This window comes from Janthinobacterium sp. GW823-FHT01H08 (genome assembly GCF_058797855.1).
Window position 1 is genome coordinate 5,294,153 of the sequence record NZ_CM179504.1, and the last position, 229,407, is coordinate 5,523,559.

Here is a 229,407-nt window from a genome sequence, read left to right on the forward strand (position 1 = left end):
TATCGTGCAGCTCGCGCGCGATGCGTTCGCGCTCGGCCTGTTGCGCCTCCATCCGCACCTGCAGGCGCGCGGCGTGCTGGCGCAGCCGCCAGCGGTAGGCGCCGTACGCTGCGGCCAGCAGCAGCGCCGCGCACAGGCTGCGGAACCACCAGGTCTGGTAAAAGGCGGGCAGCACGCGGAACGGCAGTTGCGCCACAGCGCTGTCCACGCCGTCGCCATTCGCCGCTATTACTTCGAAGCGGTAGCTGCCCGGACCCAGGCCCGTGTACTGCGCCAGGCGCCGCCCGCCCGCCTGCTGCCACTGCGTATCGTAGCCGTCGAGCCGGTAGCGGAACTGCAAACGCTCCGGCGTGCCCAGACTGGCGGCGTTGTAATGAAATTGCACGTCGCGCGTGCCGGCCGCCAGCTGCAGGCCCGCGCTTGCGGGCGGATCGACGCGCCGGCCGTCTGCCAGCAGCGCGCCGATTTCCACGCGCGGCGCCGGCAAGGCCGCAAGCGCCTGGCGCGGATCGATCCAGAACGTCGCGCTCTGGCGCGAAAACCAGATCTTGCCATCGTCCGCTTCGGCCACCGAGCGGTTGTGCAGCATGCCGATGCTGCCGTTCAAGCCATCGACGGCGTCGTACGAGGTGGCGCGCATGGCATGGGCGGCGTCGCGCAGCGCCAGTTCCACTTGCGCGGCGGGAATCTGCGCGGCGCCGCTGCCATGATTGAGCCACAGGCTGCCGTCGCGCGCGCGCAGCAGGCCCACCACGCCCTCGGTGGCACTGGCCGGCTCGCTGCGCAGGGCGACGAAGCGGCCGCCGCGCCACAGCGCCACGCCACGCTGCCCGCCCGCCCACACCTGCCCGTGGTATTCGATCAGCATGGGAATCTTGCCCAGGTCCAGGCCCTGGGCGGGACCGAAGGCGTGCAGCCGCCCCTTTTCCAGCATGGCGACGCTGCCATCGGCATACGACAGCCACAGGCGCCCGGCCGCGTCGGCCAGCAGCGCCAGCGGGACTTTCGCGCCGCCATCGGGCAGCAGCGGTTCGCGCCGCCAGGCCCCGTCTCGGTACTGGAAAACCCCGGCGCCGCTGAACACGCCCCAGATGCTGCCATCGGGCGCGAGCACGCCGGCGCGCATGCGCTTGAGCGCGGCCGCGCCCGAGGGATAGGCGATCGTGCGCAGCACGCGGCCATCCTCGCCAGCCAGCTGCTGCAGGCCGGCGCGGGTCGCCACCCACAGGCCGCCCGGCGCTGCCAGGATGGCGCTGACGGGCCCCAGGCGCGGCGCGCGCAGCACCGTGCCGTCGGCCCGCGCCAGCAGCAGCGGCCCCAGGACATCATCGCGCGACAGCCACATCGCGCCTGCCGGCCCGGCCAGCATTTCCTGGGTACGGAACACTTCGGCCACATCGGGCGCGGCACGCGTGCGCAGGACCACGGGCGCGGCCTGGCGGAAACGGTCCAGGCCGCCGTACGTGGAAACCCAGACATTGCCTTCATTGTCGTCGCACATGGAGCCGACGAGGACATTGCTCAAGCCATCGCGCGGCAGGAACGATTCCGTGTCGCTGCTGATGCCCAGCTGCCCCGGCGCCAGCGCGCCGCCGCTGCGCGTGCGGTGCAAGCCGTACTGGCTGTCGAACCACAAGGTACCCGCGCGGTCGACCAGCATGCTGCCGCTGGTGCCGCTGGTATCGCGGTAAATCCACCGATGATCGAGCTGCTCGTAGCGTTCCAGCGACTCGATGATGCGGATGCCGCGCATCTCCAGCAAGTAAATGCGGCCGTCCGGCCCCTGCTGCGGCGGCGCGCGCAGGTCGAGCCGGCCGATGGGCGGCGCGAAGCGCGACTGCGTCGCCTGCCATATGAACAGGCCTTTTTCACTGAACACGGCGATGCGGCCATCGCGGTCGGCAAACACGGCGGACGCCTTTTGCGCCGTGTAGCCCTGCGCCGGTCCCATCGCCTGCCAGCGCCGGCCATCGAAGCGCGAGATGCCGGACACGCCGGCCGCCCACACGGCACCGTCGCCGCCGATGGCAAAGCCCCAGATGGCGCCCGCCTGCACGCCCTGCGGCTCGGCATAATTGCGCACCACGCCATCCTTGACGTGGCTGATGCCGCCCACTTGCCAGCCTATCCACATGCCGCCGTCGGCGGCGCGCTTGAGCGCCAGCGCCACCGTGTCGGGAAAGCTGCCCTGGCGCACGCGCACGGGCTCGAAGCGCAAGCCGTCGAAACGGCGCACGCCCGCATGCGTGCCCAGCCACAGGAAACCGTCATTGCCCTGTGCCATGACAATGATATCGTCGGGCGCGCCGTCACTGGCCGTCCAGCGCGTGTGCTGCAGCTGATGGATGCCGCGTGCGGCATCGATGGCCAGCCCGCAAGGACTGGCCAGCATGAACATCAGCCACAGCAGGAAGGCGCGCATGGCGGCTGTCAGGACACGGGCACGGCGGTCCGACCGCTACGCTGCTCCACCACGATCAGGCCGCCCAGCAGCGCCAGCGGCACGGCCAGCGCCGCGAAACCGAAGACCAGGTAGCCAAAGCCGGCAGCGATGGCGCCCAGCGCAAAGGCCAGCAGCGGCCAGAAAAACTTCCCGCAGCGCGCACGCGTGCCGCCATCGGCCGCGCCGCGCAGCACGTCGACGGTGTCGAGCACGATCTGCGTCACGTTCCCCGTCATCATGGAGGTGGGCGCCAGATGCGCCAGCAGCAGACGGCTGGTGGCGCTGTGCACACCCATGGCGGCCGTGCCCAGCAAGCCGGCCAGCATCGCCAGCGTGCCCACTTCCTTGCCGAGCGGCTCGGCCAGCACGCCGAACACCATGAAACCGGCCAGCAAGATCCATTGCAGCAGGAAGGCCAGGGTCAGCGCCGGACCGCCGCGGCGCTCGATGGCCAGCACCATCAGGCGCGTGACGACGATGCCGGCGATAAAGGCGGGAAAGGCGAGGATTTTCAGCAGGATGGGGATACGCGTCGGTTCGGCCAGCGCGGCGCCGATCAGCACGAAGTTGCCCGTGACATGGGCAGTAAACAAGCCGAACAGGGCGATAAAGCCCAGCGTATCGACATACCCGGCCAAAAAGCCCAGGCTGGTGCCGTATAAACGGCTGTGTGGTGCTTGATCCATGAGGACTCCCTGCGATGCGGTAAACCGCGATAAAAAATGCATCCGGACGCGTGCCCAGCCGCTACTGCCGGCATGGTAATCCATGTCGCGCGCCGCCGCACCCGCCCTTAGACCAGTCGGCGCGCCGCCATACCTGCCATACCTGATCTTTTGGCCCGTGTCCGCTCCCGAGCCCTGGGCTACACTGACCGCAGATCCTGGCCGCGCCCCGGCCTCCCCCGCATTGCCACCATGGAGCCGCATCATGACCGAACCGACCCTTTCCTCCGCCGCGCCGCTGATACTGATCAACGGCTGCTTCCACACCGTCGACAAGTCGTGCCCGCAGGCGAGCGCCGTGGCCATCGCCGACGGCAAATTCCTCGCTGTCGGCGATGCCGACGACGTCATGCGCCACCGCAAGCCGGACAGCCGCGTGATCGACCTCGGTGGCCGCACCGTCATTCCCGGCCTGAACGACTCGCACCTGCACCTGATCCGCGGCGGCTTGAACTACAACCTGGAACTGCGCTGGGAAGGCGTGCCCTCGCTGGCCGACGCCCTGCGCATGCTCAAGGAACAAGCCTTGCGCACGCCGAACCCGCAGTGGGTGCGCGTGGTCGGCGGCTGGAACGAATTCCAGTTCGCCGAAAGGCGCATGCCCACCCTCGATGAGATCAACGCGGCCGCGCCCGACACCCCCGTCTTCATCCTGCACCTGTACGACCGCGCCTTGCTGAACCGCGCGGCCCTGCGCGTGGTCGGCTACGACAAAAATACGCCGAACCCGCCCGGCGGCGAAATCGTGCGCGATGCTGCCGGCAACCCGACCGGCATGCTGATCGCGCGGCCGAACGCGATGATACTGTATGCGACCCTGGCCAAGGGCCCGACCTTGCCGCGCGAACTGCAAGTCAATTCCACGCGCCAGTTCATGCGCGAACTCAACCGCTTGGGGCTGACCAGCGCCATCGATGCGGGCGGCGGCTTCCAGAATTATCCGGAAGACTACGCGGTGGTCGAGGAACTGGCGCAACAAGAGCAGCTGACCATCCGCATCGCCTACAACCTGTTCACGCAAAACAAGGGCCGCGAACTGGAGGATTTTGAAAAATGGACAGAGATGGTCACGCCGGGCCAGGGCGACGATTACTACCGCCATAACGGCGCCGGCGAAATGCTGGTGTTTTCGGCCGCCGACTTCGAGGATTTCCTCGAGCCGCGCCCGGACCTGGCGCCCGGCATGGACGACGAACTGGAAAAGGTCGTGCGCCACCTGGTCTCCAAACGCTGGCCCTTCCGCCTGCACGCCACCTACGACGAATCGATCGAGCGCATGCTGACCGTCTTTGAAAAGGTCAACCGCGATATCCCGTTCGACGGCCTGCACTGGATGTTCGACCACTGCGAAACCATCACGCCGAAAAACATCGACCGGGTCAAGGCGCTGGGCGGCGGCATCGCCATCCAGCACCGCATGGCCTTCCAGGGCGAATACTTCGTCGACCGCTACGGCGCGGAAGCGGCCAAGGCCACGCCGCCGATCGCCCGCATGCTGGCCTCGGGCGTACCGGTGGGCGGCGGCACGGACGCCACCCGGGTCGCCAGCTACAACCCGTGGACGGCGCTGTACTGGCTGGTATCGGGCCGCACCGTGGGCGGCTTGCGCCTGTACGACGCGGGCAGCCGTTTGTCGCGCGACACGGCGCTGGAACTGTGGACGGCGGGCAGCGCCTGGTTCTCGAGCGAGCAAGGCAAGAAGGGCCGCATCCAGGAAGGCATGCTGGCCGACCTGGCCGTGCTGAGCGCGGATTTTTTCAGCATAGCTGAAGAGGCGATCAAGTCGATCGAATCGGTGCTCACCATCGTCGGCGGCAAGATCGTCTACGGCCAGGCGGAATTTACCCATCTGGCGCCGCCAGCCATCCCCGTGCTGCCCGACTGGTCGCCCGTGAAAAACGTGGCCGGCCACTACCGCGCCGCGCCGCCGCAAAAGACCAGCGCCATGCAACAGCACCAGTGCCGGGGCGCCTGCGGCGTGCACGCCCACGCCCACGACGTGGCGCGCAAGAGTTCCGTGCCCGTCTCCAGCCATTCCGGCTTCTGGGGCGCGCTGGGCTGCAGCTGCTTTGCGTTTTGAGGCATGGTGATGCGTGCATTCTCATGCGCTGCCGGCGCCCTGGCGCTGGCGGCCGCCCTGCCCAGCCAGGCGCAGGAAAACGTGCAGCTGTACGGCCGCCTGAACGTGGCGCTCGAAGCGCTGCACTCGTCCGGCAGCGGCGACAGCGTGCAGCGCGTCTCCAACAACCGCTCCGTGCTCGGCTTTCGCGGCAGCGAAGACCTGGGCGGCGGCTGGCAGGCGCTGTTCCAGGTCGAGGGCACCCTGGCACCCGACTCGGGCGCCGGCAGCCTGGCCGCGCGCGACACGCGCGTCGGCATTGCCGGACCGTGGGGCACGCTGTTTGGCGGCAACTGGACCCTGCCCTACAACAGCGCCACATCCGCGCTCGACCCGTTCTACCCCACAACGGCCGGCTACATGAGCTTGATGGGCAATGGCTCCGCCTCGAACGATAGCAATACCAGCAACACCTACTCGTTCGACCGACGCCAGCAGAACAGCCTGCATTACTGGTCGCCGCCATGGCAGGGCTGGTCGCTGCGCGTGGCGCGCGGCATGGGGGAAGAGCGGCCCGCCAGCGGCGCGCATCCGGCACTGACTTCGGCCGCATTGATCTACGACGGCGGCGCCCTGTACGCCACCCTGGCGCAGGAAGACCATCACGACTACCAGGGACGCGGGCTGACCGACCGTGGCAGCAAGCTGGCGATCGCCTGGCGGATCGACAGCGCCACGCAGCTGGCGGTGGCAGTGGAAAGCCTGCGCTATGCGACGCCCACGGGTGAGCTACGCCGCCGCACGGCCTACTTTTCCGCCACGCGCCAGTTCGGTCCCCATGGCTTGCGTTTCGGCCTGGCGCATGCCCAAAGCGCCAGCGGCGGCGCGCTGGAAACCATCGGCACGGTGCGCGCGGGAACCGGTACGGGCGCCACCCACGCCACCGCCGGCTACGACTACCAGCTGTCGAAACGCAGCAGCCTGTATGCCTACTACACACGCCTGGCCAACGGCAGCAACGGCGTCGCCGACTTTGCCATCAACAGCCTGGGACGCGACGCAGCAACCAAGGGCGCCACCTTGTCGGGCGTGACGCTGGGAATCCGGCACAATTTCTGAGCCACGATTTCCAATACGGCGGTTTTCGTGGACAACCCCGCGCGCGGCGGGTACAGTCAGCAATCGGCAACCTGGGCAGGCATCCACGGACAAACATCATGAAGCGAGCACCAACGCCAGCGCGCAGCGACTGGGTCAAGTGCGCCGAACCGGTGCAAGGAGTCGAACGCATCGAGGCATGGTTCAAGGGCAAGGCCTATGCCATGCACCGCCACGACACTTACGCCATCGGCCGCACGCTGGCGGGCGTGCAGCGTTTCAGCTACCGCCGCGGCCAGCGCGACAGCCTGCCCGGCAATACCATGATCCTGCACCCGGACGAGGCGCACGATGGCCAGGCGGGCACCGACGCCGGCTTCCGCTACCGCATGCTGTATATCGAACCGGCGCTGCTCCAGGATGTGCTGGGCGGACGCGCGCTGCCCTTCATTGAAGGCGGCGTGTCGACCGATCCCCGCCTGGCGGCGGCCACGTCCGCCTTGCTGCCGCACGACGGCCACCCGCTCGAAGCGCTGGAACAGAGCGAGGCGCTGGCCGAGCTGGCCCATGCGCTGGCGGCGGTGGCCGGCACGCCGGCGCAACGTCCAAAAGGCGACTTCCTGGCGGCGCGGCGCGCGCGCGACTATTTGCAGGCGCACTGCACCCACGCCGTCACCCTGGCGCAGCTTGAAGCGGCAACGGGACGCGACCGCTGGAGCCTGTCGCACGACTTTCGCGTGTTCTATGGCACCAGCCCCTACCGCTATCTGACGATGCGGCGCCTGGAGAGGGTGCGGCGCCTGCTGCTGGCAGGCAGCACGCTCGCCTCGGCCGCCATGGCCGCGGGCTTTGCCGACCAGAGCCACATGACGCGACATTTCCTGAAAACCCATGGACTGACGCCTGGCCGCTGGCTGCGCTACGCCAGCGGCCAAGGCTGAAAACACCCACGATCGTTCAATACGGCCGGCAGGCGCCTGCGTATTCTGGCTGTATCGCCACTTGAACGGAGCACAGCATGACTATCACCACCACCACGCGCGGCCAGGGCCGGTCCATCGACCTGGCAGGCAAGGTCTCCCTGTTGGAGGGGCACTGGCAGCCGCGCGTCATCGCCGAAATGAATGACTACCAATTCAAGGTCGTCAAGGTACTGGGCCAATTCCAATGGCACCGGCACGCCGATACGGATGAAACCTTCATCGTGCTGGACGGCGAATTGCACATCGCCCTGCGCGGCCCTGGCTACGCGGAAGGACACGCCATCGTGCTCACTGCCGGCCAGATGGCCGTGGTGCCCAAGGGTGTCGAACATAAACCGTGCGCCCTCGCCGAAACCAGGCTGCTGCTGATCGAGCCGCGCGGCGTGGTCAACACGGGCGACGGCGACGCGGGCGAGCGCACTGTGGAGAACGATCAGTGGATTTGAAGCAGGAAAGATAACAGTGACAAAAACAAAAAACCCGCTGACTTTTGCAAGTCAGCGGGCTTTCTGATGAAACCTGGTGCCGTTGGCCGGAATCGAACTGGCGACCTTCACATTACGAATGTGCTGCTCTACCAACTGAGCTACAACGGCGAAGACCCACATTCTACAAACAATGCACAAAATTTGCTAGTGTCAACGCGAACTTTTTTGCATTTTTTTAGCAGCCCGGCTGCGGGCCGCTGAAAATCGTGGAAAAGTGCGGCTTTTTTACTCGGCGTGATACGCGGTGACGCGGGCCACTTCGTCCTTCGAGCCGAGGAAAACGGGCACGCGCTGGTGCAGCTTGTGCGGGGCGATGTCCATGATGCGCTGCTGGCCGTCGGTGGCCGCGCCGCCGGCTTGCTCGACGATGAAGGCCATCGGGTTTGCTTCGTACATCAGGCGCAGCTTGCCCGGCATCGAGGTGTCGCGCAGGTCGGCCGGGTACATGAAGATGCCGCCGCGGTTCAGGATGCGGTGCACGTCGGCCACCATCGAGGCGATCCAGCGCATGTTGAAATTGGTGCCGCGCGGGCCCGTGTCGCCGGCCAGCAGTTCGTCGACATAGCGCTTCACGGGCGGATGCCAGTGGCGCGCGTTCGACATGTTGATGGCGAATTCCTTCGTCGTCGGCGGAATCTGCATATTGCTTTGCGTGAGCACCCACGAACCCATCTCGCGGTCCAGGGTGAAGCAATTCACGCCATTGCCGAAGGTCAGCACCAGCATGGTTTGCGGGCCGTACACGGCGTAACCGGCCGCCACTTGCTTGCTGCCCGCCTGCATGAAATCCTGCTCCGTCGGCTGCCCCATGCCGTCCGGCGCCTTCAGTACCGAGAAAATGGTGCCGATCGAGACGTTGACGTCGATGTTCGACGAGCCGTCCAATGGGTCGAACAGCAGCATGTATTCGCCCTTCGGATAACGGTTCGGGATCGGGTGGATCGATTCCATTTCTTCCGACGCCATGGCCGCCAGGTGGCCGCCCCATTCGTTCGCTTCGAGCAAAATCTCGTTGGAGATGATGTCGAGTTTTTTCTGTACTTCGCCCTGCACGTTTTCCGTGTCGGCCGTGCCCAGCACTTCACCGAGGGCGCCCTTGCCGACGGCGTGGCTGATGGTTTTGCAGGCGCGCGCGACGACTTCGATCAGCAGGCGCAGTTCGGCCGGAATGCTGTTGTTCGAGCGCTGCTCTTCAACCAGGTATTGCGTAAGACTGATGCGTTTCATGAAACCCCTTCGTTAGTGTTTTAAATACGTCTCGTGCGGTGATTGTCGGCTTACGCGCCGTTGGCGCTAAGCCGACCTACGAAATCATGACGCCGTGTAGGTCGGATCAGCCCGCAGGGCGTCATCCGACAGCCGTCAATTGGCCAATGCCTTGCTGACCACTTCCATCACGTCATTCGACAAACTGGCCTGGCCGGCGACTTGCTCCAGCGCCGTGCGCATGTGGTTTTGCAGCGCCGGCACGTAACGGCGCCAGCGGTCCATGGAGCGCGCCAGGCGCGCGGCCACCTGCGGGTTCAGGGCGTCGAGCGCGATGACCTGCTCGGCCCAGAAGGCGTAGCCGCTGCCGTCGGACGCATGGAATTGCGATGGATTGCCGTTGGTGAAATTGAAAATCAGGCTGCGCGCGCGGTTCGGATTCTTCAAGGTGAAGGCCGGATGCGTCATCAACTGGCGCACGGCTTGCACGTCGGTCGTCGGCGCGGCCGCCTGCATGGCGAACCACTTGTCGACCACCAGCGCCTCGTTCTCGAAGTCGGTATAGAAGCTGGTCAAGGCCGCCTGCGCATGCGGCTGCGAGCCGGAATGAATCAGCGCCGCCAGCGCCGCGGCGCGGTCCGTCATGTTCCCGGCATTGTCGAACTGCAGCCGCGCCAGGTCCAGCTCAGCCGCTTCGGGCGCGATCAGCAGATACGACAGGGCCAGGTTTTTCAGCGCGCGCTTGCCGGCCGACAGGGCGTCGGGGCTGTAGTCGCCCGGCGTCTGGTTGGCGTGGTATTGCGCCAGCAATTCAGGTTTCAGGGCTGCCGCGATGGTGCGGCGCATGAACTGGCGCGCCGCATGGATCGCCTGCGGGTCGACTTGCGCCATGCGCTCGGCGATGATGGTTTCCGACGGCAGGATCAGGGCCAGCTCGCGGAAGGCAGGATCGAGGGTGTCGTCGGCCAGCAAGGCGCGCTGCGCTGCGATGAAGGTGTCGTCCAGCGCCAGGGTCTCGCCGGCGGCGACGGCGGCGGTCAGTTTCAGCAGGCGCTCCATGGCCAGGCGCTGGCCCGCTTCCCAGCGGTTCACGGGATCGCTGTCGTGGCGGAACAGGTGCAGCAGCTCCGCATCGGTATAGCCGTATTCGAGCACCACGGGCGCGGAAAAATCGCGCAGCAGCGATGGCACGGGTTCTTCCGTCACATGCGTGAAGCGGAAGGTCTGCGACGCCTGCGTCAATTCCAGCACGACGCTGGCCGCGCCGTTCGACGCCACGCCATCCACGTGCAGCGGCAGGTCGCTGCCATCGGCAGCCAGCAAGCCGACGGTGACGGGAATGTGGAAAGGCAGTTTTTTCGGCTGGCCCGGCGTGGCGGGGCAGCTTTGCGCCAGGGTCAGCTCGAACGTCCGGCTGGCGGCGTCGTAGCGCGTGGAAGCGGTGACGACGGGCGTGCCGGCCTGGCTGTACCAGCGTTCGAACTGGGTAAAGTCGCGGCCATTCGCGTCCGCCATGGCGGCGCGGAAGTCGTCGCACTGCACGGCCTGGCCATCGTGGCGCTCGAAATACAGGTCCATGCCCTTGCGGAAACCGTCGCGGCCGACCAGGGTCTGGTACATGCGCACCACTTCGGCGCCCTTCTCGTAGATGGTGACCGTATAAAAGTTATTGATCTCGACGAAAGAGTCGGGACGCACGGGATGGGCCATCGGGCCCGCGTCTTCGGGGAACTGCGCCTGGCGCAGGGTGCGCACCTGGTCGATGCGCGTGACGGCGCGGCCCGTGTCCGTGCCGATCATATCGGCCGAGAATTCCTGGTCGCGGAACACGGTCAAGCCTTCCTTCAGCGACAGCTGGAACCAGTCGCGGCACGTCACGCGGTTGCCGGTCCAGTTATGGAAGTACTCGTGGCCCACCACCGCTTCGATGCCCGCGTAATCGACGTCGGTCGCCACGCGCGGATTGGCCAGCACGTACTTGGTATTGAAGATGTTCAGGCCCTTGTTTTCCATGGCGCCCATGTTGAAGTCGCCCACGGCGACGATCATGAAGCGATCGAGGTCCAGCTCCAGGCCGAAGCGTTCCTCGTCCCAGCGGATCGAGTTTTTCAGCGACTGCATGGCGTAATCGGTCTTATCGAGGTTGCCCTCTTCCACCCACACCTGCAGCAGCACTTCGCGGCCGGACTGGAGCGTGTAGCGCTCTTCCTGGCATACCAGGCGCGCGGCGACCAGGGCGAACAGGTAGGACGGCTTCTTGAACGGGTCTTCCCACTTGGCGTAATGGCGGCCGTCGCCCAGGTCGCCCTCTTCGATCAGGTTGCCGTTCGACAACAGCACCGGATAGTGTTCCTTGTCGGCGCGCAGCATGACCGTGTACTTGGCCATCACGTCCGGGCGGTCCGGGAAGAAGGTGATGCGGCGGAAGCCTTCCGCTTCGCACTGCGTGAAGAAATTATGGTTCGACACGTACAGGCCGGACAGCGAGGTATTGTCCTGCGGCGCCAGCACGGTCTCGATATCGAGCGTAACATCGTCCGGGGCCTTGGGGATGGTCAGCATGCCGGCCGTCAGCTTGTATTGCGACGGTTTCAGCTGCTTGCCGTTCAGGCGCACCATCACCAGTTCGATGTGTTCGCCGTGCAATTCGATGCTGCGGCTGGTGCTGGCCGGGTTGTGGCGCATGCGGATCCGGCTCGCCACCACTGTGCGGGCGGGATCAAGATCGAAACCAAGTTCGACGCTGTCGACCAGGAAGCTGGGCGGCGTGTAATCTTTGCGGTAAATCGTCTGAGGGCTGTCTGTGCGCATAGGGATTTGGGTGGGAGCGGAGGCAAAAGCCTATTTTACCAACACCAGCCCCCGATGGTCGCGATTCAGCTCAGGAATGTTGGATTCCCTTACACGCCGACATACCAGGTAACATTCTGTAATAATGAATAGAAACAAATAGAACTATTCTTATAATACTAAGCGATGAATTGCGTCTACTAATCAGGAGGTCATGCAATGAAACGATATCTCACCATCATGATGGCCGCATTGACCGTGTTGCTGACCGGATGCGCCACCACCATACGCAGCGATGTGACCGTCTTCCATGAGTGGCCTGCGCAATTGCAGGACAAATCGTATGCGTTTGAAACGCCAGATGCCGAAAATGACACGCTGGAATACCGCAGCTACCAGAACCTGGTGCGCGCGGAACTGGCCAAGCACGGCTTCGGCGAGGCTTCCGGCCCTGCGGCAGCCAATTTGCGCGTGGCAATGCATTTTTCCACCGTCGACTATCCTGAGCGCGTGCTGCAAGCCACCGACCCATTCTGGTATGGTCCTGGCTACTGGCCTGGCCGCTACGGCTACCGCTACGGCGCATGGCCAGGCTATGGCCGCTTCGGCTACAACCCCTATTGGTATGGCCCGCTGGAAATGGAAGAGAGCGTACGCCATAAGTACGAACGCGAATTGCGTGTGACGATCAATGACCGCAGCGGCAAGAAACTGTACGACGTGACCGTGCAATCGACCAGCAACAAGCGCGCCACGTCGCAAGTGATGCCCGCCATGGTGGCGAGCGCCTTTGCCGACTTCCCCGGCCAGAGCGGCGTGCCACGCAAGGTCGAAGTGAAAATAGAATAATTTCGTGGCAAGACAAAAAAACCGGCTGGTGCAGCGATGCGCCAGCCGGTTTTTTCATGCCTGTTTTATGCCTATGAGTAATACGCCTCGGCGGCAAAGGTGAGCGCGCCGATCAGGGCCACGGCCAATAACAGCACGAGCAGCAGGCGGCCGAACTTCGGCGCGCCGTCATGTGGGCCGCTCATGGCACGATGATGGTCGAACCGGTCGTCTTGCGCCCTTCCAGGTCCGCGTGCGCCTGGGCGATATTGGCCAGGCTGTAGCGCTGGTTGATCTCGATCTGCACTTCGCCGCTGCTGACGACGCCGAACAGCGAGGCCGCCATCTCTTCCAGGTTGGCGCGGTTCGAGGCATAGCTGAACAGGGCCGGGCGCGTGATGAAGAGCGAGCCGCGCGAGGCCAGTTCGCTCAGCGTAAAGGCCGGCACGGGACCGGAAGCGTTGCCGAAGCTGACCATCATGCCCAGCGGCGCCAGGCAGTCGAGCGAGCCCGTAAACGTGTCCTTGCCGATGGAATCGTAGACCACGGAGACGCCCTTGCCGCCCGTGATCTCGCGCACGCGCTCGACGAAGTTTTCCGTGTTGTAGTTGATGACGTGGGCCGCGCCGTGCGCCTTGGCCAGCGCCGCCTTTTCATCGGAACCGGCCGTGCCGATCAGGTTCACGCCCAGCACCTTGGCCCATTGGCAGGCGATCAGGCCCACACCGCCAGCGGCCGCGTGGAACAGGACGGTATCGCCCGCCTTCAGCGCCACCGTGCGGTGGAACAGGTATTGCACCGTCAAGCCTTGCAGCATCATGGCGGCGGCCGTATCAAAACCGATGCGCTCGGGCAGCACCAGCAGCAGGGCCGCCGGCAGGTTGCGCTGCTGCGCATAGGCGCCATTGATGCGCGCCGCATACGCCACGCGGTCGCCGACCTTCACTTCCGTGACGCCCTCGCCCACCGCCTCGACGATGCCCGCGCCCTCGACGCCCAAGCCATTCGGCAGCGGCTGCGGATACAAGCCCGTGCGGAAATATACGTCGATGAAATTGAGGCCGATGGCCTCGTGTTTCACGCGCGCCTCGCCGGGGCCGGGCGGCGGCAGTTCCACGTCCACGTATTCCATCACTTCCGGGCCGCCCACGCGCTGTACGCGAATGGCTTTGGTGGTAATCGTTGCGCTCACAATATGCTCCTTGAAGAAGAATCGGGAAAAACGTCAGGCGGCCGCGCTGGCCCGCGCCTGCAGCTGCGACAGCACCAAATGCGCCGACGACAGATTCGTTGCGCACGCCACGTTGTGCACGTCGCAGGCGCGCACCAGGGCGTTGATGTCCGGCTCGTGCGGCTGCGGCGTCATCGGGTCGCGCAGGAAAATCACGCAATCGATCAAGCCTTCCACCAGCAGCGAGCCGATCTGCAAGTCGCCGCCGAACGGGCCCGAATGCTTGCGCTCGACGGCCAGGCCCAGCTCGTTGATCAGGCGGCCGCCCGTCGTGCCCGTGGCCGACAGTTCGCAGCTCTTGAGGAAATCCAAGTATTCGCCCGCCAGGGTAATCATGTCATCTTTTTTCTTGTCGTGGGCAATCAGGGCGATGCGTGTTTTCATGGTGCGGACCATTTCAGTGAGTGGAAGAATTATTTCTTTTTCGACAGCAAGTAAATACCGGCCAATACCAGGCTGGTGCCAGCCAGTTGCCAGTTGGTGATCGGTTCGTCGAGGATCATGGCACCGAGGAACAGGGTCGACACGGGGCCGATCATGCCCGCCTGCGAAGCGACGGGCGCGCCGATGCGTTCGACGGCGATCATCGTCATAAAGACGGGCATCACCGTGCAAAAGATGCCGTTGAGCAAGGACAAGCCATACACGGGCATGGGCTGGATCAGCAGTTCGACGGGGCGCAGGATGAAAAATTGAGCGATGCAGGCAAAGCTGGCCACGCACATCGCGTAGCTGACCAGGCGCATGGAGCCGATACGTTTCACCAGCTCGCCCGAGCCCAGCAGATACACGGCATACGAGCAGGCCGAGCCCAACACGAGGGTGGAACCGAGCGCCACATTGCTGGCGCCGCCCTGCAAGTCGTGCACGAACACCAGCACGATGCCGCAATACGAGGTGAGCAAGGCCAGCCATTGCAGGCGGCTGATGCGCTGCTTGAAGTACACGGTGGTAATCAGCAGCACGAAGGTGGGCGTGAGAAACAGGATCAGGCGCTCCAGCCCCACGGAAATGTATTGCAGGCCCAGGAAGTCCAGATAGCTGGACAGGTAATAGCCGACCAGGCCCAGCCCGACGAGGCGCCAGCGGTCGCTGACCGACAGTGGCGGCTCCGTGCGCATCTTCCACCAGGCGATGACGGCGAACACGGGCAGCGAGAAGATCATCCTGAAGGCGATCAGGGTGACGGCGTCGATCTGGTAGCGGTACAGCAGCTTGGCGACGATGGCCTTGGTGGAAAACAGCACCGCCCCGCCCACGGCGATGGCCAGGCCACCGAGATAGACGGAACGGGGAATAGATGGAGGGGTTGCTTGCGGGGAACTGGAGCTCATGCCCAGATTGTAATGGCAAAAGCCAAAGGCGGCGTGGGTGGGGCGTAGGTCGGGCGTAGGTCGGGTTAGCCCAAAGGGCGTAAACCGACACCACCGCAATGTAACCCGACACCACCGCAACGTAACCCGCCCCCCATCCCCGCCAACCATGTTGTCGGATTACGCGCAGCATCGCCGCGCTAATCCGACCTACCCTTTATGCCACCACCACCGCCGCCGCGCCCGCCGTCACTGTGGCCGTCGTCACGCGCGCAATCACGTTCGACGGCGCCGCCGTGCCGATCAGTTTATTCACCTGCTTGAACTGCGCCACCAGCTTGCCTGGCGTCAAGGTGACCACCGTGTAGCCCTGCGCATCCGTATTCAAATGCTTGATCCACGGATTGTTGCCAAGGCCGGACAATTGCTGCGCCAGGCCCAGCAGGGTCACACTGAAGTCAGTGCTCGCTTTCAAGCCAGCCTGCACGGCAGAGACCGTTGCGTCGAGCTGCGCTTCCGGCACGCCCTTGGCGGCCAGGGCGCCGCGCAGTTGCACGCGCAACTGCTCCAGCAGGCTGTCGACGGTGGGCGCCGTCTTGCCCATGGTGTAGTCGAGCAGGTTGACGTCGAGGTTGACCGTGCCCAGGCCCGTGACGGGAATGGCCAACGGATAACTGACGAGAGTGCCGATGTCGCCCAAGGCGCCAGCGGCCGACTTCAGGTAGCTGAAGAAGGAATCCGAGCTGACGCCCGCCGAGACCAGGTCCACCATGACGGGCGTGCCGCCGCCGGCCGCGTCGAAGTCGTCGCTGACCGTGCCGGCAAAAAACGAGTGGATATCGCCGGTAATGGCGACCACGTTGCCGATGGCGTTGTTTTTCAGGTACGTCATCAAATTCTTGCGCTCGCTGTTGTAGCCATCCCACTGGTCGCAATTGAGCAGAAAGCGCGTGAAGAACGGCGCCAGCGCCGCTTGCTGGCCCGACGCGGCGACAAAGCTGGACGCCGCGCCCTTGGCCTGCACGTCGGGCTTGATCCAGCCGAAGGCGATCACTTGCGCGGCGGCCGCAGGCGTGGCGCTGTTGTAGGCGGCCACCGTGATGCCGGCCTGGGCCGCGCTCAAACCGGCGCCCACGGCAGCGGCGCCCTGCGCGCCGGCGTTGGCTGCCGCGCCGGCAATCGCCATGGCCGCCGCCTGCGCCACGGACTGCGATGCACCTGCCGTCGAGGCGGCGACGATGCTTGAGGCCAGCGGCACGCTGCCGCCCACCAGCGGCAAGGTGCTGGCGATGGCCTGGCCCACGTTCGACATCGCGCTCAGGGCCAGCAAAGTGGCAATCGCATCCGTGCCATTCAGGCCCATGCGCAGCAGGGACACTTCATTGCCCCACAGCTTCCAGGTCGAGGTGGCCGCCTTCATCTTGCTTTTCCACCAGTCGCGCTGCGTGCTGCCCAGCATGGAAACAAAGGCCAGCGGGTCGGCGCCAGCCTTGGTGGCGGCTGCCATTTTCTGTCCTTCCACGCTGTCGAACAGCGCTTGCGGCACCAGGTAGCGGCTGCCGATGCTGCCCAGCGGCTTGCCCGTGGCGGGGTTGATCGTCGATTCGGCGATCGCATGGTCGGCGCGGTACAGGCGCTCGTCCGTCATCACCAGCTGCATCAGTTTGCCGAACTGGAAATCGCGGTAGATCTGGATGTTCTGGAACGTTGTCGCGGCGGCATCGAACGTGACGTCGGCCGGCATGTATTCGAACCATGCCTGGTTGGCGCTGCGGCGGCGGGCCGGCTGGTGCAGATCGCTGCCATCAAGCGCCACGATGCCTTCGTAGGTGGAGGCATCCTGCCAGGCGTCGTCCGTGAATTCATGGTCATCCCAGATGGCGATGAAGGCGAAGCGCTCGTGCACGGCTTGCAGGCGCGTATCGGTGCGGTATTTCTTGTACAGGTAGCGGTAATCGGCCACCGTGGTCGCGTATTTCGCGCCGGAGGTGCCGCTTTTATACGTGCCGTCGGGCAATTTCAGTTGGTCGTGGCGGCTTTCCACGGCGCCGCTCTGGAAGGCCTCGCCCACCGTTTCATAGATGTAATCGCCCAGGTGGACGATGAAATCGAGCGATTCGTTGGCGGCGATGTGCGACAGCGCACCCCAATGGTTGATGCTCCAGTCCTGGCACGTCAGATAGGCGAACTGCAGCTGCGACACGTCGGCAGTGGCGGCGGGCGCCGTCTTGAAACGGCCCACGTTGGAGCGCACGTCGCCGGCGATGAACTGGTAAAAATACACCTGGCCCGGCTGCAGACCCGTCACCTTGTGGCGCAGGGTATTGTCGAAATCGGCTTTCAGGGGCAGCTTGGCGTCGACGATGGGCGTGCCGGCCAGGGCCGTATTGCCGCCCAGGGCGGCCGTATTGTCGCTGGCGCTGACGATCAGGCGCACGGCCACGTCCGACTTGCCGGCCACGGCGGGCGCGACGGCGTCGAAACTGGCTGGCACGACGCGCGCCCACAGCATGGCGCTGTCGGCGCGCGGATCGCCCGAGGCCACGCTTTGCGGGAATTTCCAGTCGCTGCCCGAGGCCAGCGGCACGCCAGGATCGCTGTGATCGGTGCTGCCGCAGGCGGCAAGGCCGACGGTGGCCACGGAAACCGTAATAAAGCCGCCCAATTTCAGAAATTGCCGCCTGTCCATTTGACTTGCCATGATGTCGCGCCCTCGATATGGTGAAAGCGCGTCACTTTAGCAACAGATTGTGTCATCCTGATGACGGAGCCATGCCGCTTCGCAGGGGGCCGATATGCTAAAATGTCGGCCACAATTGAACACCCGTCTAAGGAAGATTCGACATGGCAGGACATAGCAAATGGGCCAATATCAAGCATAAAAAGGCTGCCACCGATGCCAAGCGCGGCAAAATCTGGACGCGCCTGATTAAGGAAATCACGGTCGCGGCCCGCATGGGCGGCGCCGACGCCATCACCAATCCGCGCCTGCGCCTGGCCGTCGACAAGGCGGCTGACGCCAATATGCCGAAAGACAACGTCCAGCGCGCGATCAACCGCGGCAGCGGCGGCGTCGATGGCGCCAACTATGAAGAAGTGCGCTACGAAGGCTACGGCGTGGGCGGCGCGGCCGTCATCGTCGAATGCATGACCGACAACAAGGTCCGCACGGTGGCCGAGGTACGCAACGCCTTCAACAAGAATGGCGGCAACATGGGCAACGAAGGCTCCGTTGCCTTCATGTTCCAGCATTGCGGCCAGCTGCTGTTCGCGCCGGGCACCGACGAAGACAAGCTGATGGAAGCGGCCCTGGAAGCGGGTGCCGACGACGTCATCGCCGATGAAGAAGGCGGCTTCGAAGTGGTCACGCCCGTGCACGATTTCGCCGCCGTCAAGGAAGCGCTGGAAGCGGCCGGCTTCAAGGCCGAAGTGGCCGAAGTCATCATGAAGCCGGCGACGGAAACCGTCTACGCGGGCGACGACGCCGTCAAGATGCAAAAACTGATCGATGCGCTGGAACTGCTGGACGACGTCCAGGAAGTCTTTACGAATGCCTTGATCGAAAACTAAGCAAAAATATGCTGTACACCTCAAGGGCGGCACCGCCGCCCTGCAACCCACACTGAACGAACGGTCCCTATGAAAATTCTGGTAGTCGGCTCTGGCGGCCGCGAACACGCCCTGGCCTGGAAACTGGCCCAGTCCGAACGCATACAGATGGTGTATGTCGCACCGGGCAACGGCGGCACCGCGCGCGATGCGCGCCTGGTCAATCTCGACATCAGCGACCCGCAATTGCTGGCCGACTTCGTTCAGCAGGAACACGTCGGCCTGACCGTCGTCGGCCCGGAAGTGCCGCTGGCGGCCGGCATCGTCAACCTGTTCCGCTCGCGCGGCCTGAAAATCTTCGGCCCGACCAAAGAAGCGGCACAGCTGGAGTCGTCGAAGGACTTCGCCAAGGCCTTCATGCAGCGCCACGGCATCCCGACGGCCGCCTACCAGACGTTTTCCGACGTCGCTCCCGCGCATGCCTACGTCGACGCCATGGGCGCGCCGATCGTCATCAAGGCCGACGGCCTGGCCGCCGGCAAGGGCGTGGTCGTCGCCATGACCCTGGAAGAAGCGCACCAGGCGGTCGACATGATGCTGTCCGATAACCAGTTCGGCGACGCCGGCGCGCGCATCGTCATCGAGGAATTCCTCGCCGGCGAAGAAGCGAGCTTCATCGTCATGTGCGACGGCAAGAACATCCTGCCGCTGGCCACCAGCCAGGACCACAAGCGCCTGAAGGATCACGACCAGGGCCCGAACACGGGCGGCATGGGCGCGTATTCGCCGGCACCCATCGTCACGCCGGCCATGCATGCGCGCGTCATGCGCGAAATCATTGTGCCGACCATCCAGGGCATGGCCAAGGACGGCATCACGTTCACGGGCTTCCTGTACGCTGGCCTGATGATCGACGACAAGGGCACGCCGAAGACGCTGGAATTCAACTGCCGCATGGGCGACCCGGAAACGCAACCCATCATGGCGCGCCTGAAGACCGACCTGGTCACCGTCATGGAACACGCCGTCAACGGCACGCTCGACGCAGTGGAACTGGAATGGGACCGCCGCACGGCCGTTGGCGTCGTGATGGCCGCCGCCGGCTACCCTGACGATCCCGTCAAGGGCACGCCGATCGGCGACATCCCGGCCGAAACGCCGGACGCCGTCACCTTCCATGCGGGCACCCGCATCGACGGCGAACGCCTGGTCACCAATGGCGGGCGCGTGCTGTGCGTGGTGGGTCTGGGCGACAGCATCAAGATGGCGCAGAAGCAGGCATATGAAACCGTGGAAAAAATCCATTTCGACGGCGCGCAGTACCGCCGCGACATCGGCTGGCGCGGCCTGAAGCACTAAGCACCCAGCACGCCGCTTTGCGGCAAACGGCGGGGCCGGCGCGGAAGTCATCCGCCCCGGCCCCGTTCATATTGGCGCGCCGGGAAAACCGGCGTTGCGCTAAGATGCAGCCCATGTCCAGCCCCAGCCAACTCCACCCCGCCCTCGCCCAGGTGCGCCAGCTCGGCCTGATCACGGACGATGAACTCGACGACGCCATCGCCGAACTGGACATTATCGAACTGCAACGCAGCCATAACGAAGAAGAGGATATCGACGTGCCGGAGCTGGCCGCTGACGCGGGGCTGGTCGACACCCTGGCATGGCTGCTGCTCACGGACCTGCTGCCGCAGCACGGCTTCCTGCAGCGGGTGCGCGACCTGCCGCGCCAGCATGGCGGCGCGGCCCTGCTCGAGCGCCAGCAACTGGCCGCCGACGCGCTGCGGCAAGTCAACCGCCAGGCCATCGACACCCTGTACGACGAGGACCTGATCGACCAGTGGCAGCGCGACGCCGCGCACGCCAGCTTGCCTGCGGACCGCCTGCTCGCCTCGCCGGTTGCCGCCCTGTGCGACATGCTCCGGCAAGGCACCTTGTCCGCGCCCCAATTTGAAGCGCTGCGCCTGCGCGCCCGCCAGCGCGGCTCGGAACTGGCCGTCATCATCATCGACGCCGCCGCGCGCCAGACCCGCCGCGAGCTGCCCGCCCATGCGCGCCCGGGAACGTGGGTGAAGGCCGCGCTGATACTGCTGGTACTGGCCTTTGCGGCCAGCGCCATGATCAGCAAGCAAGTGCCCACTCCCACCGCCGCCACCGCTGAGCAGGGCGCCGAACGGCATGACCTGCAGCAGCGCGCCGCGCAGGCCGTGGAAAGTGCGCGCCTGCCCGGCGCCGGACCGGACCTGTCCGTCACCGTGGAGCAGGACGGCGCCGCGCCGCCGGCGCGCTGAACCACGGCGCACTTCCCGCGCCGGCGGTGATGATGGCATACTGCCGTTTTGCCACCAATGCGGGGAAACCATGGCCTGGAATGAAGGATACGTGTCGGATATCGAGTACACCAACGGTTTTTACAGCGACCTGAGTCCGCATCACCTCAATTTCAGCTGCATCCTCAACGGCATCGAACCGGTCCCCCTGGACCAGCCCTACACCTACTTTGAACTGGGCTTCGGGCGCGGCCAGACGCTCAACGTGCTGGCCGCCGCCAACCCTAACGGCCAGTTCTACGGCAACGATTTCAATCCGGCCCATGTCGCCGGCGCACGCACCCTGGCGGCAAAGGCACAGTTGGGCAATCTGACCCTGCTGGAGAACAGCTTTGAAGAATTGGCGCAGGGCCGCGTGGCCGATCTGCCGCAGTTCGACTTCATTACCCTGCATGGCATCTACACCTGGGTCAACCGGGAGAACCGCCAGCACATCGTCGACTTCATCGCGCGCTACCTGAAACCGGGCGGCATCGTTTCGCTCAGCTATAACGCTATGCCGGGATGGAGTTCCGCCCTGCCGCTGCAACGCCTGCTGCTGGAGTTTGCCGCCAGCTTCCCCGGCCGCAGCGACATGCAAATGCAGGCTGGCATCGCCTATGTGCAACAGCTGCAGAATCTACAGGCTGGCTACATCGCGGACAATCCCGCACTCGCGCCGCGCCTCAATGCGCTCATCAACAGCGATCCCCATTACAGCGTGCATGAGTATCTGAACCAGGACTGGGAACCGCTGTACCACGCCGACGTGATGCGCGATGTGGCGCGCGCCAAGCTCGATTTTGCCGGCTCCGCCGACCTGCCTTTGGCCTTTCCCGAGCTGTACCTGAACGCCGACCAGCAAGCCACCATCGACTTGCTGCCCGATGCGGCCAGGCGCGAAACGATGAAGGATTATTTTCTCAATACCAGCTTCCGCAAGGACGTGCTGGTACGGGGCGCGCGCCGCATGGGGGCCGTGCGCCAGGCCGAATGTTACGCCGACGTGCACCTGGCCATGCTGGTGCCGCGCGCAAAAATGACCTTCACCTTCCAGACCAAGGCGGGCGTCGTGACAGGCAACGAGCAGGTCTACGGCGCCGTCTGCGACGCGCTGGCCAACGGCCCGCATAGCCTGGCCGAATTGGCCGCACTGCCCTCCTTGCCCGGACAGAGCGTGCAAAGCCTGGCGGAGGTGGCGGCCATGCTCGTCACTGGCGGTCAGGTCGTGATGTATTTCCCGAGTCAGGCGCACGCCGACAGCGGCGACGCAGCCGCGCGCCGCCTGAACCAGACCGTCGGCGCGCAGCAGCGCTACGGCGACGACTACCGCATCCTGTGCTCGCCATTGACAGGCAGCGGTATCGATACGGAATTCATCGACCGGCTGCTGTTTTCGCTGCTGACCCAGGAGCGGGAGCAGCCGGACCTGGCCACCCTGCAGGCGCAGGCGGCCACCGCCATGGCGCGCTGCGGGCGCCGCCTGCTCAAGGATGGCGCTGCATGCGCCGACGAGGCGGCGCACCAGCAGCTGCTCAACGCGGCCATCGAGGAATTCATGCGGGACACGCTGCCCGTGCTGCAGCAATTGCGCGTGCTGTAGAAGGCGCTGGCCGCGGACGGTGCGCGCGGCCAGCCCAAAACCACGGCGCAAGCGCCGCCCTATCACAAAAACGCGTAACAGGGTACAATCCGTCCTTACTTTTTTATTTCGGCCTCGTCGGCCCACGCGATGTCGTCAACTCCCTCTCCTTCGGCCGTCAAGGCTTATTTGCTCGATTTGCAAAGCCGTATCGTGCAGGCGCTCGAAGCGCAGGACGGCAAGCCCTTCCTGACCGATGCCTGGCAGCGCCCCGAGGGCGGCGGCGGCATTTCGCGCCTGATCGAGGAAGGCAATGTGTTCGAGCGGGGCGGCGTGAATTTTTCGCACGTCACCGGCGCCGCATTGCCGCCATCGGCCGCGGCCGCGCGCCCTGAACTCGGCGGCAAGGCATGGGAAGCGATGGGCGTGTCGCTGGTGCTGCATCCGCGCAATCCCTACGCGCCCACGGTGCACATGAATGTGCGCTTTTTCAGCACCGTGAATACCGATGGCGAACCCGTATGGTGGTTCGGCGGCGGCATGGACCTGACGCCGTACTACGGCGACGCAGGCGACGTGAAGCACTTTCACCAGATGTGCCATGACGCGCTGGCGCCGTTCGGCGGCGAACTGCATCCGAAGTTCAAGCAGTGGTGCGACGATTATTTCTACCTGAAGCACCGGCGCGAAGCGCGCGGCGCCGGCGGGATCTTCTTCGACGACTTCAACGCCCTGGGCTTTGACGACAGCTTTGCCATGCTGCGCAGCGCAGGCGACGCCTTCATCGACGCCTATGTGCCGATCCTGGCGCGCCGCAAGGACACGCCGTACGGCGAACGCGAACGCGATTTCCAGTGCTACCGGCGCGGACGCTATGTCGAGTTCAACCTGGTGTTCGACCGCGGCACCCTGTTCGGCCTGCAATCGGGTGGACGCACCGAGGCGATCCTGATGTCGATGCCGCCCCTGGTCAAGTGGCGCTACGACTGGCACCCGGAAGCGGGCAGTCCCGAAGCGGCGTTGTATACTGACTTCCTCGTGCATCGCGACTGGCTGCAGGCGTGAAGGAAAGTGGTACGGCATGCGTGGCGCTACTCGGTGGCAGCTACGATCCGGTGCACATGGGCCACGTCGCGCTGGGCACGCATTTTTCCAGCCTGCTGCACGCCGACGAACTGCGCGTGATTCCGGCCGGCGCGCCCTGGCAAAAGAGCAAGCTGGGCGCCACCGGCCAGCAGCGCGCCGAGATGGCCAGCCTGGCCTTTGCAGGCCTGCCCCTGCCTGTGGTGATCGACCGCCAGGAAATCGAGCGCAGCGAACATGGCCAGGCCAGCTACACCATCGATACCTTGCGCCAGGTACGCGCCGAGCTGGGACCGCGCGCTTCCATCGTTTTCCTGATGGGCGCCGACCAGCTGCAGCGGCTCGCGACATGGCGCGAATGGCAGCAATTATTTGAATACGCGCATATCTGCGTCGCGGCCCGCCCCGGCTTCGCGCTGAATGACACAGCAGTACCGCAAGTGGTCGCCGATGCATTTTCGCGCCGCCTGGGGTCTCTGAAAAGCATCCGCAACACGCCGCACGGTCTGACTTATCTGGCACAGGACTTCGCGGTGGATATCTCCGCCACCGAAATACGTGCGGCATTACAACGGGGGAATCGGGCAAACTCGCTTCTTTCCCCGCTAGTGCTAGACTATATTGAACAACATAATTTATACAAAAGCTAAATGGACATCAAAAAACTGCAAACCCTCGTCGTTGACGCCCTGGAAGACGTCAAAGGCCAAGACATCGCCGTCTTCGAAACGAGTCATCTGACCAGCCTGTTCGACCGCATCGCGATCGTCTCCGGTACCTCGAACCGTCAAACCAAGGCGCTGGCCGCCTCGGTGCGCGACAAGGTCAAGGACGCCGGCGGTCAAATCATCGGCATGGAAGGCGAGGAAACCGGTGAATGGGTGCTGGTCGATCTGGGCGACATGATCGTCCACATCATGCAAGCGCCTATCCGCGCCTACTACCGCCTGGAAGAAATCTGGGGCGACACCCCGGTCAAGCTGGGCGCCGCCAAGCGCGCGCCGAAAAAAGCGGCCGGCGACGAGCCGAAAAAGGTCAGCGGCCATCTGGCGGCAAGCAAGGCCAATGTGGAAGCTTCGCCCGTGATCGAAAAGAAAACGCCAGCGAAGAAAGTCACTGCTGCCACCGCCGCCAAGAAAGCCCCGGCGAAAAACGCCACCGCTTCCAAAGCCGTCGGCAAGACCGTGAAAGTCGCGCCTACCAAGACCGAAGCAGCTGCCGTGAAAGCGCTGAAAGCGCTGCCGGAGAAAAAAGTGCGCGCCCCACGCGCGGCCAAGCCGGCAGCCGATGCTGCACCGGCAAAAACCGTGATCAAGCGTATCAAAAAAGTCGAAGCGTAAGCCTCGATGCAGCTCATCATCGCTGCGGTCGGCCATAAAATGCCGGCCTGGATAGAGACGGGCTTCGCGGAATACGCGAAGCGCATGCCGCCGGAATTGCGCATCGTGCTGAAAGAAATCAAGCCGGTGGAGCGCTCCGGCAGCAAGACCGCCGCCACGGCGATGGCGCTCGAACGCGAGCGCATCGAAGCCGTCCTGCCCAAGGGCGTGCGCATCATCGCCCTCGACGAACGCGGCAAGGATCTGACCAGCGTCGGCCTGTCGCAGCAATTGATGGCGTGGCAGCAGGATGGCCGCGACACGGCTTTCCTGATCGGCGGGGCCGACGGCCTCGATCCGCAACTCAAGGCGCGTGCCGAAGGCATGCTGCGCATTTCCAGCATGACCTTGCCGCACGGCGTGGTGCGCGTGATCCTCGCCGAGCAGCTCTATCGTGCCTGGTCGATCACGCAAAACCACCCCTACCACCGTGTCTGAACTCCCCCATGAAAACGGCTGATCACAAGATCTACCTCGCCTCCAAAAGCCCGCGCCGGCGCGAACTGCTGCGCCAGATCGGCATCGATTTCGAATTGCTGCTGCTGCGCAGCGACGGCCCGCGCGGCGCCGACGTCACCGAGGAAGTCCTCCCCGGCGAATCGGCGCTCGACTATGTCGCCCGCGTATCGAATGAAAAAGCCGCCTTCGCCTGGGACCTGGTGCGCCGCCGCCACCTGACCCCGCGCCCCGTGCTGGCGGCCGACACCACCGTCACCATCGACGGCGTCATCCTCGGCAAGCCGGCCGACCGGGCGGAAGCTGTGGCGATGCTGCAGCAGCTGTCGGGCCGCACGCACGAGGTGCTGACCTCGATCGCCGTGCACTACAAGGATTTCGCCGAACAGCGCACGCAGGTGTCGCAAGTGCGCTTCGGCGTGCTCTCGCCCGCCTCGATCGCCGCCTATTGCGCCACGCCGGAACCGTACGACAAGGCCGGCGGCTACGGCATTCAGGGCAGCGCCGCGCTGTTCGTCGAGCATATCGAAGGCAGCCATTCCGGCATCATGGGCCTGCCCCTGTACGAAACCGCACAGTTGCTACGGCTGGCAGGTTTGCCCCTGCCCTGATCCCGGGTATGATGTCATTCGTTGCCTCCACTCCCGCGCCCCCATGAACGAAGACATCCTGATCAATATCACGCCGCAAGAAACGCGTGTCGCCCTCATCCTGCAGGGCGCCGTGCAGGAATTGCACATCGAGCGCACGCTCACGCGCGGCCTGGCCGGCAATGTATATTCCGGCAAAGTGGTGCGGGTGTTGCCGGGCATGCAGTCGGCCTTCATCGACATCGGCCTGGAACGCGCCGCCTTCCTGCACGTGGCCGACATCTGGGAAGCGCGCGGCCACGACGGCCAGAACGCGACGCCGGCGCCGATCGAAAAAATCCTGTTTGACGGCCAGGTGCTGACGGTGCAGGTGATCAAGGACCCGATCGGCACCAAGGGCGCGCGCCTGTCGACGCAGATTTCCATCGCCGGGCGCATGCTGGTCTATCTGCCGCAAGACAAGCACATCGGCATCTCGCAGAAAATCGAAAAGGAAGCGGAGCGCGAACAGCTGCGCGTGCGCCTGCAAAGCCTGCTGCCGCCCGATGAAAAAGGCGGCTACATCGTGCGCACCATGGCCGAAGACGCATCCGACGCAGACCTGAAGGCCGACGTCGACTACCTGAGAAAAACCTGGAGCACCATCACGCACGGCGCGCGCACGCGTCCCGCCACCAGCCTGCTGCACCAGGACTTGAGCCTGGCGCAACGCGTGCTGCGCGACTTCGTCGGTGATGAAACGGCCACCATCCAGGTCGATTCGCGCGAAAACTATGTAAAACTGCGCGAATTCGCGGAAATCTACACGCCCAGCGAACTGACGCGCCTGCAGCACTACACGGGCGAGCGCCCCCTGTTCGACCTGTACGGCGTGGAAGAAGAGATCTTGCGCGCGCTGGGCCGCCGCGTGGATTTGAAGTCCGGCGGCTACCTGATCGTCGACCAGACGGAAGCGATGACCACCATCGACGTCAACACGGGCGGTTTTGTCGGCGGGCGCAATTTCGCCGACACGATTTTCAAGACCAACCTGGAAGCGGCGCACGCCATCGCGCGCCAGCTGCGCCTGCGCAACCTGGGCGGCATCATCATCCTCGACTTCATCGACATGGACAACGCCGAGCACCGCAACGCCGTGCTGGCCGAACTGAAGCGCACCTTGTCGCGCGACCGTACCAAGGTCTCGGTGAGCAACTTCTCGCCGCTGGGCCTGGTGGAAATGACGCGCAAGCGCACGCGCGAGTCGCTGGCCCACATCCTGTGCGAACCGTGCCCCGCCTGCGCCGGCAAGGGCCAGGTGAAAACCTCGCGCACGATCTGCTATGAAATCCTGCGCGAACTGCTGCGCGAGGCAAAACAGTTCAACCCGCGTGAATTCCGCATCCTCGCCTCGCAGGAAGTGGTCGACCTGTTTTTGGAAGAGGAATCGCAGCACCTGGCCATGCTGGGCGACTTCATCGGCAAGAAAATCTCGCTGCAGGTGGAGAACGCCTACCACCAGGAGCAGTACGACGTGATTCTGATGTAGCCATGCCCGGCACCACCGCCTTCTGGCGCGACCCGGCCATGCCCCACGTGGAGAGCCGGCGCGCCTGCCACAGCCGCGCGTGCTACAAGCCGCACAGCCATCCCACGTTTTCCATCGGCGCCGTCGATTCGGGCGGCAGCATCTTTACGGGCAGCAAAGAGGGCAAGGTGGCTCTTGGCAATGGCACCCTGGTGCTGGTGCCGGCCGGCTGCGTGCACGCCTGCAATCCCCTGCCTGACGCCGTCTGGAGCTACCAGATGCTGCATCTCGATGCGCAGTGGCTGCAAATCCACGTGCCGCGGCTGGATGCAAGCAGCGCCAGCGTACTGCACGAACCTGTCCTGTATGCGCAGTTCTGTGCCATGAATGCGCTGCTGTTTTCGCCCGCAGCCGCGGCCGCCAAGCAAGAGGCCCTGCTGGCCTTGCTACACGCCTGTGCCGATGCCGGCGGGGCAATCCCCCTCCCCTCGCACGCTGCCCGCATCCCGATGCAACTGCGCCCGGTAGTGCAGCAGCTGCAGTCTCAACCGCTGGCCAGCCTGGCGCAACTGGCCGAAATGGCCGGCATGAGCCGCTACCAGCTGATCCGCGCCTTCCGTGCCGCCACCGGCATGACGCCGCATGCGTACCAGCTGAATCTGGGCGTCAACCGCGCGCGCAGCGACTTGCAGGCGGGCAACGCCCTGGCCGACATCGCCTGCGCGCTGGGGTTTGCCGACCAGAGCCACCTGCAGCGCGTCTTCAAGGCGCATGCCGGCATCACGCCGGGACGCTATCGCGGCTGAAGTGCCTGCAATTTTCTTCAATACAGACCGGAGCGTCCCCCCGCATACTCGCGCATCGCCATTGCCGGAGTCGCGTTTCATGCAGGATTTTCTCCTTATCGCCGCCGCCCACTTCCTCGCGCTGCTGTCGCCGGGGCCCGATTTTTTCCTCGTCGCCCGCAGCGCGCTGGCGCACGGCTGGCGCGGCGCCATGCCAGCGTGCATCGGCATCGCACTGGCCAATGGCGTGTTCATCGTGGCGGCGTTTGGCGGCGTCGCCGTGCTGCATCCAGGCAGTCCCCTGTTTATCGCCGTGCAATTGACGGGCTGCGCTTATCTGCTGTACCTGGGCGGCCTATTCCTGCGCCATGCGGGCACCACGACGCTGACGGCAGCGCCGGCCGCCACGCCCGGCAGGGCGCACTGGCGCAACGGCCTGGGCATGGGTTTCCTGTCTGCCATCCTGAATCCGAAGAATGCGCTGTTCTACGTGAGTCTGGCGTCCGTCGTCGCCAGCCGGCAAACGGGCAGCGGCTCGGTCGTGCTGTATGGCGTGTGGATGGTGTGTGCGGTGCTGGCGTGGGACATGGCGGTGGCGCTGGCCATCGGCAATGGCGCGCTGCGGCAGCGCTTCGCGCGCGCCCTGCCATTGCTGGAACGGCTATCGGGCGCCGTGCTGATCGTGCTGGCGGTGCTGCTGCTGGTAAATATCGCCAGCAGCAGTGTCTGACGGATCAGGCCGGCAGCGGATCCAGGTAAAACACGGCATACACTTTCAGCGGCGTGGTTTCCGTCGCTTTTTCCGAACGCACGACGGAGCAGTCGTCGGCAGCCAGGCTGCGCCAGTTCTGGATGCCGGCCTTGGCGAACATCGCATGCGCGGGAGCATTCGCGGCCAGGTCCAGCACCAGGCAGGCGTTGCGCGGGCCGGCGCCGTAGTTGACGGCGCGGATCTCGATGCCGAAGGTCGTCATCCACGGCTCCCACAAGCCCTTTTCCTTGCCGGCCGCCATGCGCTCGAGCATGTCGCCGAAGCTCAAGCCTTTCTTGACGGTGCTGCGCAAGGCGGCCAGCGACGGCGCCAGGCGGGGATCGGGCTGCTTGTTGCCGGCGCGGATTTCGGCGATCGCCTTCAATTCCTTGATGATGGCTGCGTCGCGCTCCGTGTAGTCGCGCATGCGCGCGTAAAACTCGGCGTCGAGGAAGGGATTGACGGTCAGTTTGGCGACGCCCTCTTCGCGGCGTTTCGGGGAAGGCGTGTTGGTTTTGGTCATGGCGGTAGAGGGCAAGAGAAACGATGAGGGGCGCCAGTTTAACATCATGGCGCGTCGGCGGCGGCGTTAGCGCCGCTTTAATGTTGCGCCTGGCGGGTGCGGGGCGGCCACTACGGCGCGCGCACCGGGCCGCATGAAGCCAGGCCGCGGCCCGAACAGGAAGACGGCGCCGGCATACAGTCCCGCCAGGGGGAAGCGCACCTCCCTGAGCAACTGGTGGAAAATGGCGATCGACTGCGCGCGGGTGACGGGCATCTCGGCGCGCCACTGGCACAGCACGTCATGCACGAGGCTGGCATGGTAGGTGGCGGGCAAGCCCAGGTGCTGCGCGCCATCGGGCGTGCCCACATAAAACAGGCCGAGCACGCTGATACAGGGCGAACAGCCATCCCAGGCATAACCGGCACGGACGCGGATCGCCGATTCGCGTATCGTCACCCACTCGTTTTCAAATTCAATGCCTTCGAGTAGCGGCGAGCAATAACCATAGTCGCTGCCCAGTGCATAGCGCCAGGCGTTGCCGGGCATGCCGAAATTCTTCGGCATCAGCGGCCTCCCTGCTGTGCATGCTTTTCCGTCGTCTGCATGGCGTTGTCTTGATCAATATCAATATCAAGATTTAAACATACTCTGGCAAAAGAAGGGCAACAAGTGGCAGGCTCAGGCGCGCGGCGGCGCCGTCGACTCGCGCACCACCAGCTCGGGCTTCAGGCGCACGTCGATCACCGGGGAGTCGGGCGAGGCGATGGTTTGCAGGATCAGCCGGGCCGCTTCCGTGCCGATGCCGTGGTGGCGGATGCGGATGGTGCTCAAAGGCGGACGGATCATATCCATGTAGGGCATGTCGTTGTGGCCCACGATGGAAATATCTTCGGGACAGCTCAAGCCCAGTTCGCGGATGGCGTCGTAGCAGCCGAGGGCCACCAGGTCGCTGCCCGTCACCACGGCCGTCGTTTGCGGCGACTGGCGCAGCAGTTCCAGCAGGGCCGCCTTGCCGCATTCGCGCGAATAGCCGCTGCTTTCAAAGACGAACGCTTGCGAGGGGTCGAGTTCGCTGGCCTGAATGGCGGCCAGGAAACCGAGACGGCGCACGTGGCCCGTGGACAGGTTTTCCGGGCCGGCAATGTGCGCGATATGGCGGTGACCGAGCGCCAGCAAGTGTTCCACGGCCAGGCGCATGCCGACCACGTCGTCGCTGACGACGCAGGAAGCGACGCCCGTCTCGTCGCTGCGGTTGACGGTGACGACGGGCACATTCTGGTCGATGCACATCTTGATGACGGGATCGTCGCGCCGTGCGGTAGCCAAAATCAGGCCATCGACCTGCTGCCCCAGCAGGCGGTTAATGACGTACAGCTGCTCTTCCTCGTCGGCGCCCACATTGGCGACGATGGCCAGGTAGCCATGCTTGCGCAAGCCCTCTTCGATGCCCAGCAAAATCGGCGGGAAAACAGCGTTGGTGATGTCGGGCAAGACCACGCCGATGATGCGCGACTTGCGCGTGACGAGGGTCGAGGCGGCGCGGTTCGGCCGGTAGCCGAGGCGGCCCGCTTCGGCCAGCACGCGCGCGGCCACCTCGGCGCTGACCATTTGCCGCGTTGCCGGGTTCATCACGCGCGACACGGTGGAAAAGTGCACGCCGCTGGCCCGCGCAACGTCGCTTAAGGTGGGGTTCTTGTTTGTCATGGGCTTCCCGGATCGCAATACTGTGATTTTATCGTAAAAATTCCCCATTTCGTCAAAAACCGAGCAAACGCTTGCATTGAAATAAAGCCGTTGCCCAAAGCGGTTTTGGTACGCTTAAGTACATTCCAGCCTTGACAGCGTGCAAACGCTTGCATACCATGGCTCGGACTTACCACTCGGGCCTGGTTGCCCCTCCCAGAATTCCTATGTCTACTTCGCACAGCAAGCATGCCGAACAGAACGGCGAAACCTTCAACCTGAAAGAAGCCGCCCTTGCCTATCACGCACAACCCCGCGCAGGCAAGATTTCCGTCACGCCCACCAAACCGCTGGGCGACGCGCGCGCCCTGACCCTGGCGTACTCGCCGGGCGTGGCCTTCGCCTGCGAAGCCATCGTGGAGGATCCGCGCACGGCCGGCACCTACACGTCGCGCAGCAACCTGGTGGCCGTGATCACCAATGGCACGGCCGTACTGGGCCTGGGCGATATCGGCCCGCTGGCCAGCAAACCGGTGATGGAAGGCAAAGCTTGCCTGTTCAAGCAGTTCGCCGATGTCGATGTGTTCGACATCGAGCTGGCCGAGAACGATCCCGACCTGTTCATCGACACCGTGGTGCGCATGGAGCCGACCTTCGGCGGCATCAACCTGGAAGACATCAAGGCGCCCGACTGCTTCTACATCGAACAGCAATTGCGCAAGCGCATGAACATTCCCGTCTTCCACGACGACCAGCACGGTACGGCCATCATCGTCGCGGCCGGCATCCTGAACGGCCTGGAGCTGGTGGGCAAGGATATCGGCAATGTGAAAGTGGCCGTCTCGGGCGCCGGCGCGGCCTCGATCGCCTGCCTGGACTTGCTCGTCTCGCTGGGCCTGAACAAGTCGCTGCTGAAAGTGTGCGACAGCCAAGGCGTGATCTACCCGGGCCGCGATGCCAACATGGAAGAGAACAAGGCGCGCTACGCGAACGATACGAGCGACCGCGACCTGGCCGATGCCATGGTCGGCGCCGACATCTTCATCGGCGTCTCGAAGGGCGGCGTGGTCAGCGCACAGATGGTCGAATCGATGGCCGCCAAGCCTTTGATCTTCGCCCTGGCCAATCCGCATCCGGAAATTGCCCCGGAAAAAGTGCACGCCGTGCGCGACGACGCCATCGTGGCGACGGGCCGCTCGGATTATCCGAACCAGATCAACAATGTGCTGTGCTTCCCGTACATCTTCCGCGGCGCGCTCGACGTGGGCGCCACCACCATCAATGAAGAGATGAAGCTGGCCTGCGTGCGCGCCATTGCCGCGCTGGCCAAGGAGCCGTTGCCAGGCCACGAGAGCAGCGCCCTGACGCCGTTGCAACTGATCCCGTCGCCGTTCGACGAGCGTCTGCGCAACTGGGTCGCGCCTGCCGTATCCCAAGCGGCCATCGCTACCGGCGTAGCCACGCGCGTGCCGGCTACCGCCTGATGCGCAAGGCAAGGCCCTCCTTGCCTTGACAAAATTACAGCAAGTTACCATTGCTTACAAAAAAACCATGGTTCAAAACCATGGTTTTTTCGTTTATACCCTTGGGCTTGGCGAATTGATTTCAAAAAAGCAATTTTTACGTCGGCGTTTTTGCATGAACCTTCGATTACAATGACGCCTACTTTATGTTGCTACAGTTGTCATAATGGCGACGACGTGCGTTACCAAGGATATTCATGCTCGGTTTGACCTCTGTTTGTGTTTTTCTCTTTTCGGCATTGGCGTTGCCTGTCACCAGCGGATATTCCCTTGGCGCGCTGGTTCTTCTGCTGGCCAGCAGCTGGTTGCTATGGAAACGTCCCCGCCTGAACCTGCAACGCCAGGATTATCTAATGCTGGGCACGCTATTGCTGTATTTCTGTATTTTCACGGCCAACATGCTGTACCACGCAGATCCTGCCCGCGAACTCGACATTCCATTGCGGGCACTGCTGGCCATACCCGTCCTGTTGTTGCTCATTGCGTATCCGCCACGGCCGGAGGCTTGGTGGGCAGGCTTAGCCGTCGGCGCCATTGCTGGCACAGCATTGGCGATGTGGCAATTTTTTATTCAGGATATGCCGCGCCCTCTCGCAGCAACCAGTAACGCGATTCACTATGGCAATATCAGCATCTTGCTGGGTATGTTGGCCATGTGCGGGCTCGACTGGGCCAGCATGCAAGCTCACCGCTGGTTATGGAGAGCCGTCATGCTATTGGGCTGCTTGGCAGGCATCGTCGGCTCCATCATCAGCGGCAGTCGCGGCGGCTGGATCGCCTTGCCCGTCTGCCTGATTTTCTTCGTCGTACATCACAGCAAAAAGCATGGCAAACGCTATCTGATGATGGGACTGTTGGCCCTGGCGGGCCTGTCCATCGTGGCCTACGTTTTGCCCCACTCGACGGTAAAAGAGCGCATTACTCTTGGCATTTCCAACATTCACACATTTGAGGACCGCGGGGAAGTTGATACCTCCATCGGGCAACGTCTCGAAATGTGGCGCACCGCGATCGATATGTCCCAGCAACGCCCCTGGACAGGCTTGGGTCGCAACGGTTACATGGAACAAAAATCGATGTTGGTGGCGGAAGGTAAGGCAAACATTTCCATACGCAGGCATACCAATGCCCATAACGACTACCTCGATACGATGGTCAAACGCGGCATTATCGGTGTCTTGGCCTTGTTGGCGCTCTTCCTTGTACCGTTGGCACTGTTTGCACGCTCCCTGCGCCAGAGTTCCCCCGCTGCCCAGCCCTATGCACTGGCCGGCGTGGTGCTATGCACTTGCTACCTGATTTTTGGCCTTACGACGAGCTCGCTCACCCTGAATATCGGCATCATCATGCTGGTCTTCCCGATGGTGATATTGTGGGCCCTGTTGCGCCAGCAAGAGCGCACCGCTTGAGCTCGTTTTTCGCCTGACCGTTTTTGCTGTCCCCTGCAAGGAATCATACCGATGCTCACGCCCGACCTGAAGCGCCTTACCGCGCTGCACGCGCCCTATAAGAAACACCTGGCCCTGGCCCTGCTGGCGATGGTCGTCACGGCGGGCACGGAACCGCTGCTGCCGTATGCGCTCAAGCTGCTGCTCGACAATGGTTTTGGCGGCAAAGTGCGTTTTTCCTTCTGGCTGGTGCCGCTGATCGTCATCGGCATCTTTGCCATCCGCGGCGCGTCGACGTTTGCCAGCAGCTACCTGATGAGCTATGTCTCCACGCGCATCCTCAACGAATTGCGGCGCCGGATGTTTGCCAGCATGCTGAACTTGCCCATCGACTTCTACAACACGCACACGGTGGGCAAGGTCATCAACTCCATCATGTTCGAGGTGCAGCAGATCATCGAGATGGTAACCAAGGTGTTTACCTCGATCGTGCGCTCCTCGCTGACCGTGCTGGGCTTGCTGGCATGGCTGCTGTACCTGAACTGGGCACTGACCCTGGTGACCCTGGTGCTGCTGCCCGTGCTGACCATCGTCGTGCGCACCACGGGCAAGCGCCTGAAAAAACTCAACCGCGACTCGCTGGCCGTCAATGCCGAGCTGACCCAGGTCATCGAAGAAACCACGCGCGCGCAGCAAGTGATCAAGATCTTCGGCGGCCAGGCCTACGAGAAGGCGCGCTTCGAAGAGCGCGCCGAACAATTGCGCCGCTACAGCATGCGCATGACCACGACCTTTTCCGCCACCGTGCCCATCACGCAGGTGATCACGGCCGCCGCCGTGGCCCTGGTCATCGTGATGGCCCTGTTCCAGTCGGAGCAGGGGCAGATCACGGTCGGCGGCTTTGTATCCTTCATCACGGCCATGCTGATGCTGCTGACGCCGTTGAAGCAACTGGCCGAAGTCAACGGTCCCCTGCAACGCGGCATGGCCGCCGCTGAGGAAGTCTTTTTGCTGATCGACAAGACGCCGGAACGCACGGGCGGCAAGCCGCTGGCCGGCCGCAGCAAAGGCCGCATCGAGTTCAAGGACGTGAGCTTTGCCTACCCCGGACATCCGGAACCGGCCCTGCGACACATCGACCTGAACATCGCGCCGGGACAAACGGTCGCCTTTGTCGGCATGTCCGGCGGCGGCAAATCGACCCTGGTCAGCCTGCTGCCCGGCTTTTACTCGGTCAGCAGCGGTGAAATCTTGCTCGATGGACAGAATATCGATGCCATCGCCTTGACCAGCCTGCGCAGCCAGATCGCCATGGTCAGCCAGCAGGTGGTGCTGTTCGACGATACCCTGGCCGCCAATATCGCGTATGGCGATGCGGCCCCGGACCGGCAGCGCATTGAGGCAGCCGCCGCGGCAGCCTTCCTGTCGGACGTCATCGACGGCTTGCCCGACGGCCTGGAAACGCGCCTGGGCGACAATGGCTCGCGCCTTTCCGGCGGCCAGCGCCAGCGCGTGGCCATTGCCCGCGCGATCTACAAGGATGCGCCCATCCTGATTCTCGATGAAGCCACCTCGGCACTGGATACGGAGGCGGAACGGGCCGTGCAAGCGGCACTGGAACACCTGATGCAAGGAAAAACCACCTTAGTTATTGCTCATCGCCTATCAACAATTGAACGGGCGGACCGTATCGTGGTATTGTCACATGGGAAAATAATGGAAACCGGCAGTCACCAGCAATTATTGGACGCCAACGGCGCCTATGCCAATCTGCACCGCCTGCAATTTTCCCAGCAAGTGGCATGACACCATCCCACCCAGTGGTATGACACCATCGAATGAATACCTGAAATCGTACTGATACATGACGCCCTTGATTCCCGCCGAACTGCTACAAAAGTCGGACAAAATTCTGTTCATCGCCCATCTGGCGCTGGGAGACTTCACCTACCTGCAAAACGGCTTCCGCGCCTTTGCCGCGGCCTACCCGCATATCCAGATCCACCTGTGGGTCGATGAAGTCCGACGCACGTCCGACGCCAAACAATGGGAAAGCTTGCGCACCTATTCGCTGTATGACTGGGTGGAACAGTCGGGCCTGTTTTCCAAGGTGTACCGCAAGACTTACAGCCCCGCGCTGTACGAAGAGTCGCTGCGCGAAGCCAAGGCGGAGCACTATCCTGTCGTCGTGTCGCTGGCCCACGTACGGCCACAGCAATATGCGGACCTCGCCCGGGCCATCAGCCCGCACGGGCTGGTGATCGGCACGCGCAAGCCGTTCAGCCCCTTGCGCCCCTGGCATTACCTGGCCTACCGCAAGATCGATGCCGTGCTGGCCTCGTATGCGGGACAGGATGCCGGCGAACACCATATCAGCAGCGTGTATGCGGACTGGTTCCATCAATTGACGGGACTCGACATTCCCGTGGCCGAACGCTATCCCTTCGTGCACATTCCCGAGCACGCATTGCAGCAGGCGCAAGAGCAGCTGGCCGCCTGGGGCTTTGCCCCGCGCCAGGGTCCGCTCGTGCTATTGAACCCGTTTGCCAAGTCGCACAAGCGCGGCTGGCCCCTGGAGCGCATTGCCGAGCTGATCACGCGCATGCAAGCGATGCCGAAATGGCAGCATGCCTGCTTCCTGATCAATGCCATGCCGCAGGAACTGGCCAAGGTGGATGCCGTCGTGCAGGCGCACAACTTGCCGCGTACGCAGGCCTTCAGTGCCGTCGACAACTTTTTCCAACTGCCGGCCATGCTGGCGCAATGCGACCTGATTATTTCGGTGGAAACATCGATCATGCATCTGGCAAACGCCGTGCATGTGCCCGTAGTGGCATTGATGCGCAAGAAGAATCCTGAATGGGCCCCCTTCGACAGCGCCAACAGCACCGTCATCACGGTGGCGCGGCGCAGCGACTGGGTCAAGGCGATTTCAAGCGATCAGGTATTGAAGGCGATCGCCTAGAGAACTCTTCCTCGGCTAGCCGGTGCCCAGCATGCTGATGCGCACCAGGTCGGCCACATTATCGACGCCCAGCTTGTCCATCAGGCGCGCCTTGTGCACTTCCACCGTGCGTACGGAAATACCGAGCGCCGGGGCGATATCGCGGTTGTGCTGGCCCGTCACCACCAACTGCATCACTTCGCGCTCGCGCGGCGTCAAGGCGCGCAGCAAGGCGAGCCCATCCACCTGGCGCTGCAACTGGCCGCGCGCATGCGCCTCGCGTGAAAATGCTTCATCGATGGCGGTCAGCAGCTTGTCGTGGTCAAATGGTTTTTCCAGGAAATCGCTGGCCTGCGCCTTGAATGCCTGGCGTGCCAGGGCCACGTCGCCGTGCCCCGTGATGATGATGATGGGCAGCATGCATTTGAGCTCCAGCAAGCGGCGCTGCAGGCTCAGGCCATCCATGCCCGACATGCGGATATCGATCAGCAGACAACCGGCCCACTCGGGCCGCCAGCTGTGCAGGAAATCCTCGCCGCAGGAAAACAGCGCCGTGCGGTAGCCGCGTATGCCCAACAGCAAACCCAGCGCATCGCGCACGGCGGGATCGTCGTCCACGATAAACACCGTCAAATTACTTGTCACCATACTCTCCCCTGGCGCCCGCACTGGCGTGCGCCAGAGGCAGGATAAAACGAAACATACCATGCTTGCCCACTTCGGCCCATAGCTGGCCGCCATGCGCTTCGACGATGCTGCGGCTGAGTACCAGCCCCAGCCCCAGGCCGCTGGCCTTGGTCGAGACGAACGGTTCGAACAGGCGCGCGGCCAGGCTGTTGGAAATGCCGGGCCCGCTGTCTTCCACGGACAGGCGCAGCCGCCCGCCCTCGAGCGGCTCGGCCGATACCGTGATGCGGCGCTGGCCGCGCGGCTGGGCCATCACCGCATCCTGTGCATTGGCCAGCAAGTTACGCAATACCAGTTCGATTTGCAGGCGGTCCGCATTGACGGCCAGCGGCGACGGCGGCGCCAGTGCCAGCTCGATGCCATGCTCATGGAACAGCGGCGCGAACTGGCGCGCCAGGCCCTCGATCAAGGCGCTCGCCTGCACCGCCTCGAGCTGCATCGCGCCGGTACGGAAAAAGTCGCGCAGGCGGCGCACCACGTCCGCGGCGCGTCCCGATTCAACGATCATGTGCCCGATGGCGCCCTGCAGCAAGGCGCCGTTCTCGCCCCGTTCCAGCAGGTATTCGCACGCCTTGCCATAGGTCGACAAGGCCGTCAGCGGCTGGTTCAGCTCGTGCGCCAGGGCGGCCGCCATTTCGCCGGCCGCCGCCAGGCGCATCGTGTGCTTCAGTTCGTCGGCCACCTGCCGCATTTCATCGACGACGATGCCGATAAAAAAGCCCACCAGCGCCAGCACGGCGTCGAGCAGTTGCAATTCATAAAACTGGATATCGACGGCATGCGTCCATTTCACCAGGGTGATGATGCATAGCTGCAATACAAACACGGCCAGCACGGCGCCATGCAAGCCCTGGCGCGAGGCGGCCCAGATGACGGGGAGAAACAAAAAATAGAAATGCTTGTATTCGGAACGCACGATGGAACCGAAAACGCTCCACAGCACGAAGCAGGCCAGGGCCAGGTACGCCAGGGTTTCCCAGCGCCAGACGGCGGCATGCAGGCGCTCACGCCCCCGTTCGCTGAACAGCACCCAGATCAGCGGCATCGACACCAGCATGCCGACCGTGTCGCCGATGCCGAAACGCCAGACGGCCGTGCCCCATTCGGCGGACGGTATGCGCCCCGTGAGCGACAGCAATGAAATATAGCCGATTGCATTGAGCGCGGTGCCCAGCAGCACGATGAGAACCCAGGCGCTCAGGCGGCGCCGGTTGTCGAAGATGTCGCTGCTGCTGAAACTGCGGCGCAAGACTACGCCGATACCGCCATAGCCGAGCACCAGCCACGCCGAACAGAGCAAGGTCAGGGGCAGGCCAGCCGGCATGCCGCGTACCAGCACCTCGCCGGCCACCAGGGCGATGAACCATGGCAGCGCCGCCTTGCGGCCGTGGATCAGCCAAAATACCAGACCCAGCGCGGGGTCGGGATTCCACGGGGTGATGTTCAGCCCGTACATCGGGTCAATATACGTGGCCCAGTCAAACAGCAGGTACAGGCCGACAAAGGCGGGATACGGCAGGTAGCGGGACAGGAAGGGGCGCATAACGGTGTTTTTTAAACTGTTCCGCATTATGCATCGCAAGCGTGCGCCACGCCATGCCATCTTGCGTTATAGGCACATGAAATAATTTTCAGGCAATATCGCAAGGCCTGCCAGCGCGGTCAGGCCTCGGCCAATGGCAAGCGCACCTCGACCAGCAAGCCCAGGCCGCCGTTACCGCTGTGCAACTGAATCGTGCCGCCATGCTGGCGTACGACGGAAGCGACGATGGACAAGCCCAGGCCGCTGCCTGGCTGCGCCTGCTGCGGCGCGCGGAAAAAGCGGTCGAACACGCGGTCATACAGTGCCGGCGCGATGCCCGGTCCCTGATCGGCCACATGCAACACGGCCTGGCCCCGCTCCGCATGCAGCGACACCGTCACGCTGCTGCCGCGCGGACTGTACTTGATGGCGTTTTCCACCAGGTTGTCGATCAGCGACACCAGGCTTTCGCGCTGTCCGGGCACGCTGAGCGAGACGCTGGCTTGCAATTCAAGCTCGATATCGCCCGCCTGGGCCAGGCCGGACAGGGCCGCCAGACGATCTTGCAGCAAGGTATCGAGCGCCTGCCGCCGCGGCAACTCGCCCGCGCCCGCCTGCACTTCACTGCGCGTCAGCTGCAGCAGCTGGCCCACCAGACGCGCGGCCCGGTTGCCGCTGTTCAAGATACCGTCCAGCAGCTCTTGCTGGCGCGCATCATGCACCTGGCCCTGCAAGGCCTCGACATTGACACGCATGGCCGCCAGCGGCGTGCGCAGCTCATGCGTGGCATCGGCGATGAAGCTGCGTTCGCGCGCAGCGCTGGCATCGACCCGCTGCAGCAGCGCATTGATATTCTCAACCAGTGCCGCCAGTTCGCCATGCGGCGGCTTGAAGGTCAGCGGACGCAAATCCTGCGGCCCGCGCGCCGCCACCTCCTGCGCCAGCTTGCGCCACGGGCGCATGGCAAGGCGGATCGACAGCCAGGCCGGCACCAGCAGGAACGGCAAGCTGATCAGCAACGGCAGCAGGTAGTAACCGCGTGAATTGATGGTGATGAACAATTGCCAGGCGCCTCCCGCTTCCAGCACCGTCACGCGCGTGCCGCCCTCGGCCAGGCTGCGGCTGCGCCAGGCCTGGCCCTTGATGTACACGACTTCCATCTGTTCCGGGCCGGCGCTGCGGATCCCGCTGGGCGCATCGGGCGACTTGTAGACCAGCTTGCCTTCGCGCCAGACCAGGATGCGCGGCGCCAGTTCCGGCACCTGCCCCGTTTCAAACTCCTCGCGCAGGGCTGCGTCGATGGCGCGCAAGCTTTGTTCCTGGCGCTGCGGCTGCTCGGCCAGGTTATCGGCCACGCTGATAATGGCATGCAGGACGCCGCGGCTGACAGTGCTCGCTTCATCCGCGCCCTCGACCAGCACATACGCCACGGCCAGGCTCCACACCATGGTCAGCATCAGCATTTGCGCCATCATCAGGCGGCGTACCAGGGTAGGCTGGCGCAGCATGGCCCAGAAACGCCCCATCATGCGCCGGCACCCGATGGGGTGGATGATTCGCCCTGCTGGTCGATCACATAGCCGACGCCGCGCACGGTACGGATATAGCCTTCGCCTATCTTGCGGCGCAGGTTGCCCATATGCACGTCAAGGGTATTGCTGGCATTGGCGAGCCCGCCGGGCAGGATATGTTCTTCCAGCACGCGGCGCGTGATGACCCGGTTGGCGCGCATCAGCAAGGTCTTCAGCAAGGCATATTCACTGGCCGTAAGCTCCACGGGCCGGCCATGCACGCTGACACGGCGCGTGGGCACCTGCAGCAGCAGGCCGCGCAACTCGATGGTGTCGCCGTCGAAGCCATAGCTGCGGCGCGCCAGGGCGCGCACGCGCGACAGCAGCTCGGCCAGCACGAAGGGCTTCACCAGGTAATCGTCGGCGCCGCCATCGAGGCCCCGCAAGCGCTGTTCCAGCGTGTCGCGGGCGCTGAGGATCAGCACCGGCAAGCGGGCCGCGCGCAGCCGGGCCAGCAAATCGAGGCCATCGCCATCGGGCAAGCCCAGGTCCAGCAGCACCAGCTCGCAACTGTCGTGCTCGATGCTGCGCGCCGCATCCTCCAGGCTGCGCACCCAGACCACTTGCATGCCCTGGTCGCGCAAGGCGATCCGCACGCCGTTGCCCAGGTCCATATCATCTTCAATCAGCAATATCTTCATGGTGGGTATTAAACCACCGCAAGCTGAAGAAAGGGTAAAGAAGCGCTCTTCATGCAATCTTAATAAAAGGCTCATTTTTCCTTCATGGCAAGGACAGATACTACCGGCAGTCAATCGAGCCACTCCGGACTCGGTTCTCATCTGACGGAAAACTCCATGCACGCACCCACAACCCTGCTGACCTCGCTGGCACTTGCCAGCGGCATGATCCTCAACCCGCTGGCCGCCGCGGCGGCCGAACCGCCGGCGGAAAATGTCTTCACCATCGGCGGCGGCGTCGCCGCCGTCTCCAGCTATTCCGGCGCCGACAAGCTGTCGGCCTCGCCGCTGATCATCCTCGATTACGCCATGGCCAATGGCCTGTTCTTCAGCACGTCGCGCGGCATCGGCTATGGCGGCCAGGCAGGCCCCTTCAGCTACAGCGCCGCACTGGGCTACCGCGGCAACCGCGAAGACCACAAGCGCACGGGCGCCAACGGCTGGGGCGGCAGCGATTACCTGAAGGGCATGGGCGAAGTCAAGGGCAACGCCAGCGCCCTGCTCAGTGCCGGTTATTCGCCTTTGCCGGGCCTGTCGCTGAGCGTCACGAGCGACATTCCCCTGTCGAACCGCGAAAATGGCGCGAACGTGCATTTCGGCGCCACAGGACAGATCTACGGCCGGGCCGATGCCAAGGGCGTGCAGCAAGACAGCGTGACCATCGGCGGCCAGCTGGGCTGGGGCGAGCGCAAGTACGTGCAGACCATGTATGGCGTGACGGCCACCCAGGCCGCCAATACCTCGTTCAAGCAATACACGCCCAAGGGCGGTTTCTATGAAGCGCAAGCCACCGTCAACTGGGAACACCGCTTCGATGCACGCTGGGGCATCAATACGCTGATCGGCGTCGAGAGCCGTCTGGGCGACGCGGCCAAGAGCCCCATCGTGCAGCGCAAGACATCGCCGATCGGCGCCGTGTATGTCACTTACCGCTATTAACAACACGCGAACATAAGGGAAACCCGTACGCTGTTTCGCCAATTTACAGCGGATACGGGCATGGATAAGATGACACGGTTTTTCCACCACGGCCATCTTTTCCATGCATGCATCGCGCCTTGCCCCGCAACGCCCCCGCGCCCCGGACAGCGCCGCAGGTGCCTGCGGCAAGCCGGGCCAGGATACCTTGCTGCTGCTCTTGCCCGTCAAGCGCGCCAGCGACATCATCTATGGTGCGCGCTACGCCAGGCGCCTGCAGGAATGGGGCATCAAAGTGTGCGTCAGCCTGTTGCACGTGACACCGGCGCCGCGACGCTGCGCCGATGGCCTGCCCCGGCACAGCGCCAATGAATGCGATGCCCTTGACCTGGCCACGCAGCACATGATGCACGAGGCGGGACTCTACCTGAGCCGCTCTCATATCGATTTCAGCACCCACATTTTCGCCGGCGAGCCGCTGTTTACGATCCTCGATACGGCTGAGCTATTGGGTTGCCACGAAGTCGTCTTGCCAGCACACAAGCAAGGCGGCTGGCCGCGCCGGTTTTCAGGCGGACTGGCCGGCAAGCTGGCGCGGGGCAGCCGCGGCACCACCATCCTGCTGGCAAACCACGAGGGCGTCAGCAGCCCTGTACCCGTCTGAGCCGGAACGGCTTCGACGCTCCTCCTTTATCATGGACATGCGCACGATGATGCCAACTATTACCCTGTCTGACGGCTTGATGGCGATGCCGAGCGGCATGCGCCGCTGGCGTGAACTGCTCAAGCTGCATCTGCGCGCCCGCGTGCAACAGCGCCAAACCCGACTATGGCTGCAACTGCTGAACTCGCATCCGGTGTTTCATGATCTGGTACATGCCTATCCGCACATGATCCACAAGGTCTACCGGCCTTACCTGAGCCTGACCTTGAATTGCCACCAGCGCGTGGAATTGCTGGCCGAACACTACCATTTCATCTTGCAGCAAGGTTGGGGCAAGCTGATGGCTCAAGCGGCGCACGGGCCCGTACGCCTGGGCACAGTGGCGGGCAAGTCGGGCGCGTCCTACCACCTGCAACTGTGTTCGCTGCATCCGATGGACCGCGAAGGCGAGATGGTGCTGCAACTGGTGGATGACGACGACGTCCTCTATTCGATCGCCTTTTCCTTCTTCGGCAGCCAGTTGCGCGCCACCCTGGGCATGCGCATCGGCTGCCTGCAAGGCCCGAAGGGCGAGGAAAGCGCACACCGCGTGCGCGAGGCAACGCGCGACTTGCACGGCTTGCGTCCCAAGACCCTGATGGTGCGCCTGGTGCGCCAGCTGGGATATGAGCACGGCTGCCGCAAGATGCTTCTTGTCGGCAATATCAACCGCGCCGTACACCACTCCGCCAAGAAAGGCCGTTTGTTCGCCGACTACAATGCGCTATGGCAAGAACTGGGTGCGCAAGTACGCCAGGATGGCGATTTTGAGTTAGCGTGCGAAAACCTGCCTTTGCCGGCGCTGCAAGACATTCCTTCCAAAAAACGCTCGGAAGCACGCAAGCGCCACGAATTGACGCTGGCCATGATCGCCAGCCTGCGCAGCGGCCTCGACGCCCATCGCAGCCCGATGCAAGCCGCCACGGCAGGTGCTGCGGCCGCCGCCAGCGAGGCGCGGCAAGCGGCCATGCTCGATGACGACGACTACGCTTCCGTTGTCGCCTGAGCGCCGCCCCCACCTGCGGCACACGCTACAACCCGTGCACGGCGCAATCCTGTTACGCTAGCGCTATCGGTACGCATTACGGTGCGCCGGTTCCCCCAACGCTTACTAGGAGGCATTCATGCGCGTAGACATCTACCGCCGGGCCGAGCACGACGGCATTTTTTCCTACCTCGCCGTGCCGGAAGGAAAACTCATTCCGGAAGAAGTGACCAATACCGACTGGCAGCTAGAAGTACGCGCCAGCGAAGTGGCCGACGATGCCCAGATATTGCCGGACTACCATATCGAACAGCCGCACCAGCAGATCGCCGCCAAGGGCTATGCGATCACGGGCCTGAAAGACATGTAAACGTAAAAAAAGCCAAACCAGCATGTCTGCGGTTTGGCTTTGTCGTATGCCACGAACGGTGCCGGTCAGTATTCGACCGCCACCTCTTGCGCACCCAGCATTTGCTCCAGCGCCATCTGCAATTCATCCGATGGCGCCACTTTCCACTCATCACCAAACTGCAGCACGCAACTGACGCCTTGCGGGCTGACCCGCGCGGCGATCGGCAAGCCCGTCTCGGCCCGGTGCGGCATGATCACGTCTCGGATGCGCTTGGCGTCCAGGGTGGCCGGCAAGGTCAGGCCCAGCTGGCGGCCATATTGCACGCGCGCGGCGATGATGTCGAAAGCGCTCTCGGCCGTGATCCGCAAGCCGCCCGAAAAACGGTCTTCCGATACCTTGCCCACGACGGCCAGGAATTCATCTTCCTTGAAGATTTTCCGGTTGGCATCGAACAGTTCGCCATACACCGTCACTTCCACCGTGCCGCTCTTGTCATCGAGCGTGACGATGAGGATCTTGCCGCGCTGCGTCATCTGCGTGCGCAAGCCCGTGATGACGCCGGCCATCATGCGCGGCTCGCGCGACGGCGACAGTTCCGACAATTTCGTGCGCGCGAAACGGCGCGCCTCGGGCGCATACGAATCGAACAGGTGGCCGGACAGGTAGAAGCCCAGGGCGATCTTTTCTTCCGTCAGGCGCTGTTTATCTGTCCACACGGGCACCTTGACGTACTCGGGCGGCGCCACCATGTCGCTGTCGTCGCCGCCGAACAGGCTCACCTGGTTGGCCGCCTTGGCCGCCTGGTCGGCGCATTCCATGGCGAACGCCACGGAAGCGAGCAGGATGGCGCGGTCGACCTTCAGGCAGTCAAACGCGCCGCTGCGGATCAGCGACTCGATGGTGCGGCGGTTGATCTGCTTTTTATCCACGCGCTTGCAGAAATCGAACAGGCTCGTGAATGGCCCGCCCGCCTCGCGCGCGGCGATGATGGCTTCGATGGCATTCTGGCCCGAGCCCTTCACGGCGCCCAGGCCGTAACGGATCTGCGTGACTTTCTTGCCGCTCACGGACGGCGGCGCGCCGCTCGGCGTGAAGCGGTAGTCCGATTCGTTGATATCGGGCGGCAACAAGGTCAGCTTGCAGATTTCCAGCGAGTCTTCCACCAGAATCTTGATCTTGTCCGTGTCGTCCATGGCCAGCGACAAGTTGGCTGCCATGAAGGCGGCCGTGTGGTGCGCTTTCAGATACGCCGTGTGGTACGACAGCAGGGCGTAGGCGGCGGCGTGCGATTTATTGAAACCGTAGCCGGCGAACTTTTCCATCAAATCGAAGATCTCGTCGGCCTTTTCCGCCGTCAAGCCGTCTTTCGCCGCACCGGCGCGGAAGATCTCGCGGTGCTCGGCCATCTCTTCGGCCTTCTTCTTGCCCATGGCGCGCCGCAGCATGTCGGCGCCGCCCAGCGAGTAGCCGCCGACGATCTGCGCCATCTGCATCACCTGCTCCTGATACACCATGATGCCGTAGGTTTCGGACAGAATCGATTCCGTGCGCGGATCGGGATAATCGAAACGTTCACCGTGCTTGCGCTTGCAAAAATCCGGAATCAGGTCCATCGGGCCCGGACGGTACAGCGCCACGAGCGCGATAATGTCTTCGAAACGGTCGGGACGCGCGTCTTTCAGCATGCCCTGCATGCCGCGCGACTCGAGCTGGAACACGGCCACGGTCTTGGCCTTGGTCAGCAAGTCGTACGACGGCTTGTCGTTCAGCGGCAAGGTCGCCAGGTCGAAGTTCGCCTGCGCGGGATCGAGCTGCTTGATGTAGCGCACGGCGCGGTCGAGAATGGTCAGCGTGGTCAAGCCCAAAAAGTCGAACTTCACGAGGCCGACGGCCTCCACGTCATCCTTGTCGTACTGCGACACGACGCCCGAATCGCCGCCCTGCGTGTACAGCGGACAGAAGTCCGTCAGCTTGCCCGGGGCGATCAGCACGCCCCCCGCGTGCATGCCGATATTGCGCGTGATGCCTTCGACCTGCTGCGCCAGGTCCAGCAGCTGCTTGACCTCTTCCTCGTTTTCCAGGCGCTCCTTGAGCAGCGGCTCTTCCTCGATGGCATCGGCGATCGACACGGGTTTACCGGGCTTGAACGGAATCAGCTTCGAGATGCCGTCGCAGAAGTTGTAGCCGAAATCCATCACGCGGCCCACGTCGCGGATCGCGCCCTTGGCCGCCATGGTACCGAAGGTGGCGATCTGCGAGACAGCCTCCTTGCCGTACAAATCCTTGACGTGCTGGATGACGCGGTCGCGCCCTTCCTGGCAAAAGTCGATATCGAAGTCGGGCATCGAGACGCGTTCGGGATTCAAAAAGCGCTCGAACAGCAGGTTGTATTGCAATGGATCGAGGTCGGTAATGAGCAGCGAATACGCCACCAGCGAGCCGGCGCCCGAACCGCGGCCCGGGCCGACGGGCACGCCGTTTTCCTTGGCCCACTGGATAAACTCCGCCACGATGAGGAAGTAGCCGGGGAACTTCATGTTGCAAATCGTGTCCGTCTCGAACTTCAAGCGCGACTCGTAGCGCGGACGCTCCTTTTCGCGACGCTCGGGATCGGGATACAGCTGGATCAAACGCTTTTCCAGGCCCGCCTGCGATTCGGCCACGAGGAACTGGTCGATCGTCATGCCGGGCGGCGTCGGGAAGTTCGGCAGTTGCGGCTTGCCCAGGGTCAAGGTCAGATTGCAGCGCTTGGCGATTTCCACGGAATTGGCCAGCGCGGCCGGGAGGTCGGCGAACAATTCCGCCATGTCGGCCTGCGACAGGAAGCGCTGGCTGTCATTGAAGCGTTTCACCCGCTTGGCGTTGGCCAGCATTTCACCTTCGGCGATACAGGTGCGGGCTTCGTGGGCAATAAATTCTTCAGGGGAAATAAATTGCACGGGATGCGTGGCCACCACGGGCAAGCCCAGCTTGGCCGCCAGCGCCACCGCATGGCGTACCTGCGCTTCCTGGTTGGCCTGGCCGCCGCGCTGGATTTCAATATAGAAATGGCCGGGGAAAATCTCGGCCCAGCGCTGCGCATTGCGTTCGGCCAGGGCCAGGTTGCCGTTCTCGATGGCGATACCGACGTCGCCGAAATGCGCGCCGGACAGCACGATCAGGCCATTGGCCGCGCTTTCGCCCGGGTACAGGTCGTAGGTATTCGTCGCCAGCGCTTGCAGCCACTCGATGCGCAGCTCGGCGCGGCCCTTGTACTGGTTCGTCAGCCAGGCCGTCGACAGCAGTTCGCACAGCTGCAGATAGCCCATGCGGTTCTTCGCCAGCAACAGCAGGCGCGACGGTTTTTCGCGGTTGTCGTCATTCGTGATCCACACGTCGACGCCAACGATGGGCTTGATGCCCTTGCCGCGCGCTTCCTTGTAGAACTTGACCATGCCAAACAGGTTCGACAGGTCGGTGACGGCCAGCGCCACCTGCTTGTCCTTCGCCGCCGCCTTGACCACGTCGTCGATGCGCACGAGGCCATCGACGATCGAGTACTCCGAGTGCACGCGCAAGTGGACGAAAGCCGGACCTGGCTGCATCGCTTGCTGTGAACCTGCCGGAGCGCCGGCCTCTTGCATTACCATTTCCATCCTGTGTACCGTTTCGTGCAAAATTCAATGGGGTCTATTCTACCGCGTCGCGCGTGCGGACCGGGTATCCTGGCTGGCCTGTCGGGCTTATAATATCGGCTGTTCAGTCTAACCCGATCGCCATCATGCAAGCCATCACCCCAGCAACATCCGCCGTTTCCGCCGCCGTCAGCCCGCCCGCCGCCACGTTTGTCAATATTGCCGCGTATAAATTCATCACGCTGGCCGATACGGAAGCCATGCGTCCCTTGTATCAGGAGCAATGCCTGGCGCTGGGCCTGAAAGGCACGATCCTGCTGACGCCCGAAGGCATCAACATGTTCCTGTCGGGCACGCGCGAGCATATCGACAGCTTCCTCGCCTGGGTGCGCAGCGACGACCGTCTGGCGGACCTGGAATGGAAGGAAAGCTTATCGAACGAGCAATCGCACAAGCGCATGCTGGTCAAGCTGAAAAAGGAAATCATCACCATGCGCATGCCGCTGATCAAGCCGGAACTGGGCCGCGCCCCGTCCGTCGACGCGCATACGCTCAAGCGCTGGTTAGATGCCGGCGTCGACGACGCGGGCAAACCTGTGGTCATGATGGAGACGCGCAACGCGTTTGAAGTGGACGTGGGCACGTTCAACAACACGCTCGATTACCGCATCGACAAGTTCACGGAATTTCCGGCCGTCGCCGCCGCCCACAAGGACGAACTGGAAGGCAAGACCGTCGTCACCTTCTGCACGGGCGGCATCCGCTGCGAAAAGGCCGCCATCCACATGAAGGAAATCGGCTACGACAGCGTGTACCAGCTCGACGGCGGCATTCTGAAATATTTTGAAGAAGTGGGCGGCGAGCACTACACGGGCGACTGCTTCGTGTTCGACTACCGCACGGCCCTGAACCCGAAACTGGAACCGACGGAAACCGTGCAATGTTTTGTGTGCCGCGCCGTCGTTACGCCGCGCCAGCAACTGGCGCCGGAATATGTGTATGAGGTGTCTTGCCCGCATTGCTTTGGCAAGAATAGCGCATAAACCTGCAAGAGGCAGATGCCATTTCATTTGGCTCGGTCCTCGACCACAGGGGTAACACGCTTCATTCCCGCAATGTGCAGTCCCGCTGGATAGCGTGCTGCACGACGCGGTCGTGGCGCTGATCAAGCACGCATCGCAAGGGAAACTGCGCGGCCTATCTGTAACGGCACTCATGCCAGCAGCACGTCCCCCCATTTCACACCAGTAAAGAAACGGGAACCAAGACGCAGTTGCATTGCGAATTGCACCGCCATCACTCACGATGCACGGCTGACCACCGGCGGTCGTGCCGCCTATCGGGCCTTCATCAGGAAAGCCAGCATCCGCCATCAAGGCACCAAGCTGCAGTTCGGCATTCGCGCGCAAGACCCCGATCACGTATGTCAATGCGTATAACAGCCGCCTGCACGAAATATTTGCATAGATTTCCCCTCATCGTCATGCCAGATTTGTCACTCTGCTTAGTTAGCGTTGAATACCCGGCGCCGGGCGTATTCAATCGCAGGAAGCTTTATTGAAGATAGTGCCGACAGAATTTCCACATTTGACGATGGCATTGTCCTTATTATTACCTATAATATAAAAACAATAGAATTGCATGCACCAAAGACTATGGTGGATTGCATATCGAGAAAATAACTATCAAGGTATAGGACTTCTTGCCGATCCTGAAAACTTTTCTGTTTTGCGGCGAACTGCTGGCGCATGCCACTGCCAAACGTCTCCGGGAGCGTTTCCCAAACAGTATTATCATCAATACTTATGGTCCGACAAAGGCGACCGTCGCGAGTACCTGGATCGTCGGTGATGACGCCTTGCTGGCTGAACACAATCCCTTGCCTGTTGGGTACAGCAAACCAGGCGGCTACATTTTTCTTGATACCCAGAATGGAGAACTATGCATCGCAAGCAATCATGTCATGAGGAGGGGGGTACTTGAACAACCCTCGATTGAACGCCGAAAAACTCTTCGAACATCGTGATCATCGCGCCTTCCGCAATGGCGATCTGGGCGAGATTGACGCCAGTGGTCTGGTATTTTGCCGTGGACGTATCGACGATCAAATAAAGTTTAATGGATTCCGCATAGAATTGTCCGATATCGACCATGCCCTACAGCGCCTGGATGGGATCGCAAGTGCCGCCGCCGTGGCGCTACGTCGGCCCGATGGTACGGTAGGGCGCTTGCTAGGTTTCCTTGTGAGAGACAATGGATTGCCGGACAAAGAGATACTCGATGCTTACAAAAAGAAGTTGAACCAGATGCTCCCCAGTTACATGGTGCCATCCTAACTGATCGTCACGACATCGCTTCCGGTATCGATTAATCGCAAGATAGATCGGCAAGTGCTTGCCGAAAGTTACAGAAATAAAAACCTTGTGCAGTAACGCAGGCGTTGAAATTTTCCAAATACGTCAAGTTTCCATCCCGTGCGTTTGGAATTCGGAATCAAACTCGAATGTATATTCCATCGAGCACAGGGTGAAAGCAATACTGCTGGTATCGGAAATGCTCCCGCCGCACCTACGCCAGCGGCCCACGACAAGCATGATTCCTATCACGGATGCTACAGTCATCTCCCGGTGAGGACGTGAAAAATCGCTATTCGCTTGGTAGCTCACCAAAAGATATCGCAGTTCGGAATCAGGCCTGCTTCAAGCGCAGTGTAAAACGATTGCCGATTATTTTTCTCTTTAATAAAGAACTGAGCCGGACTTCAAGAAGTTCGTAGCTTATCCAGGCAAGAGCAATTGAAGTTGCGGTAACTAGCATGGTAAAAGGGAAATCGTAGGTATATTTCTCAATCTCTGTTCCCCGGGTAAGAAAATATGCGGGAGCAATCACCAAGGGATGGACCAGATACAAAGAAAAAGATATCTTACCCAGCCATAACAATGGCGCTGGTATGGCTATCTCCTGCTCCTTGTTCAACAAGGCAAGAAATACAAATGTTAGTGCAAGAGGACCGCTCCAGAACTGAAAGCCAAAATGTCTCGGCATCCCACCAAGAATATTCCAGGTGGCGATACACATGGCAAGCATCAGCGCCATGTACAGGGCCTGTATGTTGCGTATGCGCAGGCGTGAGATATAGACCAGTCCGATAACGACTCCGGCAACAAAGTCCCAAATAATCGGCGAGGTAATCAGGTTTAAATAACCTGGCCGAAAGTCATGATATGCGGTGACATCAAAAAAATGATACCAGGGATTTATCAGGAAAAGCGGAGCAATCAGCGTTACTCCTATCCAGGAAAAAAAAGCCAGCCATCGATACCTGCCAAAGAAGAGCGAACCACCCAATATGAAATAGAAATACATCTCGTAGTTCATCGTCCAGCCGACATGCAACACCGCGCCACCGAAATAGGGTGCGCCAGCCGCGTAATCCAGAGGTAAAAATAGCATCGAACGCAGAATCCCTACCGCCGTCCAGGCATGTAATTCCCAATCGGCAATCAGGCTGGCATTCATGTGTTTTCGCACAATCACTTCTGTCAGGCAAAATAAAAGCGTGATGACGAAATACGTAGGCCAAATCCTGAAAAAACGATTGATCCAGAAGCGGAAAGTATTCTCCAGGGAAGGTTCCTTGTTTTGCGTGGAAAGCACCATGACAAAACCGCTCAGCATGAAAAATAAATCCACGGCGGCAGGTCCGGACGCGAAGAACCATTGTGATGTGGCATTATTAGGTCCGACAGGTACATGCGACGTAGTATGGTAAATTGCGACAACAATAGCAGCCAGGCCGCGTAGTGCCTGGATAAATGGTATCTGGATCTGGTCCGTAGATTTCATCGTGACAATGGAGAGTAAAGGTTATGCAGATCAGCCCCATAGCGTGAGGGCTGACAACGCGGCGGCAACGTCCGGCTACCGCGTGCCATTCATTCAGCGAATCAGCTTGCCGATAGTCATGAAAATAATACGCACATCCAGCGCCAAGGAGCGCTGACGTACATACTCTTCATAAAAGCGCAGCTTGACCGGCATAACTTCCTCGATGTAGGTGCGCTCCGGGTCGGCCGATTCACCCAGCAGGCGATTTTCATCACGATACGTGATCGACGCGAGGTCCGTAATTCCTGGCTTGACGGAAAGTACCAGCTCGCGTTGCGTACTCGTGTACAGCGCCACATACTTCGGCACTTCCGGCCGCGGCCCGACCAGGCTCATATCACCGATGAGCACATTGAGCAGTTGCGGCAACTCGTCAAGTTTGTAGTGACGCAGCCGGTGTCCGACACCAGTGATGCGCGCGTCGCGCCCGACGGTGATCTGCCCCTGCGCTTCCGTGCCAACCGTCATCGTACGGAACTTAAAAATACGAAACAGGACACCATGCTGCCCCACCCGTTCTTGGCGAAAAAACACCGGTCCCGCGGAGTCCAGTTTCACCCATACGGCAATCAGCACCAACAACGGCGCCAGCAGCAGCAAACCGCACAGCGCCGCGATGACATCGAAAATACGTTTGATCAACACAGCAACTCGCGCAGCGTGCGGATCACCCGTTCCTGGTCCTCATCCGTCATGGCAGTATACAAAGGCAAACTGACCATCGCATGATAGGCCGCCTCCGCCTCGGGGAATTGTTCCGGCGCAAGATGATAGGTATCACGCCAGTAAGGATGGCGGTGCAACGGAATGTAATGGACGCTGGTGCCAATACCGTGGTCGGACAGCTTCTGGATCAGCTCATTGCGGCCAATCGGCGCCGCAGAGGTCAAGCGTACGACGTACAGGTGCCAGGCATGTTCGCCACCATCAGCAGCCTCGGCCGGCAGCAGCAACGGCAGATCCGCCAGCCCCTCAAAATAGCGCCGCGCAAGTTGCTGGCGGCGGGCCGAAAACGCATTAATCTTGCGCAACTGATGGATGCCCATCGCTGAAGCGATATCGGTCAGATTGTATTTGTAGCCAGGCGCAACTACTTCATAGGCCCAGGCCGGGGTCTTCGAGACGAAACGATCGAAGGCATCGCGGCTGATGCCGTGAATACGCATCATCTTGATGCGGGTGGCGATGTCAGCGTCGCGCGTGACGACCATGCCACCCTCACCTGTAGTCATCGTCTTGTTGGCATAGAAACTGAACACGGTGACGTCGCTGTCCAGGGTACCGATCAAACGTCCTTTATAGCGCGTTGGGAACGCATGCGCAGCATCTTCGACGACACGCAATTTGTGTTCACGCGCCACCGCCAGAATGGCATCCATGTCGCAGGCCAGGCCGGCGTAGTGAACAGGCATGATGACTTTCGTGCGTGGCGTAATGGCCGCACGAATCGCCTCCAGCGACAGGTTCAGCGTGACCGGGTCGGTGTCGACAAAAACCGGATCGGCCCCCATGTAACGCACGACTTCCGCCGTGGCGGTAAACGTCATGGTTGGCACAATCACTTCATCGCCAGGACCGACGCCTAGCGCCTCCAGGGCCAGGTGCAAACCGGCGGTGGCCGAATTGACAGCGATCGCATCGACACCATCGCCGATATAGGCGGCGAAATCCTGTTCGAACTGCTTGGTCTTCGGGCCCGTCGTGACCCAGCCGGAACGCAGACATTCGACTACGGCGGCAATTTCATCGTCACCGATTTCAGGTAATGCGAAGGGCAGGAATTTTTGTTCTGTCGTCAAAATAAATACCTCAGGTTGGCATAACGAACGCCCTTTACGGCGCCTTAGTTATGCGATCAATGAAACGATTCTATCGGCAGGCGTCGATGAAGCGCTGGGCCAGCACGGGATAGGTATGGTTTTCCAGCACAAACCGCCGGCCCTTCTGGCCCATGTCCGCCCGCTCCTCGTCGCTTAATGCCAGCAGGCTTTCAATGGCATGCACCAGCGCAGCCGGATCGCCAGGAGAAATGGTCAGTCCGCAGCCGGCTTCACCGACCGGGTCGTTGCCCGACTCAATGGCCTGAATGATCGGTTTGGCGGCCATCATATAGTCCATCATTTTATTTGGACTGACCCCAAAACGGTAAATAGGCACCCGTTGCGAGCCGATGAATACCACATCCATCTTTTCCAGCAGGGCCGGGATCGACTGTTTCGGAACAGGATCGAAAAAGTGCACATTATCGAGCTTGAACTCGGTCTTCATGGCCAGCAGCTTGCGTTTTTCCGAACCATCACCGACCAGGACAAAGACCACTGGCCGGTCAGCCAACAGGCGCGCCGCCAGAAGGACATTGTCCATCGCATTGGCCGGGCCATGCGAACCGGCATAGCCGACCACGCGCGCCCCGCCCCGTTTGAGCGCGTCGATCTGTTCAAGCACCGGCAAGTTTGGCGCCTGTTCGGGCGCACGCCATTCATCGACGTCAATGCCGTTCGGGACATAGGCAAATTTCTCACGCGCCATGCCATGTGCCATCATGTGTTCGAGCGCCTTGGGCAGCATGGAAACCACCTTGTCAGCAGTGCGGTATGCCCAGTTCTCGGCGTACTGCAATAGCATGATGAATGGATGGCGCGGCGACATGCCACCTAACTCAATAGGGCTTAGCGGCCACAGGTCGTGTACCTCGAAACATAGTTTGGCACCGCATTGAGCGGCGATGCGTTTGGCCGGAAAGATATCGAGCGGGTAGGTCGAAGACGCGATCACCAGATCTGGCTTGACCAGTTTGCCGATGCGTCGCCCGTAGAACAGCATCTGCGCCACAAAGGAAAACATGTTGAGTACGCGGCCGCTGCCATTCCCGTCGTATTTCGGGCTACGCAGCCAACGGTATTCGATACCATCCACCTCTTCACGCGCAAGAGCACGGTCAACCACAGGATTGGTGCGGCGCAGGTGCGAGAAATCCGCGCCGACGATAGTCACATTGTGCCCCTGCCTGACCCATTCACGGGCAAGATAATAGGGACGGTATTCCATGCCGTAATGGGGATTACCGGCATAGTGATTGATCAACAATATATTCATGAAAACAGTCTAAGGACTTTTTTTGATCAAGGGGCGAGCTGGATTGCCAGCCACGGTTATTCCGGCCTCGACGTCTTTCACAACCACGGCGCCTAATCCAACCACCGCTCCAGGTCCAATCTTGCGCTTCTCGAGAATGGAGGCATTCGGCGCAATCCAAGCGCCGGCGCCGATCACTACGCTGCCGCTCACTTCGGCACAGGCAATCACCATCGCATCGGCACCAACTTCAACATTGTGAGCAATGTGCACATGATCGTCGATCTTGCAGCCATCCATCAGTACTGTATTGCCGATGGTGCCGCGGCATACTGTCGTGAGGCTACCAACTTCGACGTCGTCACCAATGATGACACTTCCCAGATGGGGGATACGAATCGGCCGTCCGGATGCATCGGACTCGAAACCATAGCCTTCTTCGCCGATCACAGCGCAAGACTTGATCAGGCAGTTACGGCCGATACGTACGCCATCGGCGATCACGACATTATGATAGATCTCCGTACCCTCACCGATTTCCACACCATTGCCGATCACCGTATTGCGGCCGACACGTACGCTAGGGTGGATACGCGGTGGTTCCGTGTGCTCGCAAAAGCCGATCTTGACTTGCAGCAGGCGCAGTGCCAGCGCAAAATCGAGGCGTGGATTATCGGACTCGATCAAGGCCAGGCCATCCCGCGCCATGGAAAGCGGACCGATTACCGTGCAGGCGACGGAGTCGAGTTCACGGTCCGCCTTGGAAAATACCAATGCACCTTCCGTGACGTGATCGACCGAACGAATTTCCATGATAGGCAGGTCGCTGCCGTGCAAAGTACGGCCCAGTGCCGAGGCCAGCCAGGCTGCCGTGGCGGGGCGGTTTAAGCGATTATCCATCGGATCACCTCAAATGATTCTGCATATTGCGTACCGATCTGGGTACCACGGAAAACGGCCTGGCTCTTCACCACCTCGGCAGAAGCGTACACGCGATGTGCCTGCGATTGGTAGCGCGCCAGCGACTCCACCTTCTTGCCCACATCCTGCTCACTAAGGTGTACGAAGCAGCTCGTGCGGAAATCGAGATTGTTCCATGGCACTTCATAGCCAAGCATGGTGGTACGCTTGAATGCGCGGAAACCTTCATGCGCAATCACATGGTGATCCTGATGGGTATCGTTAGGACTAGGTAAAAATACCAAATCGGGCTGCAGCTCGCGATTCAGCTTGACCATTTCGTCGAGAATAGCCTGACGCTGCTCGGGGAATTTGCGAACTTCGAAATCGAGCACGATACAATCTTCAGGAGCGATACCCAACACCAAGGTGGCTTCCTTGACTTCCTTGCGCAAGATGTCACGCGGCAAATGGGGTAACACCGATTGCTCCGCTGCAGAAAATGCCACGTATACGGCACGCCAGCCTTCGCTGACATATTTCGCAATCGTTCCGCCACAGCCGAATTCGCCGTCGTCGGTATGCGGTGCAAGCACCAGCAAAGTTTTTACTCTATGGATATCAGCCATGTAATCTGCACCTTCAATAAATTATTAGAAACGCCGCACTTGGCACTGGCCGTGACTCCTACTTGGAAGCATTACAACAGCATCGATAATAAACCCGAAGCCTTCCGACACGCCAGCGCCGTAGATCTACTTACGCCGCCACAGTCTGTCTATAGGCATCGCGCATCAATGTCACACAATGATCCCAGGAAAATTGCTGGCACACCCTGGCACGTCCTGCCACGCCAAGACGGTTGCGCAAGGCACTATCTTGCACCAGCAGGTATAAGGCGTCTGCCAGCGCTTGCGGGTTTTCGTTTGGAATGATCAAGCCCGTTTCATTTTCGGCTACCACCTCCGGCAACCCTCCCATACGCGATACCACCACCGGCAATGCACAGCTCGACGCTTCCAGAATCGCCACGCCGAAGCTCTCACTGTCGTTGCGGCTCGCCGCCACATAGATATCGAGGCGGTTCAACCAGTCCGGTACGGCTGTGTGGTCAACCTGCCCCGCGAAGGTAACACTGGCTTCAAGTCCCAGCTGCGCAACCAGCGCCTGCAACACTGCAGTCTCGCCCCCACCACCGACCAGCAACAGTTCAAGACGCCCGAGCAAATCATCTGCTTTTTCGTCTTGCAAGCGTTGCCTCAATAACGCATAGCCATGGATGAGAATATCGATACCGTACTTTTTCGCCATCGTCTTGACGGTGCCAATCACCAGGCGCCCGTCAGCTGCTCTCGGTACTGGCACGAATCGCGCGGTGTCGATACCGAACGGCGTGACAAAAATCGGGGCCAACTCGGGACACAACGAGCGCGTCTGCTCCGCCATGACATGGCTCGTGGAAGCGATGCGGCTGGCAGCCCTCAAATTGCGCTTGATCAACCACATCTTGAACCGCGACTCGTAGGGGAATTCGTAGACGTCCGCCCCCCATACCGACAACAGCGAAGGTCCGCGCCAGACCCCTGCCATCAAGGTGCCGTAACCGCTGGCATAATGGCAATTAAGCAAATCCGGCGACATCTCTGCAAGCACCTTGCCCAAGGCGCGCCGATTCAGGAAATAGCCCTTTCCGCCACGGTAAGGCAGCAGATGAACGCGTACGCGATCAGAGTACTGATGAACATCAAAATCGTGCTGAGTGACCAAGTGTACTTCGATATCCTGCTGTGCCAGTGCATTGCACCAGCGGCTAACATGAATAGAATTGGCTGGTCCAAGAATGGCTATTTTCATATTTCGTTTTTGTTGTTGTCGGTTTTTTGCCAATGTGGCGCCCCTCTGGCGGTCCACTCCATCAACCGGCAAATCAGGTAAATAAGAGGCAGCGGATAAATAATATAACCGAGGCCAATCACGATATTTCCACGAGCAATCATCAGCAATGCTGGCAGCCCAAGTCCAAGAAGGATTGCCGTCATGGCTGGTGGCGCCCGCTGCAGCAACGACTCAAATACCGTCAGTAAAAATGCGAATAGCAACGGGTAAAGAAGGGCACCGAACCAGCCAGCGTTGAGCAGCGCATCACCCCAAATCAAAAAGTGAAGGGACCCGGGAATACCTTGATGCGAACTATCGATCATTTCTGTTAACCAAGGATTATCGTTGAATAATCCATCGTTCAAGGCGGCGGTCCAGACCTGATAGGTTACGTCCAACGGCTTGAGGGGAATATCGGCCAGTTCGCGCGGCAACAGAATAAGCAAGGCCCGATGCAAGGTGGGCATTGGACCAGCACTCCAGCCTTCGAGGTACTTGTGTACAATGTAAAAGTAATACTTCATGATATTGTCTTCGCCGCCGAAAAGACCGCCCCCGTCAACGGAGCTGCCAATCGCATCGAGCAGGCTTGAAAAATCCATGCTCAGCATAGCGCTCAAACCGATGCCACGCGCAGCGCGCGACAGTACATGCATCGACAGCGCGGCCACTGCGCCACCGAGCAAAACGTACAAGCGGCGAGAAAAACTGATGCGATCAGATAAAAACAATTCATAGTAGAAATAGCCACCAAGACAGAACAACATGGCCCGCGAGCCGGTTACCATGAAGACGCCCAAGCAGCAAAGCACCAGCAAAACAAATCTGATGCGGCTTTTATAGAACACGGGAGCAAGGGAGAATGCCACGAGTCCCAGCAAATTGGATACGCCATCAAGCAAAGTGAGGCCTTCGCTGCGCTGCTCCGACCAATTGAGCATCAAGAAATCGAGGCCATTACGGGCCTTGATTAACGCAATGATGACAAATATCCCGGTAACCAGAAAAAAGAGCCGTTTCCAAGCTTGTTCGTCAAAAACCAGTTTCCGATAAGAGCTGCCGCGCGGCAGAAGCCAACCGCCCAGCAGGTATAGAAACACGCAGAACAAGACATTACAGGCAAAAAGAAACAGCATGCCGGCGTACAGCACCCGAGTACCATAGGCCGCCTCAATGGATGCCTCGTTGATTGATAGCGTGTAATAAAACAATGCCATCAATAAAATAGCATAGTAGCGGGATTTCGATATCGAATACAGAATACTGGGCACAAGAACCAATGCCGACAGGAAAGAGATCATGGTAAAAGCGAATCCTGGTCAGGTATGCAAGGCCGATGGAAAGCCAATCAGGCGGCCATAACTGCAGCTAAAAATATTCTTAAGGCAATATGCCATATAAGCGAAACAGCACACCTCTCCAGCGACCCAACACAGGGCGATGTCACGGGCGCTGGTCGGCCGCAAAACAAGAATGGCCAGAACAATGAAAACCGAGCGCACGATATTGGCATAAGCAACACTCTGGTGATGTCCCTGTGCCATCAACATCGGCGGCAAGATACGATTGTGCAGCCAGAAAAAACTGGCGCCAATGAAGCAAAGTGCAGAAGCACCTGCAGGGGCGAAACCGGCGCCAAAAACCATGGAAATCATCGGTGGCAGCGCTAACCATCCGAGAGGAAGAGCAAGTATGCCCAACAGGCTGCAACCGAGCGCCAGCTTTTCATATTCGGCCTGCGCAACGGCGCCGTTACCCTTCTTCGACCAATGGTTGTATAGCACCGGCGCGACCATATTCAAGGCAGTCACCATGGCATTCAAAAACAGCAACGACATACCAAAATAGCCAGCCTCAGTATGGCTGCCCGCAGCCCGCGCCAACATCCAGAAAGTCAGTGCAGGTACAATTGTAGTGGTAATAGCTGGAATGAAAGACCAAGCGCCCTCTTTCATCAAGATACGGCAGTCGGCCCCCAACGCTCCCCCTCCACGCAAGTCGAAACCTGCCGTTCGCCCTACTTCGGCGCTGGCGCACAAGGCAGCACAAACGAAACTCCACATGAGCAATCGGGGCAGTATGGTGAAGTCGTTACCTATGCCAAGAAAAAATATCAGCGGCAGGCAAATCAAGCCGGGGCTTGCTGTAATCAGATTAAACAGCAGAGGGCTGGAGTTACTCAGAGCAACGGCGCGGAATAAACCGTGCAGCACCATCGCCAGCGCACAGGCACACATCAGCCAGACATCGCGCAGACTTAATGCTGTCGCCTGAGCTAAATAATTTCCCCCAAACGCTCCCAGCAGCAGCAATAGCGCTGCCAGAGCCAGGCCATAGTGCACGATCAATCCCGCAGCGCGGCGCGCACTGATCCGCCCTGCATTGATGTGAAAGGTCAGCGCCTGGGAGAAGCCAAACAGGCCTAACACGGAGATCAAGTCGATCCACGAACGGTAAGTACTGAAATAACCTTGGCCCTCGGGTCCAAAGCGACGTGAGACCACCACTGAGACAAGGAAAGTCGCAACCACACCGAAGCCTTGAATCAAGAGCGCGAGCCCCAGTTGCCGCTGTAACTTCATGCGTCCTCTTTATGCCAACGCAACGATGATCTGTTCCTGCTCCTGTGCAGTCAAGTCTGGCCCCATCGGCAGACTCATCACGCGCTGTGCAGCGCGCTCGGCATGAGGATAGGCACCCTTGTCGCCGAAGCCGGCATAAGCTGGCTGCAAATGCATGGGTACTGGATAATGTACCGCAGTAGGAATACCAGCGGCCTTCAGGCGTTCCTGAACAGCATCGCGCGACTCGACCAACACGGTAAACTGGCCGTACACGCTGCTGCGATCGGCACGCTGGCTGACCGTCTCGACTTTATTTTTCAGCAATTCATTGTAGCGCTGACCAATTTCCAGCCGCTGCGCCACCTCCCATTCAAAACGTTCGAGCTTGGCAAGTACCACCGCACATTGCAACGTATCCATACGGCCGCCAACGCCGATACGCGTATGCACATAGCGTTTCGACTGACCATGCACCCGAATTTCACGCATGGCCTGGGCAAGCGCATCGTCACTGGTAAAAATAGCGCCGCCGTCCCCGTAACAGCCCAAGGGCTTGCTCGGGAAAAAGCTCGTGCAGCCTATCGTCGACAGATTGCAACTCTTGCGGCCCTTGTACGTCGCGCCGAAGCTTTGCGCCGCGTCTTCGATAACTACCAGGCCATGACGCGCCGCGATAGCATTGATCTCATCCATGTCAGCCGGTTGACCATACAAGGAAACTGGCATTATGGCGCGCGTGCGTGGCGTGATTGCAGCTTCGATCAGAGCCGCGTTGATATTGCAAGTGTCAGGTTCGATGTCGACAAATACAGGCTTGGCGCCCAACAGCACGATCACTTCGGCCGTGGCGATGAAGGAGAATGGCGTGGTAATGATTTCGTCACCCGGTTTGACGCCGATGGCCATCAGCGCAATCAGCAGCGCCTCGGTACCCGAAGCAACAGTGATGCAATGTTTCGCCCCTGTATATTCCTGCAGCTTGCCTTCCAGCTCCTTGACTTCCGGACCCATAATATATTGGCCATGATCGAGAACTGCCTGAATGCGTGCGTTAACCTTGTCACGCAGGGCTACGTATTGCGCCTTGAGATCGATGAATTCCATGTTGGACTTTAATGTTAGTTGTTGATTAAGGCGCAGATGCCATCTTGCAATGTATAACGCTCGCCAGTGTGCTCGCAAACGGTTTCGCCGTCGCCGGTAAGAGGCAGCGCCAGCCGTTCGCCGAAACGGCTCATCCAGCCAACCTGACGCGCCGGCACGCCCACCATCAGGGCGAAGTCCGGAACGTTTCGATTGATCACGGCGCCCGCGCCAACGAAAGCATAAGCCCCTACAGTGCTGCCGCAGACAATGGTGCAATTGGCACCCAGCGTGGAGCCGCGTTTGATCAGCGTCTTGCGATACTCATCCTTGCGCGTTACCGCCGAGCGCGGGTTGTACACATTCGTAAATACCATGCTGGGACCACAAAACACGTCGTCCTCGATGGTCACGGCATCGTACACGGAGACATTGTTCTGGATTTTGACGTTGTTACCAATGACAACGTCATTGCCGACAAAAACGTTTTGCCCCAAGGAACAGCCTGCACCGATGCGTGCTCCACCGCAAACGTGAACAAAATGCCAGACGCGGGTAGTGTCCCCAATCGTTGCACCAGCGTCTACGATTGCACTCGAATGTATTGTGGCCGCCATCTTAATACTCCAGCGGTAATGCGACACGCTTGCCATCACGCGCTGAAAGGTAGGTGGCGATCAGCACTTCCATCGATTTCAAGCCTTCACGGCCGTCCGTCTCTGGTTCGGCTTCGCCACGCAATACCTTGATGACATTGTCGTAATACAGCGGATGGCCAAAACCATATACCGACGTGGTCTGATAACTGGCTTCCTTGACCTTCTCATCATCCGGGTGCGGCTCGGAAAACTCCCAATGCTGCACTTCGTTGACGGCAACACCACCGATACGTACTGTGCCTTTTTCACCCAGAATGGTGATGCTGCCTTCCAGATTGCGCGGGTAGGTCAGCATGGTCACGTTCATCGAACCGAGCGCACCATTACGCCAGCGCAGACTGATGACGCCGGTGTCCTCGACCTCGATATCGCGCTCCAGCGTGGCGGTGTAGGCATGCAGACTCTCGACGGGGCCGATGACCCAGTCGATCAGGTCGACATAATGGCTGGCCTGGTTCATGAAGGCGCCACCGTCGTATTCCCATGTACCGCGCCATTTCGCACTGTCATAGTATTCCTGCGGGCGGGTCCAGAAAACATTCAGGTTCACCATGTAAATACGACCGAAACGTTTTTCCTCGACGGCCTTCTTAAGCAACTGCAAGGTCGCATTACGGCGATTTTGTTTCACAACAAACAACCGCACATTGGCAGCATCACAGGCTTCGACCATGCGCTTGGCATCGTCCCAGCGGGTTGCCATCGGCTTTTCGGTGATGACGCTGTAGCCAGCCTCGGCAATCTGAATCGCCTGCTCCGGATGCATGCCGGACGGCGTCGTCAGAATAAACGCATCAGCCTGGCAATGCGCGAGCATCTCGGTCAGGCTGGCATAAGGCGTGGCGCCCGTGCTAGCGGCAGCTTCGGCCAGCGCTTGCGGATTAATATCGCACACGCCGACGAGTTCGCAACGGTCAGCATGCTGCTGGATCGCGCCGAAATGATTCTTGGCAATGCGTCCGCAGCCGAGCAGGGCAAAGCGGATCTTGCGGTCAGTGACCGGAGGGGGGAAATGGCGCATTCAATAATCTTTCGGAATTAGGCTTTGACAACGTTCGACGCCGGCGTCAGGTAGACACCACGCGTATCGACGATCAATTTTGCGTGCTCCTGAATCAAGGCGTAATCAAAGGCACGGTGATCGGTCGCCAGCAACACCACATCATAGGAGGCGATTGTGGCAGCGGTCAGTTCAACACTGGATAATTCAAAATGGTGTTCGCGCATCTTCGGGAAGACCGGCACGTGCGGATCCGAGTAAGCGATATCGGCGCCCTTGTCACGCAGAATCTCCATCAATTCCACCGATGGCGACTCGCGCATATCGTCCACATTCTTCTTGTAGGCAATACCCAGAACCAGCACCTTGCTGCCCTTGATCGAACGCGAGCGCTCATTGAGGGCATCGGCCAGCTTGCTGATGACCCAATGGGGCATGTCGCTGTTAATCTCGCCAGCGAGTTCAATGAAGCGGGTGTGCAGACCATATTGACGCGCTTTCCACGTCAGGTAGAACGGGTCGATCGGGATGCAATGGCCGCCCAGGCCAGGGCCCGGATAATAGGCGGTAAAGCCGAAAGGCTTGGTGGCCGCGGCACGAATGACTTCATGAATGTCGATATCCATCTTGTCAGCAATGATCTTCATTTCATTGACCAAACCGATATTGACAGCACGGTGTATATTTTCCAGCAACTTGGTCAACTCGGCCGCGCGTGTCGAACTGACCGGCACGACGGTATCGATGGCGGGGCTGTAAAGTGCGATGCCAGCCTGCTGGCAGGCCTCGGTGGTGCCGCCGCAAATCTTCGGAATGGTTCGGGTTTCGAAATGTTGGTTACCCGGATCTTCGCGCTCGGGCGAGAACACAAGAAATACTTCTTCACCGACCGTGAAACCGCCAGCCTCGATACGCGGCTTAAGTTCTTCATCGGTGGTCCCAGGGTAAGTAGTGCTTTCCAGCGAAACGATCTGGCCTGCACGCATATGCGGCACCAGCGCTTCTGTGGTACTCAGGACATAGCTCAGGTCTGGCTCACGGTAATCGTTCAGCGGAGTGGGCACGCAGATAATCAACGCATCGGCCTCAGTGGCGCGCGAAAAATCAGTGGTAGCCTCGAAACCCTTGGCACGCGCCGCATTGATGGATTCGGCGGAGATGTGTTCGATGTAACTTATTCCTTGATTCAGCTTATCGACCTTGACCTTATCGATATCGATACCCAGCACCTTGAAACCGACATCAGCATAACGCAGCATCAAAGGCAGGCCAACATAGCCCAAACCCACAATGCCGATAACCGCATTGCTATTTTCGAATTTCGAAATAAGTTCATTTAGAAACTTCTTGTTTTTGCTATCGTTCATTTTTAGGTTTAAATTCTTATATAATTACAACAATTACACCACCCCGAAAAAACGAAACGGACACATGCCGCACGTTAGGACATCAAGAAAGAAAGATGATATAAAGAAAGAGGAGAGCCAGATTGTAAAACGGTGGTCCAGTATAACGACTCCGAGCCTATCTGGATAGGCCTCGGAGCGGAAAAGGGCCGCGACACAGGGGCGCGCCATGGACTAATGTGACGCTTTTACTACTATAGACAGGAAAAATCATGCCCTGCCTGGTCACATAAAGTTACACTTTTTCATGGTAACACAAGCAATTCTGCATCCGCGCACGCCTGATGATCATTGCGGAACCGCCCCCGGCACGCTATCATCACAGGTCGAAAATATCTGCCGCGCACAGCTCCCTATAAGATGTATCAGGCCTATAAATTCACGGCACCACCAAGATTGAGGCCTCAGAACAGTTACACCATCACCATGCGCGCACGGACTCGATACCCAAGCCCCCATTCGGCAAATGAGTCTCCATTCATTATATATATGAAAGCACATGAAATTGTACGGGTCGATTACCTGCAAATTGACTACCCGGCGACTCATCAGTGAGTAAAATGAAAATATTTCTTGATTTATCCAGATTCCAAAAACAAATTATCGCCATAACGGCAGATTTTTTCTTATTACCTTTAACTTTTTGTTTGGCGATTATCCTCCGGTATGACGTCATCAACGCTGACGTCTACCGCAGTTATTTATGGCTCATAATTGCAGCTCCCTTGGTTTCAATCCCTATTTTCATCCGCCTCGGCTTGTATCGGGCCGTGATACGCTTCATTGACCAGAAGATCGTCTATGTTGTCATTCTTGGCGTCACGCTGTCGGTAGCCAGCCTGGTAGCGCTGGCCGCGTTCGCCACCCATATGACAGGGCTTTCGCGAGGCGTCTTTGGCATTTACTGGATCAGCGCAATTACTTACGTCGTGGCCAGTCGCTTTCTGACCCGTGGCTTTTTATTGCACGTAAAAAGCCCGAAACAGACGGTGCGCGTAGCCATTTATGGCGCTGGTAAGGCAGGATCACAACTGGCAAGTGTTCTGCGCGGCGGTCGCGAATACCTTCCGGTTGCGATCATCGACGACAAAATCGAACTGCAAGGCGCGTCGATTGCCGGCATCCGGGTTTATCCCCCATCGAGCCTGCCCAAATTGATCGGCAAACTGAACATCAGCGAAGTTCTGCTGGCCATGCCATCGATACCGAAGAGCCAGCAGAAACACATTCTCGACAAAATCGAATCCCTCAAAGTCAAGATCAAGGTGACACCACCTGTTGCCAGCCTGGTCAACGGTGAACTTCGCCTGCAGGACGTACGCGACATTGAGATAGAGGACTTGCTGGGACGTGACCAGGTGGCCCCGGACACAGACCTGGTCGCCACTTGCATCACCGGAAAGTCAGTATTGGTGACTGGTGCGGGCGGGTCGATCGGCTCCGAACTGTGCCGTCAGATCATCCGCCTGCGCCCCTCCAGACTCATACTTCTGGAAATGTCCGAGTTCGCACTGTACTCGATCAAACAGGAACTGAAGGGACTCAAGCACGCGCACGCTCTGGAACTCGAGTTGGTGCCCTTTCTTGGCTCCGTACTGGACACGGAAAAGTGTGCAATGATCCTGCGCACCTTCCAGGTCGAAACTGTATATCACGCGGCAGCCTACAAGCATGTGCCATTGGTGGAGCACAATCCGATTGAAGGCGTGCGCAACAATGTCTTCGGCACCTTGAGTATCGCACGCGCGGCGATGGACGCTGGCGTCAAATGCTTCGTCCTGATTTCAACAGACAAAGCCGTACGTCCGACGAATGTAATGGGCTCGACAAAACGCCTGGCTGAACTGATTTTGCAGGCATTTGCACAGGAACGTGGCAAGACGCGTTTTTGCATGGTGCGCTTCGGTAACGTACTGGGATCGTCCGGCTCGGTCGTGCCGCTCTTCCGCAAACAGATCATGGCGGGCGGCCCGATTACTCTGACGCACCCCGAAATCACACGCTATTTCATGACTATTCCTGAGGCGGCGCAACTGGTGCTGCAGGCTGGCGCAATGGGAGAAGGCGGTGACGTCTTCGTGCTTGACATGGGTGAGCCCGTCAAGATCGTGGATCTGGCCGAACGCATGGTGCATTTGAGCGGCCTGGAAGTAAAGAGCAAGTCGGCTCCGGACGGCATCGAAATCGTCCATGTCGGCCTGCGGCCCGGCGAGAAGCTGTACGAAGAACTTCTCATCGGTGACAATGTCGAAGGCACCGAACACCCACTGATCATGCGCGCGCAGGAATCCGAAATACCGCACGCGGAATTGCAGCTACTGCTACGCGAACTCGATGATGCCTGCGCACGTTTCGCCTACGAAGATGTGCGTATGGTACTACTGAAGGCGGTAAAGGAATATGCGCCACAATGCGGTATTGAAGATTTGATCTGGTCCGAAAAAAACAAAACGCAGGCGCCGCACTGATTACAACGCAGGCCTGGTAGAAGTACCAAGCCGGCCGCCTAGTGAGTAGCCTGCTTGGCTCCTTCGGGCATATTATTCATCCACACACAATTTGAGAAACCATATGGAAACGCAGGAAAAATTCACTCAACGCACGAGCAAACAGGATGGCGCGCTGATTTCCCCAACCGAGCTTCTGAGCACGCTGTGGCACGCGCGTCGCATGATTATCGGCATGACAGTGGCCTCCATCGCACTGGGCGTGAGCAGCACCGTGTATTGGGCCAAGTATAAGAGTGACGGATTCCTGCAATTTGGCGGCCCCATCCCCTTGCAACCAGAAAAAACCGCAAGGACAAAAGACGTCAAGGATGCAGGCTTCGGCATTCAGCTCAGCGACTACAAGCGCTATTCAGCAGCATTTGGCAGTCGCGGCCGCTTCGATGACTTTGTACAGGCCGTCAAACTCGAAAATGCTCCCGGGATCGCTACTCTGCGCAAGAACATCACCAGCGAAAAAAACCTGAACGCCATCATCGAACCCATTTTCCCTTTCACCAAACTCGATGCCAAGGACTTGATGGAGCAACCGAAAGAGAACAGCAATAATGTGATCGGTTTACGCATCAGCTACGAAGCCAGTACCCCGGAAGAGGCGCAACGTATCGTCGCCCTGCTGGGCCGTTACACCATGGACACAATTGTTTATCTGATTTATACGGATTCGCTGCGCTTCAAGCATCTGGAAATTACCGCAAAAATCACCAAGCTTGACAATGACATCATTGGCAGCAAGCAGAAACTGGCGGAATACAGCAGGCGCATCAACGACCTCAAACAAATCGTTGCACGCCACCCGAAGGCCGAAGTGCAAAATACATCGCAAGTCGTCACCGTGACGGATGAAAACTCACGTTACCTGTCGCCAGTAACGCAACTGATGAGTGCCGAGGTCGAGGCCAGTGCGGCGCAAGAAGCCATTTATCAGGCTAAACGGGAACAGCAACAATATCTGTTATTGCGTGATTACTACGATAGTGCCAAAGCGACACTCGACGCCAACAAGTCAGGCGAGGCAGTGCTACGCGCACTGGAAGCGAGCAAGGAACACGCATTCAAATCCAAAGACCTGAATGACGAACTGGTCAAGGAAGTGTACAACAAAATCACAATCGACAATCAGAACTCGCTCAATTTGTATCTGGAAAAAAGCCGCTTCATCGCCGGCCCGAGTTTGCCCGAAAACCGCACTACACGATTGTCAACGGCCCTGGTGGTAAGTGCCTTGCTCGGACTCTTTCTCGGCTGCCTGATTGCATTGGGACGGCAATGGTGGTTAGCGAACCGCGAGCAGTTAGCCAACTAACGATGTGATGTCGGCAGTATGGTATTTATCTGCCGCAAGATTACCCAGTCCGGCCTGCCGAACTGGCAAACAAGCGCCCTCAAACGCTGCTTGATTAAAAGCCACTGGCGTACCACTCCGCTTTCCTGCCATTCAGCAACATCCAGTGCGCACCAAAATAAAAAACGCGCCATCGCATCGGCATGAAAATACCTGATGCGATGGCGCGCAAGTCAATACCGCTGCCAGGACAATCATGACGCCGCCACGTCCACAACAGAGTGGCGTCGGAACGTTTTCTGGCAATTGCATGGTACGCCAGCAAACGCTGTTTTCTGGCGATGCTCCTTATTGCTTCAGCAAACCACCCAGCAATGCCGCCACTTTCTGCTTCGGCTTGGCCGCAGTAGGCGCCATGCTGGCGGCAGCCGGGGCTGCGGCCTTGGCCGGCTCATATGGCTTGAGGAACCAGGGATCAGCCTTTTCGCGGCGTGCGCCGGGACCAAAAGCGGGACGCGCACCGCGCTCGGCGGAGCGGCTGTCGCGGCTGTCGCCGGCATGGCGGCTCTCGGGCGCGCGCGCGGGGCGTGCCTCGCCACCTTCGCTGCGGCGCGGCGGACGGCGCTCGCTGTCGCTGCTGCGCGCGGGAGCAGGGTTGAAGCCCGTCAATTCGCCGCGCTTGATGCTTTGCTTGATGAGTTTCTCGATATCGGCCAGCAAGCGCTCGTCCTTATCCGAGTAGATCGAAATGGCGTCGCCCGAGGCGCCGGCGCGGCCCGTGCGGCCGATACGGTGCACATAGTCTTCCGCGTTGTACGGCAAGTCGAAGTTGATGACGCAAGGCAGGTCGGAAATATCCAGGCCGCGCGCCGCCACGTCGGTCGCCACCAGCACGTCGATCTCGCCCTTCTTGAACGCTTCCAGCGCCGCCATGCGTTCCTGCTGGCTCTTGTCGCCGTGAATCGCCGTGGCGCTCATGCCTTCCTGCTCCAGCACGCGGGCCAGGCGCGAGGCGCCGATCTTGGTGTTCGAGAATACGATGACCTGCTTCAGGTCGCGCTGGCGCAGCAGATGGGCGACCAGGGCATGCTTCTGGTCTTCCGTCACCTTGTAGACCACTTGCGTGACCTTGTCGGCCGTCTGGTTGCTGCGCGCCACTTCGATCGTCAGCGGATCGTTGAGGAAGGTGGCGGCCAGTTTCTTGATTTCTGGCGAGAACGTGGCCGAGAACATCAGGTTCTGGCGCTGTTTCGGCAACAAGTTGATGATGCGCTGCAAGTCCGGCAGGAAGCCCATGTCCAGCATGCGGTCGGCCTCATCCATGACCAGCATCTGCACCTGGCTCAAGCTGATGTTCTTTTGCTCGATATGGTCGAGCAAGCGGCCCGGCGTGGCGATGACGATTTCCACGCCGCCGCGCAGGATGACGGTTTGCGGCTTCATATCCATGCCGCCGAAGACGACGGTCGAGCGCAGCGGCGTGTGCTTGGCGTAGGCCTTGACGTTTTCGGCCACCTGCACCGCCAGCTCACGCGTCGGCGTGAGGATCAGCGCGCGCACCGGGTGGCGCGCCGGCGACATGCTGCTGCTGGCGTGCGCCATCAGCAACTGGATGATCGGCAAGGAAAAACCGGCCGTCTTGCCGGTGCCCGTTTGCGCGGCGCCCATCACATCGCGGCCTTGCAGCACCACGGGGATCGCTTGTTCCTGGATCGGTGTCGGATGGGTGTAACCCTGGTCGGTCAAGGCGCGCTGGATTTCAGGCGCAAGGCCAAAGTCGGCAAAAGTCAGGCTGGGAGCAGCGGATGCGGCAGGTGCAGGTGCAGGTGCAGGTGCAGGCGCAGCGGCGACGGGCGCCGCTTCAGGGGCAATCGCCGGGCTGGGCGTAGGAGTCGATTCGGTTTCAGACATAAATTTTCTGGTGTGCCTCCGCACTGCGGAAGCCATGCTTTCTCAATAAACAACATTTCGGGGCACAGGCAGCTCCGTCTTGCAAGCCATGGATCATTGTTCTTGCGGCACCTCCGTGCTCCGGGACATGCTGTATGGCGTATGCGGGAGCGTCGAAGAGATGTGCTGCGATGGCGGCGGAGATCGCGCCGGCGGAACATCGCGCGCAGAAGATACAATATCAGTGCTGTAAACGATACCCTAATTCACCGCAACTGTACACGGAAACCGTGATTTTTGAGCAAAAAGCGTTCCAGCAATAGACCTCCGAGATGCCGTATCATGCCGGCTCCGATGCCAGCTCCGCCGTCCCTGCCCTTACCATGCCCACCCCGCCTTTATCCCACGATCCGCAACCGCAGCCGCCCAGCAAACCGGGCAATGACGAGTGCTGCCACAGCGGCTGCACTTTTTGCGTACTGGAAATGTACCAGGAAGACCTGGCCGCCTACGAAGATGCCCTGAGGGCGTGGCAACAGCGCCAGCAAGCCGCTGCCGCGCCCGCCACCCAGAGCGTCAGGAAGCCGCGCAAGCGCGCTTAACTTAATTCAATTAAAAGCTTTCCCACTCATCCACCGGCGCCGCGCGGCGCGCCGTGCTGGCCAGTTGACGCGGCGCCGGTGCCGGCGTCACGGCTGCCGACGCCTTGACAGCCTTGACAGGCGCACGCGGCCGGTTTGCGGCGGCGCTGGCCGCATCGAGCTTGAAGATGCTGACCACCTCGCTCAGGCTGGCGGCCTGCTCCTGCATCGACTCGGCCGCCGCGGCAGCCTCTTCCACCAGGGCCGCATTTTGCTGCGTCACCTGGTCCATCTGGGTGATGGCCTGGTTAACCTGCTCGATACCGGCGCTCTGCTCGCTGCTGGCGGCCGTGATCTCGCTCATGATGTCCGTCACGCGGGTGATGCTGGCAACGATGTCATCCATCGTGCGGCCCGCCTGATCCACCAGTTTTGAGCCCGCCTCGACTTTCTCGACCGAATCGCCGATCAGGACCTTGATATCCTTGGCCGCCGCGGCCGAGCGTTGCGCCAGGTTGCGCACTTCCGTGGCGACGACGGCAAAGCCGCGCCCCTGCTCGCCTGCGCGCGCCGCCTCGACGGCCGCATTCAGGGCCAGAATATTGGTCTGGAAAGCAATCCCGTCGATGACGGCGATGATGTCGACGATCTTGCGCGACGAGGCATTGATCGACGCCATCGTGCCCACCACTTCGCTGACCACCTTGCCGCCTTCGATGGCGATGCTCGACGAGGTCTGCGCCATGGTGTTGGCCTGGCGCGCATTGTCCGCGTTCTGCTTCACGGTCGAGGTCAGCTCTTCCATCGACGAAGCCGTTTCTTCCAGCGAACTGGCCTGCTCTTCCGTGCGCGACGACAAATCCTGGTTGCCGGCCGCGATCTGGCTCGACGCCGTGGCGATGGTATCGGTGCCGCCGCGTACCTGGCCCACCAGGTTTTGCAGGCTGGCATTCATGTCTTTCAGGGCTTGCATCAATTGTCCCGTTTCGTCTTGCGATCGCACAACGATATGCGCCGTCAAGTCGCCAGCCGCCACCCGGCGCGCCACGCCGACGGCCTCGATCAGCGGACGCGCCACGCTGCGCGCCACCCACAGCGCCAGCAGCATGCCGATGATGACGATGCCCGCCACCAAGCCGATCAGGCTGGCGCGCGAGGCCGCATAGGTTGCGTCCGCGCCGGCGCTCGAGCGCACGCCGCCGTCCGTGTTAATCGCCACCAGTTTATCGAGCGCCGCCATCATGTCCGTCATCACCTGGGCCGACGGTCCCACGGCCAGCGCGCGCGCCTCTTCCTTTTTCATCTCGCGCGACAGGCTCAGCATGGTTGCATGCAGGCGCATGAATTCATCATTGAGCGCCAGGAAGCGCTCGAACACTTCCTTCTCGCCCGGTTCGGAAATCAGACCGCGGTACTTGTCGGCATCGGCCTTCAGCCTGGCCTGGGTTTCCGTCATGCGCGTTTCGTTCTGCGCCATGTCGGCATCCTGCGCGGCCAGCATGTGCGCCAGTTCCCAGCGGCGGAAATCGCTGACATCGCTGCGCATGGACATGGCCGCCAGCACGCTGGGCATCCAGTTGTCGGACAGGTCCGTCGACGCGGTATTGATGCGCGCCATGGAAAAGATCGCCGACACGCCCAGCGCGGCCGTCAGCAGCAGCACGGCGCCAAACGACAAGATCAGCTTGGTGGCAATTTTCAGATCAAAAAACCATTTCATGCGTTGCGTTCCTTCATTAACAGGTAAACGGGACAAGACAGGCGCGCACCAACACGGCGCAGGTAATGCGGCGGCTCATACCGAAACGCCGGTTAAATTTCCACAAGGCAACATTTTATCACCGACGCACTGCAGCGAAGAGTGGTTTGATCGCGGCATGCGGCCAAAGTTCAGGTGTAGCGGGCAGCGCGCCGCATTTTTGTCCAAACACGGTTGTTTCCAAACGGGAAAATGAAGAGCGGGCGTAGGAGTTGGATGACACGGGGCAATGTTCCTAGCCTACATAAGCACGTCGGCTCATCCGATGCCCGTCATTGCCCCCTGGTTCTATAGTGGATACAAGATTCAGCACAACGCTAGCAAGCCAGAAAAGCAGCGCCATCCAACAAAATCAGAAGACGAGGCCCTACCATGTACAAAGCTTATAGCAACCTGACACCAGCAACGAATAGCCACGCAGCCGCCCAGCACAACTGGCAAGCCGCTCCGGCCACACCCATGATCAGCATCACGGGCGCCCAACAGAACGAATTGCTGCGCGCCCTGTCGCGCGCCGATCTGGAGCGCCTGTTTTGCCAGCTGGAATTGGTCGCTTTGCCTGCCGGCAAGCACCTGTTCGATTGCGGCGGCAAGATTGAATACACGTACTTCCCCACCAACGCCATCGTTTCCCTGCTGTATGTGATGGAAGACGGCGCCACCACCGAGATCGCCGTCATCGGCCGCGAAGGCGTGGCTGGCGTGGTGCTGTACGAAGCCGAGCGCGCCACCTGCACCGCCATCGTGCAGACGGCAGGCTACGGCTACCGCCTGAAAACCGCCTTCCTGCGCGAAGTGTTCAATGAAGGCGGCGCGCTGGCGCAATTGCTGATGCGCTACACCAGCGCCATGTTTGCGCAAATGGCGCAGAACGTGGTGGGCGGCCGTCATTGCAGCATCGAACAAAAACTGTGCCGCTGGCTGCTGGACCGCCTCGACCGTTCCCTGTCGAACGAACTGAAGGTCACGCAAGACACCATGGCCAACATGCTGGGCGTGCGCCGCGAAAGCGTCACCGTCACGGCGCGCAAGCTGCAGGACGAAGGCCTGATCCAGTACCGCCGCGGCACGGTCGAAGTGCTCGACCGCGAAGGCCTTGAAGCGGCCGCCGGCAATTGCTATAAAGCCGCACGCGCCGGTTTCGAACAATTCCGCAGCGGCATCAGCGCACACAATTAAGCCACGTCGCAAGCTGATGCGGCAGGAAAGCAACACCTTGTACCACCATTTGCCACTTCGTCTTGCTTGGCAACAATCCAGCCTCTATTATTCTCGTTGAAATTACCCAATTGAAACTTTAGTTTCAATTGGGTAATTTATCGCGTACATAATTAGATCAACGACTGGAGTCAGTAAGCATGAAACAGCAATACCTGATCGCCGCCCTGCTGGCAGGCATGTTCTGCGCAAGCCAAGCCCAGGCAGAAATCGCCATCGCCGCCGACCTGGGTACGACTGGCGTCGGCGCCCACCTGAGCGTGCCGCTGCAATCGAATCTGAATGCCCGTTTTGGCGTCGGCTTCCTGAATTACTCCTACGACTCCAGCACCGAAGACGTCGACTACAAGCTGAAACTCAAGCTGCGCACCTTCGACGCCTTGCTCGACTACTTCCCCATGGACGGCGCGTTCCGCGTGAGCGCCGGCGTCGTGTACAACGGCAATAAAATCGATGCCAAAGGCAAGCCGAACAAAAGCGGCAGCTACACATTGAACGGCAACACTTATACGGCGGCCAGCGCTGGCCAGCTGGACGGTACCATCGATTTCCGCAAGGTCGCACCCTACATCGGCATCGGCTGGGGCAACCCGGTGAAAGAGGCCGGCTGGAGCATTTCCAGCGACATCGGCGTATTGTTCCAGGGTTCGCCGAAAACCTCGCTGCACAATACCGGCTGCGACCCGCTGGTCTGTGCCGCCCTGAAAACGGACGTTGCCGCTGAAAACGAAAAACTGTCCGACAAGGTCAAGGATTTCAAGGCGTATCCAGTGCTGCGCATCAGTGCCAGCTACCGCTTCTAAGCTGAGGCCAACCCGCCTGGCATGATATCGAGGCACGCTGCGGCGTGCCTTTTGCATATTCCGTGTTCTTGAAACGCCGCAGGCCAAGCATTGCGACAAGGGCGCATAACTGGCACTTCGAACCGCACAGGCCACATAAACAACCACCTGCCGGCACGGCATTCCCGATTGCGTTTCCCCGTCTGCACCGTTGCATACCCCGCCAGCAAACACCTAGCCGGTACAATATTGCCATATACCCCTACCTGGCGTCCTGCGGCGCATTGCGCCGGCACTATGAAAGAATAAATGGAAGACATCAATTGCGAAGGCTTGCCGCACATCCGCGTACTGGCAGGCGAAAACTCCAGCGGCCCCGTGTATGAAACCCTGCCCGCGCGCCAGATCGACGAGCACGTCTACGAACTGCTGGCCTCGCCCGGCCTGACCCTGAACCTGGCGCGCGGCGACATCGTCAACATCGCCAACCCGCTCGCCCCCGCCGAAGTCTTAAAGCGCGGCGGCAACTTCTGCATCCAGATCTACGCCGACGACGTGCCGCAAGCAGCAGTGGACCAGCTCGAGCGCGACGTGCAAAGCCAGCTGGGCGGCACCCTGGATGGCCAGTACAAGGGCAACCTCACCTTCAGCGTGCCGGGACACCACGGCATCTACAATGTCAACGGTCCCTTCGACGCCTTCCGAGAAGCAACGGGCGTGGAATGGTACTTCGCCAATATCTACGTCAACCTCGATGACGACGATGATGAAACCTTGCTCAACTGGTGGGTGGATATGTAAGGTTGTCCGTGCACCAGGCGGGGCCATGACACATGTCAATGTTCTGTATTGCTCTGGCACACATCAAGCTGCTTGCCCGCGCCTTGCATACGCTCTCCCTGTCGTCAGCCACAGAGAGCAACGCTATGCCCTACATTGCGCGTGCCGATTATGCGAAGCAAAAAGAGTTCGTGGGAAATGGCGAGTGCGTTACCCTGGTCAGGCACCTCACCGGCGCCCGTGCCTCATCGCTTTGGCGCGAAGGAAATAAAGTGCCGGATCTGCTGGAACAAGGCGGTATCACGAAAGGTACAGTGATTGCCACCTTCGTCAACGGCCGCTATCAGAATCTGCGGCAGGGCAATCATGCGGCGCTGTTCATCCGCCAGGTGCCTGGCGGCATAGCAATTTTCGACCAGTGGCGTAACCACAAGCCCAGCGCCCGCGTGATCTACTTCGGCCGTTCGGCGGCCGGGGCATCGAATCGTCCCGAACTCTATTCGGTAGTGCAATGAAGCCGCTCGCACTGGCGACATTGGTCATCGCTGCCGCGGCGATGCGGCCAGTTGCCGCAGCCCCCATTGCGTCCGTTTCTTGCCCGCAAGCGCCTCCCTCAAGCTGGAACCTGCCGGCCAGCAAACTCGATGGCGTACGCGTGCTGTCCTATCCGGCGGATCAGCCGCCAGCAGCTGGCGAAGCGTTGCCTATCCTGGCCCCGGACAAGGAATGGGCACGCAACGGCACCTTGCATCAACGCTGGGACATCAATTTTGATGCGCCCGAGTATCTGTTTCAGATGGACTGCCTGTATGCGGGAACCGAACGCTACCTGCGCATGGCTTTGCCAGGCATCAAACAGTGCGTTGCAGCCATTACACAGCAAACGAAAATAGTCAGTTTTCAGTGCAAATAGTGCGCTCAATACCACTCCTCAAGCCACTCCCCGCAGTTGCGTCAAACATGCAAAAATCCATTCAGAAATGACTGGTAAGCAAGGTCAGCAAGCGGCAAGCGCGTTCGATGTGCGGCAGCCCTACGATTGACATATCTCAAGGTAGCGTCCCAGCACCTTGTCCATGCCCTGCTCAATGCATTCGACCACCAGCGCATGGCCGATCGACACTTCCAGGATGCCGGGAATGTCCAGGAAGCGCGCCAGGTTGTGCAAATCGAGGTCGTGCCCCGCATTCACGCCCAGCCCCAGCGCCTGCGCCCGCCGCGCCGCCTGCAGATACGTGTCAAACACGGCCTCGGCCTGCGCGCCGCCATAACTCTCGGCAAACCGTTCCGTGTACAGCTCGACCCGCGCCGCGCCCACCTCGCGCGCCCATTCCAGCGCCGGATAGTCGGCATCTACGAACAGGCTGACGCGGATGCCCAGGTCGTTCAATTGCGCAATGGCAGGACGCAACAGCGCCGCATGCCGTTCGATGTCCCAGCCGTGATCGGACGTCAGCTGGCCCGGCATATCGGGCACCAAGGTGCATTGCGCCGGGCGCGCGTCTTTCACGACCTGCAGAAATTCCGCCGCCGGATAGCCCTCCACGTTGAGTTCGCGTCCCCGTTCCGCGCACAAGCGCTGCAACGGGGCAACATCATCGTAGCGCGCATGGCGCTGGTCCGGGCGCGGGTGCAGGGTAATGCCGGCGGCGCCCAGGTCGAGAAAGCGCGCGGAAAACGCGAGCAGGTCCGGGAAATTGCGGCCGCGCGAATTGCGCAGCAGGGCGATTTTATTGACGTTGACGGAGAGCTGGGTCATGAAAGGAATGAAGTGAAAGTGACGGGTCTGGCAGCGATTGTAGCGGATCGCCCGCACAGGGCACGGCCAACCGAACTCAGCGCTACGTGCTACGATGCAAGACAAGTTCCACGCTTTCAATACTTACCATGACCTACCAGCTATTCCTGTTTGACCTCGACGATACCCTGCTCGACTTCCGGGCGTCCGAAAAACGCTCGTTTCTGCACACCATGCACGAACTGGGTTTGCGTGACGGCATCGACGGACTGTTTTCCCAGTACCAGGCGATCAATGTCGATCTGTGGAAACGTTTCGAAACGGGTGAGGTGAGCAAGGATTTCCTGAAGGTGGAGCGCTTCCGCAAGACGTTCGCACTGAACGGCATCGCCATCGACCCGGAACTGGCCAGCCGCCTGTATCTGGAATCGCTGCCGGACACGGTCGTGCTCATCGATGGTGCAAAACAGGTGTGCGAAACGCTGTCGCGCCTCGGCGAAGTGGGCATCATCACCAACGGCGTCGAATCCATCCAGAACCGCCGCATCGCCGCTTCCGGCCTGAGCGACTACATCTCCTTCGTCGCCACCTCCGAAGCGTGCGGCCACGCCAAGCCGGACGTGCGCTTCTTCGACTACGCGGCCAACATGGCGCGCGCGTTCAGCAAGGAAACGACCATCATCATCGGCGACCGCCTGGACGCCGACATCCTGGGCGCCAACCGCTACGGCATAGCCAGCTGCTGGTTCAACCCGGACGGCATGGCCAACACCTCGGCCGCCATCCCCACCTGTGAAGTGGCCAGCCTGCACGACGTCGTGCCAGCGCTGGAGATGATGCAGGTCAACTTGAAACAGGCTTGATCTTCCACAAGCGCACCGCCTGGATATGCGGGCAGCGGCACGAAAACACGCCGCTGTTCGCGTAGAGTGTAGGCAAGCGCCCTGCCCACCTGATTGCGCGTCAAGCGATCAATCGCGCGTCAGCACTTCCAGCAATTCGATCTCGAAGATCAAATTGGAGTCCGGCGGTATCAGGCCCACCTGCCGCTCGCCATACGCCAGATGCGCCGGCACCCACAGCTTGCGCTTGCCGCCAACCTGCATGCCGTGCAAACCCAGAATCCAACCCTGAATGACCTTGTTATTGCTCAACACACAACGGAAAGGCTCGCCCCGCTTGTGCGACGAGTCAAACTCCGTCCCATCTTCCAGCCAGCCCCGGTAATGCGCCGTGATCAGCGCGCCACGCGCCGCCGCCTTGCCATCACCGACGACGATGTCGTCAATCTTCACTTCGGCCGTCATCTCGTTTCATCCTTCATCAAAGCACCAAGCCGCGATTGTACGACAGCACGAAAAAAGCCCCGGCAGTCACCCGCCGGGGCTTGTTCTATTGCTGCAAATTCTGGTGGGCCTCCCGTGAGTCGAACACGGCACCAACGGATTATGAGTCGCTAACACAGACCTGCTATAGATACGCATTTTCCGTACAATCAATGACTTACCTAACCACCCTCCTGCTTTGGCTCTGCATAACACAGCTATGCCGTTGACACTTTGTTGACGACACTCTTACGGACTGCCTGACGCCCTAGAGGGGCGTCATGAGGCATCAAGTGATCCCCTGAACGGGGATGAGGCCGCTAAAGCGAAAGACCGGCCCGCTACCGCGCTTTCTTCGTATAAGCAACTTTTCACTGCGGTCTTGCAACATTAAACCCTAGAAGAAAATACGCTACCGTCATATCAGCTGGACAACTGGTAGTTGACTAAAATTATGAGTCCACCTAAGACTCCGAAACTGTTCAGGAATTGATGGTAGGCTCATTTTCTGAGTTAGGTAGATCAGCTTGATGCTCCTGCAATACGTGATGATGGACCGCCATAAATTGATGCGCTACTCGGCGCGACTGTGTCATCGTATCCGGGGGATATTCTTGAAAAGCATCAAGCTCTGCACCATACCGCAGACGTAAATTAATGGCTATTTCGTCTGCGGGAATCAGTCTAGATACGGAATTGTACTGCTCACGCCCAAAGTCCGCAGGTCGCGGAAGTCCACTCTCCATACCCCAAGCTTCTCCTACGTAACAAGCTAAAAATATGTCTAATTGCTCAGGTGCACAACTAATGTGCGCCTCTAGCCTCTGTTGAACATGGGCCGTCGACGCTCCCTCAGTCCAAAACCAATACAGGGAAGGGGCATCCTTGGGGTATGCGATAAATAATGGAGAAACTGCATCAGCCTCTTCAATCCGAGCGGTCAGAATAGTTCTCAATGGTGCTTCGCCCTCATCAGTCAAAACCCTTTTTTCTGGAGGCCTATCTACATGATGGCGAATCCACCTAAAACATTCCAATGCAAAATCGATGGGATTTGCAATTTGAAAAACACGCTCTGCTTCTGCTTGCCGCTGCGCTCCTGCTGGTACCTGTCGCAAAAGACCGGCAATGAGCATTCCTGCTTTTGATCGTGTATCAGCAATTACCATCATTCCTCGCTCACGGGGAAGTAAATCGGCATTTTGTGAGAACGTCGTAAGTAAAGCAGAAGCCTGAGCCGGAGTTAGAGAATTTTCACGTTGCCGAAGCCTTGAAATCACTCGCGGTAACCCGTGTCGCGCAGCGAATGCTTGTAGTCGCTCCCGTTTTTCTTCGTCTGAAGCAGTTGGTCCTACCTCACAAAGCTCATCTACATCCGCATCGGGCACGTCTCCAATTGGTACGCCATATGTAAAGTAACGCTTAAAATAATGGCTTGAAGAAATCTTCTGATCTGCAGCCCAGACATTGTCCCACTCTCCTTCATATCCCATACGGCTAATACGCGGAAATAGTGGTTCAAGAAGCCGTGATTTCACGTTTTCACGCTCTTCGGCGGTGAGTTCTGGTGTTGAGCTCGCTATGAGAGCGTCAACTCGGCTAACAACTTCGTGACCAATCCCACGAAATACTTGACGTTCAGCCTTGAGAAATAATTCGGAATTATCTCTTATTGCAGTGTAAAGACTAGGATACATGACCCGTATCCCTTCAATGAGCATAAGATCAGTCGGGTTGACCTCTCCTTTGAGAATCGGCAGCGCGAACAGTAGTGCATTTGAAAACAACTTGGCACGACGTGGCGTTCCAATCTGGGAAAGAAGCGCGTCATCAAAATGCCTAACAAACGCATCTACTTGGGTCTGCGTCAACTCAATACCCGCTTGGTTTATTGCATTCTGTGCGCCCTCTAGTGCAAGTTGCCGCAAACTGTTCTGGTCTACTGGAGGGAGATTCAGTGGCACTTGAATAATTTTTTCAAGAAAGGCCCGCCCAGCTGAAATACCACCTGCACCATAACGCTCTCCAAGTGCAGCTGAGACAACAACGTCATCAAAAGCTAGAACATACGAGGTATGTCGAAAACTGGCAGATAATTTAACCAGTTTAAAAATAGCATGAGTTTCATCACGGTCCAACCGGTCAATGTCGTCAATCAGAATTACGAGGCGTTTATTGGCCTCATCCAGCATTCGTTCGATCCGTTTTCGAAGTTCATCCAAACCTACATTTGACATAGCCTCGCCAACACCTTTGGCAGTATCACCTGGAGCGATCTGAACTATGCCACCAACCGTCACCGATGCAAGGGAAAGCACACTCCCGTACTTTTGTAACAGCTCACCGGCTCTTTCCTTCATACTAGGGAGCGACTTCCCCATTGCCTCAGCGAGGGTAGCAAAGAACCCTCTGAGTAGCTGATCGCTACTTTGAAAGTGCCAAGGATTGAATCGAACTGTGATCGTATTCGGGTAGGTCTGAAGGGTCTCCTGCATCATTTCAAGCACAGAAGTCTTACCATCTCCCCAGGGACCGAAAAGGCCAATAACGATACTGGATGGATCTATTCGAGTGGCAATTGTTTCCGCTATTCGCGTCGCAAAAGATGCTCGATTAAAGCGATCATCAGCTTTGCAGGTGATGGGTTGATCCGCAATGTACTGATTTTGAACCGCCGTCTCAGGCGGTGCCGCGTCAGCCTCATCTCTTTCTCTATCCGCTTCTGGTGAAATAAGTTCTCTTAACTTCCTCTTAAAAAATTCGAACACGCTCTACTCCTTTATTGTGGAATATTTCAAAAAAAAGACACTAGACAAATTGCATTTTTGAATATTAACATTATGCAGAAGTATAAGGATGGCAGGGTCAGGTCCGCCATTCAGACACAAGCCCAACCATAGCCGCATTGAGCAACAATAATGACCTGTAGCGTACTTAATTGCAAATACAAGTTCGAACGGCAGGCAAAGTACACAGCACCTCCTATGCACTCCGTACCGCTATAAGATGAAATTAGTGACGAAGCCAGAACCCGCCCATCCGAACGACCAAACCTTGCGGTGGTTGTCTCGCACATAAAAAAAGCCCCGGCAGTCACCCGCCGGGGCTCATTCTATTGCTGAAAATTCTGGTGGGCCTCCCGTGAGTCGAACACGGCACCAATGGATTATGAGACACATGTTCTACCTAACAAATCTTGCAAATGAAAGAAGTCCTATCTAAATTTGCAAATTTCACTGATAGTCTACCAGAGTCGCAGAACCTTGCCCCATACCAAACGCTCCGAAACGTCCCAGGTAATCTTCACTATCCACCCGTTGCAGAGCTTCGTGTATCGCTTTCAAAAATTCCCCCACCTCATCCTCTACCCGTTCAATATATGCAGCATTGCAGTACTGATGCCAAGTTGGATGAAGCCTACCCGACAAGTAATCGGTCATTTCCAAATTAAGAGGAACCAGTTCTTTCTTTACTACTTTTTCTTGCTTTCCATGTGCCATGGCATCCCGAAACTGTACAAGCTCAGACAGAAGTATCCACTGAGATCCATTTTCATCAATAACAATTCCTAAATCTTTGCAAAGTAGGCGATATTTCCGAAGAATTGAGTAACGCTCATAAGGTTTATTCTCACGTTGCCATTCAACCGGAAACAATCGTGGTCCCACAAAATTTGTGTACGCCTCCGCCGAAAAAGCAAACATACACAACGATGCCATAAATACAAAATTTGACCCTACTTCATCTTGCACTGCTTTTTTCTTCAAAATTTTAGCACCATGCCATAAATCGGCGTAGGTGTTTACCACAAGCTCCTGATGAACATCCACCATCTTTTTTGCATCACTTATCATGTTCATCCCCTATTTCTTTATTACGTACGGGGTAGCAGGGTCAGATCCGCCATTCAGACACAAGCCCAACCATAGCCGCATTGAACAACGATAATGACCTGTAGCGTACTCAATTGCAAATACAAGATCGAACGACTGGCAAACTACGCGACGCCTCGTATGCACTCCGTACCGCCATAAAGATGGAATTGGTGACGAAGCCAGCAGCTATCACGCCCAAAAAACCAAGCATTGCGACGATTGTCTCGCGCATAAAAAAAGCCCCAGCAGTTACCCGCCGGGGCTAATTCTATTGCTACAAATTCTGGTGGGCCTCCCGTGAGTCGAACACGGCACCAACGGATTATGAGTCCGCTGCTCTAACCAAGCATGAGCTAGAGGCCCAGGGGACTGCGGCTTGGCGGCGCTGTTGATGCCCGCCTCGCGCGGCCGTTTTGGAAACGGACACGCGAGGATAGGGGTATCAGGGGCGTACGTCAAGCCCTATTGGCTTCTAGTTGCCTTCCAAGAAGCTTTTCAGCTTGTCGGAGCGCGATGGGTGGCGCAGCTTGCGCAGCGCCTTGGCTTCGATCTGGCGGATGCGCTCGCGCGTCACGTCGAATTGCTTGCCCACTTCTTCCAGCGTGTGGTCGGTGGACATCTCGATGCCGAAACGCATGCGCAGCACTTTTGCTTCGCGTGGCGTCAGGGAATCGAGCACGTCCTTGACCACGCCCCGCATGGACGCATGCAGCGCTGCGTCGGCCGGGGCCAGGGTGTTGTTGTCCTCGATGAAGTCGCCCAGGTGGGAATCGTCGTCGTCGCCGATCGGCGTTTCCATCGAGATCGGTTCCTTGGCGATTTTCATGATCTTGCGGATCTTGTCCTCGGGCATTTCCATCTTGATCGCCAGGGTGGCCGGATCGGGTTCCGCGCCCGTTTCCTGCAGGATTTGGCGGGAAATCCGGTTCATCTTGTTGATCGTCTCGATCATGTGCACGGGAATGCGGATCGTGCGCGCCTGGTCGGCGATCGAGCGGGTAATCGCCTGGCGGATCCACCAGGTCGCATAGGTCGAGAACTTGTAGCCGCGGCGGTATTCAAACTTGTCGACGGCCTTCATCAGGCCGATATTGCCTTCCTGGATCAGGTCGAGGAATTGCAGGCCCCGGTTCGTGTATTTCTTGGCGATCGAAATAACCAGGCGCAAGTTGGCCTCCGTCATTTCGCGCTTGGCCTTGCGCGCCTTCATTTCACCGGCCGCCATCTGACGGTTGATGTTGCGCAAGTCCGGCAGCGGCAAGACGACGCGCGCCTGCAGGTCGATCAGGCGCTGCTGCAGTTCCTTGACGGTCGGAATGTTGCGGCCCAGGATGGCGCTGTACGCGTGTCCTGCGTTGACTTCGCCATCGACCCAGTCGAGGTTGGTTTCATTGCCCGGGAAGACCTTGATGAAGTGGGCGCGCGGCATGCCGCAGCGGTTCACGGCCACGTCGAGGATCTGTTTCTCGATATGGCGCACTTCGTCCACCTGGCCGCGCAGGGTGTCGCACAGCTTTTCCACGACCTTGGCCGTGAAGCGGATGCCCAGCAACTCTTGCGAAATGGCTTCCTGCGCCTTGGCGTAGGGCTTGGAGTTGTAGCCTTCTTTTTCGAAGGCGCGGCGCATCTTGTCGAACTGCTGCGAAATGACGGCAAATTTTTCCAGCGCCGTGCGTTTCAGGGTTTCCAGCTGCTCAGCCGAGAAGCCGGCGGCGCCCGAAGCGCTCGCTTCAGGAGCGGCGGCGACCGGTTCGTTCTCATCGACGAGGCCGTCGACGATTTCGTCGATCTTGATCTCTTCGTTGGCGATGCGGTCGGCGGCGGCGATGATCTCGGCGATCGTCACGGGACAGGCGGAAATGGCCTGGATCATGTCCTTCAAGCCATCTTCGATGCGCTTGGCAATCTCGATCTCGCCTTCGCGCGTCAGCAGCTCGACCGAGCCCATCTCGCGCATGTACATGCGCACGGGGTCGGTGGTGCGGCCGAAATCGGAATCAACGGTCGACAATGCGGCCTCGGCCGCCGCTTCCGCCTCGTCATCGCTGGTGACGACGGCAACGTTATCGGACAACAACAACGTTTCCGCATCGGGCGCGTGTTCGTAGACGGCGATGCCCATGTCATTGAAGGTACCAATGATGCCTTCGATGGCTTCCGGATCGACAATGTTTTCGGGCAAGTGATCGTTGATTTCCGCATACGTGAGGAAACCGCGTTCCTTGCCGAACTTGATCAGGGTCTTGAGTTTCTGGCGCCGGCGCTCGAGTTCTTCCTCGCTCGCTTCCGTGTCGGACGAGAACGCATCCTTCAGCAGCGCGCGCTCTTTCGCCTTGCGGTCCTTGGCCTTGGCCTTGTCGACGGCCTTCAGTTCGGCACGCTCGACGGCGTTCAGGGCAGCGACTTCATCATTTTCTGGCTGGAATTCTTTTGGCTTGCGGCCGCGGCGGCCTGGCACTTTTACCGACGGCAAGACATAACCGGACGTATCGATGGCCGCCAGGGTGGCGGCGTCGGTGGTCTGGCTGACCACGGGCGCGCTGGTCACGCGCGCTTCTGGCCGGTCGAGCGCCTTTTCGGCTTTCGTGGTAACTTTAGTGGGCTTTGCAGCCGCTTTGGATTCGGGTTTCTTGATTGGCACAGGCGCTTTCGATTACACAACGACTTGCTTTACGGTGGATTAGGATAAAGTTTGCTGCCAGTTCCCTGTCTACCTGCGGGAACCACCATCTTCGAACCTGCCGACTACGCAAATTCGACACTGTTACGTTACTTACACCTCATCGGCCACGATCCGCGGGAAGCGCAGCAATTCCTGTCCACCGGCTGTTGCCAGCCGTCTCGGCAAAAATTCCTGCATCGACCGCGTTGGGAGCGAGAGCCTGGCGCGGCTTGCCAGCGTCTGCGAGCCTTGCCCGCAACGCCGAAAGCGCCAGTTGGCCCTGGCTGCCGACACGATCCACCGCGCCGATCAAGAGCCTAACTTACTGAAAACAAATACTATTTACGAAACAGAACTAGCTTGCCAAAGCACACAATACTTAGCATTTAATTATAGCACGCGAAAAATGTTTTTCCAGTGCGCGACATACCCTCAGGGCAAGGTTAGCGATTCACCAACTCGGCATCGCGTTCGCGTTCCAGCTCGCCCTGCTCCTGCATGATTTCGCGGTAGCGTACACCAATTTTCTCCGATGGCAAACCCGACGCAAACAATTGCTGCAATTCCGCCTTCAAGGCATTCAGTTTGATCTCGCGGATGGTGCTCACCAGCCACGACAATTCACTGTCGTAATCGGATTCCGTGCCGGCCGCGATCTCGCCGATGATCTCGTCGTATTCGCTGCCCAGCTCCTTCAACTGCTGCGCCAGCGCGGCAAAACTGCCGTGCTCGCCCAGCGCCTGGCCCACAGCCACCAGTTGCCCCAGGCTGTGCGCCGCATCCGGGCCCAGGTGCTGGAAGGCGGTCAGGGCCGCCTCGTCGATGCGCAGGGTCAAGGGCGGATGCGCCACCAGCATGCGCATGATCTTCAATTCCAGGCCCACGGGCACGGGACGGCCCGATTTCGGCGGCGCGCGGTGCGCCACGGCAACGGGTTTGGCCAGCTCGAACAGGGCTTCGATCTCGGCCGGCGTGGACTGCGTCAACTGCGCCAGGCCGCGCACGATCTGCAGGCGCAGCGACGACGGCGCCATCAATTGCAGCAGGGGCTTGGCGTCGAACTGCACGCGGGCGCGCCCTTCCGGTTCCGACAGATCATGCTCGCCCGACACTTCTTTCAACAAGAATTGCGACAGCGGCATGGCTTCATGCACCTGCTGCTCAAAACCTTCGGCGCCGAATTCGCGGATATAGCTGTCCGGATCGTGTTCCGACGGCAAGAACAGGAATTTGATCGTTTTATTGTCCGACACGTGGGCCAGGCTCGCTTCCAGCGCGCGGCGCGCGGCGCGGCGGCCGGCCTTGTCGCCATCGAAGCTGAAAATCACGTTATCGGTCTGGCGCAGCAGTTTCTGCACGTGGGTGGGCGTGCACGCCGTGCCCAGGGTGGCCACCGCTTGCGGGAAACCCATCTGCGCCAGCGCCACCACGTCCATATACCCTTCCGTCACCAGCACGTAGCCGGCGTCGCGGATGGCCTGGCGCGCCTCGAACAGCCCATATAGTTCGAATCCCTTGGAAAACAAGGGGGTTTCCGGGGAATTCAGGTATTTCGGTTCGCCATGGTCAAGCACGCGGCCACCAAAGGCGATGACCTGGCCCTTGGTATTGCGGATCGGGAACATGATGCGTTCGCGGAAACGGTCGTAGCGCTTGCGGTTGTTGCCCTCTTCATCGACCTTGTCGATCACGAGACCGGCCTCGGCCAGGGCCACCACGTCGTAATCGGGGAAGACGGAACGCAGGTTATCCCAGCCGCCGGGCGCGAAACCCATGCCGAAGCGAGCGGCCACTTCGCCCGTCAAGCCCCGGTTTTTGAGGTAGGCGATGGCTTCCGGCGCGTGGCGCAATTGCCCGCGGTAATAATCGCACGCCTGCGTCATGGCGTCGGACAGGGCCAGGCTTTGCGCCTGGATCTGCGCGCGCTGGGCCGGCGGGATCTTGTCGTCCGCTTCCGGCACGACCATGCCCACGTTTTGCGCCAGGTCCTTGACGGCGTCGACAAAGCCCATGCCCGAGTACTCGATCAGGAAGCCGATCGAGGTGCCATGCGCGCCGCAGCCGAAGCAGTGGTAGAACTGCTTGGTGGGGCTGACGGTAAAGCTGGGCGACTTTTCACTGTGGAACGGGCACAAGCCCATGAAATTGGCGCCGCCTTTTTTCAGCTGCACATAGCGCCCCACGACATCGACGATATCGACGCGGTTGAGCAAATCGGAAATGAAGGATTGAGGTATCACTGGCTAGGGCGGGTCTTGTTATAGGTCAGACTATACTACCGCACGTGGCCGGAGGTTGAGCCAGGTCAACGTGTGGGCGATTGAGCGGCTGCCAGCGCGACGGCTGGCAGCCCTTGCTACTATTGTTGCTTACGCGGCTGGCGTCAAGGCTTTCTTGACCAGCGCGGAGACCACGGTCATGTCGGCGCGGCCAGCCAGCTTCGGCTTGACGATGGCCATGACCTTGCCCATGTCTTGCGGACCGGCGGCGCCCGAGGCGGCCACGGCGGCAGCCACTTCAGCCGCCACTTCTTCATCCGACAGACCGGCAGGCATGTAGCCGATCAGGTGCACCAGCTCGGCTTTTTCGATGTCGGCCAGGTCGGCACGGCCACCGGCTTCGAACTGGGTGATCGAATCCTTGCGCTGCTTGATCATTTTTTCCACGATGGCCGTCACGTGGGCATCCGTCAATTCGATGCGCTCGTCGACTTCCTTGCGCTTGATTTCCGCCAGCAACAGGCGAATCGTGCCCAGCTTGCCCGCTTCCTTGGCGCGCATGGCGTTTTTCATGTCTTCGGTAATTTGTTCTTTCAAGCTCATGGCAATCCTCGTTGGTCAGTATGGGAACGGTGCTCGTGCGCGGCCAGAAACAAGTACGGGCCACAAAAGCGAAAACCCGCTGCGGCGAACCGGAGCGGGTATGCGACTCATCTGAAGTATCACTCCAGGCGAATCAAAACAAAACCCGTGGCGAACAATGCGCCGAACTACCCGGGTTGGTTCTGACTGAACAGTCTTAGAATAATTTTTTCGGCAGTTGTTGGCTGCGGATGCGTTTGTAATGACGCTTGACAGCAGCTGCCAGCTTGCGCTTGCGCTCAGCTGTTGGCTTTTCGTAGAATTCGCGAGCGCGCAATTCGGTCAGCAGACCCGTTTTTTCGATGGTGCGTTTGAAGCGACGCATTGCGACTTCGAACGGCTCGTTTTCTTTAAGGCGAATAGTGGTCATGTAAAATTCAAACCGTTGAGGTGGTGTATAGGAAGAGATAGATAGTAGCAGCTTTTATTCGGAAAGGGAAGCCCCTCCCCCACTTGCGTGCGGCATGCAGCCTGCGGTCGCTGCCGGAATGTGGCGTAAACCACGCACCGGGATCGGCGCACCGGGCGCCAAAACCCCATATTACAGAGTAGCTTACTGCAAGGCAATACCTGCCGCCACGCCGGAAGCCCAGGCCCACTGGAAGTTGTAGCCGCCCAGCCAGCCCGTCACGTCGACCGACTCGCCGATGAAATACAGGCCCGGCACTTTATTGGCCATCATGGTCTGCTGCGACAGTTCGCGCGTGTCGATGCCGCCGCGCGTCACTTCCGCCTTGCGGTAGCCTTCGGAACCGTTCGGCACGATGGACCAGGCATTGATGGCCTGCCCCAGCTTGCGCAGCTGCGCGTCGGGCATGTCGGCGATGCGCGCGTCCGGCGCCAGGCCGTTCGTGGCCAGCAGGCAGTCGGCCAGGCGCTGCGGCAGCCATTGGGCGACGATATTGCCCAGCTGCTTCTTCAGTGTGCCCTTGCCTTCGATCAAGGTCTGCGCCACATCGACTTCCGGCAGCAGGTTGATGACGATGGGCTCGCCCGGCAGCCAGTAGCTGGAAATCTGCAAAATCGCCGGACCGGACAGGCCGCGATGCGTGAACAGCAAGTCTTCGCGGAAACGCGCGCCCGTGGCCTTGCGGCCTTTCAGGCTGCCCGTTTCCACATCCACTTCCAGCGCGATGCCGGACAATTCCGCGAACGGCGCCCAGCTGGCCGGGTCGAACGTCAGCGGCACCAGGGCCGGACGCGGCTCGACCATCGCCAGGTCGAATTGTTTGGCGATGCGGTAGGCAAAGTCGGTGGCGCCGATCTTCGGAATCGACAGGCCGCCCGTGGCGATGACGATGCTGGCCGTCTCGATGTCGCCGCTGTCCGTCTGCAGCACGAAGCCGCCGTCCGCTTGCTGGACAACATTATCGATCTTGCACGGCATGCGCCAGTGCACGCCGCCAGCGGCGCACTCGTCCTTGAGCATGTCGATGATCTGCTCGGCCGATTCATTGCAAAATTGCTGGCCCTTGTGCTTTTCGTGGTAGCCGATCCGGTATTTTTTCACCAGCGCGAGGAAATCCTGCGGCGTATAGCGCGACAGCGCGCTCTTGCAGAAGTGCGGGTTTTCCGAAAGGAAATTTTGCGGCGTGGCGTTAATATTGGTGAAATTACACCGTCCGCCACCCGAGATGCGGATCTTTTCGGCCAGCTTGGCCGCGTGATCGATCAACACCACGCGCTTGCCTTGCTGGGCGGCAACAGCCGCACACATCATGCCGGCCGCGCCCGCGCCGATCACTGCCACATCAAATTGTTTTGCCATAAGAATTCCGGTCACCGCTGATTACAAAGACGCCATTGTAAACTGCGGCGGCGCGGCTAGCGCGGCCGTGCCGCAATCTGCCGCGATGTCGTCAAGCATTGCTCCACCTGTTCGGCGATCGACGGCGGCACGGGCACCTCGCCGCGCAGCACGGCCGCGATCCAGGCGGCCGTGGTGGCCGCATCGCGCTCGGCCGGCAAATGCGGCAACTCTTCCACCAGCAACTGCTTTTCCACCAGCACCGTGCGCTCGCCGTCGTGGAACCAGTCGATCTGCTGCGCCTTGTTGGCGTTGGCCACCGTTTCGCCTTCCGTGCCGCGCATCAGGAAGGCGTCGCCGCGCGCGGGATCGCAGGCAGTCAGGAAATATTCACCGAGCATTTCCAGGTATTCGGGATGCGTGTACGACACCAGGCGCAGGGCGGGAGCGGCGAACGGCTGCATGATTTTCACGAGGGTATGCGTGGAATTGCGCACGCCCAGCACGCGCCGCAGCGACAGCATGTGCGCCAGGCGCGGCGCCAGCGCCTCGATCGGCAGGAAGGCCGCTTCGCCGCGCGCCATGGCGGCCTCGGCTTGCGCATGGCCCTGCGAGGCGGGCACGCCCAGCGTGGCCAGCACCTCGGCCGTCGTGATGCGGCCCGGGTCGCTGGTGACGCCATGCACGAGCACGGGTGCGCCCGCGCGCGCCAGCAGCAGCGCCAGCAAGGCCGTCAGGTTCGCCATCTTGCGCGCGCCGTTGTAGCTGGGAATGATGATCGGCGCGAATTCGCCTGCCGGCGCGGCCAGCGGGACGAACGAGGCTTCGGCAGCATCGAGGAAGCCGGCGATCTCGTCCACGGACTCGCCCTTGATGCGCATCGACAACAAAATGCCGCCCAGTTCCAGGTCCGACACGCGGCCCTCGAGCATGGCACGGTACAGGGCGCGAGCATCGTCGCGCGTCATGCTGCGCGCGCCGTTCTTGCCGCGTCCTATTTCTTTGATGAAACGTGCTGCAGGGAATGGCTCGCCGGCCACATCGGTATGGGGGATGGAAACAGTCGTCATGGCGCCAGCTTACACGGATTTTTCCCCTTGCAGACGGGCTGAAGGATGCCATAGGCGCCGATGCAACAGTCTTTCCAGCTATTTTTTTGATGAATGTGCTTCGCGCCTGCATCCAAACGCGCCGCCGCTGCGTATAAGACTGCACAGGGGGAACTCATCATGGAACACGCGATCAAACAGGAAACGGCCTTCGTCGGCATCGAAACGGGCAAACTGCTGCTGAAAGCCGTGCTGCGCTCGGGCGGCGACGTGCTGTGCAAGGTGCTGGAAAACGACATGGCCGGCTACCGCTGGCTGCGCAGCTGGCTGCAAAGGAACGACGTGCCCGTCATGGGCTTGCGCGTCTGCATGCGCCTCGACGCCCCGTACAGCGAGACGCCAGCACGCATGCTGGCCGACATGGGCATGCTGGTCTGCGATGCCCAGCCCGCGCAGCTGGCAGACTATCTGCGCAGTCAAGGTTTGCCCGAGGATGCGGCGCACGGCGCCGTGGTGCTGGCCAATTACTGCGAGGACAAACGCCCCGCTGGCTGGACGCCGCCCTCGCCCGCCTATGTGGAACTGCGCTTGTGGCTGCGCCGCCTGCACGCCATCGCAGGCGTGCGCAAGCAGGAGTCGGCGCGCCTCGACGTCTATCTGCGAGCTGGCCAGCATGCGCTGCACGCCCTGTTGCGCCAGCAAATCGCCTGCCTGGACGCGCAGATACGCCAGCATGAAACTGCCATCCTCGCGCACGTGCGGCGCCATCCCGGCCTGCCCCGGCCGCCCGAGCTGGCCGGCAACTACCAGCGCATCGCCCGCTACAGCGTTGGCGCCAGCGTGACCGGCGGCCATTGAGCGTCCGGGAGCATGGGGCCGGCGGCGTGCCGGCCCTGCCATAAAAACAACTCATGCATTCCCGTTTTGGCCCCAACCCCGCTGCTAGGCCGCATTTCCGCTACACTATTGCCTCTTAAAGAACGCAATAGCGAAAGCCGAGCCAGAATCATGAATACGCCAGACATCGAAAATATCAACGTCACCTCTTTCGCGCCCATGCCGACACCGGCCGAACTGCACGCCAAGCTGCCCTTGTCGGAAAGCGCCTTCGACACCGTCAGCCGCGGCCGCGAAGCGCTGCGCAACATCATCGACCGCAAGGACCAGCGCCTGTTCGTCGTCGTCGGTCCGTGCTCGATCCACGACCCCGTCGCCGGCCTCGATTACGCGCGCCGCCTGAAAGCGCTGCAAGAGGAAGTCAAGGATACGATGCTGCTGGTGATGCGCGTGTATTTCGAGAAACCGCGTACCACCACGGGCTGGAAGGGCTATATCAACGACCCGTACATGGACGATTCGTTCAAGGTCAACGAAGGCATGGAAAAGGCGCGCCAGTTCCTGCTCGACGTGTGCGAACTGGGCCTGCCCACCGCCACCGAAGCGCTGGACCCGATCTCGCCGCAATACCTGGGCGACTTGATCGCCTGGACGGCCATCGGCGCGCGCACGACGGAATCGCAGACGCACCGCGAAATGTCGTCGGGCCTGTCGACACCGGTCGGCTTCAAGAACGGCACCGATGGCGACATCAGCATCGCGGTGAACGCGATCCTGTCGTCGGCGCACCCGCACTCCTTCCTGGGCATTAACGCCGAAGGCAACGTCGCCATCGTGCGCACGCGCGGCAACGCGTATGGCCACGTGGTGCTGCGCGGCGGCGACGGCCGCCCGAACTACGATTCGGTCTCGATCGCCATCGCCGAACAGGCGCTGGCCAAGGCCAAGCTGCCGGCCAACCTGGTGGTCGACTGCTCGCACGCGAACAGCTATAAAAAGCCGGAGCTGCAGCCGCTGGTGATGGGCGACGTTGTCAACCAGATCCGCCAGGGCAACCGCTCGCTGGTGGGCGTGATGATCGAATCGAACATCGTCGGCGGCAACCAGAAGATCCCGCAAGACCTGTCGCAACTGACCTACGGCTGCTCCGTCACGGACGGCTGCATCGACTGGGACACGACGGCCACCATGCTGCGCGATGCGCATGCGCATTTGGTCAATCGCCCAAAATAATGCCGGCGATGTTGTCGGATTACGGCGCTTTGCGCCTAATCCGACCTACGAATTGAGCCGCGTAGGTCGGCTTAGCGCGTAGCGCGTAAGCCGACACATCACTGCAGACAAAGAACGGCGCCCTGTGCGCCGTTTTTGCTTTTCCCTTCATCACGCCATCTGCACATGCGGCAGCACGGCGAACGATCCCGCCAGCGCCTGCTCCGCCTTGCTGGCCGGGATATTCAGTTCATTGATGTCCAGGTAGATGCGCCCGTCGAGGATGCGCACGGCGTACATGCGCGCCATGCCCTGCACGGGCGCCACCAGGCGGCCCGAATCGAGCTCGATGATCCAGCCGTTCTTCGGCCCCATCAGGTTTTTCTCCATCAGCACCCCCTGCGCCAGCGGGCCGCCCAGGCAGGGCACCGTGTCGAGCAGCGCATAGACCGTGTCGTCCACCGCGCGAAACAGCGCCACGCCGGGCAAATCCTGCCACGCCAGTCCCCGCTGCACCATGCGCGCGCCCGCCAGCGGCATGTCCTTCAGGCGGCAAATCATTTTCCATTGTTCCGGCATCGCAAGCTCCCTTGAAAAAGGCACACGCCTGTCTAAGCAAGAGCGGTGCCAGTGCCGTTCCAGGCGCAAAGCAGCCGGAATCGCGGGCAAAACCGGCCCGCGCCGCACTGCGCAAGTGCACACTGCCGCCGAAATGGTGCGCCGGCCGCACGGTGGACTGCGCGGCTTTCCTTTACAATGGCGGATTACTCCTCCCTATTTAGCACCTTCATGATTGTTCTTGGCGTCGAATCCTCCTGTGACGAAACCGGCCTGGCCTTGTACGACACGCAACGCGGCCTGCTGTCGCACGCCCTCTATTCGCAAGTCGCCATGCACGAGCAGTACGGCGGCGTGGTGCCGGAACTGGCGTCGCGCGACCATATCCGCCGCGCCATCCCGCTGCTCGAAGAGACCCTGACGAAGGCCGGCATCGGCCTGTCCGAAATCGATGCCATCGCCTACACGCAGGGCCCGGGCCTGGCCGGCGCGCTGCTGGTGGGATCGTCCGTCGCCTGCAGCCTGGGCCTGGCCATCAACAAGCCGGTGCTGGGCATCCACCACCTGGAAGGCCATTTGCTGTCGCCGCTGCTCGCGTCCGAGCCGCCGGAATTCCCCTTCATCGCCCTGCTGGTGTCGGGCGGCCACACGCAGCTGATGCGCGTCGATGGCGTGGGTCAGTACACGATGCTGGGCGAAACCCTCGATGATGCGGCCGGCGAGGCGTTCGACAAGTCGGCCAAGCTGCTGGGACTCGGTTACCCGGGCGGTCCCGCCATTTCACGCCTGGCCGAATTCGGCGACCCGCTGGCGTATAAACTGCCGCGCCCCATGCTGCATTCGAAGGATTTCAACTTCAGCTTTTCCGGCCTGAAGACGGCCGTGCTGACGGTGGTGAAAAACCATGAAGAAAAAGTCATCGCCAATATCTGCGAGCAGGACAAGGCGAACATCGCACGGGGCTTCGTCGACGCCATCGTCGACGTGCTGACGGCCAAGTGCGTATCGGCCCTCAAGCACACGGGCTTGAAGCGCCTGGTGATCGCCGGCGGCGTGGGCGCCAACGCGCAGCTGCGCGCCTCGCTCAATGCGGCCGCCGCCAAGAAGCGTTTTAAAGTGTATTACCCGGAGCTGGAATTCTGTACGGACAACGGCGCCATGATCGCCTTTGCCGGCGCCATGCGCCTGCAGATCAACCCGGCCGCCGCCAAGCACGATTACTCGTTCAACGTGCGCCCGCGCTGGCCGCTCGACGAAATCCGCGAAGTCTGATCACGCCAGCAGGAAATTGCGCGCGCCCGCCAGGGCCGCGCCCTCTTCCACCGTCTCATCCTTCAAGTCCACGCCCGACAGCTGCCGGCTGAACGCCTGCGACAGCAAATAGTGCAGCCGGTACGCGGCCGGCGCATACGCCAGCCCCTCGGGGCGCACGTTCGAGATGCAGTTGCGGCGCTCGTCCAGCAAGCCTGCCTTGGGCGCCCACGTCAGGTACAGGCCCAGGCTGTCCGGGGAACTCAAGCCCGGCCGCTCGCCGATCAGCACCAGCACGGCCCGCGCTTTTATCAATTCGCCCACCTCGTCGCCGACGGCCACCCGCCCTTGCGCCACAATGTGCAGTGGCGACAACGTCCACGCTTCCAGCGCCAGCCGTGCGCGCAAAGCGGCCAGGAACGGCGCCGCGTGGCGCTGCACGGCCAGCGCCGACAGGCCATCGGCCGCCACCAGCGCCAGATCCACGCCCTTGGCGCCACCATCCAGCCGCGCCCGTGAAGCATCGTCGAGCCGGCGCCCCAGGTCGGGGCGTTGCAGATAGTCGGCGCGCGTGGCGGCGGCGCTGTGCAGCTGCACGCAGGCTTGCCCCTGCGCGGCCAAGTCGCGCGCCAGGGCTTCGCCATCGAGGGCCAGGTGCACGGCGTCGCGCGCCTGCGCGTGGGCCAGCTGGAACGCCAGCTGCGCCCTGGTCGGCACGCTCACGCCGCGGCGTCCCAGCGCGATGCGCGCCGCCGTATGCGCGCGCAGCGTTTGCCACGGGGTTTTCTCGTCCATGTATGCTCCCTAATCGTCCAGGCGCAGCAGGGCCGCCTGGAAGGCCGGCGCCAGCGCCGTGTTCAGATTTCCCTGCGCATTCGTGATCTGCATGCGCGCCAGCCAGGCCGCGAATTCGGGCGCGGGACGCAGGCCCAGCACGCGACGCGCATACAGGGCGTCGTGGAACGAGGTGCTCTGGTAGCCGAGCATGATGTCATCCGCGCCCGGCACGCCCATGATGAAATTGCAGCCGGCCACGCCCAGCATGGTCAGCAAGGCATCCATGTCGTCCTGGTCCGCTTCCGCGTGGTTGGTGTAGCACACGTCGCAGCCCATGGGCAGCCCAAGCAGCTTGGCGCAGAAATGGTCTTCCAGCCCCGCGCGCATGATCTGCTTGCCGTCGTACAGGTATTCGGGGCCGATGAAGCCCACCACGGAATTGACCAGCAGCGGCTGATACGCGCGCGCCACCGCATACGCGCGCGCCTCGCACGTCTGCTGGTCCATGCCGTGGTGGGCGCCGGCCGACAGGGCGCTGCCCTGCCCCGTCTCGAAATACATGACGTTGCTGCCCACGGTGCCGCGCCCCAGCGACAGGGCCGCCGCCTGTCCCTCGGCCAGCAGGGCCAGGTCGATGCCGAAGCTGCGGTTGGCCGCCTGCGTGCCCGCCACCGACTGGAACACCAGGTCGACGGGTGCGCCGCGGCGTATCGCCTCGAGCGTATTGGTGATGTGCGTGAGCACGCAGGACTGCGTGGGAATCTGATATTGAGCTATGACGGCGTCGAGCAGCTGCAGCAGCGAGACCACCTGCGCCACATTGTCGGTGGCGGGATTGATGCCGATCACGGCGTCGCCGCTGCCCAGCAGCAGGCCATCGAGCACCGACGCCGCGATGCCCGTGGCGTCATCCGTCGGGTGGTTCGGCTGCAGCCGCGCGGACAGACGCCCTTCCAGGCCCAGGGTATTGCGGAAAGCCGTGACGACACGGCACTTGCGGGCCACCAGCACCAGGTCCTGCAGGCGCATGATTTTCGAGACGGCGGCCGCCATTTCCGGCGTGATGCCGGCGGCGACGCGTGCCAGCGTTGGCGTATCCGTCGCGTCATCGAGCAGCCAGTCGCGAAAGTCGCCCACGCACAGGTGGGCAATCGGCGCAAACGCGGTGCGCGCGTGGGTGTCGATGATCAGGCGCGTGACTTCATCGTCCTCATACGGCACCAGCGCCTCATTGAGAAAGGCCGACAGCGGCACCTCGGCCAGCGCCAGTTGCGCCGCCACCCGCTCGCGCGCGCTGGCGGCCGCCACCCCGGCCAGCACGTCGCCCGAACGGGGCGGCGTGGCCTTGGCCAGCAGCTCCTTCAGGCTGGCAAACTGGTAAACATGGCTGTCTATCGTATGGCTGAAGCGGGGCATGGACTTCTCCTGTGGGGTCAGAGACCCGCCGGGTCTGACCCCGGAGCATGCCTATTCTACGCCCGGAGCAACGCGATACCACCCCACGTCACAAACTGCGCAGCGCCCCTTCCAGCTGCGGATAGCGGAAGACAAAGCCGTCGGCTAATAGCCGGCGCGGGGCGACCCGCTGGCCTTCCACCAGCAAGTCTGCCTGCTCGCCCAGCAAGGCGCGCATGACGAAGGCCGGCGTGGGCACGATGCTGGGGCGGTGCAGCACGGTGCCCGCCACCTGGGCAAAGCGGCGCTGCTCGATCGCTTCCGGCGCGCAGAAGTTATACGCGCCGCTCACGGCACCCTGTTCGCTGCGGCGCGCCACATAGGCGATGGCGCGGATGACGTCGCGCACATGCACCCACGTGACCCACTGCCTGCCGCTGCCCAGCGGGCCGCCTGCACCGAAGCGTATCGGCAGCAGCATCTGCGGCAGCGAACCCTGGTGGCCGAAGACGAGGCCAAAGCGCATGCAGCCCACCTGCACGCCAAATTTTTCCGCCTGGCGCGCGGCCGCTTCCCATTCCTGGCACAGCTGCGACATGAAGATGGCTTGCGGCGCGCTCTCCTCCGTCAATTCCGTCGCGTCGCCCTGCGGCTGCACGCCGTAGTAACCGATGGCCGACGCCGACAGCAGCACCCTCGGCTTGTGCTGGGCGCGGGCGATCCACGCCACCAGGTCCTGCGTCAGCGCCACGCGGCTGCGGCGCAGGGCCGCCTTGCGCGCCTCCGTCCAGCGCTTGCCGACGATGCGCGCGCCGGCCAGGTTGACCACCATGTCGATGCGCTGCGCATCCGACAATGCGTCCAGCGACCGGATGCAGCGCACCTGGCCGTCGAAGGTCCACGCGGCCTGCTTGGGCTGGCGCGTCAGCACCGTCACCGCATGGCCGTCGGCCAGCAAGGCGCTGACCAGTTGCTGGCCGATGAAACCCGTGGCGCCCGTCACCAGCACGGATTGCGGCGCGGCGGCAAAGCGCAGGCGCTCCTCTTGCTCCGCTGTCTCCTGGACCTTGCGCCGTCCCAGCTGCCACACGGCATACGCGTCGCGCAGGCCGGACAGGCCCACGCCCACGCCGCACAGGGCGAGGAAGACGCTGAGCCAGCCATATGGCTGCCATACGAGGGCCGTCGGCAGGCTCGCCCAGTCGCTGCTGTTGAGGGCCAGCAGGGCGATGAAGGCGCCCGCGTTGATCGCCAGCACCGTGTGCGTGACCCGCTCCGTGGCGGGCAAGAGGCGGGTCTGGTCTTCGACGACGAAATCCCACAGGGTCAGCACGATTTCCACGCCAAAGACAATCACCAGCACCCAGGCCCAGGCGCCATGCCATTCCCAGGCCGCCAGGCCCACGAACAGCAGGCTGTAGATCAGCGCGCGCGTGGCATGGATGGTCAGTTCCAGGCGCGCCGACGCCTTTTGCGGCAGCGCTTCCGTGATTTCATGGTGATAGATGGTGTCGAAGGCGCCCAGGCAGCCTTGCGCCGCCATCAGTTGCAGGGCCAGCAGATGCGTATTCATGGTGTCTCCTTCATTTCCGGTGCGGCGGATTCGCGGAACACGCCGACCTGGGTAAACGTGGTGCCGAACAGGGCGTGGCGGATCTCGATGCGGATATTGAACTGCTGCGGCGTGTCGTTGCGGTGGCACAGATACGTCTTGCCGGGCGTGAGCACGCCGGGCAGCGGCAGGCGCCAGCCGAAAAGATCCCAAAAATAGCCGTCGCTGGTGAAATGCAGATTGCCATCTTCCACGTGCAGCACCAGCTTCATGCCCAGCCCCATGCCCACGTATTCGAGCACTTCACCTTTTGTGCTTTCAGCCATGTAGGACGTGAAGCGGATCGGCGCGCGGCCATGCAGACGGTAGGTGCGCTGCTTGAAGATGAAGGGGCAGCCGGGGCGCGAATAGACTTCGATATCGACGGGGAAGTCGTGATCGTCATGCGGGATCAGGGCGCCGTCGATGAAGGGACGCGTGAGCCAGCCCAGCACCTTGCCCAGGCGCGAACTGGTGAGTTCACTGAGCTCGCCCCGGTAATACAGGGGCTGGCCCGGCGCGGGATTTTTCTCGAAGCGGCGCCGGATGTCAGGGTGCAGGGTCAGCCAGCGCTCGCCCATGACCTTCTTGAACAATTCTCCTTCCGAGGGGCCGTTCATGCTTTTCCCGGCTTGCCCGGCTTGTCGTCCGGGCTGAGGAACTTGGCCACCTTGCCGCCCATCGACAGCATGCGCTGCAGGGTCGCCGGCGGCAGGTTTTTGTAGTCGCTATAGGTGGAGCTGAGCATTTCCAGGAAGGCCAGCACTTCGCCCATGCGCGCCAGCGTCTCCGGCGGTATCGCCGCATCCTGTTCGCCCTCGATCGCGCATTCGCGCAGCACCGTCAGGGTGGGGTCGATCTCGCGCCGCTTGCGCTCTTCCATGATGACGCGGAAGATTTCCCACACATCCTGCAGGGCGACGAAGTGGTCGCGCCGGTCCCCCATCACGTGCGTGATGCGCGCCAGGCCCCAGCTTTGCAATTCCTTCAGGCTGTTGCTGACGTTCGAGCGGGCCACGTTCAGGCTGGCCGCGATATCTTCCGCCGTCAGCGGTTCATTGGCCAGGAACAGCAGCGCGTGGATCTGCGCCACCGTGCGGTTGACGCCCCAGCGGGTGCCCATCTCCCCCCAGTGCAGAATATATTTCTGCGTAGTCGGACTCAATTCCATGGTTTTCTCTTATTTCTGTCGTTACAGAAATGTAAGATGAAACAGAAGTCCAGTCAAGCGCGATTCGTCAGGACTGGGCGGGCGGCTGGCCCATGGCGCGCAGAAATTGCTGCTGCGAGGCGTGCAGCTGGCCGTAACCGAGTTCGCGGTACACGAGGCCGTGGCGCGGCGCCAGTTCGGCCAGGATGCGCGCCAGCGCCGGGTAGTGGCGGTGGCTCCAGGTGGGGAACAGATGGTGCGTCAGGTGCAAATTCAATCCGCCGAGCCAGTAACCGAGCCAGCGCAACGCGCGCGGCTTCGGCGTCCAGTCGCAGGCCGTGTAAAACGTGTGCTGGTACCAGTCGTGCGGCAAGGTGCCGTCCTGCCCCGGCTGGAAAAACTCCACTTCAGCCCAGTGCGTGCCGAGGATCAGCGCCACCAGCGCGCACGAGGCGAGCATCTGGCCCACGAAATACGCGCCCAGCACCACGCCCCAGCCGATGCCGTGCTGCTGCAGCACCCACATGGGCAGCGCCAGCACCAGCGCCACGTGACCGAGCTTCCAGCCCAGGAACGACAGCCAGCCGCGCCAGCCCTGCAAGCGGCTGTGCGCGGCCACGGGCGTCTTGCCGAAGCGGTCCAGCCAGTCGCCATACCAGTTCAGATACGGCAGCGACAGGGCCGCCACCACGGGCCAATACAGGTATTGATAGCGGTACTGGGGCGCCCAGCGTTGGAACGGCGTCTGGCGCAGGAAGGGGTTCGGCTCCGTATCGAGGTCATAGCCTTCCACGTTCGCATACGTGTGATGGAAATGCACGTGGCGGATGGTCCAGAAATCCGTGTCCACGCCTACGGGCAAGCCCACGAGGCGGATCAGGATGCGATTCAGGCGTCCCTGGCGGAAGACGGCGCTGTGGGCCGCGTCGTGCAGGGTATTCATGGCCAGCGCCATGGCCGCGACCAGGCAGGCGACATAGCTGGCGACAAACGGCCAGGTGCTGCCGGCGCTCAAGGCCAGCGCATACAGCCCCGCCGTCAGCGCGGCCAGGAAGACGGTTTTCGCGTGCAGGCGCCAGTCGCCGAAGCGGTGCTTTCCCTCGCTGACCAGGTAGGCGTCGGCGCGCGCGCGCAGTTCGCGGCGGAAGGCGGAATCGCGGGCGGGCTGGAAGCGCAGCGGCGGCAGGGAAGGCACAGGCGTCACGCGCGCGTCCCCGCCGCGGCCGGCCACCACAGGCGGCGCGCGCCGTCGAGGCCATGCGCCAGCAGCGCGGCCAGGAACACCATGCCCCACACGTCGCGCGCCCCATACCAGCCCAGATACAGGGCCGGCATGGCCACGGCGATGGCGACCCAGGCGATGGCGCCCCAGCGGCGCGCGTCCGACAGGCCGCCCAGCGCCAGGGTACCGCCAAAGATCAGCGCGAACAGGATGGCTTGCTGCGCGCCGGCCAGCGCCGCTTCGTGGTTGACGTAATAGATCACCAGGCCAAACAGGATCACGCCGCCGATGCCGATGAACAGTTCGGGGACCTCGAAAGTGCCGCGCGACTGCCAGTGGGGAAAGCGCGCGCGCAGCCACTTGAACAGCTTGCCGTTGCTGGCCAGGAGCGGATTATGCGTTTGCGTCATGCCCTTCACGCCATAGCGCATTTCCACGCCTTCGAGTTCGGGCTGGAAGCTGCCGAACAGCCTGTCCCACAGCAGCAGGGTACCGCCGAAATTGCGGTTGATGTAGCGTTTATCCGTGCCGTGGTGCACGCGGTGGTGCGAGGGCGTGACCATGAACTTGTCGAGAATGCCGGACTTGTTCACCAGCGCATTGTGGTTATAGAACTGCACCGTGTAATGCAGGGACGAGACGACGAGAAAGATTTCCAGCGGCACGCCCAGCACGGCCAGGATGGCGATGAACGGGAAATTCGTCAGCGACGAATACCAGGAATTGCGCACGCCCAGCGACAGGTTGAAGTGCTCGCCCTGGTGGTGCACCACGTGCACGGCCCACAGCAAGGGGATCTTATGGTGCAGCCGGTGCATCCAGTAAAAGCACAAATCCCACGCAAAGAATGCGAACACCCACTGCGCGGCCACGGGCCACTGGTCGACGATGTGCAGATTCACATGACGCAGCAGCAGGGCGAACGCCGCCACTTCCACGCCGCGGAACACCCACATCAATATGTGGCCGGAATTGAGGTTGAAGATCACGTCCTTCCACGGCACGGGGGTCTTGCGTACCCATTTGAGGATCAGCAGTTCGGCCAGCACGAAGGCCAGCATGACAAGGAAAGAGAGGGCAAAGGGGTTCATCATGATGCGGTTTCAGTAGAAATGACGCGGTGAGCCGTCCAGAATACCTGCATTTTCGCCAGCATGCCGCCAGCGATGCCGACCAACAGGCCGGCGGCCAGGTCGATGCTCACGTGCCGGCGCAGCGCGATGATGGCGTAGCAGATCGCCACGCCCAGCACCACGGCCAGCGCAGAGCGGACCAGGTGGCGCTTGTCGCACAGGCCCCACACGCACAACAATGTCAGGGCGCCATGCAGCGAGGGCAGGCAATTTTGCGCGGAATCCGCCGCCTGCAGCAGGCGCAGCGCCTGCGTGCTCCAGGCGGCACCGTCACCCACGGGCGGATACGCGAGCGTCGTCGGATACAGCAGGAAGACCACGCCGCACATGACGGCGGAAAGCGCCATGGCGCGCGCCAGCCAGCGCACCCTCGCCGCATCGGCCGCCAGGTAGGCGTACGGGATCAGGATGAAGAACGACAGGTACAGCCAGATGGCAGAGTCGCTGTAGGGAATGGCGCGGTCGAGCGCCGTTTCCGGCAAGAGTAACCCCTGCCCTTGCAGCACATCGCTGGAAAAATACACGAGGCCGACGCTGCCCCAGCCGGCCAGCAAATGCAGCAGGCGGCAGCGTACGGTCATGGAAGAAGGATTCATGCAGTGGCAAGGCGCCGGATGCGGCGCCGTTTCATGGTGGGGTCAAAGGGAGGCAATTCGCCGCTCGTCGTCCAGGCCAGGCTGTCGACGGCCACGGCCAGGCCGCGCAGCACCGTTGCCAGGTGATCGCGCAAGGCAGCCAGGCCAGCGTCGTCGAGGGCCGCGTGCAGCTGCAAGGCGCTGTCGCCCGATTGCAGCAGGCGGTAGTCGGCGTCCGCCGGCAAGGCTTGCGCGAACGCGCGCGTCAAGACGTCGGCAAACACGGCGACGGCGGCGCCGCCGCGTGCAGACGGAAGCAGCAGCATGTCGTCGCAGCGCCCTTCGATGCCGTCGATGGCGCGCGTGGCGCGGCCGCACGGGCATGGCGTGGCGCGCGCGACCAGGATATCGTCCAGGCGATAGCGCACGATGGGCTGCGTGATGCGCGTGAAGTCCGTAATCACGGGCACGAAACGACGCTGTTCCGCATCGAGCCATTGCGGCTCGATGTGCACGTATTCCTCGTTCAGGTGCAGCACGCCGTGTTCGCAGCTGCTGGCGAGGAAACCCTCGGTCGCCTGATAGATTTCATGCACGGCGCCGAACGCCTGCACGATCAGCGCGCGGTCCTGCGCTTCCAGCACTTCAGCCACGGAGACGACTTTTTTCGGCGCCAGCACCAGGCTGCCGTCGATGACGCGCAGCGCCAGCTGGCGCAGCACCTGGGCCGGCGCGACGATGACGGACGGTTGATAGTGCGCCAGCTGCGCACACAGGCTGTCGAACGGTGCGAACAGGTCGTAAAAGGCAAACGTGAGCCACGGCGAGCGCACTGCCGTGTACAGATTGCTGTTCGCGCGCAGGAACAGCGCCACCTTTTCGCCGGAAAACAGGCCGTCGGGCAGCGCCTTGGCCAGCATCACGCCCGCCCATTGGGCCTTTTCGCGGGGGCTGACGGTAAACACGGCGCGCCGCGACGACGTGCCAGAGGATAACCCCACCGTGATGTCGCCGACGGCGGGCGTGAAGTCGCGGCTATGCTCGGCCGCCATGGCCGCATCCATCGCCTGCGCCAACGTGATTCCCTCGGTGTTCATGGCGTCGAAATGCTCGAGCATCAGGGCCTTGTTCATCGTCGGCCACTGCGCCAGCGGCAGCTTGCGGTACGGCGCAAAATACGTGCTGCGGGCGCACAGCACATCGATGAAACGGGCCAGCTGCTTGTGCTGGTAGGCGTCGAGCTGCGCGCGGCTTGCGAAACGCAGGCGGCGCGTGCGCCAGTACGACAGCAACAGCCAGACAATACGCTTCACGGGCGGCCCGCCACTGGCAAATAATCGTTGGTATCTTCATGCGTGATGCGGATCTGCGCCTGGCCCGACTGGTGCAGCTGGTGCAAGCGGTTCAGTGTGGCGTAGTACGGCGCGCGCTTGTGCTGGATGAGGAACGACAGTTCGGACGGTCCGCGCAGCTGCTGGAAGCTTTCCGGCACCCAGGCCGCGTCCGACGCCAGCAGGGTCCAGCCGCCGTCCTGCAGCACAAAGGCGCCGATATGCCCGATGGCGTGGCCGGGCAAGTCGACGATGTAGATCTCGCCCGTGCCGCTGACGTCGCGCCCGTGCGTGAACGGCAGCAAGGCGGCCGGCAAGGCCGTCTCGGGCACGCTTTCGACAAACGCCAGGCGGTCAGAGATATCGTTTGGCAGCAGCTCGGGCACGAAGGCCTGGCGCACGGCGGCCACGCCGGACAAACCGCGCACGGCGTCCCAGCCCGTTTTGGAGGCCATCAGCCGCGCGCCGGGAAAGTCGCGCAGGCCGGCGATATGATCGGCGTGGAAGTGCGACAGCAGCAAGGTGTGGATGTCGCCGGGCGATACGCCATGCGCGCGCAGCTGGCCGTGCAGCGACTCATTCTCGTCGAACGAAATCGGCGTGACCCACGCGTACATGCGGTAGACGCCTTTCGACGTGGCGGCGCGGAAGTGCTCGGCATACCCCGTGTCCCACAGGTACAGGCCCGCGCGCGTTTCGATCAGGTAGGCGCGCGAAGGGAAGCAGCGGCTGGCCAGCCCGCTGCCTTTCAAGACCATGCACGACGGATGGGTGCAGTGGCCGACGCGAAATGCGGTGATGCTAGCCATTGCGCTCCTTGCCCACCTTGTGCGCCGCCGCTTCCTGGCGCATCCACTGCGCCGTGCGGGCGATGCCGTCCTGCAGGCTGACGACGGGACGGTAGCCGAGCACCTTGCGGGCCTTGGCGTTATCGAGCGTCATGTCGAAACTGAGCGCGCCGATGCTGTAGGGCGTGAGCGATGGTTCGCGGCGCGTGAAGCGCGAGGCGAACTGCATCAGGCGCGCCACCAGCGCCAGCACGCGGTAAGGCACGCTGACGATCTCGAACGGCTGCTGCAGGTGTTCGCAGAACAGGCTGCGCAAGATGTCGCACAGGCGCGCCGGTTCGCCATTCGTGATGTTGAAGGCGGCGCCCGAAGCGATGGTCTTGTGCACGGTGGCCAGCCACATCGCATGCACGACGTTATCCACATAGGTGACGTCGATGGTGGCCGCGCCGCCGTTGGGCAGCGGCAGCTTGCCGCCGCGCTCCTGCAGCACGCGCGCCAGGCGCGGGATCAGCACCTGGTCGTGCGGGCCGAAGATGGCGCGCGGGCGCAGGATCACGCACGTCATGCCGCGGTGGCGGTCGACGCACTCCTGCACCAGTTTTTCCGCCATCGCTTTCGAACGCGCGTACGCGTTGACGAAAGCGTCGGGGCGGAAGGTTTCCGGCACCTCGTAGCGGTTGCGGTAGTCGAAATAGATGGCCGGGGTCGAGATGTGCACGAAGCGCGCCACGTGCAGGCCAGCGGCCGCGCGCAGCAGCTGGGCCGTGGCCGTGACGTTGGCGGCGATGAAGTCGCGCTCCGCGCCCCACGGCGAGGACAGCGCGGCGCAGTGCCAGACGGCGTCCATGCCGCGTACCAGCTCGTCGACCTGGCGCGGCGTCGCTTGCGCCAGGTCGAGCGCCACGAATTGCGCGCCCATGCGTTCGAGCTCGCGGCCCACGGCCGCGTTGCGGCCCGTGGCGCGCACTTCCACGCCCTGCGCCAGCAGGGTGCGCACGGCATTGCGCCCCAAGCCGCCCGTCGCTCCCGTGACCAGTATCCGCCTCATCGCACCACCTTCACAGGTCAAGAATCATGCCGCCGATGGTCAGGCCCGCGGCCGTACCCATCATCAGCAAACGCTGGCCTGCCACTGCCCGCCCCGTCATCACCGCCTCGTGCAGGGCGGTGGGCAGGGACGCGGCCACCTGGTTGCCATGCGTTTCAAAGATCTTGATGATTTTAGCATCGGGAACGTCGAGGATGCGCGCCGCATGCGCGAGGCCCAGCGGGCTGGCCTGGTGCGGCACGACCACGTCGATTTTATCCAGTCCGGCGCCCGATTCCTGCATGAGTTCCGTCAGGAAATCCGGCATCACCTTGACGGCCAGGCGGAACACGGCCTTGCCATCCATGCGGAACAGGTAGTCGCCCGGCTCGCAGCCGTTGCGGGGGTTGCGCTCGGTACCGCCGCCGCGGATTTCGCAGTAGCGCCGCCCTTCCGGATACGTGCCCATCTTGTAGGCGCGGATGCCAGCGCTGCCGTCGCCCCGCTCGACGATGACGGCGGCGGCGCCGTCGCCAAAGATCATCGACGCTTCCGGCTCGCTCCAGTCGACCCCGCGCGAGGCCAGGTCCGACGAGACGATGGCGATGCGGCGGTAGGCGCCGCCGGCCAGCATGGAGGCGGCCACGCGGAAGGCGGCCATGAAACTGAGGCAGCTGGCGTTGACGTCGAAGCTTTGCGTGCCTGGCGGCAAGCCCGCATGTTCGGCCACGAAGCAGGCCGTGTTCGGCAACGCTTGCTCGGGCACGCCGCAGGCGCAGATCAGCAAGTCGATGTCGGCCGGAACCAGGCTGGCATTCTTCAGCGCGTCGAGCAGGGCGGCGGCGCCCAGCTGGCTTTGCGATTCATCGGGCGCGGCGACAAAGCGCGACAGCACGCCGCTCTTGCGCAGGGTATAGCCAGCCGGATGACCCAGTTTCAGGTCCAGACTGGCGGAAGTCACACTATGCGACGGCACGGCTTTGCCCGTCGCGATCAGGCGAACTGGAATCATGTTGGCCTTAACAAAGTAAAGTAAATAGGGTTATGAATTAATCACGTGCCAGCGGCGGCAATGCAACCCCGCAGTTCTTGCAGAAATTGGCATCGTCATCGAGCCCTTCTTTCAGACACGTGGGGCAGGTACGCGTGGTGACCAGCTTGGAGCTGCGCTGCACCGTCATTTCGGCACTGATAATGCCGGTAGGCACGGCCAGGATGCCCCAGCCGAGCAGCATCATCAGCGAAGCGATGGTGCGCCCGATGTCGGTGCGCGGCGTGATATCGCCGAAACCGACCGTGGTCATGGTGCTGATGGCCCAATAAATCGACGTGGGAATACTGCTGAAACCGTTATCGGGCCCTTCCACGACATACATCACGGTACCCAGCAGAAAGACCACCATCATGACAAAAGACAAGAAAATGAGGATCTTGCGCCGGCTGGCCAGCAAGGCCCGCCCCAGCACCGTGTATTCATGCACATACGAGGTGAGCTTGAGGATACGGAACATGCGCAGCAGCCGCAAAATGCGCACGTCGATCAGCACGTGCGCACCCGGCAGCAGCAAGCCGATATAGGTCGGCACGATGGCCAGCAAGTCGATAATGCCGAAAAAACTCTTGGCGTAGCGCACCGGATGCTGCAGGCACGACAGGCGGGCGAAATATTCGATGGTAAATAAAATGGTAAAAAACCATTCGAGCGCCGTCAGCCAGGTGCCGTAGCGCTCGGCCACGGAGGCGACACTGCTGAGCACGACCACCGTCACGCTGATCAGGATGGCGGCGATCAGCAGCAGGTCGAAAGCGCGGCCCGTGCGCGTTTCCGCCTCGAAAATGACGGTGTACACCCGCTCGCGCCAGCCCCGCTCGGGCTTGCCGTATTTCTGTTGCGTTTCCTGCGCCGCCAGTTGCTGCGGCGTCAGGGGTGCCGCGCCGCTCTTCGTCGCGGCTTTCATGTGGGTAGTGTGCTCATATACTATTATTGTATAGATAATTGACAAAGCACGGCGACACGCACGTTTGCACTAAGGTTTGCCCTACGACAATTTTTTCGCCAGCAGCACGGCATTGCGCCGGTCGCGCTCCGCTTGCACGATGTCCGTCGTGCGCGCTTCCGACAGGCCCACCGTGTGCAGCACGGTGGCCGTCAGCTGCAGCGCCGACTCCAGCGCCTCGGGCACGACCAGGGTGGCGCCCGCCTGGATCAGGGCCACGGCATGCGCCTCGTCGCGGGCGCGCGCATACACGGGCAACTGCGGATATTCGCGGCGGATCGATTTGACGGCATGCAGCACGGAGGCCGCATGGTCCATCGTCAGCACCACGGCGGCGGCGCGGTCGGCATTGACCTTTTGCAACAGTTCCGCGCGCGACGCATCGCCGAAATACACGGGAAAGCCGCGCGGATGCAGGGTCGTCACCAGCCGCGCATCGTTTTCAATCGCCACATAGGCGATATCCTGCTCCGTCAGCACCTTGGCCAGCAACTGCCCCACCCGGCCGAAACCGGCGATGATGACGGTGCTGCCCTGCGGCGGCAGCGCGCCGTGCGCCAGGTCGGCCAGCTGGTGGTGGTGGCGCTGTTCCCACCAGTTGCCGAAGGCGCGCGCCGCCTTGGCCAGCGCCGGCGTGGCGAACAGGCTCAGGCCCACCACCAGCATGACGAACTGCGCCACCTGCGGGCCGATCAGCTTGGTACCGAGCGCATACGCGACGACGATGAAGGCGAATTCGCCGCCCTGTCCCAGCAGCACGCCCGTTTCCACGGCGCGCCCCCAGTGAAAGCCGCCGATGCGGAAAATCACGCTGATGACCAGGGTTTTCACCGCAAACAGGCTCAGCACGGCCAAGGGAATCAGGATGGGCGACTTGAGGATTTCGCGCACGTCGATCTGCATGCCCACCGACATGAAGAACAGGCCCATCAGCAAACCCTTGAAGGGCTCGATCGTCACTTCCACTTCATGGCGAAATTCCGTTTCCGCCAGCAGCAGACCGGCCAGCAAGGCGCCCAGCGCCATCGACAAGCCCGCCAGATACGTCAGGCCCGCGATGCCCAGGGTGCTGAGCAGGGTCAATGCCATGAACACGTCGGGCTGGCGTTTCTTGACGAAAAACTGGAACAGGGGACGGATCACGCGGCGTCCCAGCAGATAGATCAGCAGGATGGCGCCGGCCGATTTCACGGCCGCAAAGCTGAGCAGGTACGCCAGGTCGTCGCTGCGCCCACTGGCGAACACGTCGATCAGGATGAACAGCGGCACCACCATCAGATCCTGGAACATCAGAATGGAAAAGCCCGCCTGGCCGGCCGGCGTCTGCAGGGAGCGCTGGTCCGTCAGCAGCTGCATCACCACGGCCGTCGACGACAGCGACAGCACCAGGCCCAGCACGATGGACGCTTCCAGCGACAGGCCGAAGTAATACGCGACGCCGCCGATCAGGCAGGCGCTGACGGCCACCTGCCCCACGCCCGCGCCGAACACCCAGCGCCGCAGCGCCCACAGCCGTTCCGTCGACAGTTCCAGGCCGATCATGAACATCAAAAACATCACGCCCAGCTCGGCCAGGCCGCTGACCTGCTCGGCGCGCACGAAGGAAAAATACGTCAGCCATGGGAAGTCGCCGGCCCACAGGCCGAAGCCGAACGGGCCGAACAGGGCGCCCACGGCCAGGAAGCCGAGCACCTGGTTGACTTTCAGGCGTTGCAATAGCGGAATGAAAATCCCGGCCAAGGCGAGAAACAGCAGGGTTTCCCGCAGATACGGTAAGGCGTGTTGCTCTTCCAAAATAGTCCTAACTCAATGACATCCATGCCGAATTGATAATTGTCGCATGCTGTGCCATGGCGAAGTAAGTACACACGCGATATTTTTTGCCACAAGGCAATACATTTGCTCCCGGCGCCCTATTCCGGCAATGCCAGCATGTCGGCACGGGGGCGGTCCCAGCCCGGCACGTAGGCGGGACATGGCCGGCCGCGGAACTGCTGCAGCTCCACGGTCGTAAAGTTGGGCAGCATGCCGGGATTGAAGCGCACGTCCGTCAGCTTGTCCGCATTCAATCTAGGCATGCGGGCAAAGCGGAACCAGGCGTCGACATAGCAATTGTCTTCCTGCAGCGCACGCAAGGCGGCCAGGCTGCCGGCCGCCTGGGCGGAGACGGCGATGCCGGGCGCCAGTTGCCGGCCTTGCTTGCTGGTTTCCACCAGGCCGGCCGGGCAGGCGGCGGGCGCCAGCGACCCGGGCAGCAGGCTCAAGGTACCGCGCCGCAGGGTGTACACATCCGTCTTGCTGTCGAGCGAAACATAGATCCAGCACAATGGATGGCTGGGAAACGCCGTCATCGCCACGTCCCACACGCGCGTGCCCGGATCGAGCCGCTGCACGGCCGCCTCGATGCGCGTACGGCCGATGGCCGACGCCACGCCCTGCGTGCCGATAAACGTGGCCGCCAGCGCGAAGGCCAGCAGCAGCGGTCCCCGCCCCCGCTCGCCGGCCCGCCCTTGCAGCACGGCCAGCACCAGGCCCAGCGTCAGCAGCACGGCCAGCGCGGCGGGCGCCAGGTAGGTTTTATAGGTAAAGAAGCACAGGACCGCCGCCAATCCGGCCAGCAGCACGCTTTTGACGATACCGTAGCGCAAGGACATGATCACGGGCACGCCCAGCAGCACCCAGAACATGGGTTCGACAATGAAGACCATGTCGCCATACAGCCAGCGGCTGTTGAACGGATAAAACGGGTGCAAGCCATAGGAATTGAGGAAATCCATGCCCATGTGCAAGCAAAATCCCAGCAGCAGACAAGCCGCCAGACCGATGCGGGCGGGCACGCTCTCCTTGAGCAAGCGCCGCGCGCCGGGCCACAACAGCCACAGCAGGGCCAGCAACAGCAGCGCCTGCGGCAAGGCCAGCAGCAAGGTATGCGTGTGGCCACGGTGGTGCAGCATGTAGCCGAACGGACGCGGCAGCAGCCTGGTCAGCACCAGATCCAGGTCGGGCGCGTTGCTGGCAAACCAGGCCGTAAACAGAAACAGCGCACGCCGGGTGCGCTGTGCGGGGGCTTGCGGCTCGGGCGGCAGGCTGCGGTGTACCAGTTCGCCGACCCCGAGGCCGATGACCGAATGCGTAATATTATCCATCGGGCAATTTTACAGGATACGGCCACCTCAATAGCAAAGGCGGGGTCGTACCCTCAGGGTACGCCCCCCGGATTCTGCCATTGGGTTTGTTCAATCAAGCGGCTACAGCGCCTGTAAATCTTCCCCGCGCATGCCCACCAGCAAGGCGCGGCCATCGGGCAGCACGCGGAACTCGCCGTAACGGGCCTTTTCCCAGCGCGCCGCCTCGCCTTCCTTGAAGAACCAGGCATCGCTGACCAGCACCCAGTTGCCATCCTTCGGCGTCAGCTCGAGCAAAAATTCGCCGGGCACCAGCGCCTCTTTGGTGTACGGGCGCAGCAGTTCGGCCACGCCGCGCGCATCGCGCCGGGCCACCACGAGGGGCCGGCCCGGCGCCCGCTCCACGCTGGCCAACGTGGAGAGGACACCCAGGTTGACGAAATTGAGGCGCATGTAATCGCCCTGCATCAGCGAGCGGGGATCGACGGGTTCCAGCGCCACGAAGATGGCCTCGCCCTTGGCGATCAGCTGCTCCTTCTGCCAGATGCCGATATTGGCCACCAGCAGCACCAGCAGCAAGCCGCCCAGCGCACCCAGGCGCAAGAAGCGGCGCTCGACCGCCACGTCCGCCGTTTTGCTTTCCACCAGGTGCAGCACGGCGCCGCGCGTGGCCAGCCACGACAGGGCGCACAGCACGGCGCCGGCCACGGCCAGCAGCGCCGCCTTGCTGGCCAGCGGCCAGGCCAGCTGGTAATAAAAGCTGCCGATGATCCACGCCGCCGCCAGCGCGGCCGCGACGGCCACGCGTGTACGCCCGCTCGTCACGCAATACGCGAGGATCAGCAGCACGGGGCCCAGCGCCGGCAGGAACCACGCCAGCACGATCAGCACCAGGGCCACGCCGATGGCGGGCAACTGGCGCAGCGCCGGCCAGCGCCAGCCCGTCCAGGCGGCCGCCGCCGTGGCCAGCACGAGCGAGACGCCGTTCAACGCTTGCGCATACCAGGCGCCGGCATGGTGCCTGCTCACTTCGCGCGCCACTTCGCCCGTGAAGCCGCCGCCCAAGGCACCGCCCAGCATGAAGGTCATGCCGGACCAGAAGACCAGCCCCAGCAAGATGGCCAGGACCCACCCCGTCGACAGCGATTCCAGGAAGGCGGCGATGGGCGCGCCGCGGCCATCGTTGAAGGCTTGCTTCTGCAGCCAGTGGGCGGCCAGCCAGAGTGCCAGGGCCAGCATCCAGGCCAGATACAGTTGCGTCGGATCATTGTCGAAGATCCAGTCGCGCGTGCTGTCGACGATGCCCAGCCCCAGCAAGCCGCAGGCGACCAGCCCCAGCAGCACGCGCAGCCAGTCGCGCGGCAAGGCGGCGGCCACCACCAGGGTTGCCAGGCACAGCAGCAGCGACGCCGTCTGCGTGGAATAGTCGCGGTACAAGGCGTAGCCGAGCAAGCCGCCGCCCACCAGCAGACAGGGCACGGCCAGCTGCTCGACAAACAGCGCCACGCCGCGCGTGCGGATCAGCAGGACGGACACCACCAGCACGATGGCGGCCACGACATACGCGCCGGGACCGTGGCGCACGACGCTTTCCAGGCCCACGCCCAGCGCAATCATCAGGGGAATGGCGGCAAGCCAGGCGCCGAAGGCCGTCATCAGCACCAGCGGCCACGGCCGTACATCCTGCACGGGGCGGCTGGCGTTGGGCGGCAACAGGCCGGCGCGCGTGGCATCGTCGATCAGGGCGGCGAGCGCATCGTCGCGCTGAGTGTTCATCTTGCTCATGCCGCCTCCTGGCGCGTGCGCCACAGAATGCCTTGCACGGTCAGCGCCAGCAGCACGGCTGCCAGCAAGCCCAGCGTGGCCAGCGCGCCGACGCCATCGCCATGACCGTTGAACAGCACGTGCGTCAGCCCTCCCACCAGCAAGGTATTGATACCGAGCGCGACGGCGCTCAGGCCGAACACGTCAAAGTAGCGGCGCGTGGCCAGCAGGACAGCGGCGACGGCCAGCAAGCCGAGACCGGCCCAGTACGGCGATTCGATCTCATTGCCGAACAGGGCACTGACGGCCGTGCCCGTGATGAGGATGGTGGCCAGTACCAGACCCAGGCGCAAGGCCCAGACACCGGCGCCCGTCCAGCGCGCCAGCAGGGGCGAGACAAACGCACAGGCCAGCAGCACGGCCAGCCAGCCGCTGACGAAAATGGAGAGATCGGCCGAATCGATGCGCCAGCTGTGGCGCGCATGCGCCTGCATCCACAGGGCGGCGGCCGTGGCCAGCACCAGCATCCACGGCGTCCACAGCACGTCGCTGCGCGCGACTAAACACAGGGGCAAGGCCAGCACGGCCCACAGGGCGAACAGCTGCCACGGATCGGCGCCCGTCTGGTAGGTCTGGCCGAAATACGCGAACAGGCCGCCGATGGCCAGCAAGGCCATCAGCAGCAGCGGTATGCGCGCCTTGGGCACGGCGAAGGCGCCAACGCAGGCGGCGGCAAACACGCCTTGCAGCAGGGCAAAGCGGCCCATGCGGCCCAGGTCTTCCCAGTTGGCGGCGACCCAGCAGATCAGCCCCATGCCCAGCAGCGCGGCGCCCAGCACGGCCACGCCGCGCGGCAGCCAGTAGGCCAGGCGCGCCGGTTCGCGCTGGAAGCCGGCCGCTTCCTGCAACTGCCGGGTTTGTTGGGCATCGAGCGCATGGGCCGAGGCGAGTTGGTACACGGCGAGGCGTAAATCCATCGTCTGCTTTCTTTGTCAGGAAATAGGGGGAGTCAGGTCAGCGCTCGACGCTCACGCCGCGCCAGAAGGCGACGTGGCCGGCAATTTGCTTGGCGGCATCCTTGGGCTGGGGGTAATACCAGGCGGCGTTGGCATTCGTCTGGCCATCGACGACGACATCGTAATAACTGGCCGTGCCTTTCCACGGGCAGACGCTCGTGTGGCTGCTGGGACGCAAGTACTCCTGCGTCACCTTGGACAAAGGAAAATACACATTGTTTTCAACGACTTGCACCTGCGCATCGGTGGCTTGCGCGATGACGGCGCCATTCCAGCTGGCTGTTGGCATTTGACTATCCTCCTTCTGCGCCGAGTGTAGCGCAAAAAGTCCGCCATGGCGCGCGCCATTGGCGCCCCGTTCAGGCGCCGCTGATGATCTGGCGCAAGGCTTGCTCAAACACTTCGGGCGGCTGGCCGCCGGAAATCAGGTGGCGCTCGTTGATGATGACGGCGGGCACGGAATTGATGCCGTTCTGCTGATAGAAGCGCTCCTGCGCGCGCACCTCGTCCGCATAGGCATCGGACGCCAGCACTTCGGCCGCTTTCGCGGTATCGAGGCCCACCTTGCCCGCCACAGCCAGCAGCACCTCGTGCGAGGACGGATCCTGGCCCTGCGTGAAGTAGGCATCGAACAAGGCCATCTTGAGTTCCTTCTGGCGCCCTTCCAGAGCAGCCCAGTGCAGCAGCCGGTGCGCATCGAAGGTGTTGTAGATGCGCCCGCGCTTGTCCATGGCAAACGTAAAGCCCAGCTGTTCGCCGCGCGCGCGGATCGATTCGCGCGACTGCGCCATCTGTTCCGGGGTGGAACCGTATTTGCGGGCGATGTGTTCGCCGATATCCTCGCCCTCGGGCGGCATGTTCGCGTTCAGTTCGAAAGGCTGGAAGTGGATGTCGGCCTGGACGGTGCCGTCCAGCTTGGCCAGCGCCTGCTCCAGCGACTTCAGGCCCACCACGCACCAGGGGCAGGAAACGTCGGAAACGAAATCGATACGGATAGGGGTGGGTGTGGCGGAGGTGGTGGAAACGGTCATGGTGGGCAGCCTTTGCGCGAGTCGGTGGCGGCCGCACCGCGCGGCGCCGCAAGCACAGCATATGCGTGCGGGCCGCGGGAAATCAAGCGCTTACTTTTTCTGCACGGGCGCTTTGGCCCCATCCTTCTTGCCGCCGATCTTGCTTTCTTTACCAGAGAGCAAGTTCGCGATGTTCTGGCTGTGGCGGTAGGCCAGCAGCACGCTCATGACGATGACGGCCAGCAAGATGGGATCGACGCCGAACAGCAAGCCATAGTAAAACGGCGCGAACAGGGCCGCCACCAGCGCTGCCAGCGAGGAATAGCGAAACGCGTAGGCGATGATCAGCCAGGTGGCCAGGGTCGCCAGGCCCAGCCAGGGATTAATGCCAAGCAATACACCGAGGGCCGTGGCCACACCCTTGCCGCCGACGAAGCGGAAGAACACGGGCCACAGATGGCCGAGGAAGACGGCGATGGCCACCAGGGCCACGGCCGTGTCGCCCACGCCCAGCGCGCTGGCAAAATGGTCGGCCAGGAACACGGCCAGCCAGCCCTTGGCGCCATCGCCCAGCAGGGTCATGATGGCCGCTCCCTTGTTGCCGCTGCGCAGCACGTTGGTGGCGCCCGGGTTTTTCGAGCCATAGGTGCGCGGATCGGCAATGCCGTAGACCTTGCTCATCACCACGGCAAACGATATCGAGCCGAGCAAGTAAGCGGCCACTGTCATTGCCACGGTTGTGATTACTGGATTCATTTCTTCCCTTTATTGTGTTTATTACACCAGCATCGAGGCTGGCGCAGCAGAATATACACCAGCGTCCAGTCCAGGGACAGGGCGGCGTCTGGTTTTCTTAATCTTGCAGCGCGCACTGCACCGGCTTGGCCTTGAGCAAGTCGAGCAAGACCTGCGGCGCCAGCGAGACGAGGAAACCGCGCCGCCCGCCATTGATGTAAATGCGCGGCAAGTCCAGGATCGATTGCTCCACGTACACGGGCATGGTCTTTTTGGTGCCAAACGGCGAGGTGCCGCCGATCATGTAGCCGGAATGGCGCTGCGCCACTTCGGGCTTGCACGGCTCGACGGACTTGCAGCCGATGCCGCGCGCCAGGTTCTTGGTCGACACCTTGCAATCGCCATGCATGAGCACGATCATCGGCTTGGCCGCCTCGTCCTGCATCACCAGGGTCTTGATCACCGCGTGTTCCGGCACGCCCAATTCGCGCGCCGAGACGCTGGTGCCGCCGTGCTCCTCGTAAGGATACGGGTGTTCTTCGAAGGAAACGTGATGCTTGCGCAGCAGCTGCGTCGCCTGGGTTTCGGAAATATGCTCTTTTTTAGCCATGCGTGATACGCTGATCGTTCAGTGAGGAGTGCTAATTATGCAGGAAGAAATCCGCTTTGCCACATTCAATGTCTGCAACCTCGCCCCCGCCGGGGCGAAATTGTATGACAACCTGGAACCGTTGAGCCCGGCGCAATACGAGGCCAAGGCGGAATGGACGGCGCGGCAGATCGACCTGCTCGACGCCGACGTGATCGGATTCCAGGAAATTTTCTCGCAGGCGGCCCTGCGCGACGTGCTGTCGCGCACGCGCCACTACCGCGCAGCCACGCTGGCCGGCTACGATGCGACGGATATTGCCGGACGCATGCTGCCCACGGTGGCGCTCGTGTCGCGCCTGCCGCTGGCCGGCGCTGGTGTTGCCTGGGCGAATTTTCCCGCCGGCGTGACCGTGTCCGCCGACAGGCAGCCCGCCGACGACAACGCCTGCCGCTTCGCCCGCGCGCCCCTGCATGTCCAGGTCATCTTGCCGGGCGGACAACTCACGGACGTGGTCGTCGTGCATTTGAAATCGCGCCGGCCCGACTACCGCCATGGCGACGGCAACGATGCCATCGCCTACGCGCTGGCCAACCTGCGCTCGCTGCAGCGGCGCGGCGCGGAAGCCGTCGCCCTGCGCGTGCTGGCAAGCGAGCTGGGCCACACTGGCCGTCCCCGCATCGTGCTGGGCGACTTCAACGACATCGCCAATGCCGTCACCACATCCATCGTCATGGGCGCCGGCGCGCCGTGCGAACCGGGCATGGAAATGCGCGCGCGCCTGTACGACGCCAACGCCATCCAGCTGCGCCAGGACGCCCTGCGCCACGCGGGCTACACGAATATCCACGACAGCGCCTACATGACGATCGACCATATCCTCGTGTCCGAACATTTTCATCCCGCCTCGCCGCGCGCCATCGGCGTGCTGCAGGAAGTGACGTATCTCAACGACCATTTGCTGCTGGGCTTGCCGCATGCCTCCGACCATGGCCAGGTGCTGGCGCGCATCAAGCTGCTGGGCAACATTGACTAATTCAATAACTTCGCCAGCGTGCTGCCCGCGACTTGCGCGCTGGCAAAGCGCCCCTGGTATTGCTGGCAGCCCTGCCCCCGCAGATACGCCAGCTGCTGCGCCGTTTCCACGCCTTCGGCGATCACCGTCAATTGCAGCTCGCGCGCCATGGCGATGATGGTGGCGGCGATGGCCGTGTCGGACTCGCCGACCGCGCCATCGGCCGCGGCCGGCAGGAACGACGGGTCGATCTTGAGTTGATCCACCGGGTAATGGCGCAGATTGGCCAGGCGCGAATAGCCGGTGCCGAAGTCGTCGATGGCCAGCCTGGCGCCCAGCGCACGCAGCTGCGCCAGCACGCCGGCCAGGCGCGCGCCCCCTTTCATCAGCAAGGATTCCGTCACTTCCAGTTCCAGGCAGGCGGCGGGCAAGCCCGACACGGCCAGCGCCTCTTGCACGCTGAGCAATAAGTTATTGTGCAGGCACTGCGCCGGCGACAGATTCACGGCCACTCTCCAGGCATGGCCCGCATCGTGCCAGGCCCGCGCGCGGCGGCAGGCTTGCTGCAGCACCCAGTTGCCGATCGACACCATCAAGCCGCATTCCTCGGCCACGGCAATGAAACGCTCGGGCGGCAACACGCCCAGTTGCGGGTGGCGCCAGCGCAACAGCGCTTCGGCACCGAGGATTTGCCCGCTGGCGACATCGAGCGCGGGCTGGAATTCGAGCACGAACTCGTCGCGCCCCAGCGCTTCGCGCAAGCCCTGCTCCAGGCTGGCCCGCTCGACGATTTGCGCATTCATCTCGGCATTGAAAAACTGGAAATTGTTGCGCCCGCTTTCCTTCGCGTGGTACATGGCGATGTCGGCGTTGTGCACGAGGCTATCGATGCTGTCGCCGTCGCTGGGAAAGATGGCCACGCCGATCGAGGTCGACACATGCAATTCGTACTCGCCCAGCTGATAGGGTTGCGTGACGGCATGCAGCAGGCTGGCCGCCACGTGGGCCACCTGGTCGATGCCGCCCACCTCAGCCAGGATGATGACGAACTCGTCGCCGCCATGCCGGCTGACCGTATCGACGCCGCGCACGCAGCGCACGAGGCGCCGCGCCACTTCCTTGAGCAGCAAGTCGCCCACGTGGTGGCCCATGCTGTCATTGATGTGCTTGAAATGGTCGAGGTCCAGGTACAGGATGGCCAGCATGCTCAGCTTGCGCCGCGCGGCCGCCAGCCCCAGCGACAGCCGGTCGAGCAGCAGCACGCGGTTCGGCAAGTCGGTCAGGAAATCGTGCTCGGCCAGGTGGCGCGTGTGCTCCTCGTTTTTCTTGCGCTCGCTGATGTCGCTGAGGATGGCCAGATAATTGCTCAATTGCCCCTGCGGGTCGCGGATGGCCGTCAGCGACAGCCAGGCCGGATAGCGCCCGCCCGCCTTGCGCTGGCCGACGATGTCGCCTTGCCAGTAACCGTTGGCATCGACTTCGTCCCACACGTGGTCGAAAAATGCGGGCACGTCCGGCTCGACGCCGTGCGGGACGAAGGGCTTGCCCAGCATGTCGTCGAGGCTGTAGCCGCTGATCTCGCTGTACGCGGGATTCATGCTGACGACGTGCTGCTGCGGGTCCATCACGACGATGGCCTCGCGCGCATGCTCGACCACCTGCGCCGACAGGTACAGGGCCCGCTCGGCCAGCTTGCGTGAGGAAATATCACGGATCACGGCGTAAAACAGATAGCTATGGTCGAGCGTGACGGACGTAAGCAGCACTTCGCCCCAGAACAGCTGGCCCGTGCACGTCTGGTAACGCCAGTCGTAGCGGCAGTTGCCGTCGGCATGGGCCTGCGCCGCCAGCTGCGTGCCGCGCAACGAGGACAATGCGCCATCGGGCTGGCGCAAGGGCGAAAAGTCGCTGAGGCGGCGCCCCAGCAGGCGTGTCCGGTCTTCGCATTGAAACAGGGCGATGGCGGCCGGATTCGCCTCGGCGATGTGCTCGTCGCGCAGCAGCACGATGGCGTCGGCCGACTTCTCGTACAGCTGGCGGAAATTGTCTCCCATCAGCAGCAGGGCGCCCTGCGCCGCGTCATCCTGGCCGCTGGGCGTGATGTCGGCATCGATGCAGACCACTTGCCGCACCCTTCCGGACTGCATGACCGGAAACACGGTGGAACAGATGCAGCGCGGCGCGGCCCCGTCGGCATCGAGTTTCCACAGGCGCATGCCGCGCGCCTTGCCGCTCTCCCACACGGCCGCCAGTTCGCCGCTAACTTCCTCGGCCAGGGTGGCGGCACCGGGCAGCGAAGCGGCCACCCTGGCCCACGGCTGGCCCAGCGCCAGCTCGGCCGCCACGCCATACAGGCGCGCCGCACCCGCGCTCCAGTAGCGTACGATGCCGTCGCGGTCGATACCGCGCACGGCCAGGCCGGGCGCCTGTTCGACGGCGGCAACGATGATGGACAGCAAGTCGAGCGCCTTGCCGGCCGGCCCCGCCTGCGGTTCGGCCGCGGCCAGCAAACGGCCCGGCGACGGGGCGGCTCCGGCAATCCGATCAGACATCAGCCCCCCCGTGGCGCGGCCGCGCGGCAACCGGCGGGCAAATGGCCTGTCCGGTGGCGCAACCATCCCGACCATTCTTGCGCGCCGGCGAATCGGCTTCTTGAGAAGGCGCAAGCATCGTGACGTGGACGGCGCGCATGCTGGCGGTGGTCTTTGGTCGCCGTTTTTTGCATTCCAGCCCCGATTTTGTGCAATCTGTCGCACGGCGATGGCGGCCGGACTTGAATCTTCCTAAAGTGGCAACATGCGCATCGCCGTGAACGGCGGCAGCGGCAGGCGTGTCGTCTGCGGCCGCCACAGTGATGCGCTACCCGAATTCCCCCGGCCTGCCGCAGGCCGGCCGCACCGAGACCTGGCGCCGAAGCCCTGCGCCGCTCCTGAAAAAAAACCTATGAAAAACGAGACCCTGCCCCCCGCCTCTCCCCTTGCCGCCACGCGCCGCCGGCGCTGGCGCACGCCCCTCTTGATCCTCGTCGTGCTGGGCCTGGCCGGTGGCGGCTGGACCGTGATGCAGTCGAAGCAGCAGGCAGCCAAAGTTGCTGAACAGCAAGCGAGCAAGAAGAAGGAACAGGAAAAGACGCCCGTGCATGAACTGGCGCAGGGCGACGTGGCCGCCATCGATGCGCGCGCACTCAGTATCAGCCTGCCCCTGTCCGGTTCGCTGGCCCCCGTGACCCAGGCCACCATCAAAGCCAAGGTTTCCGGCGTGATCCAGGAAACGACCTTGCAGGAAGGCCAGCAAGTAGCCAACGGGCAAGTCCTCGTGCGCCTGGACGCGGCCGACCTGCGCGCCCGCCTGACGCAGCAGCAAGCCATGCTGGACGAAGCGCAGGCGCGCCTGTCGATGGCGGCCAAGAATGAGGCGAACAGCCAGGCGCTGCTCAAGCAAAAATACATTTCGCAGACGGCCTACGACACGACGCAGAATTCCGTCGACCTGGCGCGCGCCAACGTCAAGTCCGCCGTCGCCATGGTCGACATCGCCCGCATCGCGCTGGCCGACACGGTGATCCGCGCGCCGATGGCCGGCATCGTCAGCAAGCGCCATCTGCAGGCGGGCGAAAAAGTCTCGCCCGACATGCCCGTCTACACCATCGTCAACCTGGCCCAGCTGACCCTGGAAGCGCCCGTGCCCAGCGCGGAGATTCCCCGCATCAAGCTGGGCCAGGACGTGCGCTTCAAGGTCGACGGCTTCGGCGCGCGCGACTTCGCCGGCAAGGTCACGCGCATCAACCCCACCACCGAGAGCGGCTCGCGCGCCATGCTCGTCTACATCGCCGTCGACAATGGCGATGGCGCGCTGCGCGGCGGCATGTTCGCCAAGGGCAGCATCGTCACCGAGCGATCAATCGTCGCGCCGCTGGTACCGTTGACGGCCGTGCGCAACGAAAAGCAGGGCCCCGTCGTGTATGCGCTGGTGAATAACAAGGTGGTCGCGCAGCCCGTCACCCTGGGACTGCGCAACGAGGACGAAGGCTATGCCGAGGTCAAGTCGGGCCTGGTGCCGGGCGCGAAAGTCATCATCGCCAGGCTCGATGGCGTGAAACCGGGCCACAGCGTGACCTTCGCCGCGCCCGCCACCGGCCCCGCCCCCGCCGCGCCGGCGGCCGTGCTGGCACGGAAGGATTAAGCCATGTGGATGACCAAAGTCAGCATTCAAAACCCCGTCTTCGCCACCATGGTCATGGTGGCGCTGGTGGTGCTGGGCATCTTCTCCTACCGTGGCCTGGGCGTGGAGAGCATGCCCAGCGTGCAGTTCCCGTTCGCCGCCATTGAAGTGAACTACCCGGGCGCCTCGCCCGAAGCCGTGGAAAACGACATCACGCGCCCCATCGAGGACGCCGTCAACACCGTCAGCGGCATCAAGACCATCCGCGCCAATTCGTGGGAAGGACGCGCCGGCGTCTACCTGGAATTCGAGCTGTCGACGAACATGGACAAGGCCATGCAGGACTTGCGCGACAAGGTCGCCCTGGTGCGGCCGCGCTTCCCGAAGGAAGCCAAGGACCCGTTCATCGCGCGCGCCGAGGGCGACAACGAACGCCCCATCGCCACCATCGTGCTCACATCCACCGGACATGACCTGCGCTCGCTGTCGACCATGACGGAGCAGATCATCAGCAAGCGCTTCCAGGGCGTGGCCGGCGTGGGCCAAGTCAAGCTGCGCGGCCTGCGCGCGCGCCAGATCCTCATCAGCATGAAGCCGATCGAACTCAATGCCCAGGGCATCGGCGTCGATGAAGTGATCCGCGCGATCCAGGCGACGAATACCAATTTGCCGGCCGGTTCCATCAGCCATGGCGCGGCCGAACAGCTGGTGCGCGTGGAAGGCAAGATCAAGGATGCGCGCGAATTCGGCAAGATCATCGTGGCGCGCCGCGCCATCGGTCCCGTCTACCTGGACCAGGTGGCCACCGTCGTCGACGGCGAGCAGGAAGAACTGTCGATTTCGCGCATGAACGGCCAGCAAGCCGTGACCATGGAAATCACCAAGGTGCAGGACGCCAACGTGGTCGAAGTGGGTACCGGCATCCTGAAAGTGGCGGCGGACCTGCAAAAGAGCCTGCCGCCCGATATCACGCTGCGCGTGCTCGATGACGAATCCGAGCGCGTTCAAAGCCAGCTCAATAACGTCAAGCGCACCATCATCGAAGGCGCCGTGCTGACCATGGTGATCGTCTTCCTGTTCCTGCACTCGTGGCGCTCGACCATCATCACGGGATTGACCCTGCCGATCTCCGTGCTGGCCAGCTTCATCGCCATGAAGGCCTTCGGCTTCACGCTGAACTTTTTGACCCTGATGGCGCTGTCCCTGTGCATCGGCCTGCTGATCGACGACGCCATCGTGGTGCGCGAAAACATCGTGCGCCACCTGGGCATGGGCAAGAACCACTACCAGGCGGCCAACGACGGCACCAATGAAATCGGCCTGGCCGTAATGGCCACCACGTTCGCCATCGTCGCCGTGTTCGTGCCCGTCGCCTTCATGGACGGCATCATCGGCCGCTTCTTCCTGCAGTTCGGCATCACCGTGGCCGTCGCCGTGCTCGTTTCCCTGTTCGTCAGCTTCACGCTCGACCCCATGCTGTCGTCCGTCTGGCGCGATCCCGCCAAGGACCGCTTCAAGTATGCGCCGTGGCTGGGCCGCTTCATGGCCTGGATCGAGACGGGCATCGACCGCCTGCACGTCTGGTACGGCAAGGTGCTGGCAGTCGCTTTGCGCTGGCGCAAGACCACGCTGGCCACGGCCGTGGCGCTGTTCGCGGCCAGCCTGATGCTCGTGCCCATGATCGGCGGCGAGATGTTCCCGGAAACGGACCAGGGCTGGGTGAACCTGCGCTTCAAGACGCCCGTCGGCTCCAGCCTCGAATACACGGATTCCAAGGTGCGCCAGATCGAAACGGCCTTGAAGGAATTTCCCGAGATCGACAGCCTGGTGGCCAATATCGGCACGCCCGATGGGCGCAACACGGCCGAGGTGAACCTGAAGCTGACGGACATCAAGACACACAAGCGCCGCTCGCAGCAGGAACTGGAAAAACTGATCCGCGAACGCCTGGCGCCGATCGCCGGCATCACCCTGTCCGTCGGCCAGCGTCCCATCTTCATCGCCATCCTCGGCACGGACGAAGGCAAGCTCGATGCCGTGGCGCACACCCTGATGGACAAGATGCGCAACATCAAGGGCCTGGCCGACATGGAATACAGCCAGGAAGGCGCCAATCCGTCGACCACCGTGAAGATCAATAACGAACTGGCCAGCGACCTGGGATTGTCGGTGCAGCAGATCGGCAATGCCTTGCGGCCGTTCGTGGCGGGCGACACGGTCAGCCACTGGCTGGCGTCCGACGGGCAAAACTACGACGTCAACGTGCAGCTGCCCAAATCGGGCCGGCAAAAGGTGGCCGACCTGGCCGACCTGTCGCTCGCGTCGAGCAAGCTCGATGCGAATGGCAAGCCGATCATGATTCCGCTGCGCCAGGTGGTCGACTTCGTGCCGTCCTCGAGTCCGCAGGTACTGAAACGCCAGGCCTTGCAGCGCCGGGTCGCCATCTATGCGGGCGTGCAGGGCCGCCCTGCCGGCGACGTCGACGCCGACGTGCAGAAGGCCATCAAGTCCATCGACCTGCCGCCGGGCGTGCGCTTCGACGTGGCCGGCAATGCGCAGCAGATGGCCGAAACCATGGGCGGCGCGATGATGGCGCTGGGGATCGCCGTGATCTTCATCTACCTGGTGCTGGCCTCGCAGTTCGGCAGCTTCCTGCAGCCGATCGCCATCATGGTGTCCTTGCCGCTGTCCCTGATCGGCGTGCTGGCCGCGCTGCTGATCACGGGCAGCACCCTGAACATCTTCTCCGTGATCGGCTTCATCATGCTCATGGGCTTAGTGACGAAGAACGCGATTCTGCTGGTCGACTTCACCAACCAGCGCCAGCGCGAAGGCCTGGGGCAGTTCGAGGCACTGATGGAAGCGGGGCAAGTGCGTCTGCGTCCCATCCTGATGACGACCCTGGCGATGGTGTTCGGCATGCTGCCGATGGCCATCGGCATGGGCGACGGCGGCGAATCGCAGGCCCCGATGGGCCGGGCCGTCATCGGCGGCGTCATCACCTCGACCCTGTTGACCCTGGTGGTGGTGCCCGTCGCCTACACCTATCTCGACAGCCTGGGCAAGCGCGCCGCGCGCTTTTTCGGCGGCGGCGAGCATGCCGAATCCGCCGATGATAGCAAAGCACACGCCCACTGATTGACCGGTCGCCTTCACCGTCCCCGCATTGGCGGGGACGACGCGGCGGCTTCCTGAAGAGAGCTTCAGTTGACCAAAGCGGCCCCACTGGCTAGACTGTCCCCGTTATCAATGATATGGAGTGACTCGTGGGTGCTTGTTCCAGTGACAGTAGTCGATTGACCATCGGCGATCGGCCTTAGGCAAGACGCGCGCATTCCGCCCGCCCTGCCCTCGGCAAGGTGCGGTTTTACCAGCGGCGGTACTCTCTCGCCGCCACTTCCCCCCCATCGTTCCACCGTAATCGTCTGCTGCCCCCTTGCGGGCGGATTGTCTTCGCCCTTGCACTCGCCTGTTCCTCCCCAGCCGGGAGAAACTGATGGTGGTATTTGACTTTGCGCTGCGCGTTGCCGCGGCATTGACCCTGGGCGCCATGATCGGCGCCGAACGCCAGCTGCGCCAGCGCATGGCAGGGCTGCGCACGAATGCGCTGGTGTCCGTCGGCGCCTCGCTGTTCGTGATGGTTTCCGTGCTCGAAGGCGATGCCTCCGGCCATATGCGCATCGCCGCGCAGGTGGTGTCGGGCATCGGCTTTCTCGGTGCCGGCGTCATCATGCGCGAAGGCATGACGGTGCGCGGCCTGAACACGGCCGCCACCCTGTGGTGCTCGGCCGCCATCGGCATCCTGTGCGGCCTGGGGTTTGCCCTGGAAGCGGCCATCGGCACGGGCTTCGTGCTGATCGCCAACCTGGTGCTGCGCCACCTGGCGCAACGCATCAACGCGCACGGCAGCGAAGCGGGCATCGAGACGGAAAGCATCTATCGCGTGACGGCCGTGTGCGAGGCGGAGCAGGAAGTGCAGGTGCGCAAGCTGATGCTGCGCTTGATCAGCGGCATGCCGGCGCTGATGCTGCAATCCTTGCACAGCGAGGATGCGGCGCAGGCCGGGCGCATCGAAGTGCGCGCCGACCTGCTGACGCCCCTGTCCAGCCTGGGATTGCTGGAGCAGATCGTCAGCCAGGTCAGCCTGGAAGGCAGCGTCTCGGCCGTGCGCTGGGCGCTCGTGAACAACGCGGAATTTGTCGCCGAGCGGGGAGTGTGATGATGAAAAAATTCTTTCATTGGTTTGCCCGGCGCGGTCCCGTCATGGCCACCTACCGCCTGACCGTCACCTGCCCCGCGGCACAAGCCGACCACGTGGTGCGCCTGCTGCTGGCCGAACTCAAAGGCGCGGGCCTGGCGCCGTCGCAGATGCTGCGCAGCTGGGACGAAGCCCGGCAAGTGGTGCGGCTGATCGCCACGGTGCTGTGCCAGGCCGTGCAGCGCGCCGTGCTGGTGCGCTTCGTCAACCGCGCGGGCGCCTGGCCGCAAGTGCGGCAGGTGCGCTGGGAAGGCGTCGCCCCCTCAGCTTGACGCGGGCAGGCGCATGAGGAACAGCGCGCCGCCTTGCGGGCGGTTGCGCGCCTCGATGCTGCCGCCGTACGCGTGCACGATCGCTTGCGACAGGGCCAGGCCCAGGCCGAAGCCGGGCGCCTCGCCCGCGCGCGCCTGGGCGCCACGGTAAAAGCGCTCGAACAGATGCGGCAAGTCTTCCACGCCGATGCCCGGTCCCGCGTCCGCCACGCCGACGAGTGCATGTTCACCCTCGCGCGCCACGTGCACGCTGATGACACTATCGGGTGGCGAAAACTTCACGGCATTATCGAGCAGATTGGCCAGCACCAGGTCCACGGGGCCGGCCGCCACGCGCGCGTGCACGGCCACACTGTCATCGAAGACGATGCGGATGCCGCGCTGCGCTGCCGGCTTTTCCAGCCGCTGCGCGGCCGCCCGCACGAGCGGATTGAGCGCGATGGTTTCCACGGCATTGCGCTCCTGCCCCACGTCCAGGCGCGTGAGCATCAGCAGTTCTTCCACCAGGGTCGTCAGGCGCTGCACTTCATCGAGGCAGGACGCCAGCGCGTCCACATACTCGGGCGCTTCGCGCGGACGGCGCAGGGTAATTTCGATTTCCGTGCGCAGGCGCGACAGGGGCGAGCGCAGTTCGTGCGAAGCATCGGCCGTGAAGCGGCGCTGCGCATCGTAGCCGTGTTCCAGGCGGTCCAGCATGGCGTTCAGGGTATCGACCAGGCGGCCGATCTCGTCCTGCGTGCCGGGATGGGGCAGGCGCTGGTGCAGGCTGGCCTCGCCGATCGAATGCGCCTGGTCGACCACGTCGTCGATGGCGCCCAGCACGCGGCGCGTGAGCATTTCGCCGGCCAGGCCCACGGCCGCCAGCAAGGCCAGCGCCATGGCGCCAAACAGCACGGTGGCCGCGGCCAGCACGTGATTCGTGTCGTCGAGCGAACCGGCCACCTGCACCGCCAGGCGCGCGCCGGACGAGGGCACGGGAATCGAGACCATGCGCAGCGGCTCTTCGCCAAACTTGGGCAGGGTTTCGAAGACGGTCTCGCCGGCCGCCAGGCGCGCCAGCAGGGCGGGCGGCGCCGGCAGCTGCGCCGCCTCCAGGTTGCGGCTGCGCGCCAGCACGCGGCCTTCGCCATCGATGATCTGCACCAGGCGGTCCAGCCGCGTCAACGACGGCGGCGCCAGTCCCGGCGCCACCTCGTGCACCTGCACGGGCTGGCGCGGCGCGGCCGGCAGCATGGCCATTTCCGTCTCGGCCAGCGCCAGCAGGGCCGCATCGAGCTGGCCATGCACGGCGCGCGACAAGCCCCAGTAGCCGGCCAGCGCCGTGCAGGCGACGATGGCGAGGATGACGGCCAGGTGCACCAGCAGCAATCGCTTGCGAAAGCTAGCCACCATGGTTTTCCGCCAGGCGGAAGCCGCGTCCGCGCACCGTGTGGATCAGGGGCGGCAAGCCCGGCGCATCGACCTTGCCCCGCAAATTGCGCACGTGGACGTCGATCAGGTTGTCGATACCGATCAGGTCCGCCTGCCAGATCTGCTCGGCCAGGCGCGCGCGGCTGACCACCTCGCCCGCCTGGCGCAGCAGGATCAGCAGAATCGCATATTCCTTGGGCGTGAGCACCAGCGGCGCGCCGGCCCGCGTGGCCTGGTGGCTGACGGGATCGAGCGTCAGGTCGGCCAGCGCCAGCACCAGCGGGCGGCTGATGTCGGAGCGGCGCAGCAAGGCGCGGATGCGCGCCAGCAGCTCCTCGAATTCGAACGGCTTGGTCAGGTAATCGTCGGCGCCCGTGTTCAGGCCCGCCACCCGGTCGGCCGTGGCATCGCGCGCCGTGAGCATCAGCACGGGCGTCTGGATGCCGCGCGCGCGCAAATCGCGGCAAAAATCGATGCCCTGCTTGCCCGGCAACATCCAGTCCAGCACGATCGCGTCGTAGTCGACGGCGTAGCTTTCGTCTTCGCCCTCTTCCGCGCTGTGCGCCACGTCGACGACAAAGCCTTCTTCCTGCAAGCCACGGGCCAGCAGGCGCGCCGCCTTGCGGTCGTCTTCCACCAGGAGGATTCTCATGCCTGCCTTTCCCATTGTGCTGTGTTTTCCCGCATTTTCCATCCTTGCATTTTACCGCGCCACACCGCGCGCGCACGCAACCTGAAGAATGATTCAGGCGTTCTTGGGCGCTTCTTCAGGAGCACATTGCTATGCTTTTCCGGCGCTGTCATACCGCTGCCCGCGCTCCCCTCTGACCGCCCGCCTGGGCACGGCATCCACGCATGCCCCATCACCATCAATAACAAGGAAACACGGGATGAACACGACCACCCGCAACGCCCTGGGCGCCAGCTGCGCCCTCGCTCTCGCCTGCTCGGCCCTGGCCGGCTGCGCCAAACCGACGGCGGCAGCCACGCCGCCCGTCCAATCGATGCATCTGGACGACGGCAGCATCGCCGTCGACAGGATGTCGCCGCTGCGCCAGCGCCTGCAGATCGCCGCCGTGCAGGAACAGGAGATCGCCACGCAGACGGAGGCACCGGGCAGCATCGAAGCGATGCCGGAAAAACTGGTGAAGATCACGCCGCCCCTGGCCGGGCGCATCACGCGCTTGCAGCGCGCCCTGGGCGACAGCGTGAAGGCGGGCGACCCGCTGTTCACGCTCGACTCGGCGGAACTCAGTGCTGCCTACGCGGACGACAGCAAGGCGAAGTCCGCCCTGCTGCAGGCGCGCCAGGAACTGGAGCGCCAGAAAACGCTGTTCGAGGCGGAAATCGCCGCGCGCAAGGAGTATGAGGCGGCCCAGGCGGCCTTTGCGCAGGCGGGCAGCGACGCGCAGGCCAGCGCCGACAAGCTGGCCCAGTACGGCGCCGGCGCGCGCGGCACACGCGGCACCCGCCGCGACTACGTGCTGCGTTCGCCCATCGCCGGCACCGTGATCGCCATGGAAGGCGCCCAGGGCGGCTACTGGAACGATATCAACGCGCCCGTCATGACGGTGGCGGATCTCTCCACCGTGTGGCTGTCGGCCAACGTGGCCGAAAGGGACCTGGCGCAGGTGGCCGTGGGCCAGACGGCCCGCATCACCGTCGACGCCTGGCCCGGCAAGGCTTTCGAGGGCAAGGTCGCGTATGTGGGCGCCGTGCTCGATCCCGAGACGCGCACGGTGAAAGTGCGCGTGGCCATCGACAACCGCGCCGGCACCTTCAAGCCCGGCATGTTTGCCCACGCGGGGTTCGCCGGCGCCAGCCGCCGCGCCCTCCTCGTGCCCGCGGCCGCCGTGCTGCAAAGCGGGCCATCGACGCGCGTGATGGTCGAGCGCAGCCCGCTGGTATTTACGCCGCGCACGGTGGAAGTGGGCGCCAGCCATGGAGAACAGGTGGAAATCCTCGCCGGCCTGAAAGCGGGCGAACGCATCGTCGTCAAGGAAGGAGTGCTGCTCAATGATTGACCGTTTCATCGCCACCTGCTGCCAGCGGCGCGGCATCGTCTGGCTGGTGCTGCTGTTCGTCGCCGTCTACGGCGTCTACTGCTGGAAGCAGCTGCCCATCGAAGCCTATCCCGACATCGCCGACGTCACTTCGCAGATCGTCACGCAGGTGCCGGGCCTGGGCGCCGAGGAAATCGAACAGCAGATCACCATCCCGCTCGAGCGCGCCCTGCTCGGCACGCCCGGCATGCACGTGCTGCGCACGCGCAGCCTGTTCGCGCTGTCGCTGATCACCGTGGTGTTCGAGGATGGCAGCGACGGCTACTTCACGCGCGAACGGTTGCAGGAGCGCCTGGCCAGCGTGAACCTGCCGTACGACGCCAAGCCGGGACTCGATCCCTACACCTCGCCCACGGGCGAAATCTACCGCTACACGCTGGAATCGAAAACGCGCTCCCTGCGCGAACTGTCCGAGCTGCAGTTCTGGACCGTGATCCCGCGCCTGCAGCAAGTGCGCGGCGTGGCCGACGTCAGCAATTTCGGCGGCCTGACGACGCAGTTCATGCTGGAACTCGATCCCGCAAAACTGGACAGCTACGGCTTCTCGCTGGCGCAGGTGAAGGACGCCATCAATGCCAATAACCTCAGCGGCGGCGGCAGCGTGATCGACCGCGGCCAGCAATCGTACGTGGTGCGCGGCGTGGGCCTGCTGCATTCGCTCGACGACATGGGCAATGTCGTCGTCAGCAGCAAGGACGGCGTGCCCGTGCTGGTGAGGGACCTGGGCAAGCTCGCTTACGGCAACGTGGAGCGGCGCGGCATCCTGGGCAAGGACGACAACCCCGACACCATCGAAGGCATCACCCTGTTGCTGAAGGATTTCAACCCGTCCGAGGCGCTGGCCGGCATCCATGCGGCCGTCGATGACCTGAACGCCAACGTGCTGCCGAAGGACGTCAAGGTCGTGCCCTACCTGGACCGCAGCTCGCTGATCGACGCCACCCTGCACACGGTGGGATTTACCTTGGGCGAAGGCATGCTGCTCGTCGCCCTCGTGCTGCTGCTGTATCTGGGCAGCCCGCGCGCGGCCGCCATCGTCGCGCTGACGATCCCGCTGGCCCTGCTGATCGCCTTTATCTTCATGCACCACTTTAAGATTCCCGCCAATTTGCTGTCCTTGGGAGCGATCGACTTCGGCATCCTCGTCGACGGTTCCGTGGTGGTGCTGGAAAACATGCTGCGCCGCCGCGAACGGGAGCAGGACCGTCCCCTGACCCTGCAGGACGCCATCGAGGCGACCCTGCAGGTGGCGCGGCCCATCATGTTCGGCATGGCCGTCATCATCGCCGCCTACCTGCCCCTGTTCGCCTTCCAGCGCATCGAGTACAAGCTGTTCTCACCGATGGCGTATGCGGTGGGCGCGGCGCTGGCGGGCGCGCTGGTGGTGGCGCTGGTGCTGATCCCTGGCCTGGCCTGGCTGGCCCTGCGCAAGCCGCGCCGCACCTTCCATAACCGCGCGCTGGACAAGCTGGCGTCCGCGTACGGGCGCTTCCTCGAACGCATGGTGGGCAAGAAGCGCTGGGTGGCGATGGTGTGCGCAGGATCGCTCGCAGCGCTTGCCATCCTGGGCGGCAGCATCGGCCGCGATTTTTTACCCTACCTCGATGAGGGTTCGCTGTGGCTGCAAGTGCAGATGCCGCCCGGGATCACCCTGGACAAGGCGTCGGAGATGGCCAGCGAACTGCGCCGCGCCGCGCTGGAATTCCCGGAAGTGTCGACCATCGTCACGCAGACGGGACGCAACGACGACGGCACCGATTACTGGACGCCGTCGCACATCGAGGCAAGCGTGGGACTGCATCCGTATAAAAGCTGGAAGTCGGGCATGAGCAAGCAGCAGCTGATCGCGAAAATGAACGCACGCTTCGCGCGCATGCCCGGCGTCACAGTCGCCTTCATGCAGCCGATGATCGATGGCGTGCAGGACAAATTGTCGGGCGCGCACAGCGACCTGACGGTGAAAATCTTCGGCAACGACCTCGATGAGGTGCGCGCCATCGCCGGCAAGGTGGCCAACGTACTGAAAACCGTCCCCGGTGCCTCCGACGTGGCCGTGGACGTGGAGCCGCCGCTGCCCAACCTGAAGGTGGAACTGGACCGCGCGAAGGCGGCCCGCTACGGCATCAATGCGGCCGACGTGGCCGACCTGATTGCCACCGGCATCGGCGGCGCGCCCATCGGCCAGGTCTACGTGGGCGAGAAAAGCTATGACATCGCCGTGCGCTTCCCGCCCGCCACGCGTTCCAGCCCGGACGCCATCGCCAGCCTGAAGCTCACGGCCGCCAACGGTGCCAGGGTGCCACTGGCGCAGGTGGCCACCATCAGCACCACCTCGGGCGAAAGCGTGATCGTGCGCGAAATGGGGCGGCGCCACATCATCGTGCGCCTCAATGCCCGCGGACGCGACCTGGCCGGCTTCCTGGCCGAAGCGCGCCCGCTGGTGGCGCAAGCCGTGGCCAACGAGCACCAGCGCATCAGCGTCGAGTGGGGCGGCCAGTTTGAAAACCTGCAGCGCGCGCAAAGCCGCCTGGCCCTGATCCTGCCGATGACCCTGGGCGCCATGTTCCTGCTGCTGTTTGGCCAGTTCCGCAACCTGCGCCAGCCCGCGCTGGTCTTGCTGGCCGTGCCGCTGGCCATGCTGGGCGGCCTGGCCGCGCTGCACCTGCGCGGCATGACCCTGAACGTGTCGAGCGCCGTCGGCTTCATCGCCCTGTTCGGCGTGGCCGTGCTCAATGCCGTGCTGATGCTGGCGCAGATCAACCGCTTGCGCGCGGACGAAGGCATGAGCTTGCGCGACGCCGTGCTGGGTGGCGCGCGCGACCGCATGCGCCCCGTGCTGATGACGGCCACCGTGGCCGCCCTGGGCCTGACGCCGGCCATGCTGGCCACGGGCCTGGGCAGCGACGTGCAGCGCCCGCTGGCCACCGTCGTGGTGGGCGGGCTGGTGACGGCGACGGCGCTGACCCTGCTGCTGTTGCCGGCCCTGTATTACCTGATCGAGGCGTATGTACAACAACGCCGGACCGATACCGAAGGAGTGAACCATGACACGTTTTAATGTATTGCTGGCGGCCTGGCTGATCGCCCCCTGCGCCAGCGCCGCCCCGTTGACCTTCGAGACCTATTTGTCCGCCGTGGAAAGCCACAGCCTGGAATTGCAGGCGCAGCAGGAAGACATCGTCTCGGCCAAGGCCGGCATCGGCATCGCCGGCCTGCGTCCCGATCCCGAATTCACCCTGGGCGCCACGCGCGAGACCGTGCGCAGCATCGAACACCGCCCAATTACATGGAATCCGGCCATCAGCATGGCCATCGAGACGGGCGGCAAGCGCGCCGCGCGCTTGAAGGCGGCGCACAGCCATGTCGCGCTGGCCGAGGAAACGGTGGCCGGCTTCAAAAGCGAACTGTATGGCACGGCCGCCGCCGCGTTCACGGAAGCGTGCCGCACGCGCGAGGTCCTCGCGCGCAAGGAGCAGACCATGGCGGCCCTGTCGAAAGTCGTCGACGCGAATGCCGTGCGGCGCAAGGCGGGCGACGTGGGCGGCATCGAGCTGCTGCAGTCGCGCGTGGAACGCGACCAGTTCCAGGCCGAGCTGGCGCAGGCGCGCAGCGAGGCGGACAGCGCCATGTTGAATTTGTCGCCCCCCTTGGGCCGCCGGTTCGACAGCCTGTTTCCGGACGCGCAGCTGGCCTGCGACTTCGCCGCGTATGCCGACCAGGATGCCAGCACCCTGGTGCCGCAGGCGCTCGCGGCGCGCAGCGACGTGCGCATCGCCCGCGCCACCGTGGACAATCTGCGCGACGGCGCGGCACTCGTGCGCGCCAACCGCTCGGTCGACCCGACCGTCACCGTGGGCCTGGCCGCCGCGCGCGGCTACCGTGACGGCGTTGACGCCAGCGGCAATCCCGTCGACGGGTCGCCACGCTCGCGCGCCTTGAGCGTATCGCTGGCCATCCCCATCCCCCTGTCGCGGCGCGACAAGGGCGACGTCGTGCAGGCGGAAGCGGGCGTGACGCAAGCGATGCTGGCCCTGCGCCAGGCGGAACTGGCGGCGGAAACGCAGGTGCGCACGGCGCAGCGGCAGCTGCGTGCGGCGCAGGACAGGCTGGCGCGCTACCGCGACGGCGTGCTGGTCGATGCGCAAAAGGTGGTCGACGGCATGCGCCTGTCCTACTTCAGTGGCAATGCCTCGCTGCTGGAATGGCTGGCGGCGCAGCGTTCGGCCGATGAGGCGTATCAGGGTTATGTGCAGGCGCGCGCCGATGCGGCCATCGCCAGCACGCAGCTGCAACTGGCGATCGGCCAGCGGCCGCGCTTGTAGCGGGGGAAGGAAAAACGCGGGGAGACCGGCGCGGCCATGCCGCACCGGTCGTCAGAAACAGGGGAATTACTGCGGCTGGGCAGGAGCGTCGCCAGCGGCGGCTGGATCAGCGTCGACGTCTGCGTCGTCCGCTTCCGGCTCATCGCCCTCGCTGCCATCGGCCGGCTTCGGATTGTTTTTCGCTTCCAGCTTGCGCCTGGCTTTTTCCTCGGCTTTCTTCTTCTTTTCCAGCTCTTTTTGCCGTTTTTCGTATTGGAAATTTGTCTTGGCCATTTACTACCTCTTTAGTTTTTAGATGTTACAGATAAGCATATAAGGCACATTATGACGTAGTTGGAGCAAACTCCAAATGTTTAGCCTCGCGGATGATGCTGCGCGTGCAGCAGTTTCAGCCGTTCACGGGCCACATGCGTGTAAATCTGCGTGGTGGAAATATCGGAGTGCCCCAGTAACAATTGCACAACACGCAAGTCCGCACCGTGGTTCAGCAAATGCGTGGCGAACGCGTGGCGCAAGGTATGCGGCGACAGCGGCGCCGTGATGCCCGCGTTCAGCGCGTGTTTCTTGATGATGACCCAGAACATTTGCCGCGTCATGGCGCCGCCGCGCCGCGTGACGAACAGCGCGTCGTCCATCTGCCCGTCGAGGATGACGCCGCGCGCCTCCTTCAGGTAGCGCTCGATCCACAGCCGCGCCTGTTCGCCGAACGGCACCAGCCGCGTCTTGCTGCCCTTGCCCGTGATGCGCAGCACGCCATCGTTCAGGCTCAGTTCCACGGATTGCAAGTCCACCAGTTCCGACACGCGCAAGCCGCTGGCGTACATGAGTTCGAGCATGGTGCGCTCGCGCAAGCCCAGTGGCGTGCTCACGTCGGGCGCCGCCAGCAACGCTTCCACCTGCGCTTCGCTCAAGGTATGCACGAAGCGCGCCGGCTGCTTGGCCGACACCATCTTCAGGCATGGGTCGGCCGCGATATGCTTGTGCCGCAAGGCCAGCTGGTAAAAACGCTTGAGCACAGAGAGGCGCCGGTTCGACGACGTCGGCTTGCTTTCGTCGTGGCGGGCGGCGAAATACGCCTCGATGTCGGCCGTGGATACCTCGTACAGGCCCTCGCGCCCGGGCCGCGCCACTTCCAGCCAGCGGGCGAACAGCCGCATGTCGCGCCGGTAGGCATCGAGCGAGTTTTTCGACAGGCCGTCTTCCAGCCACAGGCTGTCGCAGAATTCATCGATCAGGGTGGCGTTGTCGGGCGCCAGCAGACTGTTCATCATCGGTAAGCTTCCACGCCTTCATGCGCCAGCAGCCAGCGCTTGACGCCCAGGTGGAAGCCGGTCGCATCGTCATGGTGGGCAAAGCCGCCCAGGCCGCCGGCGGCCGTCACGCGGTGGCAGGGGATCACCACGGGAAACCAATTGGCGCCGCAGGCCTGGCCCACGGCGCGCGGCGCCGAACCGATCAGGCGCGCCACGTCGCCATACGTGCGCACCTGGCCGCGCGGGATACCGGCGATCGCCGCCCATACCCGTTGCTGGTAAGCGCTGCCCAGGCCCGCCAGCGGCAGGTCGAACGGCGCATCGGGGTCGAGGAAATAGCGCGCCAGTTGTTCGCACGCCCGCTCGGAGACGGCATCCTGCGCGTCTTTCTCGGCAAAGTGCGGCGGCAGGTAGACCAATTCGCATACTTGGCCGTCCTGCGCGCGCACGCCCATGGCGCCAAACGGCGCGGCCACGATGGCGCTGAACAGTTCACTGCCCTGTTGTTTTTTCATCTGCTGATCATTATTCAAGTGTGGCATATATGCAACTTGCCGGCGCCGGAAACCGCGCCACAGGAATTATGCACCGACTTTGGGCGTGCCGGCAGACGTTTCCTGCGCACGAAAAAAAAGCGCACCAGCCGGTGCGCTTCAAATATTGCTTCACGTTCCCGGTCGTTTGGGTCCGCCGGTGCCGGCTTGTGGCCGCAGACAGCTATGACTCAACAACTTCTGTGAAACGTGTGTCTCCTCAATATATCCCCGGTATCAATACCGTTTTTATAGACCACTCCCCCACTAACCTTGTTGCCAATTCTGTATTTCAGCCTTGCTACCGGGGCGCATATGCATATACGTGTTTCCCCTTAAGGCTGCCCATCATAGCGCATTTGTTCGGCAGGATCGACTTTTTTTGCACCATGAAGGGGACAACTGTTTTAGTTGTAAATTAAATTTGGCAACCACAGCGAGATTTGTGGTACGTAGGTAATCAAGCCCAGGAAGGCCAGCATCGTCAGCAGCCATGGCATCACGGCCACGGTCAGCTCCGAGATGCCCATCTTGGTAATGCCGGACGCCACGTACAGGTTCAAGCCCACGGGCGGATGGCACATGCCCACTTCCATGTTGACCACGATCAGGATGCCGAAGTGCACAGGATCGATGCCCAGCTTCATGGCGACAGGGAACAGGATCGGCGCCATGATCAGCACGATGGACGACGGTTCCATGACGTTACCAGCCAACAACAGCAGTACGTTGACCACCAGCAAGAAGCTGATCACGCCCAGGCCCTTGCCCGTGATCCATTCGGCCATCGCCTGCGGGATGTTTTCGCTGGTCATCAGGAACGAGAACAGCACGGCATTGGTGATGATGTACAACAGCATCGCCGACATGGCGGCCGAATCGAGCAAGACCTTGCCCACTTGCTTGATCTTCAAGTCCTTGTAGACGAAGACGGCGATGATGAAGGCGTACACGGCAGCCATGGCGGCCGCTTCCGTCGGCGTAAACGCGCCCGAATAGATGCCGCCCATGACGATGACGATCAGCAGCAGGCCCCAGGCGCTCTTCTTGAACGTGACGAAGCGCTCGCCCCAGCTGGCCTTCTGCATGCGCGGATAGTTGTGCTTGCGCGCCAAAAACCACGTGGTCAGGCCCAGCAGCATGGCCAGCATCATGCCGGGAATCACGCCCGCCATGAACAGCTTGCCCACGGACGTGTTCGTGCTGACGGAATACATCACCATCACGATAGAGGGCGGGATCAGAATGCCCAGCGCGCCCGAAGTCGTGATGACGCCGGCGCCGAAACCGCGCGGATAGCCCTGCTTGACCATGGCCGGCAGGATGATGGAGCCGATCGCCACGACGGTGGCGGGGCTCGAGCCGGAGACGGCCGCAAACAGCGCGCACGCCATCACGCCGGCCAGCGCCAGGCCGCCATGCCAGTGGCCGACCATGGAGCTGGCGAAATTGATCATGCGCCGCGCCACCCCGCCATGCGTGAGGAAGTTTCCCGCCAAAATGAAGAACGGGATGGCCATGATTTCGAACTTCTCGATACCCGTGAAGATCTTCAGGGCCACCGATTCGATGGGCACGCTGGTCATGGTGAACAGGAACGTCAATACCGTCAGGCCCAGCGAGATGGAGATCGGCATGCCGGTCAGCATCAGCGCCAGCAGCAGCACAAAAATAATCAGCGCGTTCATGCCTTGGCTCCTTTTTCTTCTGCCGTCAGTTCATCTTCCAGGCCCTCGACGTGCGAGTGGTCGTGTTTTGGCAAGGCGCCCGTCTTGATGAAATGCACCATCACCTGCAGGAAGCGGAAGCACATCAGATAGGAACCGAGCGGCACGGCCAGGTAGACCAGCCACATCGGCACTTCCATGTCGGCCGAGGTCTGGTCCGTGTGGCCGATCGACCACACGAAGCTGGCGCCAAGTGTCCCGACGATGCCCGTAAACAGGGCGCCGGCGGCCAGGCCGAAGACGATGAAGCGGTCGCGCCAGCGGGGGTTCATGCGGTTGATCAGGACGTCGACGCCCACGTGGATGCCCGTGCGCACGCCATACGCGGCGCCGAACTTGGCCATCCAGACGAACATGTAGATGCACAGTTCCTGGGCCCAGCTGGTGTTGATTTGAATCAGGAAGTCTTGCAGGCCCGGAATCGGCAAGCCTGCCAGGTAGCGGTGCACGACCGCGACGAAGATGATGAAGGTGGCCGCGCCCATCAGGGTCGCGATCAGCCACTCTTCCAGGTGATCCAGAAATTTCATGGTGGACTTTCAAAGAATGCGGGTGCACGCACTCCCGCGCAGGACGCGCGGGAGTCGTTCAAACGGACTGGCAGGGATGCCCTGCCTGCCGCGCCAGGCGGCGCGGCGCGCTCAATGCTTACTTCGCGCTTTCCTTGTTGATGGCCGAGATCAGATCCTTGCCGATGCGCCCTTCCATGGCCTTCTGCACGGGCGCCAGCGCCTTGCGCCACTCGGCCTGTTCCTGCACCGTCAGCGTGTAGATCTGCGTCTTGCCCGCTTTCTTGATGGCCTCGAGGGCCTGGTCGTTGTCGCGCTGGGCAATGGCTTTTTCAAACGTGGTCGCCTCGCGCATGGCTTTTTCCAGCTGCGTGCGGATATCGGGCGGCAAGCCGTCCCAGAATTTCTTGTTGACGATGACGGCATAGCCCAGGTAGCCGTGGTTGGACACGGTCACGTGCTTTTGCACTTCATGCATCTTTTGCGTGTACATATTCGATGGCGGATTTTCCGTGCCGTCGACCACGCCCGTCTGCAGCGCCTGATACACTTCCGAGAAGGCCAGCACTTGCGGGTTGGCGCCCAGCGCGCGCATTTGCGCGTCAAGCACCTTCGACGACTGGATGCGCATTTTCAGGCCCTTGAAGTCGGCCGGGGTATGCAGCGGCTTGTTGGCCGACATCACCTTGAAGCCATTGTCCCAGTAGGCCAGGCCCGTGATACCCTTGGGCTCAAGCTTTTTCAGCAGGCTCTTGCCGATTTCGCCTTCGGTGACGTTGTACAGCGCCGTCTTGGTGGGGAAGATGTAGGGTAGGTCGAACGCTTCGAATTCCTTCACGCCCAGCGGGCCGAACTTGGCCAGCGACGGCGCCAGCATCTGTACGGCGCCCAGCTGCAGCGCTTCGAGTTCTTCCTTGTCCTTGTACAGCTGGCTGTTCGGGTACAGTTCGACCTTGACCTTGCCATTCGTGGCTTTTTCGGCCAGTTGCTTGAAGCGTTCTGCGGCCTGGCCTTTCGGCGTGTCCGTCGCCACGACGTGGCTGAACTTGATGACGATGGGGGCTTGCGCGTAAGCGTGGACGCCGGCGGTGGCGCCGATGGCCGCGCACAGCGCGACGAACATGGTTTTCATCTGCATTTTTGTCTCCTGAATGGTTTTTAGAAAAACTTTATTATTTGTCTACTTGGATATTGTGCCAAAGAAACTGCCTCGGCTATTGTGGTTAACCACAATAGCCGGTTCCCGATAAGCCGCTACCCTGCCAGCCATGCCGACTCCCCCCACCCTTGCGCGCCGCTTCAAGCTATCGAGTCCGATGCGCTGGCTGCTGCCCGTCATCCTGCTGCTGCTGTTCCTGTCCATCCTGTTCTGGCTGCCCTGGCAGGCACGCCAGATGGAAAGCAACGAGCGCCAGGAGCAGCTGATCGCCGATACGCTGTGGGTGGAACAGACCATCCGCTTCCAGCTGGCGCGCAACGAGGAAAGCCTGTTCAACCTGGGCGTGGACATCGCCAGCGGCTCCCTGTCGGCGGAAAAAGTGCACGAACGGCTGCAGCAGATGCTGCGCAATGGCCGCGAATTGCAGCGCGTGCTGTGGCTCGACACGAGCGGCAAGGTACTGGCCACCAGCGACAACAAGCTGCCGCACGCCCTGTCGTTTGCGCCGGCCTCGCTGATGGCGGCCGACAATGCGCGCCGCCTGCACCGGGGCCAATACGCCCAGCCTTCGCAGCAGACGGGCTTTCCCGACGCGCCGCCGGGCGCCATGCTGATGGATTACCACCAGCCCCTGTTCGATGGCCAGCGCTACGTGGGCAGCCTGGTGGCCACCTATCAGATCAGCAGCCTGCTCGATGAAATGGTGCCGTGGTGGTTCGCCCAGGATAACCAGATTTCGCTGATCGACCGCGACGACAAGGTGCTGGCGCGGCGCGCCGCCGCCGGTCCCGGCCACGGCGTGTACACGCACAAGCGCGCGCTCGACGTGCCTGGCGCCACCATCACCCTGTTTACCGACAGCGTGAAAAGCCAGCCCAAGCTGCTGCCCAATCTGCTGGTCGGCTCCGTCATCGCCCTGTCGCTGGGTTTGCTGTGGAGCTTGCTGGCCCTGTGGCGGCATATTTCGCGCCGCCTGGTGGCCGAGGGCGCGCTGCGCCAGCAGATGCTGTTCCGCACGGCGATGGAAAACTCGCTGGTGACGGGCATGCGCGCGCGCGACCTGGAAGGAAGGGTCACCTACGTGAATCCCGCGTTTTGCCAGATCGTCGGCTATCCGCCCGAGGAAATCCTGGGCCGTCTGCCGCCCATGCCCTACTGGGTGCCCGAAGCGCTGGAGGAATACCAGCAGCGCTTCGTCAAGGCCCTGGCCGGCAATCCCACGCCGCAGTTCGAAACCTATTTCCAGCGCCCGGACGGCACGCGCGTGCCCGTGCTGATCTTCGAAGCGCCGCTGGTGGACAAGAACGGCCAGCAGACGGGCTGGATGGGTTCCGTGCTCGACATCTCGGACCGCAAGCGGGTCGAGGAGCTCAATCGCCAGCAGCAGGAAAAACTGCAAACGAGCTCGCGCCTGGCCACCATGGGCGAGCTGGCGTCGATGCTGGCGCATGAACTGAACCAGCCGCTGGCGGCCATTTCCAGCTACACGACAGGGGCCTTGAATTTGATCCGCCGCGCCATCGAGCATGACGCCCCCGTCGATCCGGGCACCCTGAAGCCGGCGCTGGAACAGGCCAGCGCGCAGGCGCAGCGGGCCGGCCAGATCATCCGCAGCGTGCACGATTTCGTGCGCAAGAGCGAACCGCAGCGCCAGGATATCGCCCTGCGCACCCTGATCGACGGCATCCGCGCGCTGATCGACCTGCAGGCGCGCAAATACTATGTCACCATCCAGGAAGAGCTGCCGCCGGACCTGCCGCTGCTGCGCGCCGACCCCGTGATGATCGAGCAAGTGCTGCTGAACCTGACGCGCAACGCCATCGAGGCCATGCAGGATGCGGCGCCCGGACGGCGTATCATGCGTCTGCGGGCCAGCCACGACGCGCAGCAAGGCATGGTGACGGTGGACGTGATCGACCATGGCCACGGCATCCCGGTGGACGTGGCCGAGCGGCTGTTTTCGCCGTTTTTCTCGACCAAGTCCGAAGGCATGGGCATGGGCCTGAACATCTGCCGCACCGCCATCGAATTTCACGGCGGCGCGCTGACCTTCGGCGCCAACCCCGCTGGCGGTACCATCTTTACCTTCAGCGTGCCGGCCGCGCCGCGCGCCGCATCAGGCAATAACGCATAACGAATAACCGACAAGCCGGAGACACCATGCTACACATCATCGACGACGAAGAAGTCGTGCGCGACTCCCTCTCCTGGCTGGCCGCCTCGCGCAGCATCGAGGCGCGCAGCTACGCCAGCGCCCAGCAATTTCTCGATAGCCTGGACGGCGGCTTCGACGCCGCCGGCGACTGCGTGCTGCTCGACGTGCGCATGCCCGACATGAACGGCATCGCCCTGTTCGACCAGCTGGTCAAGCGCGACCTGGCGGCGCGCCTGCCCGTGATTTTCCTCACCGGCCACGGCGACGTGCCGATGGCCGTCGACAGCCTGAAACGGGGCGCCTTCGATTTCTTTGAAAAGCCGTTCAACGACAACGACCTGATGGACCGCGTGCAGCAGGGCCTGGCCAACTCGCGCCAGGCGGGCGAACTGGCCGCCGTGCATGCGCGCCTGGCCACCCTGTCGTCACGCGAACGCGAAGTGCTGGACCTGATTTTGGCGGGCAAGATGAACAAGGTGGTGGCCGACAAGCTGGGCATCAGCATGCGCACCGTGGAAGTCCACCGCGCGCATATCTTCGACAAGATGCAGGTCAAGACGGCGGTGGAGCTGGCGGGGTTGTTGAAGTAATGGCGGTAACGTTGGATTACGCCGTATATTGCAACGCAGGTCGGCGTAGGTCGGGTTAGCGCAAAGCGCGTAACCCGACACCACCATCACCACCATCACGCATCGTGATGCTCATGGTGCTCCGCCGCCCCATGCTTCCAGTAACTGGCCACATGCAGATGCTGCTTCGGCACCCCGGCGTCGATAAAATGCGCGCGCAAACCCTGCACCTGCGCATGCTCGCACGCCACCCACACGTAGCCGTCTCCCTCTGACGGCAGCGCGATCTGGCGCAAGGCGTCGAGCAGCAGCGGACCCTGGCGGCCATTGCGCGCCACCCAGCGCACGTCCAGCTGCGCCGCGCACTCGAGCGCGATCTGCTCGCCGTCTTCGACGATCTCGATCACGGCGATGGCCCGCGCCGTGGCCGGCAGCTGCTCCAGGCGGCGGGCGATGGCCGGCAAGGCCGTCTGGTCGCCCACCAGCACATACCAGTCGAAGTCGAGCGGTACCAGCATCGAGCCGCGCGGCCCGCCCACGCCCAGGGTCTGGCCGGGCGCCGCTTGCGCCGCCCACAACGATGCAGGCCCGTCGCCATGCAGCACGAAGTCGATTTCCAGCTCGCGCCGTTCGGCGTCGTAGCGGCGCGGCGTGTAATTGCGGGCGATGGGGCGCGGCCCTTCCGCATACTCGATGGGATTGGCGCCATTGCCCAGCACGGGGAACACGGGCGTCGTCTGGCCCGGGGCGGGGAAGAACAGTTTCACGTGGTCGTCGTGCGCGGGCGAGACAAAGCCGTCCAGGTCGTCGCCCGCCAGTGTGATGCGGCGCATGTGCGGCGTCAGCTGTTCGGTGCGCACGACGGTGAGCACGCGCAGTTTCAAGTCATGCCGCACGCGCTCGATGGCATGCGGACGTGGTGTTGCAGGTGAGGCAGTAGTCATTGCTTGTCCTTGTAAAGTGGGCTCAGTGGCCGTCGACGATGGCGTTCGCCGCCTGTTCCAGCACGGCGGACACGCGCTCGGCTTCCGCTTCGCTCCAGTTAGTCTTGTTCAGCAACAGCGCATGCTTGAGGGTGTGCATGGCCTGGCGCACGCGCTCGGGCAAGGCGTTACGCGCCTGGACGCGGGCAAACATGTCGAGGCGGGCCAGGATGCCGTCTACCTGGGCGCGGTTCTCGTCGAGATAGGCGCGCCCCAGCTCCGTGATCGTGTAGAGCTTCTTGCCGCTGGCGCTTTCGGAGGACGTCACATGATCCTGCTCTTCCAGCAAGGTCAAGGTCGGATACACGGCCCCGGGGCTGGGGGCATACGCGCCGCCGCAACGCTCTTCGATGGCCTTGATGATTTCGTAGCCGTGACGGGGGCTGATTTCGATCAGCGCCAGCACGATCAGCGGCAGATCGCCGCGGCCGAAGACGCGCTCGGCCCGTTCGCCGCGCCCGCCCCGGCCACTAGGGCCGCCATGGCCCATGCCGTCGCCGCGCTCGTCGAAGCCGCGCGGGCCGCGGCCGTGCATGAAGTATTCGTGATGGTGTTCGTGGCGATGCCCGCCTTGATGGTGATGGTGATGGTGATGCTGGCCGCAATGGCCGTGTTCTGCGTGGTGTGAGTTTCTCATGTTTTCTCTTTAAAGATATATCGTTAGTAGGTATCGCTATTTTATAACGATATATCGATAAGTCAAGGAGAAATTTGTTATGCTCGTCTTTTCCCAACCGACACGCCGATGCCATGCCTGAAAAAACTGTTGCTGAGAAAATGGTTGTGAAAAATGCCAGAGCCCTGGCCGTGCTCAATGACGGCGGCGAGCATGCCGCCCTGCTGGCGCAGTTGCCGGCCGAACGGCGGGTGAGCGAAGGAGAAAACGCCGACTGGATATTGCTGTTCGCGCGCAGCCGCGCGGAACTGGAGCAGTTCCTGCCGGCGGCGCAGGCGCGCCTGGCGCCGGGCGGCGCGGTCTGGGTGGCGTACCGCAAGGGTGGCATCAAGGCGGGCAGCGATATCCACCGCGACGATATTCGCCTGTATGCGCAGGCAACAGGTCTCGACAGCGTGGCGATGATCGCCATCGACAGCGAGTGGTCGGCGCTGCGCCTGAAGCAGGCTTAAACGCAGCTCAAGCGATGCCGTGCAAGGCCAGTGCCCATTCGACGTGCTCGCGCACGATGGCCGACGGATGCGCGCGGCGCGACAGCAGGGCCGCGACGATGTCGGCCTGGCCCCGGGCCTTGGCGGCCGCGTTGCCCATGCCGACGGCCAGGTTGCGCAGCCAGCGTTCGTGGCCGATGCGGCGGATCGCGCTGCCTTCCATGCGGCGGTTGAATTCCTCTTCCGTCCAGGCGAACAGCTCCACCATGCCGGCGCTGCCCAGGCTGTGGCGCTCGTCGAAGTCGGGCACGACGGCGCGCTGGGCGAACTTGTTCCACGGGCAGACGGTCTGGCAATCGTCGCAGCCGTACACCTTGTTGCCGATCAGGGGGCGCATCTCGACGGGAATCGCGCCCTTCAGCTCAATCGTCAGGTAGGAGATGCAGCGCCGCGCGTCGAGCTGGTACGGCCCCAGGATGGCTTGCGTCGGGCACACCGTGATGCACGCCGAGCACTGGCCGCAGCGCGGGGTCTCGGGCGGGTCGACGGGCAGCGGCACGTCGATGAGGATCTCGCCGAGGAAAAAGAAGGAACCGCCCTGGCGGTTGATCAGCAAAGTGTGCTTGCCGCGCCAGCCCAAGCCGCCCTTTTGCGCCAGCTCGACTTCCATCACGGGCGCCGAATCGCTGAAGACGCGGTAGCCGAAGTCGCCGATCTCGCCCTTGATGCGGTCTGCCAGCTGCTGCAGGCGCGAACGCATCACCTTGTGATAGTCGCGGCCCCGCGCATACACGGAGATCACGGCCGCCGCGGGGTCGGCGTCGCGCGCCGCCTCGTGTGCGCGCCAGTCGGGGCCCAGCGCCGGCGGCAGGTAGTTCATGCGCGCGCTGATGGCACGCACCGTGCCCGGCACCAGTTCGGCCGGGCGCGCGCGCTTCATGCCGTGGCTGGCCATGTAATCCATTTCGCCGTGATACCCTGCATCGAGCCAGGCCTGCAACGGTGCTTCCATGTGCGACAGGTCCACGTCGGCGATGCGCACCTCGGCAAAACCCAGCTCGCGCCCCCATTCCTTGATGGTGCGCGCCAGGACGGCGAGATCGGTGGTGGTGGCGGACATAGGGGACTTTACGGAAAACGGCAGGCGCGCGGGCGGTTACAATGACAGCAGCCTCCATTTTATGCGATACGGAAGATCATGACCGAACACTTCACAGCCCACCTCCACGACGAAGCCGGCACCGCCGCGCTGGGCGCCGCGCTGGCGCGCGCGCTGGCGCCCGGCCTGGCGATCTACCTGCACGGCGACCTGGGCGCCGGCAAGACGGCCCTCACGCGCGCCCTGCTGCACGCGGCCGGCCACGCGGGCCACGTCAAAAGTCCCACCTACACCTTGTCCGAACCGTACACGGTGCAGCTCGACGGCCAGAGCGTCAACGTCATCCACTTCGACCTGTACCGCATGGGCAGTGCCGAGGAATTCCTCGACGCGGGCTTTCGCGAAGACTTCGACGGGCGCAATATCTGCATCGTCGAATGGCCGGAGAAAGCCGAACCGGTGCTGCCGCCTGCCGACCTGAATATTTATTTGAACGTTGCGGGTACAGGACGTGATGTAGAATTGCAAGCGTCTTCTGAATTGGGTCTGTCATGCCTTCACCGTCTCAAATTCGCCCCGAACCTTTGATCTCCTCGCCCATCACCCGGCGCACGGTGCTCAAGGCCGGCGGCACCCTGCTGTTGTCCGTGTTCGCGCCCATGTCGGCGATGGCGGCGCAAATTCTCGCCGTGCGCGTCTGGCCGGCCGAGGACTACACCCGCGTCACCCTGGAAAACGACAGCATCCTCAAGGCGACCCACTTCATCGTCAAGGACCCGGAACGGCTGGTGGTCGACATCGAAGGGCTGGAACTCAATCCCACCTTGAAGGGCCTGGTGGCGAAGATCCAGTCGAACGACCCGTACATCAAACAGGTGCGCGTGGGCCAGAACCGGCCCAATGTCGTGCGCCTCGTGTTCGACCTGAAGGAAGAAGTCACGCCGCAGCTGTTTACCCTGCCGCCGGCCGGTTCCTACAACCACCGTCTGATCTTCGACCTGTATCCCGTGCGCGAGCCGGACCTGATCGCGCAGATGATCGAAAAGGGCGACTGGTCGAGCGACCCCGCCAAGCCGCCTATGGCCGACACGCATACGCCGCCGCCCGCGCTGCCGCTGCCCGAGAGCGGCAAGCCGCCCGTGGCCGCCGTGACGCCGCCGGCGCCCACCGTGCCGCCCGTGCCCGAACTGCGTCCGGAACAGCGCCCCGAAGCGCGCCCCCTGCCGGGCCAGAAAGTGGTGCGCATGATTACCATCGCGCTCGATCCCGGTCACGGCGGCGAAGACCCTGGCGCCATGGGCAGCCGGGGCAGCCGCGAAAAAGACGTGGTGCTGGCCATCGCCAAGCGCCTCAAGACCAAGCTGGAATTGCAGCCGAACATGCGCGTCATGCTCACGCGCGACGCCGACTTCTTCGTCCCGCTGGGCATGCGCGTGGAAAAGGCGCGCAAGGTGCAGGCCGACCTGTTCGTCTCGATCCACGCCGACGCCTTCATCCAGCCGACGGCGCGCGGCTCGTCTGTCTTCGTGCTGTCCGAAAAGGGCGCCACCTCGACGGCCGCGCGCTGGCTGGCCAACAAGGAAAACCAGGCCGACCTGATCGGCGGCGTGAACGTGAAGAACCACGACAAGCAGCTGGCCAGCGTGCTGCTCGACCTGTCGACGACGGCGCAGATCAATGACAGCATGAAGCTGGGCAAGGCCGTGCTGCGCGAAATCGGCGGCATCAACCGCCTGCACAAGGGTTCCGTCGAGCAGGCCGGCTTCGCCGTGCTGAAAGCGCCGGACATCCCGTCCATCCTGATCGAGACGGCCTTCATCTCGAATCCGGAGGAAGAAGCCAAGCTGACCGACAACGGCTACCAGGACCAGATGGCCGACGCCATCGTCACGGGCATCAAGAATTACTTTGCCAAGAATCCGCCGCTGGCGAAAAGCCGTTTGACCTGACATGAAAGCCTAGCATGAGCGACAGCACCTTTGGCCAGTTGCCGGCCGTGACCATCCGCGCCGCCGATGGCGCGCAGGCGACCGTCACCCTGTACGGCGGCCACCTGGTCTCGTGGCAAACCAGCGATGGCCAGGAGCGCCTGTTCTGCAGCCGCGATTCCGCCCTCGACGGCAGCCGCGCCATCCGGGGCGGCGTGCCCTTGATCTTCCCCCAGTTCGGCGCGCGCGGCACGGGCATGCGCCACGGCTTTGCGCGCGTGGCGACCTGGCAGCTGGAATCGACGGGCGAGACCGATGGGGCCGCATGGGCGCAATTCATCCTGCAGCACACGGACCTGCCGGAGGCGATCGCCGCCAGCTGGCCATGGGCCTTCACCCTGCGCCTGCGCGTGGCGGTGCAAGGCCAATCGCTGGAACTGTACCTGTCCGTGCACAACACGGGCGAACAGGCGTTTCCGTTCTCGGCCGCCCTGCACAGCTATTTTGCGATCGATCGATTGAGCGAGGCCCGCGTTGGCGGCCTGCAGCGCGTGCGCTATTCGGACGAGACGCCGCAGGATGCCTTGCAGGCGGAAGAGGAGCTGCAATTTTCGGACAAGCTGGACCGCATCTATTACCAGTTGCCGGGCGCCCTGACCCTGCAGTCCGGCCGCCATACGCTGCGCCTGGAGCAGCAGGGCTTCACGGATGCCGTCGTGTGGAACCCCGGCGCGCAGGACGCGGCCGCCCTGCCCGACCTGGGCGACGACGAGTACCAGCGCTTCATCTGCATCGAGCCTGCCCTGATCCAGCCCGACCTGCTGGCCGCCGGCGCCGAATGGACCGGCCGCCAGCGCCTGGAATTCGTTTAATTCGATTCCTTGATGATGCGTCCGTTACCGGCTTGCACCGGGCGCGCATTGAGCGGATACAAACGGCTGAACAGCGCCATCTGCGCCGGCGAAGCCTGCACCGGCTGCTTCATCACCAGCCACAGCACGCCCTCGCTGCACGGCGGCGAAGTCAGCGATCCCATATACGTGTAGTAGTCGCGCCGCGCCGGCAGCATCTCGGCGGGATCGAGCAGGATGGTCGGCTGCATGGTGTCGAATTTTTCCAGCGGCAGGTTGTTCCACACGGTCTGGATGGTCGCTTGCGGCGCGCCCCGCTCCAGCAGCAGCGCCAGCACCGCCAGCCGGCCTTCCGCATCGCGATGCACCAGGTGCACCACCATTTCGAATGCCTTGCCATTGATGCGCTCTTCGGACGGACGGTGGAAATGGAATTGCTGCAGCTCGAACATGCGGTTCTGCACCGTGATGTAATTGCCGCCGCTCACGCCCACCTGCACCGTGTGGCCGTTGTCGACCACATTGAACGACGACGGATGGTAGTCAAAGCTGATCTGCTCGAGTTCCACCTTCATGCCATCGCGGATATCGATCGGCGACTGGCGGTTGCCATTGCCGCACTTGGCCCAGTCGACATTGATCTTGCTCCAGTTGGCCGGACCACTCTCCCCCTCGTACGACCAGTGCGTGCCGCGCGCCACGGGCGGCGGTGGCGGCGGCGCGGCCTTCACCACGGCGGCCCGCTTGGCGCGGGCGGCGGCGCGGGCCGCCTGGGTGGCGCGCATTTCCGCCAGGCGCGCCGCGATGCGTTCGGACAGGTCGACTTCGGCCGCTTCTTCCTTCTCGCGCGCCGTGGGCGCGACGACGACAGGCGCCTTGGCCTCCTTGCCCTTCACCGATTCGGTCAGGGTTTTCATGGCGGCCGCACGCGCCGACGCCGACATCGGCGCGGAGGCGGCCGCGCTCGCCGAAGCGGGGGCATCTTTGGCGCTTGCCATGGCCGCCATCGCGGCAAGGCTGCAAGCTAACAGGGCGCTCAAATGTCGCATGGAAATCCAGAAAGTGAGAATACCTTCTGGTTTACGGCTGGAAAGCAACAAAACTTGAATCAGCGCAGGCGTAATACAGAAACAACGGAGAGAAAAACGGGATCCGGGGCCGGCTGCGGGCTGTGCCGCAGCGCGCTTGCCCCGGATCCATGCGGCCTTAGGCCGACTTGCCGACCATGCGCTTGTAGAGTTTCCACAAGCCGCCCAGTACCACCGGCACGACGGCGGCGCCGACACCGATCAGCACGATCAAGGTCAGGTGGTCGCGGATCCACGGAATATTGCCGAAGAAGTAGCCCGCCGTCACCAGACCGACCACCCACAACAGGGCGCCCGTCACGTTGTACATCTGGAAGCGCGCATGCGTCATGTCGGAAATGCCGGCCACGAACGGGGCGAAGGTGCGCACCACCGGCACGAAACGGGCCAGGATGATGGTCTTGCCGCCGTGCTTTTCAAAGAATTCATGCGTGCGGCGCATGGCATCCTTGTTGATCCAGCGGTAATCGTGGGTAAACACCCTTTGCCCGATGGCCTCGCCTATCCAGTAATTGAGCGTGTTGCCCGTGACGGCGGCCGTCACCAGCAAGGCGATCAGCAAGCCCAGGTGCATCTGTCCCGTCGCGCAAAATGCGCCGGCGATAAACAATAAGGTATCCCCAGGGAAGAAAAACAGCACCACGAGGCCTGTCTCGCAAAAAATAATGGCAAACAGCACCGCATACACGAGAGTACCGTACTGCTCGATCAAGAGGCCCAGCGTCTTGTCGACATGCACGATCATGTCGAGGAATTGCACAAAATCCATATATTTTTCCCTAAAGGTAGCGGCGGAATCATACACCACCCGGCCAGCGCAACGGCAGTCCCCTGGCCGATATTTCGTGATTAATTCGGCAGCGCCCTTGGCGATGTGGCATTTTAAGTAAAGGTTAAGGAAACGCCATATCGGCAGGCAACTGTCAGGATTACCATCTGCAATGTTTTTACAACGAAATATTGCCATTCCGGTATACACTTTCTCCACGGCGCAACCCGCGCCCACCAGGAGAAAACATGTATCGACACCCATTGAGCGGCCTGACCATGGCCACCGTACTGGGCCTTGCACATCTGACGGCCCACGCAGCCCCTGTCCAGATCAAGGCGCCCGCCGAACTGCCCGCCAAGGCGACCTTGGCCGACGTGATCAAGGCCTCGAAGCCGTCCGACTGGCGTGCGCTGGAGCCGGACAACACCTTGTACCTGGACATTCCCGCCGGCCGCGTGGTGATCGAACTGGCGCCCGACTTCGCACCGAAGCACGTGGCCAACATCAAGGCCCTGGTGGCGGAACAGTATTACGACGGCCTGGCCATCACGCGCGCGCAGGACAACTGGGTGGCGCAGTGGGGCGATCCGAACGAGAAAAATCCCAAGCCCATCCAGCACGCCCAGCGCACCCTGCCCGGCGAATTCACCGTGCCACTGAAAAACATCAAGAGCTTCACGCGCCTGCCGGACGTCGACGGCTATGCGCCGCAGGTCGGCCATTCGAACGGCTTCCCATCCGCGCGCGATCCGAAAACCGGCACGGCCTGGCTCACGCATTGCTATGCCACCGTGGGCGTGGGCCGCGACAGCGCCAGCGACAGCGGCGGCGGCACCGAGCTGTACGCCGTCATCGGCCAGTCGCCGCGCCACCTGGACCGCGACATCACGGTCGTCGGCCGGGTCGTCTCCGGCATGCCATTGCTGTCCACCCTGCCACGCGGCACGGCGCCCATGGGCTTTTACGACAGCCCCGAGAAAAACGTGCCGATCAAGTCCATCCGCCTGGCCGCCAGCGTGCCACCGGAACAGCGCGTGAACCTGGAAGTGATGCGCACCGACAGCGCCGCCTACCAGGCCGTGCTGGAAGCCCAGCGCCATCGCGGCGGCCCATGGAGCAAGGTCACGGCCGGCCACGTCGACCTGTGCAATGCGCCGATACCGGTGAGGGAGGTGGCGAAGTAAATATGGATCAAGGCTGGGGTCAGCCCCCCGGGTACGTTAGCGCCAAATTTTGTGTTAACGGTGTTGAGGGTCTGACCCCAAGTACGTTGGCGCTACGCTTTGCGTAGGCGGCGTTGCGGGTCTGACCCCGGTATAATTACCGCATGAACGCTTCCATCACGCCCCACCGCCCGATCCAGGCCCTGCCTGACCAGTTGATTTCGCAAATCGCCGCCGGCGAGGTGGTCGAGCGGCCGTCGGCCGTGGTCAAGGAATTGCTGGAAAACGCGCTCGACTCGGGCGCCACGCAGATCACGGTGCGGCTGGAAGAAGGGGGCGTGAAACGCATCGCGATCACCGACAACGGGCGCGGCATCGACAAAGACCAGCTGCCGCTGGCCCTGGCGCGCCACGCCACCTCGAAGATCGCATCGCTGCACGACCTGGAAAACGTGGGCACCCTGGGCTTCCGGGGCGAGGCGCTGGCCTCGATCGCCTCGGTGGCCGCCGTCACCGTGACGTCGCGCACGATGGATGCGGCCCATGCGTGGGAAATCGTCGGCTCGCACAACGGCAGCGTTTCGCCGTCCTCGGGCGCGCACGGCACCACGGTCGACGTGCAGGACCTGTATTTCAACACGCCCGCGCGGCGCAAATTCCTCAAATCCGAGCAGACGGAGTACGGCCATTGCGCCGAAGTCGTGCGCCGCATCGCGCTGGCGCGGCCCGACGTGTCGTTCTCGCTGTCGCACAACGGCCGCACCATCGACCAATGGAATATCAGCGAACTGGCCAAGCGCAGCGCCCACATCCTGGGCAACGACTTCGCCGAAGCGCGCCTGGCGCTGGACGAGTCGGCCGGCAGCCTGCGCATTCACGGCTTTGCCGGCTTGCCGACGGCGTCGAAGGCGCGCGCCGACGGCCAGTTCTTTTACGTCAACGGGCGCTTCGTGCGCGACAAGCTGCTCGTGCACGCCGTGCGCATGGCGTATCAAGACGTGCTGCACGGCGACCGCTTCCCGTCGTACGTGCTGGCGCTCGACCTCGACCCGGCCCTGGTCGACGTCAACGTGCACCCGTCGAAGATCGAAGTACGCTTCCGCGACAGCCGCTCCGTGCACCAGTTCGTCTTCCACGCGGTGCAGCGCGCGCTGGCGCAGACATCGGCCACGGCGTTCGGCAGCGTGCCGGCACCGCTGCCGGCAGCCTCCACCCTGGGCGGCGGCGACGCCGGCTCAGCTAATGGCGGCCCCGGCATCTGGCGCCGCGAACAGACGCAGACCTCGTTCGGCGCGCAATTTACGAATACCTTCGCGCCCGCCCCGCCCGGCGCGGCCCGCCCCTTCTTTGCCGACGCGCCAGGCGTGGCCCAGGACACGGCGGCCTACGGCGCCCTGTTCGGCGGCGGCGCAGGTGCCGCCAACTCGCCGGTCACGCAGGCGGAGCCCTACATCGCCTCGCCCGAAGCGATGGCGCGCGAAGAATATCCGCTGGGCTTTGCCCTGGCCCAGCTGCACGGCATCTACATCCTGGCGCAGAACACCAAGGGCCTGGTGCTGGTCGACATGCACGCGGCGCACGAGCGCATCCTGTACGAACAGCTGAAAAACGCGCTGCAGGCGCAGGTCTCCGGCCAGGACATGCAGGTGCAATCCTTGCTGATCCCCGTGACGTTCTACGCGGACGCCATCGAAGTGTCGACGGCGAATGAAAACCAGGAGACGTTAAAAGCGCTGGGCTTCGACATCGCCGCCCTGTCGCCCACCACCCTGGCCGTGCGCTCCGTGCCGACCCTGCTCAAGAACGCGGACGCGCAAACCCTGGCGCGCGACGTGCTGCGCGACGTGCGCGAATACGGCGGCTCGCGCGTGCTGATCGAGCGCCAGAACGAATTGCTGGGCACCCTGGCCTGCCACACGGCCGTGCGCGCCAACCGGATCTTGTCGGTGCAAGAGATGAACGCCCTGCTGCGCCAGATGGAGAGCACGGAACGCGCCGACCAGTGCAACCATGGCCGGCCCACCTGGGTGCAGGTCGAGATCAACGCGCTAGACAAGCTGTTCCTGCGCGGCCAATAAACGGTAGGTCGGATTAGCGCAAGCGTAATCCGACGCGATGCCGCCGCTGCAGTGTCGGATTACGCTGCGCTCATCCGACCTACGCATTACCTTACACGAGTCAACATGCAAAACACCCCACGTCTCCCCCTGGCCGTCGCCATCATGGGCCCCACGGCCAGCGGCAAGACGGCCAGTGCGCTGGCCATCGCGCAAGCGATCCCGTCCGAGATCATTTCCGTCGATTCCGCCCTCGTCTACCGGGGCATGGATATCGGCACGGCCAAGCCGTCGCAAGAAGAACTGGCCCAGGTACCGCATCATCTGATCGATATCATCGATCCGCTCGATGCGTATTCCGTGGCCCAGTTCCGCAACGATACCCTGCGTCTGGTGGCGGACATCTCCGCGCGCGGCAAGCTGCCGCTGCTCGTCGGCGGCACCATGCTGTACTTCAAGGGCCTGGCCGATGGCCTCGACGACTTGCCCGGCGCCGATCCGGTGCTGCGCGCCCGGCTGGAAGAAGACGCGGCCGCCATCGGCTGGCCCGCCATGCATGCGCGCCTGGCCGAGCAGGACCCCGTCACGGCCGCGCGCCTGGCGCCGCAGGATGCGCAGCGCATCGGCCGCGCGCTGGAAATCATCGCCTTGTCCGGCCAGCCCATGTCGGCCCTGCTGGACCGCCGCGAAAAGACCGTGCTGCCGTTCCAGCTGCAATCGTTCGCGCTGGAGCCGTCCGACCGCGCCGTGCTGCACGCGCGCATCGCCACGCGCTTCGACCTGATGCTGAAAAACGACGCCCTGCTCGACGAAGTGGAACAGCTGCGCCGGCGCGGCGACCTGCACCCGGGCCTGCCCTCGATGCGCTGCGTGGGCTACCGCCAGGCCTGGGAATACCTCGACGGCCGCATCGACCGCGCCGCCCTGCGCGAGACGGGCATCATCGCCACGCGCCAGCTGGCCAAACGGCAGCTGACATGGCTGCGCTCGATGCCGGAGCGCATCGTCATCGATTGCCTGGGAGCTGATCCGGCCAATGCCATGCTGGCACAAATCGCCCCTTTGCTGACATAAGCGTCGCCACACAACAACTGGCCAAGCGCTAGGCTCGACTTAGGCTGCGCTCGATGCCGGAACGCGTCGTCATCGATTGCCTGCGACGTGACCCGGCCGCGGCCATGCTGGCGCAGATTCAAGCGTTGCTGAAATAGCCATACAACAATCCACCACGAAAAACCCGCACATTTTTTTGCGCCAGCATTGACAAGGAAATCGGAAGACTGGATAATGCTCGGCTGTTGGGTGATATAGCTCAGTTGGTTAGAGCACAGCATTCATAATGCTGGGGTCGGTGGTTCAAGTCCACCTATCACCACCAAAGAACATCGATCAGGTTTCACCTGGTCAAAACCAGCATCCGGTCTGACCGGTCTGTTTGGTGATATAGCTCAGTTGGTTAGAGCACAGCATTCATAATGCTGGGGTCGGTGGTTCAAGTCCACCTATCACCACCAAGAATTTGCAGTATTGATGAACCCGCCCTGCCCCGTGCAGCGGCGGGTTTTTTCATTTCCGGCCGCCGCGCATGCGGCCTGCGCGCAACACCCGCCCCCTCCGCATGCAATCGGGGATTGTGGCGAGACGCCGCTGGCGCTTACAATGAGAATAATTCTCATTTATATTATTCATTCCCCATGTCCGCCATTCAGTCCAGCCTGCAACAGCAAGTGCAGTCGCTCTACAGCGAGCATCATGGCTGGCTGGTGGGCTGGCTGCGCAAAAAGCTCAGCTGTCCGCATGGCGCGGCCGATGTGGCACAAGACACGTTCGTGCGCATCATCGCTTCGCGCGACGCCCTGTTCGGCATGCGCGAACCGCGCGCCTATCTGTCCACCACGGCAAAGCGCTTGCTGCTCGACCGCGCGCGCCGGCAGGTACTTGAACGCAGCTACCTGGCGGAACTGGCCCTGCTGGCCGACAGCCTGCCCGGCGCGCCGTCGCCGGACGAGATCCTGATGGCAGTGCAGGCGCTCGGGCAGATCGCCACGGCGCTGGCCGGCTTGTCCGCCAGGGCGCGCGACGCCTTCTTGCTGCACTACCTGGAAGAGCAGCCGCAGGCCGCCGTCGCCGCGCAGCTGAACGTCTCCACGCGCATGGTGCAAAAATACCTGGTGCAAGCCTTGCTGGCCTGCCGCCACGCCTGCCCGGCCATGGCGGCATGAAGGGCGCGCGCACCGACGCGACAGCCGAACAGGCCGCGCAGTGGATCGTGCGCCTGAGCGCCGACGACCCGGCCGAGCGCGAACAGGCACGCTCCGGCTTCGCCGCATGGAAGGCGGCCGACCCGCTGCACGCGAACGCAGCGGCCGGCATGGAAAACCTGCTGCGCCAGTTGCACGCCGTGCGCGAGCCGGCCGGCGGCGACCATCGCCCCGCCCGGGCCGCCCTGGCCGCCATCGCCCCCGATCGCCCCCGCCAGCGCCTGCGCCAGCTGGCCGCCACCAGTGCCGTCGCCATGCTGGTGCTGGGCACGGCCATGGTCGCCAGCGAGCGCCCCGCCTACCTGCTGGCCGACCTGCGCAGCCCCACAGGGCAATGGCAGTCGCACATCCTGGCCGACGGCAGCCGGATCACCCTGGCCGGCGGCAGCGCCGTCAACGTGCGCTTTACTGCGGGCGAGCGGCACGTGGAACTGGTGCGTGGCGACATCCTCGTCGACGTCGCCAAGGATGTGCAGCGCCCCTTCATCGTCGACAGCAGGCAGGCGGCGATCCGCGCGCTGGGCACGCGCTTTAGCGTGCGCCGGGAAGACGGCGCCACCATCCTGAACATGCTGGAGTCGACAGTATCGGCGCAGGTGCCGCAACATCCTGCCGTCGTGGTGCGGGCGGGCCAGCGCACGCGCATCACGGGCGATGGCGTCGGACCGCTAACAACCATCGATGCGGTCAGCGTGCAGCAAGCGTGGCACGCGCACCAGCTGGTGGTCGACGACCAGCCATTGGCCGAGGTGCTCGACGAGCTGGCGCGCCACCGTCCCGGCCAGCTGCATTACGACCGCGCGCAGATCGCCGGCATCCGCGTGGCGGCCGTGCTGCCGCTGGACGACACGGACAAGGCGCTGCAGCTGTTGATCGACAATTTCCCGCAACTGCGCATCCGCATGCTGACGCGCTACCTGGTGATGGTCGACGCGCCAAGCACTGGCACCGCAAAAAAATAATTTGCCACGCAGGTTCGTGTTGGCGCATCTCGCGCGTCAAGGCAGCTGAGATCATTCAAAAAAGGCTGTCACCATGTACGCTCAAGTCATTGCCGTTTCCTCCCCGAACACCCTGCGCACGCGTCTGCGCCCGCTGGCCCTGGCGGCCATGCTGCTCGCTGGCGCCGCCCTGCATGCCCAGGCAGCCGCCCAGGCCGTGCCGGCGGTCGCCAGCTACGCCATTCCCGCCGGCCCGCTGGCCGGCGCCCTGAACCGCTATGCACAGCAGGCGGGCGTGTCCATCGTCATCGACGCGGCCAAGGTACAGGGGCTGCAGACGGCCGGCCTGCAAGGCAGCTACGCCATCGACGACGGCTTCGCCATGCTGCTGCGCGGCAGCGGCTATGCCATCGGCAAGACGTCCACCGGCTACGTGCTGGTGGCCGCGCCGGCGTCCGCCCCCACGGCGGCGGCCAGTGCCGCCTCGGCGGCCGAGCGCACCATGCCCTCGATTACCATCGTCGGCCAGGCCGAACAAGGCGCCACCACGGAAGGCAGCGGTTCCTACACGGCGCGCAAGCTCACCATCGGCAAGGGCGAGCAATCGATGAAGGACATCCCGCAATCGGTCAGCGTGCTGACGCGCCAGCGCCTGGACGACCAGGGCATCACGGACTTGCGCGAAGCCGTCAACAACGTCACTGGCGTGGTGGGCGTGCATGGCGTGGGCCCGGGCGTGGTCATCACGGCGCGCGGCTTCCAGATCGACCAGTGGCAATACGACGGCGTGCCGATCGACCGCAACACCTATGCGCTGGGTAACTGGGGCCAGGAAAACATGGTCATCTACGACCGCCTGGAAGTGCTGCGCGGCGCTTCGAGCATGCTCGTTGGCACGGGCAGCCCCGGCGGTTCCGTCAACCTGGTGCGCAAGCGCCCGCTGGCCACACGCGCGATCACGCTGACGGGGCGCGCCGGTTCCTGGGACCACTATGGCGCCCAGGTCGACATCAGCAGCCCCATGAACGCGGAAGGCAGCCTGCGCGGACGCGCCATCGTCGACGAGGAAGACAGCCACTCCTTCATCGACCAGGTATGGAGCAAGAGCCGCACCCTGTACGCGGCAATCGACTACGACCTGGCGCCCGCCACCACGGTCGGCCTGGCCGCCAGCCATGTCAAGGCCTACGGCCGCCCCACGTTCATCGGCCTGCCCCGCTACGTTGACGGCAGCGCACTGCCGCTGCCGCGCTCCACCTTCACGGGCGCCGACTGGAACCGCAGCCTGGTGGAACAAAGCACCGTCTACCTGGACCTGGAACACCACTTCAATACGCAATGGAGCCTGAAGGCCTCGGCGCTGGGCATGAATGAAAGCACCAGTTCCACGCACCAGCGCACGGCCTTCGCCATCAAACCCGACGGCAGCGGCGCGCGCTATGGCGACTTTTCCACCGATTTCGACAATCGCAAGCGCGGCATCGACGCTTTCGTGCGCGGCAAATTCGACGGCCTGGGCATCGCGCAGGAAGTCGTCGCCGGCGCCAGCTATGTCAGCATGACGTCGAACGACCGCTATGCGCGCGCGTGGGAAACGGGCGCGGATATCTTCAACATCAAGCACCATCGCCCGTGGCAGGACTTCGACAGCATCGCCGCGCGCGGCGTGAGCAGCTACAGCACCTACGACATGCGCCAGAAAGGGCTGTACGCCACCTGGAACGGCCAGCTGACGGGCAAGCTGAAAGCCCTGCTGGGCGGGCGCTTCAGCTGGTACGACTTCCTGTATGCCACGCCGGACGGCTACCGCGACGCCACCCGCGCCACGGCCAGGTTCACGCCATCGGTGGGCCTGATCTATGCATTGACGCCGCAATGGTCGGCCTATGCCAGCTATGCGGACGTGTTCCAGCCGCAGACGAACCACGACGTGGCGGGCCGCACCCTCAAGCCGATCACGGGCAGCAGCTACGAAGGCGGCATCAAGGGTGAACTGGTGGATGGCAAGGTCAACACCTCGCTGGCCGTATTCCGCTATGACCACAAGGACCGCGCCGTCACCGACTACGCTGCCGGTTTCGCCTGCGACGGCTGGTACTGCTCGCGCGCCTCGGGCAAGGTGCGCAGCCAGGGCCTGGAAGCGGAAGTGTCGGGCGAAGTGGCGCGCGGCCTGCAGCTGTCGGCCGGCTATGCCTACACGACGACGACCTACCTCGACGATCCGGACAACAAGGGCCAGGTCTTTTCCACGTGGACGCCGAAGCACATGCTGCGCCTTTGGTCGAGCTATACCCTGCCCGGCGCGTGGGACAAGTTCAGCGTGGGCGCCGGCACCAGCCTGCAAAGCCATACGGTCGATACCGAACGCACGTTCAAGGTTGCCGGTTTCTCGATCTGGAATGCACGCCTGGGCTGGCAAGCCACGCCGCAAGTGGCCCTGTCGGTCAACGTCAACAATCTGTTCGACAAGCGCTACATCATCCCGGCCTACAACACCACCGGGTCGAACAACTATTATGGCGACCCGCGCAACGTGCAGTTCACCCTGAAGTACACGCCGAAGTGGTAGGACGATTGAAAAGCTGAGGGCCGGCACGCCGGCCCGCGCCGCGTGACTGACAGTGCCACCGGCATTCAGTTCGCGCCGCGGCCGGGATTTTCGGCTAAGATGATGGAGCGGCGTTGCGCCGCACCGCATCGTGCATCGGCCTCTCAATCATCTACACCGTCAATGGAACAAAAAGACAAGTCCTGGGTCACTTCGGTCGACGTCGCCAAACGGGCCGGCGTCTCGCGCTCCGCCGTCTCGCGCACGTTCACGCCCGGCGCCAGCGTGGCGCCCGAAACGCGGGCCCGCGTGATGGAAGCGGCGCAGTCGCTGGGCTACCAGGTCAACATCCTGGCGCGCAGCATGAACCAGGGGCAAAGCAATCTGGTGGGCGTCGTCATCACGGGCTTCACGGACCCGTTCCGCGTGGCCCTGCTGGGCGAAGTCACGCGCAGCCTGAGCGAACATGCGCTGGTGCCGCTGCTGATGAATGCGGAAGATCCCGAACGCCTCAGCGAACTGCTGCGCATCCTCCTCAGCTACAAGATTTCCGGCGTCATCATGACGTCCGGCTCGCCGCCGTCCGCCGTGGCGACGGAATACCTGCAGCGGCAAGTACCGGTGGCCATGATCAACCGCGCGCGCGACCTGAAGGGCGTGGACGTGGTCAACAGCGACAACCGCCATGGCGGCGAACTGGCGGCCAGCACCCTGCTCGACAGCGGCGCCAAACGGCTGGCCTTCGTCAACACGCGCGCCAGCAGTTTCAGCGGCATCGCGCGCGGCAAGGCCTTCCTCGACCACCTGGCGCCGGCCGTGGCGAAGAAGCGCTGCACGGCCGGCGAATACCTGGCCGACGCCATCGGCTACCAAGCGGGCCAGGAAGCGGCCGACGCCCTGCTCGCCTCGGGCAAGCTGCCCGACGGCGTCTTTTGCGCCACCGACCTGATCGCCTGCGGCTTCATCGACGCGGCGCGCAGCAAGTACGGCATCGACGTGCCCGCGCAATTGCAGGTGATCGGCTTCGACGACATTCCCATGGCGGCGCTCGACGCCTACCAGCTGACCACCATCCGCCAGGATGCGGGCGAACTGGCGCGCCGCGCCGTCAAGAGCCTGGTCGAGCGCATGGAAAAATTCGCCATGCCGGGCCGCCTGAAGGAAGTCCCCGTCACGCTGGTGCGGCGCGGCACGACGCGCTAAGCGACTCAATACGGCAGATGGCGCAACGCCGTCTGCCCGCCCCCACCGCCCCGCAGCGCCCGCCGTTCCCCGTTTTCCACACTTTTTCATCCTCCGCCTGTACTTGTTGACATCGAAAAAAATCCGGGTTACTGTTTGCACACGCGTGCTGCACACGTGTGCAATTTCTTCAAAAAGCCTGTTCTGGCCATACCACTAAAAAAAGCGCCCCGTCCACGGAGGCGTATCAAGGAGACCGTTATGTTGAACCACGTTCTAAGAATCGCCCTGTTCGGTGCCGGGGCCATCGGCCTGGCGGCCTGCACCACCCCCGCCGGCATGCAGCACAATACGGCTGCCACAGCCGCCGCCGATCCGAAGCTGGCGAAGATCGGCCAGATCGTCGTCGTGTACATGGAAAACCGCAGCTTCGACCACCTGTTCGGTACCTTCCCCGGCGCCGACGGCATCGCCAATGGCCGCTCGCCGGACACCACCACGCAGACCGGTCCCGACGGCAAGCCCTATGCGATGCTGCCCGCCGTGGCGCTCGACAAGGGCGGCCTGGACCAGCGCTTCAAGGGCGACATCGCCAACGCGCCCTTCCACATGGAGCCGAGCGTGTCGCTGGGCGACAAGACGGCCAGTCCCGTGCACGCGTTCTGGACGCACAAGCGCCAGATCAACGACGGCAAGAACGACCGCTTCGTCGTCGAGGGCAATACGGGCGCCCTGCCGATGGGCTATTTCGACGGCAGCAAGCTCAAACTGTGGGCCCTGGCGCAGCGCTACACCCTGGCCGACCGCTTCTTCCAGTCCGCCTACGGCGGCTCCTTCCTCAACCACATGTGGCTGACCTGCGCCTGCACCCCCGTATTCCCGAACGCGCCCAAGTCCATCGTCGCCCAGGATGAGCGCGGCACGGGCCACAAGAAGGGCGAGGAAGCGGAAGTGACGCAGGACGGCTACGCCGTCAACACCATGCAGGGCCCGCTGCTGTTCGACCCGACCAAGAAGCAGACGTTCCTGCCGCCGCAAACCATGCCCACCATCGGTGACCGCCTGACGGACAAGGGCATATCCTGGGTCTACTATGCGGACGGTTACGACATCGCCGTCGCCTCGACCAAGTCGGGCAAGAAGGCAGACGATTTCTCATATCACCACCAGCCGTTCACCTACTTCAAGCGCTTCATCGACAGCCCGCAGCAGCGCGCCACGCACCTGAAGGACCGCTCCGACATGATCGCCGACGTCCAGGCGGGCAAGCTGCCGCCCGTCTCGTTCTACAAGCCCATGGGCAAGAAGAACATGCATCCGGGGATGGACAAATCGAGCGTGGCGGCCGGCGACGACGAGGGCGTGGCCATCATCAACGCCATCATGGAAGGCCCGCAATGGAAGGATACCGTCATCATCGTCACCACCGATGAAAACGGCGGCTTCTGGGACCACGTGGCGCCGCCCAAAGGCGACCGCTTCGGCCCGGCCACGCGCATCCCCGCCCTCGTCATCTCGCCGTTCAGCGAAGGCGGGCATATCGACCATACCGAGTATGAAACCGTGTCGATCCTGAAGTTCATCGAGGAACGCCATGGTCTGGCGCCATTGAGCGAGCGCGATGCGCGCGCCAACAGCCTGGCCAAGGCCCTCAAGCTCTAAATTCCACCATCCTGCCTGTCTTCCCTGGGTGCGCCGTCCTGCGCGGCGCGCCCGGGCAACTCACATCCAAAGGAAACGCCATGCTGCACGCACGCCATCTTCCCCTGTCCCTCCTGATGCTCTCCCTGGCCGCCTGTGGCGGCGGCGAGACAACGCCGCCGGTGACGCCCCCTGTCACGCCGCCGCCAGCCACCTATTACCAGACCAAGACGCCGTACACGCCGCAGCAGGAGGCGGCCACGTATGAAGCCGCGCCGGCCGGCTACGCGCCCGTGTTCACCGAACTGGTGGCGCGCCACGGTTCGCGCGGCCTGTCGAGCATGAAGTACGACGCCGCCTTCTACAACGTCTGGCAAAGGGCCGCCGCCGACGATGCGCTCACGCCACTGGGGCAAAAGCTGGGCGCCGACATCCTGAAACTGATGAAGGCCAACGCGCTGCTCGGCTACGGCGTGGACGGCATCACGGCGCCCGGCTACGGCAACCTGTCGCAGACGGGCATCAATGAGCACAAGCAGCTGGCCGTGCGCATGCTGGCGCGCCTGCCCGCCCTGTTCACGCAACTGGGCGCGAGCGCCGCCAGCGCGCCGCGCCAGATCGTCACCGTCAGTTCCGGCGTGGACCGCGCCAAGGACAGCGCCGCATATTTTGCGCAGTCGCTGGCCGCCACGGCACCCAACGTCGCGCCGCTGATCACCCTGCCGCCCGCGCCCGCCGGCTACCCGGCCGGCAAGCCCGTGGCGCAGCCAGCTGGCACCAACCGCTTCCTGCTGTATGCGCACAAGCTGGTGCCCAAGACGGACCTCGTCACCGATGCCCTCGACGGCTACTACCAGACCTACCAGGACAGCCAGGCCTACCAGAACTACCTGAAAAGCCCCGACTTCCTGGCCAAGTACACGGCCATCGACACGGACGCCACGGCGCGCACCCTGGGCCGTGAAGTGCTGGAACGGCTGTTTAGCAAGGCGTTTGTCGACAAGATCGACAACGGCACCTACAGCTTCGCCAATACGGGTACCTACAGCTTCACCAGCGACGACGGCAAGTTCACCAACACTGTCACGGGCGACGGCGAGACCACCATCAAGGGCCTGGCCGATGCCGCTTCCGTGCTGTACAACCTGTACGCCATCATGGCCGGCATGACGAACGAGGTCAAAGCCGACTTCGTGCAGTACATGCCGTCGGACGCGGCCAAGTACCAGGCCTTCGTGCAGGATTACCAGGATTTCTACAACAAGGGTCCCGGCACCACGGAAAGTGCCGGCGTCACCTGGAACTACGTGCGCGCGCTGCGCGAGGACTTCTTCACGGAAGTGGACGCCATCGCGCGCGGCGACCTGTCGCACGGCGCCAAGCTGCGCTTCACGCATGCGGAAGCCATCATCCCGCTGGCCACGGCCATGGGCCTGAAGACCGTCGTCGGCGCGCTGCCGGCGGCGCAGACCTACAGTTATGACAACAGCAGCTGGCGCGGCCTGTACGTGGCGCCGATGGCGGCCAACATGCAGTGGGACGTGTACCGCGACGCCAGCGGCAATGTGCTGGTAAAAATGCTGTACAACGAAAAGGAAACCGACTTCCAGGCCGCCTGCGATGGCGCGCGCCATGCGGCCGGCAGCCATTTCTATGTATATGCAAAGCTGAAGACCTGCTACGGCCACGTGGCGCAGTAATCACGGAGTGCAGGCGGGCCGGCTCCCAGCCGTGCCCGCCAGTTTGGCGTTTGATGCTAGGCTTGCGCCCAGGAACTCATCACGTCACGGACTCCCATGCCTCCATCGCTTCCCCTGGCCAGCATCCCGCTGGCCCTGGCCCTCGCCATGTGCGCCGGTCACACGCTGGCCGTCGAAGGCCATTACCAGACCAAGACGCCGTATGCGCCGCAGCAGGACCCGGCCACCTATGCCGCGCCGCCGGCCGGCTTCCAGCCCATTTTCACGCAGCTGGCGGCGCGCCACGGTTCGCGCGGACTCACCAGCATGAAGAACGACGCGGCCCTGTATGCGATGTGGCAGCAGGCCGCCGCGCAGGATGCGCTCACGCCCCTGGGCCGCGAACTCGGCCCCGACATCCTGGCCCTGATGAAGGCCAATGCCTTGCTCGGTTATGGCGTGGCCGGCATCGAGCGGCCCGGCTACGGCAATCTGTCGCAGACGGGTATCGACGAGCACCGGCAGCTGGCCGTGCGCATGCTGGCGCGCCTGCCCACCCTGTTTGCGCAAGTGGGGCAAGACGCGGCGACGGCGCCGCGACAGCTCGTCACCATCCATTCCGGCGTGGACCGCGCGCGCGACAGTTCGCGCTTCTTCACGCAGTCGCTGCTCGAGCACGCGCCAGCGCTGACACCCTTGGTGTATCTGCCGCCCGCGCCGGCGCCATATCCGCAGGGGCGCAAGCCCGCGGTACAGCCGATATTGCAGCCCGATGGCGTCAACCGCTTCCTGCTGTACGCGCACAAGCTGGCGCCGCAGACGGACCGCGTCACCGATCCGGCCAACCCGTATTACGCCACCTATGCCGCCAGCCAGGCCTACCAGTACTATGAACGAAGCAAGCAGCTGGATGCGCTGATGGGCACCCCGGCCAGGCTGCCTGCGGCGACCGTACATGCGCGCCACGTGCTCGAACGGCTGTTTTCTCCCGCCTTCCTCGACCAGTTTGAAGCCGGCCGCGCCAGCTATGCGGACACGGGCAGCTACACCTTCACCAGCGCCGACGGCAAGTTCACGCGCACCATGACGGGCAGCGGCAAGACCGTGATCCGCAGCCTGAATGCGGCCGCGACAAAATTGTATGAGCTGTATGCGATCGCCGCCGGCATGCGGCATGAAGTACCGGCCGATTTCAGCCGCTACATGCCTGCCGACGACGCGCGCTACTACGCCTATATCGCCGACCATGAAGATTTTTACCAGAAGGGCCCCGCCACCACGGAAAGCAGTGGCGTGACCTGGCGCTTTGCGCTGGCCTTGCGCGACGATTTTTTCAATGAGGTCGATGCGCTGGCCAGGGGAGATGTGCGCCACGCGGCGAAGCTGCGCTTCACGCACGCCGAGATGATCATTCCGCTCGCTTCGGCCATGGGCTTGCAGCAGGCGCTGGCCCCCTTGCCGGCATCGGTCAGCTACAGTTATGAAAACAATCCATGGCGCGGCCAGAGCGTCTCGCCGCTGGCGGCCAATATGCAGTGGGATGTGTACCGCAACGACGCAGGGCAGCTCATCGTGCGCCTGCTGTACAACGAAAAGGAAACGGACTTCCAGGCCGCTTGCGACGGCGCCCGCATCGCGCCGGGCAGCGTCTTTTACGACTATGCGAAACTGAAAACCTGCTACGGACACGTGGCGGCGCGCTGACGCGCTGATACTGCGCGCCGCCAGCGCGCTTTACTTCAAGGTCGGCATGGCAAACTCCGCCCCGGCCGCCGTCGAGGCCGGCCAGCGCTGCGTCACCGCCTTCTGCTTCGTATAGAAACGTACCGATTCCGGGCCGTGCGCATGGTGGTCGCCGAACAGGCTGCGCTTCCAGCCGCCGAAGCTGTGGAAGGCCATCGGCACGGGAATCGGCACGTTCACCCCGACCATGCCCACCTGCACCCGGTGCGTGTATTCGCGCGCCGTGTTGCCGTCGCGCGTGTAGATGGCCGTGCCGTTGCCGTATTCATGCGCATTGACCAGGTCCAGCGCCGCCGTGAAATCGGGCACGCGCACGATGCACAGCACGGGGCCGAAGATTTCTTCCTTATAAATCGTCATGTCCGGCGTGACGTGGTCGAACAGGCTGCCGCCGAGGAAAAAGCCCTGCTCATGGCCGGGCAGGACAAAACCGCGCCCGTCGCAGATGAGCTTGGCGCCCTCTTCCACACCTTGCGCGATATAGCCGGCGATCTTCTCCTTGTGCACCTGCGTGACGACCGGCCCCATCTCGGCCGACAGGTCCATGCCCTGCGTGATCTTTAACGCCGCGATGCGCGGCACCAGGGCTTCCACCAATTGATCCGCCACATTGCCGACCGCCACGACGACGGAAATGGCCATGCAGCGCTCGCCGGCCGAACCAAACGCGGCGCCCATCAGGGCATCGACCGTCTGGGGAATGTCCGCGTCGGGCATGACGACCATGTGGTTTTTCGCGCCACCGAGCGCCTGCACGCGCTTGCCCTGGGCGCAGCCCGTCGCATAGATATACTCGGCGATCGGCGTGGAACCGACGAAGCTGACGGCGCGCACGTCCGGGTGGTGCAGCAAGCCGTCGACGGCTTCTTTATCTCCCTGTACCACGTTGAAGACGCCGTCCGGCAAGCCCGCGTCCGTCAGCAGCTGCGCCAGCAGCAGGCTGGCCGACGGGTCGCGCTCGGACGGTTTTAATACGAAGGTATTGCCGCAGGCAATCGCCATCGGGAACATCCACATCGGCACCATCACGGGAAAGTTGAACGGCGTGATGCCGACGCACACCCCCAGCGCCTGGCGGATCGACCAGGCGTCGATGCCGCCGGCCACCTGTTCCGAATACTCGCCCTTCATCATCTGCGGGATGCCGCAGGCAAATTCCACCACTTCGATGCCGCGCGTCACTTCCCCTTTCGCATCCGTGAAGACTTTACCGTGTTCGGCCGTAATCAGGGCGGCCAGCTTGTCGGCGTTTTGCTCCAGCAACTCCTTGAATTTGAACATGACGCGGGCGCGGCGCAGGGGCGAGGTTTGCGACCAGGCGGGAAAGGCCGCATGGGCGGCAGCCACGGCCGCGTTCAGTTCGGCAGGCGTGGCCAGCGCCACCTTGGCCGTCACGGCGCCCGTGGCGGGATTGAAGACGTCGCTGGTGCGCTCGGTGCGCGAAGCCATCGGGTTGCCACCAATAAAGTGGCCGATCATCGGGGTCGTCATTGTCTTGTCCTTGGTTATTTCGTCATCAGCCAGTCATGGGCCGGGTCGTTTTTAAAATGCCACACGCGTTTCGGGCCGGCCATCACGTTCAGGTAATAGCCGTCGTAGCCATACGGCACGGTCACGGGGTGGTAGCCGCGCGGCACCATCACCACGTCGTGGTTTTCCACGGCCATGGCTTCATCGATGCTGCGGTCATCCGTGTAGACGCGCTGGTAGGCAAAGCCCTGCTCGGGGTTCAGCCGGTGGTAATAGGTTTCTTCCAGCGAACTTTCGGTTGGAATATTGTCGCTGTCGTGCTTGTGCGGCGGATAGCTCGACGAATGGCCGGACGGCGTGACGACTTCCACCACCAGCAAGCCGTCCGCTGCTTCCGTCTGCGGCAGGATGTCGCACACGTAGCGGGTATTCGCACCCTGGCCGCGCACGGAACGCGTCATGCAGGAAGGTTCGATCAGGCGCGCCGGGCGGTGCGTCGTGGCCGGTGCGCTGCACAGGGCGACCTCGGCGGCGCTCACGGCCGTGATACGCACCGTGGTTTCCAGCGGCACATACACGGCGTAGGGCGAGACGTCCTCGAAGACGCTGGCGCGCTTGCCGATGCCTTCCCAGACGTGATCGCCCGCCTGCACCGTGACCGTGCCCGTCAGCACGACGAGGCACAGCTCGCGCTTGCCCGTCTCCAGGCTGATGTGTTCACCCGCCTGTAACCTGTGCGCGGCAAAGCCCACGTACGTCCAGCCGGCCGATGCGGGCGTGACCTCGACGATGGTCTGTCCCTGCCCCGCTTTCACCAGCAGCGGGCTCATGCCGCCTCCCGACCCAGGCGCGGAATCGCATCGACCAGGCGCGCCAGGTAATCGTGGCCCATCTTCGCGTATGCGTAGCTGGGGGCGACGGCCGGGTCCTGCTCCGCTTCCACCACCAGCCAGCCCGCGTAGCCGTGCAGATACAGCCGCGTCAAAATGGCCGGAAAGTCGATGCAGCCGTCGCCCGGTACGCTGAAAGCGCCATTGATGACGGCCTGCAAAAAACTCCAGTGGCCATTGCGGGCCAGTTTCACCACGTTCGGGCGCACGTCCTTGCAATGCACGTGGCAAATCCTGTCGATATGTTTATTGAGCACCGCCAGCGCGTCGCCGCCGGCAAACGTGATATGACCCGTATCAAACAACAAGCCCACTTCCGGCCCCGTCAGGGCCATCAATTGGTCCACGTCGGCCGGGGTTTCCACGTAGGCGCCCATGTGATGGTGGTAGGCCAGGCGCACGCCGTGCGCCAGCAAATGCCTGGCAAAGGCCGTCAACTTGTCGGCGTAGTCCTGCCATTGCTGCTGCGACTGGAAGCGCGGGCGTTTATACAGGGGGCGCGCTTCGCCCTGGATGGCGTCGGCCACTTCGCCGTAGACCATGACGGTGGCGCCGCTGTCGGCCAGCAGCCGCAAGTGCGGGCCGACGGAGGCGATCTCTTCTTCCACCGAGCGGTGCGCCAGGCGGCCCGAATACCAGCCCGAGACGCACGCCAGACCATATTTGCCCAGCACGGCGTTCAGGGCCGGGGCATCTTTCGGAAACTTGTTGCCCAGTTCAAAACCCACATAGCCGATCTCGGCGCCTTCCTTCAGCGCCGTTTCCAGGGGCGTTTCGCCGCCCAGGCTCGGTAAATCGTCGTTCATCCACGAGATCGGGTTGATGCCGATACGTACATTCCAGGTAGTCATTTCAATTCCTTTGTTTCAGGCGATCGTTGTCATAACGGGCGCGGGCAAGCTGCACGCCGGGCTGGATGGAGACCTCGGGCACGGCCACTTCCCACCAGCAGCCCCCCTCCTCGGTCGTGCGCGTGGCATCCGTGTCGATGCAGATCAGGTAGGTGCGGCCAGCTTCGCGGGCGCGCAGCATCGCCTGTTCCAGCTCGGCGATGTTGGCCACATGTTCGGACAGCGCGCCCAGGGATTGCGCATGCAGGGCGAAGTCGATGCGCGGTGCGCTGTCGGGCAGCATATTGTTGAACGAGGCATTGCCGCAGGCCTGCTGCAGGCGGTTGATGCAGCCGTAGCCCCGGTTGTCGAGCACGACGATGATGAGTTTTTTGTCCAGCATGACGGAAGTGGCGATTTCCGAATTCATCATCAGGTAGCTGCCGTCGCCCACCATGACGATGACTTCGGCTTCCGGCTTGGCCATCTTGACACCGAGGCCGCCGGCGATCTCGTAACCCATGCACGAGTAGCCGTATTCCATGTGGTAGCCGCCCGGCGTGCTTGTCCGCCACAGCTTGTGCAGTTCGGCCGGCAAGGTACCGGCCGCGCAGACGACGATGTCGCGCACAGTAGAATCCGGTGCGGAACGCTGCACGGCGCCGATGACTTCGCCGTCATACGGCAAGCCGGCCACTTCCCGCTTGCCCGTGATCGCCAGCACGGTGGCGCGCCAGGCATGCGCCGCCTGCTGCGCGCGGTCCAGCCACTGGCCCGCGCTATTCCAGCTGCCCAGCAGCCGCGACAGGCCCTGCAAGCCCAGGGTCGCGTCCGCTTGTACACCCAGGCCGCGGCGTTTCAGCGCATCAAAACTGTTGACGTTCAGGCTGAGCAGTTGCGCCTGCGCAAACAGGGAGTTGGAACCGGTCGTGAAATCCTGCAGGCGCGTGCCGACGGCCAGCACCACGTCGGCCTGCGCCGCCAGGCTGTTGGCGGCGGGCGAACCGGTGACACCGATGGCGCCCAGCTGCAAAGGGTGGTCCCACGGTAAAGAACTCTTGCCGGCCTGGGTTTCCGCCACGGGGATGCCGTGGCGTTCGGCAAACGCCTGCAAGGCGGCGCCGGCCTGGCCGTACAGCACGCCGCCGCCGGCGACGATCAGCGGCTGCTTCGCGTTTTTCAACAGCAACTCGGCCTCTTCCAGTTCCTGCTCGACGGGCGGCACGGCGCGGAAACGCACGGTCCTCGGCGCAAAGAATTCTTCCGGGTAGTCATATGCCATCGTCTGCACGTCTTGCGGCAGAGACAAGGTGACGGGGCCGCAGGCGGCCGGGTCCGTCAAGGCGGCAATCGCGCGCGGCAAGGCCGTCAGCAATTGCTCCGGATACACGATGCGGTCGAAATAGCGTGACAGCGGTTTGAAGGCATCGTTGACGGAGACGCTGCCGTCAGAAGCATCTTCCAGCTGCTGCAGCACCGGGTCCGGTGCGCGCGAGACGAACACGTCGCCTGGCAACAGCAGCACGGGCAAACGGTTGACGTGGGCCAAGGCGGCGGCGGTGAGCAAGTTGGTGGCGCCCGGGCCGATGGAGCTGGTGACGGCCATCATGCGCCGGCGCATGTGGGCTTTCGCATAGGCGATGGCAGAGTGCGCCATCGCCTGCTCGTTATGGGCGCGGTAGGTGGGAAATTGTTCGCGGTACTGGTACAGCGCCTCGCCCAGGCCCGCGACGTTGCCGTGGCCAAAGATGGCGAAGGCGCCGCCGAACAGAGGTTGGCCGTCCTCGGTGCGCAGCACGGACAGGTAGCGGATCAAGGCCTGCGCCATGGTCAAGCGGATGGTTTTATGGATGGTCGCGCTCATGCGGCACGCTCCAGGCGGTTGCGCGTGCGTTGCCACAAGCTGATCAGCTGCTCGAAATTGGCGCGCACGGCGGCGATCAGGCCCGCATCGTCGAGTTCGCCGGCCAGCCAGCGGCGGCTCGGTTCCTGGAAGATGGTGCGGCCCACCATGAAGCCGCGGCAAGTGGTGCTGGCACTGGCCTGTTCAAAGCTGGCGGCCAGCGCGGCGATGGGCGCGTTCAAGCCCAGTAATACCACGCCACGGCAATACGGATCGCGCTCGTGCACGAGGGCATCGATGGCTTGCCATTGCTGGGCCGACATGCTTTCCAGCTTCCACCATTCGGGATAGATGCCGAGGTTGTACAGGCGTTTCACCGCGCGATACACGGTATCGTCGTGCTGGGGCAGTGACTTGGCAGGAATAATTTCCAGCAGCAATTCATGGCCCGTGATTTGCGCCGCGTCGTACAAGCCCTTGATTTGCGCTTCCTGTTCCAGCCGGTTTTCCGGCGTATCGTCGGGATGCAGCTGCACCAGGCACTTGATCACGTGCTCCTTCGGCCACTGCGTCAACCGCGACGCCAGCGAACGGCCCCAGTCGAACTGCAAGGGATTCGAACCCGGCATCTCGACGGGACGGCCGATCCACCAGCCGCGCCCCGTCGCATCGTTGAGCGCGTCGACACCATAGCGGTCATCGATCAGCACGCCCGTGCCGCCCTGCAAGCCGCGCGCCGCCTCCGTCTGGCCCACGGCTTGCACGAACAGTTGCTTGAGCCGCGCAATCTTTGCCTCGTCGGCACCGCCCTGCTGGGCCAGCTCAAAGAATTGCGTGCGGTGATCGAACGCGAATACGCACAGTTCATTCCACTGTTTGCGCGCCACCGTCGTGCGGTGCAGGCGCGCCAGCGTGGCATCCTGGTCAGGACGGGTCAGTTTGGCCGCATTGGCCAGGAAATAGTCGAGCTCGACGGGCGACGGCATGGCCGGCGCGCAGCCGTGGCGCGACACGACGAGGGCGCCGCAGCCGTTCGCATAGCGGCAGCACGCTTCGTAATCCTCGCCGCGCAGCCAGCCTTTCAGGAATCCCGACAGGAAGGCATCGCCCGCGCCGAGCACGTTCAACACTTCCACGCGCACGCCCTGATAGTTGAACGCCTCATCGAGACCGGCAGGAATGGCCGCCTCGATGACGGCGCAGCCCAGCGGCCCGCGCTTGACCACCAGGGTTGCACCGCTCACATTGCGCACGGCGCGCAAGCTGGCCATGATGTCGGCACCGCCGCCGGCGATCATGAATTCCTCTTCCGTGCCGACGATCAGGTCGAACTGCGGCAGGATCGCCTGCAAGTGGCGCGTCACGCCTTCGTTGGAAACGAACCGCGTTTCGCCGTCCGCCTTGCCGGACAAGCCCCACAGCACGGGCCGGTAATCGATGTCGAGCACGGTGCGCACATCATTGGCGCGCGCCAATGCGAGGGCTTGCGTGCTGACGGCGTGCATGGCGGCGGTGGAAAAATGCGTGCCGGTGATCAACAGCGCTTTGCTGGAAGCGACAAAGGCGGCGTCGACGCTGGACGCTTCGATGGCCATGTCGGCGCAATTTTCACGGTAAAAGATCAGCGGGAAGGTGTGCTTGTCCTTGATGCCCAGCATGACGAGGGCGGTGAGCCGCTCGCGGTCGATGCCGACATGGCTGACGTCGCAGCCCTCCTGCGCCAAGGTGTCGGTGAGGAAACGGCCCATGTGGTCGTCGCCCACCTTCGACAGCATGGCCGACTTCAAGCCCAGCCGGGCCGTGCCGAAGGCGATATTGGCGGACGAGCCGCCCAGGTACTTGGCAAAGCTCGTCGCGTCTTCCAGGGTACTGCCGATCTGCTGCGCGTACAGGTCCACCGCCAGGCGGCCCAGGCAGATCACGTCGAGCGCGCGGCCCTGGGCAAATTCAGTCGTATTCTTCATGGCATTGTTTCCTTATGACAGTTGCACGATGCGCTGCTCGCGCCACGATACGGTGGCCGCCTCGGCCAGTTCCAGCGCTTTCAAGCCATCGTGGACGGTGGTGCGCAGCGCTGCGCCATGGGCAAAGGCGTCGAAAAAGTGCGCCATTTCGCTGGCGTAGGCGGCGCGGTAGCGTTCCAGGAAAAAGTCTTCCGGCTTGTCCACGCTGACGTTCACGGCGCCATAGGCCGTCACTTCCGTCGGCTTGTGGTTGCCCGCCTGCAACATGCCGGCGCTGCCCAGCACCTCGAAGCGCTGGTCGTAGCCGTAGGCGGCGCGGCGCGTCGTGTTGATCTGGCACAAACGTCCCTTCGCCGTGCGGATGGTCACAGCCGTGCAATCGAGGTCACCCGCCGCGCCGATGGCCGGATCGACGAGGCAGCTGCCCGTGGCGTGCACGCTGACGGCTTCATCGTCGAGTATCCAGCGGAAGATGTCGAAATCGTGGATCAGCATATCCTTGAAGATGCCGCCCGAGACCTGGATATAGCTGACGGGCGGCGGGCCCGGGTCGCGGCTGGTGACGATGAGCATCTCCGGCGTGCCGATCTCGCCCGCTGCGATGCGCTGCTTGACGGCGGCAAACGTGGGGTCGTAGCGGCGCTGGAAGCCGATCATGCACAGCACTTTTGCCTCCTTGACGGCGGCGGCGGCGGCGCGCGCGCGCTCCAGGGTCAGGTCGACGGGCTTTTCGCAAAAGATGGCCTTGCCGGCGGCGGCCGCGCGCACGATCAGGTCCGCATGCGTATCCGTGCTCGACGCGATCAGCACGGCCTTGACTGCCGGGTCGGCCAGCACAGTGTCCACGCTGGCGACGCTGGCGCCATGCAGGGCCGCCACTTCCGCCGCCGCGCCCGCATGCACGTCGACCACGTATTTCAGGCGCACGCCGGGCTGGCGTACCAGATTGCCGGCGTGAATGCGGCCGATGCGCCCGGCGCCGAACAATGCCACTTGAATCATTTCCATCTCCTTGATAGTCGGTATTGCTTGGCCCGGAAATGCACACGTGTGCAAATCCGGGCTAAAAAAGTTAAAATAGGTGGATGACGCCCAGCATTACGCCGCTGAGCTTGGCACCCTTCTTGGTGGTGGCAAAAGCATTGCCGCCAAACGTGTAGTTGGCATTCTTGTCGTTATTCGTTTGCGTGTAATAGGCATACACGGTGCTACGCTTGGACAAGTAATACTCGTAGCCCAGGGTCGCCTGCTTGGCGCCGCTGTCGTCGCCGCGCACCAGGGTGGTGGCCTTGATGGTCACGCTGCTGCCGTTGGGCGCGCTGCCCGACACGTCGCCTGCCACGCCGAAACGGCCGATGAAGGCACCGCCGCCCGCCTTGTAGGCGCCCGTGATGGTGAAGTAGTCGCGCTGCAAGTCGCCGCCGGCCACGTCATACACCATGCGGTTCCAGGCCACGCCCACGTCGCCGCCGCCGAAGTTGTAATTGCCCACGGCGCGGTACATCTTTTCGCTGAAGCCGGGACGCAAGTCCTTGTGCTTTTCATAGCCGACGGCGCCCTTGATAGGGCCGTTCACGTATTGCACGATGCCCGAATAGATGCGGTCGCCGTTCGATGCCTCGTTTTCGCTGGCGCGGTAAATCGTGGCGCTGAATCCCTGTACCACGGGCGTGCGATAGCTGACGGCGTTCGAACTGCGGCGGTTGAAGCCTTCGCCGCCCAGCTGCGAAATGTTGGCGTCATCCTGGATGCCTTCGCCCACGAAACGGTTGGTGTAGCCGTTGATCTGGCGGATCGGCGTGGCGAAGCGGCCCAGCGCGATGCGGCCATAGGCGGGGTTTTCCAGCCCGACAAAGGTATCCTTGCTATTGATGGCGCCCGTGCCATCGTCGAGCTTGGCGTTGCCTTCGATCTGGAAGAAGGCCGTGTTGCCATTGCCCAAATCTTCACGTCCACGGAAACCGATCTTCGAGGAATTGTCCGATACGCGCGACACCGACTCGCCATTCGGCGCCGTGGCCGAGCTCGACGTTTCGATACGGTCGAAGCCCGCGTGGATGCGGCCGTACACGACGACGCTCGATTCGGCCAGCACGCAGCCTGGCGCGACCAGCAACAATACGGCGGCGATCTTGTTCAACTGCATGGTGCTCTTTTTCATCCCGTTTTTCATTTTGTCTCCTGCTTGTTTTTATGGTGGTGGATTACTCATGATGCTCAACAGCGTGTTGCCACTACATGCGTCCCTCGCCGGACGCCTGTCCTCCCTTTCAGTCAATGTGTTCAGGTACAACGCGGCAAGGCCAGCGCCGCCAGTTGCGGATACAAGCGGGGGCCGCCCACCAGGATGGGGTTGCCCTTTTCCAGGCCGTTATCGGCCAGGAAATCATTGCAGCGCCCGCCCGCCTCGTTGACGAGCACGATGCCCGCCAGGCAATCCCAGGAATTGATGTGCGGCTCGAAATAGCCGATCAGGCGCCCGGCCGCCACGTAGGCAATCATCAGCGCGCCGGAACCGTTGCGGATGAACATGCCGCCCTCTTCCAGCACGTCGAGCAGGAAGGGCAAAAAGGTATCGGTGCCCACGCGGTGCGAAAAGCCCACGCCCAGCACGCCGCCCTGCAGGCTGGCCACGTCGTTGACGCGCAGCCGCGTTTCGCCCGCCTTCGCCGTCACATGCGCGCCTTGCCCCAGGCAGGCGTGGAACAGCTCGTCCGCATTCGGGTCGTATACGGCGCCGATGGCGGGCTGGCCGTCGACCAGTACGCCGATCGACACGCACCAGGCCAGCATGCCATTGACGAAACAGGCCGTGCCGTCGATGGGATCGATGACCCACACGCAGCGCGCGTCGGACGCGCCGCCGCCCCGCTCCTCGCCCACCACGGCGTCTTCCGGGAAGCGCTCGGCGATCTGCGCGCGCAGGAAATCCTCGACCATGCGGTCGGCGATGCTGACCATGTCCTGCAAGCCCTTTTCCTCGATCACCAGTTCCGTGCGGCGCTGGAACATGCCCAGCGCGATCTCGCCCGCCTGGCCGATGATGTGCCGGGCGTAGGCATAGCGTTCCAGGGTCGCCGCGTCGGCCAGTACCGCTGCCTGTGTCATATCTGTCATGCTTGTCCTCCAATGATGGCTGCGCCATGTTCGTGTACGGTCATGGCGACCGATGTGCCTTGCGTGAAAACCTGGCTCAAGTCGTGCGAGACGGCAAACAGTTCGCCGACCGGCGTCTCGAGCGTGTATTGCATTTCGCGTCCCAGGTAAGTGGCGCGCGCCACGCGCACCACCATGGCGCTGTCGGGCTGCGCGGGCGACAGCAGGATCGCTTCCGGACGCACGGCGAAACTCGCTTCGCCGCTGCGCTGGCTGCGGCATGGCAGGCGCAGCCGCAGCTTGCCCATGACGCAGACGGCCTTGCCGTCGGCCACCGACTCGATCACGCCATCGACGATGTTGGCATTGCAGATGAAATCGGCGACAAACTTGTCGGCCGGCGACTCGAACAGCTCGTGCGGCGTGCCCTTTTGCGCGATCACCTGGCGGTTCATGACGATGATCTGGTCGGAAATGGCCAGCGCCTCTTCCTGGTCATGCGTGACGTACACGGCCGTCAAGCCCAGCTTGACCTGGATGTCGCGGATCTCGTCGCGCACGCGGCGGCGCAGTTTCGTGTCGAGGTTCGACAGCGGCTCATCCAGCAGCAAGACCTTGGGCTGCAGCACTAGCGAACGGGCCACGGCCACGCGCTGCTGCTGGCCGCCCGACAACTCGTTGGGGAAGCGCGCGGCAAAATCGGTCAGGCCCACCAGGCGCAGGCTTTCCTGTGCCCGTTCGATGGCGCGTGGCTTGGTCTCGCCCGAGACGGTCAAGCCGTAGCACACGTTGTCGAGCACCGTCATGTGCGGAAACAGTGCATAACTTTGGAACACCATGCTGACGTCGCGCTCGGCGGCGGAGGTCAAGGTGACGTCCTCGCCGGCCAGCAGGATGCGCCCGGCGCTGACGCGTTCCAGGCCCGCGATCAGGCGCAGGGTGGACGTCTTGCCGCAGCCGCTGGGGCCCAGCAGGGTGACCATGGTGCGCGGGGCGATCGTGAACGACACATCGTTCACGGCCAGGGCCTTGCCGTAGCGCTTGGTAACACCATCGAATTCCAGCGCGGCAAGCTCTGTTGCTTGGGTAGTAAAGTGGTTCATGCGTAGCTCTTTTCCAGGTTGGGAACGGCGGCCGGCAGCGTTTTTTCGGCGCTGACGCGGCGAAGGCGGCGCTTGCCGACCAGCAAATGGATCAATTGGATGCACAGCAGGATGATGACGATCAGCACCGTGGCATAGGCGATCGCCGTGCCGTAGTTGCCGTTCGACACCAGGCCGATGATGTAGGACGTGGCCATGTCGTAATCGGCGCTGACGAGGAAGACGACGGCCGAGATCGACGTGATCGAACGCACGAAGCCATACACGAGGGCCGAGGCGATGGCCGGGCGCAGCAGCGGCAGGATGACCTTGCGCATGGTGGTCCAGCTGCTGGCGCCCAGGGTGATCGACGCCTCGTCCAGGCTGCCGTCGAGCTGGCGCATGGCGGCGATGCCCGTGCGCAAGCCCATCGGCATGTTGCGGAAGACAAAGCACAGGATCAGAATCGTCGCCGTGCCCGTCAACTCGATCGGCGCCGAGTTGAACGCCAGGATGTAGCTGATGCCGATGACGGTGCCGGGAATGGCAAAGCTGAGCATGGTGCCGAACTCGAACGCGCTCTTCAGGGCGAATTGTTGGCGCACCAGCAGCCAGGCCGACAGGATGCCGACAAAGGCCGTCAAGGGCGCGGCGATGGCCGAAATCGTCAGGGTGGTGAACAGCGACGGCCAGGCCTGGCCCGTCCAGTGCCAGCCGGAAGCGCCCGCCGTGATGCCGAAGGCGTCGATGTAATGGCGCAAGGTGAAGGCATTGTCCTGGCCCCAGTTATTCACGAAGCCGCCCGCCACCACGGTGCCGTAGATCAGGGCCGTGAAGGCGAACCATGGCAGGGCGATGGTCCACAAAGTGGTTTTCAGGCGCGGGTTGAGCGAAGCGTGGCCGCCGTGGTCGGCCTTGCCCGTCACCGTCACATACGATTTCTTGCCCAGCCACAGGTTCTGGATGAAGAAGGCGCCCACGGCAAACGTCAGCAGCACGATGGCCAAAGTCGCCGCGCGGCCCTGGTCGTTCGAGGCGCCCACCACGGAAAAGAAGATCTCCGTCGACAGCACGTGGAAGTTGCCGCCCAAGACCATCGGGTTGCCGAAGTCGGCCATGCTTTCGATAAAGCACAGCAAGAAGGCATTGGCGATGCCGGGACGCATCAAGGGCAAGGAGACCTTGACGAAGGTTTGCCAACTGCTCGCGCCCAGGGTACCCGACGCTTCTTCCAGCGAGGGGCTGACGCCTTCGACCACACCGATCAATGTCATGAAGGCGATCGGCGCAAAGGCCAGCATCTGCGACAGCCACACGCCCGTCATGCCGTACAGCCAGCGGCTTTGCTCGATGCCAAACAACTCGCCGACGAGGCCCGTGATGGCGCCGTTGCGGCCGAACAGCAAAATCAGGGCCAGGCCCAGCACGAACGGCGGTGTGACGATCGGCAAGATGGTGATGGCGCGCATGGGGCGTACCCAGCGGCCATTGGTGCGCGTCACCAGCAGGGCGAACACGAGACCGAGGAAGGTGGCCGAGACGCCCGTCAGCAGGGCCAGCGCCAGGGTGTTCCAGGCCACGCCGCAGCGGCCGGGACCGGCCACGCAATTGAGGCTCCAGATGCCGGGGTCCGCCAGGCGGCGCGCCAGGGCGGCGGCGCCCGTGCCGCCATCGTCCATGGGCTGGCCGGCGCTCACCAGGATCAGCGCGACGGGGAACAGCACGAACAGGGAAATGAGGCAGATGATGAGGCCGATGGCGCCGGCCACGAAGGCGTCGCCGCGGCACACGCCGCAGGCGGCGGCGCCCGAGGTCAGCAGGAACAGCAGGCACAGCGCCAGCAGCAGCGCGCCGAAACCGAGGCCGGTGCCGGCGGCCAGCGGCCCCCAGCCCAGCCATGCCAGCCACAGCAGGCCCGCGCCACCGAGGGCGATCTGGCCCAGGCCCAGGGTCTTGCGGTGGGGATTGGCGGCCACCAGCGCGGCGCTGGCGGCGATCAGGGCAAAGAACACGCCCAGCGGCCAGGCGCCGAACGACAGCACGTGCAGCACGGCCGGCGCGCCACGTTCACTGAAGAACTGGCCGTCGCGCAGCCATTCGCCGGCGAACAGTCCCGCTTCCTGCTGCTGCCAGGGCAACAGGCACAACGCTGCCAAAGCGGCCAGCAGCCAGCCGTAAAATATCTTTTTCATGAGTTTCATCCAACTATGAACGTCTGAAATTCTGTTGCGCGGTGCGCCCTGTTTTCCAGACGTTTTGAACAATTGATATAGGTTTAACGCCTGCCAAAACTGTAGCGAGCGGCAGTGAGTTGCGGCCGAGACGCGCAGCTGTGCGCTAGCACAGTGAGCATCGCAGGCTGCAAATCGCGACGCGCAGTAAGTTTTGGCGCGCGTTAATTGCCGGCAGAATAAATCTGCGTGGTCCAGCGTTGCAGCAGGCGCTTGCGCGTGTCCGACGCGCCATACTTGGCGAAGTCGTAGTTGATGGTCTTGATGTTTTCCAGGCGCGGCGAGGCGGCGGGAATGGTGGCGGCCGCGTTGGACGGGATCTGGAAAGCCAGCGCCTTGACGGCTTCGCTCTGCACGTCGGGACGCAGGGCGAATTCATAGAATTTCTTTGCCTGTTCCATGTTTTTCGCGCCCTTGACGATGCTCATCGAGCCGATCTCGTAGCCCGTGCCTTCGCAGGGCGGCAAGACCTTCACGGGAAAGCCGGCCACGGTGAGTTTCATCAGGTCATGCATGAAGCCGATGGCCACGCCCGCTTCGCCGCGCCCCACGTCCTCGCCCGGCGCCACGCCCGCGTTCGGGTATTTGCTGACGTTCTGGCCCATTTTCGCCAGGAAATCGAAGGCTTCCTCTTCGCCGAACAGCTGCACCACGGTGGCCAGCGCGTTGTAGGCGGCGCCCGAGGAGTTCGGGTTGGCCATCTCGATCTCGCCCTTGTAGGCGGGCTTGACGAGGTCTTTCCAGCATTGAGGCGGCGGCAGGTTTTTCTTCTTCAGCACGTTTTCATTGTAGGCCAGGCCCAGGATGCCGATATAGATGCCGACGGTGCGGTACTTGGCCGTCTCGGCCTGCTTGAGCGCCCACGGCTGCAGCTTGGGCAGGGTGGGCGACTTGTATTCTTCCGTATAGCCTTCGGCGGCGGCCTGCAGGTGCGGGTCGCCCGTGCCGCCCCACCAGATGTCCGATTTCGGGTTCGACGCTTCGGCGCGGATCTTCGCGTAGGCTTCCCCGGCGCTCTTCCTGATCATCGATACCTTGATCTTGCTTTCCGCCTCGAAGCGGTTCTTCATCAACTGGCACCATTCCATGTCGGCCGAGCACAGCACGGACAGGCGTTCCTCGGCGGCCATGGCCGTCATCGGCAGGGCCAGGCTTATAGCAATCGCAACATTGCGCATCTTCATCGTCTCACTCCAAGTTCGTTGTCGTTGTGGTACTTCAGACCGCACCGCTATCTTGCGGTGTCACTGTCCCGGGATGTGCTTTGTAAGGCCTTGCACTGCATTGCACACGTGTGCACACCTTACCACCAGCCGATTTTGACTGTCAACAAGAATCTCGGCAGGCGTGCGGCGTGGCGTTTTACCGACAAAAAAAGCCGCCAGCTGGTTGCAGCTGGCGGCTTTCGGATGCTCCGAGATCAGAGGTGTGTTACTGCCAGGCTTCCTTGCCCGCGCGCGGCTTGCCCACCATCAGCAAGGCGCCCAGGGTCAGCACGGCCGCCAGCGACAGGTAATAGCCCACGTACTGCAGACCATAGTTGGTGGCCAGCCAGGTGGCGATGTACGGCGCCAGCGAGGCACCGAGGATGCCCGCCAGGTTGAACGTCAACGAGGCGCCCGTGTAGCGCACTTCGGGCGGGAACAGCTCGGACAACATCGTGCCCAGCGGTCCGTAGGTCATGCCCATCAAGCCCAGGCCGACAGCCATGAAGACGGTCACTTCCCACGTCACGCCCGAACCGAACATCGGCGCGAGCACCAGGCCGAAAATGGCGATGGCGACGGAGACCCAGATCAGGGTGGCGCGGCGGCCGCGGCGGTCGGCCAGCACGGCCGAAAACGGAATCGTCAGGGCGAAGAACAGTACGGCAAACAGTTGCACGACGAGGAATTCCTTGCGCGTGAAGCCCAGCTTGGTCGTGCCCCAGCTCAGCGCGAACACCGTCATCAGGTAGAACAGCACGAAGGTAGCCAGGGCGATGATGGTGCCCAGGAACAGCATGCGGCCATGCTGGCGGAACACGGTGGCCACGGGCAGCTTGACGACTTCGTTCTTGTCGATGACTTTCTGGAAGTCCGGCGTTTCCGTGATCTTCAGGCGCACGTACAGGCCGACGATGACCAGCAGCGCGCTGGCCAGGAACGGGATGCGCCAGCCGTAGCTGAAGAACTGCTCATCGGTCATGGTTTCGCTCAGCAGCAGGAAGATGCCGCCCGACAGGAAGAAGCCGATCGGTGCGCCCAGCTGCGGGAACATGCCGTACCAGGCGCGTTTGCCCGGTGGCGCGTTCTCGGTTGCCAGCAGCACCGCGCCGCCCCACTCGCCGCCCAGGCCCAGGCCCTGGCCGAAACGGCACAGCGCCAGCAGCAACGGCGCCAGGGTGCCGATGGCGGCATACGTCGGCAGCAAGCCGATGATGACGGTGGAGATACCCATGGTCAGCAGGGCCGCCACGAGAGTGGCCTTGCGGCCGATGCGGTCGCCGAAGTGGCCGAACACGGCCGAACCGATGGGGCGGGCGAAGAAGGCGATGGCGAACGTGGCCAGCGATTGCAGCACGGCGGCCGACGGGTCGCCGGCGGGGAAGAACAGTTTGGGGAACACCAGCACGGCGGCGGTGGCGTAGATATAAAAGTCAAAGAACTCGATGGTGGTGCCGATCAGGCTGGCGAACAGCACCGTGCCGGGGGAATTTTTCTTAGGGGGGGTGCTCATTTACTGCGCTCCTTGGGGAGGGTGTCTAAAGGCCATTCTCTGGATGTTTTTTCAGGCAGCAGCACAGCACGTTGTCTAGGCGCGCGGTTCACATATCATAGCTGTGCGCGGGCGTATTTGCTGCGAAATTGCTATTAAATTCGCAAACAAATTCCACGCCGCAACACGCCGTTGTTAACGGCAGACAACGGTGTACCAACGCGCGCTAACGCGCCGTGATCAGTGCTGATTTAGAGAAACAACGGTCGTGCGCCATCCGGTTACCCGGGGCACGGCAGGAAAGGCGTCAGGGGATGGGCGACGTGTATCAGGCCCGGCGTATCGCCAGGCATTCCGTACCAGACCCGCGCGTCGGCATCGCGGCATCGGTCATTTGTGGTGAATCCTTGCCTGCGGCCCCTCCGGGTGGAGCGGGCCGGCGATGATCGCGCTGCATCACGAAGGATGCGGTTGATCTTGCTGTAAGCGGCTTATCATACGCGCAGTGCTGCGGTGCGGCAAGAAGTTGTGATGGAGCATGTACGGTGGTGTCGGCTTACGCTGCGCTAAGCCGACCTACGCCGACCTACGCCCACCTATACTGACCTACGCATCGATCAATGCAAAAGTCTGCTCGATCTCGCGGCTGTCGAGCGGACGCACCAGGCGCGCCACTTCCTGGCCATCTTTCAGGAAAATCAGGGTCGGCCACAGTTTCACGCGGAATGAGCGCCCCAGCGCGCGGCCGGGGCCGTCTTCCACGCGAATATGCGCTACCTCGGGGTGCTGCGCCAACGCGGCGGCCAGCGGCGCCTCGGTGGCGCGGCAGTGGCCGCACCAGCCCGTGCCGAATTCCAGCAGGGCCGGCCCCGCCAGGGCGTCGATCTCGGCGCGCATCGGTTGTGCTACGGAATATGTGTCGTTCATCATGCCGCCCTCCTTGTCCGCTCAGACCACTTTCACGCGCAGTTCGCCCAGGCCATCGATGGCGCCCACCAGCTCGTCGCCGCGCTGCACGGCCGCCACGCCGGCCGGCGTACCCGTGTAGATCAGGTCGCCCGGTTGCAAGGTGAAGTAGGTCGACAGGTCGGCGATGGTTTCGGCCACGTTCCAGATCAGCATATCGATGCTGCTGCTTTGACGCAGCTCGCCATTCACGCGCAAGGTGATGGCGGCATGCTGGACGTCACCCGCCTGAGCTGCCGGCGTGATGGGGCCGATGGGCGCCGAGTGCTCGAAGGCCTTGCCCGTCTCCCACGGACGGCCCAGTTTTTTCGCCGCGCCCTGCACGTCGCGGCGCGTCATGTCCAGGCCGATCGCATAACCCCACACGTGGCTCAGCGCATCGGCCGCGCCGATATCGCTACCGCCCTTGCCGATGGCCACCACCAGTTCCATCTCGTGCTGGAAATCCTGCGTCTGCGCCGGATACGGCAGCTCGCCCGTCGTGCCGGCTGGCACGGGCAGCACGGCGTCAGCCGGCTTCATGAAGAAAAACGGCGCCTCGCGGCCCGTATGGCCCATTTCCTTGGCGTGCTCGACATAGTTGCGGCCTACGCAATAGATGCGGTGGACGGGGAAAGTATCAACGCTGCCCGTGACGGGAACGCTGGGCTGGATAGGTGCGGGAATGACATACGACATGAAAACTCCTGATCGGCACGATAAAAGGCGGCGATGAAAAAGGGACACCGCAGTGTCCCCCACGCAGTGCCACCCATTTTACGACAACGTTACTTCAGCAGTCCCGAGCGGCTCGGGTCCGGCATGCGGATGGCGACGATGAAGGAAATCAGGCACATGACGGTCACGTACCAATAGAAATACTCTTCCACGTGCCAGGCCTTGAACTGCAGCGCCACGTATTCGGCCGAACCGCCGAACATCGCGTTGGCCACCGCATACGACAGCCCCACGCCCAGCGCGCGCACTTCGACGGGGAACATTTCCGCCTTGATCAGGCCGCTGATCGACGTGTAGAAACTGATGATGGCCAGCGCGATGATGATCAGGCCGAACGCCGCGTACGGGCTGGAAATATCCTTCAAGGCATGCATGATGGGCAGCACGCACAGGGTGGCCAGGCCGCCGAAGAACAGCATCGAGGTGCGGCGGCCGATGCGGTCGGACAAGGCGCCGAACACCGGCTGCAGAATCATGTAGACGAGCAAGGCGCAGGTCATGACGGCGCTGGCCGTCTTGGTATCCATGCCGGCCGTGTTGACCAGGTATTTCTGCATGTAGGTGGTGAACGTGTAGAACACGAGCGAACCGCCGGCCGTAAAGCCGAGTACCGTGATGAAGGCGCGCTTATGCTTGAGCAAACCGCGCAGGCTGCCCGCGTCCTTGTCCTTGCGCTCGCTGGCGGTGGTCGTTTCCGTCAGGGATTTACGCAGGTTCAGCGAGACGAGGGCCGCCAGGGCGCCAAACACGAACGGGATGCGCCAGCCCCAGGCGCGCAGCTCTTCCAGGGTCAGCAGTTGCTGCAAGACCACCAGCACCAGCAAGGCCAGCAGCTGGCCGCCGATCAGGGTCACGTACTGGAACGAGGCGAAGAAGCCGCGCTTGCCCGATTCCGACACTTCGCTCATGTAGGTGGCGCTGGTACCGTATTCGCCGCCCACGGACAGGCCCTGGAACAGGCGCGCCACCAGCAGCAGGAACGGCGCGAAGGCGCCGATGGTGTCATACGTGGGCATGACGGCGATCATCAGGGAGCCACCGCACATCATCAGCACGGAAATCATCATCGACTGGCGCCGGCCGTATTTGTCGGCGATGCGGCCGAACAGCCAGCCGCCTACGGGGCGCATCAGGAAGCCGGCGGCAAAGATGCCGGCCGTCTGCAGCAGCTGCGTGGTCGAGTTACCGGAAGGGAAGAAGGCGTGCGAGAAATACAGCGCGCAGAACGAGTAAATGTAGAAGTCGAACCATTCGACCAGGTTACCGGAAGAAGCGCCAATGATGGCCTTGATGCGCTGCTGGGAAGTCAGCTGCGCAACGTCATGCGGAGTATCGTGGGATGTCATATCAATCTTCTTGTTCGTGTGAAAAAGCCAACGCCAGCCAGGTTACCCGGGCTGGTTTTGCATCATACGCCCTTGATCAGGGTCAAAAAGCCGGCCGGCATACGGGTTAATACGTATCGCCGGCAACTATTTTTCGCCATCAGGCGCATGGAATCAGACCCGTTCCAGCACCAGCGCGATGCCCTGGCCCACGCCGATGCACATCGTACAGAGCGCATAGCGCCCGCCCGTGCGATGCAGCTGGTTGACGGCCGTCATGGCCAGGCGCGCACCGGACGCGCCCAGCGGGTGACCGAGGGCGATGGCGCCGCCGTTCGGGTTGACGCGCGGATCGTCGTCGGGCACACCCAGCTGGCGCAGCACGGCCAGGCCCTGGGCGGCAAACGCTTCGTTGAGTTCGATGACGTCGAAGTCGGCCAGGCTCAAACCCGTCATGGCCAGCACTTTCAGGGTGGCGGGCGCGGGGCCGATGCCCATGATGCGCGGCGCCACGCCGGCCGTGGCCATGGCCACGACACGGGCGCGCGGCGTCAAGCCAAAGCGGGCCGCGTTTGCCTCGTCGGCCAGCAGCAGGGCCGCCGCGCCATCGTTGACGCCGGATGCGTTGCCGGCCGTAATCGTACCGTCCGCGCGCACGACGGGTTTCAGTTTGGCCAGGGTATCGAGGGTGGTGGCGCGCGGATGCTCGTCGCGGCTGACAACAATGGGTTCGCCCTTCTTCTGCGCGATGCTGACGGGACAGATTTCGCTGTCGAACATGCCCGCCTGCTGCGCCGCCAGGGCTTTTACCTGGCTGGCCAGGGCAAACGCATCCTGGTCCGCGCGGCTGATGCCGAAGTCGGACGCCACGTTTTCCGCCGTCTCCGGCATCGAATCGACGCCGTACTGCGCCTTCATCAAGGGGTTGATGAAGCGCCAGCCGATGGTCGTGTCTTCCATTTTCATGCCGCGCGAAAAGGCGCTGTTGGCCTTGCCCATGACAAACGGCGCGCGGCTCATGCTTTCCACGCCGCCGGCGATCAGCAAGCCCGCTTCGCCGCTCTTGATGAAGCGCGCGGCGCTGCCGATGGCATCCAGGCCCGAGCCGCACAGGCGGTTCAGGGTGGCGCCCGGCACGCTGTCGGGCAATCCCGCCAGCAAGGCGGCCATGCGCGCCACGTTGCGGTTGTCCTCGCCCGCCTGGTTGGCGCAGCCGTACAGGACGTCCGTGACGGCCGTCCAGTCCACGTTGGGGTTGCGCGCCATCAAGGCACGGATGGGCACGGCGCCCAGGTCGTCGGCGCGCACGCCGGACAGGCCGCCGCCGTAGCGGCCGAATGGGGTGCGCTGGGCATCGCAGATGTATGCGTGGGTCATGTTCTTTCCTCCAAGAAAGTGTATTGATGGTGAGTTAGCGCGCGTCCGTCAGCGGCACGGCCGTCAAGGCTTGTAACTGTTCAAAACTCAGGCCATCGGCCAGTTCGACGACGGTGGCGCCAGCCGGTCCCAGGTCGAACACGGCCAGGTCGCTGTAGATGCGGCTCACGCACCCGATGCCCGTCAGCGGATAGCTGCAGGCCTGCACCAGCTTGCTTTCACCGCCCTTGGTCAGCAATTCCATCATGACCCAGGTTTTTTTCGCGCCGATGGCCAGGTCCATGGCTCCGCCCACGGCGGGAATGGCGTCGGGCGCGCCCGTGTGCCAGTTGGCCAGGTCGCCCGTGGCGGACACCTGGAAAGCGCCCAGCACGCAGATGTCCAGGTGGCCGCCGCGCATCATGGCGAAGCTGTCGGCGTGGTGAAAATAGCTGCCGCCCGCCAGCAGGGTGACGGGCTGCTTGCCCGCGTTGATCAGGTCGTAATCTTCCTCGCCCGGTGCGGGCGCGGGGCCCATGCCGATCACCCCGTTTTCGCTGTGCAGGATGATCTCCGCGCCAGCCGGCAAGTGGTTCGCCACCAGGGTCGGCAAGCCGATGCCCAGGTTCACGACGGCGCCTTCGTTGATATCGGCCGCCACACGGGCCGCCATCTGGTCTCGATTCCATTTATTCATGTTGATTTTCCTCAGGCTGCTTTGAAGCCGGCGGGGCCGGTGGCCGTGCGCGGCACTTGCACGATGCGCTGCACGAACAGGCCCGGCGTGATGACGTGTTCGGGGTCGATGCTGCCCAAGTCAAGCACCTCGTGCACGGAAGCAATGCTGACCTTGGCGGCCATGGCCATGATGGGGCCGAAGTTGCGCGCCGTCTTGCGGTAGGTCAGGTTGCCCCAGCGGTCGCCCTGCTCCGCCTTGATCAGCGCGAAGTCGGCGTGGATGGGCGACTCGAACACATACATGCGCCCGTCGATTTCGCGCGTTTCCTTGCCCTTGGCCAAGTCCGTGCCGTAGCCCGTGGGCGTAAAAAAGCCGCCGATGCCGGCGCCGGCGGCGCGGATGCGTTCGGCCAGGTTGCCCTGCGGCACCAATTCCAGCTCCAGCTTGCCCGCGCGGTACAGCCCATCGAAGACGTGGGAATCGGCCTGGCGCGGGAACGAGCAGATGATCTTGCGCACTTGCCCGTTTTTCAGCAGGGCGGCCAGGCCCGTGTCGCCATTGCCCGCATTGTTGTTGACGATGACGAGGTCGCGCGCGCCTTGGGCGATCAAGCCGTCGATCAGCTCGGCCGGCTGGCCCGCGCCGCCGAAGCCGCCAATCATGACGGTGGCGCCATCGTGGATATCGGCCAGCGCATCAAGCACGCTGGAACGCAGTTTGTCGATCATTGCGGTCTCCTCCCAATCAAACTCATTAGCCATTTGTTCGTATAACGAACAAATATTCGTATTTAGAACTTATTCGTGAGAATATGCCTGATCGGGGCGCTTGTCAATTTGCCGTTTTCGCCAGCGCCATGGCTATAATTGCCACCTTGCCCCATTGGAAATGCCATGACCGCACGCAGCAGCACCTCTCTTTCCACCGACGACACCGCCGATGCCGACGGCGCGCCGCGTCCCGGCGACAGCTATGTGCAATCGTTCGCGCGGGGCCTTGCCGTCTTGCGCAGCTTTGGCGCGGACGCGCCGCAGCAGACCTTGAGCGAAGTGGCGGAACGGGCGCAGCTGACGCGCGCGGGCGCGCGGCGCATCCTGCACACCTTGCTGCATCTCGGTTACGTGGAAGCGGATGGGCGGCTGTTCCGTTTGACGCCCAAGGTGCTCGACCTCGGTTACGCCTATCTGTCATCCTTGCCCGTGTGGACGCAGGCGCAGCCGCTGCTGGAAGAATTGATGCAGACCTTGCGCCAGTCGTGCTCGGCCACCGTGCTCGACGGCGACGACATCGTGTATGTCGTGCGCCTGTCCGCGCACCGCACCATGTCGATCAACCTGGGCATCGGCAGCCGCCTGCCCGCCTACTGCACCTCGATGGGCAGAGTGTTGCTGTCGGGCCTGGCGCCCGACGCGCTGCGCGAACGGCTGTCGAAGATGGCGCTGCTGAAGATCACGCCGGTGACCAAGGTCGATATTGATGTCTTGATGGAAGAGATTGCGCAAGTGCGGCGCCAGGGCTGGTGCCTGGTGCAGGAAGAGCTGGAACAGGGCTTGATCGCCCTGGCCGCGCCCGTGTTCGACCGGGCGGGCAAGGTGGTGGCGGCGATCAACGTCAGCGGCCAGACGGCGGGGCCGTCCGTGGCGCACCTGCTGGAGCACAGCCTGCCGAAACTGCTCGACACGGCCAGCCGGGTCAGCGCCCTGGTGCGGGTGCAGCAGTGATTATTTCCTGAATTTGGCGCACAAGTCCGGGCGCGGCTGCGCCGGCATCGTTTGCGTCAGGTCGAACGTGCCCTGGTAGCCGGCGACGCCCTGTTCCAGGTAGCCGATGCTGCGCAGGTTCAGTTGCGGGTCGGCCAGCTTCAGCCAGCGGGGCACGCCGATATCCTTGCGCACATGCACATTACCGGCGATCAACACCACGTCGCGCGGCGCCTGGTCGCGGATCAGCTTGGCCATCCAGATATCGCGCGCCACCTGGGCGTTGACGACACCGTTGATCATCATGTCGGGCAGCATATTGCAGCGGGCCGCCTGGGCTTCCTTCTTTTGCCCTTCCAGAATATCGGCCGGCACGGGCGCGGCCAGGTACGTGGCGACCATCGCGGGCGGCATGGACCACTGGATACCGTCGCGCACGATGCGCGAGGCATCGGCCGGCGACAGGTTGCCGGCGACCAGGGTCAGCTGGTAGCTGATGACGAGGTCCAGCACGGGCCGGTACAAGCTCCAGTCCCAGCGCGGCTGTTCCATCACGCGGATGATGCAATCGGGGTCGGCGCAATCGCGCGCGGCGCGCGTCAGCAGGGCCTGGTTTTCGCGGTCGAACTGCTCCATGACGATCACGGGACGCCAGCCGGCCGCCAGCCGGCGCTGCAATTCCGCGACCCTCAGGCGGTGGCCTTGCGCATTGTCATGCACTTCGCCGAGCAGCAGCACTTGCGGATTGGGCAAGGTGTCGGCCACGGGCGCGGGAGCGGGCGGGGCTTCCTTCTTCAGCAAGCCGCCGCAGGCGGACAGCGCCAGCATGCTGCACAGCAGGGCGGCGCGCGCGCCGGCGCGGAAAATCACGGTCTTCATGTAAGCAGTATCCAGAGTGGCGATGCGCCAGATTGTACCGTCTCAGGCCGGCGCAGGTGCCTTGCGGCGCTCCAGCACTTCAAAGAGCAGCATGCCGGCCAGCATGGCGCCGGTAAACAGCCAGGCCTTCGGCTGGCCCGCCAGCAACGACACGAGGGCGGGACCGGGACAGAAACCGGCGATGCCCCAGCCCGCGCCAAAGGCCAGGCTGCCCAGCAGCAAGCGCCGGTCGATGCGACGCGACGCGGGCAATTGCATGGGCTCACCCAGCAGCGAATTGCTGCGCCGGCGCGCCAGCCAGAAGGCAGGAAGGGCCACGCCGATGGCGCCGCCCATCACCAGCGCCAGCGATGGGTCCCAGGCGCCGGCCAGGTCGAGGAAACCGAGCACCTTGGCCGGGTTGGCCATGCCGGAGACGATCAGGCCCAGTCCAAAGACGAGGCCGCTCAACAGGGAAAGGATGAGCTTGCTCATAGGTGACGCAACAGATACACGGTGAGGAAACCGGCCGCCATGAAGGCACACGTGGCCGCCAATGAACGCGGTGACAGACGCGACAGGCCGCACACGCCGTGGCCGCTGGTGCAGCCGGCGCCGTAGCGCACGCCCACGCCCACCAGCAAGCCCGCCGCGATCAGGGCCGGCGTACCGGCGTCGATCTGCACGGGCGGCAAGGCTCGCCACAACTGCCACAGCAGGGGCGTGCCGATCAGGCCGGCGAGAAAGGCGATGCGCCAGCCCAGGTCGCCACTGCGCGGGCGCAGCAAGCCGCCGAGGATGCCGCTGATGCCGGCGATGCGGCCATTGAACAAGATCAATAGTGCCGCCGCCAGGCCGATCAGCATGCCGCCGGCCAGCGCGGCCCATGGCGTGAAGTGTGGCCAGTCGATAGTCATGGCAGGATCAGTCGGCTTCGTCGTTGAACGTGGGGCGCGGTGCGCAAAATTGCGCGTACAGCACTTGCAGCACGGCCAGCACGGGCGCGCTGGCGACGCGGTAATAGATCTGCTTGCCATCGCGCCGCGTGGCCACCAGCATCTCTTCGCGCAGCACGCCCAGCTGCTGCGACAGGGTCGGCTGGCCGATGCCCACTTTTTGCTCGAGGTCGCTGACGCAATGCTCGCCCTGCGATAGCTGGCACAGCAGCATCAACCGGTCGGCATTGCCCATGGCCTTGAGCAGCGAGCTGGCCTTGTAGGCCGAACCCCGCATGGCGTCGAGGTTGTATTCGGCGTGTTGTGTTGCGACTGTCTCCATCGTGCCCTCCCACAGGCGGTCATATTGAATAGCGTGCGATAAACAATATACTAATCAATATATTGTTTTCCTGCTGGCGATTCGCACAAAAAAACAACAGTGTTTTTCGGCGATAGCGTGCTTATGCAAAGTGTGCGGCAGCGATCATGTTTACGCTATCAAAATGACAAATATTCGTAATAAAGAGGAAATAAACGTATCAAAAATGTCACGATCTATGCTGTAATGGGAGGACAGCAGAAAAATCATGATACGCCCCCGTACAGGCGAATTGTCCGTCCATGCGCTAGCCGGTTTCGGCTGCGCCGCGCGGTGAACAACAGGGAGAGCACGATGAGAATCTATCAGCCGTTATGCGTGGCCTTGCTGGCGCTGTCGGCCAGCACGGGGAGCATGGCGGCAGTCAGCGACACGACGGCCGGCAAGCAGGAAGCCGGCGAACGCGTGACGATCGATGAAAGCATCAGCTTGAATAACAATCCTGGCTGGGAAACGCCGGACTTGCCGTATGCACGCCTGCTGGCCAGCAGCACCGCGACGGCGACACCGCACTGGAGCAGCAGTGGCGCGCGCCATGCGGCCCTGGCGCCGCCCAGGCCCACGACGGCCGCGACCGCACAGCAAACCAGCGTACCGGCCGCCGTGCCGGAAGCGAGCATGTACTCGATGCTGCTGGTGGGATTGGGCCTGGTGGCCTTGAGCCTGCACGGCGAAAAACAGGAAAAATTCGACAACTGACGGCGCCTGCGCTGGCAAGTGCGCTGCTGCAAAACATTCCGCCTGGTGCGGAATGTTTTTTGATGGCGTCCTCATTTATCGAGCAGGCGGCAGACCCGTTCGATATTCCCCACCGGAATGCCGGACTTCAGGGCGCGCGCGATGCAGCCCGCCTTGTCCGGGCCCGAGGCGGAAATGAGCACGAAGGCCGTCACCACCGCGCTGATGGCGACGAGCACGATCAAGACGCCCTTGACGATATCCCAGTTCATGGCGTCTCAACAATATCATACGTAAAATCATAATAATGCTTGCCCTCCTCGATGCGGATGGCCAGGCTGCCGGTGAGTCCTTGCAACTGGCCCGTACCCGTATCGGGCACCACCGTCACAGACAAGGCGGGCGCGCCGCGCGTCATGCTGCCGCTGTGCTGCAAATAAAAACTGCCGTGGCGCCCGTCCAAAGTGCCTTCCACCCGTTCCAGCGCCACATAGCCTGCCGAACCGGTCACGCTGGCACGCGCGCTGAGCATCTCGCCCTGCGCGCTGGCGTCGAGGGCGCCGTGGTAGCGCTTGGCTAGCGACAAGCGTCCCAGCCCCGACTGCGCGGCCGTGTCAGACAAGGCTTCCGGACGGATGATGACGTCGAATGTCCCTGAAATGGAAGGCATCAGTGCTCCTTGGTAAATGAGGATATGGCTGCCGCATCCGCTCCGTTCAGCAGCGCATGCAATTTCTGCATGGTGGCCCAGTTGCGCGAGGTGACGCCGTCGCCCAGCAGCACACCGAGCGCCGCCACCACCTTGCTGGCCAGCACGCCATCGGGACACCAGGCATACGCGGCCCAGCGGCCCAGCGCCAGCGCTTCGGGCTGCCACGACTGCTGCAAGAGCGGCGTCAGGCGCTGCACGTCGGCCGGATTGTTCAGCACCAAGGTCAGCAGGCGTGCCGCATCGGTCGCCGGCGCCAGGGTGTTTTGTTCGACCAGTTCGGCAAACTGGCTGGCCGACAGCACCGTCACCCTGGCCGCCACGCCCAGTTTCAGCACCAGCGCTTCCTCGATGCGGGCAGCAGCCTCGGCCGGCGCCACCGCTCCCCCGTCATACACGACGTTGCCGCTGTTGAGTACCGTACGCACCTGCGCAAAACCGAGGTCGCCCAGCAGCTTGCGCAGGTCGGCCATGGCCACGCGCTTGGCGCGACCCACATTGATCCCGCGCAAAAGCGCCACTTGCTGACTGTTTTCTATCTGTGCCATGTCATCTCCTTGACTATGCCTGGCTGCTGGTGCTTTCCGGCAACGGCGTCACCGTGGGCAGGCGCAGCAGGAACGTCGCGCCCTGCCCCAAGGTGCTGCTGACCGTGATGGTGCCGCCAAACTGCTTGGCAATCAAGTTGAACACGATATTCAAGCCTAGCCCCGTGCCGCCCTGCCCGCGCCGCGTGGTGACAAACGGATCGAACACGCGGTCGAGCATGTCGGGCGCGATGCCGCGGCCGTTGTCGCGCACCTGCATGGCGATCGCGTCGCCGTCGCGGCGCACGCCGATATGGATATTGCCCGCCGTGTCCGCATCAAAGGCGTGCTCGACACAGTTCAAGACCAGGTTGGTCAGCACCTGCGCCAGCGCACCCGGATAGCTGTCGAGCATGATGTCAGGCGGGCAATCGATATCGATGCTGATGCGCGTCTTTTTCAGGGTTGGCTGCAGGCTCGAGATCACCTCGCCGATATAGTCGCGCAATTCAAACAAACGGCGCGCCTCGCTGACCTGGTCGACGGCGATCTGCTTGAAGCTGTGGATCAGGTGTGCGGCCCGGTAGGCATTGTTCATGATCAGCCGCGCGCTTTCGCCGGCCGTTTCCAGGTAGCGCACGATGTCGGTCTTCTTCACGCTGCCGCCAGCCACCGCCGCGCTGATGTTATCGGTGGCTTCCTTCAGCACCGAAGCGCTGGTCAGCGCGATGCCGACCGGGGTGTTGATTTCATGCGCCACGCCGGCCACCAGGCTGCCCAGCGAGGCCAGGCGTTCCGATTGCAGCAACGATTCCTGCGCGCGGCGCAGCTCGTCCATGGCCTGCGCCGTTGCCTGCTGCGAACGGCGCGCCATGTCCTCCGCCTCGCGGCTGCCCTCGATGATGGACTTGAGCTTGCGCTGCACGGCATTGAAGCCGCGGATCACATCGCCCAGTTCGTCGCGCCGGTTTTCCGGCAGCTCTTCGACCTCGTCGCTGCCGCGCGTGGCCAGGTCGAACAAGCCGTCGCGCAACTGTTTCAGGGGCCCGAAGACGATGCGCAGACTCAGCGCCAAGGCGCCCACGAGGATGATGTCAAGCAGCAACACTTCCAGTACCTTGCGCCGCACTTCGCTGCGCAAGGCCGCATCGATCTGCGCACGGCTGAAATTGACGATGACCTTGCCGACAATCACCGGCTTGCCGCCCGAGGCCGCCGCCACGGCGTCGCGGAACACCAGCGGCGCCTCGACGGGCGTGCCACCCATGGCCACGTCCGCCTCAAGCGGCACCAGCGTGCCGGCCGCGTCGCGCACCTCGCCGGCAAACAAACCGACCGAGGCGTCATAGACGCGGATGCCGACCAGTTCCGGCGGCAGCATTTCGGCCGCCACGATGCTGTCGACCTTGGATTTGTCGAGGTCCCACAGGGCGGACGGCAAGCTGGTCTGCAAGCGCGTGAGCACGCCGCTGCGCAGGCGCGCGCTGCCCGATTCGAGTTCCTTGCTCAAGGTATATTGGGTATAGCTGCCGGAAATGCCCAGCACCAAGGTGACGATCACGACAAAAAGCAGGGTCAGCCGGACTTGGATACTCACCATCAATCAACACTCCCCGGGCCAGGCCAGCCGCCAGCCCGCGGCGCGGGCGCAGATACGTCAGCAATGCAAGGGCCTGATTCAAATGTACGGTATGACATGCTTATTGGCAAGATTTACAGCATTCCCAGTTTCGATAGAGACTTTGATGCAGGTTGAGACATTGCGTCATGGCAATGGTAATATCCCGCAATCATCTAAGGAGTCGTCATGGCGGTCACGCATCAACATCTACCCCTGGAACAAGTTCGTCCCGGCATGATCTTGTCGGATGTCTTGCTCGATGCGCATGGACAAGTGCTGTTGCCGCAAGGCGCGGTATTGACGGAAAACATGCTGGCTCTGATGCCCCGCCACAACATCGACATGCTGCCGATCCAGGCGCCGCCCCCGTCGCCGGAAGAAATCGCCGCGCAGCAGGCGGCCGACAGCGAACGGCTGGCCTACCTGTTCCGCAAGCATGACCCGGACGATCCCCTCGATGCGGCCACCACCTTGCTGCGCAACTATGTCACGGCTTACCGCCTGGGCACGGGAGAGGCCGCATGAGCACCCAGCTGACGCTCGACGATATCGTCGCCCACCTCGATGACCTGCCTTCGCTGCCCGCCGTCGTCATGGAACTGCTCAACAGCATAGACCAGGAAGACGTCGATATTTCCGTGCTGGCAAAAAAAGTGTCGTATGACCAGGCGCTGACGGCAAAAACCCTGCGCCTGGCCAACTCATCGCACTATGGCCTGCAAGTGAAGGCCACCACCATCCAGCAGGCGATCACTTACCTGGGCTTCCAGACCACGCGCAGCCTGATCACCTCGGCCGCCATCACGGGCTGCTTCCCGGAAGGCCGCTGCCCCGGTTTCGACGACAAGGCCTTCTGGCGCCATTCGGTGGCGACGGCCGCCTGCGCCAAGGTGCTGGCGCGGCAGATCCGTTTCAACCAGGATTACGCATTCACGGCCGGCTTGCTGCACAACATCGGACGGCTGGTGCTGGTCAGCAGCTTTCCCGCGCACTACGCGCAAGTCATCGCACACCAGGCCGCGCACGATTGCAGCCTGCTCGAAGCGGAACAGGCCGTGCTGGGCGTGGACCACGTGCAGGCGGCCGTGGCCCTGGCCGAACACTGGAACTTTTCCGACACCATGCGCCTGGCGCTGGGCAACTACCTGCAGCCGGAAGCGCCGGGGGCAGGCTTTCTCGCGTCGCTGATCCACGTGGCCCATGCGATTGTCTGCGCGCTCGACCTGGCGCAGGCAGGCGACGACATAGTGCCGCGCGTCTCGCCGGTGGCCTGGGATGCGCTGGGCCTGGGCGAAGACGCGTATCTGCAGCTGTTCCGCGAAACGGAACTGCGCTACGACGAAATCACCTCGGCACTGCTGAGCTGATCAATATCCTCACAAGGCCGCAAACGCAAACGGCTCTCGCTGCGAAGCGAAAGCCGTTATGGGTACTGCGATACATCCATGTTACCCGGTCCATGCTGCCCGGTCCACGCCAGCCTGTTGCCGCCAGCAGGTACGCAAGCGGCACAGTCAGCGCGCAACCGCCACATCAGTGCGCGTAATTCGATTCTTGCGCATCACCGCGGTCTTCCGCTTTTGGACGGCCCTGGGCGTCGGACAGACGATACTTGGTGCGGCGGTCGCCCATCAAGTCGCGCAGGTCGCGGATGCTCATGCCCGTCACTTCGTGCATGCGGATCAGCAGCGAGGCGCCGACCGGCAAGCGGTGGTGGCGGATCTTGCTGATGACCGGTGGCGCCACTTCAAGCAGGCGCGACAGGGCTGCATCATTCTTCAGCTGCATCTTGCTCAGCAGAATATCCAGCAGGTGGTTCGGGTTGTAACTCTCTTGCGATGCTAATGCATGATGTGCCATGATTTTTCCTCGTCTGGTGAATGTAGAAAATAATGCCGATACGAACTTAAGGCTGGCTTAGAGTGTTTAAATAAACGTCCTTCCAACTGATTCAGCCTTCCCCCGCCTTTTTCCTTATCGCACTGCCCGCACAGGACTCGCACAGCCACGCCCGGCCAACGTACGCAACTTGCCGCGTGAGTAAAAGCACTGCAACCCACCAAAATGAATTGCATATAAGACAATATACTAGTCCAAACACGCAGCATCTGCGCCTCGCGCAAACTTCCTGATTGTTAAATATCAATCAATCTGCTGGTTGGCTTGGCAACGATGCTATTTCAACACATTAGGATGCCAGCGGGCGCACACAAGGCTTTGCAGCAACTTGTTACAAATCAATGGTGCCGTACAGCAATAAATGCTTTTCAGCATCGCCGTTCCGGGCGCCTTGTTCACACCGCAACCGTGCCGGCAAGATCAGCACGACATGGCCCGTGCCGGCGATTTACGCTAAACTATGGCCTGAACTTGCAGCGAGCCTGCCACCGGGCAGCCAGAGGCGCCCGGCCGGTCATCCACCGCGCCCAACCCTGAGCGGCCCCCTGCGCCGCAGCATCCTGCCCACCCATCTTGTTTGCCGCCACATTTACCGATAAGCGCCCGACTCCATGCAGAAAAAAGTATTCATTAAAACCTTCGGCTGCCAGATGAACGAGTATGACTCGGACAAGATGGCCGACGTGCTGGGCGCCTCCGATGGCCTGGTGCGCACCGACACGCCGGAAGACGCCGACGTCATCCTGCTCAACACCTGCTCCGTGCGCGAAAAGGCGCAGGAAAAAGTGTTTTCCGACCTGGGCCGTCTGCGCGAGCTGAAACTGGCCAAGCCGCACCTCCTGATCGGCGTGGGCGGCTGCGTGGCCTCGCAGGAAGGCGAGGCCATCGTCAAGCGCGCGCCGTATGTCGACATGGTGTTTGGCCCGCAAACCCTGCACCGCCTGCCGCAGATGATCGAACTGCGCCGCGCCAGCGGCGATGCGCAAGTGGACATCAGCTTCCCGGAAATCGAAAAGTTCGACCACATGCCGCCGGCCAAGGTGGAAGGCGCTTCGGCGTTCGTCTCCATCATGGAAGGCTGCAGCAAATATTGCAGCTACTGCGTCGTGCCCTACACGCGCGGCGAGGAAGTGTCGCGCCGCTTCGAGGACGTGCTGACGGAGGTGGCGGGCCTGGCCGCCCAGGGCGTCAAGGAAATCACCCTGCTGGGGCAAAACGTGAATGCCTACCGGGGCGCGATGGAAGGCGGCGAGATCGCCGACTTCGCCCTGCTGCTCGAATACGTGGCCGACATTCCCGGCATCGAACGCATGCGCTTCGTCACCAGCCACCCGAAGGAATTCACGCAGCGCCTGATCGACGCCTACGCGAAGATCCCGCAGCTGGTCGACCATCTGTACCTGCCGGCGCAGCACGGTTCCGACAAGATCCTCGGCGCCATGAAGCGCGGCTACACGGGCCTCGAATACAAGTCCATCATCCGCCGCATCCGCGCCGTGCGCCCGAACATGGCTATTTCGTCCGACTTCATCGTGGGCTTTCCTGGCGAGACGCAGGCCGACTTCGACGCCATGATGAAGCTGATCGCGGACGTGGGCTTCGACAACAGCTACAGCTTCATCTTCAGCAAGCGCCCCGGCACGCCGGCCGCCAGCCTGGAAGATGACACGCCGCACGAGATCAAGCTGGCCCGGCTGCAGCAGCTGCAGGCGGCCATCGACGCCAATACGCGCAAATACAGCCTGGCCATGGTGGGCACGGTGCAAACCATCGTCGTCGAAGGCCGCTCCAAAAAGGATACAGACGATAGCGAGCTGCAAGGCCGCACCGAGAACAACCGCGTGGTCAATTTCGACGCCGGCCCGGACGGTTTGCAATTGATCGGCCAGCTGGTCGACGTGCGCATCACCGAAAGCCACTCCTACACCCTGCGCGGCGAACTTGTCGCCAGCGCCCCCGCATTGAAAAGAGCCAGTTGAAAACCAAAGCCCCGATACAGCCGCATTACTTCATCCCCGAGCCGCTCGACAACACGCGCCTGGCGCATCTGTGCGGACCGCTCGATGAAAACCTGCGCCAGATTTCCGCCGCCCTCGACGTGACGATTTTCCGCCGCGGCGAGAAATTCATCGTCGGCGGCAGCAACGCCGAGCGCGCCGTGGAAATCCTCGAACAGTTCTACGCCATCGCCAACAAGGTCGTGCCGCTGGAAGAAGTGCAACTGGCCCTGGTGGAACAGCGCGCGGGCCTGTCCGCCGCCTCGGAACACCACGCCAACGCGCCTGCCAGCACTTTTGTGGAACCGGACATCGCCAGCCCCGTGCTGAAAACGCGGCGCTCCGACCTGCGCGGACGCACGCCGCACCAGATCGCCTATTTGCGCGACATCCTCGAACACGACATCAGCTTCGGCGTGGGTCCGGCCGGCACGGGCAAGACCTACCTGGCCGTCGCCTGCGCCGTCGACGCGCTCGAGCGCGACGCCGTCAAGCGCATCATCCTGACGCGCCCCGCCGTCGAAGCGGGCGAGCGCCTGGGCTTTTTGCCGGGCGACCTGGCGCAAAAGGTCGACCCCTACCTGCGCCCCCTGTACGACGCGCTGTACGATTTGCTGGGCTTTGACCGCACGCAGAAGCTGTTTGAAAAACAGGTGATCGAGATCGCCCCGCTGGCCTACATGCGCGGGCGCACCCTGAACCACGCGTTTGTCATCCTCGACGAGGCGCAAAACACCACCGTCGAACAGATGAAGATGTTTTTGACGCGCATCGGCTTCGGCAGCAAGGCCGTGGTGACGGGCGACGTGACGCAGGTCGACCTGCACAAGAGCCAGACAAGCGGCCTGATCGACGCCGTGCACGTATTGAAAGACGTGCGCGGCATCGGCTTCACGCAATTTAACAGCACCGACGTGGTACGCCATCCGCTCGTCGCGCGCATCGTCGACGCTTATGAAACGGCGCAGGCGGCCAATGCCGACGCCGCCCACCTGCCCTCCTTATTGAAACCAGCCGCCGCCAAAAATGTCCGAAAAAAATAAACTGTCCTTGTCCGTGCAATACCCGGATGCCCGTCTGGAAACCCTGATCACGCGCCCGAAAGTGCGCCGCTGGGTCAAGGCGGCCCTGTTCGCCCCGGCCGAATTCACCATCCGCTTCGTCGACGCAGAAGAAGGCCGCAGCCTGAACCGCGACTACCGCGAAAAGGACTACGCCACCAACGTGCTGACCTTCGCCTACAACGAAGGCGAAGAATTAAGCGACGACGAGCCGACGCGCGCCGACATCATCCTGTGCACGGACGTGCTGGAAAAGGAAGCGGCCGAGCAAAAGAAGAGCGTGGAAGAACACACGGCCCATCTGATCGTGCACGGCGTGCTGCATGCGCAGGGCTACGACCACATGGATGACGAGGAAGCTAGCGAAATGGAAGGGCTGGAGACGGAGATCCTGGCCAAACTCGGCATTGCCGATCCGTACGCGGACCCAAAATAAACCGCGCAGATTGGGGCGGTCGGTAGGTCGGGTAGGTCGGGTTAGCCCGCAGGGCGTAAGCCGACAACATCCGTCAACGTAACCGGAGCACCACAGTGTCAGATTACGCTGCGCTAATCTGACCTACGTACAAATAGCGCCAACGCGCGCACACAAGGACATACTATGGGCACCTGGGCCACTGACGCCTTCGGCAACGACTACGCCATGGATTGGGCGCAGGATTTGCACGAATATAAAACCCTGGAACTGGTCGAGACGACGCTCGACAACGTCATCGACAGCACGGAAGCGGAACTGGAAGCGCCGTTCGCCGCCGAGGCGCTGGCCGCGCTGGAAGTGATCGCACGCCTGCTCGGCAAGCCGGGCGAGGACGACCCGGCCACGGCCGAGGTTGACGAATGGGTGGCCGCCTGCAAGAAGAAAGTCACGCCGCCGCTGCTGGAAAAGGCGCGCCTGGCCTTCGACAAGATCACGGCCGAAGCGTCGGAACTGCGCCAGCTGTGGCAGGACAGCGAACACTTTGCCGACTGGCAGGCCGACGTGGCGCACTTGCGCGCGCGCGTGCTGGGCCCGGAAGCGGCGTAAAAGATCGCGCAACGGCGCACTTCAACGTATTAAATTTGCATCAAAAGCGGGGAAATCCGGTATTCCCCCACTTTTGGTGTATCCTATATCCCTTCGCAACAACGGCTCACGCCTCCTATGCCCGAGCACCCTAGTGGCGTCAGAACTGACGTCAAGCCCCACCGGTCACTGTTTGAACGCCTGACCGCACTCATTTCCCCCGAGCCAGAGAACCGTGCAGAATTGCTCGAAGTTCTACACGATGCGCATGAACGCAAGCTGATCGACGCCGACGCCCTGTCGATGATCGAAGGCGTGTTCCAGGTGTCGGATCTCTGTGCGCGCGACATCATGATTCCCCGTTCGCAAATGGATGTCATCGACATCAGCAAGCCGATCGAGGAATGGATGCCGGAAGTCCTGTCCACCGCCCACTCGCGCTTCCCCGCGATCGAAGGCGAGCGCGACAAGGTCATCGGCATCCTGCTGGCGAAAGACTTGCTGCGTTATTACGCAGAAGAAACTTTCGACGTGCGTGACATGCTGCGCCCCGCCATCTTCATCCCCGAATCGAAACGCCTGAATGTGCTGCTGCGCGATTTCCGCGCCAACCACAATCACATGGCCATCGTCGTCGATGAATACAGCGGCGTCGCCGGCCTGATCACCATCGAAGACGTGCTGGAACAGATCGTCGGCGATATCGAGGACGAATACGACTTCGACGAAGCCGAGGACAATATCCTCTCGCTCAAGGAAGGCCAGTTCGGCCCCCGCTGGAGGGTCAAGGCGCTGACCGAGATCGAACAGTTCAACGAAGAAGTGGGCAGCCACCTGGTCGACGACGACGTCGACACCATCGGCGGCCTGGTCTCGAAGTACCTGGGCCGCATGGCGCACAAGGGCGACATCTTCGACTTGGGCAATTTGCGCTTCGAGGTGCTGCGCGCCGATGCGCGCCAGGTGCACGTGCTGCTCGTCGAGCGCCTGCCCAATGTGCCGGAACTGGAACTCTGACATGCGCGTGCTGTAAATGCGTTTCAGACGCGCCGACCCCAACGCCCCCGCCAAACCGCCCCGCAGCACCTGGGCGCGCATGCTGACTGCCGCCGTCGCCGGCGCCGTCGCCGTGCTGGCGTTCGCCCCTTTCGGCTACTGGCCGCTGCAAATCCTCAGCCTGGGCGTGCTGTTCTACCAGGTGCTGCGCGCGGCAAACGTCAAGGCCGGTGCACTGATCGGCTGGGCCTACGGCTTCGGCTGGTGCGCGGCCGGCACGCACTGGCTGTATATCTCGATGCACCGCTATGGCGACATGGCCGCGCCGATCGCCGCCATCGCCGTGGCCTTGCTGGCCCTCTTGATGGCCATCTACGTGGCCCTGGCCATGGGCGTGGCCGCCTGGCTGCGCCAGCGCTGGGTGCTGTCCCTGCCCGCCATGACCTTGCTGGTGCTGCCCGCCACGTGGACCTTGTTCGAATGGACGCGCGGCTGGCTGTTTACGGGTTTCCCGTGGCTGGCCACCGGCTATGCCCACAATACCAGCCCGCTGGGCGGCTTTGCCCCCATCGTCGGATCGTACGGCCTGGGCTGGCTGGCGGCGCTGTCCGCCGGCGCCCTGCTGCTGCTAATCCACCCCTTGCACCGCACGCGCTGGAGCGCGCTGGGCGGCGTCATCGCCCTGTACGCGGCCGGCGTTGGCTTGCAATACGTGAACTGGACCCACCCGGTCGGGCGCCCCATCACCGTGCGCCTGTTGCAGGGCAATGTCCCGCAGCAGCAGAAATTCGACCCCGGCTTCGTGCTGGGCGCCCTGCAGATGTACCAGAGCGCCATCACCAGCGCGCCGGCCGACCTGATCGCCACGCCGGAAACGGCCGTCACCGTGCTGCCGCACCAGCTGCCGCCCGGCTATCTCGATAGCCTGGCGACGTATGCGCAGCAGACGGGCAGCACGATTTTGGTCGGCATGCCCGTGCTCGACGAGCAGCAGCGCTTCTACAATGCGGCCCTGGGGATTTCCCCCAACGGCGCGGGCGGTCCCTACTACCAGTACCGCAAGCACCATCTGGTGCCGTTCGGCGAATTCGTGCCGCCCGGCCTGCACTGGTTCGTCGCCATGATGGCCATCCCGCTGGGCGACATGGGCCGCGGCGCCGAGGTGCAGGCGCCGCTGCAGGTGCGCGACCAGCTGGTGCTGCCGAATATCTGCTACGAAGACTTGTTTGGCGAAGAAATCGCCGGCCAGCTGGCCAGCGCCCACCGCCACGGCAAGCAATCGGCGTCCGTGCTGCTCAATATCTCGAACCTGGCCTGGTTCGGCGACTCGATCGCCATCCCCCAGCATCTGCAGATTTCGCAGATGCGCAGCCTGGAAACGGGCCGCCCCATGCTGCGCTCGACGAACACGGGCGCCACCGCCGTCATCGACGGCAAGGGCGTGGTGCAAAGCCTGCTGCCGCCGGAACAGCAAGCCACGCTGGCGGCCAAGGTGCAGGGCATGGGCGGCATGACGCCATACATTCTGTATGGCAACAAACTGGTGCTGGCCCTGGCCGCGCTGGCCCTGCTGACGGCCTTCCTGCTGTCGCGCGCCGCCCGCCGTGGCCGCGCCGCGCAGCAATAAGCGGCCGATATTGCCCGAAGAGTCACAGTGGGCCCGTAAAAACCGCTAAAATTAGCAAAACCCCGGCCCGGACGCGCTTGTTAGCGGCGTGCGGGCTTCAAGCAAACCTTAACAGCGCGCAGTCTCCCGCGCGGCGAACTCATACGATGCTCACATTTCAACAAATTATCCTGACCTTGCAAACCTATTGGGACAAGCAAGGTTGCGCCCTGCTCCAGCCATACGACATGGAAGTCGGCGCCGGCACCTTCCACACCGGTACCTTCCTGCGCGCGATCGGTCCGGAACCGTGGCGCGCCGCGTATGTGCAGCCGTCGCGCCGCCCGAAGGATGGCCGCTATGGCGAAAACCCGAACCGCATGCAGCACTACTACCAGTACCAGGTCGTGTTGAAGCCGGCGCCGGAAAACATCCTCGACCTGTATCTGGGTTCGCTGGCCGCGCTGGGCCTGGACCTGAAGCAGAATGACGTGCGCTTCGTCGAAGACGACTGGGAAAGCCCGACCCTGGGCGCCTGGGGCCTGGGCTGGGAAGTCTGGCTGAACGGCATGGAAGTGACCCAATTTACCTACTTCCAGCAAGTGGGCGGCCTCGATTGCAAGCCCGTGCTGGGCGAGATCACCTACGGCATCGAACGCCTGGCCATGTATCTGCAGGGCGTGGAAAACGTGTATGACCTGGTGTGGACAGAGTGGGAAGAAAACGGTATTACGAAAAAACTGACCTACGGCGACGTCTTCCACCAGAACGAGGTGGAGCAATCGACCTACAACTTCGAGCACGCGAACACGGACCTGCTGTTCGAACAGTTCGGCAACTACGAAGCGGAAGCGAAGCGCCTAATCGAACTGCAACTGACCCTGCCCGCCTACGAGAAGATCATGAAGGCCTCGCACAGCTTCAATATGCTCGACGCGCGCGGCGCCATCTCGGTGACGGAACGCGCCGCCTACATCGGCCGCGTGCGCACCCTGTCGCGCCTGGTGGCGCAAGCGTACTACGACTCGCGCGAGCGCCTCGGTTTCCCGATGCTGCCCGCCGCAGACCAAGCCGCCGCCTAATTCGAGCCTCCACACCGCCGTACCTGACAAGAACACCATGAACCAAACACTGCTCATCGAACTGCTGACCGAAGAACTGCCGCCGAAAGCGCTGGCCAAACTGGGCGCCGCCTTCACGGCCGGCATCGTCAACGGCCTGAAAACGCGCGACTTCCTGGAAGCCGACAGCGTCGCCACCAGCTACGCCTCGCCGCGCCGCCTGGCCGTCTCCATCACCAACGTGCGCGAAGTCTCGCCCGACAAATCGATCCGCGAAAAAGTCCTGCCCGTCTCCGTAGCGCTGGACGCGAACGGCAACGGCACGCCGCCGCTGGCCAAGAAACTGGCCGCGCTGGGCTTCCCCGATCTGACGGTGGCCGAGCTGGAACGCGCCGCCGACGGCAAGGCGGAAAGCTTCTTCTACACCTACACGGCGCCGGGCAGCCAGCTCGCCACAGGGGCGCAGGCCGCATTGACGGAATCGGCCGCCAAGCTGCCGATTCCAAAACTGATGAGCTATCAGCGTCCGGACGGCACCACCGTGCAGTTCGTGCGCCCGGCCCACAGCCTGATCGCCCTGCACGGCATCAATATCCTGCCATTGACCCTGCTGGGCTTGACGGCCGGCCGCACCACCCTGGGCCACCGCTTCCTCACCGACGGCGAACCGATCACCATCGCGCACGCGGAAAACTATGCGCCCTCGCTGATTCTCAACGCCAGCGTCATCGCCAGCAACGAGGAACGCAAGGAGCGCATCCGCGCCCAGCTGCTGGACAAGGCCGGCGCCGACCAGGTGCTGATGCCCGAAGCGCTGCTCGATGAAGTCACGGCCCTGGTCGAATGGCCGGTCGTGTATGAGTGCCACTTCGAGGAAGAATTCCTGGCCGTGCCGCAGGAATGCCTGATCCTCACGATGCAGACGAACCAGAAATACTTCGCCCTGACGGACAGCGAAGGCAAGCTGCGCTCGCGCTTTTTGATCGTCTCGAACATCGAGACGGACACGCCCGAGCACATCATCGGCGGCAACGAGCGCGTCGTGCGCCCGCGCCTGTCCGACGCCAAGTTCTTCTTCGAGCAGGACAAGAAGAAGACCTTGGCATCGCGTCTGCCGCTGCTGGCCAACGTCGTCTACCACAACAAGCTGGGCACGCAAGCGGCCCGCACAGAGCGCGTCAAGTCGCTGGCCGGCGCCATCGCCGCCAAGCTGGGCTACGACGTGGCGCTGGCCGAACGCGGCGCCCTGCTGGCCAAGGCCGATCTGCTGACCGACATGGTGGGCGAATTCCCCGAACTGCAAGGCATCATGGGCACGTACTACGCGCGCCATGACGGCGAACCGGAAGAAGTGGCGCTGGCCGCCTCCGAACACTACCAGCCGCGCTTTGCCGGCGACAGCCTGCCGTCCACCGCCACCGGCACCGCCGTGGCCCTGGCCGACAAGCTCGAAACCCTGGTCGGCATCTGGGCCATCGGCCTGGCGCCGACAGGCGACAAGGACCCGTTTGCGCTGCGCCGCCACGCCCTGGGCGTGCTGCGCATGCTGCTGGAAAAACGCCTGCCATTGTCGATCCAGGGCTTGCTGGCGGACGCCGCCGCGCAGTTCGCGTCGGTGCCCGGCTTCAAGGACCCCGTCGCGGATGTGACCACCTTCATGCTGGACCGCCTGCGCGGCATCCTGCGCGAGCGCGGTTTCTCGCCGAATGAAATCGAAGCCGTCGTGGCGCAGAATCCCGACCGCCTGGACGACATCGTGCAGCGCCTGGAAGCCGTGCAGGCGTTTGCCGCGCTGCCGGAAAGCGCCTCGCTGGCAGCGGCCAACAAGCGCATCACGAACATCCTGAAAAAGAACGAGGAAGCCGTGAGCCAGGTCGCCGCCGGTGGCGTCAACGTGGCGCTGCTGCAGGACGAGGCGGAGAAAAAACTGGCCGCCGCCGTCTCGCGCGTGCAGCCGGAAGTCGACGCGGCCTTTGCCAAGGGCGACTTCACCAGCACCCTGCAAACCCTGGCGCAGCTGCGCGATGACGTCGATGGCTTCTTCAACGACGTGATGGTGATGGCCGAGGATGTCGCCCTGCGCAACAACCGCCTGGCCTTGCTGTCGTCCTTGCACGGCATGATGAACCGCGTGGCCGACATTTCCAAGCTGGCGGCATAATGGGCACTCCGGCGCTGAAACTGATTATTCTCGACCGCGACGGCGTCATTAATCATGACTCGCCGGACTTCATCAAGTCGCCGGCCGAATGGCTGCCCATCCCCGGTTCGCTCGAAGCGATAGCCCGCCTGAACCAGGCCGGCTATCGCGTCGTAGTCGCCTCGAACCAGTCCGGCATCGCGCGCGAATACTTCGACATGACGGTGCTCAACGCGATCCACCAGAAGATGCACACCCTGGCGCAGCAGGTGGGCGCCGATATCGACGCCATCTTCTTTTGCCCGCATGCGGGCGCGGACAATTGCGACTGCCGCAAGCCGAAACCGGGCATGTTCCATGAAATCTCGCAGCGTTACAACACCAGCCTGCGAGGCGTGCCCACCGTTGGCGATTCGCTGCGCGACCTGCAGGCCGGCTTCATCAGCGGCTGCGTGCCCTACCTGGTCTTGACGGGCAAGGGCGAAAAAACCAACGAGACGGGTGGCCTGCCGCCCGGCACTCAGGTCTTCCCCGACCTGGCCGCCGTCGTGAACCACCTGCTCAAGGCGCCCGCCACACCGGCGCCCACCGTGGCATTCAGTATCTAATCTTCGGAGAACCGCATTGCGTAATATTTCCCTGTTCCTGCGATCACTGCTGTTCATGATCATCATGATCGTGGCCACCATCGTCTGGGCCTGCGTGTGCTTTTTTGCCGCGCCATTGAGCTACAACAAGCGCTATTGGGTCACCTCGCGCTGGAATGTGTTTATCCTGTGGTGCGCCAAGGTCATTTGCGGCATCCGCTATGAAGTCAAGGGCGCCGAGAACTTCCCGGACGCGCCGGCCATCGTGCTGTCGAAGCACCAGTCGGCATGGGAAACCATCTTCTTGCTGCCCAGCCTGCCCCGTCCGCTCGTATATGTGTTCAAGAAGGAGATCCTGTACATCCCCTTCTTCGGCTGGGCCATGGCGCTGCTGCGCATGATCCCCATCGACCGCAAGCAGGGCAAGCATGCGTTCAAGAGCGTGGTCGCACATGGCAAGCGCCGGCTGGCCGATGGCCAATGGATTATCATGTTCCCTGAAGGTACCCGCATTCCCGTGGGCCAGGCGGGCAAGTACAAGAGCGGCGGCACGCGTCTGGCCATCGCCACGGGCGCCGTGGTGGTGCCGATTGCGCATAATTCAGGCGAGTGCTGGCCCAAGCAGTCATTCCTCAAACGCCCGGGACTGATCACCGTCTCGATAGGCAAACCGATTTCGCCGGAAGGGCAAACCCCGGACAGCATGATGCAACAGGTGGAAAATTGGATAGAATCAGAAATGCGCGTCATTTCGCCTCACGCCTACAACGCTGGCTAGACGGCATCAGCGCGGTCATCCAGGAGCCGACACTGCGCCAGCAGATGAAGACCATCAAGGTCGGCGACCAACAACTGGATTTGTTCGCGCATGACGTCTCGACCAGCACGCCCCCGGCGGTGCGCCCCACGGCACCGCCAGCGCCGCCCGTGGTGCCACCGGTAGTGGCGCCCGCGCCGCCCATCGTTCGCCCTGCCCCGCCTCCCCTGCCTTCCCCGCCACGCACCGCCGATGGCCCGCCACTGCGCCAGCTGCAGCTGGGCAGCCACCTCGTCGAATTCGCCCTGCGCCGCTCCACGCGCCGTTCCATCGGCTTCATGATCGACGATAACGGTTTGCGCGTCACCGCGCCCAAGCGCGTCACCCTGGCCGAAATCGACAACGCCATCCGCGCCAAGCAAGGCTGGATCGTCTCGAAACTGCTGGAACGGGGCGAGCGCAAGGTACAGCGCCAGCAGCGCCCGCCCGTGGCATGGGTCGATGGCGCCGTGCTACCCTACCTCGGTGGCGAGATCACCTTGCGATTGCACCAGGCGCCGCGCCACCGCGCCAGCTTTCAGCGCGATACCAATGAGCTGCACGTGTGGGTCACGCCCACGGGCAGCGAGCAGCAATTGAAGGAAAAAGTGAAGGGCTGGTTCCAGCACGAGGCTCGCCAGCTGTTCGAAGCACGGCTGGACCTGTATGCGGACAAGCTGGGCGTGCGCTACGATTCGCTGTCGCTGTCGTCGGCCGGCACGCGCTGGGGCAGCTGCACCATCGAGCGCAAGATCCGCCTGAACTGGCGCCTGATCCACTTCGCCCTGCCGCTGATCGATTACGTCGTGGCGCACGAACTGTCGCACCTGCTGGAAATGAACCACAGCCCCCGCTTCTGGGCCACCGTGGAATCGATTTATCCCGATTACGATGGGGCCAAGCAGGCATTAAGGAAGCGCTCGCAAGAACTGCCGGTGTTGTTTTAACGGTACTCCGACCAAACGGCGCAAAGCTGGGGTCAGACCCGGCGGGTCTGACCCCGGAATTAAACCAACAATAAAGGTTGAATCGCCGCGATGGTGCGCGGCGTGGCGCCCCGGTGCTGGCTGGCAAACGCCAGCGCCTTTTGACCCATCGACGATAAACGCGCCGGATCCTGCAGCAAGGCAGATGCCTGCGCCATCAGCGCATCGGCATCCGCCACCAGCGCGGCGCCGCCGGCGGCAATCGCCTGCTCGGTGACCAGCGCGAAATTGAAGGTGTGCGGACCGATCAGCACGGGCTTGCCCAGGGCCGCCGGCTCGATCAGGTTTTGTCCGCCCAGCGGCAGCAGGCTGCCGCCGACGAATGCGCAATCGCAGGCCGCGTAGTACGCAAACATCTCGCCCATCGAGTCGCCCAGCAGCACCTGCGTGCCCGCCGCCACCACATCGTCCTGCGCCAGGCCCGACCTGCGCTGCACGGCCAGGCCGTGCGCCGCGATCAATTTTTCCACCTCGTCGAAGCGCTGCGGGTGGCGCGGCACGATCAGCAGCAGCGCATCATCGGGCAAGCTGGCGCGGGTAAAGGCATCGAGGATCAGCTGCTCTTCGCCTTCGCGCGTGCTGGCGCACAGCAGCACGGGGCGCGCACCGATGGCGGCGCGCAGCGCTGCCCCCGTCGCCAGGGCCGCCTCGGGCACGACGACGTCGAACTTGATGCTGCCCGTGACCACCACGTCCTGCACGCCCAGCTGGCGCACGCGATCGGCGTCGTCCTGCGTCTGCGCCGCCACCAGGGTGATGCCGCGCGCCGCATCGGCAATCAGCTTGCCCAGACGCTGCGCCTTGCCCAGCGAACGCTGCGACAAGCGCGCGTTGGCCAGCACCACGGGCACTTTGTAGCGAGTGCATTGGTGGATCAGATTCGGCCACACTTCCGTCTCCATCAGGATGCAGATGCGCGGGGTGAAATGGCGGATGAAACGGGCCGGCATGGCGCCCGTGTCGTAGGGCAGATAGCTTTGCACGAGGCGCGCGCCGTGTTTGGCGAACAGCGCCTTGCCCGTCGCACGCCCCGTCGGCGTCATGTGCGTGAGGACGATGCGGCACCTGGGCCAGGCGGCCAGCAGCGCATCGATCAGCGGCTCGGCCGCGCGCGTCTCGCCGACGGAGACGGCGTGCAGCCAGATGGTGTCTGTAGCCGTTGTCGGCTGGCGGCCGTAAAAGCCCAGGCGCTCGCCCCAGTGCTGGCGGTAGCCGGGTTCCTGGCGTCCGCGCAGCCACAGCCGCGCCAGCACCAGGGGCAAGGCCAGCCACCAGGCAAGGGTATAAAGAAGTCGCATGATTGTTGAATGTTAAGGTCAGGCGGTTGAAGTCAGGCGGGAGGATGTTCGGTCAGCAGGCGTTGTGCCGCGGCCAGCACTTCCGGCACGCCGGGCGGCGCACCCTTGTCGCCCAGGTTGATGATGTTCGGCGACCAGTTGCCTTCCGTTTTCCACAGCGGAGAATCGGCATAGATTTCCACCGTCGGGCGCACGAAGGCGGCCGCGATATGCGTCAGACCCGTGTCGACGCCGATCACCAGCGCCGCGTGGCGCGCCAGCAGGGTGGCATCGTCCATCGACAGTTTCGGCAGCACGCGCGCGTTCGGCAGACCGGCCGCAAGTTGTTCGGCTTCCGCCTTTTCCCTGGGCGAACCCCAGGGCAGCAAAATCGGCATCGGCGCCAAGGCACGGCCCAGGGCGATCCAGTTTTCCGGCGCCCATTTCTTGGCGTCGCGCGCCGTACCGTGGAAATACACGCAGTAGGGAGCTTCGCCCATCCAGTCCGGGCGCGGCTCGTTGCGCGAGACTTCCGGCAAGCCGAAATCGGCCGGCGTGTCGATCGTGTAGCCGAGTGCGGCGGCAGCGACCAGGCGGCCGCGCGCTACCGCATGCGTGCGCGGGTCGAGCGGAATGCTTTTGGTGTGGAACAGGCGCGAGATGCCTTCGTAGCCGGAGCCTTCGCTGCCATTGGCTAGGCCGACCTTCTGTCCGCCCGGCGCCAGGCGCGCGGCGCCCATGATGATGCCCGTCTTGAGCAAGCCCTGGGTATCGAACACATAATCGTAGCGCGTCTGGCGCAGGCTGCGGAAGAAGGCGGCGATTTCCGCGCGCGTCTCTTTCTTGCCCAGACTCTTGCGCCAGCGCCGCAGCGCGAACGGGAAAATGGTATTGACGCGCGCGTTCAGGCGCACCAGGCTGGTGTAGCCCTCTTCAACCACCCAGTCGATGGTCGCGTTCGGGAAATGGCGGGCGATGTCCGCCACCATCGGCAGGTTATGCAGCACGTCGCCCAGCGAGGACACGCGCACCAGCAGGATTTTCAAGGGCGCCTGCGCGCCTGGTTGAGCGGCCATGCTGTCAGAACGGCAGCACGGCATCAGGCTTGGCGGCCAGGATCACGCTCTTGAACTGTCCCTGGATGCGCGCCAGGGCTGCCGGCGTTTCCGCTTCGAAGCGCATGACGATCACTGGCGTGGTGTTCGACGAGCGGGCCAGGCCGAAGCCGTCCGCGTATTCCACGCGCAAGCCGTCGATGGTGATGATCTGTTCATTGCCGGGGAAGACGGCGTCGCGGCGCAGCATGTCCATCAGCGCGACGTTCTCGCCCTCCTTCAGCTCCAGGTGCAGTTCCGGCGTGCTGTCGGACTGCGGCAGGGAATTCAGCAAAGCCGACGGATCCGCTTCGCGCGTGAGGATTTCGAGCAGGCGCGCGGCCGAATACATGCCGTCGTCGAAACCGTACCAGCGGTCCTTGAAGAAGATATGGCCGCTCATTTCGCCGCCCAGCGGCGCACCCGTTTCGCGCAGCTTGGCTTTTACCAGCGAGTGGCCCGTCTTGTACATCAGCGGTACGCCGCCATGCTTGCTGATCCACGGCGCCAGGTGGCGCGTGCATTTCACATCGTACAAAATCTGCGCGCCAGGATGGCGGGTCAGCACGTCGGCCGCGAACAGCATCATCTGGCGGTCAGGGTAGATGATCTGGCCATCCTTGGTGACCACGCCCAGGCGGTCGCCGTCGCCGTCGAAGGCGATGCCGATTTCGGCATCCGTCTCGGCCAGGCAGCGGATCAGGTCCTGCAGGTTTTCCGGGTGCGCCGGGTCCGGATGGTGGTTCGGGAAGTGGCCGTCGACTTCGCAGAACAGTTCGATGACTTCGCAGCCCATGCCGCGGAACAGGTCCCCCGCGAATGCGCCGGCCACGCCATTGCCGCAGTCGACGGCGATCTTGATCGGGCGCGCCAGCTTGACGTCGCCCAGGATGCGCGCCAGGTAGGCCGTGCGGATATCGTGCGTGGCATAGGAGCCCGGCTTGGCACTGGCGCTGCCGTCGTGCGCGACGATGCTGTGGTACAGCGCCTGGATCGCTTCGCCGTGGATCGCTTCACCGGCCAGCACCATCTTGAAGCCGTTGTAGTCGGGCGGATTGTGGCTGCCCGTGACCATGATGCCGGAGCGCGTGTCGAGCACATTCGTGCCGAAGTAGACCATCGGCGTGGCCACCACGCCCAGGTCGATCACGTCGACGCCCGCCGCTTGCAAGCCCTGCGCCAGCGCCGCCGTCAATTCCGGTCCCGACAGACGGCCATCGCGGCCGATCACGACCCGCTGCTCGCCCTTGGCCAGGGCGGCCTGGCCAAATGCCTGACCGATCTTGTGGGCCACGCCGGCATCGAGGGTTTTAGCGATGATGCCGCGAATATCGTAGGCCTTGAAGATCGTTCTGGACAATGGGAGCATGGTGTGGCCGGTATAAGTAGGGTCAATAAGGTGCCTGGCAAGGTGCAGCGCGCGGCTGGCGGCTTGCCACTACGCCAAGAGTATACCGAATTATACGCGCAGCAGATCGATCGACTTGCCCGATTCCACCCACTGCCTGACCCACAGCGGCTGACGGCCACGGCCTGTCCATTGCTCGGTCGCATTCTCAGGATGGCGGTAACGCACCGCGACTTTGCCCGTGCGCGGGTGCAAGCCATCGAGTATCAGCTGTTTCAGCGGAATGCCGGCTTGCTGCGCGATGGCCATGATCTGTTCGCGCGCCTTGTTCAAGTCTTCGCGCTCGCGGCTGTTCAACTCCTGCTTGACATTATCTTCCAGTTTGCGCAATTCCAGCATCGTCATCGTAGACAGATCCATTGGTACATCCTTTATATTCATTTAAATAATAAAATCACGTGGAATATACTACATTGCATAAATATCTGTGCACCAACGCATAATCCATCATCAATTGAATCACGGCCCTCGATTTATTTGGCGGGCCAACATTAAGATTAAATGAAGAATATACCGGAAGCCCGCATGAAAAATGAATAACCATGAATTAAATGGCATTCCCGCGTGCCTGAACGGCATGCCAGCGGATTATTATTCCTATACGGCAGCGTGATACGGCAGCGTGACATACCGCTGAATCAAATTCCCATGCGGCATAATCGGCGCCCGCGTTTTTCTTCCCGCCGGCCATGCGCGCAATCGCGCACCTGCCAGAAATGCCCCAACGCCAAAGGGCGGGCATGCTTATAATGCAGGCGCGTAGTTCACTTCACCCCGGCACATATGAAAACTTACTTTATCGGCGATCTGCAAGGCTGTCATGCACAAACCGTCGAATTGATCGAACGGATCCAGGCGGCAGCGGGCGGTCCGTACCGCCTGCTGTTCGCGGGCGACTTGATCAATCGCGGCCCGGCCTCGCTGGCCACCCTGCGCCACGTGCACGCCCTGGCGCAGCAAGGCCTGGCCGACAGCGTCCTGGGCAACCATGACTTGCACTTGCTGGCCGTGGCCAACGGCATCCGGCCCGAGCATGCGTCCGACACCCTCGCCGACATCCTCGATGCACCCGACCGCGAGGAGTTGATCGACTGGCTGCGCCAGCGGCCACTGGCACTGGAACACGATGGCCATGTGCTCGTGCATGCAGGCTTGCTGCCGCAATGGAGCGCGGCCCAGGCCCTGTCCCTGAGCGAGGAGGTGTCCGCCATGCTGCGCAGCGACGATTGGGTGGCGTTCCTGCGCACCATGTACGGCAACGAGCCGGCCGCCTGGCGCGACGACCTGCAGGGCGCCGACCGGCTGCGCTGCATCGTCAACGCCATGACGCGGCTGCGCTTTTGCACGCCGGACGGTGTAATGGATTTCAAGATGAAGGAAAGCGGCAGCCCGCCGCCAGGCTCCGGCCTGCTGCCCTGGTTCGACGTGCCGGGCCGGCGCAGCGCCGGCGACACCATCGTCTTCGGCCACTGGTCGGCGCTGGGACTGCTACTAAGGCCGCACCTGATCGGACTCGATAGCGGCTGCGTCTGGGGCGGGAAACTGTCGGCCGTGTGCCTGGAGGACCGCTCGCTGCTGCAAGTCGACTGCCCCGCGTTCCAGCAGCATAGCGGCAAGCAGTAATCACCAAGCTTGGCGCGCATATGCTTAGTCGAAATCGGTCGTTGGCCTTGCCGCGTCTGGCCCGTATGATGGCGCTTTTGCCTTTGCGATCCCATGCATCCTGATACCGACAGACTGGCGCGCTGGCTGCTCGGCAGCCTGGAACTCGACACCGCCGTCCTGCATGTGGGCCAGTACTGCGGCCGCTGGCGCGCTTCCACGGCGGGGCGGGAACTGGGCAGCTTTCACCTGGTGCTCGATGGCCATTGCTACTTGCACCTCGACGGCGCGGCGCCCATTGCGCTCGGCCCGCGCGACGGCGTCTTCCTGCTGCGCGACTTGCCGCACTTCCTCAGTCCCCACAGCGATCCGCTGCAGGCGGTGAGCGCGCAAGCGATGCTGCCGCTGCAAACGCCCACGCAGCAGCCGGCGACGGCGCTGGCCTGCGGCTTCTTTCAATTTCGCGGCGCCCTCTCCGCGCTGATCGTCGACTCGTTCCCGCCGTATCTGCTGATACGCGGCGACGCGCCCGCCTTCAGCGCCGCCGCCGCGCTGTTCGACCTGATCCTCGCCGAAGCAGGCGGCGATCCGGAGCAACCGTCGCCGCTCATCGCGCGCCTGGTCGAGCTGCTGTTCTTTTACCTGATCCGCCATGTGGCGCAGGGCGAGCAGGTGGCGGCCGGCCTGCTGTCGCTGCTGCACCAGCCCGCATTTTCGCCACTGCTCGAACGCATGCTCGACGCCCCTGCCGACGACTGGTCGATCGAGAACATGGCCAAGGCAGCGTGCATGTCGCGCGCCAGCTTCTGCAAGCATTTCGCCAGCGCCAGCGGCCACTCGCCGGCCCAGTTCCTGCTCCTGCTGCGCATGAAGATCGCCGCGCGGCGTCTGCACGACGGCGTCTCCGTCGAACGCGCCGCCGAACTGGTGGGCTACCGCTCGCACGCCGCCTTTACGCGCGCCTTCAAGCGGGTCACGGGCGAGCAGCCGGGCGCCTACCGGCGCGACCAGCGATTGCGCCAGCTGGCCAGCTAAGAGCCTGCCGGAATCAAGGATCACACAATCGCAGACGAACGAGCACAAAAGGACGACGCTGACGTCTGTTGCGTGCACGGCATGGCCGATATAATGACCGGGTGACTTACTAACTTAGCAAGGTACCCCATGTCCCGTCTGACGCTGCACACTCTCGATACCGCCCCGGCCGACAGCCGCCCCTTCGTGGAAAAGGCCATCGCCAACAATGGCTTCCTGCCCAATCTGATCGGCGTGCTGGCCAATGCCCCGCTGGCACTGGAAACCTATCTGACCGTCTCCGGCATCAATGCGCGCGCCAGCCTGACCCTGATGGAGCGCGAAGTGGTGCAGATCACGGCCGCGCGCATCCATGGCTGCGATTTCTGCATCGCCGGCCATAGCGCCATCTCGCTGAAAAAAGCGGGCCAGACACCGGACACGGTGCGCGCCCTGCAGCACGGCCAGCCGACGGGCGATACGAAGCTCGACGCCGTCGCCGCCTTTGCCACGGCCGTCATCGCCACGCGCGGCGCCGTCAGCGACGCCGAATATCAAGCCTTCCTGGCCGCCGGCTACAACGAACAGCAGGCGCTCGAAGTCGTGCTGGGCATCAGCCTGGCCACCCTGTGCAATTTCTCCAACAGCCTGGCCGGCACGCCCGTCAATCCGCAATTGACGCCCTACCTGCCTGGCGCCGTCTGACATGGCGAACCTCACTCACTGGCTGCACATGCATGCCGACCAGCTCGACCAATCGCCGGAGCTGGCTGAAACCGTATTGCCGGCATTGGCCGGCGACAAGCTGCTGGCCATCGGCGTGCCGCAGGAACACGGCGGCGCGGGCGGCGACGTGCGCGACGCCATCGACGCCATCGCCAAGGTGGCCGGGCAATCGGTGACGGCAGCCTTTGTCTTCTGGGGCCAGCGCTGCTTTATCGAATTCCTGCTGCAAAGCGAGAACCGCGCACTGGCCGAGCGCCGTTTGCCCGGCCTGCTGGCCGGCACGCAGGCAGGCGCCAGCGGTTTGTCGAACGCGATGAAATTCTTGTCCGGCATCGAGCAGCTGCAAATCACGGGCGCGCGCCACGATGACGGCTTGCTCGTCAACGGCGGCCTGGCCTGGGTGACCAACTTGCGCAAGGCCGGCTTTGTCGCGGCAGCCGCCGTGGCGCCCGACGACGGCGCGCCGCCCGTCATCGTCGCCTTCGACAGCGGCACGGCGGGCGTCAAGCGCAGCGATGACCTGGACCTGATTGCCCTGCGCGGCAGCAATACGGCTTCCGTCAAGCTGGCGCAGGTGCACATCCCCGCCGCGGACATCATCAGCGACAACGCGCCGGCCTGGCTGCCGCAGGTGCGCCCATCGTTCCTCGGCATGCAGTGCGGCCTGTCGATCGGCCTGGCGCGCGCCAGCCTGGCAAAGGCGGCGCAAATCTCGGCCGGCTCGCGCAACCAGCTCACGCCACGCATCGAAGCGCTGCAAGCGACACTGGAAAGCGCCGTCGCCACCTTGCTGGCCGGCGTGCACGACGGCCGCTTCAAGACGCAGGCGCCGGCCATGTTCCGCCTGCGCATACAGCTGGCCGACGTGCTGCAGCAGGCGCTGATGCTGGAACTGCAAGCCATGGGCGGGCGCGCCTACCTGAACGCCGAACAGCAGGGCTTTGCCCGCCGCTGGCGCGAATCGTCGTTCATCCCCATCGTCACCCCCAGCCTGACGCAGTTGCAATCGGCCTTGCAGCTGTTCGACAGCCAGCAGGCGGCAGCGGGAGCCCCGGCATGAGCGTTGCTGATTGGGCCTTGCAGGCGCAGGACCTGAGCTTTTCCTATGCGGGCAGCACGCCCGTGTTCCAGCACGTCTCGCTGGGTGTGCGCAAGCGCGAGATCGTCTGCCTGCTGGGCGGCAGCGGCTGCGGCAAATCGAGCCTGCTGCGCGTGCTGGCCGGCCTGCAGCCGCCATCGACGGGCGCCATTCAATTCCTCGATGCGCCCATGCGCGAACCGGACCCGCGCAGCGCCCTCGTGTTCCAGCAGGCGAGCCTTTTGCCCTGGCTGAACGTCACGGGCAACGCGGGCTTCGGCCTGGACTTCAAGCACCAGCCGCAGCTCACGCGCGCAGCGCACGAGGCGCGCGTGGCGCAAGCCATCGAAGCCGTCGGTTTAAAGGGGCGCGAAAAACTGTATCCGTCCGCGCTGTCGGGCGGCATGGCGCAGCGCGTGGCGCTGGCCCGCGCGCTGGCGCGCGAACCGGAACTGCTGTTCGCCGACGAACCGTTTTCCGCCCTCGACGCCATCACCCGCGCCGAGATGCAGTCGCTGCTGGTCGACGTGGTGCACCGCTGGCACACGGCCGTGCTGCTGGTCACGCACGACATCGACGAAGCCATCCTCGTCGCCGACCGCATCCTGCTCATGGGCGGTAAGCCGGGCAACATCGTGCGCGAATGGCCCGTCGCCATCGACCAGCCGCGCATCGGCCACAGCGCCGACGTGATCGCCCTCAAGATGGACATCCTCGACGCCCTGCAGGCGCTGCAACAGCAAGATCAGGCCCACGCCGCCCACTAATGCACTTTACTGGAACCTTCATGTCCCTCCCACACGATAACAAACCCCTGCATATCTGCGCCTCCTCCGATTGCGACTGCGGCCTGACGCGGCGCGACTTCCTGCGCATGTCGGCCCTGGCCACGGCCAGCGTCGCCTCTCCCCTGCTGTTCGCCGGCGACGCCATGGCCCAGCAAGGCCCGAAAGGCGATGACCAGCCCGTCAAGATCGGCTACCTGCCGATCACCGACGCCACCCCGCTGCTCGTCGCCCACGCGCGCAAGCTGTTCGAGGCGGAAGGCTTGCAGGCGGAAACGCCGCGCCTGTTCCGCAGCTGGGCGCAGATCATCGAAGCGTTCGTCGCCGGCCAGGTCAACGTCATCCACCTGCTGTCGCCGGCTACCCTGTGGGTGCGCTACGGCGCCAAGTTCCCCGCGAAAGTCGTCGCCTGGAACCACGTCAACGGCTCCGCGCTGACGGTGGCCAACGAGATCAACAAGGTCTCCGACCTGGGCGGACGCACGGTCGCCATCCCATTCTGGTACTCGATCCACAACATCCTGCTGCAGCAGATCCTGTCCTCGAATGGCCTGACGCCGGTCACGCGCGCGCGCAACGCGGCCATCAAGCCGAATGAAGTCAATCTGATCGTGCTGGCGCCGGCCGAAATGGTCTCGGCCCTGGCCAGTAAGTCGATTGCCGGCTACATCGTGGCCGAGCCGTTCAACGCGGCGGCGGAAAACGCCGGCATCGGCAAGATCCTGCGCTTCTCGGGCGACGTGTGGAAAAACCATGCGTGCTGCGTCACCTTCCTGTCCGAGCGCGACATCAACACGCGCCCGGAATGGGCGCAAAAGGTCACCAACGCCATCGTCAAGGCGCAGCTGTGGACGCGCTCGAACCAGGTCGACACGGCCAAGCTGCTGTCGAACGTGGGCGACCACCGCTACACGCCGCATCCGCTGCAGGTGCTGACCAAGGTGCTGGCCACCACCGATTACGCCGGCTATGAAAAGCAGGGCCTGATCGTGCACAAGAACTGGCAGCAGCGCCGCATCGACTTCCAGCCGTATCCATTTGCCTCGTACACGGAAGAACTGGTGCGCGCCATCGGCCGCACCAAGGTCGAGGGCGATACGCGCTTCCTGGCGAATCTCGATCCGAAGTTCGCCGCGCGCGACCTGGTCGATGACCGCTTCGTGCGCAAGGCCATCACGGCAGTCGGCGGACCGGCCGCCTTCGGCTTGCCGGCCAATCTGCTGCGCAGCGAAACCGTGGCGGTCTGACGATGGCAAGCAAGTTGTTCACGAAGTTCAGCCTGCCCCTGGTGGGGCTGGCCTGTGCCTTGCTGCTGTGGTCCATGGGTGTGACGGCACTGGAGAAATCCACGCCGATCGCCACCGCCTTCGCGCCCTTGCCCACGGCGCTGGCGTTCAGGGAGATGCTCGGTGGTTCCGATATCTGGCTGCACGTGGTCTTGAGTCTGCAAAGGGTGGCCGTGGGCCTGGGGCTGGCGATCGTCATCGGCGTGCCGCTGGGCGTGCTGGTGGCCATGTCGAAGAGCTTTTCCGGCGCGGCCATGCCGCTGTTCCAGCTGCTGCGCATGATTTCGCCGCTGTCGTGGATGCCGATCGCCGTGATGGTGCTCGGCGTCGGCGACGCGCCCGTATACTTCCTGCTGGCGTTTGCGGCCGTCTGGCCGATTTTGCTCAATACGGCGGCCGGCGTGGCGCGGCTCGACCCGAACTGGCTGCTGCTGGCGCGCAGCCTGTCGGCCACGCGCAGCGAGATCGTCTTCAAGGTGATTTTGCCGGGCATCACGGCCGATATCCTGACGGGCGTGCGGCTGGCCATCGGCATCATCTGGATCGTGCTGGTGCCGGCGGAAATGCTGGGCGTATCGGCCGGCCTCGGCTACTTCATCCTCGACACGCGCGACCGCCTCGCGTATTCGGAGCTGATGGCCGCCATCGTGCTGATCGGGATGTTAGGCTTCATCCTCGACTACCTGGCCCGCGCCGCGCATGCGCGCTGGCTGCACGTCAAAAACTAGGCCGCCTTTTCCAGCGGCAGCGCAGCGGCCACGGCCGCCTGCGTTGCCGCCGCCAGTTCGCGCCGGTGCGCGTCGGACGTCGCCACTGGCGCCAGACAGGTCAGGCGCGCCGTGATCGGCGGGCCGCTCAGGATCGCCACCATGCTTTGCGCAAAGCTCATGTCGCCGATGAAGTCGACGGCGTGGTGCAGCGCCCCCTTGTCATCCACATACACGAGCGCGAACGGCTGCACCGGCACTTGCGCGTCGATGGCCGCCTCGAACAGGTTGGCGTGAAACGGCAGGATCTGCCCTTGCGCGGCGGTCGTGCCTTCGGGGAAAAACGCAATGCGTTCGCCCGCCGCCAATTTGTCCACCAGGCCCTGGAAGATCAGGCGCAGGTCGCGCTTGCTGCCGCGCGAAATGAAGATGGTGCCGGCGCGCCCCGCCAGCCAGCCGAGGATAGGCCAGGCGCGGATTTCCGCCTTGGCGACGAAACGGCAAGGGTGGACGGCATTGATGACGAAGATGTCGAGCCACGAGACGTGGTTCGCCACCATCATCGCATGGTCGAGTGCCGGTACGCTGTCCGCCGGCTGTGCAACGTGGACGCCGCAGATGTCGAGCAGCTGCGTCGACCAGCGGCGGATGCGCCGGTTGCGCCCTTCCAGGTCCAGCCAGGGAAAGAGCACGGCGCTCTTGGCCATGCCGCAGCTCAGGTGAATGGCGATGCGCGCGAGGCGGTAGGTAAGCAGAAGTTTCAAATGACACCAAGGTTGGAAGCAAAGCCATGCAGCTGCGTAGGTCGACTTGGCAGCGCCCGCGAGGCGCTGCGTAAGCCGACAGGAGCCGCCATGGACTTGTCGGATTACGCGTACCGCTAATCCGACCTACGGCTCCGATACAAAAAATTAGCGCTGAAACGCCACCTGTCCGGCAACGATGGTCGCCTTGACGATGCCGCTCAGCTCATAGCCGAGGAAAGGCGTGTGCTTGCCCTGGCTGGCCAGCGACGCCGACGACACGGTCCAGCGCGCGGCGGGATCGAAGACGCAGATGTCGGCCGCCTCGCCCACGGCCAGGCTGCCGGCCGGGATGCCGGCGACACGCGCCGCATCGGACGTGACCTTGGCCACGGCGCGCGCCAGCGGACGCTCGCCCGTTTGCGGCTGGTTCAAGGCGTAGTCGTCGGCCCATTTCAGGGCCAGCGACAGCAGCAGTTCCAGGCCCGTGGCGCCGGGCGACGCTTCGCCGAACGGCAGCAGTTTTTCATCGTCATCGACGGGCGTGTGGTCCGAGCACATGGCGTCGACCGTACCGTCGAGCAGGCCGGCGCGGATCGCATCGCGGTCGCGCTGGCTGCGGAACGGCGGCGTGACGCGCGCGTTCGGATCGAAGAAACCGATGTCGGCGTCCGTCAGGTGCACATGGTGCACGCCGACGTCGCAGGTGACGGGCAAGCCTTCGGCCTTGGCGGCACGGATCAGTTCCAGGCCCGCCGCCGACGAGATGCGGCACAGGTGCACGCGCGCGCGGCTGGCGCGCATCAATTCGAAAATCGTGTGCAGGGCGATGGTTTCGGACATCACGGGCACGCCGGACAAGCCCAGGCGCGACGCCAGCGGGCCGCTGTGGGCGATGCCGCCACGGCCGATGTGCGGGTCTTGCGGGCGCAGCCAGACCGTGTAGCCGAAGGTGTTCGCGTATTGCATGGCGCGCAGCAGCACGGTGGTGTCCTCAATCGGCTCTTCCGCCTGCGCGAAGCCGATGCAGCCCGCTTCCGTCAATTCCGCCATTTCCGTCAACGACTTGCCCTTCAAGCCCATGGTCAGCGCGCCCAGCGGGTGCACGTGGGCCTTGTTCTGCGTCTTGGCGCGGTATTTCAGCATTTCCACCAGGCCCGGCTCATCGAGCACGGGGTCGGTGTCGGGCGGGCAGACCAGGCTCGTGACGCCGCCTTGGAGGGCCGCCTGCAGTTCCGATTCCAGGGTCGCCTTGTATTCGTAGCCCGGCTCGCGCAGGCGCGCGGACAGGTCGACCAGGCCGGGGGAAACCACCAGGCCGGCCGCGTCAAACGTGGTGTCGGCGGTGAAGCCGGCAGGGGCGCTGCCCACGGCCAGCACTTTGCCGTCGGCGATAAACAGGTCTTGCAAGCCATCGATGCCGTTGGCAGGGTCGATCAGGTGGCCGTTCTTGATATGTAGTGTCGTCATGCTCGCTTACTCGTCCTTGGGCTATCAGCCCTGATTACCAGCCAAAATACTCATTACCGCCATGCGCACGGCGATACCGAAGGTCACCTGCGGCAGGATCACCGCCTGCGGACCGTCGGCCACGGCCGAATCGATTTCCACGCCGCGGTTCATCGGGCCCGGGTGCATGACGATGGCATCCGGCTTCGCCAGCGCCAGGCGTTCGGGCGTGAGGCCATAGCTCTTGAAGTATTCCTGCGCCGACGGCAGCAGCGCGCCGCTCATGCGCTCATTCTGCAGGCGCAGCATGATGATCACGTCTACGCCCTTGAGGCCTTCATCCATGTTGGTGAAGGTGCGCACGCCCATCTGTTCCAGGCCGCCCGGCAGCAGGGTGTGCGGGCCGATGGCGCGCACTTCCGGCACGCCCAGGGTGGTCAGCGCATGGATGTCGGAACGGGCCACGCGGCTGTGCAGGATGTCGCCCACGATGGCCACCGTCAGGTTCGTGAAATCCTTCTTGTAATGGCGGATCGTGTACATGTCGAGCAAGCCCTGGGTCGGGTGCGCGTGGCGTCCGTCGCCCGCGTTGACCACGTGGACGTGCGGCTGCTTGGTGTCGATCAGGTGCTTGGCGATCAGGTAGGGCGCGCCCGACTGCGCGTGGCGCACGACGAACATGTCGGCATGCATGGCCGACAGGTTGTCGATGGTGTCGAGCAGCGATTCGCCCTTGCTGGCCGACGAGGCCTGGATGTTCAGGTTGATGACGTCGGCCGACAGGCGCTTCGAGGCGATTTCGAAGGTGGTGCGGGTGCGCGTGGAGTTTTCAAAGAACAGGTTGAAAACGCTCTTGCCGCGCATCAGCGGTACCTTTTTCACGTCGCGGTCGGAAATGCCGACGAACGAGGAAGCCGTGTCGAGGATATGGTTGACGATAGACTTCGGCAAGCCTTCGATCGTCAGCAGATGTTGCAGTTCGCCGTGTTTATTCAGTTGCGGATTAAGCATGGTTGTTATCTATGGTGAGCGTGAATTTTCCATCGTCGGCTTGCTTCAGGACCAGGGCCTGGCCCGGCGGCACGGCAGTGAAGGCGGCCACGAAATCGGCGGCCACCGGCAGCTGGCGTTCGCCGCGGTCGACCAGGGCCGCCAGCATGATCTTGGCCGGGCGGCCATAGTCGAACAATTCGTTGATGGCCGCGCGCGTGGTGCGGCCCGTGTACAGCACGTCGTCGACCAGCAGGATGGTGGCGCCGGCCACGTCGAAGCTGATTTGCGTCGGCTTGACGTCCGCATGCAAGCCCTTCTGGGCAAAGTCGTCGCGGTAGAAGGACACGTCGAGCACGCCCAGGCGGTCGAGCAGATTCAGATCGCGCGCCAGGCGTTCAGCCAGCCAGGCGCCGCCCGAATGGATGCCGACGATGGCCACGTTGGGGATGCCCGCCAGGCCGCTCCGCACCTGCTGCAGCAAATCTGCATACAGGGCCTCGGCGTCGAGTTGGGAAGGATTCGCAGGATGCGGCATAGAGTTCTTAATCATTCAGGGAGGGAGTCTAGGGTCAGATTAATAATTCGCGTCGAAATACTGTTGCAGGATGATGGCGGCGGCGCGGTCGTCGATGACTTCGCCGCGCTTGGCGGCGATGACGGCCGAGGAATAGCGCTCGTCGACCAGTTCCACGGGCAGGTTGAAGCGGCCATGCACCTGGTTGGCGAAACGGCGGCAGCGCGCGCTCATCTCGTGTTCCGTGCCATCGGGGTGGCTGGGCAAGCCCACCACGATGCGGCTGGCGCCCCACTCCTTGATCAGGTTATCGATGGCGGCAAACTTCGGCTCGTTCGCCGTGGCCGTGATCACGCTGAGCGGCTTGGCCTGGCAAATCATGGTATTGCCGATGGCCACGCCGATGCGTTTCAAGCCGAAATCGAAGGCAAGGATGGTGTCGATGGCGTTACTCGTCACAGCATTTTTCCATAATAAAGATCAACATAGGTGGTGTCAGAAACCGTAGCGAGCAAGCTCAATGTCGGGTTGAGTAGCGGAGCTGTACGAAGGTACAGCGAGCAACGGATGCCCGAAAGTGGGCTGCGCAGTAGGTTTATGGCATCCACCTCATGCGTGTCCGGCTTCGGATGCCAGCATGAGGGGATCGATACCGAGCAACTTGATGGCCGCCACGTAGCGCTGTTCGATGGGGAAATCGAACAGGATATCGGCCGAGGCGCCTACCGTCAGCCAGCCGTTGCGGCCGATCTCGTCTTCCAGCTGGCCCGGGCTCCAGCCCGAGTAGCCGATCGAGACGAGCATGCGCTCGGGGCCATCGCCCTTGGCGACGGCTTCGAGCACGTCGATCGAGGTGGTAAACGCCACTTCATCGGTCACCGTCAGCGACGAGGAATAACGCGCGCCCGGCGTGTGCAGCACGAAGCCGCGGTCATCCTGCACGGGGCCGCCGAACATGATCGGCTCGTTGATGATGGGCGTGTCGCTGCCAGCCTCGAGTTTCAGGTCGATGCGGTCGAACAGCACTTCCATGGTCATGTCGGTGGGTTTGTTGATGACGACGCCCAGCACGCCGTTTTCATTGTGCTCACACACGTACACGACCGTGCCGCCGAAGATCGGATCTTGCATGGCCGGCATCGCAATCAGGAAATGGTTCGCCAGATTCAGGGTGGAGGATCCGGTCGCGGCCGGCTCTCCCACACCCTGCATCAGACGATGTCCTGGTAGAGTCTGGTCGATTTTACTCTTTTTCATACGCGATGCTCTCTCTGTGGGCTTGCTGGCAAGTCTCGCTTACCCCGCTATCGTACGCCCGGCGCAAGCGGCCGCATATCTTGGGCGGCGCGCACCGTGGTGCCAGGCGTTATTCTTGTTATGTTATAAATTAATGATCAATTCGCTATGCCTGCAAGCGCATTTCAATGCCAATTGTAAAATTGATTGCAAAATCGCTGTCGCACATAAAGTACCGCGAACATACCCGCTAGTTTACACTGAATTGCCGCCGCAGCGACGCCGAAGGCGCGACGCGAGCGGCCATAAAGCCCTGTTGACGGCAAAAAATCGCCTATCTTTGACCTTGAACACGCGAAATAATGACAATTAAGACTTCCCTGGTGTGGTTCCGCCGCGATCTGCGCGCGTTTGACCATGCTGCACTGCATCACGCCCTGCGTCAAAGCCAGGCCGTGCATTGCGTCTTCGTATACGACACCGCCATCCTGGCAGCGCTGCCGCGCCGCGACCGGCGGATCGACTTCATCCATGCCAGCGTGGCCGAGCTGGCCGCCGAGCTGCGCCAGCTGGGCGGCGACCTGATCGTGCTGCACGCGGCCGCGGCCGAGGCGATTCCGCGCCTGGCCGCCGAATTGAACGCCGACGCCGTCTTTGCCAACCACGACTACGAACCGCAGGCGATCGCCCGCGACGCCACGGTGGCCGCCGCGCTCACGCACGACGCGCGCCTGTGGTTCAGCTTCAAGGACCAGGTCATCTTTGAAAAGGACGAGGTGCTGACGCTCTCGGCCAAACCCTACACCGTCTATACGCCGTATAAAAATGCCTGGCTGAAGAAAATGCGCGCCGAACCCGCCTGCCTGGCGCCATTCGCTATCGAGCCGCATGCGGCCAGCCTGGCGCCGCCCCGCGCCGGCACGCCGTCGCCCCTGCCCAGCTTGGGCGAACTGGGGTTCGAGGCCAGCAACCTGGCCGAACTGGCCATCCCCACCGGCATGTCGGGCGCCAGCGCGCTGTTCGAGGATTTTTTGCCGCGCGTGGCCCGCTATGACGTGGCGCGCGATTTTCCCGCCCTGAAGGGACCGTCCTACCTGTCCATGCATTTGCGTTTCGGCACCGTGTCGCTGCGCTATCTGGTGCGCACCGTGGTCGATCTGATGGACCGGGGCGGCGGCGGCGATGGGGCGCCCGTGTGGCTGGCCGAACTGATCTGGCGTGATTTCTACGCCATGATTTTGTACCAGAACCCGCACGTGGAAGGCGGCGCCTTCAAACCGGCCTACGACACCATCGCCTGGGAAACGGGAGCCGAGGCCGATGCCGCCTTTGCCGCCTGGTGCGAGGGGCGCACCGGCTATCCGCTGGTCGACGCGGCCATGGCGCAGCTGAACCAGACGGGCTATATGCACAACCGCCTGCGCATGGTCACGGCCTGCTTTCTGATCAAGGATCTGGGCATCGACTGGCGCCGCGGCGAAGCGTATTTCGCGCTGCATCTGAACGACTTCGACCTGGCCTCGAACAACGGCGGCTGGCAATGGGCGTCGTCGTCCGGCTGCGACGCCCAGCCCTACTTCCGCATCTTCAATCCCATCACGCAGTCGGAAAAATTCGACGCCGGCGGACGCTTCATCCGCCGCTACCTGCCGCAGCTGAAGGCGCTGGGCGACAAGGAAATCCACGCGCCCTGGCTGGTGCCGCGCATGCTGCTCGAGCAAAAAAACATCGTGCTGGGACGCGACTATCCGGAACCCATCGTGCAGCACGACGAGGCGCGCAAGGAGACCCTGGAGCGCTATGCCGTGGTGAAGGTGGTGGGGTAAGCAGGTAATTGATTGGCATTGCGGTGATGTCGGGTTACGCTGTCGTAAAGAGCGTAGGTCGGATTGGCGGGGCAAGGCCCCGCGTAATCCGACAACATCGTTGGCGCTTGTGACGGCGTCGTGTTACACCACGCCGTCGGCCAGCAAGCGTCCCACCTCGGCCAGCAATTCATCTTCCTGGAACGGCTTGCCGAAATACGCATTCACGCCCAGTTCAAATGCATGCGCGCGGTGCTTGTCGGCGCTGCGCGAGGTGATCATGATGACGGGGATGGCGCGCGTCTTGTCGTCGCTGCGCACATTGCGCGTCAAATCAAAACCGTCCATGCGCGGCATTTCCACGTCGACCAGCAGCAGCGCCGGCATGGCGGCCGGTTCCAGCGCATGCAGCTGCTCCAGCGCATCGAGGCCATCCTTGGCCAGCAGCACCTGGTAGCCTTCGCGCTCGAACAGGCGCTGCATCACGCGGCGCACCGTCAGTGAATCGTCGACCACCATCACGCGCACGGCTGGCACGGCCAGCACGCTGGAAGCGGCGTGCTGCTCGCGGCTGGCCAGCGCATATTGCGACAGCAGTTCCGGATGGTGCTCGAGGTGCTGCGCCAGCGCCACCGGGTTGAGGATCAGCACGATGTCGCCCGTGCCCAGCACCGTGGCGCCGGCGATGCCCGGCATGCGCGCCAGTTGCGGCCCCACGTGCTTGACCACGACCTCGCGGTTGCCCACCACGTCATCGACCTGCAAGGCCAGCCTGTCATTGCCATTCCGGAGCAACAGCACCGGCGCATGGCGCTGCGTGGCCTGCTCCGCCGGCGTCTCGCCCAGCATGGCCGACAGGTGATGCAGCGCCAGCGACTGCCCGTGCGACTCGATGCGCCCGGCCGCCCGCACCTGCTCCAGCTGTTCGCCTTTCAGGTGCAGCACCTGCTCGACCAGCACCGACGGCAAGGCATACGTCTTGCCGTTCGCCGCCAGCAGCACCACCTGGGTGACGGCCAGGGTCAGCGGCAGGTGGATGGTGAAGCGCATGCCCAGGCCCGCCTGCGTCTGCGTTTCCACGCGCCCGCCCAGGGCCAGCGCTTCGGAGCGCACGATGTCCATGCCAAAACCGCGTCCTGCCAGTTCCGTCAGGCTGTCGGCGGTGGAAAATCCGGGCGTGAAAATCAGCTCGGCCGCCTGCGCGTCGCTCAAAGGCGCGTCCGTCGGCACCAGGCCGGCGCCGTGCGCCTTGGCGCGGATGCGTTCCAGGTCCAGCCCCGCGCCATCGTCGGAAAAAGCGATCGCCACTTCATTGCCCTGCTGGCTGACCTGCACCAGCAGCTCGCCCGTCTCGCTCTTGCCGGCGGCCAGGCGCGCATCGCGCGGCTCGACGCCGTGCACGATGGCGTTGCGCAGCAGGTGTTCGAAGGGCGCGGCCATGCGTTCGAGCACGCTGCGGTCGATTTCCACGCCGCCGCCGCGGATGTCGAGGTTGACGCGCTTGTCGACTTCCTTGGCGCTTTGCCGCGCCACGCGGAACAGGCGTTCAGCGATGCTGGCAAACGGCACCATGCGGATCTGCATCAGGTCGCGCTGCAGCTCGCGCGTCAGCCGCGCCTGCAGCACCAGGTCGTCCGTCACCGCATCGACGCTGTGGCTGAGGTTTTCATGAAACGAGGCCACGTCGTTGACGCTTTCGGCCATCATGCGCGTGAGTTCCTGCAGACGCGTAAAGCGGTCGAATTCGAGCGGGTCGAATTCGCGCTCACTGCCGACGGCCATGCGCGAAGCGATCTGCGATTCGGCCTGCATTTCCACTTCGCGCAACTGGCGCCGCAGGCGCGCCAGGTTATCGGAAAACTCGGACAGCGAAGCGCCCAGCACGCCCACTTCATTTTCCATCTTCGAGCGCGTGATCGACACTTCGCCGGCCTGGTTCACCAGGCGGTCGAGGATATCGGCGCGCACGCGCACCAGCGCCGCCTTCGGTTCGGCCACCGGGGTGTCTTCCATGCCCGGCAAGGGCAGCAACGGTTGCTGCAGCTGCTCGAACAGGTGCAGCGCATGGTCGTAATGGGCCAGCAATTCCTCGAAAGCTTGCGGCGTGGCGGTGCCCGCGTGCAGCATGTTTTCGATATGCGTCTCGATTTCATGCGCATGCTGACCCAGGCGCATGGCGCCGGCCATGCGCGCGCTGCCCTTGACGGTGTGCAGGGTACGCAGCAGCATCTGCGCCTGGCCGCTGTCGTGCGGCTGCTGCTGCCAGCTGCGCAGCGCCTCGCCGATCTGCGGCAGCAGGTCGGCGCCCTCTTCCAGGAAGACGGACAATAAATCGAGGTCGAGTTCATCGCTGATACCGGCGCTGGCCGCCAGCAGCGCGGCCGCATCGGCCGGCATGATGGCCGGTGCCGGCGCTTCCGGCGCCGCATGCTCCAATGGCGGTGCGTGTTCGAAACCGGCATCGAACAGGTCGTCGCTGGCGCCGCTCTCCTGCGCCGGCGCCGGTGCCGGCACTTCGGCCAGCGGCTCGGCAGGCTGCGCCGGCGTACCGACGATGCTGGCGTAAGCCTCCGCAAACAGGGCGTCGAGGCGGTCTTCCTTGCTTTCGCCAGGCGGCGCCGTCAAGGCGCGCCACAGAGTGTTGAGCGCTTCGATCATGTCCGGCTGCGTTGGCGCAAGGTCGCCCAGCGCGAACGCCTGCAGCATTTGTCCGATGCGCTGCGTGGCCTGCTCCAGCACGTCGTGCTGTTCGGCGCGCAGGCCGGCCAGTGGCGGCACCACCGTTTCGATCACCGTTTCCAGCGCGTGCGCCAGGTCGCGCAGGGACTGGAAGCCCACCGTGCCGGACGTCCCCGCCAGCGTATGCACGGCTTGCAGCGCCTCGGCGCTGACGGCGCGCGGTTCATGGCGCCACTCGCCGAAATCGCGCGTGAGCACGCGCAGCAATTCATCCGTCTCGGCCAGGTAGATGTTGTACAACGGCAGGCTGATGCGCAGTTCGCCCACGTGCTTGAGGTGATCGTCCGGCGCTTCGTGGAGCGCGGGCGCCGTGGCCAAAGGAAGTCCGATCACATTGCCATTGCCGGCCAACGGCGCGGCCGGGCGCGGCTTGCGCAGTTCGAACGCCCCCCCTTCGCGCACGCGCTCTGCCGCCGCCAGCAGCATGCCGGCCTCGCGCTCGCGCCCCGCGCCACCTTCCAGTTCGGCCACCCATTCGCTGAGCTGGTACCAGCCGTAATTGAGCAAGGTAAACAAGTCGTCGCTGGCGGGACGCGCTTCGGCCAGCCAGGTATTCATGACGCGCTCGATGGCGCCGGCCGCTTCGGCAAACTGCGCCAGGCCGATCATGCGGCTGCTGCCTTTCAGGGTATGGAACGAGCGGCGCAGCATGGCCAGGTGGTCGCCACTGGCGGCCTGCTCGCGCGGCAAGGCCAGGGTGGCGTCGATGAAGGCCAGCACTTCGCGCGCTTCGGCGATGAAAATGTCGAGCATCTCCGCGTCGACATCGGTCACGGCCGGTGCGGCATCCATGCCGGCGGGCGCGGCGGGCGCCAGGGCCTGGTCGAGCAAAGGTACCGGTACGGCGCCGGCGGCGGCGACTTTTTCAAATGGCAGCGCGCGGAAAGTGCCGGCGGCCGCATCGAAATGGAAACGCCCGCTGGCCGCCTGCGCGTTGCGGCCCAGCATATCGACAAAAAAGCCCAGCGCGCTGACATTTTGCGCGATCTCGTCGAGCGCTTCGGCGTGCGCATTGGCGTCGCCACCGGCCAGCTGCCGCACGGCGGCGTCAACCTGCAGCACGGCGGCGCGCGCGTCTTCCTGTCCCAGCCCGGCCAGCTGCCGCTGCAACTGCTCCAGCACGGGCGCGACGCCATCGAGTGCCCCCGCCGTCCCCGCACCTGCGGCATCCGCGTAGTAGGCGTTGAGCACCTTTTCCACCTGGCGCAGCCCCGTCTTCATGTCTTCGGCCAGCGCGGCCACGGTCTGGCCCTGCTCGATCTGGCGCGACAGCTCGCCCGCCGTGACGGGCGGCGGCGCTTCGCCGGCCAGCAGCGCCTGCAGGCGCGCGGCGATGGTTTCCGCATTGCCGGCGAAATCGTCGGGCAGGCGGCGCAGCTGCTCCAGTCCCGTGTCGACAAACAGCAGCGCCATGCCGATTTCATTTTCCAGGGCCGCGCTGCGCCCGCTGGCCACGGCTTGCCGAGCCACGGCCGCGCATTCGCGCAGCAGGCTGGCCAGGGCCGGCTGCTTCAAGGTCTCCACATGTGCCGCCACCTGTTGCAGCGACGCTTCAAAATCCGGGCCCAGGGCAGGATCGAGGTCGGCTTGCGCCAGGCGGCTCCAGCTGGCGCGCGCCTGCGCCAGTGACGTACGCGCGCCTTGCAAGGCATCCTGGTCGACCTGGCCGTAGCGCCGCGTTTCCACGTCGGCGGGCAGCATGCCGTCCAGGGCGAAAGCGGCGCGCAGCTGGCGTGCCTCCGGCGTCGGCTCGGGCGCCGCGGCGATGAAGAACAGGGCGTCGCGCAGCATCGCTTCGGGCAGGCTGGCCGTGCCCTGCGCCAGGCGGCGCAACTGCAGGTTGATCAGGCCGAACAGCTGCTTGACGTTGAGCGTGCCCATGCCCTCGCCGCTGGCCGCCAGCCCCGCGAACGCCTGCATGGCGAACCAGAAGGTGCGCGCCGGCGCTTCCTGCTGCGCGTCGGCCACCAGGGTCAAGGTGGCGTGCAG

The 229,407-nt window shown here is 63.1% G+C and carries 202 protein-coding genes, 4 tRNA genes and 1 pseudogene (2 of these 207 only partly in view); 90 read left to right on the top strand and 117 right to left on the bottom strand.

The window, feature by feature from the left end; genetic code table 11:
* Both AC3RCG_RS23730 and AC3RCG_RS23735 read right to left on the bottom strand, forming a co-directional pair.
* On the bottom strand, nt 1-2,422 hold the 5' portion of the coding sequence (locus tag AC3RCG_RS23730; protein WP_492401811.1) for a sensor histidine kinase. 653 nt of this gene lie to the left of the window's left edge; 2,422 of the gene's 3,075 nt are visible here — the first part of the coding sequence; its start codon is at nt 2,420-2,422; its stop codon lies off the left edge, out of view.
* Between the two features lie 8 nt (nt 2,423-2,430).
* On the bottom strand, nt 2,431-3,129 hold the full coding sequence (locus AC3RCG_RS23735; RefSeq protein ID WP_409027934.1) for a YoaK family protein: 699 nt from the start codon (nt 3,127-3,129) through the stop codon (nt 2,431-2,433).
* A gap of 244 nt (nt 3,130-3,373) precedes the next feature.
* Here AC3RCG_RS23735 and AC3RCG_RS23740 point away from each other — a divergent pair, with 244 nt between their 5' ends.
* From AC3RCG_RS23740 to AC3RCG_RS23755, 4 genes are all read left to right on the top strand, one after another.
* The gene (locus AC3RCG_RS23740; protein WP_492401810.1) at nt 3,374-5,248 is read left to right on the top strand and encodes an amidohydrolase; all 1,875 of its coding nucleotides are present in this window, start codon (nt 3,374-3,376) and stop codon (nt 5,246-5,248) included.
* Between the two features lie 9 nt (nt 5,249-5,257).
* Nucleotides 5,258-6,346, top strand: coding sequence for a porin (locus tag AC3RCG_RS23745; protein WP_492401809.1), 1,089 nt, complete (start codon nt 5,258-5,260; stop codon nt 6,344-6,346).
* A gap of 98 nt (nt 6,347-6,444) precedes the next feature.
* On the top strand, nt 6,445-7,266 hold the full coding sequence (locus AC3RCG_RS23750) for an AraC family ligand binding domain-containing protein (protein ID WP_492401808.1): 822 nt from the start codon (nt 6,445-6,447) through the stop codon (nt 7,264-7,266).
* A 77-nt stretch (nt 7,267-7,343) separates the two neighbouring features.
* Nucleotides 7,344-7,754 (top strand): cupin domain-containing protein, encoded by a 411-nt coding sequence (locus AC3RCG_RS23755; protein ID WP_070223522.1) that lies wholly within the window; start codon nt 7,344-7,346, stop codon nt 7,752-7,754.
* Between the two features lie 74 nt (nt 7,755-7,828).
* Here the strand turns inward: AC3RCG_RS23755 and AC3RCG_RS23760 are convergent.
* From AC3RCG_RS23760 to pepN, 3 genes are all read right to left on the bottom strand, one after another.
* Nucleotides 7,829-7,904: transfer RNA gene (locus tag AC3RCG_RS23760), tRNA-Thr, on the bottom strand.
* 117 nt (nt 7,905-8,021) lie between these two features.
* A complete protein-coding gene (locus AC3RCG_RS23765; protein ID WP_034747152.1) occupies nt 8,022-9,023 on the bottom strand; it encodes a class 1 fructose-bisphosphatase in 1,002 nt (333 codons plus the stop codon).
* A gap of 135 nt (nt 9,024-9,158) precedes the next feature.
* Complete coding sequence (pepN, locus tag AC3RCG_RS23770; protein WP_492401807.1) at nt 9,159-11,813, bottom strand: aminopeptidase N; 2,655 nt, start codon at nt 11,811-11,813, stop codon at nt 9,159-9,161.
* A gap of 198 nt (nt 11,814-12,011) precedes the next feature.
* Here pepN and AC3RCG_RS23775 point away from each other — a divergent pair, with 198 nt between their 5' ends.
* Nucleotides 12,012-12,641: a DUF4136 domain-containing protein gene (locus AC3RCG_RS23775; protein ID WP_070287869.1), complete on the top strand. Its 630-nt coding sequence runs from the start codon at nt 12,012-12,014 to the stop codon at nt 12,639-12,641.
* A 181-nt stretch (nt 12,642-12,822) separates the two neighbouring features.
* Here AC3RCG_RS23775 and AC3RCG_RS23780 read toward each other — a convergent pair whose 3' ends face one another.
* From AC3RCG_RS23780 to AC3RCG_RS23795, 4 genes are all read right to left on the bottom strand, one after another.
* Nucleotides 12,823-13,752 (bottom strand): quinone oxidoreductase family protein, encoded by a 930-nt coding sequence (locus tag AC3RCG_RS23780; protein WP_070287925.1) that lies wholly within the window; start codon nt 13,750-13,752, stop codon nt 12,823-12,825.
* A gap of 93 nt (nt 13,753-13,845) precedes the next feature.
* Nucleotides 13,846-14,235 (bottom strand): methylglyoxal synthase, encoded by a 390-nt coding sequence (locus AC3RCG_RS23785; protein WP_070310373.1) that lies wholly within the window; start codon nt 14,233-14,235, stop codon nt 13,846-13,848.
* A gap of 29 nt (nt 14,236-14,264) precedes the next feature.
* Nucleotides 14,265-15,185: a DMT family transporter gene (locus tag AC3RCG_RS23790; protein WP_070310309.1), complete on the bottom strand. Its 921-nt coding sequence runs from the start codon at nt 15,183-15,185 to the stop codon at nt 14,265-14,267.
* 196 nt (nt 15,186-15,381) lie between these two features.
* A complete protein-coding gene (locus AC3RCG_RS23795) occupies nt 15,382-17,865 on the bottom strand; it encodes an alkaline phosphatase D family protein (protein WP_492401806.1) in 2,484 nt (827 codons plus the stop codon).
* Between the two features lie 143 nt (nt 17,866-18,008).
* On the opposite strand from AC3RCG_RS23795, the gene AC3RCG_RS23800 reads away from it, so the two are divergent.
* The 12 genes from AC3RCG_RS23800 (at nt 18,009) to AC3RCG_RS23855 (ending at nt 29,131) form a co-directional block, all read left to right on the top strand.
* Nucleotides 18,009-18,734 carry a YebC/PmpR family DNA-binding transcriptional regulator gene (locus tag AC3RCG_RS23800; RefSeq protein WP_070224399.1) on the top strand — a complete coding sequence of 242 codons (726 nt, stop codon included), beginning with the start codon at nt 18,009-18,011 and terminating at the stop codon, nt 18,732-18,734.
* Nucleotides 18,735-18,803: 69 nt separating this feature from the next.
* Complete coding sequence (gene purD / locus AC3RCG_RS23805) at nt 18,804-20,072, top strand: phosphoribosylamine--glycine ligase (RefSeq protein ID WP_492401805.1); 1,269 nt, start codon at nt 18,804-18,806, stop codon at nt 20,070-20,072.
* A 113-nt stretch (nt 20,073-20,185) separates the two neighbouring features.
* Entirely contained in the window at nt 20,186-21,001 is an 816-nt protein-coding gene (locus tag AC3RCG_RS23810; RefSeq protein ID WP_492401804.1) for a hypothetical protein, read from the top strand.
* A gap of 70 nt (nt 21,002-21,071) precedes the next feature.
* Nucleotides 21,072-22,622 carry a class I SAM-dependent methyltransferase gene (locus tag AC3RCG_RS23815; RefSeq protein WP_070310512.1) on the top strand — a complete coding sequence of 517 codons (1,551 nt, stop codon included), beginning with the start codon at nt 21,072-21,074 and terminating at the stop codon, nt 22,620-22,622.
* Nucleotides 22,623-22,751: 129 nt separating this feature from the next.
* A complete protein-coding gene (hemF, locus tag AC3RCG_RS23820; protein ID WP_492401802.1) occupies nt 22,752-23,666 on the top strand; it encodes an oxygen-dependent coproporphyrinogen oxidase in 915 nt (304 codons plus the stop codon).
* 20 nt (nt 23,667-23,686) lie between these two features.
* Nucleotides 23,687-24,334 carry a nicotinate-nucleotide adenylyltransferase gene (nadD, locus tag AC3RCG_RS23825; protein ID WP_492401801.1) on the top strand — a complete coding sequence of 216 codons (648 nt, stop codon included), beginning with the start codon at nt 23,687-23,689 and terminating at the stop codon, nt 24,332-24,334.
* Nucleotides 24,335-25,024, top strand: a complete 690-nt coding sequence (gene rsfS / locus AC3RCG_RS23830) for a ribosome silencing factor (RefSeq protein ID WP_492401800.1) — start codon at nt 24,335-24,337, stop codon at nt 25,022-25,024. It begins immediately after the preceding gene.
* A 6-nt stretch (nt 25,025-25,030) separates the two neighbouring features.
* Nucleotides 25,031-25,501, top strand: coding sequence for a 23S rRNA (pseudouridine(1915)-N(3))-methyltransferase RlmH (rlmH, locus tag AC3RCG_RS23835; protein WP_034747108.1), 471 nt, complete (start codon nt 25,031-25,033; stop codon nt 25,499-25,501).
* 8 nt (nt 25,502-25,509) lie between these two features.
* The gene (locus tag AC3RCG_RS23840; RefSeq protein WP_070224393.1) at nt 25,510-26,130 is read left to right on the top strand and encodes a Maf family protein; all 621 of its coding nucleotides are present in this window, start codon (nt 25,510-25,512) and stop codon (nt 26,128-26,130) included.
* Between the two features lie 43 nt (nt 26,131-26,173).
* A complete protein-coding gene (rng, locus tag AC3RCG_RS23845; RefSeq protein WP_034747098.1) occupies nt 26,174-27,637 on the top strand; it encodes a ribonuclease G in 1,464 nt (487 codons plus the stop codon).
* 2 nt (nt 27,638-27,639) lie between these two features.
* On the top strand, nt 27,640-28,422 hold the full coding sequence (locus AC3RCG_RS23850; protein WP_409027920.1) for an AraC family transcriptional regulator: 783 nt from the start codon (nt 27,640-27,642) through the stop codon (nt 28,420-28,422).
* A 79-nt stretch (nt 28,423-28,501) separates the two neighbouring features.
* Nucleotides 28,502-29,131, top strand: coding sequence for a LysE family translocator (locus AC3RCG_RS23855; RefSeq protein WP_492401799.1), 630 nt, complete (start codon nt 28,502-28,504; stop codon nt 29,129-29,131).
* A gap of 4 nt (nt 29,132-29,135) precedes the next feature.
* On the opposite strand, the gene AC3RCG_RS23860 is transcribed toward AC3RCG_RS23855, so the two are convergent.
* The 3 genes from AC3RCG_RS23860 to AC3RCG_RS23870 all read right to left on the bottom strand — a co-directional run bounded on the left by AC3RCG_RS23860 (nt 29,136) and on the right by AC3RCG_RS23870 (nt 31,361).
* Nucleotides 29,136-29,675 carry a hypothetical protein gene (locus tag AC3RCG_RS23860; protein ID WP_230502344.1) on the bottom strand — a complete coding sequence of 180 codons (540 nt, stop codon included), beginning with the start codon at nt 29,673-29,675 and terminating at the stop codon, nt 29,136-29,138.
* A gap of 66 nt (nt 29,676-29,741) precedes the next feature.
* Nucleotides 29,742-30,221 (bottom strand): hypothetical protein, encoded by a 480-nt coding sequence (locus AC3RCG_RS23865; RefSeq protein ID WP_492401797.1) that lies wholly within the window; start codon nt 30,219-30,221, stop codon nt 29,742-29,744.
* A 114-nt stretch (nt 30,222-30,335) separates the two neighbouring features.
* A complete protein-coding gene (locus AC3RCG_RS23870; protein WP_492401796.1) occupies nt 30,336-31,361 on the bottom strand; it encodes a LacI family DNA-binding transcriptional regulator in 1,026 nt (341 codons plus the stop codon).
* Nucleotides 31,362-31,567: 206 nt separating this feature from the next.
* On the opposite strand from AC3RCG_RS23870, the pseudogene AC3RCG_RS23875 reads away from it, so the two are divergent.
* The 4 genes and pseudogenes from AC3RCG_RS23875 to AC3RCG_RS23890 all read left to right on the top strand — a co-directional run.
* Nucleotides 31,568-32,806 (top strand): annotated as a pseudogene (locus AC3RCG_RS23875) (malic enzyme-like NAD(P)-binding protein); the annotation flags it as partial.
* A gap of 254 nt (nt 32,807-33,060) precedes the next feature.
* The gene (locus tag AC3RCG_RS23880; RefSeq protein ID WP_070224385.1) at nt 33,061-34,272 is read left to right on the top strand and encodes an O-antigen ligase family protein; all 1,212 of its coding nucleotides are present in this window, start codon (nt 33,061-33,063) and stop codon (nt 34,270-34,272) included.
* A 51-nt stretch (nt 34,273-34,323) separates the two neighbouring features.
* The gene (gene msbA / locus AC3RCG_RS23885) at nt 34,324-36,057 is read left to right on the top strand and encodes a lipid A export permease/ATP-binding protein MsbA (protein WP_070287849.1); all 1,734 of its coding nucleotides are present in this window, start codon (nt 34,324-34,326) and stop codon (nt 36,055-36,057) included.
* A 58-nt stretch (nt 36,058-36,115) separates the two neighbouring features.
* Nucleotides 36,116-37,216, top strand: coding sequence for a glycosyltransferase family 9 protein (locus AC3RCG_RS23890; protein WP_070224383.1), 1,101 nt, complete (start codon nt 36,116-36,118; stop codon nt 37,214-37,216).
* A gap of 15 nt (nt 37,217-37,231) precedes the next feature.
* Here the strand turns inward: AC3RCG_RS23890 and AC3RCG_RS23895 are convergent, their stop codons facing one another.
* The 4 genes from AC3RCG_RS23895 to AC3RCG_RS23910 all read right to left on the bottom strand — a co-directional run bounded on the left by AC3RCG_RS23895 (nt 37,232) and on the right by AC3RCG_RS23910 (nt 41,616).
* On the bottom strand, nt 37,232-37,843 hold the full coding sequence (locus AC3RCG_RS23895; protein ID WP_492401795.1) for a response regulator transcription factor: 612 nt from the start codon (nt 37,841-37,843) through the stop codon (nt 37,232-37,234).
* Entirely contained in the window at nt 37,830-39,425 is a 1,596-nt protein-coding gene (locus AC3RCG_RS23900) for an ATP-binding protein (protein WP_070224382.1), read from the bottom strand. The genes AC3RCG_RS23895 and AC3RCG_RS23900 overlap by 14 nt, the downstream gene beginning before the upstream one ends.
* 119 nt (nt 39,426-39,544) lie before the next feature.
* A complete protein-coding gene (locus AC3RCG_RS23905) occupies nt 39,545-40,933 on the bottom strand; it encodes a sensor histidine kinase (RefSeq protein ID WP_492401794.1) in 1,389 nt (462 codons plus the stop codon).
* The gene (locus tag AC3RCG_RS23910; protein ID WP_070224380.1) at nt 40,930-41,616 is read right to left on the bottom strand and encodes a response regulator; all 687 of its coding nucleotides are present in this window, start codon (nt 41,614-41,616) and stop codon (nt 40,930-40,932) included. The genes AC3RCG_RS23905 and AC3RCG_RS23910 overlap by 4 nt, the downstream gene beginning before the upstream one ends.
* Before the next feature lie 156 nt (nt 41,617-41,772).
* Between AC3RCG_RS23910 and AC3RCG_RS23915 the strand changes: the two genes are divergently transcribed.
* The 4 genes from AC3RCG_RS23915 (at nt 41,773) to AC3RCG_RS23930 (ending at nt 44,631) form a co-directional block, all read left to right on the top strand.
* Entirely contained in the window at nt 41,773-42,594 is an 822-nt protein-coding gene (locus tag AC3RCG_RS23915) for a MipA/OmpV family protein (RefSeq protein WP_162995765.1), read from the top strand.
* 103 nt (nt 42,595-42,697) lie between these two features.
* Complete coding sequence (locus AC3RCG_RS23920) at nt 42,698-43,237, top strand: universal stress protein (protein ID WP_492401793.1); 540 nt, start codon at nt 42,698-42,700, stop codon at nt 43,235-43,237.
* Nucleotides 43,238-43,283: 46 nt separating this feature from the next.
* Nucleotides 43,284-44,282: a VirK/YbjX family protein gene (locus tag AC3RCG_RS23925; protein WP_230502334.1), complete on the top strand. Its 999-nt coding sequence runs from the start codon at nt 43,284-43,286 to the stop codon at nt 44,280-44,282.
* A gap of 118 nt (nt 44,283-44,400) precedes the next feature.
* A complete protein-coding gene (locus AC3RCG_RS23930) occupies nt 44,401-44,631 on the top strand; it encodes a DUF6139 family protein (protein ID WP_070224376.1) in 231 nt (76 codons plus the stop codon).
* A 65-nt stretch (nt 44,632-44,696) separates the two neighbouring features.
* On the opposite strand, the gene dnaE is transcribed toward AC3RCG_RS23930, so the two are convergent.
* Nucleotides 44,697-48,197, bottom strand: coding sequence for a DNA polymerase III subunit alpha (dnaE, locus tag AC3RCG_RS23935; protein ID WP_227742034.1), 3,501 nt, complete (start codon nt 48,195-48,197; stop codon nt 44,697-44,699).
* Nucleotides 48,198-48,373: 176 nt separating this feature from the next.
* Here dnaE and AC3RCG_RS23940 point away from each other — a divergent pair, with 176 nt between their 5' ends.
* The 3 genes from AC3RCG_RS23940 to AC3RCG_RS23950 all read left to right on the top strand — a co-directional run bounded on the left by AC3RCG_RS23940 (nt 48,374) and on the right by AC3RCG_RS23950 (nt 50,563).
* On the top strand, nt 48,374-49,270 hold the full coding sequence (locus AC3RCG_RS23940; RefSeq protein ID WP_492401791.1) for a sulfurtransferase: 897 nt from the start codon (nt 48,374-48,376) through the stop codon (nt 49,268-49,270).
* Between the two features lie 659 nt (nt 49,271-49,929).
* On the top strand, nt 49,930-50,253 hold the full coding sequence (locus AC3RCG_RS23945) for an AMP-binding protein (protein WP_071650280.1): 324 nt from the start codon (nt 49,930-49,932) through the stop codon (nt 50,251-50,253).
* The gene (locus AC3RCG_RS23950) at nt 50,207-50,563 is read left to right on the top strand and encodes an acyl-CoA synthetase family protein (RefSeq protein WP_071650279.1); all 357 of its coding nucleotides are present in this window, start codon (nt 50,207-50,209) and stop codon (nt 50,561-50,563) included. The genes AC3RCG_RS23945 and AC3RCG_RS23950 overlap by 47 nt, the downstream gene beginning before the upstream one ends.
* A gap of 352 nt (nt 50,564-50,915) precedes the next feature.
* Here AC3RCG_RS23950 and AC3RCG_RS23955 read toward each other — a convergent pair whose 3' ends face one another.
* The 13 genes from AC3RCG_RS23955 to AC3RCG_RS24015 form a co-directional block, all read right to left on the bottom strand.
* Nucleotides 50,916-52,073 carry an acyltransferase family protein gene (locus AC3RCG_RS23955; RefSeq protein WP_070308414.1) on the bottom strand — a complete coding sequence of 386 codons (1,158 nt, stop codon included), beginning with the start codon at nt 52,071-52,073 and terminating at the stop codon, nt 50,916-50,918.
* Between the two features lie 93 nt (nt 52,074-52,166).
* On the bottom strand, nt 52,167-52,757 hold the full coding sequence (locus AC3RCG_RS23960; protein WP_070224371.1) for a sugar transferase: 591 nt from the start codon (nt 52,755-52,757) through the stop codon (nt 52,167-52,169).
* A complete protein-coding gene (locus AC3RCG_RS23965) occupies nt 52,754-53,914 on the bottom strand; it encodes a DegT/DnrJ/EryC1/StrS family aminotransferase (RefSeq protein ID WP_218069291.1) in 1,161 nt (386 codons plus the stop codon). Before AC3RCG_RS23965 ends, AC3RCG_RS23960 begins: the two co-directional genes overlap by 4 nt.
* 70 nt (nt 53,915-53,984) lie before the next feature.
* A complete protein-coding gene (locus AC3RCG_RS23970; RefSeq protein WP_070224369.1) occupies nt 53,985-55,211 on the bottom strand; it encodes a glycosyltransferase family 4 protein in 1,227 nt (408 codons plus the stop codon).
* Nucleotides 55,212-55,220: 9 nt separating this feature from the next.
* On the bottom strand, nt 55,221-56,090 hold the full coding sequence (locus AC3RCG_RS23975; protein ID WP_071653770.1) for a UDP-3-O-(3-hydroxymyristoyl)glucosamine N-acyltransferase: 870 nt from the start codon (nt 56,088-56,090) through the stop codon (nt 55,221-55,223).
* Nucleotides 56,075-56,719 (bottom strand): PIG-L deacetylase family protein, encoded by a 645-nt coding sequence (locus AC3RCG_RS23980; protein ID WP_070224367.1) that lies wholly within the window; start codon nt 56,717-56,719, stop codon nt 56,075-56,077. Before AC3RCG_RS23980 ends, AC3RCG_RS23975 begins: the two co-directional genes overlap by 16 nt.
* A gap of 130 nt (nt 56,720-56,849) precedes the next feature.
* Nucleotides 56,850-57,944 carry a glycosyltransferase gene (locus tag AC3RCG_RS23985; RefSeq protein ID WP_070224366.1) on the bottom strand — a complete coding sequence of 365 codons (1,095 nt, stop codon included), beginning with the start codon at nt 57,942-57,944 and terminating at the stop codon, nt 56,850-56,852.
* Complete coding sequence (locus AC3RCG_RS23990; RefSeq protein ID WP_070224365.1) at nt 57,941-59,269, bottom strand: hypothetical protein; 1,329 nt, start codon at nt 59,267-59,269, stop codon at nt 57,941-57,943. The genes AC3RCG_RS23985 and AC3RCG_RS23990 overlap by 4 nt, the downstream gene beginning before the upstream one ends.
* An 18-nt stretch (nt 59,270-59,287) precedes the next feature.
* A complete protein-coding gene (locus tag AC3RCG_RS23995) occupies nt 59,288-60,550 on the bottom strand; it encodes a lipopolysaccharide biosynthesis protein (RefSeq protein ID WP_492401790.1) in 1,263 nt (420 codons plus the stop codon).
* 9 nt (nt 60,551-60,559) lie between these two features.
* The gene (locus AC3RCG_RS24000) at nt 60,560-61,636 is read right to left on the bottom strand and encodes a DegT/DnrJ/EryC1/StrS family aminotransferase (protein ID WP_070224363.1); all 1,077 of its coding nucleotides are present in this window, start codon (nt 61,634-61,636) and stop codon (nt 60,560-60,562) included.
* 14 nt (nt 61,637-61,650) lie between these two features.
* Entirely contained in the window at nt 61,651-62,232 is a 582-nt protein-coding gene (locus AC3RCG_RS24005) for an acyltransferase (RefSeq protein WP_070224362.1), read from the bottom strand.
* 1 nt (nt 62,233) lies between these two features.
* Nucleotides 62,234-63,295 carry a Gfo/Idh/MocA family protein gene (locus tag AC3RCG_RS24010; RefSeq protein ID WP_070224361.1) on the bottom strand — a complete coding sequence of 354 codons (1,062 nt, stop codon included), beginning with the start codon at nt 63,293-63,295 and terminating at the stop codon, nt 62,234-62,236.
* 17 nt (nt 63,296-63,312) lie between these two features.
* The gene (locus tag AC3RCG_RS24015; RefSeq protein ID WP_070224360.1) at nt 63,313-64,641 is read right to left on the bottom strand and encodes a nucleotide sugar dehydrogenase; all 1,329 of its coding nucleotides are present in this window, start codon (nt 64,639-64,641) and stop codon (nt 63,313-63,315) included.
* Between the two features lie 599 nt (nt 64,642-65,240).
* Here AC3RCG_RS24015 and AC3RCG_RS24020 point away from each other — a divergent pair.
* Both AC3RCG_RS24020 and AC3RCG_RS24025 read left to right on the top strand, forming a co-directional pair.
* Nucleotides 65,241-67,148 (top strand): polysaccharide biosynthesis protein, encoded by a 1,908-nt coding sequence (locus AC3RCG_RS24020; RefSeq protein ID WP_492401789.1) that lies wholly within the window; start codon nt 65,241-65,243, stop codon nt 67,146-67,148.
* 103 nt (nt 67,149-67,251) lie between these two features.
* Nucleotides 67,252-68,493 (top strand): GumC domain-containing protein, encoded by a 1,242-nt coding sequence (locus AC3RCG_RS24025; RefSeq protein ID WP_070224358.1) that lies wholly within the window; start codon nt 67,252-67,254, stop codon nt 68,491-68,493.
* 327 nt (nt 68,494-68,820) lie between these two features.
* Here the strand turns inward: AC3RCG_RS24025 and AC3RCG_RS24030 are convergent, their stop codons facing one another.
* Nucleotides 68,821-70,383: a DEAD/DEAH box helicase gene (locus AC3RCG_RS24030; protein ID WP_492401788.1), complete on the bottom strand. Its 1,563-nt coding sequence runs from the start codon at nt 70,381-70,383 to the stop codon at nt 68,821-68,823.
* 362 nt (nt 70,384-70,745) lie between these two features.
* On the opposite strand from AC3RCG_RS24030, the gene AC3RCG_RS24035 reads away from it, so the two are divergent.
* Nucleotides 70,746-70,964 carry an oxidoreductase-like domain-containing protein gene (locus AC3RCG_RS24035; RefSeq protein ID WP_070224406.1) on the top strand — a complete coding sequence of 73 codons (219 nt, stop codon included), beginning with the start codon at nt 70,746-70,748 and terminating at the stop codon, nt 70,962-70,964.
* A 10-nt stretch (nt 70,965-70,974) separates the two neighbouring features.
* Here AC3RCG_RS24035 and AC3RCG_RS24040 read toward each other — a convergent pair whose 3' ends face one another.
* On the bottom strand, nt 70,975-72,663 hold the full coding sequence (locus AC3RCG_RS24040) for a methyl-accepting chemotaxis protein (RefSeq protein WP_492401787.1): 1,689 nt from the start codon (nt 72,661-72,663) through the stop codon (nt 70,975-70,977).
* Nucleotides 72,664-73,161: 498 nt separating this feature from the next.
* Between AC3RCG_RS24040 and AC3RCG_RS24045 the strand changes: the two genes are divergently transcribed.
* From AC3RCG_RS24045 to AC3RCG_RS24065, 5 genes are all read left to right on the top strand, one after another.
* On the top strand, nt 73,162-73,881 hold the full coding sequence (locus AC3RCG_RS24045; RefSeq protein ID WP_035828139.1) for a Crp/Fnr family transcriptional regulator: 720 nt from the start codon (nt 73,162-73,164) through the stop codon (nt 73,879-73,881).
* 179 nt (nt 73,882-74,060) lie between these two features.
* Nucleotides 74,061-74,723 carry a hypothetical protein gene (locus AC3RCG_RS24050; RefSeq protein WP_175444717.1) on the top strand — a complete coding sequence of 221 codons (663 nt, stop codon included), beginning with the start codon at nt 74,061-74,063 and terminating at the stop codon, nt 74,721-74,723.
* Between the two features lie 288 nt (nt 74,724-75,011).
* Nucleotides 75,012-75,503: a DUF4265 domain-containing protein gene (locus tag AC3RCG_RS24055; RefSeq protein ID WP_492401784.1), complete on the top strand. Its 492-nt coding sequence runs from the start codon at nt 75,012-75,014 to the stop codon at nt 75,501-75,503.
* Nucleotides 75,504-75,541: 38 nt separating this feature from the next.
* Nucleotides 75,542-75,997: a BPSL0067 family protein gene (locus AC3RCG_RS24060; RefSeq protein ID WP_492401783.1), complete on the top strand. Its 456-nt coding sequence runs from the start codon at nt 75,542-75,544 to the stop codon at nt 75,995-75,997.
* On the top strand, nt 75,994-76,395 hold the full coding sequence (locus AC3RCG_RS24065) for an STY0301 family protein (RefSeq protein ID WP_492401781.1): 402 nt from the start codon (nt 75,994-75,996) through the stop codon (nt 76,393-76,395). The genes AC3RCG_RS24060 and AC3RCG_RS24065 overlap by 4 nt, the downstream gene beginning before the upstream one ends.
* 120 nt (nt 76,396-76,515) lie before the next feature.
* On the opposite strand, the gene AC3RCG_RS24070 is transcribed toward AC3RCG_RS24065, so the two are convergent.
* Nucleotides 76,516-77,241: a pyridoxine 5'-phosphate synthase gene (locus AC3RCG_RS24070; protein ID WP_492401780.1), complete on the bottom strand. Its 726-nt coding sequence runs from the start codon at nt 77,239-77,241 to the stop codon at nt 76,516-76,518.
* Between the two features lie 128 nt (nt 77,242-77,369).
* On the opposite strand from AC3RCG_RS24070, the gene AC3RCG_RS24075 reads away from it, so the two are divergent.
* A complete protein-coding gene (locus AC3RCG_RS24075; RefSeq protein WP_070310531.1) occupies nt 77,370-78,083 on the top strand; it encodes a YjjG family noncanonical pyrimidine nucleotidase in 714 nt (237 codons plus the stop codon).
* A gap of 108 nt (nt 78,084-78,191) precedes the next feature.
* Here AC3RCG_RS24075 and AC3RCG_RS24080 read toward each other — a convergent pair whose 3' ends face one another.
* The 10 genes from AC3RCG_RS24080 to ybiB form a co-directional block, all read right to left on the bottom strand.
* Nucleotides 78,192-78,527, bottom strand: coding sequence for an FKBP-type peptidyl-prolyl cis-trans isomerase (locus tag AC3RCG_RS24080; RefSeq protein ID WP_070310532.1), 336 nt, complete (start codon nt 78,525-78,527; stop codon nt 78,192-78,194).
* A 500-nt stretch (nt 78,528-79,027) separates the two neighbouring features.
* Nucleotides 79,028-81,313, bottom strand: a complete 2,286-nt coding sequence (locus AC3RCG_RS24085) for a KAP family P-loop NTPase fold protein (protein ID WP_492401778.1) — start codon at nt 81,311-81,313, stop codon at nt 79,028-79,030.
* 465 nt (nt 81,314-81,778) lie between these two features.
* Complete coding sequence (locus AC3RCG_RS24090; protein WP_141749879.1) at nt 81,779-82,405, bottom strand: hypothetical protein; 627 nt, start codon at nt 82,403-82,405, stop codon at nt 81,779-81,781.
* Nucleotides 82,406-82,704: 299 nt separating this feature from the next.
* Nucleotides 82,705-82,783, bottom strand: a tRNA-Ile gene (locus AC3RCG_RS24095).
* Between the two features lie 109 nt (nt 82,784-82,892).
* The gene (rpoD, locus tag AC3RCG_RS24100) at nt 82,893-85,061 is read right to left on the bottom strand and encodes an RNA polymerase sigma factor RpoD (RefSeq protein ID WP_492490381.1); all 2,169 of its coding nucleotides are present in this window, start codon (nt 85,059-85,061) and stop codon (nt 82,893-82,895) included.
* A 464-nt stretch (nt 85,062-85,525) separates the two neighbouring features.
* Nucleotides 85,526-87,322, bottom strand: coding sequence for a DNA primase (dnaG, locus tag AC3RCG_RS24105; protein WP_070287782.1), 1,797 nt, complete (start codon nt 87,320-87,322; stop codon nt 85,526-85,528).
* Nucleotides 87,323-87,451: 129 nt separating this feature from the next.
* Nucleotides 87,452-87,904 carry a GatB/YqeY domain-containing protein gene (locus AC3RCG_RS24110; RefSeq protein WP_070287781.1) on the bottom strand — a complete coding sequence of 151 codons (453 nt, stop codon included), beginning with the start codon at nt 87,902-87,904 and terminating at the stop codon, nt 87,452-87,454.
* 196 nt (nt 87,905-88,100) lie between these two features.
* On the bottom strand, nt 88,101-88,313 hold the full coding sequence (rpsU, locus tag AC3RCG_RS24115; RefSeq protein WP_008451879.1) for a 30S ribosomal protein S21: 213 nt from the start codon (nt 88,311-88,313) through the stop codon (nt 88,101-88,103).
* 183 nt (nt 88,314-88,496) lie between these two features.
* Nucleotides 88,497-89,711, bottom strand: a complete 1,215-nt coding sequence (locus AC3RCG_RS24120) for a BaiN/RdsA family NAD(P)/FAD-dependent oxidoreductase (RefSeq protein WP_230539917.1) — start codon at nt 89,709-89,711, stop codon at nt 88,497-88,499.
* A 56-nt stretch (nt 89,712-89,767) separates the two neighbouring features.
* Nucleotides 89,768-90,760, bottom strand: coding sequence for a DNA-binding protein YbiB (ybiB, locus tag AC3RCG_RS24125; RefSeq protein WP_492401774.1), 993 nt, complete (start codon nt 90,758-90,760; stop codon nt 89,768-89,770).
* Between the two features lie 159 nt (nt 90,761-90,919).
* Between ybiB and AC3RCG_RS24130 the strand changes: the two genes are divergently transcribed.
* Nucleotides 90,920-91,597, top strand: a complete 678-nt coding sequence (locus tag AC3RCG_RS24130) for a hypothetical protein (protein WP_141749880.1) — start codon at nt 90,920-90,922, stop codon at nt 91,595-91,597.
* Between the two features lie 150 nt (nt 91,598-91,747).
* Nucleotides 91,748-92,809 carry a 3-deoxy-7-phosphoheptulonate synthase gene (locus AC3RCG_RS24135; RefSeq protein WP_070287774.1) on the top strand — a complete coding sequence of 354 codons (1,062 nt, stop codon included), beginning with the start codon at nt 91,748-91,750 and terminating at the stop codon, nt 92,807-92,809.
* Nucleotides 92,810-92,959: 150 nt separating this feature from the next.
* Here AC3RCG_RS24135 and AC3RCG_RS24140 read toward each other — a convergent pair whose 3' ends face one another.
* On the bottom strand, nt 92,960-93,367 hold the full coding sequence (locus AC3RCG_RS24140) for a nitrite reductase (NAD(P)H) small subunit (protein ID WP_070310537.1): 408 nt from the start codon (nt 93,365-93,367) through the stop codon (nt 92,960-92,962).
* Nucleotides 93,368-93,577: 210 nt separating this feature from the next.
* On the opposite strand from AC3RCG_RS24140, the gene tsaD reads away from it, so the two are divergent.
* Nucleotides 93,578-94,618, top strand: a complete 1,041-nt coding sequence (tsaD, locus tag AC3RCG_RS24145; RefSeq protein ID WP_070287772.1) for a tRNA (adenosine(37)-N6)-threonylcarbamoyltransferase complex transferase subunit TsaD — start codon at nt 93,578-93,580, stop codon at nt 94,616-94,618.
* Here tsaD and eutC read toward each other — a convergent pair whose 3' ends face one another.
* The 21 genes from eutC to ybaK form a co-directional block, all read right to left on the bottom strand.
* Nucleotides 94,619-95,392, bottom strand: coding sequence for an ethanolamine ammonia-lyase subunit EutC (gene eutC, locus AC3RCG_RS24150; protein WP_492401773.1), 774 nt, complete (start codon nt 95,390-95,392; stop codon nt 94,619-94,621).
* A gap of 9 nt (nt 95,393-95,401) precedes the next feature.
* Nucleotides 95,402-96,790: an ethanolamine ammonia-lyase subunit EutB gene (locus AC3RCG_RS24155; protein WP_492401771.1), complete on the bottom strand. Its 1,389-nt coding sequence runs from the start codon at nt 96,788-96,790 to the stop codon at nt 95,402-95,404.
* A gap of 88 nt (nt 96,791-96,878) precedes the next feature.
* A complete protein-coding gene (locus AC3RCG_RS24160; RefSeq protein ID WP_492401770.1) occupies nt 96,879-98,342 on the bottom strand; it encodes a TIGR01777 family oxidoreductase in 1,464 nt (487 codons plus the stop codon).
* Nucleotides 98,339-98,980, bottom strand: coding sequence for a DUF4166 domain-containing protein (locus AC3RCG_RS24165; protein WP_492401768.1), 642 nt, complete (start codon nt 98,978-98,980; stop codon nt 98,339-98,341). Before AC3RCG_RS24165 ends, AC3RCG_RS24160 begins: the two co-directional genes overlap by 4 nt.
* Nucleotides 98,977-99,531, bottom strand: a complete 555-nt coding sequence (locus tag AC3RCG_RS24170; RefSeq protein ID WP_492401766.1) for a GbsR/MarR family transcriptional regulator — start codon at nt 99,529-99,531, stop codon at nt 98,977-98,979. Before AC3RCG_RS24170 ends, AC3RCG_RS24165 begins: the two co-directional genes overlap by 4 nt.
* 67 nt (nt 99,532-99,598) lie before the next feature.
* Complete coding sequence (locus AC3RCG_RS24175) at nt 99,599-100,714, bottom strand: fatty acid desaturase family protein (RefSeq protein ID WP_492401765.1); 1,116 nt, start codon at nt 100,712-100,714, stop codon at nt 99,599-99,601.
* On the bottom strand, nt 100,711-101,826 hold the full coding sequence (locus AC3RCG_RS24180) for a sterol desaturase family protein (protein ID WP_492401763.1): 1,116 nt from the start codon (nt 101,824-101,826) through the stop codon (nt 100,711-100,713). Before AC3RCG_RS24180 ends, AC3RCG_RS24175 begins: the two co-directional genes overlap by 4 nt.
* Entirely contained in the window at nt 101,823-102,446 is a 624-nt protein-coding gene (locus AC3RCG_RS24185) for a phosphatase PAP2 family protein (RefSeq protein WP_492401761.1), read from the bottom strand. The genes AC3RCG_RS24180 and AC3RCG_RS24185 overlap by 4 nt, the downstream gene beginning before the upstream one ends.
* A gap of 11 nt (nt 102,447-102,457) precedes the next feature.
* Nucleotides 102,458-103,753, bottom strand: a complete 1,296-nt coding sequence (locus AC3RCG_RS24190; protein ID WP_492401759.1) for a F390 synthetase-related protein — start codon at nt 103,751-103,753, stop codon at nt 102,458-102,460.
* Nucleotides 103,750-104,580: an MBL fold metallo-hydrolase gene (locus tag AC3RCG_RS24195; RefSeq protein WP_492401757.1), complete on the bottom strand. Its 831-nt coding sequence runs from the start codon at nt 104,578-104,580 to the stop codon at nt 103,750-103,752. The genes AC3RCG_RS24190 and AC3RCG_RS24195 overlap by 4 nt, the downstream gene beginning before the upstream one ends.
* Nucleotides 104,573-105,610, bottom strand: coding sequence for an NAD-dependent epimerase/dehydratase family protein (locus AC3RCG_RS24200; RefSeq protein WP_492401755.1), 1,038 nt, complete (start codon nt 105,608-105,610; stop codon nt 104,573-104,575). Before AC3RCG_RS24200 ends, AC3RCG_RS24195 begins: the two co-directional genes overlap by 8 nt.
* A gap of 10 nt (nt 105,611-105,620) precedes the next feature.
* A complete protein-coding gene (locus AC3RCG_RS24205) occupies nt 105,621-106,601 on the bottom strand; it encodes a 3-oxoacyl-[acyl-carrier-protein] synthase III C-terminal domain-containing protein (protein ID WP_409027896.1) in 981 nt (326 codons plus the stop codon).
* A 37-nt stretch (nt 106,602-106,638) separates the two neighbouring features.
* On the bottom strand, nt 106,639-107,547 hold the full coding sequence (locus AC3RCG_RS24210) for an ion transporter (RefSeq protein ID WP_070287754.1): 909 nt from the start codon (nt 107,545-107,547) through the stop codon (nt 106,639-106,641).
* A gap of 81 nt (nt 107,548-107,628) precedes the next feature.
* A complete protein-coding gene (locus AC3RCG_RS24215; RefSeq protein ID WP_492401752.1) occupies nt 107,629-109,380 on the bottom strand; it encodes a cation:proton antiporter domain-containing protein in 1,752 nt (583 codons plus the stop codon).
* Between the two features lie 119 nt (nt 109,381-109,499).
* On the bottom strand, nt 109,500-110,732 hold the full coding sequence (locus tag AC3RCG_RS24220; RefSeq protein ID WP_492401750.1) for a metal-dependent hydrolase: 1,233 nt from the start codon (nt 110,730-110,732) through the stop codon (nt 109,500-109,502).
* Between the two features lie 102 nt (nt 110,733-110,834).
* Complete coding sequence (locus tag AC3RCG_RS24225; protein WP_492401748.1) at nt 110,835-112,496, bottom strand: GDYXXLXY domain-containing protein; 1,662 nt, start codon at nt 112,494-112,496, stop codon at nt 110,835-110,837.
* Nucleotides 112,493-113,452, bottom strand: a complete 960-nt coding sequence (locus tag AC3RCG_RS24230) for a DUF2157 domain-containing protein (protein WP_230502233.1) — start codon at nt 113,450-113,452, stop codon at nt 112,493-112,495. Before AC3RCG_RS24230 ends, AC3RCG_RS24225 begins: the two co-directional genes overlap by 4 nt.
* 37 nt (nt 113,453-113,489) lie before the next feature.
* Nucleotides 113,490-113,780 carry a DUF427 domain-containing protein gene (locus AC3RCG_RS24235; RefSeq protein ID WP_070223083.1) on the bottom strand — a complete coding sequence of 97 codons (291 nt, stop codon included), beginning with the start codon at nt 113,778-113,780 and terminating at the stop codon, nt 113,490-113,492.
* A 70-nt stretch (nt 113,781-113,850) separates the two neighbouring features.
* On the bottom strand, nt 113,851-114,522 hold the full coding sequence (locus tag AC3RCG_RS24240) for a DsbA family oxidoreductase (RefSeq protein ID WP_492401745.1): 672 nt from the start codon (nt 114,520-114,522) through the stop codon (nt 113,851-113,853).
* Nucleotides 114,523-114,612: 90 nt separating this feature from the next.
* The gene (plsY, locus tag AC3RCG_RS24245; RefSeq protein WP_230502228.1) at nt 114,613-115,257 is read right to left on the bottom strand and encodes a glycerol-3-phosphate 1-O-acyltransferase PlsY; all 645 of its coding nucleotides are present in this window, start codon (nt 115,255-115,257) and stop codon (nt 114,613-114,615) included.
* 97 nt (nt 115,258-115,354) lie between these two features.
* A complete protein-coding gene (ybaK, locus tag AC3RCG_RS24250; RefSeq protein WP_492401743.1) occupies nt 115,355-115,846 on the bottom strand; it encodes a Cys-tRNA(Pro) deacylase in 492 nt (163 codons plus the stop codon).
* A 37-nt stretch (nt 115,847-115,883) separates the two neighbouring features.
* On the opposite strand from ybaK, the gene AC3RCG_RS24255 reads away from it, so the two are divergent.
* Nucleotides 115,884-116,861, top strand: coding sequence for an endonuclease/exonuclease/phosphatase family protein (locus AC3RCG_RS24255; RefSeq protein WP_492401741.1), 978 nt, complete (start codon nt 115,884-115,886; stop codon nt 116,859-116,861).
* Here the strand turns inward: AC3RCG_RS24255 and AC3RCG_RS24260 are convergent.
* On the bottom strand, nt 116,858-119,392 hold the full coding sequence (locus tag AC3RCG_RS24260) for a sensor domain-containing protein (protein ID WP_071650242.1): 2,535 nt from the start codon (nt 119,390-119,392) through the stop codon (nt 116,858-116,860). The two genes, AC3RCG_RS24255 and AC3RCG_RS24260, sit on opposite strands and share 4 nt — an antisense overlap.
* A gap of 391 nt (nt 119,393-119,783) precedes the next feature.
* On the opposite strand from AC3RCG_RS24260, the gene AC3RCG_RS24265 reads away from it, so the two are divergent.
* The 4 genes from AC3RCG_RS24265 to AC3RCG_RS24280 all read left to right on the top strand — a co-directional run bounded on the left by AC3RCG_RS24265 (nt 119,784) and on the right by AC3RCG_RS24280 (nt 125,531).
* A complete protein-coding gene (locus AC3RCG_RS24265; protein WP_492401738.1) occupies nt 119,784-121,022 on the top strand; it encodes an efflux RND transporter periplasmic adaptor subunit in 1,239 nt (412 codons plus the stop codon).
* 3 nt (nt 121,023-121,025) lie between these two features.
* On the top strand, nt 121,026-124,139 hold the full coding sequence (locus tag AC3RCG_RS24270) for an efflux RND transporter permease subunit (RefSeq protein ID WP_492401736.1): 3,114 nt from the start codon (nt 121,026-121,028) through the stop codon (nt 124,137-124,139).
* Nucleotides 124,140-124,500: 361 nt separating this feature from the next.
* Nucleotides 124,501-125,220: an MgtC/SapB family protein gene (locus AC3RCG_RS24275; protein ID WP_216350415.1), complete on the top strand. Its 720-nt coding sequence runs from the start codon at nt 124,501-124,503 to the stop codon at nt 125,218-125,220.
* On the top strand, nt 125,220-125,531 hold the full coding sequence (locus AC3RCG_RS24280; protein WP_141749999.1) for a hypothetical protein: 312 nt from the start codon (nt 125,220-125,222) through the stop codon (nt 125,529-125,531). The genes AC3RCG_RS24275 and AC3RCG_RS24280 overlap by 1 nt, the downstream gene beginning before the upstream one ends.
* On the opposite strand, the gene AC3RCG_RS24285 is transcribed toward AC3RCG_RS24280, so the two are convergent.
* Nucleotides 125,523-126,920, bottom strand: a complete 1,398-nt coding sequence (locus AC3RCG_RS24285) for a sensor histidine kinase (RefSeq protein WP_205602421.1) — start codon at nt 126,918-126,920, stop codon at nt 125,523-125,525. The genes AC3RCG_RS24280 and AC3RCG_RS24285 overlap by 9 nt on opposite strands.
* Complete coding sequence (locus AC3RCG_RS24290) at nt 126,913-127,593, bottom strand: response regulator transcription factor (RefSeq protein WP_070287908.1); 681 nt, start codon at nt 127,591-127,593, stop codon at nt 126,913-126,915. Before AC3RCG_RS24290 ends, AC3RCG_RS24285 begins: the two co-directional genes overlap by 8 nt.
* A 238-nt stretch (nt 127,594-127,831) precedes the next feature.
* Between AC3RCG_RS24290 and AC3RCG_RS24295 the strand changes: the two genes are divergently transcribed.
* From AC3RCG_RS24295 to AC3RCG_RS24305, 3 genes are read left to right on the top strand one after another with little or no spacing between them, the layout of a single operon-like run.
* Nucleotides 127,832-128,965, top strand: coding sequence for an efflux RND transporter periplasmic adaptor subunit (locus AC3RCG_RS24295; RefSeq protein WP_121670399.1), 1,134 nt, complete (start codon nt 127,832-127,834; stop codon nt 128,963-128,965).
* Nucleotides 128,958-132,062: an efflux RND transporter permease subunit gene (locus AC3RCG_RS24300; RefSeq protein WP_492401733.1), complete on the top strand. Its 3,105-nt coding sequence runs from the start codon at nt 128,958-128,960 to the stop codon at nt 132,060-132,062. The genes AC3RCG_RS24295 and AC3RCG_RS24300 overlap by 8 nt, the downstream gene beginning before the upstream one ends.
* The gene (locus tag AC3RCG_RS24305; protein WP_492401731.1) at nt 132,049-133,326 is read left to right on the top strand and encodes a TolC family protein; all 1,278 of its coding nucleotides are present in this window, start codon (nt 132,049-132,051) and stop codon (nt 133,324-133,326) included. Before AC3RCG_RS24300 ends, AC3RCG_RS24305 begins: the two co-directional genes overlap by 14 nt.
* A 66-nt stretch (nt 133,327-133,392) precedes the next feature.
* Here the strand turns inward: AC3RCG_RS24305 and AC3RCG_RS24310 are convergent, their stop codons facing one another.
* From AC3RCG_RS24310 to AC3RCG_RS24335, 6 genes are all read right to left on the bottom strand, one after another.
* Entirely contained in the window at nt 133,393-133,599 is a 207-nt protein-coding gene (locus AC3RCG_RS24310) for a hypothetical protein (protein ID WP_070223057.1), read from the bottom strand.
* An 80-nt stretch (nt 133,600-133,679) separates the two neighbouring features.
* Nucleotides 133,680-134,597, bottom strand: a complete 918-nt coding sequence (gene xerD / locus AC3RCG_RS24315) for a site-specific tyrosine recombinase XerD (protein ID WP_409027886.1) — start codon at nt 134,595-134,597, stop codon at nt 133,680-133,682.
* Nucleotides 134,594-135,094 (bottom strand): methylated-DNA--[protein]-cysteine S-methyltransferase, encoded by a 501-nt coding sequence (locus AC3RCG_RS24320; protein WP_492401729.1) that lies wholly within the window; start codon nt 135,092-135,094, stop codon nt 134,594-134,596. The genes xerD and AC3RCG_RS24320 overlap by 4 nt, the downstream gene beginning before the upstream one ends.
* 425 nt (nt 135,095-135,519) lie before the next feature.
* Nucleotides 135,520-136,800, bottom strand: a complete 1,281-nt coding sequence (locus tag AC3RCG_RS24325) for a TRAP transporter large permease (RefSeq protein WP_070223052.1) — start codon at nt 136,798-136,800, stop codon at nt 135,520-135,522.
* Nucleotides 136,797-137,369, bottom strand: coding sequence for a TRAP transporter small permease (locus AC3RCG_RS24330; protein WP_099409695.1), 573 nt, complete (start codon nt 137,367-137,369; stop codon nt 136,797-136,799). Before AC3RCG_RS24330 ends, AC3RCG_RS24325 begins: the two co-directional genes overlap by 4 nt.
* A 118-nt stretch (nt 137,370-137,487) precedes the next feature.
* Nucleotides 137,488-138,480 (bottom strand): TRAP transporter substrate-binding protein, encoded by a 993-nt coding sequence (locus AC3RCG_RS24335; RefSeq protein ID WP_492402061.1) that lies wholly within the window; start codon nt 138,478-138,480, stop codon nt 137,488-137,490.
* A gap of 136 nt (nt 138,481-138,616) precedes the next feature.
* On the opposite strand from AC3RCG_RS24335, the gene AC3RCG_RS24340 reads away from it, so the two are divergent.
* Nucleotides 138,617-140,641, top strand: a complete 2,025-nt coding sequence (locus tag AC3RCG_RS24340; RefSeq protein ID WP_492401727.1) for a sensor histidine kinase — start codon at nt 138,617-138,619, stop codon at nt 140,639-140,641.
* Between the two features lie 26 nt (nt 140,642-140,667).
* Entirely contained in the window at nt 140,668-141,252 is a 585-nt protein-coding gene (locus AC3RCG_RS24345) for a response regulator transcription factor (RefSeq protein WP_492401726.1), read from the top strand.
* A gap of 95 nt (nt 141,253-141,347) precedes the next feature.
* Here the strand turns inward: AC3RCG_RS24345 and AC3RCG_RS24350 are convergent, their stop codons facing one another.
* Entirely contained in the window at nt 141,348-142,175 is an 828-nt protein-coding gene (locus AC3RCG_RS24350) for a siderophore-interacting protein (protein ID WP_492401725.1), read from the bottom strand.
* Between the two features lie 22 nt (nt 142,176-142,197).
* Nucleotides 142,198-142,749: a PadR family transcriptional regulator gene (locus AC3RCG_RS24355; protein WP_492401724.1), complete on the bottom strand. Its 552-nt coding sequence runs from the start codon at nt 142,747-142,749 to the stop codon at nt 142,198-142,200.
* Between the two features lie 248 nt (nt 142,750-142,997).
* Between AC3RCG_RS24355 and AC3RCG_RS24360 the strand changes: the two genes are divergently transcribed.
* Nucleotides 142,998-143,342 (top strand): DUF3052 family protein, encoded by a 345-nt coding sequence (locus AC3RCG_RS24360; protein ID WP_492401723.1) that lies wholly within the window; start codon nt 142,998-143,000, stop codon nt 143,340-143,342.
* A 7-nt stretch (nt 143,343-143,349) separates the two neighbouring features.
* On the opposite strand, the gene queG is transcribed toward AC3RCG_RS24360, so the two are convergent.
* A complete protein-coding gene (queG, locus tag AC3RCG_RS24365) occupies nt 143,350-144,441 on the bottom strand; it encodes a tRNA epoxyqueuosine(34) reductase QueG (RefSeq protein ID WP_070223039.1) in 1,092 nt (363 codons plus the stop codon).
* Between the two features lie 78 nt (nt 144,442-144,519).
* Here queG and tsaE point away from each other — a divergent pair, with 78 nt between their 5' ends.
* The 3 genes from tsaE to AC3RCG_RS24380 are packed head-to-tail and all read left to right on the top strand — an operon-like array spanning nt 144,520 to nt 147,220.
* Nucleotides 144,520-145,008, top strand: coding sequence for a tRNA (adenosine(37)-N6)-threonylcarbamoyltransferase complex ATPase subunit type 1 TsaE (gene tsaE, locus AC3RCG_RS24370; protein ID WP_070223037.1), 489 nt, complete (start codon nt 144,520-144,522; stop codon nt 145,006-145,008).
* Nucleotides 144,972-146,369 carry an N-acetylmuramoyl-L-alanine amidase gene (locus AC3RCG_RS24375; protein ID WP_070223035.1) on the top strand — a complete coding sequence of 466 codons (1,398 nt, stop codon included), beginning with the start codon at nt 144,972-144,974 and terminating at the stop codon, nt 146,367-146,369. The genes tsaE and AC3RCG_RS24375 overlap by 37 nt, the downstream gene beginning before the upstream one ends.
* Nucleotides 146,370-146,383: 14 nt before the next feature.
* Entirely contained in the window at nt 146,384-147,220 is an 837-nt protein-coding gene (locus AC3RCG_RS24380; protein WP_492401720.1) for a D-hexose-6-phosphate mutarotase, read from the top strand.
* On the opposite strand, the gene AC3RCG_RS24385 is transcribed toward AC3RCG_RS24380, so the two are convergent.
* Complete coding sequence (locus tag AC3RCG_RS24385; RefSeq protein WP_343216092.1) at nt 147,217-148,116, bottom strand: carbonic anhydrase; 900 nt, start codon at nt 148,114-148,116, stop codon at nt 147,217-147,219. The genes AC3RCG_RS24380 and AC3RCG_RS24385 overlap by 4 nt on opposite strands.
* On the opposite strand from AC3RCG_RS24385, the gene AC3RCG_RS24390 reads away from it, so the two are divergent.
* On the top strand, nt 148,115-148,306 hold the full coding sequence (locus tag AC3RCG_RS24390; protein WP_240453691.1) for a hypothetical protein: 192 nt from the start codon (nt 148,115-148,117) through the stop codon (nt 148,304-148,306). The genes AC3RCG_RS24385 and AC3RCG_RS24390 overlap by 2 nt on opposite strands.
* A 99-nt stretch (nt 148,307-148,405) precedes the next feature.
* Here the strand turns inward: AC3RCG_RS24390 and AC3RCG_RS24395 are convergent, their stop codons facing one another.
* Nucleotides 148,406-149,056, bottom strand: a complete 651-nt coding sequence (locus AC3RCG_RS24395; RefSeq protein WP_070223029.1) for a VTT domain-containing protein — start codon at nt 149,054-149,056, stop codon at nt 148,406-148,408.
* A gap of 248 nt (nt 149,057-149,304) precedes the next feature.
* On the opposite strand from AC3RCG_RS24395, the gene AC3RCG_RS24400 reads away from it, so the two are divergent.
* The 12 genes from AC3RCG_RS24400 to AC3RCG_RS24455 all read left to right on the top strand — a co-directional run bounded on the left by AC3RCG_RS24400 (nt 149,305) and on the right by AC3RCG_RS24455 (nt 164,235).
* Nucleotides 149,305-150,243, top strand: coding sequence for a peptidylprolyl isomerase (locus AC3RCG_RS24400; protein WP_492401719.1), 939 nt, complete (start codon nt 149,305-149,307; stop codon nt 150,241-150,243).
* Between the two features lie 143 nt (nt 150,244-150,386).
* On the top strand, nt 150,387-152,300 hold the full coding sequence (mutL, locus tag AC3RCG_RS24405) for a DNA mismatch repair endonuclease MutL (RefSeq protein WP_492401718.1): 1,914 nt from the start codon (nt 150,387-150,389) through the stop codon (nt 152,298-152,300).
* A gap of 105 nt (nt 152,301-152,405) precedes the next feature.
* Nucleotides 152,406-153,353 carry a tRNA (adenosine(37)-N6)-dimethylallyltransferase MiaA gene (gene miaA / locus AC3RCG_RS24410; RefSeq protein WP_492401717.1) on the top strand — a complete coding sequence of 316 codons (948 nt, stop codon included), beginning with the start codon at nt 152,406-152,408 and terminating at the stop codon, nt 153,351-153,353.
* A 227-nt stretch (nt 153,354-153,580) separates the two neighbouring features.
* Nucleotides 153,581-153,657: transfer RNA gene (locus AC3RCG_RS24415), tRNA-Met, on the top strand.
* Between the two features lie 59 nt (nt 153,658-153,716).
* A tRNA-Met gene (locus AC3RCG_RS24420) sits at nt 153,717-153,793 on the top strand.
* A 180-nt stretch (nt 153,794-153,973) separates the two neighbouring features.
* Nucleotides 153,974-154,501 (top strand): sigma-70 family RNA polymerase sigma factor, encoded by a 528-nt coding sequence (locus AC3RCG_RS24425; protein WP_070312288.1) that lies wholly within the window; start codon nt 153,974-153,976, stop codon nt 154,499-154,501.
* Nucleotides 154,498-155,502: a FecR family protein gene (locus AC3RCG_RS24430; RefSeq protein ID WP_492401716.1), complete on the top strand. Its 1,005-nt coding sequence runs from the start codon at nt 154,498-154,500 to the stop codon at nt 155,500-155,502. The genes AC3RCG_RS24425 and AC3RCG_RS24430 overlap by 4 nt, the downstream gene beginning before the upstream one ends.
* Nucleotides 155,503-155,575: 73 nt before the next feature.
* Nucleotides 155,576-158,050 carry a TonB-dependent siderophore receptor gene (locus AC3RCG_RS24435; protein ID WP_492401715.1) on the top strand — a complete coding sequence of 825 codons (2,475 nt, stop codon included), beginning with the start codon at nt 155,576-155,578 and terminating at the stop codon, nt 158,048-158,050.
* 162 nt (nt 158,051-158,212) lie between these two features.
* On the top strand, nt 158,213-159,232 hold the full coding sequence (locus AC3RCG_RS24440) for a LacI family DNA-binding transcriptional regulator (RefSeq protein ID WP_070310452.1): 1,020 nt from the start codon (nt 158,213-158,215) through the stop codon (nt 159,230-159,232).
* Nucleotides 159,233-159,472: 240 nt separating this feature from the next.
* A complete protein-coding gene (locus tag AC3RCG_RS24445; protein ID WP_070311972.1) occupies nt 159,473-160,873 on the top strand; it encodes an alkaline phosphatase family protein in 1,401 nt (466 codons plus the stop codon).
* 80 nt (nt 160,874-160,953) lie between these two features.
* Nucleotides 160,954-162,552: a histidine-type phosphatase gene (locus AC3RCG_RS24450; RefSeq protein WP_492401714.1), complete on the top strand. Its 1,599-nt coding sequence runs from the start codon at nt 160,954-160,956 to the stop codon at nt 162,550-162,552.
* 96 nt (nt 162,553-162,648) lie between these two features.
* On the top strand, nt 162,649-164,235 hold the full coding sequence (locus AC3RCG_RS24455; protein WP_492401712.1) for a histidine-type phosphatase: 1,587 nt from the start codon (nt 162,649-162,651) through the stop codon (nt 164,233-164,235).
* A gap of 30 nt (nt 164,236-164,265) precedes the next feature.
* On the opposite strand, the gene AC3RCG_RS24460 is transcribed toward AC3RCG_RS24455, so the two are convergent.
* From AC3RCG_RS24460 to AC3RCG_RS24545, 18 genes are all read right to left on the bottom strand, one after another.
* A complete protein-coding gene (locus tag AC3RCG_RS24460) occupies nt 164,266-165,765 on the bottom strand; it encodes a CoA-acylating methylmalonate-semialdehyde dehydrogenase (RefSeq protein ID WP_492401711.1) in 1,500 nt (499 codons plus the stop codon).
* Between the two features lie 14 nt (nt 165,766-165,779).
* Entirely contained in the window at nt 165,780-166,574 is a 795-nt protein-coding gene (gene iolB / locus AC3RCG_RS24465) for a 5-deoxy-glucuronate isomerase (protein WP_492401709.1), read from the bottom strand.
* Nucleotides 166,571-167,485, bottom strand: coding sequence for a myo-inosose-2 dehydratase (gene iolE, locus AC3RCG_RS24470; RefSeq protein WP_492490384.1), 915 nt, complete (start codon nt 167,483-167,485; stop codon nt 166,571-166,573). Before iolE ends, iolB begins: the two co-directional genes overlap by 4 nt.
* Nucleotide 167,486: 1 nt before the next feature.
* Nucleotides 167,487-169,328, bottom strand: a complete 1,842-nt coding sequence (gene iolD / locus AC3RCG_RS24475) for a 3D-(3,5/4)-trihydroxycyclohexane-1,2-dione acylhydrolase (decyclizing) (protein WP_492490385.1) — start codon at nt 169,326-169,328, stop codon at nt 167,487-167,489.
* The gene (locus AC3RCG_RS24480) at nt 169,325-171,271 is read right to left on the bottom strand and encodes a bifunctional 5-dehydro-2-deoxygluconokinase/5-dehydro-2-deoxyphosphogluconate aldolase (protein WP_492402356.1); all 1,947 of its coding nucleotides are present in this window, start codon (nt 171,269-171,271) and stop codon (nt 169,325-169,327) included. Before AC3RCG_RS24480 ends, iolD begins: the two co-directional genes overlap by 4 nt.
* Before the next feature lie 12 nt (nt 171,272-171,283).
* Entirely contained in the window at nt 171,284-172,273 is a 990-nt protein-coding gene (gene iolG / locus AC3RCG_RS24485) for an inositol 2-dehydrogenase (RefSeq protein WP_083287742.1), read from the bottom strand.
* 70 nt (nt 172,274-172,343) lie between these two features.
* Complete coding sequence (locus tag AC3RCG_RS24490; RefSeq protein WP_492402355.1) at nt 172,344-173,444, bottom strand: porin; 1,101 nt, start codon at nt 173,442-173,444, stop codon at nt 172,344-172,346.
* Between the two features lie 110 nt (nt 173,445-173,554).
* A complete protein-coding gene (locus AC3RCG_RS24495) occupies nt 173,555-174,388 on the bottom strand; it encodes an inositol monophosphatase family protein (RefSeq protein WP_070290420.1) in 834 nt (277 codons plus the stop codon).
* Nucleotides 174,385-175,470 (bottom strand): ABC transporter ATP-binding protein, encoded by a 1,086-nt coding sequence (locus tag AC3RCG_RS24500; RefSeq protein ID WP_492402354.1) that lies wholly within the window; start codon nt 175,468-175,470, stop codon nt 174,385-174,387. Before AC3RCG_RS24500 ends, AC3RCG_RS24495 begins: the two co-directional genes overlap by 4 nt.
* Entirely contained in the window at nt 175,467-177,641 is a 2,175-nt protein-coding gene (locus AC3RCG_RS24505; protein ID WP_230502165.1) for an ABC transporter permease, read from the bottom strand. Before AC3RCG_RS24505 ends, AC3RCG_RS24500 begins: the two co-directional genes overlap by 4 nt.
* A 203-nt stretch (nt 177,642-177,844) precedes the next feature.
* Nucleotides 177,845-178,864: an ABC transporter substrate-binding protein gene (locus tag AC3RCG_RS24510; RefSeq protein WP_099410802.1), complete on the bottom strand. Its 1,020-nt coding sequence runs from the start codon at nt 178,862-178,864 to the stop codon at nt 177,845-177,847.
* A gap of 247 nt (nt 178,865-179,111) precedes the next feature.
* Nucleotides 179,112-180,398: an MFS transporter gene (locus tag AC3RCG_RS24515; RefSeq protein ID WP_070290424.1), complete on the bottom strand. Its 1,287-nt coding sequence runs from the start codon at nt 180,396-180,398 to the stop codon at nt 179,112-179,114.
* 585 nt (nt 180,399-180,983) lie between these two features.
* Entirely contained in the window at nt 180,984-181,307 is a 324-nt protein-coding gene (locus AC3RCG_RS24520) for a thioredoxin family protein (protein ID WP_492402353.1), read from the bottom strand.
* An 18-nt stretch (nt 181,308-181,325) separates the two neighbouring features.
* On the bottom strand, nt 181,326-182,021 hold the full coding sequence (locus tag AC3RCG_RS24525) for a fumarylacetoacetate hydrolase family protein (RefSeq protein ID WP_492402352.1): 696 nt from the start codon (nt 182,019-182,021) through the stop codon (nt 181,326-181,328).
* A gap of 89 nt (nt 182,022-182,110) precedes the next feature.
* The gene (locus tag AC3RCG_RS24530; RefSeq protein ID WP_070221044.1) at nt 182,111-183,406 is read right to left on the bottom strand and encodes an MFS family transporter; all 1,296 of its coding nucleotides are present in this window, start codon (nt 183,404-183,406) and stop codon (nt 182,111-182,113) included.
* 153 nt (nt 183,407-183,559) lie between these two features.
* Entirely contained in the window at nt 183,560-184,762 is a 1,203-nt protein-coding gene (gene pcaF / locus AC3RCG_RS24535) for a 3-oxoadipyl-CoA thiolase (RefSeq protein WP_492402351.1), read from the bottom strand.
* Nucleotides 184,763-184,796: 34 nt separating this feature from the next.
* Nucleotides 184,797-185,438 carry a 3-oxoacid CoA-transferase subunit B gene (locus AC3RCG_RS24540; RefSeq protein ID WP_409027866.1) on the bottom strand — a complete coding sequence of 214 codons (642 nt, stop codon included), beginning with the start codon at nt 185,436-185,438 and terminating at the stop codon, nt 184,797-184,799.
* Between the two features lie 11 nt (nt 185,439-185,449).
* Nucleotides 185,450-186,148, bottom strand: coding sequence for a 3-oxoacid CoA-transferase subunit A (locus AC3RCG_RS24545; RefSeq protein WP_070220986.1), 699 nt, complete (start codon nt 186,146-186,148; stop codon nt 185,450-185,452).
* Nucleotides 186,149-186,313: 165 nt separating this feature from the next.
* Here AC3RCG_RS24545 and AC3RCG_RS24550 point away from each other — a divergent pair, with 165 nt between their 5' ends.
* A complete protein-coding gene (locus AC3RCG_RS24550; protein WP_492402350.1) occupies nt 186,314-187,141 on the top strand; it encodes an IclR family transcriptional regulator domain-containing protein in 828 nt (275 codons plus the stop codon).
* On the opposite strand, the gene AC3RCG_RS24555 is transcribed toward AC3RCG_RS24550, so the two are convergent.
* Genes AC3RCG_RS24555 through AC3RCG_RS24570 form a run of 4 tightly spaced genes read right to left on the bottom strand, consistent with a single transcriptional unit; the run spans nt 187,142 to nt 189,256 of the window.
* Nucleotides 187,142-187,999 (bottom strand): ChaN family lipoprotein, encoded by an 858-nt coding sequence (locus AC3RCG_RS24555; RefSeq protein ID WP_492402349.1) that lies wholly within the window; start codon nt 187,997-187,999, stop codon nt 187,142-187,144.
* Between the two features lie 42 nt (nt 188,000-188,041).
* The gene (locus AC3RCG_RS24560) at nt 188,042-188,473 is read right to left on the bottom strand and encodes a DUF6691 family protein (RefSeq protein ID WP_492402348.1); all 432 of its coding nucleotides are present in this window, start codon (nt 188,471-188,473) and stop codon (nt 188,042-188,044) included.
* The gene (locus tag AC3RCG_RS24565) at nt 188,470-188,895 is read right to left on the bottom strand and encodes a YeeE/YedE family protein (RefSeq protein WP_492402347.1); all 426 of its coding nucleotides are present in this window, start codon (nt 188,893-188,895) and stop codon (nt 188,470-188,472) included. The genes AC3RCG_RS24560 and AC3RCG_RS24565 overlap by 4 nt, the downstream gene beginning before the upstream one ends.
* Nucleotides 188,896-188,902: 7 nt before the next feature.
* Nucleotides 188,903-189,256, bottom strand: a complete 354-nt coding sequence (locus AC3RCG_RS24570; RefSeq protein WP_035822023.1) for an ArsR/SmtB family transcription factor — start codon at nt 189,254-189,256, stop codon at nt 188,903-188,905.
* Nucleotides 189,257-189,589: 333 nt separating this feature from the next.
* Between AC3RCG_RS24570 and AC3RCG_RS24575 the strand changes: the two genes are divergently transcribed.
* Nucleotides 189,590-189,994: a PEP-CTERM sorting domain-containing protein gene (locus tag AC3RCG_RS24575; protein ID WP_139143763.1), complete on the top strand. Its 405-nt coding sequence runs from the start codon at nt 189,590-189,592 to the stop codon at nt 189,992-189,994.
* A 71-nt stretch (nt 189,995-190,065) separates the two neighbouring features.
* Here AC3RCG_RS24575 and AC3RCG_RS24580 read toward each other — a convergent pair whose 3' ends face one another.
* The 4 genes from AC3RCG_RS24580 to AC3RCG_RS24595 are packed head-to-tail and all read right to left on the bottom strand — an operon-like array spanning nt 190,066 to nt 192,809.
* Nucleotides 190,066-190,245, bottom strand: coding sequence for a hypothetical protein (locus AC3RCG_RS24580; protein ID WP_070220996.1), 180 nt, complete (start codon nt 190,243-190,245; stop codon nt 190,066-190,068).
* Nucleotides 190,242-190,643 (bottom strand): DUF3224 domain-containing protein, encoded by a 402-nt coding sequence (locus AC3RCG_RS24585; protein WP_070310205.1) that lies wholly within the window; start codon nt 190,641-190,643, stop codon nt 190,242-190,244. The genes AC3RCG_RS24580 and AC3RCG_RS24585 overlap by 4 nt, the downstream gene beginning before the upstream one ends.
* Nucleotides 190,643-191,230 (bottom strand): DUF1697 domain-containing protein, encoded by a 588-nt coding sequence (locus AC3RCG_RS24590; protein WP_070221000.1) that lies wholly within the window; start codon nt 191,228-191,230, stop codon nt 190,643-190,645. The genes AC3RCG_RS24585 and AC3RCG_RS24590 overlap by 1 nt, the downstream gene beginning before the upstream one ends.
* Before the next feature lie 13 nt (nt 191,231-191,243).
* Nucleotides 191,244-192,809, bottom strand: a complete 1,566-nt coding sequence (locus AC3RCG_RS24595; protein WP_492402346.1) for a sensor histidine kinase — start codon at nt 192,807-192,809, stop codon at nt 191,244-191,246.
* 207 nt (nt 192,810-193,016) lie between these two features.
* Between AC3RCG_RS24595 and AC3RCG_RS24600 the strand changes: the two genes are divergently transcribed.
* The gene (locus AC3RCG_RS24600; protein ID WP_070221004.1) at nt 193,017-193,355 is read left to right on the top strand and encodes a hypothetical protein; all 339 of its coding nucleotides are present in this window, start codon (nt 193,017-193,019) and stop codon (nt 193,353-193,355) included.
* Entirely contained in the window at nt 193,352-194,197 is an 846-nt protein-coding gene (locus AC3RCG_RS24605) for an HDOD domain-containing protein (protein WP_492402345.1), read from the top strand. Before AC3RCG_RS24600 ends, AC3RCG_RS24605 begins: the two co-directional genes overlap by 4 nt.
* A 166-nt stretch (nt 194,198-194,363) precedes the next feature.
* On the opposite strand, the gene AC3RCG_RS24610 is transcribed toward AC3RCG_RS24605, so the two are convergent.
* Nucleotides 194,364-194,690, bottom strand: coding sequence for a hypothetical protein (locus AC3RCG_RS24610; protein ID WP_034746769.1), 327 nt, complete (start codon nt 194,688-194,690; stop codon nt 194,364-194,366).
* Between the two features lie 650 nt (nt 194,691-195,340).
* Here AC3RCG_RS24610 and miaB point away from each other — a divergent pair.
* The 11 genes from miaB to AC3RCG_RS24665 all read left to right on the top strand — a co-directional run bounded on the left by miaB (nt 195,341) and on the right by AC3RCG_RS24665 (nt 206,923).
* A complete protein-coding gene (gene miaB / locus AC3RCG_RS24615) occupies nt 195,341-196,708 on the top strand; it encodes a tRNA (N6-isopentenyl adenosine(37)-C2)-methylthiotransferase MiaB (RefSeq protein ID WP_492402344.1) in 1,368 nt (455 codons plus the stop codon).
* Complete coding sequence (locus AC3RCG_RS24620; protein ID WP_034746759.1) at nt 196,705-197,769, top strand: PhoH family protein; 1,065 nt, start codon at nt 196,705-196,707, stop codon at nt 197,767-197,769. Before miaB ends, AC3RCG_RS24620 begins: the two co-directional genes overlap by 4 nt.
* Nucleotides 197,753-198,223, top strand: a complete 471-nt coding sequence (gene ybeY, locus AC3RCG_RS24625; protein WP_070290452.1) for an rRNA maturation RNase YbeY — start codon at nt 197,753-197,755, stop codon at nt 198,221-198,223. The genes AC3RCG_RS24620 and ybeY overlap by 17 nt, the downstream gene beginning before the upstream one ends.
* Nucleotides 198,224-198,388: 165 nt before the next feature.
* A complete protein-coding gene (locus AC3RCG_RS24630) occupies nt 198,389-198,811 on the top strand; it encodes a DUF4259 domain-containing protein (protein ID WP_492402343.1) in 423 nt (140 codons plus the stop codon).
* Nucleotides 198,812-198,928: 117 nt separating this feature from the next.
* Nucleotides 198,929-199,807, top strand: a complete 879-nt coding sequence (locus AC3RCG_RS24635; RefSeq protein ID WP_034746750.1) for a CorC family transporter — start codon at nt 198,929-198,931, stop codon at nt 199,805-199,807.
* Nucleotides 199,808-199,823: 16 nt separating this feature from the next.
* Nucleotides 199,824-201,413, top strand: a complete 1,590-nt coding sequence (gene lnt / locus AC3RCG_RS24640) for an apolipoprotein N-acyltransferase (protein ID WP_492402342.1) — start codon at nt 199,824-199,826, stop codon at nt 201,411-201,413.
* 146 nt (nt 201,414-201,559) lie between these two features.
* A complete protein-coding gene (gene glyQ, locus AC3RCG_RS24645; RefSeq protein WP_070290459.1) occupies nt 201,560-202,474 on the top strand; it encodes a glycine--tRNA ligase subunit alpha in 915 nt (304 codons plus the stop codon).
* A 37-nt stretch (nt 202,475-202,511) separates the two neighbouring features.
* Nucleotides 202,512-204,614 (top strand): glycine--tRNA ligase subunit beta, encoded by a 2,103-nt coding sequence (glyS, locus tag AC3RCG_RS24650; RefSeq protein WP_121670434.1) that lies wholly within the window; start codon nt 202,512-202,514, stop codon nt 204,612-204,614.
* On the top strand, nt 204,614-205,201 hold the full coding sequence (gene gmhB / locus AC3RCG_RS24655; protein ID WP_121670435.1) for a D-glycero-beta-D-manno-heptose 1,7-bisphosphate 7-phosphatase: 588 nt from the start codon (nt 204,614-204,616) through the stop codon (nt 205,199-205,201). Before glyS ends, gmhB begins: the two co-directional genes overlap by 1 nt.
* A gap of 16 nt (nt 205,202-205,217) precedes the next feature.
* On the top strand, nt 205,218-205,958 hold the full coding sequence (locus tag AC3RCG_RS24660) for a lysophospholipid acyltransferase family protein (protein ID WP_034746739.1): 741 nt from the start codon (nt 205,218-205,220) through the stop codon (nt 205,956-205,958).
* Between the two features lie 44 nt (nt 205,959-206,002).
* Nucleotides 206,003-206,923 carry a M48 family metallopeptidase gene (locus AC3RCG_RS24665; RefSeq protein ID WP_492402341.1) on the top strand — a complete coding sequence of 307 codons (921 nt, stop codon included), beginning with the start codon at nt 206,003-206,005 and terminating at the stop codon, nt 206,921-206,923.
* A gap of 59 nt (nt 206,924-206,982) precedes the next feature.
* Here the strand turns inward: AC3RCG_RS24665 and waaA are convergent, their stop codons facing one another.
* The 4 genes from waaA to AC3RCG_RS24685 all read right to left on the bottom strand — a co-directional run bounded on the left by waaA (nt 206,983) and on the right by AC3RCG_RS24685 (nt 211,101).
* Entirely contained in the window at nt 206,983-208,260 is a 1,278-nt protein-coding gene (gene waaA, locus AC3RCG_RS24670) for a lipid IV(A) 3-deoxy-D-manno-octulosonic acid transferase (protein ID WP_492402340.1), read from the bottom strand.
* Nucleotides 208,261-208,292: 32 nt separating this feature from the next.
* The gene (gene waaC / locus AC3RCG_RS24675) at nt 208,293-209,315 is read right to left on the bottom strand and encodes a lipopolysaccharide heptosyltransferase I (RefSeq protein WP_070290465.1); all 1,023 of its coding nucleotides are present in this window, start codon (nt 209,313-209,315) and stop codon (nt 208,293-208,295) included.
* Between the two features lie 4 nt (nt 209,316-209,319).
* Nucleotides 209,320-210,702: a phosphomannomutase/phosphoglucomutase gene (locus tag AC3RCG_RS24680; RefSeq protein ID WP_121670438.1), complete on the bottom strand. Its 1,383-nt coding sequence runs from the start codon at nt 210,700-210,702 to the stop codon at nt 209,320-209,322.
* A gap of 90 nt (nt 210,703-210,792) precedes the next feature.
* On the bottom strand, nt 210,793-211,101 hold the full coding sequence (locus AC3RCG_RS24685; RefSeq protein ID WP_070221029.1) for an H-NS histone family protein: 309 nt from the start codon (nt 211,099-211,101) through the stop codon (nt 210,793-210,795).
* 423 nt (nt 211,102-211,524) lie between these two features.
* Here AC3RCG_RS24685 and AC3RCG_RS24690 point away from each other — a divergent pair, with 423 nt between their 5' ends.
* From AC3RCG_RS24690 to AC3RCG_RS24720, 7 genes are all read left to right on the top strand, one after another.
* Nucleotides 211,525-212,364 carry a symmetrical bis(5'-nucleosyl)-tetraphosphatase gene (locus AC3RCG_RS24690; protein ID WP_099410785.1) on the top strand — a complete coding sequence of 280 codons (840 nt, stop codon included), beginning with the start codon at nt 211,525-211,527 and terminating at the stop codon, nt 212,362-212,364.
* 93 nt (nt 212,365-212,457) lie between these two features.
* On the top strand, nt 212,458-213,378 hold the full coding sequence (locus tag AC3RCG_RS24695; RefSeq protein ID WP_099410784.1) for an AraC family transcriptional regulator: 921 nt from the start codon (nt 212,458-212,460) through the stop codon (nt 213,376-213,378).
* 129 nt (nt 213,379-213,507) lie between these two features.
* Nucleotides 213,508-214,062 (top strand): carboxymuconolactone decarboxylase family protein, encoded by a 555-nt coding sequence (locus AC3RCG_RS24700; protein ID WP_070222110.1) that lies wholly within the window; start codon nt 213,508-213,510, stop codon nt 214,060-214,062.
* 1 nt (nt 214,063) lies between these two features.
* Complete coding sequence (locus AC3RCG_RS24705) at nt 214,064-215,143, top strand: acyl-CoA dehydrogenase family protein (RefSeq protein ID WP_070290472.1); 1,080 nt, start codon at nt 214,064-214,066, stop codon at nt 215,141-215,143.
* Complete coding sequence (locus tag AC3RCG_RS24710) at nt 215,140-215,928, top strand: ABC transporter ATP-binding protein (RefSeq protein ID WP_070310174.1); 789 nt, start codon at nt 215,140-215,142, stop codon at nt 215,926-215,928. The genes AC3RCG_RS24705 and AC3RCG_RS24710 overlap by 4 nt, the downstream gene beginning before the upstream one ends.
* Nucleotides 215,929-215,948: 20 nt before the next feature.
* Complete coding sequence (locus AC3RCG_RS24715; protein WP_492402339.1) at nt 215,949-217,193, top strand: ABC transporter substrate-binding protein; 1,245 nt, start codon at nt 215,949-215,951, stop codon at nt 217,191-217,193.
* Between the two features lie 2 nt (nt 217,194-217,195).
* Nucleotides 217,196-217,960: an ABC transporter permease gene (locus tag AC3RCG_RS24720; RefSeq protein WP_492402338.1), complete on the top strand. Its 765-nt coding sequence runs from the start codon at nt 217,196-217,198 to the stop codon at nt 217,958-217,960.
* Here AC3RCG_RS24720 and AC3RCG_RS24725 read toward each other — a convergent pair.
* From AC3RCG_RS24725 to AC3RCG_RS24750, 6 genes are all read right to left on the bottom strand, one after another.
* Nucleotides 217,957-218,703, bottom strand: coding sequence for a lysophospholipid acyltransferase family protein (locus AC3RCG_RS24725; protein WP_492402337.1), 747 nt, complete (start codon nt 218,701-218,703; stop codon nt 217,957-217,959). The two genes, AC3RCG_RS24720 and AC3RCG_RS24725, sit on opposite strands and share 4 nt — an antisense overlap.
* Before the next feature lie 147 nt (nt 218,704-218,850).
* Nucleotides 218,851-220,152, bottom strand: coding sequence for a dihydroorotase (locus AC3RCG_RS24730; RefSeq protein ID WP_409027851.1), 1,302 nt, complete (start codon nt 220,150-220,152; stop codon nt 218,851-218,853).
* Between the two features lie 24 nt (nt 220,153-220,176).
* Nucleotides 220,177-221,142: an aspartate carbamoyltransferase catalytic subunit gene (locus tag AC3RCG_RS24735; protein WP_034746695.1), complete on the bottom strand. Its 966-nt coding sequence runs from the start codon at nt 221,140-221,142 to the stop codon at nt 220,177-220,179.
* Nucleotides 221,135-221,659: a bifunctional pyr operon transcriptional regulator/uracil phosphoribosyltransferase PyrR gene (gene pyrR / locus AC3RCG_RS24740; RefSeq protein WP_070222125.1), complete on the bottom strand. Its 525-nt coding sequence runs from the start codon at nt 221,657-221,659 to the stop codon at nt 221,135-221,137. Before pyrR ends, AC3RCG_RS24735 begins: the two co-directional genes overlap by 8 nt.
* A gap of 39 nt (nt 221,660-221,698) precedes the next feature.
* A complete protein-coding gene (gene ruvX / locus AC3RCG_RS24745) occupies nt 221,699-222,082 on the bottom strand; it encodes a Holliday junction resolvase RuvX (protein WP_070222165.1) in 384 nt (127 codons plus the stop codon).
* Between the two features lie 165 nt (nt 222,083-222,247).
* Nucleotides 222,248-222,850 carry a YqgE/AlgH family protein gene (locus AC3RCG_RS24750; RefSeq protein ID WP_070222127.1) on the bottom strand — a complete coding sequence of 201 codons (603 nt, stop codon included), beginning with the start codon at nt 222,848-222,850 and terminating at the stop codon, nt 222,248-222,250.
* A 386-nt stretch (nt 222,851-223,236) separates the two neighbouring features.
* Between AC3RCG_RS24750 and AC3RCG_RS24755 the strand changes: the two genes are divergently transcribed.
* A complete protein-coding gene (locus AC3RCG_RS24755; protein ID WP_492402336.1) occupies nt 223,237-224,700 on the top strand; it encodes a cryptochrome/photolyase family protein in 1,464 nt (487 codons plus the stop codon).
* 123 nt (nt 224,701-224,823) lie between these two features.
* On the opposite strand, the gene AC3RCG_RS24760 is transcribed toward AC3RCG_RS24755, so the two are convergent.
* Nucleotides 224,824-229,407 carry the 3' portion of an Hpt domain-containing protein gene (locus tag AC3RCG_RS24760; RefSeq protein ID WP_492402335.1) on the bottom strand. It continues 603 nt past the right edge of the window, so the window shows 4,584 of its 5,187 coding nt (coding positions 604-5,187); the start codon falls outside the window, past its right edge — the gene reads right to left on this strand; the stop codon is at nt 224,824-224,826.

What these genes read in the sequence shown, in the direction of transcription:
- AC3RCG_RS23735 (WP_409027934.1), bottom strand. Translation starts at nt 3,129, where the DNA reads ATGGATCAAGCACCACACAGCCGTTTATACGGCACCAGCCTGGGCTTT.
- AC3RCG_RS23740 (WP_492401810.1), top strand. Translation starts at nt 3,374, where the DNA reads ATGACCGAACCGACCCTTTCCTCCGCCGCGCCGCTGATACTGATCAAC.
- AC3RCG_RS23745 (WP_492401809.1), top strand. Translation starts at nt 5,258, where the DNA reads ATGCGTGCATTCTCATGCGCTGCCGGCGCCCTGGCGCTGGCGGCCGCC.
- AC3RCG_RS23750 (WP_492401808.1), top strand. Translation starts at nt 6,445, where the DNA reads ATGAAGCGAGCACCAACGCCAGCGCGCAGCGACTGGGTCAAGTGCGCC.
- AC3RCG_RS23755 (WP_070223522.1), top strand. Translation starts at nt 7,344, where the DNA reads ATGACTATCACCACCACCACGCGCGGCCAGGGCCGGTCCATCGACCTG.
- AC3RCG_RS23765 (WP_034747152.1), bottom strand. Translation starts at nt 9,023, where the DNA reads ATGAAACGCATCAGTCTTACGCAATACCTGGTTGAAGAGCAGCGCTCG.
- pepN (WP_492401807.1), bottom strand. Translation starts at nt 11,813, where the DNA reads ATGCGCACAGACAGCCCTCAGACGATTTACCGCAAAGATTACACGCCG.
- AC3RCG_RS23775 (WP_070287869.1), top strand. Translation starts at nt 12,012, where the DNA reads ATGAAACGATATCTCACCATCATGATGGCCGCATTGACCGTGTTGCTG.
- AC3RCG_RS23780 (WP_070287925.1), bottom strand. Translation starts at nt 13,752, where the DNA reads ATGGAATACGTGGACGTGGAACTGCCGCCGCCCGGCCCCGGCGAGGCG.
- AC3RCG_RS23785 (WP_070310373.1), bottom strand. Translation starts at nt 14,235, where the DNA reads ATGAAAACACGCATCGCCCTGATTGCCCACGACAAGAAAAAAGATGAC.
- AC3RCG_RS23790 (WP_070310309.1), bottom strand. Translation starts at nt 15,185, where the DNA reads ATGAGCTCCAGTTCCCCGCAAGCAACCCCTCCATCTATTCCCCGTTCC.
- AC3RCG_RS23795 (WP_492401806.1), bottom strand. Translation starts at nt 17,865, where the DNA reads ATGGCAAGTCAAATGGACAGGCGGCAATTTCTGAAATTGGGCGGCTTT.
- AC3RCG_RS23800 (WP_070224399.1), top strand. Translation starts at nt 18,009, where the DNA reads ATGGCAGGACATAGCAAATGGGCCAATATCAAGCATAAAAAGGCTGCC.
- purD (WP_492401805.1), top strand. Translation starts at nt 18,804, where the DNA reads ATGAAAATTCTGGTAGTCGGCTCTGGCGGCCGCGAACACGCCCTGGCC.
- AC3RCG_RS23810 (WP_492401804.1), top strand. Translation starts at nt 20,186, where the DNA reads ATGTCCAGCCCCAGCCAACTCCACCCCGCCCTCGCCCAGGTGCGCCAG.
- AC3RCG_RS23815 (WP_070310512.1), top strand. Translation starts at nt 21,072, where the DNA reads ATGGCCTGGAATGAAGGATACGTGTCGGATATCGAGTACACCAACGGT.
- hemF (WP_492401802.1), top strand. Translation starts at nt 22,752, where the DNA reads ATGTCGTCAACTCCCTCTCCTTCGGCCGTCAAGGCTTATTTGCTCGAT.
- rsfS (WP_492401800.1), top strand. Translation starts at nt 24,335, where the DNA reads ATGGACATCAAAAAACTGCAAACCCTCGTCGTTGACGCCCTGGAAGAC.
- rlmH (WP_034747108.1), top strand. Translation starts at nt 25,031, where the DNA reads ATGCAGCTCATCATCGCTGCGGTCGGCCATAAAATGCCGGCCTGGATA.
- AC3RCG_RS23840 (WP_070224393.1), top strand. Translation starts at nt 25,510, where the DNA reads ATGAAAACGGCTGATCACAAGATCTACCTCGCCTCCAAAAGCCCGCGC.
- rng (WP_034747098.1), top strand. Translation starts at nt 26,174, where the DNA reads ATGAACGAAGACATCCTGATCAATATCACGCCGCAAGAAACGCGTGTC.
- AC3RCG_RS23850 (WP_409027920.1), top strand. Translation starts at nt 27,640, where the DNA reads ATGCCCGGCACCACCGCCTTCTGGCGCGACCCGGCCATGCCCCACGTG.
- AC3RCG_RS23855 (WP_492401799.1), top strand. Translation starts at nt 28,502, where the DNA reads ATGCAGGATTTTCTCCTTATCGCCGCCGCCCACTTCCTCGCGCTGCTG.
- AC3RCG_RS23860 (WP_230502344.1), bottom strand. Translation starts at nt 29,675, where the DNA reads ATGACCAAAACCAACACGCCTTCCCCGAAACGCCGCGAAGAGGGCGTC.
- AC3RCG_RS23865 (WP_492401797.1), bottom strand. Translation starts at nt 30,221, where the DNA reads ATGCCGAAGAATTTCGGCATGCCCGGCAACGCCTGGCGCTATGCACTG.
- AC3RCG_RS23870 (WP_492401796.1), bottom strand. Translation starts at nt 31,361, where the DNA reads ATGACAAACAAGAACCCCACCTTAAGCGACGTTGCGCGGGCCAGCGGC.
- AC3RCG_RS23880 (WP_070224385.1), top strand. Translation starts at nt 33,061, where the DNA reads ATGCTCGGTTTGACCTCTGTTTGTGTTTTTCTCTTTTCGGCATTGGCG.
- msbA (WP_070287849.1), top strand. Translation starts at nt 34,324, where the DNA reads ATGCTCACGCCCGACCTGAAGCGCCTTACCGCGCTGCACGCGCCCTAT.
- AC3RCG_RS23890 (WP_070224383.1), top strand. Translation starts at nt 36,116, where the DNA reads ATGACGCCCTTGATTCCCGCCGAACTGCTACAAAAGTCGGACAAAATT.
- AC3RCG_RS23895 (WP_492401795.1), bottom strand. Translation starts at nt 37,843, where the DNA reads ATGGTGACAAGTAATTTGACGGTGTTTATCGTGGACGACGATCCCGCC.
- AC3RCG_RS23900 (WP_070224382.1), bottom strand. Translation starts at nt 39,425, where the DNA reads ATGCGCCCCTTCCTGTCCCGCTACCTGCCGTATCCCGCCTTTGTCGGC.
- AC3RCG_RS23905 (WP_492401794.1), bottom strand. Translation starts at nt 40,933, where the DNA reads ATGATGGGGCGTTTCTGGGCCATGCTGCGCCAGCCTACCCTGGTACGC.
- AC3RCG_RS23910 (WP_070224380.1), bottom strand. Translation starts at nt 41,616, where the DNA reads ATGAAGATATTGCTGATTGAAGATGATATGGACCTGGGCAACGGCGTG.
- AC3RCG_RS23915 (WP_162995765.1), top strand. Translation starts at nt 41,773, where the DNA reads ATGCACGCACCCACAACCCTGCTGACCTCGCTGGCACTTGCCAGCGGC.
- AC3RCG_RS23920 (WP_492401793.1), top strand. Translation starts at nt 42,698, where the DNA reads ATGCATGCATCGCGCCTTGCCCCGCAACGCCCCCGCGCCCCGGACAGC.
- AC3RCG_RS23925 (WP_230502334.1), top strand. Translation starts at nt 43,284, where the DNA reads ATGATGCCAACTATTACCCTGTCTGACGGCTTGATGGCGATGCCGAGC.
- AC3RCG_RS23930 (WP_070224376.1), top strand. Translation starts at nt 44,401, where the DNA reads ATGCGCGTAGACATCTACCGCCGGGCCGAGCACGACGGCATTTTTTCC.
- dnaE (WP_227742034.1), bottom strand. Translation starts at nt 48,197, where the DNA reads ATGCAGCCAGGTCCGGCTTTCGTCCACTTGCGCGTGCACTCGGAGTAC.
- AC3RCG_RS23940 (WP_492401791.1), top strand. Translation starts at nt 48,374, where the DNA reads ATGCAAGCCATCACCCCAGCAACATCCGCCGTTTCCGCCGCCGTCAGC.
- AC3RCG_RS23955 (WP_070308414.1), bottom strand. Translation starts at nt 52,073, where the DNA reads ATGAAATCTACGGACCAGATCCAGATACCATTTATCCAGGCACTACGC.
- AC3RCG_RS23970 (WP_070224369.1), bottom strand. Translation starts at nt 55,211, where the DNA reads ATGAATATATTGTTGATCAATCACTATGCCGGTAATCCCCATTACGGC.
- AC3RCG_RS23975 (WP_071653770.1), bottom strand. Translation starts at nt 56,090, where the DNA reads ATGGATAATCGCTTAAACCGCCCCGCCACGGCAGCCTGGCTGGCCTCG.
- AC3RCG_RS23980 (WP_070224367.1), bottom strand. Translation starts at nt 56,719, where the DNA reads ATGGCTGATATCCATAGAGTAAAAACTTTGCTGGTGCTTGCACCGCAT.
- AC3RCG_RS23985 (WP_070224366.1), bottom strand. Translation starts at nt 57,944, where the DNA reads ATGAAAATAGCCATTCTTGGACCAGCCAATTCTATTCATGTTAGCCGC.
- AC3RCG_RS23990 (WP_070224365.1), bottom strand. Translation starts at nt 59,269, where the DNA reads ATGATCTCTTTCCTGTCGGCATTGGTTCTTGTGCCCAGTATTCTGTAT.
- AC3RCG_RS23995 (WP_492401790.1), bottom strand. Translation starts at nt 60,550, where the DNA reads ATGAAGTTACAGCGGCAACTGGGGCTCGCGCTCTTGATTCAAGGCTTC.
- AC3RCG_RS24000 (WP_070224363.1), bottom strand. Translation starts at nt 61,636, where the DNA reads ATGGAATTCATCGATCTCAAGGCGCAATACGTAGCCCTGCGTGACAAG.
- AC3RCG_RS24005 (WP_070224362.1), bottom strand. Translation starts at nt 62,232, where the DNA reads ATGGCGGCCACAATACATTCGAGTGCAATCGTAGACGCTGGTGCAACG.
- AC3RCG_RS24010 (WP_070224361.1), bottom strand. Translation starts at nt 63,295, where the DNA reads ATGCGCCATTTCCCCCCTCCGGTCACTGACCGCAAGATCCGCTTTGCC.
- AC3RCG_RS24015 (WP_070224360.1), bottom strand. Translation starts at nt 64,641, where the DNA reads ATGAACGATAGCAAAAACAAGAAGTTTCTAAATGAACTTATTTCGAAA.
- AC3RCG_RS24020 (WP_492401789.1), top strand. Translation starts at nt 65,241, where the DNA reads ATGAAAATATTTCTTGATTTATCCAGATTCCAAAAACAAATTATCGCC.
- AC3RCG_RS24025 (WP_070224358.1), top strand. Translation starts at nt 67,252, where the DNA reads ATGGAAACGCAGGAAAAATTCACTCAACGCACGAGCAAACAGGATGGC.
- AC3RCG_RS24030 (WP_492401788.1), bottom strand. Translation starts at nt 70,383, where the DNA reads ATGTCTGAAACCGAATCGACTCCTACGCCCAGCCCGGCGATTGCCCCT.
- AC3RCG_RS24035 (WP_070224406.1), top strand. Translation starts at nt 70,746, where the DNA reads ATGCCCACCCCGCCTTTATCCCACGATCCGCAACCGCAGCCGCCCAGC.
- AC3RCG_RS24040 (WP_492401787.1), bottom strand. Translation starts at nt 72,663, where the DNA reads ATGAAATGGTTTTTTGATCTGAAAATTGCCACCAAGCTGATCTTGTCG.
- AC3RCG_RS24045 (WP_035828139.1), top strand. Translation starts at nt 73,162, where the DNA reads ATGATCAGCATCACGGGCGCCCAACAGAACGAATTGCTGCGCGCCCTG.
- AC3RCG_RS24050 (WP_175444717.1), top strand. Translation starts at nt 74,061, where the DNA reads ATGAAACAGCAATACCTGATCGCCGCCCTGCTGGCAGGCATGTTCTGC.
- AC3RCG_RS24055 (WP_492401784.1), top strand. Translation starts at nt 75,012, where the DNA reads ATGGAAGACATCAATTGCGAAGGCTTGCCGCACATCCGCGTACTGGCA.
- AC3RCG_RS24060 (WP_492401783.1), top strand. Translation starts at nt 75,542, where the DNA reads ATGTTCTGTATTGCTCTGGCACACATCAAGCTGCTTGCCCGCGCCTTG.
- AC3RCG_RS24065 (WP_492401781.1), top strand. Translation starts at nt 75,994, where the DNA reads ATGAAGCCGCTCGCACTGGCGACATTGGTCATCGCTGCCGCGGCGATG.
- AC3RCG_RS24070 (WP_492401780.1), bottom strand. Translation starts at nt 77,241, where the DNA reads ATGACCCAGCTCTCCGTCAACGTCAATAAAATCGCCCTGCTGCGCAAT.
- AC3RCG_RS24075 (WP_070310531.1), top strand. Translation starts at nt 77,370, where the DNA reads ATGACCTACCAGCTATTCCTGTTTGACCTCGACGATACCCTGCTCGAC.
- AC3RCG_RS24080 (WP_070310532.1), bottom strand. Translation starts at nt 78,527, where the DNA reads ATGACGGCCGAAGTGAAGATTGACGACATCGTCGTCGGTGATGGCAAG.
- AC3RCG_RS24090 (WP_141749879.1), bottom strand. Translation starts at nt 82,405, where the DNA reads ATGAACATGATAAGTGATGCAAAAAAGATGGTGGATGTTCATCAGGAG.
- AC3RCG_RS24110 (WP_070287781.1), bottom strand. Translation starts at nt 87,904, where the DNA reads ATGAGCTTGAAAGAACAAATTACCGAAGACATGAAAAACGCCATGCGC.
- rpsU (WP_008451879.1), bottom strand. Translation starts at nt 88,313, where the DNA reads ATGACCACTATTCGCCTTAAAGAAAACGAGCCGTTCGAAGTCGCAATG.
- AC3RCG_RS24120 (WP_230539917.1), bottom strand. Translation starts at nt 89,711, where the DNA reads ATGGCAAAACAATTTGATGTGGCAGTGATCGGCGCGGGCGCGGCCGGC.
- ybiB (WP_492401774.1), bottom strand. Translation starts at nt 90,760, where the DNA reads ATGACGACTGTTTCCATCCCCCATACCGATGTGGCCGGCGAGCCATTC.
- AC3RCG_RS24130 (WP_141749880.1), top strand. Translation starts at nt 90,920, where the DNA reads ATGGAACACGCGATCAAACAGGAAACGGCCTTCGTCGGCATCGAAACG.
- AC3RCG_RS24135 (WP_070287774.1), top strand. Translation starts at nt 91,748, where the DNA reads ATGAATACGCCAGACATCGAAAATATCAACGTCACCTCTTTCGCGCCC.
- AC3RCG_RS24140 (WP_070310537.1), bottom strand. Translation starts at nt 93,367, where the DNA reads ATGCCGGAACAATGGAAAATGATTTGCCGCCTGAAGGACATGCCGCTG.
- tsaD (WP_070287772.1), top strand. Translation starts at nt 93,578, where the DNA reads ATGATTGTTCTTGGCGTCGAATCCTCCTGTGACGAAACCGGCCTGGCC.
- eutC (WP_492401773.1), bottom strand. Translation starts at nt 95,392, where the DNA reads ATGGACGAGAAAACCCCGTGGCAAACGCTGCGCGCGCATACGGCGGCG.
- AC3RCG_RS24155 (WP_492401771.1), bottom strand. Translation starts at nt 96,790, where the DNA reads ATGCCCCGCTTCAGCCATACGATAGACAGCCATGTTTACCAGTTTGCC.
- AC3RCG_RS24160 (WP_492401770.1), bottom strand. Translation starts at nt 98,342, where the DNA reads ATGAATACGCATCTGCTGGCCCTGCAACTGATGGCGGCGCAAGGCTGC.
- AC3RCG_RS24165 (WP_492401768.1), bottom strand. Translation starts at nt 98,980, where the DNA reads ATGAACGGCCCCTCGGAAGGAGAATTGTTCAAGAAGGTCATGGGCGAG.
- AC3RCG_RS24170 (WP_492401766.1), bottom strand. Translation starts at nt 99,531, where the DNA reads ATGGAATTGAGTCCGACTACGCAGAAATATATTCTGCACTGGGGGGAG.
- AC3RCG_RS24180 (WP_492401763.1), bottom strand. Translation starts at nt 101,826, where the DNA reads ATGATGAACCCCTTTGCCCTCTCTTTCCTTGTCATGCTGGCCTTCGTG.
- AC3RCG_RS24185 (WP_492401761.1), bottom strand. Translation starts at nt 102,446, where the DNA reads ATGACCGTACGCTGCCGCCTGCTGCATTTGCTGGCCGGCTGGGGCAGC.
- AC3RCG_RS24195 (WP_492401757.1), bottom strand. Translation starts at nt 104,580, where the DNA reads ATGGCTAGCATCACCGCATTTCGCGTCGGCCACTGCACCCATCCGTCG.
- AC3RCG_RS24200 (WP_492401755.1), bottom strand. Translation starts at nt 105,610, where the DNA reads ATGAGGCGGATACTGGTCACGGGAGCGACGGGCGGCTTGGGGCGCAAT.
- AC3RCG_RS24205 (WP_409027896.1), bottom strand. Translation starts at nt 106,601, where the DNA reads ATGATTCCAGTTCGCCTGATCGCGACGGGCAAAGCCGTGCCGTCGCAT.
- AC3RCG_RS24210 (WP_070287754.1), bottom strand. Translation starts at nt 107,547, where the DNA reads ATGAAAGCCGCGACGAAGAGCGGCGCGGCACCCCTGACGCCGCAGCAA.
- AC3RCG_RS24220 (WP_492401750.1), bottom strand. Translation starts at nt 110,732, where the DNA reads ATGGATAATATTACGCATTCGGTCATCGGCCTCGGGGTCGGCGAACTG.
- AC3RCG_RS24225 (WP_492401748.1), bottom strand. Translation starts at nt 112,496, where the DNA reads ATGAGCAAGATGAACACTCAGCGCGACGATGCGCTCGCCGCCCTGATC.
- AC3RCG_RS24230 (WP_230502233.1), bottom strand. Translation starts at nt 113,452, where the DNA reads ATGGATTTACGCCTCGCCGTGTACCAACTCGCCTCGGCCCATGCGCTC.
- AC3RCG_RS24235 (WP_070223083.1), bottom strand. Translation starts at nt 113,780, where the DNA reads ATGCCAACAGCCAGCTGGAATGGCGCCGTCATCGCGCAAGCCACCGAT.
- AC3RCG_RS24240 (WP_492401745.1), bottom strand. Translation starts at nt 114,522, where the DNA reads ATGACCGTTTCCACCACCTCCGCCACACCCACCCCTATCCGTATCGAT.
- plsY (WP_230502228.1), bottom strand. Translation starts at nt 115,257, where the DNA reads ATGAATCCAGTAATCACAACCGTGGCAATGACAGTGGCCGCTTACTTG.
- ybaK (WP_492401743.1), bottom strand. Translation starts at nt 115,846, where the DNA reads ATGGCTAAAAAAGAGCATATTTCCGAAACCCAGGCGACGCAGCTGCTG.
- AC3RCG_RS24255 (WP_492401741.1), top strand. Translation starts at nt 115,884, where the DNA reads ATGCAGGAAGAAATCCGCTTTGCCACATTCAATGTCTGCAACCTCGCC.
- AC3RCG_RS24260 (WP_071650242.1), bottom strand. Translation starts at nt 119,392, where the DNA reads ATGTCTGATCGGATTGCCGGAGCCGCCCCGTCGCCGGGCCGTTTGCTG.
- AC3RCG_RS24265 (WP_492401738.1), top strand. Translation starts at nt 119,784, where the DNA reads ATGAAAAACGAGACCCTGCCCCCCGCCTCTCCCCTTGCCGCCACGCGC.
- AC3RCG_RS24270 (WP_492401736.1), top strand. Translation starts at nt 121,026, where the DNA reads ATGTGGATGACCAAAGTCAGCATTCAAAACCCCGTCTTCGCCACCATG.
- AC3RCG_RS24280 (WP_141749999.1), top strand. Translation starts at nt 125,220, where the DNA reads ATGATGAAAAAATTCTTTCATTGGTTTGCCCGGCGCGGTCCCGTCATG.
- AC3RCG_RS24290 (WP_070287908.1), bottom strand. Translation starts at nt 127,593, where the DNA reads ATGAGAATCCTCCTGGTGGAAGACGACCGCAAGGCGGCGCGCCTGCTG.
- AC3RCG_RS24295 (WP_121670399.1), top strand. Translation starts at nt 127,832, where the DNA reads ATGAACACGACCACCCGCAACGCCCTGGGCGCCAGCTGCGCCCTCGCT.
- AC3RCG_RS24300 (WP_492401733.1), top strand. Translation starts at nt 128,958, where the DNA reads ATGATTGACCGTTTCATCGCCACCTGCTGCCAGCGGCGCGGCATCGTC.
- AC3RCG_RS24305 (WP_492401731.1), top strand. Translation starts at nt 132,049, where the DNA reads ATGACACGTTTTAATGTATTGCTGGCGGCCTGGCTGATCGCCCCCTGC.
- AC3RCG_RS24310 (WP_070223057.1), bottom strand. Translation starts at nt 133,599, where the DNA reads ATGGCCAAGACAAATTTCCAATACGAAAAACGGCAAAAAGAGCTGGAA.
- xerD (WP_409027886.1), bottom strand. Translation starts at nt 134,597, where the DNA reads ATGATGAACAGTCTGCTGGCGCCCGACAACGCCACCCTGATCGATGAA.
- AC3RCG_RS24320 (WP_492401729.1), bottom strand. Translation starts at nt 135,094, where the DNA reads ATGAAAAAACAACAGGGCAGTGAACTGTTCAGCGCCATCGTGGCCGCG.
- AC3RCG_RS24325 (WP_070223052.1), bottom strand. Translation starts at nt 136,800, where the DNA reads ATGAACGCGCTGATTATTTTTGTGCTGCTGCTGGCGCTGATGCTGACC.
- AC3RCG_RS24330 (WP_099409695.1), bottom strand. Translation starts at nt 137,369, where the DNA reads ATGAAATTTCTGGATCACCTGGAAGAGTGGCTGATCGCGACCCTGATG.
- AC3RCG_RS24335 (WP_492402061.1), bottom strand. Translation starts at nt 138,480, where the DNA reads ATGAAAACCATGTTCGTCGCGCTGTGCGCGGCCATCGGCGCCACCGCC.
- AC3RCG_RS24340 (WP_492401727.1), top strand. Translation starts at nt 138,617, where the DNA reads ATGCCGACTCCCCCCACCCTTGCGCGCCGCTTCAAGCTATCGAGTCCG.
- AC3RCG_RS24345 (WP_492401726.1), top strand. Translation starts at nt 140,668, where the DNA reads ATGCTACACATCATCGACGACGAAGAAGTCGTGCGCGACTCCCTCTCC.
- AC3RCG_RS24350 (WP_492401725.1), bottom strand. Translation starts at nt 142,175, where the DNA reads ATGACTACTGCCTCACCTGCAACACCACGTCCGCATGCCATCGAGCGC.
- AC3RCG_RS24355 (WP_492401724.1), bottom strand. Translation starts at nt 142,749, where the DNA reads ATGCACGGCCGCGGCCCGCGCGGCTTCGACGAGCGCGGCGACGGCATG.
- queG (WP_070223039.1), bottom strand. Translation starts at nt 144,441, where the DNA reads ATGTCCGCCACCACCACCGATCTCGCCGTCCTGGCGCGCACCATCAAG.
- tsaE (WP_070223037.1), top strand. Translation starts at nt 144,520, where the DNA reads ATGACCGAACACTTCACAGCCCACCTCCACGACGAAGCCGGCACCGCC.
- AC3RCG_RS24375 (WP_070223035.1), top strand. Translation starts at nt 144,972, where the DNA reads ATGCCTTCACCGTCTCAAATTCGCCCCGAACCTTTGATCTCCTCGCCC.
- AC3RCG_RS24380 (WP_492401720.1), top strand. Translation starts at nt 146,384, where the DNA reads ATGAGCGACAGCACCTTTGGCCAGTTGCCGGCCGTGACCATCCGCGCC.
- AC3RCG_RS24390 (WP_240453691.1), top strand. Translation starts at nt 148,115, where the DNA reads ATGGCGGCCGCACGCGCCGACGCCGACATCGGCGCGGAGGCGGCCGCG.
- AC3RCG_RS24385 (WP_343216092.1), bottom strand. Translation starts at nt 148,116, where the DNA reads ATGAAAACCCTGACCGAATCGGTGAAGGGCAAGGAGGCCAAGGCGCCT.
- AC3RCG_RS24395 (WP_070223029.1), bottom strand. Translation starts at nt 149,056, where the DNA reads ATGGATTTTGTGCAATTCCTCGACATGATCGTGCATGTCGACAAGACG.
- AC3RCG_RS24400 (WP_492401719.1), top strand. Translation starts at nt 149,305, where the DNA reads ATGTATCGACACCCATTGAGCGGCCTGACCATGGCCACCGTACTGGGC.
- mutL (WP_492401718.1), top strand. Translation starts at nt 150,387, where the DNA reads ATGAACGCTTCCATCACGCCCCACCGCCCGATCCAGGCCCTGCCTGAC.
- miaA (WP_492401717.1), top strand. Translation starts at nt 152,406, where the DNA reads ATGCAAAACACCCCACGTCTCCCCCTGGCCGTCGCCATCATGGGCCCC.
- AC3RCG_RS24425 (WP_070312288.1), top strand. Translation starts at nt 153,974, where the DNA reads ATGTCCGCCATTCAGTCCAGCCTGCAACAGCAAGTGCAGTCGCTCTAC.
- AC3RCG_RS24430 (WP_492401716.1), top strand. Translation starts at nt 154,498, where the DNA reads ATGAAGGGCGCGCGCACCGACGCGACAGCCGAACAGGCCGCGCAGTGG.
- AC3RCG_RS24435 (WP_492401715.1), top strand. Translation starts at nt 155,576, where the DNA reads ATGTACGCTCAAGTCATTGCCGTTTCCTCCCCGAACACCCTGCGCACG.
- AC3RCG_RS24440 (WP_070310452.1), top strand. Translation starts at nt 158,213, where the DNA reads ATGGAACAAAAAGACAAGTCCTGGGTCACTTCGGTCGACGTCGCCAAA.
- AC3RCG_RS24445 (WP_070311972.1), top strand. Translation starts at nt 159,473, where the DNA reads ATGTTGAACCACGTTCTAAGAATCGCCCTGTTCGGTGCCGGGGCCATC.
- AC3RCG_RS24450 (WP_492401714.1), top strand. Translation starts at nt 160,954, where the DNA reads ATGCTGCACGCACGCCATCTTCCCCTGTCCCTCCTGATGCTCTCCCTG.
- AC3RCG_RS24455 (WP_492401712.1), top strand. Translation starts at nt 162,649, where the DNA reads ATGCCTCCATCGCTTCCCCTGGCCAGCATCCCGCTGGCCCTGGCCCTC.
- AC3RCG_RS24460 (WP_492401711.1), bottom strand. Translation starts at nt 165,765, where the DNA reads ATGACGACCCCGATGATCGGCCACTTTATTGGTGGCAACCCGATGGCT.
- iolB (WP_492401709.1), bottom strand. Translation starts at nt 166,574, where the DNA reads ATGAGCCCGCTGCTGGTGAAAGCGGGGCAGGGACAGACCATCGTCGAG.
- iolE (WP_492490384.1), bottom strand. Translation starts at nt 167,485, where the DNA reads ATGACTACCTGGAATGTACGTATCGGCATCAACCCGATCTCGTGGATG.
- iolD (WP_492490385.1), bottom strand. Translation starts at nt 169,328, where the DNA reads ATGAGCGCGACCATCCATAAAACCATCCGCTTGACCATGGCGCAGGCC.
- AC3RCG_RS24480 (WP_492402356.1), bottom strand. Translation starts at nt 171,271, where the DNA reads ATGAAGAATACGACTGAATTTGCCCAGGGCCGCGCGCTCGACGTGATC.
- iolG (WP_083287742.1), bottom strand. Translation starts at nt 172,273, where the DNA reads ATGATTCAAGTGGCATTGTTCGGCGCCGGGCGCATCGGCCGCATTCAC.
- AC3RCG_RS24490 (WP_492402355.1), bottom strand. Translation starts at nt 173,444, where the DNA reads ATGAAAAACGGGATGAAAAAGAGCACCATGCAGTTGAACAAGATCGCC.
- AC3RCG_RS24495 (WP_070290420.1), bottom strand. Translation starts at nt 174,388, where the DNA reads ATGACAGATATGACACAGGCAGCGGTACTGGCCGACGCGGCGACCCTG.
- AC3RCG_RS24500 (WP_492402354.1), bottom strand. Translation starts at nt 175,470, where the DNA reads ATGAACCACTTTACTACCCAAGCAACAGAGCTTGCCGCGCTGGAATTC.
- AC3RCG_RS24505 (WP_230502165.1), bottom strand. Translation starts at nt 177,641, where the DNA reads ATGAAAAAGATATTTTACGGCTGGCTGCTGGCCGCTTTGGCAGCGTTG.
- AC3RCG_RS24510 (WP_099410802.1), bottom strand. Translation starts at nt 178,864, where the DNA reads ATGAAGATGCGCAATGTTGCGATTGCTATAAGCCTGGCCCTGCCGATG.
- AC3RCG_RS24515 (WP_070290424.1), bottom strand. Translation starts at nt 180,398, where the DNA reads ATGAGCACCCCCCCTAAGAAAAATTCCCCCGGCACGGTGCTGTTCGCC.
- AC3RCG_RS24520 (WP_492402353.1), bottom strand. Translation starts at nt 181,307, where the DNA reads ATGATGAACGACACATATTCCGTAGCACAACCGATGCGCGCCGAGATC.
- AC3RCG_RS24525 (WP_492402352.1), bottom strand. Translation starts at nt 182,021, where the DNA reads ATGTCGTATGTCATTCCCGCACCTATCCAGCCCAGCGTTCCCGTCACG.
- AC3RCG_RS24530 (WP_070221044.1), bottom strand. Translation starts at nt 183,406, where the DNA reads ATGACATCCCACGATACTCCGCATGACGTTGCGCAGCTGACTTCCCAG.
- pcaF (WP_492402351.1), bottom strand. Translation starts at nt 184,762, where the DNA reads ATGACCCACGCATACATCTGCGATGCCCAGCGCACCCCATTCGGCCGC.
- AC3RCG_RS24540 (WP_409027866.1), bottom strand. Translation starts at nt 185,438, where the DNA reads ATGAATAAATGGAATCGAGACCAGATGGCGGCCCGTGTGGCGGCCGAT.
- AC3RCG_RS24545 (WP_070220986.1), bottom strand. Translation starts at nt 186,148, where the DNA reads ATGATCGACAAACTGCGTTCCAGCGTGCTTGATGCGCTGGCCGATATC.
- AC3RCG_RS24550 (WP_492402350.1), top strand. Translation starts at nt 186,314, where the DNA reads ATGACCGCACGCAGCAGCACCTCTCTTTCCACCGACGACACCGCCGAT.
- AC3RCG_RS24555 (WP_492402349.1), bottom strand. Translation starts at nt 187,999, where the DNA reads ATGAAGACCGTGATTTTCCGCGCCGGCGCGCGCGCCGCCCTGCTGTGC.
- AC3RCG_RS24560 (WP_492402348.1), bottom strand. Translation starts at nt 188,473, where the DNA reads ATGAGCAAGCTCATCCTTTCCCTGTTGAGCGGCCTCGTCTTTGGACTG.
- AC3RCG_RS24565 (WP_492402347.1), bottom strand. Translation starts at nt 188,895, where the DNA reads ATGACTATCGACTGGCCACACTTCACGCCATGGGCCGCGCTGGCCGGC.
- AC3RCG_RS24570 (WP_035822023.1), bottom strand. Translation starts at nt 189,256, where the DNA reads ATGGAGACAGTCGCAACACAACACGCCGAATACAACCTCGACGCCATG.
- AC3RCG_RS24575 (WP_139143763.1), top strand. Translation starts at nt 189,590, where the DNA reads ATGAGAATCTATCAGCCGTTATGCGTGGCCTTGCTGGCGCTGTCGGCC.
- AC3RCG_RS24580 (WP_070220996.1), bottom strand. Translation starts at nt 190,245, where the DNA reads ATGAACTGGGATATCGTCAAGGGCGTCTTGATCGTGCTCGTCGCCATC.
- AC3RCG_RS24585 (WP_070310205.1), bottom strand. Translation starts at nt 190,643, where the DNA reads ATGCCTTCCATTTCAGGGACATTCGACGTCATCATCCGTCCGGAAGCC.
- AC3RCG_RS24590 (WP_070221000.1), bottom strand. Translation starts at nt 191,230, where the DNA reads ATGGCACAGATAGAAAACAGTCAGCAAGTGGCGCTTTTGCGCGGGATC.
- AC3RCG_RS24595 (WP_492402346.1), bottom strand. Translation starts at nt 192,809, where the DNA reads ATGGTGAGTATCCAAGTCCGGCTGACCCTGCTTTTTGTCGTGATCGTC.
- AC3RCG_RS24600 (WP_070221004.1), top strand. Translation starts at nt 193,017, where the DNA reads ATGGCGGTCACGCATCAACATCTACCCCTGGAACAAGTTCGTCCCGGC.
- AC3RCG_RS24605 (WP_492402345.1), top strand. Translation starts at nt 193,352, where the DNA reads ATGAGCACCCAGCTGACGCTCGACGATATCGTCGCCCACCTCGATGAC.
- AC3RCG_RS24610 (WP_034746769.1), bottom strand. Translation starts at nt 194,690, where the DNA reads ATGGCACATCATGCATTAGCATCGCAAGAGAGTTACAACCCGAACCAC.
- miaB (WP_492402344.1), top strand. Translation starts at nt 195,341, where the DNA reads ATGCAGAAAAAAGTATTCATTAAAACCTTCGGCTGCCAGATGAACGAG.
- ybeY (WP_070290452.1), top strand. Translation starts at nt 197,753, where the DNA reads ATGTCCGAAAAAAATAAACTGTCCTTGTCCGTGCAATACCCGGATGCC.
- AC3RCG_RS24630 (WP_492402343.1), top strand. Translation starts at nt 198,389, where the DNA reads ATGGGCACCTGGGCCACTGACGCCTTCGGCAACGACTACGCCATGGAT.
- AC3RCG_RS24635 (WP_034746750.1), top strand. Translation starts at nt 198,929, where the DNA reads ATGCCCGAGCACCCTAGTGGCGTCAGAACTGACGTCAAGCCCCACCGG.
- lnt (WP_492402342.1), top strand. Translation starts at nt 199,824, where the DNA reads ATGCGTTTCAGACGCGCCGACCCCAACGCCCCCGCCAAACCGCCCCGC.
- glyQ (WP_070290459.1), top strand. Translation starts at nt 201,560, where the DNA reads ATGCTCACATTTCAACAAATTATCCTGACCTTGCAAACCTATTGGGAC.
- glyS (WP_121670434.1), top strand. Translation starts at nt 202,512, where the DNA reads ATGAACCAAACACTGCTCATCGAACTGCTGACCGAAGAACTGCCGCCG.
- gmhB (WP_121670435.1), top strand. Translation starts at nt 204,614, where the DNA reads ATGGGCACTCCGGCGCTGAAACTGATTATTCTCGACCGCGACGGCGTC.
- AC3RCG_RS24665 (WP_492402341.1), top strand. Translation starts at nt 206,003, where the DNA reads ATGAAGACCATCAAGGTCGGCGACCAACAACTGGATTTGTTCGCGCAT.
- waaA (WP_492402340.1), bottom strand. Translation starts at nt 208,260, where the DNA reads ATGCGACTTCTTTATACCCTTGCCTGGTGGCTGGCCTTGCCCCTGGTG.
- waaC (WP_070290465.1), bottom strand. Translation starts at nt 209,315, where the DNA reads ATGGCCGCTCAACCAGGCGCGCAGGCGCCCTTGAAAATCCTGCTGGTG.
- AC3RCG_RS24680 (WP_121670438.1), bottom strand. Translation starts at nt 210,702, where the DNA reads ATGCTCCCATTGTCCAGAACGATCTTCAAGGCCTACGATATTCGCGGC.
- AC3RCG_RS24685 (WP_070221029.1), bottom strand. Translation starts at nt 211,101, where the DNA reads ATGGATCTGTCTACGATGACGATGCTGGAATTGCGCAAACTGGAAGAT.
- AC3RCG_RS24690 (WP_099410785.1), top strand. Translation starts at nt 211,525, where the DNA reads ATGAAAACTTACTTTATCGGCGATCTGCAAGGCTGTCATGCACAAACC.
- AC3RCG_RS24695 (WP_099410784.1), top strand. Translation starts at nt 212,458, where the DNA reads ATGCATCCTGATACCGACAGACTGGCGCGCTGGCTGCTCGGCAGCCTG.
- AC3RCG_RS24700 (WP_070222110.1), top strand. Translation starts at nt 213,508, where the DNA reads ATGTCCCGTCTGACGCTGCACACTCTCGATACCGCCCCGGCCGACAGC.
- AC3RCG_RS24705 (WP_070290472.1), top strand. Translation starts at nt 214,064, where the DNA reads ATGGCGAACCTCACTCACTGGCTGCACATGCATGCCGACCAGCTCGAC.
- AC3RCG_RS24710 (WP_070310174.1), top strand. Translation starts at nt 215,140, where the DNA reads ATGAGCGTTGCTGATTGGGCCTTGCAGGCGCAGGACCTGAGCTTTTCC.
- AC3RCG_RS24715 (WP_492402339.1), top strand. Translation starts at nt 215,949, where the DNA reads ATGTCCCTCCCACACGATAACAAACCCCTGCATATCTGCGCCTCCTCC.
- AC3RCG_RS24720 (WP_492402338.1), top strand. Translation starts at nt 217,196, where the DNA reads ATGGCAAGCAAGTTGTTCACGAAGTTCAGCCTGCCCCTGGTGGGGCTG.
- AC3RCG_RS24730 (WP_409027851.1), bottom strand. Translation starts at nt 220,152, where the DNA reads ATGACGACACTACATATCAAGAACGGCCACCTGATCGACCCTGCCAAC.
- AC3RCG_RS24735 (WP_034746695.1), bottom strand. Translation starts at nt 221,142, where the DNA reads ATGCTTAATCCGCAACTGAATAAACACGGCGAACTGCAACATCTGCTG.
- pyrR (WP_070222125.1), bottom strand. Translation starts at nt 221,659, where the DNA reads ATGCCGCATCCTGCGAATCCTTCCCAACTCGACGCCGAGGCCCTGTAT.
- AC3RCG_RS24750 (WP_070222127.1), bottom strand. Translation starts at nt 222,850, where the DNA reads ATGCAGGGTGTGGGAGAGCCGGCCGCGACCGGATCCTCCACCCTGAAT.
- AC3RCG_RS24755 (WP_492402336.1), top strand. Translation starts at nt 223,237, where the DNA reads ATGACAATTAAGACTTCCCTGGTGTGGTTCCGCCGCGATCTGCGCGCG.